General features: G+C 64.5%; 215 protein-coding genes and 3 pseudogenes (1 of these 218 cut by a window edge). 84 read left to right on the top strand and 134 right to left on the bottom strand.

Annotation, left to right across the window (positions count from 1 at the left end; all coding sequences use genetic code 11):
• Positions 1-67: 67 nt before the first annotated feature.
• From mprF to E8F06_RS14265, 3 genes are all read left to right on the top strand, one after another.
• Positions 68-2,713: a bifunctional lysylphosphatidylglycerol flippase/synthetase MprF gene (gene mprF / locus E8F06_RS14275; RefSeq protein WP_280368293.1), complete on the top strand. Its 2,646-nt coding sequence runs from the start codon at positions 68-70 to the stop codon at positions 2,711-2,713.
• A gap of 7 nt (positions 2,714-2,720) precedes the next feature.
• Positions 2,721-3,992: an AcvB/VirJ family lysyl-phosphatidylglycerol hydrolase gene (locus E8F06_RS14270; protein ID WP_280368292.1), complete on the top strand. Its 1,272-nt coding sequence runs from the start codon at positions 2,721-2,723 to the stop codon at positions 3,990-3,992.
• Positions 3,993-4,069: 77 nt separating this feature from the next.
• Positions 4,070-4,618, top strand: coding sequence for a cytochrome b (locus E8F06_RS14265; RefSeq protein WP_280368291.1), 549 nt, complete (start codon positions 4,070-4,072; stop codon positions 4,616-4,618).
• A 138-nt stretch (positions 4,619-4,756) separates the two neighbouring features.
• Here E8F06_RS14265 and E8F06_RS14260 read toward each other — a convergent pair whose 3' ends face one another.
• Positions 4,757-6,661, bottom strand: coding sequence for a potassium transporter Kup (locus E8F06_RS14260; RefSeq protein ID WP_280368290.1), 1,905 nt, complete (start codon positions 6,659-6,661; stop codon positions 4,757-4,759).
• Positions 6,662-6,869: 208 nt separating this feature from the next.
• Between E8F06_RS14260 and rimO the strand changes: the two genes are divergently transcribed.
• The 6 genes from rimO to tsaA all read left to right on the top strand — a co-directional run bounded on the left by rimO (position 6,870) and on the right by tsaA (position 11,164).
• Positions 6,870-8,192 carry a 30S ribosomal protein S12 methylthiotransferase RimO gene (gene rimO, locus E8F06_RS14255; RefSeq protein WP_151136279.1) on the top strand — a complete coding sequence of 441 codons (1,323 nt, stop codon included), beginning with the start codon at positions 6,870-6,872 and terminating at the stop codon, positions 8,190-8,192.
• A gap of 120 nt (positions 8,193-8,312) precedes the next feature.
• Positions 8,313-8,663: a DUF393 domain-containing protein gene (locus E8F06_RS14250; RefSeq protein WP_280368289.1), complete on the top strand. Its 351-nt coding sequence runs from the start codon at positions 8,313-8,315 to the stop codon at positions 8,661-8,663.
• Positions 8,664-8,712: 49 nt separating this feature from the next.
• Positions 8,713-9,354 (top strand): glutathione S-transferase family protein, encoded by a 642-nt coding sequence (locus E8F06_RS14245; RefSeq protein WP_280368288.1) that lies wholly within the window; start codon positions 8,713-8,715, stop codon positions 9,352-9,354.
• Between the two features lie 95 nt (positions 9,355-9,449).
• Positions 9,450-10,220: an SDR family oxidoreductase gene (locus tag E8F06_RS14240; protein WP_280368286.1), complete on the top strand. Its 771-nt coding sequence runs from the start codon at positions 9,450-9,452 to the stop codon at positions 10,218-10,220.
• Between the two features lie 64 nt (positions 10,221-10,284).
• On the top strand, positions 10,285-10,470 hold the full coding sequence (locus E8F06_RS14235; RefSeq protein ID WP_280368284.1) for a hypothetical protein: 186 nt from the start codon (positions 10,285-10,287) through the stop codon (positions 10,468-10,470).
• Position 10,471: 1 nt separating this feature from the next.
• A complete protein-coding gene (gene tsaA, locus E8F06_RS14230) occupies positions 10,472-11,164 on the top strand; it encodes a tRNA (N6-threonylcarbamoyladenosine(37)-N6)-methyltransferase TrmO (protein WP_280368282.1) in 693 nt (230 codons plus the stop codon).
• A 127-nt stretch (positions 11,165-11,291) separates the two neighbouring features.
• Here the strand turns inward: tsaA and E8F06_RS14225 are convergent, their stop codons facing one another.
• Entirely contained in the window at positions 11,292-11,594 is a 303-nt protein-coding gene (locus E8F06_RS14225) for a putative quinol monooxygenase (RefSeq protein ID WP_280368280.1), read from the bottom strand.
• A gap of 60 nt (positions 11,595-11,654) precedes the next feature.
• Here E8F06_RS14225 and E8F06_RS14220 point away from each other — a divergent pair, with 60 nt between their 5' ends.
• Positions 11,655-12,068 carry a VOC family protein gene (locus E8F06_RS14220; protein WP_151136292.1) on the top strand — a complete coding sequence of 138 codons (414 nt, stop codon included), beginning with the start codon at positions 11,655-11,657 and terminating at the stop codon, positions 12,066-12,068.
• A 56-nt stretch (positions 12,069-12,124) separates the two neighbouring features.
• Here E8F06_RS14220 and fpr read toward each other — a convergent pair whose 3' ends face one another.
• Positions 12,125-12,904: a ferredoxin-NADP reductase gene (gene fpr / locus E8F06_RS14215; protein ID WP_151136293.1), complete on the bottom strand. Its 780-nt coding sequence runs from the start codon at positions 12,902-12,904 to the stop codon at positions 12,125-12,127.
• A gap of 128 nt (positions 12,905-13,032) precedes the next feature.
• Between fpr and E8F06_RS14210 the strand changes: the two genes are divergently transcribed.
• On the top strand, positions 13,033-13,959 hold the full coding sequence (locus E8F06_RS14210; protein ID WP_280368278.1) for a LysR family transcriptional regulator: 927 nt from the start codon (positions 13,033-13,035) through the stop codon (positions 13,957-13,959).
• A gap of 3 nt (positions 13,960-13,962) precedes the next feature.
• Here E8F06_RS14210 and E8F06_RS14205 read toward each other — a convergent pair whose 3' ends face one another.
• Together E8F06_RS14205 and erdR are read right to left on the bottom strand one after the other, a co-directional pair.
• A complete protein-coding gene (locus E8F06_RS14205) occupies positions 13,963-14,328 on the bottom strand; it encodes a diacylglycerol kinase (protein WP_069085287.1) in 366 nt (121 codons plus the stop codon).
• Between the two features lie 72 nt (positions 14,329-14,400).
• Positions 14,401-15,051: a response regulator transcription factor ErdR gene (gene erdR / locus E8F06_RS14200; protein ID WP_280368274.1), complete on the bottom strand. Its 651-nt coding sequence runs from the start codon at positions 15,049-15,051 to the stop codon at positions 14,401-14,403.
• Between the two features lie 202 nt (positions 15,052-15,253).
• Here erdR and E8F06_RS14195 point away from each other — a divergent pair, with 202 nt between their 5' ends.
• On the top strand, positions 15,254-16,159 hold the full coding sequence (locus E8F06_RS14195) for a DMT family transporter (RefSeq protein WP_280368271.1): 906 nt from the start codon (positions 15,254-15,256) through the stop codon (positions 16,157-16,159).
• On the opposite strand, the gene E8F06_RS14190 is transcribed toward E8F06_RS14195, so the two are convergent.
• On the bottom strand, positions 16,160-16,870 hold the full coding sequence (locus tag E8F06_RS14190; protein ID WP_280368268.1) for a tRNA-uridine aminocarboxypropyltransferase: 711 nt from the start codon (positions 16,868-16,870) through the stop codon (positions 16,160-16,162).
• Between the two features lie 191 nt (positions 16,871-17,061).
• On the opposite strand from E8F06_RS14190, the gene E8F06_RS14185 reads away from it, so the two are divergent.
• Together E8F06_RS14185 and E8F06_RS14180 are read left to right on the top strand one after the other, a co-directional pair.
• Entirely contained in the window at positions 17,062-17,475 is a 414-nt protein-coding gene (locus E8F06_RS14185) for a quorum-sensing-regulated virulence factor family protein (protein WP_280368265.1), read from the top strand.
• 238 nt (positions 17,476-17,713) lie between these two features.
• Positions 17,714-18,793: an LOG family protein gene (locus tag E8F06_RS14180; protein WP_280368263.1), complete on the top strand. Its 1,080-nt coding sequence runs from the start codon at positions 17,714-17,716 to the stop codon at positions 18,791-18,793.
• A gap of 78 nt (positions 18,794-18,871) precedes the next feature.
• On the opposite strand, the gene recX is transcribed toward E8F06_RS14180, so the two are convergent.
• The 3 genes from recX to E8F06_RS14165 all read right to left on the bottom strand — a co-directional run bounded on the left by recX (position 18,872) and on the right by E8F06_RS14165 (position 20,984).
• Entirely contained in the window at positions 18,872-19,333 is a 462-nt protein-coding gene (gene recX, locus E8F06_RS14175) for a recombination regulator RecX (protein ID WP_280368261.1), read from the bottom strand.
• Between the two features lie 7 nt (positions 19,334-19,340).
• Positions 19,341-20,384, bottom strand: a complete 1,044-nt coding sequence (recA, locus tag E8F06_RS14170) for a recombinase RecA (protein ID WP_280368259.1) — start codon at positions 20,382-20,384, stop codon at positions 19,341-19,343.
• 87 nt (positions 20,385-20,471) lie between these two features.
• Positions 20,472-20,984 carry a CinA family protein gene (locus E8F06_RS14165; protein WP_280368257.1) on the bottom strand — a complete coding sequence of 171 codons (513 nt, stop codon included), beginning with the start codon at positions 20,982-20,984 and terminating at the stop codon, positions 20,472-20,474.
• A gap of 70 nt (positions 20,985-21,054) precedes the next feature.
• Here E8F06_RS14165 and mutS point away from each other — a divergent pair, with 70 nt between their 5' ends.
• Together mutS and fdxA are read left to right on the top strand one after the other, a co-directional pair.
• Positions 21,055-23,628, top strand: a complete 2,574-nt coding sequence (gene mutS / locus E8F06_RS14160) for a DNA mismatch repair protein MutS (RefSeq protein ID WP_280368255.1) — start codon at positions 21,055-21,057, stop codon at positions 23,626-23,628.
• A 140-nt stretch (positions 23,629-23,768) separates the two neighbouring features.
• Positions 23,769-24,092 carry a ferredoxin FdxA gene (gene fdxA / locus E8F06_RS14155; RefSeq protein ID WP_280368253.1) on the top strand — a complete coding sequence of 108 codons (324 nt, stop codon included), beginning with the start codon at positions 23,769-23,771 and terminating at the stop codon, positions 24,090-24,092.
• Between the two features lie 560 nt (positions 24,093-24,652).
• On the opposite strand, the gene rpoS is transcribed toward fdxA, so the two are convergent.
• From rpoS to E8F06_RS14115, 8 genes are all read right to left on the bottom strand, one after another.
• Positions 24,653-25,657 (bottom strand): RNA polymerase sigma factor RpoS, encoded by a 1,005-nt coding sequence (rpoS, locus tag E8F06_RS14150; RefSeq protein WP_151136307.1) that lies wholly within the window; start codon positions 25,655-25,657, stop codon positions 24,653-24,655.
• Between the two features lie 107 nt (positions 25,658-25,764).
• A complete protein-coding gene (locus E8F06_RS14145; RefSeq protein ID WP_280368576.1) occupies positions 25,765-26,613 on the bottom strand; it encodes a peptidoglycan DD-metalloendopeptidase family protein in 849 nt (282 codons plus the stop codon).
• 182 nt (positions 26,614-26,795) lie between these two features.
• Positions 26,796-27,431: a protein-L-isoaspartate(D-aspartate) O-methyltransferase gene (locus E8F06_RS14140; RefSeq protein ID WP_171016522.1), complete on the bottom strand. Its 636-nt coding sequence runs from the start codon at positions 27,429-27,431 to the stop codon at positions 26,796-26,798.
• A gap of 41 nt (positions 27,432-27,472) precedes the next feature.
• On the bottom strand, positions 27,473-28,222 hold the full coding sequence (gene surE, locus E8F06_RS14135; protein WP_280368250.1) for a 5'/3'-nucleotidase SurE: 750 nt from the start codon (positions 28,220-28,222) through the stop codon (positions 27,473-27,475).
• Positions 28,210-29,268: a tRNA pseudouridine(13) synthase TruD gene (gene truD, locus E8F06_RS14130; RefSeq protein ID WP_280368248.1), complete on the bottom strand. Its 1,059-nt coding sequence runs from the start codon at positions 29,266-29,268 to the stop codon at positions 28,210-28,212. Before truD ends, surE begins: the two co-directional genes overlap by 13 nt.
• Positions 29,265-29,738, bottom strand: coding sequence for a 2-C-methyl-D-erythritol 2,4-cyclodiphosphate synthase (gene ispF, locus E8F06_RS14125; protein WP_280368246.1), 474 nt, complete (start codon positions 29,736-29,738; stop codon positions 29,265-29,267). Before ispF ends, truD begins: the two co-directional genes overlap by 4 nt.
• Before the next feature lie 43 nt (positions 29,739-29,781).
• Positions 29,782-30,627, bottom strand: coding sequence for an S-formylglutathione hydrolase (gene fghA / locus E8F06_RS14120; protein WP_280368244.1), 846 nt, complete (start codon positions 30,625-30,627; stop codon positions 29,782-29,784).
• A 61-nt stretch (positions 30,628-30,688) separates the two neighbouring features.
• Complete coding sequence (locus tag E8F06_RS14115; RefSeq protein ID WP_280368242.1) at positions 30,689-31,801, bottom strand: S-(hydroxymethyl)glutathione dehydrogenase/class III alcohol dehydrogenase; 1,113 nt, start codon at positions 31,799-31,801, stop codon at positions 30,689-30,691.
• Positions 31,802-31,904: 103 nt separating this feature from the next.
• On the opposite strand from E8F06_RS14115, the gene E8F06_RS14110 reads away from it, so the two are divergent.
• Complete coding sequence (locus E8F06_RS14110; RefSeq protein WP_280368240.1) at positions 31,905-32,819, top strand: LysR substrate-binding domain-containing protein; 915 nt, start codon at positions 31,905-31,907, stop codon at positions 32,817-32,819.
• Here the strand turns inward: E8F06_RS14110 and ispD are convergent.
• From ispD to rpsB, 23 genes are all read right to left on the bottom strand, one after another.
• A complete protein-coding gene (ispD, locus tag E8F06_RS14105; protein ID WP_280368238.1) occupies positions 32,795-33,505 on the bottom strand; it encodes a 2-C-methyl-D-erythritol 4-phosphate cytidylyltransferase in 711 nt (236 codons plus the stop codon). The genes E8F06_RS14110 and ispD overlap by 25 nt on opposite strands.
• Entirely contained in the window at positions 33,502-33,786 is a 285-nt protein-coding gene (gene ftsB / locus E8F06_RS14100; RefSeq protein WP_151136325.1) for a cell division protein FtsB, read from the bottom strand. The genes ispD and ftsB overlap by 4 nt, the downstream gene beginning before the upstream one ends.
• A gap of 183 nt (positions 33,787-33,969) precedes the next feature.
• Positions 33,970-35,259 carry a phosphopyruvate hydratase gene (eno, locus tag E8F06_RS14095; RefSeq protein ID WP_280368236.1) on the bottom strand — a complete coding sequence of 430 codons (1,290 nt, stop codon included), beginning with the start codon at positions 35,257-35,259 and terminating at the stop codon, positions 33,970-33,972.
• Between the two features lie 144 nt (positions 35,260-35,403).
• The gene (gene kdsA / locus E8F06_RS14090) at positions 35,404-36,249 is read right to left on the bottom strand and encodes a 3-deoxy-8-phosphooctulonate synthase (RefSeq protein ID WP_028627461.1); all 846 of its coding nucleotides are present in this window, start codon (positions 36,247-36,249) and stop codon (positions 35,404-35,406) included.
• A gap of 3 nt (positions 36,250-36,252) precedes the next feature.
• Positions 36,253-37,884 carry a CTP synthase gene (locus E8F06_RS14085; protein ID WP_280368231.1) on the bottom strand — a complete coding sequence of 544 codons (1,632 nt, stop codon included), beginning with the start codon at positions 37,882-37,884 and terminating at the stop codon, positions 36,253-36,255.
• Positions 37,885-38,056: 172 nt separating this feature from the next.
• The gene (tilS, locus tag E8F06_RS14080; protein WP_280368229.1) at positions 38,057-39,373 is read right to left on the bottom strand and encodes a tRNA lysidine(34) synthetase TilS; all 1,317 of its coding nucleotides are present in this window, start codon (positions 39,371-39,373) and stop codon (positions 38,057-38,059) included.
• Positions 39,374-39,443: 70 nt separating this feature from the next.
• On the bottom strand, positions 39,444-40,394 hold the full coding sequence (gene accA, locus E8F06_RS14075) for an acetyl-CoA carboxylase carboxyl transferase subunit alpha (protein WP_280368227.1): 951 nt from the start codon (positions 40,392-40,394) through the stop codon (positions 39,444-39,446).
• A gap of 127 nt (positions 40,395-40,521) precedes the next feature.
• Complete coding sequence (gene dnaE, locus E8F06_RS14070) at positions 40,522-44,046, bottom strand: DNA polymerase III subunit alpha (RefSeq protein ID WP_280368224.1); 3,525 nt, start codon at positions 44,044-44,046, stop codon at positions 40,522-40,524.
• Positions 44,047-44,152: 106 nt separating this feature from the next.
• Positions 44,153-44,755 carry a ribonuclease HII gene (gene rnhB, locus E8F06_RS14065; RefSeq protein WP_280368222.1) on the bottom strand — a complete coding sequence of 201 codons (603 nt, stop codon included), beginning with the start codon at positions 44,753-44,755 and terminating at the stop codon, positions 44,153-44,155.
• On the bottom strand, positions 44,755-45,888 hold the full coding sequence (lpxB, locus tag E8F06_RS14060; protein ID WP_280368220.1) for a lipid-A-disaccharide synthase: 1,134 nt from the start codon (positions 45,886-45,888) through the stop codon (positions 44,755-44,757). The genes rnhB and lpxB overlap by 1 nt, the downstream gene beginning before the upstream one ends.
• Positions 45,889-45,892: 4 nt before the next feature.
• A complete protein-coding gene (lpxA, locus tag E8F06_RS14055) occupies positions 45,893-46,669 on the bottom strand; it encodes an acyl-ACP--UDP-N-acetylglucosamine O-acyltransferase (RefSeq protein WP_280368218.1) in 777 nt (258 codons plus the stop codon).
• Positions 46,666-47,106, bottom strand: coding sequence for a 3-hydroxyacyl-ACP dehydratase FabZ (fabZ, locus tag E8F06_RS14050; protein ID WP_280368215.1), 441 nt, complete (start codon positions 47,104-47,106; stop codon positions 46,666-46,668). The genes lpxA and fabZ overlap by 4 nt, the downstream gene beginning before the upstream one ends.
• Positions 47,107-47,154: 48 nt before the next feature.
• Complete coding sequence (lpxD, locus tag E8F06_RS14045; protein ID WP_280368213.1) at positions 47,155-48,216, bottom strand: UDP-3-O-(3-hydroxymyristoyl)glucosamine N-acyltransferase; 1,062 nt, start codon at positions 48,214-48,216, stop codon at positions 47,155-47,157.
• Positions 48,216-48,719 carry an OmpH family outer membrane protein gene (locus E8F06_RS14040; RefSeq protein ID WP_151136347.1) on the bottom strand — a complete coding sequence of 168 codons (504 nt, stop codon included), beginning with the start codon at positions 48,717-48,719 and terminating at the stop codon, positions 48,216-48,218. The genes lpxD and E8F06_RS14040 overlap by 1 nt, the downstream gene beginning before the upstream one ends.
• A 42-nt stretch (positions 48,720-48,761) precedes the next feature.
• Positions 48,762-51,113 carry an outer membrane protein assembly factor BamA gene (gene bamA / locus E8F06_RS14035; RefSeq protein ID WP_280368210.1) on the bottom strand — a complete coding sequence of 784 codons (2,352 nt, stop codon included), beginning with the start codon at positions 51,111-51,113 and terminating at the stop codon, positions 48,762-48,764.
• 74 nt (positions 51,114-51,187) lie between these two features.
• Positions 51,188-52,540, bottom strand: a complete 1,353-nt coding sequence (gene rseP, locus E8F06_RS14030; protein ID WP_280368208.1) for a sigma E protease regulator RseP — start codon at positions 52,538-52,540, stop codon at positions 51,188-51,190.
• 39 nt (positions 52,541-52,579) lie between these two features.
• Entirely contained in the window at positions 52,580-53,770 is a 1,191-nt protein-coding gene (gene ispC, locus E8F06_RS14025) for a 1-deoxy-D-xylulose-5-phosphate reductoisomerase (RefSeq protein WP_280368206.1), read from the bottom strand.
• The gene (locus E8F06_RS14020) at positions 53,767-54,582 is read right to left on the bottom strand and encodes a phosphatidate cytidylyltransferase (protein ID WP_280368204.1); all 816 of its coding nucleotides are present in this window, start codon (positions 54,580-54,582) and stop codon (positions 53,767-53,769) included. Before E8F06_RS14020 ends, ispC begins: the two co-directional genes overlap by 4 nt.
• Positions 54,576-55,337 carry a polyprenyl diphosphate synthase gene (uppS, locus tag E8F06_RS14015; protein ID WP_280368201.1) on the bottom strand — a complete coding sequence of 254 codons (762 nt, stop codon included), beginning with the start codon at positions 55,335-55,337 and terminating at the stop codon, positions 54,576-54,578. The genes E8F06_RS14020 and uppS overlap by 7 nt, the downstream gene beginning before the upstream one ends.
• Positions 55,338-55,351: 14 nt before the next feature.
• Entirely contained in the window at positions 55,352-55,909 is a 558-nt protein-coding gene (gene frr / locus E8F06_RS14010; RefSeq protein WP_280368199.1) for a ribosome recycling factor, read from the bottom strand.
• On the bottom strand, positions 55,906-56,649 hold the full coding sequence (gene pyrH, locus E8F06_RS14005) for a UMP kinase (RefSeq protein WP_044873768.1): 744 nt from the start codon (positions 56,647-56,649) through the stop codon (positions 55,906-55,908). Before pyrH ends, frr begins: the two co-directional genes overlap by 4 nt.
• 200 nt (positions 56,650-56,849) lie before the next feature.
• Positions 56,850-57,719 carry a translation elongation factor Ts gene (gene tsf / locus E8F06_RS14000; RefSeq protein WP_280368197.1) on the bottom strand — a complete coding sequence of 290 codons (870 nt, stop codon included), beginning with the start codon at positions 57,717-57,719 and terminating at the stop codon, positions 56,850-56,852.
• A 126-nt stretch (positions 57,720-57,845) separates the two neighbouring features.
• On the bottom strand, positions 57,846-58,586 hold the full coding sequence (rpsB, locus tag E8F06_RS13995) for a 30S ribosomal protein S2 (protein WP_280368195.1): 741 nt from the start codon (positions 58,584-58,586) through the stop codon (positions 57,846-57,848).
• Between the two features lie 265 nt (positions 58,587-58,851).
• On the opposite strand from rpsB, the gene map reads away from it, so the two are divergent.
• The 7 genes from map (at position 58,852) to E8F06_RS13960 (ending at position 66,870) form a co-directional block, all read left to right on the top strand.
• The gene (gene map / locus E8F06_RS13990; protein ID WP_280368193.1) at positions 58,852-59,634 is read left to right on the top strand and encodes a type I methionyl aminopeptidase; all 783 of its coding nucleotides are present in this window, start codon (positions 58,852-58,854) and stop codon (positions 59,632-59,634) included.
• Between the two features lie 30 nt (positions 59,635-59,664).
• Positions 59,665-62,367, top strand: a complete 2,703-nt coding sequence (locus E8F06_RS13985) for a [protein-PII] uridylyltransferase (protein WP_280368191.1) — start codon at positions 59,665-59,667, stop codon at positions 62,365-62,367.
• A gap of 76 nt (positions 62,368-62,443) precedes the next feature.
• Positions 62,444-63,640 carry a succinyldiaminopimelate transaminase gene (gene dapC / locus E8F06_RS13980; protein ID WP_280368163.1) on the top strand — a complete coding sequence of 399 codons (1,197 nt, stop codon included), beginning with the start codon at positions 62,444-62,446 and terminating at the stop codon, positions 63,638-63,640.
• A 19-nt stretch (positions 63,641-63,659) separates the two neighbouring features.
• On the top strand, positions 63,660-64,007 hold the full coding sequence (locus E8F06_RS13975) for an ArsC family reductase (protein WP_280368161.1): 348 nt from the start codon (positions 63,660-63,662) through the stop codon (positions 64,005-64,007).
• A gap of 78 nt (positions 64,008-64,085) precedes the next feature.
• On the top strand, positions 64,086-65,120 hold the full coding sequence (gene dapD / locus E8F06_RS13970; protein ID WP_280368159.1) for a 2,3,4,5-tetrahydropyridine-2,6-dicarboxylate N-succinyltransferase: 1,035 nt from the start codon (positions 64,086-64,088) through the stop codon (positions 65,118-65,120).
• 143 nt (positions 65,121-65,263) lie between these two features.
• The gene (locus tag E8F06_RS13965) at positions 65,264-66,469 is read left to right on the top strand and encodes a cysteine desulfurase (protein WP_280368157.1); all 1,206 of its coding nucleotides are present in this window, start codon (positions 65,264-65,266) and stop codon (positions 66,467-66,469) included.
• Positions 66,466-66,870: a SufE family protein gene (locus E8F06_RS13960; RefSeq protein WP_280368155.1), complete on the top strand. Its 405-nt coding sequence runs from the start codon at positions 66,466-66,468 to the stop codon at positions 66,868-66,870. Before E8F06_RS13965 ends, E8F06_RS13960 begins: the two co-directional genes overlap by 4 nt.
• 146 nt (positions 66,871-67,016) lie before the next feature.
• Here E8F06_RS13960 and tcdA read toward each other — a convergent pair whose 3' ends face one another.
• A complete protein-coding gene (tcdA, locus tag E8F06_RS13955) occupies positions 67,017-67,820 on the bottom strand; it encodes a tRNA cyclic N6-threonylcarbamoyladenosine(37) synthase TcdA (RefSeq protein ID WP_280368154.1) in 804 nt (267 codons plus the stop codon).
• A gap of 152 nt (positions 67,821-67,972) precedes the next feature.
• On the opposite strand from tcdA, the gene E8F06_RS13950 reads away from it, so the two are divergent.
• The 5 genes from E8F06_RS13950 (at position 67,973) to E8F06_RS13930 (ending at position 74,498) form a co-directional block, all read left to right on the top strand.
• On the top strand, positions 67,973-69,124 hold the full coding sequence (locus E8F06_RS13950) for an iron-containing alcohol dehydrogenase (RefSeq protein ID WP_280368151.1): 1,152 nt from the start codon (positions 67,973-67,975) through the stop codon (positions 69,122-69,124).
• A gap of 347 nt (positions 69,125-69,471) precedes the next feature.
• Entirely contained in the window at positions 69,472-72,066 is a 2,595-nt protein-coding gene (locus tag E8F06_RS13945) for a glycosyltransferase (protein WP_280368148.1), read from the top strand.
• A gap of 104 nt (positions 72,067-72,170) precedes the next feature.
• Positions 72,171-73,313, top strand: coding sequence for a succinyl-diaminopimelate desuccinylase (dapE, locus tag E8F06_RS13940; protein WP_280368146.1), 1,143 nt, complete (start codon positions 72,171-72,173; stop codon positions 73,311-73,313).
• On the top strand, positions 73,310-74,116 hold the full coding sequence (locus E8F06_RS13935) for a putative RNA methyltransferase (protein ID WP_280368143.1): 807 nt from the start codon (positions 73,310-73,312) through the stop codon (positions 74,114-74,116). The genes dapE and E8F06_RS13935 overlap by 4 nt, the downstream gene beginning before the upstream one ends.
• A 10-nt stretch (positions 74,117-74,126) precedes the next feature.
• On the top strand, positions 74,127-74,498 hold the full coding sequence (locus E8F06_RS13930; protein ID WP_280368140.1) for a hypothetical protein: 372 nt from the start codon (positions 74,127-74,129) through the stop codon (positions 74,496-74,498).
• Positions 74,499-74,570: 72 nt separating this feature from the next.
• Here the strand turns inward: E8F06_RS13930 and E8F06_RS13925 are convergent, their stop codons facing one another.
• From E8F06_RS13925 to E8F06_RS13905, 5 genes are all read right to left on the bottom strand, one after another.
• Complete coding sequence (locus E8F06_RS13925) at positions 74,571-74,780, bottom strand: cold-shock protein (protein WP_004421058.1); 210 nt, start codon at positions 74,778-74,780, stop codon at positions 74,571-74,573.
• A gap of 328 nt (positions 74,781-75,108) precedes the next feature.
• Complete coding sequence (locus E8F06_RS13920) at positions 75,109-76,101, bottom strand: DUF4340 domain-containing protein (protein ID WP_280368137.1); 993 nt, start codon at positions 76,099-76,101, stop codon at positions 75,109-75,111.
• A gap of 10 nt (positions 76,102-76,111) precedes the next feature.
• Entirely contained in the window at positions 76,112-77,947 is a 1,836-nt protein-coding gene (locus E8F06_RS13915; protein ID WP_280368135.1) for a Gldg family protein, read from the bottom strand.
• Between the two features lie 2 nt (positions 77,948-77,949).
• Positions 77,950-78,684 carry an ABC transporter permease subunit gene (locus E8F06_RS13910; protein WP_280368133.1) on the bottom strand — a complete coding sequence of 245 codons (735 nt, stop codon included), beginning with the start codon at positions 78,682-78,684 and terminating at the stop codon, positions 77,950-77,952.
• Positions 78,681-79,604, bottom strand: coding sequence for an ABC transporter ATP-binding protein (locus E8F06_RS13905; protein ID WP_280368131.1), 924 nt, complete (start codon positions 79,602-79,604; stop codon positions 78,681-78,683). Before E8F06_RS13905 ends, E8F06_RS13910 begins: the two co-directional genes overlap by 4 nt.
• Before the next feature lie 230 nt (positions 79,605-79,834).
• On the opposite strand from E8F06_RS13905, the gene plsB reads away from it, so the two are divergent.
• From plsB to E8F06_RS13880, 5 genes are all read left to right on the top strand, one after another.
• Positions 79,835-82,324 (top strand): glycerol-3-phosphate 1-O-acyltransferase PlsB, encoded by a 2,490-nt coding sequence (gene plsB, locus E8F06_RS13900; RefSeq protein ID WP_280368129.1) that lies wholly within the window; start codon positions 79,835-79,837, stop codon positions 82,322-82,324.
• A gap of 175 nt (positions 82,325-82,499) precedes the next feature.
• On the top strand, positions 82,500-82,766 hold the full coding sequence (locus tag E8F06_RS13895; RefSeq protein ID WP_280368126.1) for a hypothetical protein: 267 nt from the start codon (positions 82,500-82,502) through the stop codon (positions 82,764-82,766).
• Positions 82,763-83,983, top strand: a complete 1,221-nt coding sequence (locus tag E8F06_RS13890) for a hypothetical protein (RefSeq protein WP_280368123.1) — start codon at positions 82,763-82,765, stop codon at positions 83,981-83,983. The genes E8F06_RS13895 and E8F06_RS13890 overlap by 4 nt, the downstream gene beginning before the upstream one ends.
• Before the next feature lie 111 nt (positions 83,984-84,094).
• Positions 84,095-84,493: a YbaY family lipoprotein gene (locus tag E8F06_RS13885; protein ID WP_280368120.1), complete on the top strand. Its 399-nt coding sequence runs from the start codon at positions 84,095-84,097 to the stop codon at positions 84,491-84,493.
• Between the two features lie 42 nt (positions 84,494-84,535).
• Positions 84,536-85,213: a DUF4197 domain-containing protein gene (locus tag E8F06_RS13880; protein ID WP_280368119.1), complete on the top strand. Its 678-nt coding sequence runs from the start codon at positions 84,536-84,538 to the stop codon at positions 85,211-85,213.
• Between the two features lie 534 nt (positions 85,214-85,747).
• On the opposite strand, the gene E8F06_RS13875 is transcribed toward E8F06_RS13880, so the two are convergent.
• The 3 genes from E8F06_RS13875 to E8F06_RS13865 form a co-directional block, all read right to left on the bottom strand.
• A complete protein-coding gene (locus E8F06_RS13875; RefSeq protein WP_280368117.1) occupies positions 85,748-86,905 on the bottom strand; it encodes an aromatic ring-hydroxylating dioxygenase subunit alpha in 1,158 nt (385 codons plus the stop codon).
• A 152-nt stretch (positions 86,906-87,057) separates the two neighbouring features.
• Positions 87,058-90,174 carry an efflux RND transporter permease subunit gene (locus E8F06_RS13870; RefSeq protein ID WP_280368115.1) on the bottom strand — a complete coding sequence of 1,039 codons (3,117 nt, stop codon included), beginning with the start codon at positions 90,172-90,174 and terminating at the stop codon, positions 87,058-87,060.
• A gap of 6 nt (positions 90,175-90,180) precedes the next feature.
• Positions 90,181-91,284, bottom strand: a complete 1,104-nt coding sequence (locus E8F06_RS13865) for an efflux RND transporter periplasmic adaptor subunit (protein WP_280368112.1) — start codon at positions 91,282-91,284, stop codon at positions 90,181-90,183.
• 92 nt (positions 91,285-91,376) lie between these two features.
• Here E8F06_RS13865 and E8F06_RS13860 point away from each other — a divergent pair, with 92 nt between their 5' ends.
• Positions 91,377-92,012, top strand: coding sequence for a TetR/AcrR family transcriptional regulator (locus tag E8F06_RS13860; protein ID WP_190831026.1), 636 nt, complete (start codon positions 91,377-91,379; stop codon positions 92,010-92,012).
• Between the two features lie 60 nt (positions 92,013-92,072).
• Here the strand turns inward: E8F06_RS13860 and E8F06_RS13855 are convergent, their stop codons facing one another.
• The 7 genes from E8F06_RS13855 to ppc form a co-directional block, all read right to left on the bottom strand.
• A complete protein-coding gene (locus E8F06_RS13855) occupies positions 92,073-92,846 on the bottom strand; it encodes a class I SAM-dependent methyltransferase (RefSeq protein ID WP_280368107.1) in 774 nt (257 codons plus the stop codon).
• Positions 92,847-92,937: 91 nt separating this feature from the next.
• Positions 92,938-93,765 carry an isocitrate lyase/phosphoenolpyruvate mutase family protein gene (locus E8F06_RS13850; RefSeq protein WP_280368102.1) on the bottom strand — a complete coding sequence of 276 codons (828 nt, stop codon included), beginning with the start codon at positions 93,763-93,765 and terminating at the stop codon, positions 92,938-92,940.
• 48 nt (positions 93,766-93,813) lie between these two features.
• The gene (locus E8F06_RS13845) at positions 93,814-94,668 is read right to left on the bottom strand and encodes a DUF72 domain-containing protein (protein WP_280368099.1); all 855 of its coding nucleotides are present in this window, start codon (positions 94,666-94,668) and stop codon (positions 93,814-93,816) included.
• A complete protein-coding gene (locus tag E8F06_RS13840; protein ID WP_280368097.1) occupies positions 94,668-95,009 on the bottom strand; it encodes a hypothetical protein in 342 nt (113 codons plus the stop codon). The genes E8F06_RS13845 and E8F06_RS13840 overlap by 1 nt, the downstream gene beginning before the upstream one ends.
• Before the next feature lie 103 nt (positions 95,010-95,112).
• Positions 95,113-95,793, bottom strand: coding sequence for a tRNA (adenosine(37)-N6)-threonylcarbamoyltransferase complex dimerization subunit type 1 TsaB (tsaB, locus tag E8F06_RS13835; RefSeq protein WP_280368094.1), 681 nt, complete (start codon positions 95,791-95,793; stop codon positions 95,113-95,115).
• A gap of 86 nt (positions 95,794-95,879) precedes the next feature.
• A complete protein-coding gene (adk, locus tag E8F06_RS13830) occupies positions 95,880-96,527 on the bottom strand; it encodes an adenylate kinase (protein WP_280368092.1) in 648 nt (215 codons plus the stop codon).
• Positions 96,528-96,689: 162 nt separating this feature from the next.
• Positions 96,690-99,326 (bottom strand): phosphoenolpyruvate carboxylase, encoded by a 2,637-nt coding sequence (gene ppc, locus E8F06_RS13825; protein WP_280368574.1) that lies wholly within the window; start codon positions 99,324-99,326, stop codon positions 96,690-96,692.
• A 202-nt stretch (positions 99,327-99,528) separates the two neighbouring features.
• On the opposite strand from ppc, the gene E8F06_RS13820 reads away from it, so the two are divergent.
• Complete coding sequence (locus tag E8F06_RS13820) at positions 99,529-99,873, top strand: pilin assembly protein (protein ID WP_280368089.1); 345 nt, start codon at positions 99,529-99,531, stop codon at positions 99,871-99,873.
• Positions 99,874-99,889: 16 nt separating this feature from the next.
• Here the strand turns inward: E8F06_RS13820 and cadR are convergent, their stop codons facing one another.
• Positions 99,890-100,357, bottom strand: a complete 468-nt coding sequence (cadR, locus tag E8F06_RS13815; protein WP_280368086.1) for a Cd(II)/Pb(II)-responsive transcriptional regulator — start codon at positions 100,355-100,357, stop codon at positions 99,890-99,892.
• Between the two features lie 76 nt (positions 100,358-100,433).
• Between cadR and E8F06_RS13810 the strand changes: the two genes are divergently transcribed.
• Positions 100,434-102,620, top strand: coding sequence for a heavy metal translocating P-type ATPase (locus E8F06_RS13810; protein ID WP_280368083.1), 2,187 nt, complete (start codon positions 100,434-100,436; stop codon positions 102,618-102,620).
• Positions 102,621-102,706: 86 nt separating this feature from the next.
• On the opposite strand, the gene E8F06_RS13805 is transcribed toward E8F06_RS13810, so the two are convergent.
• The 16 genes from E8F06_RS13805 to E8F06_RS13730 form a co-directional block, all read right to left on the bottom strand.
• On the bottom strand, positions 102,707-103,207 hold the full coding sequence (locus tag E8F06_RS13805; protein ID WP_280368081.1) for an O-acetyl-ADP-ribose deacetylase: 501 nt from the start codon (positions 103,205-103,207) through the stop codon (positions 102,707-102,709).
• Between the two features lie 30 nt (positions 103,208-103,237).
• Positions 103,238-103,561 (bottom strand): hypothetical protein, encoded by a 324-nt coding sequence (locus E8F06_RS13800; protein ID WP_280368078.1) that lies wholly within the window; start codon positions 103,559-103,561, stop codon positions 103,238-103,240.
• The gene (locus E8F06_RS13795; RefSeq protein ID WP_280368076.1) at positions 103,558-104,445 is read right to left on the bottom strand and encodes an alpha/beta hydrolase; all 888 of its coding nucleotides are present in this window, start codon (positions 104,443-104,445) and stop codon (positions 103,558-103,560) included. Before E8F06_RS13795 ends, E8F06_RS13800 begins: the two co-directional genes overlap by 4 nt.
• Positions 104,446-104,663: 218 nt before the next feature.
• Complete coding sequence (locus tag E8F06_RS13790) at positions 104,664-105,953, bottom strand: flavohemoglobin expression-modulating QEGLA motif protein (protein WP_280368074.1); 1,290 nt, start codon at positions 105,951-105,953, stop codon at positions 104,664-104,666.
• A gap of 7 nt (positions 105,954-105,960) precedes the next feature.
• Entirely contained in the window at positions 105,961-106,515 is a 555-nt protein-coding gene (locus E8F06_RS13785; RefSeq protein ID WP_280368072.1) for a hypothetical protein, read from the bottom strand.
• A gap of 56 nt (positions 106,516-106,571) precedes the next feature.
• Complete coding sequence (locus E8F06_RS13780; RefSeq protein WP_280368071.1) at positions 106,572-107,285, bottom strand: TetR family transcriptional regulator; 714 nt, start codon at positions 107,283-107,285, stop codon at positions 106,572-106,574.
• Between the two features lie 198 nt (positions 107,286-107,483).
• Positions 107,484-108,989, bottom strand: a complete 1,506-nt coding sequence (lysS, locus tag E8F06_RS13775) for a lysine--tRNA ligase (RefSeq protein ID WP_280368070.1) — start codon at positions 108,987-108,989, stop codon at positions 107,484-107,486.
• Positions 108,990-109,113: 124 nt separating this feature from the next.
• A protein-coding gene (gene prfB, locus E8F06_RS13770) for a peptide chain release factor 2 (protein WP_280368068.1) occupies positions 109,114-110,209 on the bottom strand; the annotation gives its coding sequence in 2 pieces (ribosomal slippage) (positions 109,114-110,136 and positions 110,138-110,209; 1,095 coding nt in all).
• 134 nt (positions 110,210-110,343) lie between these two features.
• The gene (locus E8F06_RS13765) at positions 110,344-111,372 is read right to left on the bottom strand and encodes a diguanylate cyclase (RefSeq protein WP_280368066.1); all 1,029 of its coding nucleotides are present in this window, start codon (positions 111,370-111,372) and stop codon (positions 110,344-110,346) included.
• 42 nt (positions 111,373-111,414) lie between these two features.
• Positions 111,415-112,419 carry a chemotaxis response regulator protein-glutamate methylesterase gene (locus tag E8F06_RS13760; RefSeq protein ID WP_280368064.1) on the bottom strand — a complete coding sequence of 335 codons (1,005 nt, stop codon included), beginning with the start codon at positions 112,417-112,419 and terminating at the stop codon, positions 111,415-111,417.
• Positions 112,416-114,701: a hybrid sensor histidine kinase/response regulator gene (locus tag E8F06_RS13755; RefSeq protein ID WP_280368061.1), complete on the bottom strand. Its 2,286-nt coding sequence runs from the start codon at positions 114,699-114,701 to the stop codon at positions 112,416-112,418. Before E8F06_RS13755 ends, E8F06_RS13760 begins: the two co-directional genes overlap by 4 nt.
• Positions 114,698-115,384 carry a chemotaxis protein CheW gene (locus E8F06_RS13750; RefSeq protein WP_280368060.1) on the bottom strand — a complete coding sequence of 229 codons (687 nt, stop codon included), beginning with the start codon at positions 115,382-115,384 and terminating at the stop codon, positions 114,698-114,700. The genes E8F06_RS13755 and E8F06_RS13750 overlap by 4 nt, the downstream gene beginning before the upstream one ends.
• The gene (locus E8F06_RS13745; RefSeq protein ID WP_280368058.1) at positions 115,374-116,624 is read right to left on the bottom strand and encodes a CheR family methyltransferase; all 1,251 of its coding nucleotides are present in this window, start codon (positions 116,622-116,624) and stop codon (positions 115,374-115,376) included. The genes E8F06_RS13750 and E8F06_RS13745 overlap by 11 nt, the downstream gene beginning before the upstream one ends.
• The gene (locus E8F06_RS13740) at positions 116,621-117,127 is read right to left on the bottom strand and encodes a chemotaxis protein CheW (protein WP_280368056.1); all 507 of its coding nucleotides are present in this window, start codon (positions 117,125-117,127) and stop codon (positions 116,621-116,623) included. The genes E8F06_RS13745 and E8F06_RS13740 overlap by 4 nt, the downstream gene beginning before the upstream one ends.
• 9 nt (positions 117,128-117,136) lie before the next feature.
• Positions 117,137-118,765, bottom strand: coding sequence for a methyl-accepting chemotaxis protein (locus tag E8F06_RS13735; protein ID WP_280368054.1), 1,629 nt, complete (start codon positions 118,763-118,765; stop codon positions 117,137-117,139).
• A gap of 316 nt (positions 118,766-119,081) precedes the next feature.
• A complete protein-coding gene (locus tag E8F06_RS13730) occupies positions 119,082-119,771 on the bottom strand; it encodes a tellurite resistance TerB family protein (protein WP_280368051.1) in 690 nt (229 codons plus the stop codon).
• A gap of 204 nt (positions 119,772-119,975) precedes the next feature.
• On the opposite strand from E8F06_RS13730, the gene E8F06_RS13725 reads away from it, so the two are divergent.
• The 10 genes from E8F06_RS13725 (at position 119,976) to E8F06_RS13680 (ending at position 132,344) form a co-directional block, all read left to right on the top strand.
• A complete protein-coding gene (locus E8F06_RS13725) occupies positions 119,976-120,887 on the top strand; it encodes a LysR family transcriptional regulator (RefSeq protein WP_280368049.1) in 912 nt (303 codons plus the stop codon).
• Between the two features lie 101 nt (positions 120,888-120,988).
• Positions 120,989-122,494: a gamma-aminobutyraldehyde dehydrogenase gene (locus tag E8F06_RS13720; RefSeq protein ID WP_280368046.1), complete on the top strand. Its 1,506-nt coding sequence runs from the start codon at positions 120,989-120,991 to the stop codon at positions 122,492-122,494.
• Positions 122,495-122,717: 223 nt separating this feature from the next.
• Positions 122,718-123,869: a putative ABC transporter substrate-binding protein YdcS gene (gene ydcS, locus E8F06_RS13715; protein ID WP_280368043.1), complete on the top strand. Its 1,152-nt coding sequence runs from the start codon at positions 122,718-122,720 to the stop codon at positions 123,867-123,869.
• A gap of 286 nt (positions 123,870-124,155) precedes the next feature.
• Entirely contained in the window at positions 124,156-125,181 is a 1,026-nt protein-coding gene (locus E8F06_RS13710; protein ID WP_179060348.1) for an ABC transporter ATP-binding protein, read from the top strand.
• A gap of 1 nt (position 125,182) precedes the next feature.
• On the top strand, positions 125,183-126,133 hold the full coding sequence (locus E8F06_RS13705) for an ABC transporter permease (RefSeq protein WP_179060349.1): 951 nt from the start codon (positions 125,183-125,185) through the stop codon (positions 126,131-126,133).
• Positions 126,123-126,929 (top strand): ABC transporter permease, encoded by an 807-nt coding sequence (locus E8F06_RS13700; protein ID WP_280368038.1) that lies wholly within the window; start codon positions 126,123-126,125, stop codon positions 126,927-126,929. The genes E8F06_RS13705 and E8F06_RS13700 overlap by 11 nt, the downstream gene beginning before the upstream one ends.
• Positions 126,930-127,079: 150 nt before the next feature.
• Positions 127,080-128,504 carry a gamma-aminobutyraldehyde dehydrogenase gene (locus E8F06_RS13695; protein ID WP_280368037.1) on the top strand — a complete coding sequence of 475 codons (1,425 nt, stop codon included), beginning with the start codon at positions 127,080-127,082 and terminating at the stop codon, positions 128,502-128,504.
• A gap of 175 nt (positions 128,505-128,679) precedes the next feature.
• A complete protein-coding gene (locus E8F06_RS13690; RefSeq protein WP_280368035.1) occupies positions 128,680-129,156 on the top strand; it encodes an ester cyclase in 477 nt (158 codons plus the stop codon).
• Between the two features lie 90 nt (positions 129,157-129,246).
• The gene (locus E8F06_RS13685) at positions 129,247-131,109 is read left to right on the top strand and encodes an NAD(P)/FAD-dependent oxidoreductase (protein ID WP_280368033.1); all 1,863 of its coding nucleotides are present in this window, start codon (positions 129,247-129,249) and stop codon (positions 131,107-131,109) included.
• An 89-nt stretch (positions 131,110-131,198) separates the two neighbouring features.
• The gene (locus tag E8F06_RS13680) at positions 131,199-132,344 is read left to right on the top strand and encodes a methyl-accepting chemotaxis protein (RefSeq protein WP_280368031.1); all 1,146 of its coding nucleotides are present in this window, start codon (positions 131,199-131,201) and stop codon (positions 132,342-132,344) included.
• Between the two features lie 308 nt (positions 132,345-132,652).
• Here E8F06_RS13680 and E8F06_RS13675 read toward each other — a convergent pair whose 3' ends face one another.
• The 8 genes from E8F06_RS13675 to E8F06_RS13640 all read right to left on the bottom strand — a co-directional run bounded on the left by E8F06_RS13675 (position 132,653) and on the right by E8F06_RS13640 (position 140,813).
• The gene (locus E8F06_RS13675) at positions 132,653-133,636 is read right to left on the bottom strand and encodes a cysteine synthase A (RefSeq protein WP_280368029.1); all 984 of its coding nucleotides are present in this window, start codon (positions 133,634-133,636) and stop codon (positions 132,653-132,655) included.
• A 53-nt stretch (positions 133,637-133,689) separates the two neighbouring features.
• A complete protein-coding gene (locus E8F06_RS13670; RefSeq protein ID WP_280368027.1) occupies positions 133,690-134,127 on the bottom strand; it encodes a nucleoside deaminase in 438 nt (145 codons plus the stop codon).
• Positions 134,128-134,164: 37 nt separating this feature from the next.
• Complete coding sequence (locus tag E8F06_RS13665) at positions 134,165-135,871, bottom strand: SulP family inorganic anion transporter (RefSeq protein WP_280368025.1); 1,707 nt, start codon at positions 135,869-135,871, stop codon at positions 134,165-134,167.
• A gap of 81 nt (positions 135,872-135,952) precedes the next feature.
• Entirely contained in the window at positions 135,953-136,366 is a 414-nt protein-coding gene (locus tag E8F06_RS13660) for a VOC family protein (RefSeq protein WP_280368023.1), read from the bottom strand.
• Between the two features lie 29 nt (positions 136,367-136,395).
• Positions 136,396-136,818, bottom strand: a complete 423-nt coding sequence (locus E8F06_RS13655; protein ID WP_280368020.1) for a YciI family protein — start codon at positions 136,816-136,818, stop codon at positions 136,396-136,398.
• A 411-nt stretch (positions 136,819-137,229) separates the two neighbouring features.
• Positions 137,230-138,945, bottom strand: a complete 1,716-nt coding sequence (gene recJ / locus E8F06_RS13650) for a single-stranded-DNA-specific exonuclease RecJ (protein WP_280368018.1) — start codon at positions 138,943-138,945, stop codon at positions 137,230-137,232.
• Positions 138,946-139,046: 101 nt separating this feature from the next.
• Positions 139,047-139,586 carry a YaeQ family protein gene (locus E8F06_RS13645; RefSeq protein WP_280368015.1) on the bottom strand — a complete coding sequence of 180 codons (540 nt, stop codon included), beginning with the start codon at positions 139,584-139,586 and terminating at the stop codon, positions 139,047-139,049.
• Between the two features lie 72 nt (positions 139,587-139,658).
• Positions 139,659-140,813, bottom strand: a complete 1,155-nt coding sequence (locus E8F06_RS13640; RefSeq protein WP_280368013.1) for a GGDEF domain-containing protein — start codon at positions 140,811-140,813, stop codon at positions 139,659-139,661.
• 201 nt (positions 140,814-141,014) lie between these two features.
• Here E8F06_RS13640 and E8F06_RS13635 point away from each other — a divergent pair, with 201 nt between their 5' ends.
• Positions 141,015-142,214, top strand: a complete 1,200-nt coding sequence (locus E8F06_RS13635; protein WP_280368010.1) for a CaiB/BaiF CoA-transferase family protein — start codon at positions 141,015-141,017, stop codon at positions 142,212-142,214.
• Positions 142,215-142,546: 332 nt separating this feature from the next.
• Here E8F06_RS13635 and thrC read toward each other — a convergent pair whose 3' ends face one another.
• The 4 genes from thrC to xerD form a co-directional block, all read right to left on the bottom strand.
• On the bottom strand, positions 142,547-143,956 hold the full coding sequence (gene thrC / locus E8F06_RS13630) for a threonine synthase (protein WP_280368007.1): 1,410 nt from the start codon (positions 143,954-143,956) through the stop codon (positions 142,547-142,549).
• Between the two features lie 89 nt (positions 143,957-144,045).
• Positions 144,046-145,350, bottom strand: coding sequence for a homoserine dehydrogenase (locus E8F06_RS13625; protein ID WP_280368004.1), 1,305 nt, complete (start codon positions 145,348-145,350; stop codon positions 144,046-144,048).
• 110 nt (positions 145,351-145,460) lie between these two features.
• Positions 145,461-146,189 (bottom strand): thioredoxin fold domain-containing protein, encoded by a 729-nt coding sequence (locus E8F06_RS13620; protein ID WP_280368002.1) that lies wholly within the window; start codon positions 146,187-146,189, stop codon positions 145,461-145,463.
• A gap of 285 nt (positions 146,190-146,474) precedes the next feature.
• A complete protein-coding gene (gene xerD, locus E8F06_RS13615) occupies positions 146,475-147,371 on the bottom strand; it encodes a site-specific tyrosine recombinase XerD (RefSeq protein WP_280367999.1) in 897 nt (298 codons plus the stop codon).
• Positions 147,372-147,447: 76 nt separating this feature from the next.
• On the opposite strand from xerD, the gene E8F06_RS13610 reads away from it, so the two are divergent.
• Complete coding sequence (locus tag E8F06_RS13610; RefSeq protein WP_280367996.1) at positions 147,448-149,286, top strand: sodium:proton antiporter; 1,839 nt, start codon at positions 147,448-147,450, stop codon at positions 149,284-149,286.
• Between the two features lie 95 nt (positions 149,287-149,381).
• A complete protein-coding gene (locus E8F06_RS13605) occupies positions 149,382-150,062 on the top strand; it encodes a hypothetical protein (protein WP_280367993.1) in 681 nt (226 codons plus the stop codon).
• 45 nt (positions 150,063-150,107) lie between these two features.
• Here E8F06_RS13605 and E8F06_RS13600 read toward each other — a convergent pair whose 3' ends face one another.
• From E8F06_RS13600 to ffh, 6 genes are all read right to left on the bottom strand, one after another.
• Positions 150,108-150,536: an acyl-CoA thioesterase gene (locus tag E8F06_RS13600; protein WP_271470165.1), complete on the bottom strand. Its 429-nt coding sequence runs from the start codon at positions 150,534-150,536 to the stop codon at positions 150,108-150,110.
• Positions 150,537-150,730: 194 nt separating this feature from the next.
• Positions 150,731-151,081, bottom strand: a complete 351-nt coding sequence (gene rplS / locus E8F06_RS13595) for a 50S ribosomal protein L19 (protein ID WP_003451517.1) — start codon at positions 151,079-151,081, stop codon at positions 150,731-150,733.
• A gap of 44 nt (positions 151,082-151,125) precedes the next feature.
• The gene (gene trmD, locus E8F06_RS13590; RefSeq protein ID WP_280367989.1) at positions 151,126-151,878 is read right to left on the bottom strand and encodes a tRNA (guanosine(37)-N1)-methyltransferase TrmD; all 753 of its coding nucleotides are present in this window, start codon (positions 151,876-151,878) and stop codon (positions 151,126-151,128) included.
• A gap of 9 nt (positions 151,879-151,887) precedes the next feature.
• Positions 151,888-152,424 carry a ribosome maturation factor RimM gene (gene rimM / locus E8F06_RS13585; protein WP_280367987.1) on the bottom strand — a complete coding sequence of 179 codons (537 nt, stop codon included), beginning with the start codon at positions 152,422-152,424 and terminating at the stop codon, positions 151,888-151,890.
• Between the two features lie 8 nt (positions 152,425-152,432).
• Positions 152,433-152,684, bottom strand: coding sequence for a 30S ribosomal protein S16 (rpsP, locus tag E8F06_RS13580; RefSeq protein WP_069085410.1), 252 nt, complete (start codon positions 152,682-152,684; stop codon positions 152,433-152,435).
• Between the two features lie 135 nt (positions 152,685-152,819).
• Positions 152,820-154,193 carry a signal recognition particle protein gene (gene ffh, locus E8F06_RS13575; protein ID WP_280367985.1) on the bottom strand — a complete coding sequence of 458 codons (1,374 nt, stop codon included), beginning with the start codon at positions 154,191-154,193 and terminating at the stop codon, positions 152,820-152,822.
• 156 nt (positions 154,194-154,349) lie between these two features.
• Here ffh and E8F06_RS13570 point away from each other — a divergent pair, with 156 nt between their 5' ends.
• Both E8F06_RS13570 and E8F06_RS13565 read left to right on the top strand, forming a co-directional pair.
• Positions 154,350-155,150 carry an inner membrane protein YpjD gene (locus E8F06_RS13570; RefSeq protein ID WP_280367983.1) on the top strand — a complete coding sequence of 267 codons (801 nt, stop codon included), beginning with the start codon at positions 154,350-154,352 and terminating at the stop codon, positions 155,148-155,150.
• Positions 155,151-155,301: 151 nt separating this feature from the next.
• Positions 155,302-155,982, top strand: a pseudogene (locus tag E8F06_RS13565) (transporter associated domain-containing protein); the annotation flags it as partial.
• 58 nt (positions 155,983-156,040) lie between these two features.
• Here the strand turns inward: E8F06_RS13565 and E8F06_RS13560 are convergent.
• From E8F06_RS13560 to E8F06_RS13540, 5 genes are read right to left on the bottom strand one after another with little or no spacing between them, the layout of a single operon-like run.
• Entirely contained in the window at positions 156,041-156,814 is a 774-nt protein-coding gene (locus tag E8F06_RS13560; RefSeq protein WP_280367977.1) for an SGNH/GDSL hydrolase family protein, read from the bottom strand.
• Positions 156,811-157,992, bottom strand: coding sequence for a formate-dependent phosphoribosylglycinamide formyltransferase (purT, locus tag E8F06_RS13555; RefSeq protein WP_280367974.1), 1,182 nt, complete (start codon positions 157,990-157,992; stop codon positions 156,811-156,813). Before purT ends, E8F06_RS13560 begins: the two co-directional genes overlap by 4 nt.
• A gap of 17 nt (positions 157,993-158,009) precedes the next feature.
• On the bottom strand, positions 158,010-158,219 hold the full coding sequence (locus tag E8F06_RS13550) for a DUF1289 domain-containing protein (RefSeq protein WP_190830926.1): 210 nt from the start codon (positions 158,217-158,219) through the stop codon (positions 158,010-158,012).
• Entirely contained in the window at positions 158,219-158,743 is a 525-nt protein-coding gene (locus E8F06_RS13545; RefSeq protein WP_280367972.1) for a gamma carbonic anhydrase family protein, read from the bottom strand. The genes E8F06_RS13550 and E8F06_RS13545 overlap by 1 nt, the downstream gene beginning before the upstream one ends.
• Positions 158,744-158,764: 21 nt before the next feature.
• Positions 158,765-159,367 (bottom strand): CoA pyrophosphatase, encoded by a 603-nt coding sequence (locus tag E8F06_RS13540; RefSeq protein WP_280367969.1) that lies wholly within the window; start codon positions 159,365-159,367, stop codon positions 158,765-158,767.
• Positions 159,368-159,536: 169 nt separating this feature from the next.
• Between E8F06_RS13540 and E8F06_RS13535 the strand changes: the two genes are divergently transcribed.
• Complete coding sequence (locus E8F06_RS13535; protein WP_190830920.1) at positions 159,537-160,091, top strand: NUDIX hydrolase; 555 nt, start codon at positions 159,537-159,539, stop codon at positions 160,089-160,091.
• 45 nt (positions 160,092-160,136) lie between these two features.
• Positions 160,137-160,640 (top strand): L,D-transpeptidase family protein, encoded by a 504-nt coding sequence (locus E8F06_RS13530; RefSeq protein ID WP_280367964.1) that lies wholly within the window; start codon positions 160,137-160,139, stop codon positions 160,638-160,640.
• A 103-nt stretch (positions 160,641-160,743) separates the two neighbouring features.
• Here the strand turns inward: E8F06_RS13530 and E8F06_RS13525 are convergent, their stop codons facing one another.
• The 3 genes from E8F06_RS13525 to E8F06_RS13515 form a co-directional block, all read right to left on the bottom strand.
• Positions 160,744-161,103, bottom strand: coding sequence for a PilZ domain-containing protein (locus E8F06_RS13525; protein ID WP_280367961.1), 360 nt, complete (start codon positions 161,101-161,103; stop codon positions 160,744-160,746).
• 60 nt (positions 161,104-161,163) lie between these two features.
• Entirely contained in the window at positions 161,164-161,586 is a 423-nt protein-coding gene (locus E8F06_RS13520; protein WP_280367959.1) for a DUF4124 domain-containing protein, read from the bottom strand.
• A gap of 83 nt (positions 161,587-161,669) precedes the next feature.
• Entirely contained in the window at positions 161,670-162,041 is a 372-nt protein-coding gene (locus tag E8F06_RS13515; RefSeq protein WP_280367956.1) for a tetratricopeptide repeat protein, read from the bottom strand.
• A gap of 167 nt (positions 162,042-162,208) precedes the next feature.
• On the opposite strand from E8F06_RS13515, the gene E8F06_RS13510 reads away from it, so the two are divergent.
• Both E8F06_RS13510 and pyk read left to right on the top strand, forming a co-directional pair.
• On the top strand, positions 162,209-163,012 hold the full coding sequence (locus E8F06_RS13510) for a tetratricopeptide repeat protein (RefSeq protein WP_280367954.1): 804 nt from the start codon (positions 162,209-162,211) through the stop codon (positions 163,010-163,012).
• A gap of 110 nt (positions 163,013-163,122) precedes the next feature.
• On the top strand, positions 163,123-164,574 hold the full coding sequence (pyk, locus tag E8F06_RS13505; protein WP_280367952.1) for a pyruvate kinase: 1,452 nt from the start codon (positions 163,123-163,125) through the stop codon (positions 164,572-164,574).
• 199 nt (positions 164,575-164,773) lie between these two features.
• Here pyk and E8F06_RS13500 read toward each other — a convergent pair whose 3' ends face one another.
• Genes E8F06_RS13500 through E8F06_RS13490 form a run of 3 tightly spaced genes read right to left on the bottom strand, consistent with a single transcriptional unit; the run spans position 164,774 to position 167,641 of the window.
• The gene (locus tag E8F06_RS13500; RefSeq protein ID WP_280367951.1) at positions 164,774-165,547 is read right to left on the bottom strand and encodes an enoyl-CoA hydratase; all 774 of its coding nucleotides are present in this window, start codon (positions 165,545-165,547) and stop codon (positions 164,774-164,776) included.
• Between the two features lie 32 nt (positions 165,548-165,579).
• Positions 165,580-166,521, bottom strand: coding sequence for an iron-sulfur-binding ferredoxin reductase (locus E8F06_RS13495; RefSeq protein WP_280367949.1), 942 nt, complete (start codon positions 166,519-166,521; stop codon positions 165,580-165,582).
• A complete protein-coding gene (locus E8F06_RS13490) occupies positions 166,514-167,641 on the bottom strand; it encodes a GGDEF domain-containing protein (RefSeq protein WP_280367947.1) in 1,128 nt (375 codons plus the stop codon). The genes E8F06_RS13495 and E8F06_RS13490 overlap by 8 nt, the downstream gene beginning before the upstream one ends.
• Positions 167,642-167,854: 213 nt before the next feature.
• Between E8F06_RS13490 and E8F06_RS13485 the strand changes: the two genes are divergently transcribed.
• Entirely contained in the window at positions 167,855-169,378 is a 1,524-nt protein-coding gene (locus E8F06_RS13485; RefSeq protein ID WP_280367945.1) for a fumarate hydratase, read from the top strand.
• Between the two features lie 171 nt (positions 169,379-169,549).
• On the opposite strand, the gene E8F06_RS13480 is transcribed toward E8F06_RS13485, so the two are convergent.
• On the bottom strand, positions 169,550-170,428 hold the full coding sequence (locus tag E8F06_RS13480; protein ID WP_280367943.1) for a carbon-nitrogen hydrolase family protein: 879 nt from the start codon (positions 170,426-170,428) through the stop codon (positions 169,550-169,552).
• Positions 170,425-171,015 carry a GNAT family N-acetyltransferase gene (locus E8F06_RS13475; RefSeq protein WP_280367940.1) on the bottom strand — a complete coding sequence of 197 codons (591 nt, stop codon included), beginning with the start codon at positions 171,013-171,015 and terminating at the stop codon, positions 170,425-170,427. Before E8F06_RS13475 ends, E8F06_RS13480 begins: the two co-directional genes overlap by 4 nt.
• A gap of 113 nt (positions 171,016-171,128) precedes the next feature.
• Between E8F06_RS13475 and E8F06_RS13470 the strand changes: the two genes are divergently transcribed.
• Entirely contained in the window at positions 171,129-171,527 is a 399-nt protein-coding gene (locus E8F06_RS13470; protein ID WP_280367938.1) for a nuclear transport factor 2 family protein, read from the top strand.
• Between the two features lie 4 nt (positions 171,528-171,531).
• On the opposite strand, the gene E8F06_RS13465 is transcribed toward E8F06_RS13470, so the two are convergent.
• The 8 genes from E8F06_RS13465 to E8F06_RS13430 all read right to left on the bottom strand — a co-directional run bounded on the left by E8F06_RS13465 (position 171,532) and on the right by E8F06_RS13430 (position 177,937).
• Positions 171,532-171,834 carry a ribbon-helix-helix domain-containing protein gene (locus E8F06_RS13465; RefSeq protein WP_280367936.1) on the bottom strand — a complete coding sequence of 101 codons (303 nt, stop codon included), beginning with the start codon at positions 171,832-171,834 and terminating at the stop codon, positions 171,532-171,534.
• A 119-nt stretch (positions 171,835-171,953) separates the two neighbouring features.
• Positions 171,954-172,535 carry a DJ-1/PfpI family protein gene (locus tag E8F06_RS13460; protein ID WP_190830892.1) on the bottom strand — a complete coding sequence of 194 codons (582 nt, stop codon included), beginning with the start codon at positions 172,533-172,535 and terminating at the stop codon, positions 171,954-171,956.
• 108 nt (positions 172,536-172,643) lie between these two features.
• Positions 172,644-173,255 carry a DUF2846 domain-containing protein gene (locus tag E8F06_RS13455; RefSeq protein WP_280367931.1) on the bottom strand — a complete coding sequence of 204 codons (612 nt, stop codon included), beginning with the start codon at positions 173,253-173,255 and terminating at the stop codon, positions 172,644-172,646.
• Between the two features lie 91 nt (positions 173,256-173,346).
• Complete coding sequence (locus E8F06_RS13450; protein WP_280368572.1) at positions 173,347-174,504, bottom strand: phosphatidylserine/phosphatidylglycerophosphate/cardiolipin synthase family protein; 1,158 nt, start codon at positions 174,502-174,504, stop codon at positions 173,347-173,349.
• Positions 174,501-175,082 (bottom strand): YceI family protein, encoded by a 582-nt coding sequence (locus E8F06_RS13445; RefSeq protein WP_280367928.1) that lies wholly within the window; start codon positions 175,080-175,082, stop codon positions 174,501-174,503. The genes E8F06_RS13450 and E8F06_RS13445 overlap by 4 nt, the downstream gene beginning before the upstream one ends.
• A gap of 272 nt (positions 175,083-175,354) precedes the next feature.
• Positions 175,355-176,404 carry an alkene reductase gene (locus E8F06_RS13440; RefSeq protein ID WP_280367926.1) on the bottom strand — a complete coding sequence of 350 codons (1,050 nt, stop codon included), beginning with the start codon at positions 176,402-176,404 and terminating at the stop codon, positions 175,355-175,357.
• Between the two features lie 15 nt (positions 176,405-176,419).
• Positions 176,420-177,583, bottom strand: coding sequence for an MFS transporter (locus E8F06_RS13435; RefSeq protein WP_280367923.1), 1,164 nt, complete (start codon positions 177,581-177,583; stop codon positions 176,420-176,422).
• 45 nt (positions 177,584-177,628) lie between these two features.
• Complete coding sequence (locus E8F06_RS13430; protein ID WP_280367920.1) at positions 177,629-177,937, bottom strand: helix-turn-helix transcriptional regulator; 309 nt, start codon at positions 177,935-177,937, stop codon at positions 177,629-177,631.
• Positions 177,938-178,061: 124 nt separating this feature from the next.
• Between E8F06_RS13430 and E8F06_RS13425 the strand changes: the two genes are divergently transcribed.
• Positions 178,062-178,643 (top strand): ACP phosphodiesterase, encoded by a 582-nt coding sequence (locus E8F06_RS13425; RefSeq protein WP_280367917.1) that lies wholly within the window; start codon positions 178,062-178,064, stop codon positions 178,641-178,643.
• Positions 178,644-178,713: 70 nt separating this feature from the next.
• A complete protein-coding gene (locus E8F06_RS13420) occupies positions 178,714-179,595 on the top strand; it encodes a universal stress protein (RefSeq protein ID WP_280367914.1) in 882 nt (293 codons plus the stop codon).
• 6 nt (positions 179,596-179,601) lie between these two features.
• Here the strand turns inward: E8F06_RS13420 and E8F06_RS13415 are convergent, their stop codons facing one another.
• Positions 179,602-180,375, bottom strand: a complete 774-nt coding sequence (locus tag E8F06_RS13415) for a lysophospholipid acyltransferase family protein (RefSeq protein ID WP_280367912.1) — start codon at positions 180,373-180,375, stop codon at positions 179,602-179,604.
• An 8-nt stretch (positions 180,376-180,383) separates the two neighbouring features.
• Positions 180,384-181,154, bottom strand: a complete 771-nt coding sequence (gene olsB / locus E8F06_RS13410) for an L-ornithine N(alpha)-acyltransferase (protein WP_280367909.1) — start codon at positions 181,152-181,154, stop codon at positions 180,384-180,386.
• A 171-nt stretch (positions 181,155-181,325) separates the two neighbouring features.
• Here olsB and E8F06_RS13405 point away from each other — a divergent pair, with 171 nt between their 5' ends.
• The 4 genes from E8F06_RS13405 to E8F06_RS13390 all read left to right on the top strand — a co-directional run bounded on the left by E8F06_RS13405 (position 181,326) and on the right by E8F06_RS13390 (position 185,011).
• Entirely contained in the window at positions 181,326-182,213 is an 888-nt protein-coding gene (locus E8F06_RS13405) for an acyl-CoA dehydrogenase family protein (RefSeq protein ID WP_280367907.1), read from the top strand.
• A 462-nt stretch (positions 182,214-182,675) separates the two neighbouring features.
• Positions 182,676-183,461 carry an MBL fold metallo-hydrolase gene (locus E8F06_RS13400; RefSeq protein WP_280367905.1) on the top strand — a complete coding sequence of 262 codons (786 nt, stop codon included), beginning with the start codon at positions 182,676-182,678 and terminating at the stop codon, positions 183,459-183,461.
• Between the two features lie 108 nt (positions 183,462-183,569).
• A complete protein-coding gene (locus E8F06_RS13395) occupies positions 183,570-184,682 on the top strand; it encodes a serine hydrolase (protein WP_280367902.1) in 1,113 nt (370 codons plus the stop codon).
• A complete protein-coding gene (locus tag E8F06_RS13390; protein ID WP_280367900.1) occupies positions 184,679-185,011 on the top strand; it encodes an amidase in 333 nt (110 codons plus the stop codon). Before E8F06_RS13395 ends, E8F06_RS13390 begins: the two co-directional genes overlap by 4 nt.
• Positions 185,012-185,072: 61 nt before the next feature.
• Here the strand turns inward: E8F06_RS13390 and E8F06_RS13385 are convergent, their stop codons facing one another.
• Positions 185,073-185,921: an ATPase gene (locus E8F06_RS13385; RefSeq protein WP_280367897.1), complete on the bottom strand. Its 849-nt coding sequence runs from the start codon at positions 185,919-185,921 to the stop codon at positions 185,073-185,075.
• A 304-nt stretch (positions 185,922-186,225) separates the two neighbouring features.
• Between E8F06_RS13385 and E8F06_RS13380 the strand changes: the two genes are divergently transcribed.
• On the top strand, positions 186,226-186,489 hold the full coding sequence (locus E8F06_RS13380; RefSeq protein ID WP_280367894.1) for a hypothetical protein: 264 nt from the start codon (positions 186,226-186,228) through the stop codon (positions 186,487-186,489).
• On the opposite strand, the gene E8F06_RS13375 is transcribed toward E8F06_RS13380, so the two are convergent.
• Positions 186,486-187,475 (bottom strand): NAD-dependent epimerase/dehydratase family protein, encoded by a 990-nt coding sequence (locus E8F06_RS13375; protein WP_280367892.1) that lies wholly within the window; start codon positions 187,473-187,475, stop codon positions 186,486-186,488. The genes E8F06_RS13380 and E8F06_RS13375 overlap by 4 nt on opposite strands.
• Before the next feature lie 194 nt (positions 187,476-187,669).
• Between E8F06_RS13375 and E8F06_RS13370 the strand changes: the two genes are divergently transcribed.
• Positions 187,670-188,710, top strand: coding sequence for a saccharopine dehydrogenase NADP-binding domain-containing protein (locus E8F06_RS13370; protein ID WP_280368569.1), 1,041 nt, complete (start codon positions 187,670-187,672; stop codon positions 188,708-188,710).
• Between the two features lie 24 nt (positions 188,711-188,734).
• Here E8F06_RS13370 and E8F06_RS13365 read toward each other — a convergent pair whose 3' ends face one another.
• Positions 188,735-189,634 (bottom strand): LysR family transcriptional regulator ArgP, encoded by a 900-nt coding sequence (locus tag E8F06_RS13365; protein WP_280367891.1) that lies wholly within the window; start codon positions 189,632-189,634, stop codon positions 188,735-188,737.
• Positions 189,635-189,733: 99 nt separating this feature from the next.
• Between E8F06_RS13365 and E8F06_RS13360 the strand changes: the two genes are divergently transcribed.
• The 4 genes from E8F06_RS13360 to E8F06_RS13345 all read left to right on the top strand — a co-directional run bounded on the left by E8F06_RS13360 (position 189,734) and on the right by E8F06_RS13345 (position 193,890).
• Positions 189,734-190,141, top strand: a complete 408-nt coding sequence (locus E8F06_RS13360) for an ACT domain-containing protein (protein WP_280367889.1) — start codon at positions 189,734-189,736, stop codon at positions 190,139-190,141.
• 5 nt (positions 190,142-190,146) lie between these two features.
• Positions 190,147-190,749, top strand: a complete 603-nt coding sequence (locus E8F06_RS13355; protein WP_280367887.1) for a LysE/ArgO family amino acid transporter — start codon at positions 190,147-190,149, stop codon at positions 190,747-190,749.
• Positions 190,750-190,954: 205 nt separating this feature from the next.
• Positions 190,955-191,536: a Fe-Mn family superoxide dismutase gene (locus E8F06_RS13350; protein ID WP_190830849.1), complete on the top strand. Its 582-nt coding sequence runs from the start codon at positions 190,955-190,957 to the stop codon at positions 191,534-191,536.
• Positions 191,537-191,823: 287 nt separating this feature from the next.
• Entirely contained in the window at positions 191,824-193,890 is a 2,067-nt protein-coding gene (locus E8F06_RS13345; RefSeq protein ID WP_280367884.1) for a GGDEF domain-containing phosphodiesterase, read from the top strand.
• A gap of 88 nt (positions 193,891-193,978) precedes the next feature.
• Here the strand turns inward: E8F06_RS13345 and E8F06_RS13340 are convergent, their stop codons facing one another.
• Positions 193,979-194,881: a GIDE domain-containing protein gene (locus tag E8F06_RS13340; protein WP_280367881.1), complete on the bottom strand. Its 903-nt coding sequence runs from the start codon at positions 194,879-194,881 to the stop codon at positions 193,979-193,981.
• A 1-nt stretch (position 194,882) separates the two neighbouring features.
• Positions 194,883-195,455: a LemA family protein gene (locus E8F06_RS13335; protein WP_151136621.1), complete on the bottom strand. Its 573-nt coding sequence runs from the start codon at positions 195,453-195,455 to the stop codon at positions 194,883-194,885.
• Between the two features lie 202 nt (positions 195,456-195,657).
• Between E8F06_RS13335 and E8F06_RS13330 the strand changes: the two genes are divergently transcribed.
• From E8F06_RS13330 to E8F06_RS13300, 7 genes are all read left to right on the top strand, one after another.
• The gene (locus E8F06_RS13330; RefSeq protein WP_280367879.1) at positions 195,658-196,998 is read left to right on the top strand and encodes an imelysin family protein; all 1,341 of its coding nucleotides are present in this window, start codon (positions 195,658-195,660) and stop codon (positions 196,996-196,998) included.
• Between the two features lie 292 nt (positions 196,999-197,290).
• On the top strand, positions 197,291-198,718 hold the full coding sequence (locus E8F06_RS13325; RefSeq protein ID WP_280367878.1) for a di-heme oxidoredictase family protein: 1,428 nt from the start codon (positions 197,291-197,293) through the stop codon (positions 198,716-198,718).
• 10 nt (positions 198,719-198,728) lie between these two features.
• Complete coding sequence (locus tag E8F06_RS13320) at positions 198,729-199,793, top strand: imelysin family protein (RefSeq protein WP_280367876.1); 1,065 nt, start codon at positions 198,729-198,731, stop codon at positions 199,791-199,793.
• A 1-nt stretch (position 199,794) separates the two neighbouring features.
• Positions 199,795-200,889, top strand: coding sequence for a DUF1513 domain-containing protein (locus tag E8F06_RS13315; RefSeq protein WP_280367874.1), 1,095 nt, complete (start codon positions 199,795-199,797; stop codon positions 200,887-200,889).
• A gap of 292 nt (positions 200,890-201,181) precedes the next feature.
• Positions 201,182-202,813: a methyl-accepting chemotaxis protein gene (locus E8F06_RS13310; RefSeq protein ID WP_280367872.1), complete on the top strand. Its 1,632-nt coding sequence runs from the start codon at positions 201,182-201,184 to the stop codon at positions 202,811-202,813.
• A gap of 241 nt (positions 202,814-203,054) precedes the next feature.
• Positions 203,055-204,206 carry an efflux RND transporter periplasmic adaptor subunit gene (locus tag E8F06_RS13305; protein WP_280367870.1) on the top strand — a complete coding sequence of 384 codons (1,152 nt, stop codon included), beginning with the start codon at positions 203,055-203,057 and terminating at the stop codon, positions 204,204-204,206.
• Between the two features lie 26 nt (positions 204,207-204,232).
• Positions 204,233-207,286 carry a multidrug efflux RND transporter permease subunit gene (locus tag E8F06_RS13300; RefSeq protein WP_280367868.1) on the top strand — a complete coding sequence of 1,018 codons (3,054 nt, stop codon included), beginning with the start codon at positions 204,233-204,235 and terminating at the stop codon, positions 207,284-207,286.
• Between the two features lie 167 nt (positions 207,287-207,453).
• Here E8F06_RS13300 and E8F06_RS13295 read toward each other — a convergent pair whose 3' ends face one another.
• The 7 genes from E8F06_RS13295 to E8F06_RS13265 form a co-directional block, all read right to left on the bottom strand.
• Positions 207,454-207,678 carry a hypothetical protein gene (locus E8F06_RS13295; protein WP_280367866.1) on the bottom strand — a complete coding sequence of 75 codons (225 nt, stop codon included), beginning with the start codon at positions 207,676-207,678 and terminating at the stop codon, positions 207,454-207,456.
• 291 nt (positions 207,679-207,969) lie between these two features.
• Positions 207,970-209,259 (bottom strand): HAMP domain-containing sensor histidine kinase, encoded by a 1,290-nt coding sequence (locus E8F06_RS13290; RefSeq protein ID WP_280367864.1) that lies wholly within the window; start codon positions 209,257-209,259, stop codon positions 207,970-207,972.
• Positions 209,249-209,932, bottom strand: coding sequence for a response regulator transcription factor (locus tag E8F06_RS13285; protein WP_280367863.1), 684 nt, complete (start codon positions 209,930-209,932; stop codon positions 209,249-209,251). The genes E8F06_RS13290 and E8F06_RS13285 overlap by 11 nt, the downstream gene beginning before the upstream one ends.
• 192 nt (positions 209,933-210,124) lie before the next feature.
• Positions 210,125-211,765, bottom strand: coding sequence for a chaperonin GroEL (gene groL, locus E8F06_RS13280; protein ID WP_280367861.1), 1,641 nt, complete (start codon positions 211,763-211,765; stop codon positions 210,125-210,127).
• 48 nt (positions 211,766-211,813) lie between these two features.
• A complete protein-coding gene (locus E8F06_RS13275) occupies positions 211,814-212,107 on the bottom strand; it encodes a co-chaperone GroES (RefSeq protein WP_028628402.1) in 294 nt (97 codons plus the stop codon).
• Positions 212,108-212,301: 194 nt separating this feature from the next.
• Complete coding sequence (locus E8F06_RS13270) at positions 212,302-212,754, bottom strand: FxsA family protein (RefSeq protein ID WP_280367858.1); 453 nt, start codon at positions 212,752-212,754, stop codon at positions 212,302-212,304.
• Positions 212,755-212,820: 66 nt separating this feature from the next.
• Positions 212,821-213,552, bottom strand: coding sequence for a HugZ family protein (locus E8F06_RS13265; protein ID WP_280367855.1), 732 nt, complete (start codon positions 213,550-213,552; stop codon positions 212,821-212,823).
• Between the two features lie 104 nt (positions 213,553-213,656).
• Here E8F06_RS13265 and E8F06_RS13260 point away from each other — a divergent pair, with 104 nt between their 5' ends.
• A complete protein-coding gene (locus E8F06_RS13260; RefSeq protein WP_280367853.1) occupies positions 213,657-214,415 on the top strand; it encodes an SDR family oxidoreductase in 759 nt (252 codons plus the stop codon).
• 179 nt (positions 214,416-214,594) lie between these two features.
• Here E8F06_RS13260 and E8F06_RS13255 read toward each other — a convergent pair whose 3' ends face one another.
• Entirely contained in the window at positions 214,595-215,560 is a 966-nt protein-coding gene (locus tag E8F06_RS13255) for a PA2778 family cysteine peptidase (RefSeq protein ID WP_280367851.1), read from the bottom strand.
• A complete protein-coding gene (locus tag E8F06_RS13250; protein WP_280367848.1) occupies positions 215,560-215,967 on the bottom strand; it encodes a PA2779 family protein in 408 nt (135 codons plus the stop codon). Before E8F06_RS13250 ends, E8F06_RS13255 begins: the two co-directional genes overlap by 1 nt.
• Before the next feature lie 130 nt (positions 215,968-216,097).
• On the opposite strand from E8F06_RS13250, the pseudogene E8F06_RS13245 reads away from it, so the two are divergent.
• Together E8F06_RS13245 and E8F06_RS13240 are read left to right on the top strand one after the other, a co-directional pair.
• Positions 216,098-216,361: pseudogene (locus E8F06_RS13245) on the top strand (sigma factor); the annotation flags it as partial.
• A 12-nt stretch (positions 216,362-216,373) separates the two neighbouring features.
• A pseudogene (locus E8F06_RS13240) lies at positions 216,374-216,889 on the top strand (TonB-dependent siderophore receptor); the annotation flags it as partial.
• 250 nt (positions 216,890-217,139) lie between these two features.
• On the opposite strand, the gene E8F06_RS13235 reads toward E8F06_RS13240, so the two are convergent.
• From E8F06_RS13235 to E8F06_RS13220, 4 genes are all read right to left on the bottom strand, one after another.
• Entirely contained in the window at positions 217,140-217,649 is a 510-nt protein-coding gene (locus tag E8F06_RS13235) for a DUF3016 domain-containing protein (protein WP_280367846.1), read from the bottom strand.
• 87 nt (positions 217,650-217,736) lie between these two features.
• Positions 217,737-218,060, bottom strand: coding sequence for a DUF3325 domain-containing protein (locus tag E8F06_RS13230; protein WP_280367844.1), 324 nt, complete (start codon positions 218,058-218,060; stop codon positions 217,737-217,739).
• On the bottom strand, positions 218,060-219,583 hold the full coding sequence (locus E8F06_RS13225; protein WP_280367841.1) for a PepSY-associated TM helix domain-containing protein: 1,524 nt from the start codon (positions 219,581-219,583) through the stop codon (positions 218,060-218,062). Before E8F06_RS13225 ends, E8F06_RS13230 begins: the two co-directional genes overlap by 1 nt.
• Positions 219,580-219,876 carry a DUF3649 domain-containing protein gene (locus tag E8F06_RS13220; protein WP_280367839.1) on the bottom strand — a complete coding sequence of 99 codons (297 nt, stop codon included), beginning with the start codon at positions 219,874-219,876 and terminating at the stop codon, positions 219,580-219,582. Before E8F06_RS13220 ends, E8F06_RS13225 begins: the two co-directional genes overlap by 4 nt.
• A 260-nt stretch (positions 219,877-220,136) precedes the next feature.
• Here E8F06_RS13220 and E8F06_RS13215 point away from each other — a divergent pair, with 260 nt between their 5' ends.
• Positions 220,137-220,448: a DUF3509 domain-containing protein gene (locus E8F06_RS13215; RefSeq protein ID WP_280367836.1), complete on the top strand. Its 312-nt coding sequence runs from the start codon at positions 220,137-220,139 to the stop codon at positions 220,446-220,448.
• A 22-nt stretch (positions 220,449-220,470) separates the two neighbouring features.
• Here the strand turns inward: E8F06_RS13215 and E8F06_RS13210 are convergent, their stop codons facing one another.
• The gene (locus E8F06_RS13210) at positions 220,471-220,962 is read right to left on the bottom strand and encodes a phosphate-starvation-inducible protein PsiE (protein WP_280367834.1); all 492 of its coding nucleotides are present in this window, start codon (positions 220,960-220,962) and stop codon (positions 220,471-220,473) included.
• Between the two features lie 209 nt (positions 220,963-221,171).
• Here E8F06_RS13210 and E8F06_RS13205 point away from each other — a divergent pair, with 209 nt between their 5' ends.
• The 3 genes from E8F06_RS13205 to E8F06_RS13195 all read left to right on the top strand — a co-directional run bounded on the left by E8F06_RS13205 (position 221,172) and on the right by E8F06_RS13195 (position 223,504).
• Complete coding sequence (locus tag E8F06_RS13205) at positions 221,172-222,167, top strand: MBL fold metallo-hydrolase (RefSeq protein ID WP_280367833.1); 996 nt, start codon at positions 221,172-221,174, stop codon at positions 222,165-222,167.
• 108 nt (positions 222,168-222,275) lie between these two features.
• Positions 222,276-222,533 carry a YebG family protein gene (locus E8F06_RS13200; protein ID WP_280367831.1) on the top strand — a complete coding sequence of 86 codons (258 nt, stop codon included), beginning with the start codon at positions 222,276-222,278 and terminating at the stop codon, positions 222,531-222,533.
• An 89-nt stretch (positions 222,534-222,622) separates the two neighbouring features.
• Complete coding sequence (locus E8F06_RS13195) at positions 222,623-223,504, top strand: sterol desaturase family protein (protein ID WP_280367829.1); 882 nt, start codon at positions 222,623-222,625, stop codon at positions 223,502-223,504.
• Here E8F06_RS13195 and E8F06_RS13190 read toward each other — a convergent pair.
• Positions 223,501-223,697, bottom strand: partial view of an AraC family transcriptional regulator gene (locus tag E8F06_RS13190; RefSeq protein ID WP_280367824.1) — the 3' portion only. 481 nt of this gene lie beyond the right edge of the window; the window shows 197 of its 678 coding nt (coding positions 482-678); its start codon lies beyond the right edge, outside the window — the gene reads right to left on this strand; it ends in the stop codon at positions 223,501-223,503. The two genes, E8F06_RS13195 and E8F06_RS13190, sit on opposite strands and share 4 nt — an antisense overlap.

Here is a 223,697-nt window from a genome sequence, read left to right as displayed (position 1 = left end):
CTGCCAGACACTTGGAACTTGCTGTCGGCGCCCACACTCAGTGGCGCACATTGCCCAGAGGTGCTCGATGCGCGCCAACACCCCGCCAGTGGAAAAGCCGGCCAACGGCCAACTCAACGAAGAATCCGCCCAGATCCGCTGGCTCGACAGCCTCACAGCCTATCGGCAGTGGATCGTCATCGCCTTCACCCTGCTGGTGTTCATCCTCGGCCTGCTGGCGTGCTGGCACCTGTTGCGGGAACTCGACCCGGATGCACTGCGCTCCGCCATTGCCGATGTACCCGGCACCAGCCTGCTGCTGGCCCTGGGCGCCACTGCTGTCAGCTTCATCGCCTACATAGGCTACGAATGGTCCGGCTGCCGTTTCGCCGGTGTGCACCTGCCCTTGCAGCGCATGGCGCTGGGCAGCTTCTGCGCGTCGGGCGTGGGCAACGCCATCGGCCTGTCGATGCTCACCGGCGGCTCCGTACGTTTCCGCCTGTACGGGCGCGATAACCTCGGCGCCGGCGACATCGCCCGCATCACCCTGTTCGCCAGCCTCGCCCTGGGCTCGGCGCTCCCGCCGCTGGCGGCGCTGGCCGCCCTGAGTGCCCCGGCCGCCGCCTCGATCGCCCTGGGCCTGCCGGAAAGCCTGGTGATCTTCATGGCCGTGGGCGTACTGCTGGCCGGCGCTGGGCTGGTCTTCTGGATCTCGCGCCAGCGCGCTCCCGAACCACCGGTGCCCGGCTGCATCGACATCCGCCTGGGCAACCGCAGCGTGCGCCTGCCCGGCCTGCGCCTGTCAGCGCTGCAACTACTGATCACGGTAGTGGACGTCTGCGCCGCCGCTTGCGTGCTCTACGTGCTACTGCCCGACGCACCACCGCTCGGCGCCTTCCTGCTGGTCTACATGCTGGCCCTGGCCGCTGGCGTACTCAGCCACGTTCCAGGCGGGGTCGGCGTGTTCGAAGCCGTTCTGCTGGCGGCCTTCGCCGGCCAACTGGGTGCTGCCCCCCTGGCGGCCGCCCTGCTGCTCTACCGCCTGATCTACGTCGGCCTGCCACTGGTGCTGGCCTGCCTGCTGTTGCTCGCCAATGAGGCGCAGCGCCTGTTCCCCGCCGGCCGCCAGGCATTGCGCGCCGCCTCCGGCCTGGCCGCGCCGGTACTGTCGCTGCTGGTGTTCCTGTCCGGTGTGGTGCTGCTGTTCTCCGGCGTCACCCCGGCGGTGGACACCCGCCTGGAACACCTGAGCTTCCTGATCCCCCATCGCCTGATCGACGCCTCGCACCTGGCCGCCAGCCTGGTCGGGGTGCTCTGCCTGCTGCTGGCCCACGGGTTGCGCCATCGCCTGTCGGCGGCCTGGGCGCTGACCGTGGTACTGCTGCTGACCGGCGCCGGCCTGTCCCTGCTCAAGGGCTTCGACTGGGAAGAAGCCAGCCTGCTGAGCATGACCGCCGTGCTGCTGGCGATATTCCGTGCAGCGTTCTACCGCCCCAGTCGCCTGCTGGAGATGCCCTTCTCGCCGATCAACCTGGCGGCCAGCGCCTGCGTGCTGATCGCGGCCCTCTGGCTGATGTTCTTCGCCTTCCAGGACGTGCCCTACGACCATGAACTCTGGTGGCAATTCGCGGTGGACGGCGACGCGCCGCGCGCCCTACGCGCTTCCCTGGCCAGCGGCCTGCTGCTGGCCGGCATCGCCCTGGCCTGGCTGCTGCGACCGGTGCCGCCGACCATCCACGAGCCGACCGATGAAGAGCTGGAGCGCGCCGCCGAGGTGATCCGCAGTTCCGACCAGCCCGATGGCGGCCTGGTGCTGACCGGCGACAAAGCCCTGCTTTTCCATCCCCTGGGCGACGCCTTCCTCATGTATGCCCGCCGTGGCCGCAGCCTGGTAGCGCTGTTCGACCCCATCGGCCCGTCCCACCGCCGCGCCGAGCTGATCTGGCAGTTCCGTGACCTCTGCGACCATCACCACGCCCGGCCGGTGTTCTACCAGGTACGTGCGGAGAACCTGCCCTATTACATGGACATCGGCCTGTCCGCCCTGAAGCTCGGCGAGGAAGCGCGGGTCGACCTGCCCCGCTTCGACCTCGACGCCAAGAACAAGGCAATGAAGGACCTGCGCTACACCTTGAGCCGTGGCCAACGCGACGGGCTCAGCCTGCAGATCTATGAAGTCGGAACCGCGCCCCTGGAGCAGTTGCAGTCCATTTCCGACGCCTGGATGCAGGGCAAGCAGGCACGGGAGAAAGGCTTCTCCCTCGGCCGCTTCGACCCGGACTACCTGAAGCATTTCCGTATCGCCACCATCCAGTTCGAGGGCAAGCCGGTGGCCTTCGCCAACCTGCTGGAAACCGAAGGCAACACCCTGTCCAGCATCGACCTGATGCGCGTGCATCCTCACGCACCGAAGCTGACCATGGAATTCCTGATGCTCAGCCTGCTGCTGCACTACAAGGAACGCGGCCATGCCCGCTTCAGCCTGGGCATGGTGCCGCTCGCCGGCCTCCAGCCCCGTCGTGGTGCCCCCTTGACCCAGCGCCTCGGCGCGCTGGTGTTCCGCCGCGGCGAGCAGTTCTATAACTTCCAGGGACTGCGCCGCTTCAAGGAGAAATTCCAGCCCGAGTGGGAGCCGCGCTACATGGCCGTGCCCGCCGGCCTCGACCCGCTGGTGGCGCTGGCCGACACCGCCGCGCTGATCGCCGGCGGCTTCACCGGCCTGGTCAAACGCTGAGGTGCACATGCTCAAACGCAACTGGCGACACCTGCTGCTGATCCTGATCGTCCTGCTGGTGGGCGCGACCCTGCTGTTCTGGAGCCGTCCCACGCCCCAGGCAAAGCTGGAAAGCCTGAAGGCTTCTGACGGCAGCCCCATGACCCTTGCCAACCCTGCCGGAGCCGTCCAACACCGCGTGCTGCTGTTGGCCAGCGGCGACCAGCGCCTGGCCGACGCCGACCTGCTGGCCCTGGCCCGCAGCAGCAATGCCCGCCTGCTACAGCTGGACCTGCCGGCCTCGGACTGCGCGGCGCAACAGGAACGCCTGCAACAAGCCCGCAAAACCCTGGACGGCGAACCGACCCTGGTAGCGGGTATCGGCGCTGGGGCCTCATTCGCCTGGCGCTGGCTGGCCGAGCAGGACAACGACAACGCCCAAGCCCTGTCCATCGACTTCAGCCTGGACACCCCGGACTGCCCCGCTGCCTTGCCGCAAACGGCGCCCCACGGCCACTGGCTGGCCGCCTGGAACGACAACCCGGACGACCCCAGCGCTGCCTTCGCGCGCAATCAGTCCAATGCCGAAACCCTGATCAGCGACTACGACACCAGCCTCACGCAACTGCTGCAGCAACGCCTGCAAAGCCTGCTGCAAGGCCAGGGCGAGCCGCTGCCGGTGGTGGAAGTGCCCGCCACTCACTCCACCGGGACCGTCACCCTGTTCTATTCCGGCGATGGCGGCTGGCGCGATCTCGACCGCGCGGTGGCCGACGAAATGGCCAAGCGCGACTACCCGGTGGTGGGCATCGACGCGCTTCGCTACTTCTGGCAGCACAAGAACCCCGAACAGGGTGCCGCCGACCTCAGCCGTCTGATGAAGGAATACCGCGAAAAGTGGGGCGCCAAGCGTTTCGTGCTGGCGGGCTACTCCTTCGGCGCGGACGTGCTGCCGGCGTTCTACAACCGGCTGCCCAAGGCCGACCAGGACCAGGTGGACGCCATTCTCCTGCTGGCGCTCGCCCGCAGTGGCAGCTTCGAGATCGAGGTTCAGGGCTGGCTCGGCAAGGCTGGCCAGGAAGCCGCCACCGGTCCGGAACTGGCTAAGCTGCCGGCAAGCAAGGTGCTTTGCGTGTTCGGCAAGGAAGAGATCAGCGAGAGCGGCTGCACCCAGCCGGGCGCCGTCGGGGAAAATCTCGAACTGCCGGGAGGACACCATTACGACGAAAACTACCCGGCATTGGCGGAGAAACTGCTGGCAGCGGTTGCGAAACGCCAGGAGTCCGTTGCAAAGGATTGATCCAGGTTCAGATTCGCTTAAGGCAACGCGGTTATCCTGCCCGACCGTTTCGCCTTAAGACGAGAAAGAGGTACCTGATGAGTCTCAAGAACGCGCCTTCCCGCTATGGGAGCCTGTCCATCGCCCTGCACTGGCTGATGCTGGTACTGATCGCAGCGGTTTACGCCTGCATCGAACTCAAGGGCAACTTTCCCAAAGGCAGCGAAACCCGCGACCTGCTCAAGCAATGGCACTTCATGCTCGGCATGGCGGTGTTCTTCCTGGTCTGGCTGCGTCTGATCGGCAGGATGATCTCCCCCACCCCGGCCATCCAGCCCGCCCCGACGAGCTTGCAGAACCTTGTGGCCAAGTTCATGCACCTGGCGCTCTACGCCCTGATGATCGGCACGCCCCTGGCCGGCTGGCTGATTCTCAGCGCCGCCGGCAAGACCGTTCCCTTCTTCGGCCTGGAACTGCCAGGGCTGATCGGCCCGAACAAGGAACTGGCCGGAGAAATCAAGGAGCTCCACGAACTGGCGGGCACCGCCGGCTACTGGCTGATCGGTCTGCACGCCGTTGCAGCGCTGTTCCACCACTACGTGAGCCGCGACAACACCCTGGTGCGGATGCTGCCGGGACGCAGCTGACCCCTCGTGACATAGGACGCGTTGGGCGTCGCGGTGCTCACCCACAACCTACTTGCTCTTGTAGGTTGAGCTGAGCGAAGCCCAACGTAGGGCGCCGACATCCGCCTCGTGGGGCGTTGCGGACCTGTAGCGCCCCCCTCAAATCTCTACCTGCGTCCCCAGCTCGATCACCCGGTTCAGCGGCAGGTTGAAGTATTTCAGGTTGCTGTTGGCGTTCTTCAGCAGAAAAGCGAATAGCGCCTCGCGCCAGCGCGCCATGCCAATGCGCTTGGTGGGGATTACTGTCTCGCGGCTGAGGAAGTAGGTGGTGCTCATCGGGCTGAAGTCCAGCTCGTTGAGGTGGCAGAGCTTCAGCGCTGCCGGCACGTCAGGCTCCTCGATGAAGCCGAAGTGCAGGATCACCCGGAAGAATCCATCCCCGTAGGCATCCACCTCGAAACGCCGTTCCGACGGAATCCGCGGCGTGTCCTCACTCACCACCGTCAGCAGCACCACCTGCTCGTGCAGCACCTGGTTATGCAACAGGTTGTGCAACAGGGCATGGGGCACGGCGTCGGTGCGGGCGGTAAGGAATACGGCCGTACCCTGCACCCGATGCGGCGGCTGCGAACGGATGCTGCTGATGAACAACGGCAGCGGCAGCGCGGTTTCGTCCAGGCGATCCACCACAATCTGCTTGCCACGCTTCCAGGTGGTCATCAGGACGAACAGTGCCGTACCGGCCACCACCGGGAAGGCACCACCCTGGAAGATCTTCGGCACGTTGGCTGTGAAGAACAGGCTATCGACGAAGAGAAACCCCAGCAGTACCGGCACGGCCAGCCACAAGGGGGTTTTCCACAGCAGCAGCATGACCACCGACACCAGCAGGGTGGTGATCAACATGGTGCCGGTCACCGCCACGCCGTAGGCCGACGCCAGCGCGCCGGAGGACTCGAATCCCAGTACCAGCAGCACAACGCCCACCATCAATGCCCAGTTCACCGCACCGATGTAGATCTGACCCTGCTCCTGCTGGGAGGTGTGCTGCACGAACATGCGCGGGATATAGCCCAGTTGCATGGCCTGGTGGGTCAGCGAAAAAGCGCCGGAAATCACTGCCTGAGACGCGATCACCGTGGCCAGGGTGGCCAGCAGCACCATGGGCAGCAGCGCCCAGCCCGGCGACAGCAGATAGAAGGGGTTACGCGCGGCAGCGGGGTCGGCGAGGATGGCCGCCCCCTGGCCGAAGTAGTTCAGCACCAGCCCCGGTAGCACCAGGAAGAACCAGGCACGGGCGATGGGTTTACGGCCGAAGTGGCCCATGTCGGCGTAGAGCGCCTCGGCACCGGTCAGGGCCAGCACCACCGCCCCGAGGATGACCACACCCACGGTCGGATGGGTGATGAAGAAGTGCACGCACCACCAGGGATTCATCGCCTTCAGCACCTCCGGCTGCTGGACGATGCCGTAGATCCCCAGGGCACCGAGCACGCTGAACCAGAGCACCATGATCGGCCCGAAGAGAATGCCGATACGCGCCGTGCCGTGCTTCTGGATCAGGAACAACCCCACCAGCACGATCAGCGACAACGGCACCACCCAGTGGCTGATGCCATCGAACGCCAGGTCCAGGCCTTCGACGGCGGAGAGCACAGAAATCGCCGGGGTGATCATGCTGTCGCCGTAGAACAGTGCCGTACCGAACAGGCCGAGCAGCACGACCGCCGACCTCAGCTTCGGGTAGGACCTGGAAGCGCGCTGGGCCAGGGCGGTCAGCGCCATGGCGCCGCCTTCGCCTTCGTTGTCGGCACGCAACACGAACAGCATGTACTTGATCGACACCACCCAGATCAGCGACCAGAAGATCAGCGACAACACCCCCAGAACCCCGTCGTGGTTGACCTGGACGCCGTACTGCGGGGAGAAGACCTCCTTCAGGGTGTACAGCGGGCTGGTGCCGATATCGCCGTAGACCACCCCGGCGGCGGCTATCAGAAGGCCAAGCCCGGTGGTCGAATGCCCCTCATGCTGGTTGGCGGAGTGGCTGACGCTTTCGCTCATCTGAACCTTCCTGCTCATGACTGTTGGTGCGCATCGTCTAATAAGCCTTCCTGGCAACGAGAAGCATCCCGCATCCGTTCCGCCAGCTTCCTACAGGCTAGCTGCGAAATGACAACAGATGAGGGTGGAAATGGCTGACGCCTGCCGCTAGAATTGCGCACTTTTTGATCAGAGGCGCCCTCCCGAGCGCCCATCGAGGTTAGCCGCAATGTCCACCGCCACCCCCAAAGTCGGATTCGTCAGCCTGGGTTGCCCGAAGGCCACCGTCGACTCCGAACGCATCCTTACCCAGCTGCGCATGGAAGGCTACGAAATCGTACCGACCTACCAGGATGCCGACGTGGTCGTGGTCAACACCTGCGGTTTCATCGACAGCGCCAAGGCCGAGTCCCTCGACGCCATCGGTGAAGCCATCGCCGAGAACGGCAAGGTGATCGTCACCGGTTGCATGGGCGTTTCCGAAGATTCCATCCGCGACGTACACCCGAGCGTGCTGGCCGTGACCGGTCCGCAGCAGTACGAGCAGGTGGTGAACGCCGTTCACGAAGTCATTCCTCCCAAGGCCGACCACGATCCCTTCGTTGACCTGGTACCGCCGCAGGGCATCAAGCTGACCCCGCGTCACTACGCCTACCTGAAGATTTCCGAAGGCTGCAACCACAGCTGCAGCTTCTGCATCATCCCCTCCATGCGCGGCAAGCTGGTCAGCCGCCCGGTGGGCGACGTGCTCTCCGAGGCCGAGCGCCTGGTCAAGGCCGGCGTGAAGGAGCTGCTGGTGATCTCCCAGGACACCAGCGCCTACGGCGTCGACCTCAAGTACAAGCTCGACTTCTGGAACGGCCAGCCGGTGAAGACCCGCATGCTGGAACTGTGCGAAGCCCTTTCCGCCATGGGCGTGTGGGTGCGCCTGCACTACGTCTACCCGTACCCCAACGTGGACGACGTGATCCCGCTGATGGCTGAAGGCAAGCTGCTGCCGTACCTGGACATCCCCTTCCAGCACGCCAGCCCGAAAGTGCTCAAGTCCATGAAGCGCCCGGCCTTCGAGGACAAGACCCTGGCCCGCATCAAGAAGTGGCGCGAGATCTGCCCGGACCTGACCATCCGCTCCACCTTCATCGTCGGCTTCCCCGGCGAGACCGAGGAAGACTTCCAGTACCTGCTGGACTGGCTGACCGAAGCCCAGCTCGACCGCGTCGGTTGCTTCCAGTACTCCCCGGTGGAAGGCGCCCCCGCCAACGACCTGGGCCTGGAACTGGTGCCGGACGACGTGAAGCAGGACCGCTGGGAGCGCTTCATGGCCCACCAGCAGGCCATCTCCACCGCCCGCCTGCAGCTGAAGATCGGCCGCGAAATGGACGTGCTGATCGACGAAGTGGACGACGAAGGCGCCGTGGCCCGTTCCTGGGCGGACGCGCCGGAAATCGACGGCAGCGTGTTCATCGAGTCAACCAGCGTGAAGCCGGGCGACAAGGTGCGCGTGCGCATCGTCGATGCCGACGAGTACGACATGTGGGCCGAACTGGTCTGAGTCGATAGTTGGATGAAAGAGCCCCGCTGATGCGGGGCTTTTTCTTTTGGGCTAACTCAAGCGCCCTCTTGGTCGTAGGATGTGGTGGAGCGCAGCGATACCCATCAACAGAGCCCCGCCATGCTCAAGGTCTTCTACGACGGCGCCTGCCCGCGCTGCATCGCCGACCGCCGCTGGTACGAATCCTTCCCCCGCGCCGCCGAGGGCGTGGAATGGATCGACATCACCGGCCGTGACGCCGAGTTGCGCGCCCTGGGCATTGACCCCTACCTCGCACTAACCGAACTCCACGTCCAGGACGAAGCCGGCCGCATCCATCGCGAACTGGACGCCTACATCCTCCTGTTCGCGCGGGTCCCCAGGATGGCACCGCTGGCCTGGGTGGTCGGGCTGCCGCTGATCAGGCCACTCCTGTCACTGGTCTACCGCCGCTGGGTTCTGCGCCGCTTGAGGCGGGACGGCAGGCTCTAGAGGCTGCGTCTAGACTCGCAGCATCCATGGCCCAAGCGGAATCACAACAATGACCGACCAGAACCGCCAGGTAACCCTCTACCACTGCCCCTACACCCGCTCCACCGGCGCCCTGACGCTGCTGGAAGAACTCGGCGCGGACTTCAAGCTGCATGTGATGAACATGAAACTCGGCGAGCAGCGCAAACCCGAGTTCCTCGCCATCAACCCCATGGGCAAGGTCCCCACCATCACCCACGGCGACGCGGTGGTCACCGAGCAGGTATCGGTCTACCTCTACCTCGCCGATCTCTACCCTGAGGCCAAACTGGCACCGCCCCTGGGCGACCCGTTGCGCGGCCCCTACCTGCGCTGGATGGTGTTCTACGGTTCCTGCTTCGAACCGGCTGTAGTGGACCGAGTACAGAATCGCGAGCCGATTCCGGAAGCGCGCTCGCCCTACGGCGATTTCGACAGCGTGATGAAGACCCTGGTTGGCCAGCTCAAGCAAGGGCCCTGGCTGCTCGGCGAACAGTTCACCGCCGCCGACGTGCTCTGGGGCAGCGCGCTGAACTGGACGACCCAGTTCGGGCTGATCCCGGAAGTGCCGGCGATCAAGGCGTACATCGCCCGCTTCATCGAACGCCCTGCCTACACCCGTGCCCTGGCCAAAGACGCCGAGCTGGCCGCCACCCAGGCTGCCCCCGCCTGACAATGCCCGTGCATTCCGCACCTCGATAATGCCCCCGCCCCGGCCACCCCGGGGCTAGGGTATGGGCCTTTCCCGGCACAGTCGCGAGGTTCGCCATGCATCCTTATTTCAGCCTTCAGGGCCGCACCGCCCTGGTCACCGGTGGTACCCGTGGAATCGGTCGGATGATCGCCCAGGGCTTCCTCGAAGCCGGCGCGCGCGTCTTCATCTGCGCCCGTGATGCCGAGGCCTGCCACGAAACCGCTGCCGAACTCTCCGCCTTTGGCGAATGCCACGGCCTTGCCGCGGACCTCTCCAGCGAAGAAGGCGCCAAGGTGCTGGCTGAAGTGCTGGCACAGCGCATCGAACGGCTGGACATCCTGGTGAACAATGCCGGCACTACCTGGGGCGCTCCGCTGGAAAGCTATCCGGTGAAGGGCTGGGAAAAGGTCATGCAGCTCAACGTCACCTCGGTGTTCAGCTGCATCCAGCAATTGCTGCCGCTGCTGCGCAAGGCCGGCAGCGAAGCCTGCCCGGCGCGGGTGATCAACATCGGCTCGGTCGCCGGGATCACCTCCCATGGCGAAGAGGCCTACGCCTACGGGCCGAGCAAGGCGGCTCTGCACCAGCTCTCAAGGATGCTGGCGCGGGAACTGGTGGCCGAGCACGTCAATGTCAACGTGATCGCTCCCGGTCGCTTCCCCAGCAAGATGACCCGCTTCATCGCCAATGACCCGGAGGCCATGGCCCGCGACACCGCGCTGATCCCGATGAAGCGCTGGGGTCGGGGCGAGGAAATGGCTGCGCTGGCCATCAGCCTCGCCAGCACGGCGGGGGCCTACATGACCGGCAACGTCATTCCCATCGACGGTGGTTTCCACCTGTAACCGGTCTATTGCGCGGCGCCCGGCGCGGCGCTAGGGTAGCCGCGCACTTCAGCGGAAATACCCCATGCGCCTCGCCCTCCTGACTCTTCTGCTCACCCTTGCCGCCCCGAGCTTCGCTGCGCCGGCGCCCTTCTTCATCTGGCAGAGCAAGCGGGATGGTGCGCTGACCTGCGCCCAGACCAGGCCCGGCGATGGCTGGCAGCGTCTGGGTGGGCCCTTCCGCGACGCCGGCTGCCGCGTGCCCTACTGACATGCAGCACAGCATTTCCCCGGTCGGTTACGTCCGCTCCTGCTTCAAGGAAAAATTCGCCATTCCCCGCCAGCCGCACCTCGCGCCAGCCGCCCGTGGCGTGCTGGAACTGGTGCCACCGTTCGATACCGGCGATGCCGTCGCGGGGCTGGAACAGGTCAGCCATGTCTGGCTGCTGTTCCTGTTCCACCTGGCCCTGGAAGACAAGCCGCGCCTGAAGGTGCGCCCGCCGCGCCTGGGCGGCAACCAGTCCATTGGCGTCTTCGCCAGCCGCTCCACCCACCGCCCCAACGGCATTGGCCAGTCGGTGGTGAGACTGGAGAAGGTCGAAGCCGGTCGTCTCTGGCTGTCCGGCATCGACCTGCTGGACGGCACGCCGGTCGTGGATATCAAACCCTACGTTCCCTACGCCGACCGTCAGGAAGGCGCGCTCAACGCCATCGCCGACGCGGCGCCGGAACTGATTCCGGTGGAGTGGGAACCAAGCGCCCTGCTCCAGGCCCGCGAACACGGTCAGCGCCTGGGCGAACCCCTGGCCGAGCTGGTGGAGCAGTGCCTGGCCCAGGACCCGCGTCCGGCCTACCAGAAGCCCGAACCCGAGCGCCGCTACGGCGCCCGTCTGTGGGACGTGGACGTGCGCTGGCATTACCCCGAACCGGGGCGAATTCGCGTGCTGGAGATTGCGCGGGGCTGATTTTTTCGGGGCAGCACCAACCGTCGCAGCTGGCGCATGGCCCAACGTGTAGGAGCGAGCTTGCTCGCGAAAAGATCCTGCTCTAGCTGTTCGCGAGCAAGCTCGCTCCTACAAAAAGAGGCGCTGGTCAGCGGGCCGGGTTGAGCACCAGGGAATCCGCTTCGATGCAGTCCTGCTCAATGATCAGCGGCTCCACCAACGGGCGGCTGGCGAGGAAGTGCGGCGTCCGCATGTGCGCCTCGAAGGCGGCTTCGTCGGTGTAGACCTCATAGAGCCAGACCAGATCGGGATCGCTGCGATCCTGCAGCACATCGAACACCAGGCAACCGGGTTCGTCGCGCACCGATGCAGCGGCGTTGACGCGCATGGCGTCCATGAAAGCGTCCAGACTGCCGGGGCGCAGGCGGGTCTTGAGGAGAAGGCAGTACACGTTGAACTCCGTTTTGTCTTATATTTCTCAAAAATTGTATACAAAAACGGAGACAAAGAAATGCCCACTCGCCCGAGCCGCCTCAACGGCCTGCGCCATATCGCCATCGTCGTGCCCAATCTGGAGGAGTGCGAACGCTTCTACGTGGACGTGCTGGGCATGGAAGTCCTCAACCGCGCCAACGAGGACCTCGTCTACCTCACCTGCGGCAACGACAACCTGTCCCTCGGCCGTGCCTTCGCATCCGCGAGCGGCGTGCAGGCGGTGGACCATTACGGCTTCGTGGTGGACAGCCTGGAAGAGCTGGAAGCCTGGTACCAGTACCTCAAGGCCAAGGGCGTGACCATGCTCGACCGCCCCTTCGCCCATGGCGACGGCGCCCACAGCTTCCACGTGCTGGACCCGGCCGGGAACAAGATCCAGCCGATCTACCACCCGGCCATCTCCGGACAGCGTTTCAGCTCCCCGGTCTGATCCCCGGAAACAACAAAGCCCGCCAATTGGCGGGCTTTGCTGTGTAACGATGGCGCTTACTTCTCGACGAAGGCGCGCTCGATCAGGTAGTCGCCCGGCTCGCGCATACGCGGGGAGATCTTCAGGCCGAAGCTGTCGAGAACCTCGCTGGTCTCGTCGAGCATGCTCGGGCTACCGCAGATCATGGCGCGGTCGTCCTGCGGGTTGATCGGCGGCAGGCCGATGTCTTCGAACAGCTTGCCGCTGCGCATCAGGTCGGTCAGGCGGCCCTGGTTCTCGAACGGCTCGCGGGTCACGGTGGGGTAGTAAATCAGCTTGTCCTTGACGGCTTCGCCGAAGAACTCGTTCTGCGGCAGATGCTCGGTGATGAACTCGCGGTAGGCGACTTCGTTCACGTAGCGTACGCCGTGGACAAGGATCACCTTCTCGAAGCGCTCGTAGGTTTCCGGGTCCTGGATCACGCTCATGAAGGGCGCGAGGCCGGTGCCGGTGCTCAGCAGGTACAGGTGCTTGCCCGGGTTCAGGTCGTCGAGTACCAGAGTGCCGGTGGGCTTCTTGCTGATGATGATCTCGTCGCCTTCCTTCAGGTGCTGCAGCTGGGAGGTCAGCGGACCATCCGGCACCTTGATGCTGAAGAACTCCAGATGCTCTTCCCAGTTCGGGCTGGCGATGGAATAGGCGCGCATCAGCGGACGACCGCTGGCCTGTTGCAGGCCGATCATGACGAACTGGCCATTCTCGAAGCGCAGGCCCGGATCACGGGTGCACTTGAAGCTGAACAGCGTGTCGTTCCAGTGATGAACGCTGAGAATGCGCTCCGAGTTCATGTTGCTCATTTACGGGGCTCCGAAAATTTGAAGTCGCCAGCGCCGCTCAGGAGGGGGCGCGATTGCGCGACATTGTAATGACCACCACAATATCTGTTAACTGAATTATCAAGATATAGGTTATCGGTTATATAGATATGCGATTTACTCTCCGTCAGCTCCAGGTATTCGTCGCCGTCGCCCAGCAGGAGAGCGTTTCCCGCGCTGCCCAGCAGCTTTCCCTGTCGCAGTCGGCCGCCAGCACTTCCGTAACGGAGCTGGAGCGGCAGTCGGGGTGCCAGCTGTTCGATCGCGCCGGCAAGCGTCTCAGCCTCAATGCCCTGGGTCGTCAGTTGCTGCCCCAGGCGGTGGCCCTGCTGGACCAGGCCCGCGAGATCGAGGACCTGCTCAATGGCAAGACCGGCTTCGGCTCCCTCGACGTTGGCGCCACCCTCACGGTGGGCAACTACCTGGCCACCCTGCTGATCGGCTCCTTCATGCAGCGCCACCCGGAATGCCAGGTGAGCCTGCATGTGCAGAACACGGCGAATATCGTCCAGCAGATCGCCCTCTACGAACTTGATCTGGGTCTAATCGAAGGCGACTGCCAGCACCCGGATATCGAAGTACTGCCCTGGGTGGAGGATGAGCTGGTGGTGTTCTGTGCGCCGCAGCACCCGCTGGCTGCCAAGGGTCACGCAAGCCTGGCGGAGCTGAGCCGCGAAGCGTGGATTCTACGGGAAAAGGGTTCAGGCACCCGCCTGACCTTCGACCAGGCCATGCGCCACCACCCTACCCCGCTGAACGTCCGCCTGGAGCTTGAGCACACCGAAGCGATCAAGCGCGCGGTGGAATCGGGCCTCGGCATCAGCTGCATCTCGCGGCTGGCCCTGCGCGATGCCTTCCGCCGCGGCAGCCTGGTGCCGGTGGAAACCCCGGGCATCGACCTGCGCCGGCAGTTCTATTTCATCTGGCACCGGCAGAAGTACCAGACGGCGGCCATGCGCGAATTCCTCGATCAGTGCCGGGCACTGACCGAAGGGGTGACTCGCAGCGACGAGATCGTGCTGCCGCCGATTGCCTGAGCATCAGCCCAGGAGAATGGTGGCCCAGACCGCGGTGATCAGCGTCAGCGCAGTGAATTGCGCGGCGCTGCCCATGTCCTTTGCGTTCTTCGAAAGCGGGTGGCGTTCGAGAGAAATGCGGTCGATGGCCGCTTCCACCGCCGAGTTCAGCAGCTCGACGATCAGCGCCAGCAGGCAGACGCCGATCATCAGCGCGCGTTCGCCACGGCTGACATCGAGGAAGAACGACAGCGGGATCAGGACCACGTTGAGCAGCACCAACTGGCGGAAGGCGGCCTCACCGGTGAAGGCGGCACGCAGCCCGTCAAGGGAATATCCAGCGGCGTTGAGAATACGTTTGAGGCCGGTCTGGCCTTTGAATGGCGACATAGGAAAAGGGGCTGTTGAGAGGAGCGCGCAGCCTAACGCAACGCGCTTCAAATTTGCGTGAAAGACCCGGCGTCAGGACGACGGAATCGATTCCATCTGTTGCAGCAGCAGCGCGGCCTGGGTGCGGGTGCGCACGTTGAGCTTGCGGAAGATAGCGGTCACGTGGGCCTTTACCGTGGCTTCCGAAACATGCAGTTCGAAGGCGATCTGCTTGTTGAGCAGGCCCTCGCAGACCATGGTCAGCACGCGGAATTGCTGGGGCGTCAGGCTTGCGAGACCCTCGCTGGCAGCCTTGGCCTCATCGGACAGGGCCTGTGCTTCCTCAAGCTGCGGAGGCCACCAGACATCGCCATCGAGCACCGCGCGCACCGCGTTCTGGATGACTTCCAGCGGGCTGGACTTGGGAATGAAACCGCTGGCACCGAACTCACGGGAACGAGCGACTACCGACGCTTCTTCCTGGGCGGAGATCATCACCACAGGGATCTGCGGATACTGACCGCGCAGCAGCACCAGGCCGGAGAAGCCGTAGGCTCCGGGCATGTTCAGGTCGAGCAGGACCAGGTCCCAGTCGGCACGCTCGGCCAGGCGGGTCTCGAGCTCGGCGATGCTCGCCGCTTCCACCAGCCGCACGTCAGGTCCGAGCCCCAGGGTCAGGGCTTGCTGCAGGGCGCTGCGGAACAGCGGGTGGTCATCGGCGATGAGAATTTCGTATGAGGCCATGGGCATGTCCTTTTTGTAATGGGCCCAGACACGCCTCTCCGGGGGTAAGGAAAGGCATTTCGGCACGACGGGATACGCTGGCCAGGCCCGAAGCTTTATACGGGCAGGCCGTAAAGCGGCGCCCAGAATGCCGAGCCGGGGCGGGGTGGTCAAGTCGAACGCTTTACGGCAAAGTTCTCGGCTTTTCCCGCCGAGAAATGCCATGCGAAGCCAAGCTCTGCGCGCCGATATCCTGATGCTGATCACCGCCGCCATCTGGGGCGCGGCCTTCGTCGCCCAGCGGCTGGGCATGGATGCTGTCGGCCCCTTCCTCTATACCGGCCTGCGCTTCAGCCTTGGCGCCCTCATCCTGCTGCCGCTGCTGCTGATCCTGCCCAAGCCAGCAGTGAAGCAGCCCCTGAACCGGGGCATGCTGCTGGGCGGGCTGCTCATGGGCCTGGCCCTGTCGCTGGGGATCAACCTGCAGCAGGTGGGCCTGCTGTTCACCACCGTCACCAACTCCGGCTTCATCACCGGCCTGTACGTCATCATAGTGCCGCTGCTTGGCCTCTTCCTCGGCCATCGCACTGGCACGGGCACCTGGCTGGGCGCCTGCCTGGCGGTGGTGGGCATGTTCCTGCTCAGCGTGGGTGAAGGTTTCCACGTAGCGTCCGGCGACTGGCTGCAACTGGCCGGTGCCTGCGTCTGGGGCGTGCACGTGCTGCTGGTGGGCTACTTCGCCAGCCGCTATGACCCGATCCGCCTGTCCATTCTGCAGTTCGCCGTCTGCGCAGTGGTCAGCCTGGTGCTGGCAGTGGTGTTCGAGGAAATCAAATTCGACGCCATCATCCAGGCCGGTCCGGCCATCCTCTACGGCGGCGTTATTGCCGTCGCCATTGGCTACACCTTGCAGGTGGTGGCGCAGCGTCACGCCATCGCCTCCCACGCCGCCATCATCCTCTCGCTGGAGGCGGTATTCGCCGCCATCGCCGGTGCCCTGCTGCTCGATGAGTCCCTGCACGCGCGTGGCTACATGGGCTGCGCCCTGATGTTCGTGGGCATGCTGGTGGCCCAGCTCTGGCCGCAGAAACACGAGCCACAGGCGGCACCGGCCAAGGTCGAAGCCTGATCAGAGATAGGTGCTGAGCGCCTGGTGCGCCGGGCTTGCCTCGTCCAGAGGCAGGGCCCGCTTGGCCCCCAGGTAGCGTTCGGTGAATACATCCAAGTAGGCGTTCAGCGCACCGCCAGCCTCTTCGTCACCCGCCAGCTCCAGGCACAGCGCGCCGACTTCCGCCGTGCACAGGTGCTCTTCGTTCTTCCGGCGACGCAGCTGATAGCGGGAAATCTGCTCCGGCGTCAGGCTGAGTACTGGAAAACGGTCCAGATAGGGGCTCTTGCGGAACATCTTGCGTGCTTCGGTCCAGGTGGCATCGAGCAGGATGAACAGGGGCCGCTTGCCCTCCGCCACCTCGACACTGTCTACCACGCGCTCAGGCGCCGCGTACTCACCGGGGAACACCAGATAAGGCTGCCACTGCGGGTCTTCGAGCAAGGCGAGCAGCGCCTCGTCCACCTCGGTACGCGACCAGCCAAACGCCCAGGTGTCGGGCACGAGGTCCGCGATCAACCAGCCGGTATTGCTCGGCTTCATTGGCTCGGAGTAGTACATCATCAGGCACACGCCGGAACGCACCGGTACCTTGGGCCGCCAGGCGCAGAAGCAGTAGTCGAAGGCGACCCGGCATTCCGGGCAGCGCGGCGCACGCGATCCACGGGCGACGAAGGGACGGGTGCTGCGCGCGAGGCATTCGGCGCGCAGGCGGAAGACGGCGTGACTCATCGAAACGGGTTCCAATACAGCGGCTGGCCGCCCTGCGCAGGCCGAAAGGCAGCGGGCGGAATCGGGATGGCAAGAAGGATCGCGCGATTCTACCAGAGACGCCGTGAGCTGATTTTTCACGCGACAAGCGCTGCCTGCGAACGCACAATTGCCGCGCTGGTCAAACAGCTACTTTTCGTTAGGAGATACACATGCTGCGCCTCACCGCCATCGCCGTCTGCGCGACCCTGCCCTTCTTCGCCCAGGCCGCATCGCTCAAGGACTACGAGCTCAGCAAGATGCTCGAGAAAGTCGCCAAGGAGAGCAGCGTAGGCACGCCTCGCGCAATCAACGAGGACATCCTCGACCAGGGCTACACGGTGGAAGGCAACGAGCTGGTGAATCACCTCAGCGTGCGCGAAACCCATGCGGCGCAGATGCGCGCCAACCCCGATGCCGTGCGCGCACAACTGGGCGCCAGCGTCTGCCGCAATACTGGCTACCGCCAGCTGCTGGCCCGTGGCGCCGGTCTGCGCTACGAGTTCAGCGAGTACAAGACCAATCGCCCGGTGACGTCCGAGCGCTTCACTGCCCAGGATTGCGGCCTCAAGGCCAAGACCAACTGATCGACTTCGCGGCGCTCCTGTCCGGGGAGTGCCGCCCTCTCCTTTCGCCCTGGAGTCCAGGGCCTACGCTCACTCCGCCATAATCCGGACACCTCGCTGCGATTCATTCAGGCTGCGGCGTACTGGAAAAGATCCAGCCCCTGCCGCAAGCTGTAGTTGAGCGGCTCGACCGGGTCGCCCGGATTCCGGACTCGGCCCGTAGTGCTGCTCAGAGATGTTGATGAGCAAGGAGAACGCTATGCCCTATGATCCGGACGACTATCTCTCCCGACACTTCCAGACCAGTGGAATCGACCTGACCCAGAAGGTCGACGAACTGATCAACCTCACCGTTCCAAGTGGCAGCCCCAACCTCGCGCTCTATCGCGAGATGCTGATCACCGTGGTGCGCATGGCCCAGGCCGACCGCAATCGCTGGGACGCCAAGATCATGCTGCAGACCCTGCGCGAGATGGAGCACGCGTTCAGCGTCCTAGAGCAATTCAAGCGGCGTCGCAAGGTCACTGTGTTTGGCTCAGCGCGTACCCCTGAAGGCCATCCGATCTATACCCTGGCCCGCCAGCTGGGCGCTGAACTGGCCAAGCGCGACCTGATGGTTATCACCGGTGCCGGCGGCGGCATCATGGCAGCAGCCCATGAAGGTGCCGGTCTGGAAAACAGCCTCGGGCTGAATATCACCCTGCCCTTCGAACAGCATGCCAACACGACGGTCGACGGCAGTGAGCATCTGCTGTCGTTCCATTTCTTCTTCGTTCGCAAGCTGTTCTTCGTCAAGGAAGCCGATGCGTTGGTACTGTGCCCAGGTGGTTTCGGCACACTGGATGAAGCACTGGAAGTGCTGACCCTGATCCAGACCGGCAAGAGCCCGGTGGTGCCGGTGGTGTTGCTGGACGAGCCTGACGGCAGCTACTGGGAAGACGCCATTGGCTTCCTCCACGAGCAACTGGAGCGCAACCGCTACATCCTGCCCAGCGACATGAACCTGATGCGTCTGGTGCGCAATGCCGACGAGGCGGCCGCCGAGATCGCCCAGTTCTATCGCAACTACCACTCCAGCCGTTGGTTGAAGAACAGCTTCGTGATTCGCATGAATCACTCCCTCAGCGAGAAGGCCCTTGGGCAAGTTCAGGAGCAGTTCGCCGACCTTTGCCTGGAAGGTGACTTCTGTCAGCAGGCCTACGCGGAGTCGGAGAAAGACGAACCGGAGTTCAGCGAGCTGATCCGCCTCGCGTTCCGCTTCAATGGTCGCGACCACGGTCGCCTGCGTGAACTCATCGACTTCATCAACCTGCCGCAACACTGGGCCGGCAAGGCCTGATTCGTCAGACGAACGCAGCCCCATCCAGCTACCAGCCATGCGCATCCGCGCATGGCTCAAGGCTGCACGCGTGATTATTCAGTCGTCGAGATTACCGCGCAGGAGACGGCTGATCATCTCCATGGAATAGCCACGGTAGGCAAGGAATCGGCCCTGCTGGGCGCGCTCGCGGGCGTCCTGGGGTTGGCGATTGAATTTGCGGCGCCAAACCTCGCGCAACTGCTCGCCCCAGTCGATATCGGCCTCGCGCAGGGCCTGGTCGATATCACCTCGCGGCAAGCCTCGCTGGGCCAGTTCTTCGCGGATACGTTGCGGCCCATAGCCACCACGGGCGCGGCTGGCGATGAAGCTTTCGAGATAGCGGGATTCGGAGAGCAGGCCCTCTTCCGTCAGACGGTCGAGGGCACTGTCGATCAACTCGGGAGGAGCGCCGCGCTGACGCAGCTTGCGCGTCAGCTCGACTCGCCCGTGTTCGCGCTGTGCCAGCAGGTCCATGGCGGCCCGCCGCACGGCGGCGGGGCTGTCGAGCACGACGGGCATGAGAGGATCAGAGGTCTACGTCAGCCAGGTCATCGACCGAAGCAGCCGACTTGTTGGCGGCGGAGTCAACCAGCAGCTTCTCGCGAATGATCTTCTCGATGGCGCTGCCAACTTCCGGGTTGTCTTCCAGGTACTTGGCGGCATTCGCCTTACCCTGGCCGATCTTGTTGCCCTGGTAGCTGTACCAGGCGCCGGATTTCTCCACCAGGCCCTGCTGTACGCCCAGGTCAATGATCTCGCCAGTGCGGTAGATGCCCTTGCCGTACATGATCTGGAATTCGGCCTGACGGAACGGCGGGGCCACCTTGTTCTTCACTACCTTGACGCGGGTTTCGCTACCCACGACTTCCTCGCCTTCCTTCACCGCGCCGGTACGGCGGATGTCGAGACGCACGGAGGCGTAGAACTTCAGGGCGTTACCGCCAGTGGTGGTTTCGGGGTTGCCGAACATCACGCCGATCTTCATACGGATCTGGTTGATGAAGATGACCAGGCAGTTGGCGTTCTTGATGTTACCGGTGATCTTGCGCAGGGCCTGGGACATCAGACGCGCCTGCAGGCCGACGTGGGAGTCGCCCATCTCACCTTCGATTTCGGCCTTGGGTACCAGGGCCGCAACGGAGTCAACGATGATCACGTCAACGGCGTTGGAGCGCACCAGCATGTCGGTGATTTCCAGAGCCTGTTCACCGGTATCCGGCTGGGAAACCAGCAGGTCGTCGACATTCACACCGAGCTTGCCGGCGTAGTCCGGGTCCAAGGCATGTTCGGCGTCGACGAAGGCGCAGGTAGCGCCCATTTTCTGGGCTTCAGCGATGACGGAGAGGGTCAGAGTGGTTTTACCGGATGATTCTGGACCGTAGATTTCTACGATACGCCCCTTCGGCAGACCGCCAATACCAAGCGCGATATCCAGGCCCAGAGAACCGGTGGAAATGGCCGGGATGGCCTGGCGATCGTGGTCGCCCATGCGCATGACCGCGCCTTTGCCGAACTGCTTCTCGATCTGGCCCAGGGCAGCAGCCAAGGCGCGCTTCTTGTTCTCGTCCATTGAAGTCCTCACTAAACTCAAGAGGGCCTGGCGGCCACCAACAACTGTATAAGTAGACAGTATTATTCCATAGGGCAAGTCGCTCGCCTACCCCTGGACGGCTTTTTCTCCTGCAGCTAGTCGGATCAATCCCTGGAGCGCTTCCACTACCGTTTGCCGGCGCACAGACAGGCGATCACCCGGAAACTGGCGGCGTACGGCCTCTACTTCTTTCCCATTGCCCCAGGCCAACCAGACGGTGCCAACAGGTTTTTCCGGGGAGCCACCATCGGGTCCGGCGACGCCACTGACCGCCACGGCGAAACGTGCCCCACTGTGCAACTGGGCACCGCGCACCATCGCCTCGACCACTTCACGGCTGACCGCCCCCACCTGCGAGAACAGCTCGGCCGGTACCGCCAGTTGCGCGGTCTTCTGCTTGTTTGAATAGGTGACGAAACCCGCCTCGAACCAGGCCGAACTACCGGGAATGCGAGTGATCGCTTCGGCAATGCCACCACCGGTACAGGACTCGGCAGTGCTCACCGACTCGCCACGCGCCTTCAGTTCCTCGCCCAGCCGTGCGGCGAACGAAGTCAGTTCATCTTCGGTAACGGACATGTGCACTCCGGGGTTAAAGCGGGCCAACGGGATACCGTACACTAGCGCCTTTTGCATGCAAGGCCAGCCAATGAGTCAGAGTGATCTCAGCGAACACACACCCATGATGCAGCAGTACTGGAGGCTGAAGAATCAGCATCCGGACCAGCTGATGTTCTACCGCATGGGCGACTTCTACGAGATCTTCTACGAGGACGCCAAGAAGGCCGCCAAGCTTCTCGACATCACTCTGACCGCACGCGGCCAGTCGGCGGGCAAGTCGATTCCCATGGCCGGCATCCCCTTCCATGCAGTGGAAGGCTACCTGGCCAAGCTGGTGAAGCTCGGCGAATCCATCGTGATCTGTGAGCAGATCGGTGATCCGGCCACCAGCAAAGGGCCGGTAGAGCGGCAGGTCGTCCGCATCATCACCCCCGGTACCGTCAGCGACGAAGCCCTGCTGGACGAGCGTCGTGACAACCTGCTGGCCGCAGTGCTGGGTGACGAACGCCTGTTCGGCCTGGCAGTACTGGACATCACCAGCGGCCGCTTCAGCGTGCAGGAGATCAAGGGCTGGGAAAACCTGCTGGCCGAACTGGAACGCCTGAATCCAGCCGAACTGCTGATCCCTGACGACTGGCCCCAGGGCCTGCCTGCAGAGAAACGTCGTGGCGTACGCCGTCGCGCGCCTTGGGATTTCGATCGCGATTCGGCGAAGAAGAGCCTCTGCCAGCAATTCGGCGTGCAGGACCTCAAGGGCTTCGGCTGCGAAACCCTGACCTTGGCCATCGGCTCCGCCGGCTGCCTCCTGGCCTACGCCAAGGAAACCCAGCGCACCGCACTGCCCCACCTGCGCAGCCTGCGCCACGAGCGCATCGACGACACCGTCATCCTCGACGCCGCCAGCCGCCGCAACCTGGAACTGGACGTGAACCTGTCTGGTGGGCGCGACAACACCCTGCAATCGGTGATCGACCGCTGCCAGACCGCCATGGGCAGCCGTCTGCTCAGCCGCTGGCTGAACCGCCCGCTGCGTGACCGTGCCGTACTCGAGGCCCGCCAGGACGCCATCGACTGCCTGCTGGATCGCTATCGCTTCGAAGGCCTGCAGCCGCAACTGAAGGAAATCGGCGACGTCGAGCGCATCCTCGCCCGCATCGGCTTGCGCAATGCCCGTCCGCGCGATCTCGCCCGTCTGCGTGACGCCCTCGCCGCCCTGCCGCAACTGCAAGGCGCGATGACCGAACTGGATGTGCCCCACCTGCAGGACCTGGCGGGCGGAATTCGTACCTATCCGGAACTGGCCGACCTGCTGGCGCGCGCCATCATCGACAACCCGCCGGCGGTGATCCGCGACGGCGGCGTGATCAAGACCGGCTACGACGCAGAACTGGATGAGCTGCAGGCGCTCAGCGAGAACGCCGGCCAATACCTGATGGACCTGGAGACCCGGGAAAAGGCCCGCACCGGTCTGCCTAACCTCAAGGTCGGCTACAACCGCATCCACGGCTACTACATCGAACTGCCCCGCGTGCAGGCCGAACAGGCGCCGGCGGACTACATCCGTCGCCAGACCCTGAAGGGTGCCGAACGCTTCATCACACCAGAGTTGAAAGCCTTCGAAGACAAGGCGCTGTCTGCCAAGAGCCGCGCCCTGGCGCGGGAAAAGATGCTCTACGACGAGCTGCTCGAACTGCTGATCGAGCAACTGGCACCTCTGCAGGACACCGCAGCCGCCCTCGCCGAGCTGGATGTACTGAGCAACTTCGCCGAACGCGCGCTGAACCTCGACCTGAACCGCCCGCGCTTTGTCGACGAACCTTGCATGCGCATCAACCAGGGCCGACACCCGGTAGTGGAACAGGTACTGGACACGCCCTTCGTGGCTAACGATCTGAACCTGGACGACGCCACTCGCATGCTGATCATTACCGGCCCGAACATGGGCGGTAAGTCGACCTACATGCGCCAGACCGCACTCATCGTGCTGCTCGCCCACATCGGTTGCTTCGTACCGGCGGCCAGCTGCGAGCTGTCGCTGGTGGACCGCATCTTCACCCGCATCGGTTCCAGCGACGACCTGGCCGGCGGCCGCTCCACCTTCATGGTGGAAATGAGCGAAACCGCCAACATCCTGCATAACGCCAGCGCCAGCAGCCTGGTGCTGATGGACGAGGTGGGTCGCGGCACCAGTACCTTCGACGGCCTGTCACTGGCCTGGGCTGCGGCAGAGCATCTGGCCCGCCTGCGCGCCTTCACCCTGTTCGCCACCCACTACTTCGAGCTGACGGTTCTGCCGGAGAGCGAGCCCGTGGTTGCCAACGTCCACCTGAACGCGACTGAGCACAACGAGCGCATCGTGTTCCTGCACCACGTGTTGCCGGGTCCGGCGAGCCAAAGCTACGGCCTGGCGGTGGCGCAACTGGCGGGCGTTCCGGGTGGCGTGATCCAGCGTGCCCGCGAGCACCTGGCGCGCCTGGAAACCACCAGCCTGCCCCATGAAATCCCACGCCAGAGCCCCGGACAACCGAGTTCGCCCATGCAGAGCGACCTCTTCGCCAGCCTTCCGCACCCGGTGCTGGACGATCTGGCGAAGGTCAAACCGGACGACCTGACCCCGAGGCAGGCACTGGAGCTGTTGTATACACTGAAGTCACGCCTCTAACCCCTGAACCGCACAAGCTGCTAGAATCCCGCGCGCTCTGGAAGACACCCGGGATTCAGCCTGCCCGGCGCCGTGAGTTCCAGAGCCGAGAAGCCGGACATAGAAGGCTTCCGAGCCGCCGCTTGAGGAGAAGAATAGAAATGACCTTCGTCGTCACCGACAACTGCATCAAATGCAAATACACCGACTGTGTGGAAGTCTGTCCGGTGGACTGCTTCTACGAAGGCCCGAACTTCCTGGTCATTCACCCGGATGAGTGCATCGACTGCGCACTGTGCGAGCCAGAATGCCCGGCGCAAGCCATCTTCTCCGAGGATGAAGTGCCTGAGGACATGCAGGAGTTCATCGAGCTGAACCGTGATCTGGCCGAAGTCTGGCCGAACATCACCGAGAAGAAAGATGCCCTGGCTGACGCCGAAGAATGGGACGGCGTCAAAGGCAAGCTGGAACATCTGGCGCGCTGATCCCGCTCAGCGTCCGAACGCAAAAAGGCCCGCATCTGCGGGCCTTTTGCTTTCCTGCGGGCGAAAAAAGGGGCGGGGGATACCCGCCCACTCTTTTGTCCATATTCCCTGTAGTCCTTGCTCATCATCCTGATGAATCGCATCCGGCGATGTCCTTGGTCGATATCCTTATCAACCCGCATACATCCTGTACGCAAGGGTGATATTAGCGATCCACGAGGACGGATCAAGTTGGCGAAACAACGTCTCGACGCCTGAAAATGTCATAACGATAAAAATAAAATCCTTTAATATCAACAACTTAAAAATATTCTCAACATTAAACTCTCCATTGGCGAGCAGCAACTTCCTCAGATCACGTACATGGCGTGTAAGCAATGACTTACAAGGCAACGCTAAAAAATGGACGCGATTGGGCCGCGATCAAGGCATCTTCGTCTGCATTGATACTTCGAGTTCGCAAGTGATCTCGTGAAGGCCGACATATGCGCACCGGGAAATGCCAGAAGCCACAATGAAAAAGCCCGGCCAAGGCCGGGCTTTTTCGAATCTTTCAAACGCTACTGGAACAGCGCATCACTGGACAGACCATTCTTCTCCAGGATTTCCCGGAGACGCTTCAGCGCTTCAACCTGGATTTGCCGCACCCGCTCGCGGGTCAGGCCGATCTCCTGGCCCACTTCCTCAAGCGTGCAGCTCTCGTGGCCACGCAGACCAAAACGACGCACCACAACCTCACGTTGCTTGTCGGTCAGTTCGGACAGCCACTGATCGATGCTTTGCGAGAGATCGTCATCCTGCAACAACTCGCACGGGTCGGTGGGACGATCGTCGGTCAGGGTGTCCAACAGGGTCTTGTCGGAGTCCGGGCCGAGAGAAACATCCACCGAAGTCACCCGCTCGTTGAGACCGAGCATGCGCTTGACCTCGTCCACCGGTTTTTCCAGCAGGTTGGCGATTTCTTCAGGCGAAGGCTCGTGATCCAGCTTGTGGGTCAACTCACGTGCAGCCCGCAGGTAGACGTTGAGTTCCTTGACCACATGGATCGGCAGGCGGATGGTCCGGGTCTGGTTCATGATGGCCCGTTCAATGGTCTGACGGATCCACCAGGTCGCGTAGGTAGAGAATCGGAAGCCCCGTTCTGGATCGAACTTTTCAACCGCGCGGATCAAACCGAGGTTGCCCTCTTCGATCAGGTCGAGCAGCGACAGGCCGCGATTGACGTAGCGTCGCGCGATCTTCACCACAAGGCGGAGGTTGCTTTCGATCATGCGCTTGCGCCCGGCAGGATCACCGCGCTGCGCAAGGCGCGCGAAGTGCACTTCTTCTTCCGGGGTTAGCAGGGGGGAAAAGCCGATTTCGTTGAGGTAAAGCTGGGTCGCGTCGAGTGCACGACTGTAGTCGATGTACTTGTGCTGCTTGGGTGAGCTCGAATGCCGGGATTTCGCGGTGGGCAGAGGCGCGTCGTTCTCCTCGCTCAACGCTTCATCCAAAATGACGCCTGGCTCAAGAATGAGCAGTTCGTCATCGACGTCAAACTCCGGCGCTTCTTTATTGAGTGCCATTGTTGTTGTCCCTTGCTGAGTTCGACAACAAGCCCCGGCGAAGCCTTATATCCCTGGCGCCGCCTGAGCCCGTCCTTACCACGTGGTGGAACGGGCTGAAAAACAGATCAACGACGTGGCAGGTATTGCAGCGGATCTACAGGTTTACCTTGACGGCGAATTTCAAAATGAAGCTTCACCCGGTCAGTCCCCGTTGAGCCCATCTCGGCAATTGTCTGCCCGACCTTGACCTGCTGTCCCTCCCGCACCAGCAACCTGCGGTTATGACCATAGGCGCTTACGTAGGTATCGCTGTGTTTGATGATGACCAGTTCGCCGTAGCCCCGTAATCCACTTCCGGCATAAACAACTGATCCGTCTGACGCAGCCAAGACAGGCTGGCCTAATTCCCCAGCGATATCAATCCCTTTATTCAAACTGCCGTTTGACGAAAAACGCCCGATGAGAGCGCCGTTTGCGGGCCACACCCAACCGGCTGCAGAGCGCGTAGTAGACGTGTTCGACGGAGTTGCTGGCGCAGTCACCACCGGTTGCGGCGCCGGTGTTTGAGGGCGGACGGCCGGTTGCTGGGCCTGCACAGGCGGACGGGTCGAAGCACTGCTTCCAGCCCTTGGATTGGTCACCGCAGGGGCGGTGGCAACCGCAGTCGGACGCGCCTGGCCCGGCTGTCCATCGAACCGGATGATCTGACCCGGGCGAATCACGTAGGGGGCGGGGATGCCGTTGCGCGCGGCGAGGGCTTTCCAGTCCCAACCGAAGCGAAATGCAATGGAATAGAGCGTATCGCCACGTTGAACGCGGTACTGGCCGCTGGTGACGGGTTGCCGTTGCGGTGCGGAGGTCGATCCCGGTTGATTGCGGTCGACCACGTTTACACCGTCTTTCTGGGTGCTGGAACAGCCGGCCAGCAGGATGCCAGCGGCGACCGCGGGCAACCAGGTGAGCCCATTCCCCATGCGAATCCACTGCCGAATGGCCATCAGGCTCACTCTTGTCCCCTTTCCCAACATTCCTAGGTGTTATTTATTGTGCCGGAAATATCCGGACGAGCCAGCCGCCTACCGCACAAAGTACAGCAGGCGGACGGCTTGGCGGTGCATCAGATAGTTGCCCACGATGTGGGTTCCCTGTTTGCGACTCAGGCCAGTGGCCCGCTCAGCAAAGGAACGAATCGCACCGCATCGAGTACGTGACGGGTGAAGCCCTGCTCTTCGCGGATGATCAGCATCAGTTGCTGGACGTCGCCGGCGCCTACCGGAATCACCAGGCGCCCACCCGGAGCCAGTTGGTCCAGCAGTGCCTGGGGTACATCCGCAGCTGCCGCCGTGACGATGATGCCGTTATAGGGGGCCAGCGCCGGCCAGCCTTCCCAACCGTCGCCCCAGCGGAACACCACGTTGCGCAGGTTGAGTACTGCCAGCCGCTCCTTGGCCTTGTCCTGCAGGACCTGGATGCGCTCCACGGAAAACACCCGCTCGACCAGCTGCGCCAGGATAGCGGTCTGGTAGCCCGAGCCGGTGCCGATTTCCAGCACCTTATCCAGGGGGCCGGCCGCCAGCAGCAGCTCGGTCATCCGCGCAACCATATAGGGCTGGGAGATGGTCTGGTTGTGCCCGATCGGCAGTGCGGTGTCTTCGTAGGCGCGATGGGCGAGTGCCTCATCGACGAACAGGTGACGCGGTGTCCGGCGAATGGTTTCGAGCACGCGGGCGTTGGACAGCCCTTCCTCGTACAGACGCTGGATAAGGCGCTCACGGGTCCGCTGGGAGGTCATGCCGATCCCGCGGCGCATCAGGTCGTCCTGTTCCCGGGACATCAGAGCAGGCCCTCCAACCAGCTATCGAGACCCTGGAAGGCCTCGTTGAAAGTCCGATCGAGCTGCAGGGGCGTGATGGACACATAGCCCTGCATCACCGCATGGAAATCCGTGCCCGGGCCGCCGTCCTCGGCGTCACCGGCCGCGGAAATCCAGTATCCCTCCTTGCCCCGTGGATTGACCACCTTCACCGGGGCTGCCGCGCGCGCGCGATGGCCGAGACGGGTCAGCTGGATTCCCCGGATGCGCTCCAGCGGAAGGTTGGGAATGTTCACGTTGAGCACGGTGCGCGGCGGCAGGTCGAGCTGATCATGGGCGGCCACCAGCCGACGTGCGATGTAGGCAGCAGCGGGCAAGTTGTCCGCCTGGCGCGACAGCAGCGAAAAGGCGAATGCCGGCAAGCCGAGGAAGCGCCCTTCCAATGCGGCGGCTACGGTGCCCGAATAGAGCACGTCGTCACCCAGGTTGGCGCCGAGGTTGATGCCCGACACCACCATATCCGGCAGCTCCTCGAGCAGGCCGTTGAGTCCGAGATGGACGCAATCGGTCGGCGTGCCGTTGAGGCTGATGAATCCGTTCTCCAGCGTACTGGGGTGAAGCGGGCGGTCCAGGGTCAGGGAACTGCTGGCACCACTCTTGTCCTGGTCCGGTGCGATGACCACGCATTCGGCGTAATCCTTGAGCGCACCATGCAGAGCGGCGAGACCGGGTGCGTTCACCCCGTCGTCGTTGGAAATCAGAATGCGCATGGGTTTTCCGTCTGCCCCGCCGGCAGCAGATCGACGAGCTCACGCACCACTGCGGTGGCGAAGCATCCAGCCGGCAGGACGAATTCCAGTTGCAGAACGTCAGGCTCGGGATAATGCCACGTCAGACCGCCGATGGGGAGGCGCAGAATGCGCCGTTCGTGCGCCATTCCCGCTTCGGCCAGCCAGTGGCAAAGTGCCTTCTCGCCCGCGGCTACCGCCGCTTCCAGCACTTGGGCCTGTCCCTGGGCGGGTGAATCTCCTTCGCCCCAGAGCGGACCGGTCGGGTGCAGGTCGAGCAGAGCGAGACGCGGGTCATTGCACTCGGCCTCGCCTGCCATGAAAAAGCTGCGGCTATCGGTGAAGGCGAGCAGATCACCGACCTGGGCCTGGTTCCAGGTTCCGGCTGCGATACGCTCGGCCAGCACCCGGTTGAAGACAAAGCTGCGCCCAGCGGAGAGCAGGCGCGAACGCACATTGCGTTGCACCGGCAGTTCCTTGCGCTCGGCGAAGTTGCGGGCATCGACCACGTTGCCGCCACCATGACCGAAGCGCTGCACGCCGAAGTAGTTGGGTACCCCGGCCTCGGCCAGCCGCTTCAGACGTGCCTCCAGCGCTTCCCGGTCAGCGACCAGGCGGGTCAGGCGCAGGGTGAAACCGTTGGCGGAATGGGCACCACGTTGCAGCTTGCGCTTGTGGCGGACGCTCTTGAGGATCCGCAGGCTGGCATTCTCGGCAGCGGACAGGTCCGGATCGGCTTTCCCCGGCAAGTGCAGGCTGAACCATTGGCGGGTCAGTGCCTGGCGATCCTTGAGCCCGGCGTAGCTGACTACTTTCAATGGCACGCCGGCAGCACGGGCGATGCGCCGTGCCGCTTCCTCGGTGTTCAGCTCGCGCTTTTCCACCCAGAGCCAAAGGTGCTCACCCTCGCCTTCCAGCGGGATGTCCAGCACCTCGTCAACCTGGAAGTCTTCCGCGACGGCCTTCAGTTGCGCTTGGCCGAGAGGTTCGCCATGGGCCCGCGGGCCCAGCAGTTCGAGTTCGTTCATACCGGCAGCAGCAGGGCAACCGCATGTACGGCGATGCCCTCCTCGCGCCCCGTAAAGCCGAGCTTCTCGGTGGTGGTGGCCTTGACGTTGACCTGATCCAGTTCGACCTCCAGATCGGCAGCGATATTCGCGCGCATGGCCTCGATGTGCGGCGCCATCTTCGGCGCCTGGGCAACGATGGTTCCGTCGACGTTACCGACTTTCCAGCCCTTGGCTTTCACCAGTGACACCACATGGCGCAGCAGGGCGCGGCTGTCGGCGCCCTTGAACTGCGGGTCGGTATCGGGGAAGTGCTTGCCGATGTCGCCCAAAGCGGCGGCCCCCAGCAGCGCATCGGACAGCGCGTGCAACAGCACGTCGCCATCAGAATGGGCAACGAGTCCGAATTTGTGGAGAATACGCACACCGCCCAGGGTGATGAAATCACCATCGCCGAAGCGGTGTACGTCGTAGCCGTGGCCTATTCGCATAAAGAAGAACGCCCTGAAAAGTCAGGGCGTGATTCTACCCGCTTTAGCCCTTCAGGGCCTCGGCGTGATGCTTCAGGTGATCGCCGATGAAACTGGCGATGAAGTAGTAGCTGTGGTCGTATCCCGGCTGCAGGCGCAGGGTCAAGGAATGCCCCGCCGCCTTGGCCGCTGCTTGCAGCGCCTCGGGTTTGAGCTGGTTGGCGAGGAAGTCATCGCGGTCGCCCTGATCCACCAGAATCGGCAAGCGTTCAGTGGCCTCGGCAAGCAGCACGCTCGCATCCCATTCACGCCAACGGGCGCGATCGTCCCCCAGGTAGCGGCTGAAGGCCTTTTCGCCCCAGGGACAAGCCATCGGGTTGCTGATCGGCGCGAATGCCGACAGCGACTGATAACGCCCCGGATTACGCAAGGCGCACACCAGCGCACCGTGGCCGCCCATGGAGTGACCACTGATACCGCGCTTCCCGGACACCGGGAAGTTGGCCTCGATCAGCGTCGGCAGCTCATGCACCACGTAGTCATGCATACGGTAGTGGCGCGCGTAGGGCTCCTGGGTGGCGTTCAGGTAGAAGCCCGCGCCCAGGCCAAAGTCCCAGGCATTGTCCGGGTCGCCGGGTACTTCGGCGCCGCGGGGGCTGGTGTCCGGAGCGACGATGATCAGTCCGAGCTCCGCCGCCAGGCGCTGCGCACCGGCTTTCTGCATGAAGTTCTCGTCGGTGCAGGTCAGCCCCGACAGCCAGTAGAGCACCGGCAGCTTCGCGCCCTGCTCTGCCTGGGGCGGCAGGTACACAGCGAACACCATGTCGCAGTTCAGGCTGGTGGAGCGGTGACGGTAACGCTTGTGCCAACCGCCGAAGCTCTTGTTGCTGGATACGATTTCGAGGGTCATGGAGCGATCTCCCCTGAGCCGGCCCGGCACCGGACGAAGCGGTCCCGGGCAGGCAGCCAGATCAATAGTGGACGACCGAGCGAATGCTCTTGCCTTCGTGCATCAGGTCGAAGGCCTTGTTGATATCGTCCAGCCCCATGGTGTGAGTGATGAAGGTGTCCAGCGGAATCTCCCCCTTCTGCGCCTTCTCCACGTAGCTCGGCAGTTCGGTACGGCCTTTCACGCCGCCGAAAGCCGAACCGCGCCAAACGCGTCCAGTCACCAGCTGGAACGGACGGGTCTTGATCTCGGTGCCAGCCGGCGCCACACCAATGATCACGGACTCGCCCCAGCCCTTGTGGCAGCACTCAAGTGCAGCGCGCATCAGGTCGACGTTGCCGACGCACTCGAAGCTGTAGTCGACGCCGCCATCGGTCAGCTCGACGATGACGTCCTGGATCGGCTTGCTGTGTTCCTTCGGGTTGACGAAGTCGGTGGCGCCCAGCTCGCGGGCCACAGTGAACTTCTCGGGATTGATGTCGATGGCGATGATGCGCGAGGCCTTGGCCATCTTCGCGCCGATGATCGCCGCCAGGCCGATGCCGCCCAGGCCGAAGATGGCCACGGTCGCGCCCTCCTCCACCTTGGCGGTGTTGAGCACGGCGCCGATGCCGGTGGTCACGCCGCAACCCAGCAGGCAGACCTTTTCCAGCGGCGCGTCCTTCGGAATCTTCGCCAGGGAGATTTCCGGCAGCACGGTGTACTCGGAGAACGTGGAGCAGCCCATGTAGTGATAGATCGGCTGACCGTTGTAGCTGAAGCGCGAGGTGCCGTCCGGCATCAGGCCCTTGCCCTGGGTGGCGCGCACCTTCTGGCACAGGTTGGTCTTGCCGGATTTGCAGAATTTGCACTCACGGCATTCGGCCGTGTAGAGCGGGATCACGTGATCGCCCACCGCCAGCGAGGTGACGCCCTCGCCCACCGCTTCGACGATACCGCCGCCTTCGTGACCCAGGATGCAGGGGAACACGCCCTCGGAATCCGCGCCGGACAGGGTGTAGGCATCAGTGTGGCAAACGCCGGTGGCCACGATCCGCACCAGGACTTCGCCAGCCTTGGGCGGGGCGACGTCCACTTCGACGATCTGCAGCGGCTGGTTGGGCGCGAAGGCCACAGCGGCACGGGACTTGATCATGGTCATTCTCCAGCTGATTGAAATGGCCAAGGAGTGTAGTTGAGCCGCCAATGGTAAATAATCCATGGCAAAGCAAAACTTTATTGCTGTGGAGGGATAATCCATGAGTCGCTGGGAAGGCCTGGACGAGTTCGTTGCGGTCGCAGAGACAGGCCAGTTCACCGCTGCCGCGGAACGCCTCGGCATTTCTTCGTCCCACGTCAGCCGGCAGATCGCCCGCCTCGAAGAACGCCTGCAGACTCGCCTGTTCTATCGCAGCACGCGCAAGGTGGCGCTCACTGAGGCCGGACAGACCTTTCTGCAGCACTGCCAGCGTCTTATGGACGCCCGTGAAGAAGCCCTGCGCGCAGTCAGCGACCTGACCAGCGAGCCCAAGGGGCTGCTGCGCATGACCTGCGCAGTGGCCTATGGAGAACGCTTCATCGTGCCGCTGGTGAATGAGTTCATGGCGCGACACCCGCAATTACGGGTGGAGATCGAGCTGAGCAACCGCACCCTGGATCTGGTGCATGAAGGTCTCGACGTAGCGATACGCCTGGGTCGCCTGCAGGATTCGCGTCTAGTGGCGACGCGCCTGGCGCCGCGGGTCATGTACCTGTGCGCAGCACCCGCCTACCTGGAGCGCTATGGCCGCCCCCACAGCCTTTCGGAGCTGGCCCGGCATAACTGCCTGGTCGGCAGCTCGGATCACTGGGACTTCCTGCAGCAGGGACGCGAACATGCCATCCGTGTCCAGGGAAACTGGCGTTGCAACAGCGGCCAGGCGGTGCTGGATGCCGCCCTGCGGGGTTTCGGGCTTTGCCAGTTGCCGGATTACTACGTGCTGGAGCACCTGCGCAGCGGTGCCCTGGTGTCATTGCTGGAACAGCACCGCCCGCCGAACACCGCGGTCTGGGCACTTTATCCACAGCAACGACACCTCTCGCCCAAGGTGCGGCAGTTGGTAGATCTGCTGAAGGAGGGTTTGGCCCAGCGTCCGGAGTACGCGACTGCTCAGCTGCGCGTCGACCAGCGCTGACGCAGCCAGTCGAGGTCTTCGGGACGAGTGATCTTGAGGTTGTCGGCGCGGCCTTCCACCAGCTTGGGTGCATTGCCGGCCCACTCCATGGCGGAGGCTTCATCGGTGATGGCGACGCCGGCAACCAGAGCATCGGCCAAGGCGCGATGCAACGCGCCGAAGCGGAACATCTGTGGCGTGTAGGCCTGCCAGATCAGGCTGCGATCGACGGTTTCCGCCACACGCCCATCTGCGCTGGCGCGCTTGAGGGTATCCCGTGCGGGAACGGCGAGCAGGCCACCCACCGGGTCATCGGCCAATTCGGCGAGCAACAGGTCGAGGTCGAAACGCGACAGGTTCGGCCGGGCCGCATCATGCACCAGCACCCAGTCATGTGCACGGGCACCGTTTTCGGCCAGTCGCAACAGGGCACTGAGTACCGAGTCCGCACGCTCCTTGCCACCGTCGGCGCGGATAATGCGCTCGTCGCTGGCACACGGCAGCGCCGGCCAGTAGGGATCATCCACGGAAAGGCTGATCACCAAGCCCTTGAGCTGCGGATGGTCGAGGAAACAATCGAGGCTGTGCTCGAGAATGGTGCGCCCGGCAAGCTCGAGGTATTGCTTGGGACGGTCGGCGCGCATGCGGGCACCGACGCCGGCGGCGGGGATCACCGCCCAGAAGAAGGGAGTATCGGCCTGGTTCATTCGGCAATCTGGTAGAGGGTTTCGCCTTCCTTGACCATGCCCAGTTCGTGACGAGCACGCTCTTCGACGGTCTCCATACCCTTTTTCAGCTCCATCACTTCCGCTTCGAGGATACGGTTGCGTTCCAGCAGGCGTTCGTTTTCGCCTTGCTGCTCGGCGATCTGCCGTTGCAGGTCCTGGACTTGCGCCAGGCTGCCGTCGCCCACCCACAGACGATACTGCAGGCCAGCCAGCAGCAGGATGAGGACAACGAACAACCAGTAAGTGTTAGGGCGAGTCATTTTGCCAGGGAGTATCCATGCGAAAAGGGCAGCTTGCGCTGCCCTTTTACCATTCCTGACCGGATTACGTCGCTGCCGTGCGGCGGGAGACGACCGGCCAGGAGAAATCAGGTGTGGCTGCGAAGTTTACATGAAGTAAAGATGCATTCAGCGCCTGATTTCAACATGGCTCACCGTAACCGATCAGCCACGGAATTCCGCACGACCGCGGTACGGAGCCTTCTCGCCCAGTTGCTCTTCGATACGCAGCAGCTGGTTGTACTTGGACACGCGATCGGAACGGCACAGGGAACCGGTCTTGATCTGACCGGCGGCGGTGCCTACGGCCAGGTCGGCGATGGTGCTGTCCTCGGTCTCGCCGGAACGGTGGGAGATCACCGCGGTGTAACCGGCAGCCTTGGCCATCTGGATAGCTTCCAGGGTTTCGGTCAGGGAGCCGATCTGGTTGAACTTGATCAGGATCGAGTTACCGATGCTCTTCTCGATGCCTTCCTTGAGGATCTTGGTGTTGGTCACGAACAGGTCGTCACCCACCAGCTGAACCTTGGCACCGATCTTGTCGGTCAGGCCTTTCCAGCCAGCCCAGTCAGACTCGTCCATGCCGTCTTCGATGGAGATGATCGGGTAACGCTGGGTCAGGCCGGCCAGGTAGTCGGCGAAACCGGCGGCGTCGAACACCTTGCCTTCACCGGCCAGGTCGTACTTGCCGTCCTTGAAGAATTCGCTGGAAGCGCAGTCCAGGGCCAGGGTCACGTCGGTGCCCAGCTTGTAGCCGGCGTTGGCAACGGCTTCGGCGATGGCGGCCAGGGCGTCTTCGTTGGAGGCCAGGTTCGGGGCGAAACCACCCTCGTCACCTACGGCGGTGTTCAGGCCACGGGCCTTCAGCACGGCTTTCAGGTGGTGGAAGATCTCGGCGCCCATGCGCAGGGCGTCGGCGAAGTTCTTGGCGCCAACCGGCTGAACCATGAACTCCTGGATGTCGACGTTGTTATCGGCGTGCTCGCCACCGTTGATGATGTTCATCATCGGTACCGGCATGGAGTACTGGCCGGGAGTGCCGTTCAGGTCGGCGATGTGGGCGTAGAGCGGTACGCCTTTGGCCTGGGCAGCAGCCTTGGCGGCAGCCAGGGACACGGCGAGGATGGCGTTGGCGCCCAGCTTGCCCTTGTTCTCGGTGCCGTCCAGTTCGATCATGGCGCGGTCCAGGGCTTTCTGGTCAGCAGCGTCCTTGCCCAGCAGCAGGTCGCGAATCGGGCCGTTGATGTTGGCCACGGCCTTCAGAACGCCCTTGCCCAGGTAACGGCTCTTGTCGCCATCACGCAGTTCCAGTGCCTCGCGGGAACCGGTGGATGCACCGGACGGCGCGCAAGCGCTGCCTACGATGCCGTTCTCGAGGATCACATCGGCTTCCACGGTGGGGTTGCCACGGGAGTCCAGAACCTCGCGGCCCTTGATGTCGACGATCTTTGCCATTGTTGTTAGCACTCCAAATGTTGACGAAAACGCTCAGCAGAAAGTGAGGCGATTCGCCGGGTCTCGGGGTCGGCCGACCCGGCAAATGTCCTGACCGATCGGTCAGATTGTGCCCACGCGGCACTTTACCGGAGAACGGCCGGTTCAGGCAGTCTCGATTGGCGGAAAACTCTTGACCAGGTCGTCCAGCTGCTTGAGCTGGGACAGGAAGGGTTCGAGTTTGTTCAGGCGCAGGGCGCAGGGACCATCGCACTTGGCGTTGTCCGGATCCGGATGCGCCTCGAGGAAGAGGCCAGCCAGGCCCTGGCTCATGCCGGCCTTGGCCAGGTCGGTGACCTGGGCACGTCGGCCACCAGCGGAGTCGGCACGACCGCCCGGCATTTGCAGGGCGTGGGTGACGTCGAAGAATACCGGGTACTCGAACTGCTTCATGATGCCGAAGCCGAGCATGTCCACGACCAGGTTGTTGTAGCCGAAGGAAGAACCGCGTTCGCAGAGGATCAGGCGATCGTTGCCGGCTTCCTCACACTTGGTGAGGATGTGCTTCATCTCCTGGGGCGCGAGGAACTGGGCCTTCTTGATGTTGATCACCGCACCGGTCTTCGCCATGGCGACCACGAGGTCGGTCTGGCGGGACAGGAAGGCCGGCAGCTGGATGATGTCGCACACTTCGGCCACCGGAGCCGCCTGATAGGGCTCATGGACGTCAGTGATCACCGGCACGCCGAAGGTCTTCTTCACTTCCTCGAAGATCTTCATGCCCTCTTCCAGGCCCGGGCCACGGAAAGAGTTGATCGAGGAGCGATTGGCCTTGTCGAAGCTGGCCTTGAACACATAGGGGATGCCGAGCTTCTCGGTCACCCGCACATATTCCTCGCAGACTTTCAGGGCCAGGTCGCGGGACTCCAGCACGTTCATGCCGCCGAACAGCACGAACGGCTTGTCGTTGGCGATGTCGATGTTGCCGACGCGGACGATCTTCTGCGCCATGGGTCAGGCCTTCTTCGCTTTCTGCGCCAGGGCGGCGTTGACGAAGCCGCTGAACAGCGGGTGTCCGTAACGCGGGGTGGACGTGAACTCCGGGTGGAACTGGCAAGCCACGAACCACGGGTGATCCGGAGCTTCTACCACTTCGACCAGTGCGCCGTCGCCGGAACGGCCAGTGACCTTCAGACCGGCTTCCTGCAGTTGCGGCAGCAGGTTGTTGTTCACTTCGTAGCGGTGGCGATGGCGCTCGACGATCTCGTCCTTGCCATAGCAATCGTGAACCAGGGAACCGTTCTCCAGCTGGCAGGCCTGGGCGCCGAGGCGCATGGTGCCGCCCAGGTCCGAGGCTTCAGTACGGATTTCGGTGGCGCCGGTGGCGTCTTCCCATTCGGTGATCAGGCCCACGACCGGGTGGCCGCTGGACTTGTCGAATTCGGTGGAGTTGGCGTCGGTCCAGCCAAGCACGTTACGGGCGTACTCGATCACCGCCACTTGCATGCCGAGGCAGATGCCCAGGTAGGGGATCTTGTTCTCGCGGGCGAAGCGCACGGTGGAGATCTTGCCTTCGACGCCGCGCAGGCCGAAGCCGCCCGGAACGAGGATGGCGTCGACGCCTTCGAGCAGGGCGGTGCCCTGGGTCTCGATGTCTTCGGAATCGATGTAGCGCAGGTTCACCTTGGTACGGCTCTGGATGCCGGCGTGGCTCATCGCTTCGATCAGCGACTTGTACGCGTCCAGCAGCTCCATGTACTTGCCGACCATGGCGATGGTGACTTCCTTCTCCGGGTTCAGCTTGGCATCCACCACGCGGTCCCACTCGGAGAGGTCGGCACTGCCGCATTGCAGGCCGAAGCGCTCGACGACGAAATCGTCCAGGCCCTGGGCGTGCAGTACGGACGGAATCTTGTAGATGGTGTCGACGTCCTGCAGGGAGATCACCGCACGCTCTTCCACGTTGGTGAACAGGGCGATCTTGCGACGGGAAGACAGGTCGACTTCATGGTCGGAACGGCAGACCAGCACGTCAGGCTGCAGGCCGATGGAGCGCAGTTCCTTCACCGAGTGCTGGGTCGGCTTGGTCTTGGTCTCGCCGGCGGTGGCGATGTAGGGCACCAGGGTCAGGTGCATCAGCATCGCGCGCTTGGCGCCCACTTCCACGCGCAGTTGGCGGATGGCTTCGAGGAAGGGTTGGGACTCGATGTCACCGACAGTACCGCCGATTTCCACCAAGGCCACGTCCGCACCGGCGGCGCCCTTGATGATGCGGTGCTTGATCTCATCGGTGATGTGCGGGATCACCTGGATGGTGGCGCCCAGGTAGTCACCACGGCGCTCCTTGCGCAGCACGTCGGCGTAAACGCGGCCGGTGGTGAAGTTGTTGTTCTGGGTCATCGTGGTGCTCACGAAGCGCTCGTAGTGACCCAGGTCGAGGTCGGTCTCGGCGCCGTCTTCGGTCACGAAGACCTCACCGTGCTGGAAGGGGCTCATGGTGCCCGGATCCACGTTGATGTACGGATCCAGTTTGAGCATGGTGACCTTCAGTCCCCGCGCTTCCAGAATGGCGGCCAAGGATGCCGAGGCGATGCCTTTCCCCAAAGAAGAAACAACACCACCCGTGACGAAAATGTAGCGCGTCATGAAAAACCCTAGAAGTCTGCGTTTAGGCGGAAAGCCGCCGGGGAAAGCGATGAAGGGCTATGGCCTTCAACCATGGAGCGCCACTGGGCGCTACTGCAAAAGCAGCAGCCGCCGATTCCGAAGGAATCAGCGGAAGCTATGTAAGACGGGAGCGTAGTCTACCGGAAAGACCCTACCAGCTCAAACTTTGGTCATTCGTCGGTGGCGTCCAGCGCAGCCGCCAGTTGCCCGCAGGTGGACCATCAAGGCCGGGAAGATTGGCGATGGCTTGCAAGTCACCGTCCACCACCAGCAGCGGCAATCGGCCGCGGACAAAAGTCGGCACACGGGATTCATTGAGCAACCGTTTGAGGTCCCGACGCCCTCTCCCTGCGATCAAAAGCACTTCACCGCCCTGGCGATAGCGGATCTCGAGCATTCCAGCAGGTGGCGTCCCCTCGATTTCCAGCCGTCCGTTGCCGGGCAGCACAAGAGGTCGGGCGGGGTCGGGCCAGGTGAGATCCGAAGCCGGCGCGGCGAGCCAGTCGCCGGATAACCACCACAACCGTCCGTCGGCGCGCTGCAACACGCCCTTAGCCAGACGCCAGACCGGCGTCGCATCGATTGCCGCATCCCGCAGGTCTTCCCAACCTGCCCAATGGTCGCTGTCGGGCAGCGGCGTCAGCGGCGCCAGCCAGAAGCGCAGTGCGTTGCGCTGCCGGGCAGGCGAGAGGGACGCGAGCGATTGCAGCTCCAGGGACGGCAGGGTCAGCCAGGAGAATTCGCTGATGCCAGACGCCCTGTCGAGATCGGCCCGTGCCAGTTCACCCAGCAGGCCTTCCGCCTCGCCCATGTGCTCGGCACTGCGCGCCAAGCTTTCTACGGCCTTGGGCCAGCGGGCCTGCAACACCGGGAAGACGTCGTGGCGGAGAAAGTTCCGGGCGAGCGAGGTGTCGGCATTGCTCGGGTCTTCCACCCAGGCAAGGCCTTCGGCACAGGCGAAGGCCTCCAGCTCCGCGCGAGGAAATTGCAGGAACGGCCTGACCAGGATACCCGCCCCCAGAGGGCGGCTCTCCGGCATGCCCGCCAGACCGCGCACCCCCGCCCCGCGCAACAGGCGGAAGAGCAGCGTTTCCGCCTGGTCGTCGCGATGCTGGGCGCTCAGTAGCACCTCGCTTGCTCCCAGCTGACGACAGAAGGCGGCGTACCGAGCATCCCGGGCGGCTCTTTCCAGGCTGGGCCCGGAGTCGACCTTCACCCGCAGCACCTCGAGCGGCACACCCAACTCGTCGCAGACGCGCTGACAATGTTCAGGCCAGGTATCAGCCACAGGCTGCAGGCCGTGATGGATATGGATGGCGGAAATCGGTGGCAGGGCTTCGCGACGGGCGAGACGCACCAAAAGATGAAGCAGTACGGTGGAATCGAGCCCGCCAGAGTAGGCAACGTGCCAGGCCGGCGCATGGCGCCAGAGGGCCAGAGCAGTCAGGAGGCGGGACTCGAGGGACATGGTGTGGCTCAAAAAAAAATCGGGCCCCAAGCATAAAGCCGGGGCCCGATCTTTACAGCTTCTGGCGGGATCAGGCTACGCCGTAGCTCATCAGACGGTCATAACGACGCGCCAGCAGATCCTCGTTGTTGAGCTTCTGCAGGGTCTTCAGCTGCTCGGAGAGCTCCTTGCGGATCGACTCGGCGGCAGTGGCCGGATCACGGTGGGCGCCACCCAGGGGCTCGGCGATCACCTTGTCGACGATACCCAGGCCCTTCAGACGCTCGGCGGTGATGCCCATGGCTTCAGCGGCATCCGGCGCCTTCTCGGCGGTTTTCCACAGGATCGAGGCGCAACCTTCCGGCGAAATCACCGAATAGGTGGAGTACTGCAGCATGTTCAGGCGGTCGCAAACGCCAATGGCCAGTGCGCCGCCAGAACCGCCTTCACCGATCACGGTGGCGATAATCGGGGTCTTGAGGCGAGCCATGACACGCAGGTTCCAGGCGATAGCCTCGCTCTGGCCACGCTCCTCGGCATCGATGCCCGGGTAGGCGCCGGGGGTATCGATGAAGGTGAGGATCGGCATCTTGAAGCGTTCGGCCATTTCCATCAGGCGGCAGGCCTTACGGTAGCCCTCGGGGCGCGGCATGCCGAAGTTACGGCGAACCTTCTCGCGTACGTCACGGCCTTTCTGGTGGCCGATGATCATGACCGGCTGGTCGTTCAGACGGGCAATGCCGCCGACGATGGCCGCGTCATCGGAGAAATGACGATCACCGTGCAGCTCGTCGAACTCGGTGAAGATGTGCTCGATGTAATCGAGGGTGTAGGGCCGGCGCGGGTGGCGTGCCAGTTGGGCAATCTGCCAGCTGGACAGGTTGCCGAAGATGCTCTCGGTGAGCGCGCTGCTCTTTTCCTGCAGGCGAGATATCTCGTCAGTGATGTTCAGGGCGTTGTCGTTACCGACCAGACGCAGCTCCTCGATCTTGGCTTGCAGATCGGCGATGGGCTGTTCGAAATCCAGAAAGTTCGGGTTCATAGGCTTCCGTCGTGCGCTTGGGGCCAGGCGGCTGGTTCCATTTGGCGCCCTACCTTAAGGGATCGGGCGCGTTCGGGTCGAGATCAAATCGAAATCGGGCCGGTGCGGGCGTGCCATCACGCTCGCATCAGCGGTAGTGCAGGAAGACGTTGTCGCGCCCGAACTGGTCACGCAATGCCTGAATCAAAGCGTCGGCCGGTGCGATCCGCCAGTCATCGCCGAACTGCAGCAGGGCCTTCGCGTCATTGCCGCTGTAGTCCAGGGTCAGGGGGCAGGAGCCGCGATGGCGACCGCACAACTCGGCCAGCCAGCGCAGGCGATCGCCTTGCAGGGCACTGAAGTCCACCTTCATCCGCAGGCTTTCCGCCAGACCGGTACGGGCTTCCTCCAGGCTCAGCACGCGCTTGGCACGCAGGCGCAGGCCACCGGAAAAGTCGTCGTGGCTCACCTCCCCTTCCACCACCACCATGGCGTCGGTCTGCAACAGGCCGCTGGCAGCGTTGAAGGCATCGGCGAAGAGCGACGCCTCGATACGTCCGGAGCGGTCGTCGAGGGTGATGAAGCCCATCTTGTCGCCCTTCTTGTTCTTCATCACCCGCAGGTTGACGATCAGGCCGGCGATGATCTGGGTGTCCCGCGCCGGTTTCAGCTCGACAATGCGCTGGCGGGCAAAGCGACGGACCTCGCCCTCATATTCGTCGATCGGGTGGCCGGTGAGGTACAGGCCCAGGGTGTCCTTCTCGCCCTTCAGGCGCTCCTTGAGGGACATTTCCTTGGCCCTGCGGTGATTGGCGTAGAGATCCGCCTCCGGCTCGGCGAACACGCCACCGAAGAGATCCATATGGCCGCTGTCATGGCTGCGGGCAGTCTGTTCAGCGGCCTGGATAGCTTCTTCCATGGCGGCCAGCAGCACTGCGCGGTTGGTGTCGATACCCGCCTGGTAGGCCTTGGGCTCGTTGCTGAAGAACGGACCGAGGCGATCCAGAGCACCGCAGCGAATCAGGGCTTCCAGGGTCCGCTTGTTGATGCGCTTGAGATCGACGCGATTGCAGAAATCGAACAGATCCTTGAAGGGACCGCCTTCTGCGCGGCACTCGGTAATGGCCTCCACCGGACCTTCACCCACGCCCTTGATGGCGCCCAGTCCGTAGACGATCTGGCCGTCTTTATCGACGGTGAAGCGGTACTCGGAGTTGTTCACGTCCGGCGCGACGATGCGCAGCTTCATGTGCCGACATTCTTCGATCAGCGTCACCACCTTGTCGGTGTTGTGCATATCCGCAGTGAGAACCGCGGCCATGAAGGGCGCCGGGAAGTGTGCCTTGAGCCAGGCCGTCTGGTAGGAGACCCAGCCGTAGGCGGCCGAGTGGGATTTGTTGAAGCCGTAGCCGGCGAACTTTTCCACCAGGTCGAAGATGTTGCCCGAGAGGGCGGGGTCGATTCCATTACTGGAGCAACCTTCGATGAAGCCGCCACGCTGCTTGGCCATTTCCTCGGGCTTCTTCTTGCCCATGGCGCGGCGCAGCATGTCCGCACCACCGAGGGTGTAGCCCGCCATCACCTGGGCGATCTGCATCACCTGCTCCTGGTACAGGATGATGCCGTAGGTGGGCTTGAGCACCGGCTCAAGGCCGGCGTACTGGTAGTCCGGGTGCGGGTAGGAAAGCTCCGCGCGACCGTGCTTGCGGTTGATGAAGTCGTCCACCATGCCTGACTGCAGCGGGCCCGGACGGAACAGCGCCACCAGAGCGATCATGTCTTCCAGGCAGTCCGGCTTGAGCTTCTTGATCAGCTCCTTCATGCCGCGGGATTCGAGCTGGAAGACGGCGGTGGTCTCCGCCTTCTGCAGCATGTCGTAGGTTTTCTTGTCGTCCAGCGGGATACGGTCGATATCGACCAGGGGCTTGCCCAGCTTCTCCTGCTCCCGGTTGATCATCTCCATCGCCCACTTGATGATCGTCAGGGTACGCAGGCCGAGGAAGTCGAACTTCACCAGGCCAGCGGCTTCCACATCGTCCTTGTCGAACTGGGTCACCAGGCCGGCGCCCTCTTCATCACAGGCGATCGGCGAGAAGTCGGTGAGTTTGGTCGGCGCGATTACCACGCCACCGGCGTGCTTGCCGGTACCCCGGGTGATGCCTTCCAGCTTCAGGGCCATGTCCCAGATTTCCTGGGCTTCCTCATCAGTCTTGAGGAAGTCGCGCAGCACTTCCTCCTGGTTGTAGGCCGCCTCCAGGGTCATACCGACTTCGAAGGGAATCATCTTCGACAGGCGATCGGCCAGGCCGTAGGACTTGCCCTGCACCCGGGCTACGTCACGCACCACCGCCTTGGCCGCCATGGAGCCGAAGGTGATGATCTGGCTCACCGCATTACGCCCGTACTTGTCGGCCACGTAGTCGATCACCCGGTCGCGGCCGTCCATGCAGAAGTCGACGTCGAAGTCGGGCATGGAAACGCGTTCGGGGTTCAGGAATCGCTCGAACAGCAGGTCATAGGCCAGCGGGTCGAGGTCGGTGATCTTCAGCACGTAGGCCACCAGCGAGCCGGCACCCGAGCCCCGGCCCGGTCCCACGGGCACACCGTTGTTCTTGGCCCACTGGATGAAGTCCGCAACGATCAGGAAGTAGCCGGGGAAACCCATCTGGATGATGGTGCCCAGCTCGAACTCCAGGCGGTCGATGTAGACCTGCCGCTTCTCTTCGTAGTCAGGCGTGGTGTCCTTGGGCAAGAGCACGGTCAAGCGCTCTTCCAGCCCCTCAAAGGAGGCATGACGCAGGTAGTCGTCGATGCTCATGCCGTTGGGCGTGGGGAAGTCAGGCAGGAAGTGCTTGCCCAGCTGGACCTCGATGTTGCAGCGCTTGGCGATCTCGACAGTGTTTTCCAGCGCCTCGGGGATATCGGCGAACAGCTCGGCCATTTCCGCCGGGGACTTGAGGTACTGCTGATCGGAGAAGTTGCGCGGGCGGCGCGGGTCATCCAGGACCCGGCCCTCGCCGATGCACACGCGGGTTTCGTGGGCCTCGAAGTCGTCAGCCTTGATGAAACGCACGTCGTTGGTGGCCACCAGCGGTGCGCCGCAACGATCGGCCAGGGCGACGGCCGCATGGACGTGCTCTTCGTCGTTGACTCGCGAGGTGCGCTGAAGCTCCAGGTAGAAACGGTCGGGGAAGACGGATTGCCACTCGGCCAGCAGGGCTTCGGCACCGGCCTGGTCACCGTTGAGCAGAGCCATGCCGATCTCCCCTTCCTTGGCGCCGGACAGGGCGATCAGGCCCTCGGCGGCCTCCTTCACCCAATCGCGCTGGATGATCACCAGGCCGTTGCTCTGACCTTCGGACCAACCACGGGAAACCAGTTCGGTGAGATTGCGATAGCCCTTGGCATTCATCGCCAGGAGGGTCATGCGGCTCAGGGGGCCGTCCTCGACAGGGCTGTCGAGCCAGATATCGGCGCCGCAGATGGGCTTGATGCCGCCGCCCATGGCGGTCTTGTAGAACTTCACCAGCGAGCACATGTTGCTCTGGTCGGTGATCGCCACCGCCGGCATGCCCGCTCCCGCCACGGCCTTGACCAGTGGCTTGACCCGCACCAGGCCGTCTACCAGGGAGTATTCGGAATGCAGACGCAGATGGACGAAGGAAGCGGTCATGGAAGTCCTATGCAAAACGCGAAAACGACAAGGCCCGGATTGTACCGGGCCCTCGGACAAAGCTACAGGCTTGGGGCATGGTCGCGGACAGGAGCGACAACGGGCCTCAGCGACCGCCCTCGATCAGCTCCCGGACAGGGCCGAAGGAGCGACGGTGAATGGGGGTCGGCCCCAGACGGCGCAACGCCTCCAGGTGGACAGCGGTGGGATAGCCCTTGTGCCCGGCGATGCCATAGCCGGGGTAGAGCGCATCCAGCTCGGCCATTTCCCGGTCGCGGCTGACCTTGGCCAGGATGGAAGCCGCGGCGATGGCCGGTACCTGGCTATCACCCTTGACCACCGGCGCGCTGGGCACCTTGAGCTTGGGGCAGCGGTTGCCATCGATCAGCGCCAGTTTCGGGGTCACGCTGAGTCCTTCCACCGCACGCTGCATCGCCAACATCGTGGCGTGCAGAATGTTCAGTTGGTCGATCTCCTCCACCTCGGCGCGGGCGATGCACCAGGCGAGCGCCTTCTCGCGGATTTCGTCGAACAGCGCTTCGCGACGCGCTTCGGACAGTTTCTTCGAATCGTTCAGGCCGAGGATCGGCCGCGCCGGGTCGAGGATCACCGCAGCGGTTACCACCGGACCGCAGAGGGGGCCGCGGCCGACTTCGTCGACGCCGGCCACCAGTTCTTCCACCAGGCTGAAATCCAGGCCAAGTTGCATCAGGACACTCCAATCAATTTCAGGATGGCGTCGGCCGCCTGCCGCGACGCGTCCTGGCGCAGGGAGCGGTGAATGACATCGAAGCCGTGGGTCTGCACCTCGCCGTCATCCAGTAGCGGCGAGACGGTCTGTGCCAGGGCCTCCGGGGTCGCAGCGTCCTGCAGCAGCTCAGGCACGAGCAGGCGCTGGGCCAACAGGTTGGGCAGGGACACGTAAGGACTCTTCACCAGGCGCTTGAGGATTCGGTACGTGAGCGGCGCAACCTTGTAGGCCACCACCATCGGACGCTTGTAAAGGAGCGCTTCCAGCGTGGCGGTGCCGGAAGCGATCAGCACTGCGTCGCAGGCGGCCAGGGCTTCGTGCGAGCGCCCGTCCAGCAGTTTCAGGGGAAGGTCGCGGCCGGCCACCATCGCCTCGACCTGTTCGCGCCGCTCCGGGCTCGCGCAAGGCAGGACGAAACGGATGCCGGGCCGGATTGAGCGCAGACGCTCGGCGGCATCGAGGAACAAGGCCCCGAGCTTGCCAACTTCGCCGCCCCGGCTTCCGGGCAGCAGCGCTACCACGGGGGAATCTTCGGGCAGGTCGAGCTGCCCACGCGCTACCGCGCGATCCGCTTCCAGCGGAATGGCATCGGCGAGCGGGTGACCAACAAAGCGCACCGGTACGCCGTGCTCTTCATAGAAGCGAGCCTCGAAGGGGAAGAGCGTGAGCATCAGGTCGCAGCCTTCACGGATCTTCAGCACACGCTTCTGCCGCCAGGCCCAGACCGACGGGCTGACGTAATGAACGGTCTTGATCCCGGCCCGGCGCAACTTGAGTTCGACCCCGAGGTTGAAGTCCGGTGCGTCGATGCCGATGAAGACGTCGGGACGCTCGTCGATCAGGGTCTGGATCAGCCGCTTGCGCCGACGCAGCAACTCTGGGAGGCGACCGAGCACCTCCACCAGGCCCATGACCGCCAGGCGCTCCATGGGGAAATAGGATTCCAACCCTTCAGCTTGCATGCGCGGGCCGCCAACTCCGATGAACTGGACGTCGGGATGGCGCGCCTTGAGCGCCTGCATCAGGGTGGAGCCGAGGATATCGCCGGACGCCTCGCCGGCAACCAGCGCGATGCGCAAGGGACGATTCATGGTCTCAGCGGGTGATGCCGCGGGTCGAGGACTGGATGGAGTCGCGGAAAACGGCAACTTCCGGGAACTGGGCAGAGGACTCGGCCAGTTCGGCCAGTGCCTGCTCCACGGTCAGCCCCTGGCGATAGACCACTTTGTAAGCACGGCGCAGGGCCGCGATGGCCTCCGCGCTGAAACCGCGACGGCGCATGCCCTCGAAGTTCATGCTGCGGGCCTCGGCCGGGTTGCCGAAGACGGTGACGTAGGCCGGTACATCCTTGCCGATGGCGGTTCCCATCCCGGAGAAGCTGTGGGCACCGATACGGCAGAACTGGTGGACCAGGGTATAGCCGGAGAGGATCGCCCAGTCGTCCACATGCACGTGGCCGGCCAGAGCGGTGTTGTTCACCAAAATGCAATTGTTGGCGATGACACTGTCATGGCCGATATGCACATAGGCCATCAGCAGATTGTGGTCGCCAATGGTGGTTTCAGAGCGGTCTTGCACAGTGCCACGGTGGATGGTCACGCCTTCGCGGATCACATTGTGGTCACCGATCACCAGACGGGTGGGTTCACCCTTGTACTTCAGGTCGGGCGTGTCTTCGCCCACCGAAGAAAACTGGTAGATGCGGTTGTGCTTGCCGATGCGGGTCGGTCCCTTGATGACCACATGAGGTCCGACCACGGTCCCCTCGCCGATTTCCACATCGGGTCCAATGATCGACCAGGGGCCGACCTGAACTCCATCCGCCAGCTTGGCTGTCGGATCGATAATGGCGCGAGGGTCAATCAAACTCATAGTTTGCGTTCCGCACAGATGATCTCTGCCGAGCAGACTTCCTTGCCATCGACGCTGGCTTGGCAGTCGAACTTCCAGATACCGCGTTTGACGCTGACGAACTTCGCATCGAGGATCAGTTGATCACCCGGCAGCACCGGCTGGCGGAAGCGCAGCTTGTCGGAGCCAACGAAATAATAGAGGGTGCCGTCGGCGGGCTTCACGTCGAGCATCTTGAAGCCGAGGATACCGGCCGCCTGTGCCATGGCTTCGATGATCAGCACGCCGGGCATGATCGGGTGCTGCGGGAAGTGGCCGTTGAAGAAGGGCTCGTTGATGCTGACATTCTTGTAGGCGCGAATGCGCTTGCCTTCAACATCCAGTTCCACCACCCGATCCACCAGGAGGAAGGGGTAGCGGTGCGGCAGATATTCGCGAATCTCGTTGATGTCCATCATGTTCCTGGAGCCTTTTCAGAGGATTGGGGATGCACGGCGCTGCGTGAATCACGCTTCTGATGAAGCATCCCCGCCCGGGGTCACTGCCGCCAGGCGTTTTTCCAGTTGCTGCAGACGACGCGCCATGTCGTCCAACTGGCGAATCCGGGCAGCACTCTTCTTCCAATCCGCGGCGGTCTGCATCGCGGTACCGGAGGAGTAGGCTCCCGGCTCGGTGATATTGCGCGTCACCATGGTCATGCCGGTGACGAATACGTTGTCGCACACTTCAATGTGGCCAACCATGCCCACGCCGCCTGCGATCATGCAGTTACGGCCAATCTTGGTGCTGCCGGAAATACCGACGCAGCCGGCCATGGCGGTGTTGTCACCGATCTGCACGTTGTGCGCGATCATGATCTGGTTATCCAGCTTCACGCCATTGCCGATCAGAGTATCGGAGAGTGCACCACGGTCGATGGTGGTGTTGGCACCGACTTCAACATCGTCACCCAGGGTCACACCACCGATCTGCGCAATCTTCTGCCAGACACCCTTCTCGTTGGCGAAGCCGAAGCCCTCGCCGCCGATCACGGCGCCAGACTGGATCACCACGCGCTTGCCGATCTTCACATCGTGATAGAGGGTCACACGCGGAGCCAGCCAGCCGCCTTCACCGATGACGGTGCGGGCACCAACCACGCAGTGGGCACTCAAGGTCACACCAGCGCCGATCTGCGCGCCGGACTCGATCACCACGTAGGCGCCAACACTGGCGCTCGGGTCGACCTTGGCATCGGCCGCGACCACGGCGGTCGGATGAATACCCGGTTGCGCCTTGGGCTTGGGATCGAACAGGTGGGAAAGCTCGGCGTAGGCCAGGTAGGGATTGGCCACGACCAGGGCATCGCCAGCAAAGCCTTCTGCGTCGGCTGCGGTCAGCAGCACGGCGGCGGCCTTGGTATCGACGAGAAACTTGCGGTACTGCGGGTTGGCCAGGAAGGTGAGCTGGCCAGGGCCGGCCTCCTGCAAGGTGGCCAGGCCACTGATAGCCTTGTCCTCGGAGCCACGCAGGGTGGCGCCGAGACGTTCGGCCAGTTGGCCGAGGGTGAAGACCGGGGCCGCCATCATCAACGCTGCTGGTTCATGCGCTCGATGACCTGGCGGGTGATGTCGTACTGCGGCTTGACGTCAACCACAGCACCACGCTCCAGCACCAGGTCATAGCTGCCTTTCTTCAGGACTTCTTCGACAGCCTTGTCCAGCTTCGGCTTGAGCTGCTTGAGCATGTCGCGATCAGCAACGGCCTTGGCTTCGTTCAGCTCCTTGGACTGGAACTGGAAGTCACGGGCCTTCTGCTTGAACTCGAGCTCCAGACGCTCACGCTCGGCCTGCTGCATCTTCTCGCCATCTTTCACCAGACGGTCCTGAATGCGCTTGGCGTCGCTTTCCAGAGTCTTCAGCTTGTTCAGCTGGGGACCGAACTTCTTTTCGGCGTCGACGGCATATTTCTTGGCTGCGTCGGATTCCAGCAGGGCCATCTGATAGTTCAGTACCGCAATCTTCATTTCCGCAAAGGCCGGAGTCGCCATCATGGCAGCGGCCACCAGAACGAATTGAGTCAACTTACGCACGATGCAACTCCTGCAACACATACTGTTGTCTTGAAATAATACTTAGAAGGTCTGGCCCAGGGAGAACTGGAATACCTGGGTATCGGCATTGTCCGGCTTCTTGACGGGCATGCCCAGACTGAAGCTCAGCGGTCCCAGCGCGGTGATCCAGGTCAGGCCCACACCCACGGAGCTGGCCAGATCACCGGCGTTGATGCTGCTGCAGTTGGTCGCGGTGGACGAGCAACTGGTGTCGAACACGTTACCCACGTCCCAGAACAACACGGTACGCAGCTGGCGCTGGTCCTTGACGAACGGCATCGGGAACAGCAGTTCCACACCGCCCTGGATCAGCACGTTACCACCGAAGGGCAGCGGGTCCTGGTCCGGGTCGAAAGCGGTGCCCGGGTTCGTACCCTTACTCGGCGTACTGCGCGGGCCGAGGCTGCTGTCTTCGAAGCCACGAACGGAGTTGAAACCACCGGCGAAGTAGTGCTCGTAGAACGGCAGCTCGGAGGTGGAACCATAGCTGTCGCCGTAGCCCAGCTCAGTGTGCCAACGCAGAGCGGTGTTCTGGCTCAGCGGAGTGAACAGCTGGCCGCGGTAGTCGAGCTTGTAGAACGACAGGTCGCTACCCGGGATGGTGCTTTCCAGCACCAGGCTCTGGGAATGGCCACGGGTGGCCAGCACGCCCTTGTTCAGGGTCGATTCGGACCAGCCGACCGAGCCCTTGAAGTTCAGGTAGCTGTCGCCTTCCTGTTCGAGGAAATCGAAGATCTCGTCGACGGTGTAGATACCGGTGTTGATCTTGTCCTGCTGTACGGTCAGGCCGTAGGTCAGGCGCGCGGTCTCACTGATCGGGTAGCCGATGCTGACGCCGGCACCGTAGCTGTCCACGGCATAGCTGGACACATCGGTATCGAGATCGTCGTAGTCGGTGCTGCGGTAGAAGGCGTTGTAGCCCAGGCTCACGCCATCCGGAGTCCAGTAGGGATCGACGAAACCGAAGTTGTAGCGGGTCTGGTACTCGGAACGGGTCAGGCCGATGCTGACCTTGTTACCGGTACCCAGGAAGTTGTTCTGGCTGATGGAACCGCCAAGGATCAGGCCGGCGCTCTGGGCGAAGCCCACGCTGGCAGTGATGGAGCCGGACGGCTGCTCTTCCACGGTGTAGTTGACGTCGACCTGGTCATCGGTGCCGGGCACCTGCGGGGTTTCGACGTTCACTTCCTTGAAGAAGCCGAGGCGTTCCAGACGGGTCTTGGACTGGTCGATCAGGTAGGTCGAGGCCCAGCCACCTTCCATCTGGCGCATTTCGCGACGCAGCACTTCGTCTTCGGTCTTGGTGTTGCCGCGGAAGTTGATGCGGTTGACGTAGGCGCGCTTGCCCGGATCCACCACGAAGGTGATGGAAACGGTGTTGTCCTCGTCGTGAGCTTCCGGCACGCCGTTGACGTTGGCGAAGGTGTAGCCCTCGTTACCCAGGCGGCGGGTGATCAGTTCGGAAGTGGTGGTCATCACCTTGCGCGAGAACACCTGGCCCTGCTGTACCAGCAGCAGCTTCTTCACTTCGTCCTCGGGCACCTTGAGGTCGCCGGAGAGTTTCACTTCGCGAACGGTGTACTTCTCGCCTTCGTCGACGTTGACGGTGACGTAGACGTGCTTCTTGTCCGGGGTGATGGATACCTGGGTGGAGGAGATATCCATATTGATGTAGCCGCGGTCCAGGTAGTAGGAACGCAGGCGCTCCAGGTCACCGGACAGTTTCTCGCGGGCGTACTTGTCGTCGTTCTTGAAGAAGGACAGCCAGTTGGTGGTCTTCAGCTCGAACAGGTCGATCAGGTCTTCATCGGGGAAGACGGTATTACCGACGATGTTGATGTGCTGGATGGCCGCGACCGAGCCTTCGTTGATCTTGATCTTCAGGGCCACGCGGTTGCGCGGCTGCGGAATCACTTCGGCTTCGATCTCGGCGGAGTAGCGGCCCTGGGCCACGTACTGGCGCTGCAGCTCGTTACGTACGCCTTCGAGGGTGGCGCGCTGGAAGATCTCGCCTTCGGAGAGGCCGGATTGTTTCAGGCCCTTGAGCAGGTCTTCGGTGCTGATGGCCTTATTGCCCTCGATCTCGATGCTGGAAATCGACGGGCGCTCGACTACGGTGATAACCAGGACATCGCCATCGCGACCCAGCTGGATGTCCTGGAAGAAGCCGGTCTTGAACAGTGCGCGGGTGGCTTCGACCAGACGGCGGTCGTCGGCGGTGTCACCGACGTTGAGCGGCAGGGCGCCGAACACGCTGCCGGCGGAAACCCGCTGCAGGCCGTTGACGCGGATGTCGGAGATGTTGAAGGACTCGGCGTGAACCTCGGCGATCATGAGTGCGGCAAGCACCGCAGGTAGCAGCAGGCGTTTCATGAAGTCCTTTTTTATTCCAACCGGTAATAAAGAATCTGCCGCGCAAGGCGGCAGACTCGAAAATCAGTGACTCGTTACAGACGGCTCAGATCGTTTACCAGGGCGAGCAACATCACCCCTACGACCAGACTGATACCGATCTGCACCCCCCAAGCCTGCACCCGCTCTGACAATGGGCGACCTCGCGCCAATTCGATCAGATAGAACAGCAGGTGCCCCCCATCAAGGACGGGAATTGGCAACAGATTGAGAACCCCCAGGCTTATGCTCAGATAGGCGAGGAAATTGAGAAAATCCCCCACCCCGGACTGGGCCGAAGCGCCCGCCACTTTAGCAATGGTTATCGGCCCGCTCAAGTTTTTTACCGAGAGCTCGCCAAGCAACATTTTCTTTAGGGAATCCAGAGTTAGCAGGCTCATGGACCAGGTCCTGGCCGCTGCTTCGGTCACCGCATCGAGCGGGCCGAAACTGACTTCCCGGAGCATTTCCGCCGGCCAGTCGACACCTTTCACCCCGGCACCGAGGTAGCCACTGCGTGCCTCACCCTCACCACGGGAAGCCAGGGTCACCTGAACGTCACGCGCCTGGCCCTGAGTCTCGACACTGAGGGTGATGCGCTCGGCGGGACGCTTGCGTACCCGCTCGACCAGTTGCTGCCAGTCGTCCAGCGGTTGACCGTCCAGGGCCAGCAGACGGTCGCCTACCTTGAGGCCGGCAGCCTGGGCCGGGCCTTTTGGATCCAACTCATCGAGGATCGGCGGGATGGCCGGGCGCCAAGGGGTAATACCCAGGGCGCCAATCGGATCAGGCTCTTCCACGCCCTTGAGCCAGGCGTTCAGCTGCAGTTCACGAAACTCTTCGGTGGTGGCGCCGGCCTCGCGGACACCCACCTGCAAGGATCCGGATTCGCCCAGACGGCGGATCAGCTGCAGGTTGACCTGGGACCAGCCAGTGACTGCCTTGCCATCGACCGAAACGATTTCCTCGCCGACCTCAAGTCCTGCGCGGGCAGCAATACTGTCGGGTGCGATGCTGCCGATGACCGGCTTGACCTGCTGACTGCCGAGCATCGCCAGCACCCAGAAGAACAGCAGCGCAAGGAGGAAGTTGGCGATGGGACCGGCCGCAACGATGGCAATGCGCTGCCCCACCGGCTTGCGATTGAAGGACTGTCCGAGCAGTTCCGCGGGCACTTCGGCCTCGCGCTCGTCCAGCATCTTCACGTAGCCGCCAAGGGGAATGGCAGCTACTACGAACTCCGTGCCGTGGCGATCATGCCAACGGAACAGCGGCATGCCGAAGCCGACGGAGAAACGCAGGACCTTGACCCCGCAACGCCGGGCCACCCAGAAGTGACCAAACTCGTGGAAGGTCACCAGCACCCCGAGAGCAATCAGGGTGCCAAGAATCATGTACACAGCGCTCATCGGTTTCCTCCGGAGCAAGCGACCACTAAAGGCCGGCCGCTAGCGCCCTTGACGGACCAACCACTGCTGCGCCGCGGCCCTGGCTCGGGCGTCAGCTTGCAGCACGGAGTCCAGCGTTTCGACCGCACTTGCCGCTTCGCGGTTCAGCACTTCGTCGATGATACTCGCGATCTCGGTGAAGCGGATGCGTCTACCCAGGAAGGCCGCAACAGCCACCTCGTTCGCGGCATTGAGCATCGCCGGGGCACTACCGCCCTCCTCCGCCGCCTGTCGAGCCAGGCGCAAGCAGGGGAAGCGCCCTTCGTCCGGGGCCTGGAAGTCCAGGCGGGCCACGGCGAACAGGTCCAACGGCGATACGCCGGAATCGATGCGTTCCGGCCACGCCAGCGCGTGGGCGATGGGGGTGCGCATGTCCGGATTGCCCAGTTGGGCCAGTACCGAACCGTCCACGTAGTCCACCAACGAGTGGATCACACTCTGCGGATGGATCACCACTTCCACCTGGGCCGGGCGCGCGTCGAACAGCCAGCAGGCCTCGATCAGCTCCAGCCCCTTGTTCATCATGCTGGCCGAATCCACGGAAATCTTGCGCCCCATGGACCAGTTGGGATGCGCACAGGCTTGCTCAGGCGATACCTCTGGCAACTGCTCCAGCGGCATCTCTCGGAACGGGCCGCCGGAAGCGGTCAGCAGGATGCGACGCACGCCTACGGGCGCCAGTCCACGGGCGTAATCCCTGGGCAGGCATTGGAAAATCGCATTGTGTTCGCTGTCGATCGGCAGCAACACGGCACCGCTCTTGCGCACGGCCTGCATGAACAGGGCGCCGGACATCACCAGCGCTTCCTTGTTGGCCAGCAGGACGCGCTTACCAGCCTCAACCGCAGCCAGCGTCGGCTTGAGACCGGCAGCGCCTACGATAGCTGCCATCACAGCGTCGACCTGCGGGTGAGCGGCGACTTCGCAAAGCCCTTCCTCACCCACCAGGACACGCGTCTTAAGCCCGGCTGCCAGCAGACCGCCTTGCAGATGACGGGCGGAATCGGCATCCGGCACTACAGCGAATTCGGGGCGATGGCGCAGGCACAGGGCCTCCAACTCGCTCAGTCGGCTGAAGCCGCTGAGGGCGAAGGCCTGATAACGATCAGGATGGCGAGCAACGACATCCAGGGTGCTGAGGCCGATGGAGCCGGTAGCCCCCAGCACGGTAATGCGTTGCGGCTGACTCACAGGGCACCCCAGCCGGCAGCCCAGAGCAGCGCGGCGAACAGCGGGATGGCTGCAGTCAGGCTGTCGATGCGGTCCAGCACGCCACCATGGCCCGGCAGCAGGTTGCTGCTGTCCTTGATGCCGGACTGGCGCTTGAACATGCTTTCGGTCAGGTCGCCCACCACCGAGATCAGCACCACCAATGCGGCGCCAGCCAGGGCCAGTACAAGCTCCGAACCCACCCAGCCACGGTAGAAACCAACACCCACGGTGATCGCCAGGCTGGCCAGCAGACCACCCACCAGCCCTTCCCAGCTCTTGCCGGGGCTGACGTTGGGTGCAAGCTTGCGCTTGCCGAATGCCTTGCCGGAAAAATAGGCGCCGATATCGGCTGCCCAGACCAGGACCATCACGGCGAGAATCAACCAATTGGCCAGCGGCCATTGCTTGAACAGCACCAGCCCCTGCCATGCGGGCAGCAAGATCAACAGGCCGATGACCAGCTTGCCCGGCGTACCACCCCAGTAGCGGCTCGTTTCGGGATACCCCAGCACGAGGATGGTCGCCGCCCCCCACCAGAGCACGCCGAGCACCAGGACCAGCGGCGCCAGTGCCGGCGCGAGATATAGCCCATAGAGCAGTGCCGCCACGAGCAGGCCGTAGGCGACGCGCAGCGGCTGTGAGGAAAAGCCCGCCAGGCGCGCCCACTCCCAACCACCGAGGCTTACCACGGCACCGATGAACAGGGCGAAGGCGCCGCCATCCAGCCAGAAGAAGCCCGCAAGGGCGATGGGCAGCAACACCAGGGCGGTGATGACGCGTTGTTTCAGCATTTGGCTCGGGCCTCGGCTTCTAGCTGCTCGCTTGTCTTGCCGAAGCGACGCTGGCGCTTGGCGAAATCGGCCAGCGCCTTGCGCATGGCTTCGTGCTTGAAGTCAGGCCAGAAGAGATCAGAGAAATACAGCTCGGCGTAGGCGAGCTGCCAAAGCAGGAAGTTGCTGATGCGATGCTCGCCACCAGTGCGGATGCACAGGTCGGGCAACGGCAGATCGCCGGTGACCAGGCAGCTTTGCAGCAACTGCGGAGAAATGTCGTCGACCTGCAGATGACCAGCCTGGACCTCACGCGCCAGGCGCTGTGCGGCCTGGGTGATGTCCCACTGACCGCCGTAGTTGGCGGCGACCTGAAGGACGAACTTCTGATGGGTGGAGGTCAGTTGCTCAGCTTCGCGCATGGCGGCTTGCAGCTCCGGATGGAAGCGCGAGCGGTCGCCAATGATGCGCAGGCGGATGTCGTTCTGGTCCAGGCGCCGAGCCTCGCGGCGCAGCGCCCCCAGGAACAGCTCCATCAGGGCGCTGACCTCGTCGGCCGGACGCTGCCAGTTCTCACTGGAGAAGGCGAACAGGGTGAGCACCTCGACACCGGCCTCGGCACACACCTCGATCACCGCCCGGACCGCGTCCACGCCGGCCTTGTGGCCAGCGACGCCAGGCAGCAGGCGCTTCTTCGCCCAACGGTTGTTACCGTCCATGATAATCGCCACATGCCGTGGCACCGCGGGGTTCGCGCCTTGCTGCTTCTTGTCCATGGCGATACCGGACGTCAAACGGCCATCAGGTCTTTTTCTTTGGTTTCCAGAGCCTTGTCGACTTCGCCAACAAACTTGTCGGTCAGCTTCTGGACGTCGTCAGCGGCACGACGCTCGTCGTCTTCGCTGATTTCCTTTTCCTTGACCAGATCCTTCAGCTGCGCCAGGGCATCACGACGGATGTTGCGCACGGCAACACGGGCGTTTTCGGCTTCGGCACGCGCCTGCTTGGTGAAGCCCTTGCGGGTTTCCTCGGTCAGGGCGGGCATCGGCACACGAATGGTGGTGCCGGCAGTAGCCGGGTTCAGGCCCAGGTCGGAGGTCATGATGGCCTTTTCCACAGCCTGGATCATGCTCTTGTCGAACACGGTCAGGGCCAGGGTACGGGAGTCCTCGGCAATCACGTTGGCCACCTGGCGCAGCGGAGTGTCGGCGCCATAGTAGGAGACCATGACGCTGTCCAGAATGCTCGGGTGCGCACGCCCGGTGCGGATCTTGGCGAAAGCATGATCCAGCGATTCCAGGGTTTTCTTCATGCGCTCCTGCGCTTCTTGCTTGATCTCGTTGATCACTGTTCGCCCTCCTCGATCAGGGTTCCTTCGGCGCCGCCGACCACGATGTTCAGCAGGGCACCCGGTTTATTCATATTGAAGACCCGCAGCGGCATCTTCTGATCACGGCACAGACAGATGGCCGTGAGGTCCATGACACCCAGCTTGCGATCCAGCACCTCGTCATAGGTCAGGCGCTCGAACTTCTCGGCATTGGGGTCCTTGAACGGGTCGGCAGTGTACACGCCATCGACCTTGGTGGCTTTCAGCACCACGTCAGCATCCACTTCGATGGCTCGCAGGCAGGCGGCCGAATCGGTGGTGAAGAACGGGTTGCCGGTGCCGGCGGAGAAGATCACCACTTCGCCGGAGCTCAGGTGGCGCATGGCCTTGCGGCGGTCGTAGTGGTCGGTCACGCCGACCATGGAAATGGCCGACATCACGATGGCGGGGATGTTGGAACGCTCCAGCGCATCACGCATGGCCAGGGCGTTCATCACGGTGGCAAGCATGCCCATGTGGTCGCCGGTTACCCGATCCATGCCAGCGGCGCTCAGGGCCGCACCACGGAACAGGTTGCCGCCGCCGATCACCAGGCCGACCTGGACGCCGATACCGACCAGTTGGCCGATTTCCAGCGCCATACGATCGAGGACCTTCGGATCGATACCGAACTCCTCGGAGCCCATCAGGGCCTCACCGCTGAGTTTGAGCAGAATGCGTTTGTAGCGAGGTTGGCGGCCACTCACCTGCTGAGCCATTGCGTATCTCTCCTGCGGCGCTATTGAATTCATGGGCATCAAAGCCCGGTGTACTGGCGAGTCCTGAGACTACGCAAACGGCAATTGGTGCCCGGCTACCGGGCCCGCCGCTGGAACCGCCCCGAAATGGTTCCCCAGTTTGACGAAGAGGCCGCACGCGTGAGCGGGCAGCCTCTTACGGGGCGACAGCCGAAGCCGTCTTATTGCTTGGTAGCAGCGACCTGGGCAGCTACTTCGGCAGCGAAGTCGACTTCGACTTTCTCGATGCCTTCGCCTACTTCGTAACGAACGAAGGAAACGATTTCGGCGCCGGCTTTCTTGGCCAGGTCACCGACCTTGACTTCCGGATCCTTGACGAAAGGCTGCTCGACCAGGCTGGCTTCGGCCAGGAACTTGGCGATACGGCCCTTGACCATGTTCTCGACGATGTTTTCCGGCTTGCCGGCGATTTTGTCGGCGTTCAGGGCCAGGAAGATTTCCTTTTCCTTGGCAACGGCTTCTTCGGAAACTTCGGCCGAGCTCAGGAACTGCGGGTTGCTGGCAGCCACGTGCATGGCGATGTCCTTGGCCAGCTCCGGGGTGCCGCCCTTCAGGTTCACGACTACGCCGATGCGGTGGCCGTGCAGGTAGGCACCAACCACGTCGCCTTCAACGCGAGTCAGACGACGGATGTTGACGTTTTCGCCAGTCTTGGAAACCAGAGCCAGACGAGCTTCTTCGCGGGACTCAACCAGCGGAGCGGCGTCGGTCAGCTTCTCGTTGAAAGCCTGTTCCAGGGAAGCGGCAACGAAGCCTTTGAAGTCGTCCTGCAGAGCCAGGAAGTCGGTCTGGGAGTTGACTTCGATGATGACGGCAACCTTGTTGTCGTCTGCCACTTTGACAGCGATGGCGCCTTCGGCAGCGATGTTGCCAGCCTTCTTGGCAGCCTTGATGGCGCCAGCGGCGCGCATGTCGTCGATGGCCTTCTCGATGTCGCCTTCAGCGGCGGTCAGGGCCTTCTTGCAATCCATCATGCCCAGGCCGGTACGCTCGCGCAGTTCTTTAACCAGGGCTGCAGTAATCTCTGCCATGTCGCAATCCTCTTGAATAGGTTTTCAACCATTCAGCCCGGAGACCGGGCATTCACAATTCGGAGGTGGCAAAAAGGGGGCCTAGCCCCCTTCTTGCGCACCGGGTAACGCTAGACGGCTGTCAACTCAGCCTTCTGCGGCCTCGGAAGCAGCTTCTTCGACGAACTCGTCAGGACCGCCAGCGGCATTCTGACGACCGCGGATTACAGCATCAGCAACGCTGGAGAGGTACAGCTGAACGGCGCGGATGGCGTCGTCGTTACCCGGGATGACGTAATCAACGCCTTCCGGGCTGCTGTTGGTATCGACGACGCCGATAACCGGGATGCCCAGCTTGTTGGCTTCGGTGATAGCGATGCGCTCGTGGTCAACGTCGATCACGAACAGAGCGTCCGGCAGGCCGCCCATGTCCTTGATACCGCCCAGGCTGCGCTCGAGCTTCTCGAGGTCGCGGCTGCGCATCAGAGCTTCTTTCTTGGTCAGCTTGGCGAAGGTGCCGTCCTGGGACTGGGTTTCCAGATCGCGCAGGCGCTTGATGGACTGACGGATGGTCTTGTAGTTGGTCAGCATGCCGCCGAGCCAGCGGTGATCGACGTACGGGGAGCCGCAGCGAGCAGCTTCTTCACGAACGATCTTGCCAGCGGAGCGCTTGGTGCCGACGAACAGAACCTTGTTTTTGCCAGCAGCCAGTTTCTCAACGAAGCTCAGGGCGTCGTTGAACATCGGCAGGGTTTTTTCAAGGTTGATGATGTGGATCTTGTTACGCGCGCCGAAAATGTACTTGCCCATTTTCGGGTTCCAGTAACGGGTCTGGTGGCCGAAGTGCACACCGGCCTTCAGCATATCGCGCATGTTGACTTGGGACATTTCAATTCCTCGATAAGTCGGGTTAGGCCTCCACGTATCCCAATATCCAACCCTTTCGGGCACCCAGGAGATCGTGTCGATACGTGTGTGGGTTAAAAGCTTCCGGACAGCACGTCCGTAAAGCGGCGCGTTTTATAGCACGAAAAGCTGGGTAGAGCTACTGCAACGATACGCCTCAAATCAGGTGCTTTCCTCCCTGGCGCTTATGGCTTGCGGCTTGAAGCTGTTAATATCAAGCCTTTTCCGTTTGCGCCCGAGAGCCAATATGACCGTCACCATCAAGACGCCCGCAGAAATCGAGAAAATGCGCGTTGCCGGCCGCCTGGCCGCCGAAGTGCTGGAGATGATCGGCGAGCATGTCAAACCCGGCGTGACTACCGAGGAACTGGACCGCATCTGCCATGACTACATTGTCAACGTGCAGCAGGCCATCCCCGCTCCCCTGAACTACAAGGGGTTCCCCAAGTCGATCTGCACCTCGGTCAACCACGTGGTGTGCCACGGCATCCCCAACGAGAAGCCGTTGAAAGATGGCGATATCGTCAACATCGACGTCACCGTCATCAAGGACGGCTACCACGGCGACACCAGCAAGATGTTCATGGTGGGCAAGGCGCCGGAATGGGCCGACAAGCTCTGCCGCGTAACCCAGGAGTGCATGTACAAGGGCATTCAGCTGGTAAAACCGGGCGCACGCCTGGGCGATATCGGTGAAGTGATCCAGAAGCACGCCGAGAAGCTGGGCTATTCGGTGGTTCGTGAATACTGCGGCCACGGCATCGGCGCCGTGTTCCACGAAGAGCCCCAGGTCCTGCACTACGGCCGCGCCGGTACTGGCATGGAGCTCAAGGAAGGCATGACCTTCACCATCGAGCCGATGATCAACCAGGGCCGCCCGGAAACCCGCCTGCTGGGCGACGGCTGGACCGCCATCACCAAGGACCGCAAGCTTTCCGCGCAGTGGGAGCACACCGTCCTGGTGACCGCCGACGGCTATGAAATCCTGACCTTGCGCAGCGACGACACCCTGTCGCGCACCTCGCCCTGATCACCCACCTTATATAAGGAACGCCGCCCCATGCCGCAGGTGGATCCCGAGTTGTTCGACCGCGGGCAGTTCCAGGCGGAACTGGCCTTGAAGTCCAGCCCCATCGCTGCCTTCAAGAAAGCCATTCGCCAGGCCCGCGATGTGCTCGACAACCGTTTCGCCAACGGCCGCGACATCCGTCGCCTGGTGGAAGACCGCGCCTGGTTCGTCGACCAGATCCTGCGGGCGGCATGGGGGCGCTTCGGCTGGAGCGAGGACGCCGACATCGCCCTGCTGGCCGTGGGCGGCTACGGGCGCGGCGAGCTGCACCCCTTCTCCGATATCGACTTGCTGATCCTGCTGGACAGCGCCGACCACGAAGTCTTCCGCGAACCCATCGAAGGCTTCCTCACCCTGCTCTGGGACATCGGACTGGAAGTGGGCCAGAGCGTGCGCTCGGTGGCCGAATGCGCCGAAGAGGCACAGGCCGACCTGACGGTGGTGACCAACCTGATGGAAAGCCGGACCATTGCCGGTCCCGAGCATCTGCGCCAGCGCATGCTGGAGGTCACCAGCCCCGATCAGATGTGGCCGAGCAAGCACTTCTTCCTCGCCAAACGCAACGAGCAGAAGGCGCGCCACGCCAAGTACAACGACACCGAATACAACCTGGAACCCAACGTGAAGGGTTCCCCGGGTGGCCTGCGCGATATCCAGACCATCCTCTGGGTCGCCCGCCGCCAGTTCGGCAGCCTCAACCTGCACGGCCTGGTGCAGCAGGGCTTCCTGATGGAAACCGAGTGCAGCATGCTGGCCTCCAGCCAGGAATTCCTCTGGAAGGTGCGTTACGCCCTGCACATGCTGGCCGGACGCGCCGAAGACCGCCTGCTGTTCGATCACCAGCGCAAGATCGCCTCCCTCCTCGGCTTCGAGGACGGCGACGGCAAGCTCGGCATCGAACGCTTCATGCAGAAGTACTACCGGGTGGTGATGGGGGTTTCCGAGCTCAGCGACCTGATCAACCAGCACTTCGAGGAAGTCATCCTGCGCGCTGGCGAGAGCGGTCAGGCGCAGCCGTTGAACAGCCGTTTCCAGCTGCGCGACGGCTATATCGAGGTGACCCACCCGAACGTCTTCAAGCGCACCCCCTTCGCCATGCTGGAAATCTTCGTGCTGATGGCTCAGCACCCGGAGATCAAAGGCGTGCGCGCGGATACCATCCGTCTGCTGCGGGACAGCCGTCATCTGATCGACGACGATTTCCGCAAGGACATCCGCAACACCAGCCTGTTCATCGAGCTGTTCAAGTCCACCCAGGGCATCCACCGCAACCTGCGGCGCATGAACCGCTACGGCATCCTCGGCCTGTACCTGCCGGAGTTCGGCCAAATCATCGGGCAGATGCAGCACGACCTGTTCCACATCTATACGGTGGACGCCCACACCCTCAACCTGATCAAGCACCTGCGCAAGCTGAAGTGGCCGGAGCTGGCGGAGAAATTCCCCCTGGCCAGCAAGCTCATCGACAAGCTGCCCAAACCGGAGCTGATCTACCTCGCCGGGCTCTATCACGACATCGGCAAGGGCCGCGGCGGCGACCACTCCGAACTGGGTGCCGTGGACGCGGAAATCTTCTGCGCCCGCCATCAATTACCGGTGTGGGATTCGCGCCTGGTGGCCTGGCTGGTGCAACACCACCTGGTGATGTCCACCACCGCCCAGCGCAAGGACCTCTCCGACCCTCAGGTGATCTACGACTTCGCCCGCCTGGTGGGCGACCAGACCCGCCTGGATTACCTCTACGTGCTCACCGTGGCCGACATCAACGCCACCAACCCGAGCCTGTGGAACTCCTGGCGCGCCAGCCTGCTGCGCCAGCTCTACACCGAGACCAAGCGCGCGTTGCGCCGCGGCCTGGAAAACCCGCTGGACCGCGAAGAGCAGATTCGCCAGACCCAATCCGCCGCCATCGATATCCTGGTGCGCAACGGCATCGACCAGGACGAGGCCGAGCAGCTCTGGAGCCAGCTGGGCGACGACTACTTCCTGCGCCACACCGCCAACGACGTGGCCTGGCACACCGAGGCGATCCTCCAGCACCCGGCCGGCAACGACCCCCTGGTGCTGATCAAGGAAACCGCCCAGCGCGAGTTCGAGGGCGCCACCCAGATATTCATCTACGCGCCGGACCAGCACGACTTCTTCGCCGTGACCGTGGCCGCCATGTCGCAGCTCAACCTGAACATTCACGACGCGCGGATCATCACCTCCACCAGCCAGTTCACCCTCGACACCTACATCGTGCTCGATGCCGACGGCGGGCGGATCGGCGAGAACCCGGCGCGCATCCGCGAGATCCGCGAAGGCCTGATCGACGCCCTGAAGAACCCGGACGAGTACCCGGCCATCATCCAGCGCCGCGTACCGCGCCAGCTCAAGCACTTCGCCTTCCCGCCGCAGGTAACCATCTCCAACGACGCCCAGCGCCCGGTGACCATCCTCGAACTGATCGCCCCCGACCGCCCCGGCCTGCTGGCGCGCATCGGGCGCATCTTCCTGGAGTTCGACCTGTCGCTGCAGAACGCCAAGATCGCCACCCTCGGCGAGCGGGTGGAAGACGTGTTCTTCGTTACCGACGCCAACAACCAGCCGCTCTCCGACCCCGAGCTCTGTCTGCGGCTGCAGGAGGCCATCGTCTCCCAGCTGTCCGACTCCAACGGCAAGAGCCTGGACCCGACACGAATAAGCATCTGAACCCGTAGGGTGCAATAAGGCCGCAGGCCGGATTGCACCGTTTGACCCACGACCTCCCTGTTGACGCCCTACAACCATGAATGACGCCCTGAACCAGCTGCAGCCCTACCCCTTCGAGAAACTCCGCGCCCTGCTGGCCGGCGCCCAGCCGCCGGCGGAGAAAAAGGCCATCGCCCTGTCCATCGGCGAGCCCAAGCACCGCTCCCCGGCCTTCGTCGCCGAGGCGCTGTCGGCCAGTCTCGATCAATTGGCGGTCTACCCCACTACCCTGGGCATCCCGGCCCTGCGCGAAGCCATCGCCCAGTGGTGCGAAGGCCGCTTCAAGGTGCCCGCCGGCTGGCTCGACGCCGCCCGCCACGTGCTGCCGGTGAACGGCACCCGCGAGGCGCTGTTCGCCTTCACTCAGGCAGTCGTGAACCGTGCCGACAACGGCCTGGTGGTCAGCCCGAACCCCTTCTATCAAATCTACGAAGGTGCGGCCCTGCTGGCCGGCGCCGAGCCCCATTACCTGCCGTGCCTGGCGGAGAACGGTTTCAACCCGGACTTCGACGCCGTGCCGGCGGACGTCTGGCAGCGCTGTCAGATTCTCTTCCTCTGCTCCCCGGGCAACCCCACGGGTGCGCTGATCCCGGTGGAAACGCTGAAGAAGCTGATCGCCCTGGCCGATGAGCACGACTTCGTCATCGCCGCCGACGAGTGCTACAGCGAGCTGTACTTCGACGAGCAGAACCCGCCGGCCGGCCTGCTTACCGCCTGCGCCGAACTCGGCCGCTCGGACTTCAAGCGCTGCGTGGTGTTCCACAGCCTGTCCAAGCGCTCCAACCTGCCGGGCCTGCGCTCCGGCTTCGTCGCCGGCGACGCCGACATCCTCAAGTCCTTCCTGCTGTACCGCACCTACCACGGCTGCGCCATGCCGGTGCAGACCCAACTGGCCAGCGTCGCGGCCTGGAATGACGAAGTCCACGTGCGCGCCAACCGCGCCATGTACCGCGAGAAATTCGACGCCATGCTGGATATCCTTGGCCCGGTGCTGGACGTCCAGCGTCCCGACGGCGGTTTCTACCTCTGGGCGAAGACCCCGGTGGACGACGAAACCTTCACCCGTGAGCTGTTCGCCCGCGAGCACGTCACGGTGGTCCCCGGCTCCTACCTGTCGCGCGCCGTCGATGGTTTCAACCCCGGCGCCGGCCGCGTGCGCATGGCCCTGGTGGCCCCGCTGGCCGAATGCGTGGAAGCCGGCGAACGCATCCGCCACTTCATCAAGGGCCTGTGAGATTCGAAGGAAAGACACCATGAGCATCACCCTCTACGGCATCAAGGCCTGCGACACCATGAAGAAGGCCCGCACCTGGCTCGAAGAGCAGGGCGTGGCCTACAGCTTTCATGACTACAAGGCATCGGCCATCGACCGTGCCAGCCTGGAGAAATGGTGCGCCGAGCATGGCTGGGAAACCGTCCTGAACCGTGCCGGCACCACCTTCCGCAAGCTGGAAGACGCGCAGAAGGCCGACCTGGACCAGGACAAGGCCGTCGCCCTGATGCTGGCCCAGCCGTCGATGATCAAACGTCCAGTGCTGGACCTGGGTGATCGCACCCTGGTCGGCTTCAAGCCGGACCTATACGCCGCCGCATTCAAGTGACTTGCCAGGGCGCGGTGCCGGGAACGATTCCCAGTATCTGCCCCATCTGATCAACACCCTTCAGCAAGAGGAATCCCCATGTCCAACGCTCTCTTCAGCATCGCCTTCGGCGTCGGCACCCAGAACCGCCAGGGCAACTGGCTGGAAGTCTTCTACGCCCTGCCGCTGCTCAAGCCGTCCGAGCAACTGGTCGCCGCCGTCGCGCCGGTGCTTGGCTACAGCGCCGGTAACCAGGCCATCACCATCAGCAATGCACAGGCCGCCCAACTGGCCACCGCGCTGAAGGACGTCGACGCCGCCCAGGCCGCCCTGCTGACCCGCCTGGCCGAAAGCCACAAGCCGCTGGTCGCCACCCTGCTGGCCGAAGACGCCGCACTGACCTCCACCCCGGAGGCCTACCTCAAGCTGCACCTGCTGTCCCACCGCCTGGCCAAGCCGCACGGTCTGAACCTGACCGGCATCTTCCCGCTGCTGCCGAACGTTGCCTGGACCAGCCAGGGCGCCATCGACCTGTCCGAACTGGCAGAGCGTCAGCTGGAAGCCCGCCTGAAGGGCGAGCTGCTGGAAGTCTTCTCCGTGGACAAGTTCCCGAAAATGACCGACTACGTGGTCCCGGCCGGCGTGCGCATCGCCGACACCGCCCGCGTACGCCTGGGCGCCTACGTGGGTGAAGGCACCACCGTGATGCACGAAGGCTTCATCAACTTCAACGGCGGCACCGAAGGCCCGGGCATGATTGAAGGCCGCGTTTCCGCTGGCGTCTTCGTCGGCAAGGGCTCTGACCTCGGCGGCGGCTGCTCCACCATGGGCACCCTGTCCGGTGGCGGCAATATCGTCATCTCCGTGGGCGAAGGCTGCCTGATCGGCGCCAACGCCGGCATCGGCATCCCGCTGGGCGACCGCAACATCGTCGAAGCCGGCCTGTACATCACCGCCGGTACCAAGGTGGCACTGCTGGACGACCAGAACCAACTGGTGAAAGTGGTCAAGGCCCGCGACCTGGCTGGCCAGGCCGACCTGCTGTTCCGCCGCAACTCGCAGAACGGCGCCGTCGAGTGCAAGACCAACAAGACCGCCATCGAGCTGAACGAAGCCCTGCACGCTCATAACTGAGCCAGGGTCCCGAAGCCTCGGCTTCGGGACAGCTTCCGACCAGGCCCGGACGCTCGTTTACACTTAGTAGACCGTGCATCCGGGCCTGTTCGCGTTCGAACCGGCCTTAACTCGCAACGCTTCCATTTCCGTGTGCCGCAGCAATGTCCCTGAACTCCCCCTGGCGCTCCGACTTCCCCGCCCTTTCGGCCCTTGAAGCCGAGGGCCAGACCTACCTCGACAGCGCCGCCACCTCGCAGAAGCCCCAGGCGGTGCTCGACGCCCTGCTCGGTTACTACGCCAGCGGCGCAGCCAATGTGCATCGCGCCCAGCATCTGCCGGGCGAGCGCGCCACCCGCGCCTTCGAAGGGACCCGGACGCGGGCGGCACACTGGCTGAATGCCGCAAGCCCGGCGGAAATCCTCTTCACCCGCGGCGTCACCGAGGCGATCAACCTGCTGGCGTATGGCCTGGAGCATCTGTTCCAACCAGGCGATGAGCTCGTCATCAGCGCCCTGGAACACCACGCCAACCTGCTGCCCTGGCAGCAATTGGCCCTGCGCCGGCAGCTCAAGCTGGTGGTTTTGCCGCTGGATGATCGCGGCGTGATCGACCTGGAACAGGCGCGCCGGCTGATCGGCCCGCGTACCCGCCTGCTGGCGGTGAGCCAACTGTCCAATGTGCTCGGTCGCTGGCAGCCGTTGACCGAGCTGTTGCCCCTGGCCCGCAGTCAGGGCGCCATTACCGTGGTCGATGGTGCCCAGGGCGCGGTTCATGGCCGCCATGACGTCCAAGCAATGGGTTGCGACTTCTATGCGTTCTCCAGCCACAAGCTCTATGGCCCCGACGGCGTCGGCGTGCTTTACGGTCGCAGCGAGGCACTGGCGCGTCTCAGGCACTGGCAGTTCGGCGGTGAGATGGTCCACACCGCTGCTTACCAGAGTGCCGACTTCCACGGCGCCCCCTTGGGCTTCGAGGCTGGCACCCCGGCCATCGCCTCGGTGATCGGCCTGGGCGCCGCACTGGATTACCTGGGCAACCTCGACGCCGCCGCCATCGCCGGCCATGAAGCAGCCCTGCACGCCAAACTCCTGGCCGGGCTCGCTGCACGAGACGGCGTGCGCCTGCTGGGCGACCCCGAACTGGCGCTGGCCAGTTTCAGCATCGAAGGCGTGCATAACGCCGACCTCGCGCACCTGCTAACCGAGCAGGGCATCGCCGTGCGTGCCGGCCACCACTGCGCCATGCCACTGATGCACCGCCTCGGCCTGCAGGGCGCCATCCGCGTGTCCCTCGGCCTTTATAACGACGGCAATGACCTGGAGCTCTTCTTCGGCGCCCTGGACAAGGCTCTGGAGATGCTGCGATGACCCTGCCCGCCAAGGCCCGGGAAGCCCTGGACGTATTCACTGCTGCCGGTGGCTGGGAACAGCGCGCGCGCCTGCTGATGCAATGGGGCGAACGCCTGGAAGCCCTGAGCGATGCCGAACGCAGCGATGCCAATCGGGTGCATGGCTGCGAAAGCCAGGTCTGGCTGGTTGCAGAGCGCCAGGGCGAGCACTGGCATTTCCGTGCGGCCAGCGACGCGCGGCTGATCCGCGGCCTGCTGGCGGTCCTGCTGGCCCGCGTTGACGGGATGGAAGGCAGCGAACTGGCGGGAATCGACCTGGCGGACTGGTTCAATCAACTGGGATTGGGCCGGCAACTGTCGCCATCGCGCAGCAATGGCCTGAACGCCGTACTCAAGAAAATGCGTGAACTGAGCCTGTAGGGGCGAATTCATTCGCCAAGCAGGACGCAGTCCTGCCGTAGGTTGGTGCGGGCCACGCTGGTCTGAGCCTGCGAAGCCCAACAAGGCGCGACCAGCATGCCCGAAATCGTTGGGCCTCGTTCCTCGGCACCAACCTACCAGGGGCCTTATCCCGCAGTACGCTCCGACGGCCTGCGCGCACCGGCCACCAACTTATCCACAATCCGCGCCGCCGCCACCATGCCGAAGGTGGCGGTCACCATCATCACCGCACCGAATCCGCCGGCGCAGTCCAGCTTCACGCCTTCGCCCACGAAACTCTTCTGCTGGCAGACCGAGCCATCCGGCTTCGGATAGCGCAGCTGCTCCGTCGAGAACACACAGGGCACGCTGTAGGTGCGTCCTGGAGTGCGGGAGAAGTTGTAGTCGCGGCGCAGGGTAGAACGCACCTTCGCCGCCAGGGGGTCGTTGAAGGTCTTGTTCAGGTCGGCGACCTGGATCTGGGCCGGGTCCACCTGGCCTCCGGCACCGCCCGTGGTGACGATCTGGATCTTGCGCCGCTTGCACCAGGCGATCAGGGCCGCCTTGGCCGCAACACTGTCGATGCAGTCGATCACCGCATCCAGTTCGGGGGTGATGTACTCGGCCATGGTCTCGCGGGTGACGAAGTCAGCCACCGCATGGACCACGCAAGCCGGATTGATGGCGCGGATGCGCTCGGCCATCACGTCCACCTTGGCCTTGCCCACGGCGCCTTCGATGGCATGCACCTGGCGGTTGGTGTTGGTGATGCAGACGTCGTCCAGGTCGAACAGGGAGATTTCGCCCACCCCGGAGCGCGCCAGGGCCTCCGCCGCCCAGGAGCCCACACCGCCGATGCCGACCACCGCCACATGGGCCGTCTGCAACCGGGCGAGCCCGTCCAGGCCATAAAGCCGGGCAATGCCGCCGAAACGCTCGTCTGTATTCATGCCGATCACTCCCATCGCCAACCTTCGGGCGGGCGCGCATTATAGGAAGCGCTCTCCTTCGGCCCAAGTCCATTGGCGCTGAATGGTGGCCCATAGATCCGGGCCCGGTCCGCCAGGGCTATAGTCGGCCGATAACAACAACGGAGCCGGTCATGCGCAATTTCACCTTCTACAACCCCACCCGCATCCATTTCGGCGAAGGCCAGATCAGCAAACTGGGGCGGGACGTGCCCGCCGGCAGCCGGGTCCTGGTGACCCACGGCGGCGGCAGCATCTTCCAGAACGGTGTCTGGCAGCAGGTAGAGGAAGCGCTGGCCGGGTATCAGCTGGTCCGTTTCGGCGGAATCGAGGCCAATCCGCAGTTCGATACCCTGGTCAAGGCCGCCGAGCTGGCCAAGGCCGAACGCTGCGACTTCATCGTCGCGGTCGGCGGCGGCTCGGTAATCGATGGCAGCAAGTTCATCGCCGCCGCGGCCTGCTACGACGGCGATCCGCTGGACCTGCTCAGCGGCAAGCGGATCACCGCAGCCCTGCCCATGGGCTGCGTGCTGACCCTGGCCGCCACCGGCTCGGAGAGCAACCCCCACGGCGTGGTCACCCATGTCGCCCGCCAGGAAAAGCTGCCCTTCTCCAGCGCCCTGCTCTATCCGCGTTTCGCCATCCTCGACCCGCGCACCACTTTCAGCCTGCCCCCCCGGCAGATCGGCAATGGCGTGGTGGATGCGTTCGTCCACACCATCGAGCAGTACCTGACCTACCCAGCCGACGCGCCCCTGCAGGACCGCTACGCCGAAGGCCTGCTGTTGACCCTGATAGAAGAAGGCCCCAAAGCGCTGGCCAACCCCGACGACTACGCTGTGCGCGCCAACCTGATGTGGTGCGCCACCCAGGCGCTGAACGGCCTGCTCGGCTGCGGCGTTCCCCAGGACTGGTCGACCCACATGATCGGTCACGAGCTGACCGCGCTCTACCACATCGACCACGCCCAGACCCTGGCCGTGGTGCTGCCGGCACTGCTGGCCGAGCGCCGCCAGGTCAAGCGCGAGAAGCTGCTGCAGTACGCCTCCCGCGTCTGGGGCTTGAAGGAAGGTGACGAAGAACAGCGCATCGACTCGGCCATCCAGGCCACCCGCGATTTCTTCAAGCGCATGGGGGTACCCACCCGTCTGTCCGAACACGGCCTGGATGCCGATGTGATCCCCCAGGTACTGGCGCAACTGGAGCGGCACGGCATGACCGCATTGAGCGAACGGCGCGACCTTGACCTGGAAATCAGCGAGCGCATTCTGTTGAGAGCGCTCTGAACCTGACCGAGGTCGACCGTCGGTCCAGACGCCCTGTAGGAGCTAGCTTGCTAGCGAAATGGGACCCTTCGCTGGCAAGCCAGCTCCTACGGGCAATGCAGCTACCTGCAACACTCAGCTTTCGTTCACCGGTCGAACTTCTCGCGCTGCAAGCAAACAAACCATCTGGCGGGGCGGCCATCCGGCTCCCCCGTCTGGTTGCAATCTATACAGCTGTTGGGCGCCGGGGTAGGATTCGCGCCGGCCAGCAATTCGCTGGCCCTACCCCCGGTTTCGTATGAAAAACCGCCTGCTGCAGGCCGTTCTCCTATGGGACCCAGTTCCTCGATTCGGAACCCTTGACCTCTATGCCATCGCGTAAATTTGGACTCAACCTGGTGGTCTTCGTGGCGGTTGCCGCGTTGTTCACCGGTATCTGGGCGCTTTACAACCGCCCGGTCACCGCGCCGGACTGGCCGGAACAGATCTCCGGTTATTCCTTCTCGCCGTTCCGCGCGGACCAGAACCCACAGCAGAACCGCTACCCCAACGACGACCAGATCCGCCAGGACCTCGAACTGCTGAGCAAGCAGACCGACAGCATCCGAACCTACTCGGTGGACGGCACCCTGGCCGACATCCCGCGCCTGGCAGAGGAATTCGGCCTGCGGGTGACCCTGGGCGTGTGGATCAGCCCGGACGAGGAACGCAACGAGCGCGAGATCGCCAAGGCCATCGAAATCGCCAACGCGTCCCGCAGCGTGGTTCGCGTGGTGGTAGGTAACGAGGCCCTGTTCCGTCGCGAAATCAGCCGCAAGGACCTGATGGTCTACCTGGACCGCGTCCGCGCCGCCGTGAAGGTGCCGGTGACCACCTCCGAGCAGTGGCACATCTGGCTGAAATACCCGGAACTGGCCAAGCACGTCGACCTCGTGGCGGCCCACGTGCTGCCTTACTGGGAATTCGTGCCGATGGAGGACTCCACCGAATTCGTCCTGGAGCGCGCCAAGGACCTGAAGAAGGCCTTCCCGAAAAAGCCGCTGCTGCTGTCCGAAGTGGGCTGGCCGAGCAACGGCCGCATGCGTGGCGGTGCTGACGCGTCCCAGGCCGACCAGGCCATCTACCTGCGAACCCTGGTCAACGCCCTCAACGCCAAGGGCTACAACTACTTCGTGATCGAAGCCTTCGACCAGCCGTGGAAGGCCAGCGACGAGGGTTCGGTGGGCGCCTACTGGGGCGTCTACAACCTCGACCGCCAGCCCAAGTTCGCCTTCGAAGGCCCGGTGATCGCAATTCCGCAATGGCGCATGCTCGCGGTGGCCTCGGTGGTTATGGCCCTGCTGGCCCTGGCTCTGATGCTGATCGACGGCAGCGCCCTGCGCCAGCGCGGTCGCACCTTCCTGACCTTCGTCGCCTTCGCCGGCGGCTCGGTGCTGGTGTGGATCGCCTACGACTACAGCCAGCAGTACAGCACCTGGTTCAGCCTCACCGTGGGTCTGTTACTCGGCGTCGGTGCCCTGGGTGTGTTCATCGTGCTCCTCACCGAAGCCCATGAACTGGCCGAGGCCGTCTGGGTGCGCAAGCGCCGCCGTCCGTTCCTGCCGGTGCTGGCCGACAGCGCCTACCGTCCCAAAGTGTCGGTACACGTGCCCTGCTACAACGAGCCGCCGGAGATGGTCAAACAGACCCTCGACGCCCTGGCCAACCTCGACTATCCGGACTACGAAGTCCTGATCATCGACAACAACACCAAGGACCCGGCCGTCTGGGAACCGGTGCGCGACTACTGCGAACAGCTGGGCCCGCGCTTCAAGTTCTTCCACGTCGCCCCGCTGGAAGGCTTCAAGGGTGGCGCACTGAACTACATCCTGCCGTACACCGCGCCGGATGCCGAAGTCGTGGCGGTGATCGACTCCGACTACTGCGTCGACCGCAACTGGCTGAAGTACATGGTTCCGCACTTCGCTGACCCGGAAATCGCCGTGGTGCAGTCGCCGCAGGACTATCGCGACGGCAACGAGAACACCTTCAAGCGACTCTGCTACGCCGAGTACAAGGGCTTCTTCCACATCGGCATGGTCACCCGCAACGACCGCAACGCCATCATCCAGCACGGCACCATGACCATGATCCGTCGCAGCGTGATGGACGAGCTGAAGTGGGCCGACTGGACCATCTGCGAAGACGCCGAGCTGGGTCTGCGCGTGTTCAAGAGCGGCTATGCAGCGGCTTACGCGCACGAGAGCTTTGGCCGTGGTCTGATGCCGGACACCTTCATCGACTACAAGAAGCAGCGTTTCCGCTGGGCCTACGGCGCCATCCAGATCATGAAGGGTCACGCCCGCAGCCTGTTCCTGGGCAAGGATTCCAAGCTCAAGCAGGGCCAGCGCTACCACTTCATCGCCGGTTGGCTGCCCTGGGTCGCCGATGGCCTGAACATCTTCTTCACCATCGGTGCCCTGCTCTGGTCGGCGGCAATGATCATCGTGCCGCAGCGGGTCGACCCGCCGCTGCTGATCTTCGCCATCCCGCCGCTGGCGCTGTTCTTCTTCAAGGTGGGCAAGATCGTGTTCCTCTACCAGCGCGCGGTGGGGGTCAACCTGAAGGACGCCTTCTGCGCGGCGGTGGCGGGGCTCGCGCTCTCGCACACCATTGCCAAGGCGGTGCTCTACGGCTTCTTCACCAAGAGCATTCCGTTCTTCCGCACACCGAAGATGCGTAGCAACCACGGCCTGATGATGGCCCTGGCCGAGGCCCGCGAAGAAGTCTTCGTGATGCTCCTGCTGTGGGGCGCTGCCATCGGCATCGCCATCGTCCAGGGCATGCCCAGCCCGGATGTGAAGTTCTGGGTGGCCATGCTGCTGGTGCAGTCGCTGCCTTACCTGGCGGCGCTGATCATGGCGCTGCTCTCCTCCCTGCCCAAGGGCCAGGAAGAGGAGCAAGAGGAGGTCGCTACCGCCTGATAGGCGAGCGAAACCCTTAAACGGCGGCCAATGGCCGCCGTTCTTGTTTTAAGATATCGGCCTTTTCATCCTCTGCGTTTCCGCGCTGCCCTCCGGAGCCTTCCATGTCGTCCCTGTCCCCCACCCTCGAACTCGCCTGCGACCTCATTCGCCGCCCCTCGGTCACCCCGGTCGACGAAGGTTGCCAGGACCTGATGATGCGCCGGCTGGAGGCCGCGGGCTTCCGCATCGAGCGCATGCGCATCGAGGATGTGGAAAACTTCTGGGCCATCCGGGGCGGCGAAGGCCCGGTGCTCTGCTTCGCCGGTCATACCGATGTGGTGCCCACCGGTCCGGTACAGGCCTGGCAGCACCAGCCGTTCGACGCCCTGATCGACGAACAGGGCATGCTCTGCGGCCGTGGCGCGGCGGACATGAAAGGCAGCCTGGCCGCCATGGTGGTGGCGGTTGAGCGCTTCGTCGCCGAACACCCGCAGCACAAGGGCTCCATCGCCTTCCTCATCACCAGCGACGAAGAAGGCCCGGCACACCACGGCACCAAGGCCGTCGTCGAACGCCTGGCAGCCCGTGGCGAGCGCCTGGACTGGTGCATCGTCGGCGAACCCTCCAGCACATCGCTGGTGGGCGATGTCGTGAAGAACGGCCGCCGCGGCTCCCTTGGCTGCACCCTGACTGTTCGCGGCGTGCAGGGTCACGTCGCTTACCCCCACCTGGCGAAGAACCCCATCCACCTGGCCGCACCGGCCCTTGCCGAACTAGCCGCGGAACACTGGGACGACGGCAACGCTTTCTTCCCGCCCACCAGCTTCCAGGTCTCCAACCTCAACTCCGGCACCGGCGCCACTAACGTCATCCCGGGCGAGCTGAAGGCCATCTTCAACTTCCGTTTCTCCACCGAATCCACGGTGGATGGCCTGCAGCGCCGGGTCGAGGCCATCCTCGACAAACACGGCCTGGACTACCACCTGGAGTGGGCGCTTTCCGGCCTGCCCTTCCTCACCGAACCGGGCGAACTGCTGGACGCGGTCTCCGCGAGCATCAAGGCCATCACCGGCCGCGATACGACGCCGTCCACCAGCGGCGGCACCTCCGATGGCCGCTTCATCGCCACCATGGGTACCCAAGTCGTCGAACTGGGCCCGGTAAACGCCACCATCCACCAGGTGAACGAGCGGGTGCTGGCCAGCGATCTCGACCTGCTGACCGACATCTACCAGCAGACCCTGGTCCGCCTGCTCGCCCAATGAAACTCATCTGCCCCCTTTGCCAGGCTGCCCTGAGCGCCCGTGACCAGGGCCTGGTGTGCCCGGCCAATCACAGCTTCGACCGCGCGCGCCAGGGCTACTACAACCTGCTGCCGGTGCAGCACAAGAACAGCCGCGACCCGGGCGACAACGCCACCATGGTCGAGGCACGCCGACGCTTCCTCGACGGCGGTCATTACGCGCCACTCGCCAGCCGCCTGGCGGCGCTCGCCGCCGAGCGCGACCCGGAAAGCTGGCTGGATATAGGGTGTGGCGAGGGCTACTACACCGGTCAGTTGGCCATGGCCCTTCCGGCCACCGATGGCTACGCCCTGGATATTTCCCGTGAGGCGGTAAGACGTGCCTGCCGCCGCGCCCCGCAATTGCACTGGCTGGTGGCGAGCATGGCGCGGGTTCCGTTGGCCGACGGCAGTTGTGACCTGCTCGCCAGCGTCTTCAGCCCGCTGGACTGGCAGGAAGCGCTGCGCCTGCTGTCCCCCGGTGGCGGCCTGCTGCGCATGGGGCCGACACGCGAGCATCTGCTGGAACTGCGTGAGAAGCTCTACGACGAAGTCCGCGACTACGACGACGAGAAACACCTGTCGCAGATTCCCGCGGGCATGCGCCTGGCCCACAGCGAAACGCTGAGCTATCGCATGCACCTGGCCGACGCCGAGGCTCGCGCGGACCTGCTGGCCATGACCCCGCACGGCTGGCGCGCCAGCGCCGAACGCCGCGCCGCGGTGGTGGCCGAAGCCTTCGATGTGACGGTGTCCATTCGCTACGATTGGATCGAGAAAATCTAGGGAGTCCCCCATGCGCCAACCCGATATCGAGATCTACCTCAAGGACGCCGACCAGGATGCCGTCACCGCCTGGCTCAACGCGGCGCTGGGTTCCTGCACGCCCTGGCAGCAGAAGGGGCAGACCTTCAAATGCCTGGCCGGGGATGTTCCCGTCACCTGGCTGCCCAAGGCCGTTGGCAAGTGGAATAGCCTCTACCTGGAAAGCGACACCACGCCCTGGGAGGATGATCTGGGTTGCGCACGCGCAGCCTTTGCGGCTCTGGGCGTGGAAATCCGCTGCGCACCAGGTGGCTGGCAGGAAGCGCAGGGCGAAGAAGACGCCGACCGCTGGATCAAGGTGAACGCGGAAGGCGAGCAGGAAATCATCTGGCGCACCGACTGATTGATCGGCAGCCCGATTAGGAAATCGCAGAAAGCAAAAGGCCCGTCACTGACGGGCCTCTTGTTTTGAGTCTCAGACCTTGGCGACGTCTTCCGCCTGCAGGCCTTTCTGACCCTGAATCACGGAAAACTCCACCTTCTGGCCTTCCAGCAGAGAGCGATGACCCTCGCCGCGGATAGCACGGTAGTGAACGAACACATCAGGACCGCTTTCGCGCTGAATGAAACCATAGCCCTTGGCGTCATTGAACCACTTGACGGTTCCGATCTCACGATCAGCCATTACTGCTCTCTCCAACTCGCAATTTTGTTGTGTACCCCCTTTGCTGGGGGTTTCGACGGTGCGGCAAAGACGTTCTTCTTGTTATATCCAACCCCGGCGGAATCAAGCTTGGAGCGGGTATTTCGAATGGCGTTCTTTTTATGACCGCGACCGGAGTATACGACAAGAGTTCGCGCTGAAAAGCACTTTTTTATGACAGTGCAGAATGGCCGTCCCATGCGGGCTGGACGCCCTTTTTTGGTTCCCGGACAGTACAAAATGGGGCATGAAGAAAGGCGGAAATGAACCGTCCAAAGTCCGATTTACCGCCTTACTTCAATAACTTGCACTACTTGGTGGCAAGTACGTCCTCAAGCTTCTTGGCCAGTGCCTGATATTGGAATGGCTCAAGTCGATAGGCCCAATCCAGTTTGCCGGGCACCTGCTCTTCGCCAAACTTCTGCTTGTCCTTGAGCACCAGCCAGGGCTGTTCGCCCTGCCCGTAGACCTCACCGCGCAGCTCACCCCCTTCGAAGGTGGAAAGACTGAACTGCAGCAGCGGCTTGCCCTTGAACTGCACCTGCGCCAACGGCGCGTTGTCGGCGAATTCCAGGCCGGCAAAGAGGGTCGCCATGCCATTGGCAGCCGCCTCGTAGGCCAGGCTACGGCCCTTGGGCAGTTGCTTGAGCTTGAGATTGGGCTCCTCGGCGGTATCCCGGTAGACAGTCAGCTGGCTGCCGTTCGGGTAGGTCACCTCCACTTGCCGAATGCTGGCGAAGGGGATAGCCGCCACCCGGCGGTCCAGCCAATTGAGTTCGCTCGTCGGCAGTGGCATCGCCTGGTCGACCAACCAGACCTGGTTATCGCCATAAAGGCGCACCAGCTGCCCCTTGCCCTGCTGTGCCGGCTTGCCCAGCAGCAGGGCAAGGGGCGTTTCGTTGCCGCGCTCGACCTTGATGCGCGAACCCTGCTCGCCGGCCTCGCCCTTGTCCGCCAGACCTACGCGAGCGTGCAGCTCGGGATTGGCGGTCTTGGCTTCCACCTTGCGTGCCTCGGCGAGTGCCCTCAGCAGCGCGGCTACAGGCTGGCCGGCCGCCGGATAGTCGGCCTTTGCCGGCAGCACCCAGACGCCATCTTTGCGCGCCAGGCGCAAGTCGGGCTGGCCGGGCACCTGCACGTCCAGCGCCGTCACGCTTTCCAGCTTGCCCTGCAGCTCCGGCAGCAGCAGCTCCCGGCTGGCGCTGGGTTGCGGCTGGAGCCGCGCGCTGTCCTGCTGGATGTAGTAGGCCGTGCCCAGTCCGGCAGCCAGCAGGGCGAGAAAGATCAGGCCTTTACGTCCCATATCGCCCTCCTCAAGCCTTGCGCCGACGGCGCCAGAACCACAGCACCAGCACGCCCAGGGTCAGCACCAGCGGCACCAGGGCGATATTGACGAACTTCAGGGTGCGTCCCAGGTCCTCGATGCTGGCATTGAGCTGGAAGTGCACGTCGCGCAGTTCCTTGCGGATGCGCAGCTTCTCCTGGATGAACTGCTGCAGCGTCGCCTGCTGTTCCGGAGTCAGTTCCAGCGCCTTGGCCGGGTCCTGGTTCTGCTGCAGCGACGCCAGCTTCTGCTCGGTGTCGGCCAGTCGCTGCTGGAGCACCTGTTCCTGCTCGCGGAACTTCACCTCGGCGTCGCGCTGGAGTTTCTCCACCACGTCAAAGGGACGGTTGAAGCGGCCACGGGAACGCACGCTGATCAGTGCATCGGAACCGGCCAGGTTGTCCAGGGCGTTGATGGCGAAGCCGGAGTTGTCGGCCCAGGGCTGCGGCACGCGCTGACCGAAGAAGTCCTGCACCTGCACCCACATGCGATCGCTGAGGATGTCGGTATCAGCCACGGCGATCACGTTGATGTTCTTCGCCGACTTCAGGCCATCCTTGCGGCCCTCGATGCCATCGGGGAACGCCGATTGCGCCGGACCGCTGATGCGCGCAGCCACCGTATAGCGCTCGCCGGTGGGCTTGAGCTCGCGGATCAGCTCCTCGGGGTCGGTCAGCATGCCGAAGCGCTGTACGTCGAAGGGCATGGCGTACTCGGAGCTCTGGATCAGCGGCATGAACTGGGTCTTGGCGCCTTCCAGCGGCTTGAGGATGCCCGCGGTGGCCACGGTGATGTTTTCCAGGCCCGCGGTGCTGACATCGGCCTGGTCGAGGCTGCGCTGGGGCAGGTTGAGCCAGGCAGCATGGCGCGCCGGCGGCTTGCCCTCGCCAACGCTCACCGACATGGCGTTGGCACCGTCACCCAGCACCTTGCCCGGCACCATCTGCAGGCCCCAGGCCTTGAACAGGGTGTCCAGGTCGGAAGCCTTGTCGCCCCCCGGCTCGCCCGGCATTTCCATGCCGCTGTCGGCCTCGCTCCACGGATCGACGAAGGCCAGCAGCTTGCCTCCGCGCAGGACGAACTGGTCGATGGCGTACTGCGTCTGCTGTGGCAAGTTCTTCGGATGCACCAGCAACAGCACCGAGACCTTTTCGGGAATCTGGTCGACATCGCTCTTCAGGCTCTCGATCTGGAAGAGCTGGCGGATTTCCTCCATCACCATCCACGGCGCGGTCGGCTGGCGGCTCATCATGTCGAAGCCACCATTGAGCTTCAGCCCGGAAATCACGCCCACTACCGGACGTTCCGGCTTGGCCAGGCTCTGCACCAGGCGGCTGATTTCGTACTCCAGGAACTCTTCCTGATCCAGCGGGAAGAACGGGATGATCTGGGTATCGTCCACGCCGTTGGTACCGGCCAGGCCGAAGTAGACCTGATCGCCGCCCTGCTGTAGCGGCACCGCTTGCAGGCCGAACTCGGCGGCCTTGTCCTCATCCTCGGAGAAGGGCTCGGGGTCGACGATGTGCAGCTTGATCTTGCCGCCAGCGGCACGCTCGTATGCCTTCAGCATCTCTTCCACGCGCCGCGCGTAGTTGCGCAGCACCACCAGGTCCTTGGCGGTCTTGTCGGAATAGAAGAAGTACAGGTTGATGGGTTCGTCGATCTCGCCAAGGATCTTCCTGGTCCCGTCGGAGATGGTGTAGAGCTTCTGTTCGGTGAGATCGACCCGCGCGTTGGTCAGGGTCAGCCCGGCGAGCATGTTGAACGCCAGGAAGGCCAAGGCGATCAGCAGCAGCCCGGCGCCGGAATACATCAGTCTTTTCATGTTCAGTCGGCCTTCTTCAGATCGACCACCACGGCGGTGGCGGCCAGCCAGGCGGCGATCAGGGTGACGAAGTAGAGCAGGTCACGCAGGTCGATCACGCCCTTGCTGATGGCATCGAAACGGGTGAGGAAACTCAGCGAGGCCACGGCATCCAGCAGCCATTGCGGCGCCCAGGCGCTGAAGGCGTCCAGCACCAGCGGGAAGCCGCTGACGATGAACAGGAAGCACACGCTGACGGCGAGGATGAAGGCGATCACCTGGTTCTTCGCCAGCGCCGACATGCAGGAGCCGATGGCGAGGAAGGCCCCGGACAGCAGCCAGCTGCCGATGTAGCCGGTGATGATGGCGCCATTGTCCGGCTCGCCGAGGTAGTTGACCGTGATCACCATCGGGAAAGTCAGCAGCAGCGCCAGGCCGGCGAAGGCCCAGGCGGCGAGGAACTTGCCGGTGACCGCTTCGAAGCGGGTGATGGGCAGCGTCATCAGCAACTCGATGGAGCCGGACTTGCGCTCCTCGGCCCACAGGCGCATGGCGATGGCCGGCACCAGGAACAGGTAGAGCCAGGGGTGGAAGTTGAAGAAGGGCGCGAGGCTCGCCTGGCCGCTTTCGTAGAAGCCGCCCAGATAGAAGGTGAAGACCCCGGACAGCACCAGGAAGATCACGATGAACACATAGGCCAGCGGTGTAGCGAAGTAGCTCGCCAGCTCGCGTTTGAAAATAACCGGCAACTGCCTCATGCCGCTTCTCCCCGGGTCAGTCGGCGGAACACCTCATCGAGACGGCCGCGCTCCACGTCCAGCTCCTTCACTTTCCAGCCCCGCTGATGAATCAGTTGGTTCACCTGCGGGAAGATCACTTCGCCCGGCTTGGCCAGGATGGTCAGGCCGCCTTGGATGGCGTTCTCCTCGATGCCGGCCACACCCGGCAGCACTGCCAGGGCCAGCATGTCCAGCGGCTCGTCGGCTACCAGCGTCACCGCCTGGTGGTAGCGGGAGCGGCTTTCCAGCTCGAAGGGAGTGCCATCGGCCACCACCTTGCCGGAAGCGATCACCAGGGCGCGGGTGCAGACCGCGGTGACCTCTTCGAGGATGTGGGTAGAGATGATCACGATCTTCTCGTGGGCCAGGCTCTGAATCAGCTGGCGCACCTGGTGCTTCTGGTTCGGGTCGAGACCATCGGTGGGCTCGTCGAGGATCAGCACGCGCGGATCATGGAGGATCGCCTGGGCCAGGCCGACGCGGCGCTTGTAGCCCTTGGAGAGGGTCTCGATGGACTGGCCGAGGACGTTATCCAGCTCCACCTGCCCCACCGCACGGGCCACCCGGGCTTTCTTCTCGGCACCCCGGAAGCCGCGCACTTCAGCGATGAACTCGAGGAAGCCGCGCACCGTCATGTCGCCATAGCAGGGAGCGCCTTCCGGCAGGTAGCCGATTTCCCGCTGGGCCTTGAGGGTGTGAGTCTGGATATCGAAGCCGAAGATGCTCGCGCTGCCGGAGGTCGGCGCGAGGAAGCCGGTGAGCATCTTCATGGTGGTGGACTTGCCCGCGCCATTGGGGCCAAGAAACCCCAGCACCTCCCCCGGTGCGACGCTGAAGGACAGGTTGTCCACGGCAGTGTGCTGCGCAAAGCGCTTGGTCAGATTTGTTATTTCGATCATGGCCTCTAGTCCCGTCGGGAACAGCCCCTGGCCATGCTGGCCACCGGGGCCTTGCAAAACGCTGGCGGACTATAAGGAGTCCCCCGCAGGCATTGCAAGACTGCCCCTTGTGCGAAAAGTTGCAGGAAAATTCGGGTAAAAACGACGGCCCGCGGCTTTTTGCGACGCGACGGCGAATACGGCAAACTAGCCGCCCCGAGCAATCGCTCGTTTCACAGCCTTACCCTGTCATGACCCGCTCCCCTTTCCGCCGACTCGCCTTTGGTGCCCTGCGCCGCCTGCTGTATCTCTGGGTGCGCTCCGAGACCATCAACCAGTCCGCCTTCACCTTGAAGCTAGACCGCAGCAAGCCGGTGTTCTACGTACTGCAGCAACCGTCGGCGAGTGACCTGGCGGTGGTGGATCGGGAATGCACCAAGGCCGGCCTGCCACGTCCGGTGCTGCCGGTGGCGGTGGGAGACCTGCTGGAGCCGACCGCATTCTTCTATCTGACGCCGGAGCCGGGCTGGCTAGGCGGCCAGGACAAGCGCGGCGCCTCCCCCACCCTGGTACGGGTGCTGGGCGCCATCCAGCAACATGCGGTGGAAGATGCGCAGATCATTCCGGTGACGGTGTTCTGGGGGCAGTCGCCCGACCGTGAAACCAGCCCCTGGAAGCTGCTCTTCGCCGACAGCTGGGCAGTGACCGGCCGGCTGCGCAAGCTGGTCAGCATCCTCATTCTCGGGCGCAAGACCCGCGTGCAGTTCTCCGCCCCCATCCACCTGCGTGAGCTGGTAGAGCAGGACAAGGGCCCGGAGCGCACACTGCGCATGGTCAACCGCATCCTGCGGGTCCACTTCCGCAACCAGAAGACCGCGGTCATCGGCCCTGACCTTTCCCACCGCCGCAATCTGGTCAAGGGCCTGGTGCGCGGTCCGCTGGTGCGCCAGGCCATCGCTGAGGAAGCCGAACGCGAGAAGGTCAGCCTGGCCACCGCCGAGGCCCAGGCGCTCAAGTACGGCAATGAGATCGCCTCCGACTTCGCCTACACCGCCATCCGTTTCCTCGAAGTGGTGCTGTCCTGGTTCTGGAACAAGCTCTACGAGGGCATCAAGGTCAACCATATCGAGCAGGTGCAGGAGATCGTGCACGGTCACGAGGTCATCTACGTGCCCTGCCACCGCAGCCATATCGATTACCTGCTGCTGTCCTACCTGCTGTTCCGCAATGGCCTGACCCCGCCGCACATCGCCGCCGGCATCAACCTCAACATGCCGGTGATCGGCGGCCTGCTGCGCCGTGGCGGTGCCTTTTTCATGCGCCGTACCTTCAAGGGCAATCCCCTGTACACGGCGGTATTCAACGAATACCTGCACACCCTGTTCAGCCGCGGCTTCCCGGTGGAGTACTTCGTCGAAGGCGGGCGCTCGCGTACCGGCCGCATGCTGCATCCGAAGACCGGCATGCTCGCCATCACCCTGCGCAGTTTCCTGCGCTCCTCGCGCCTGCCCATCATTTTCGTGCCGGTCTACATCGGCTACGAGCGCGTGCTGGAAGGCCGCACCTACCTGGGCGAACTGCGCGGCGCGAGCAAGAAGAAAGAATCCATCTTCGACATCTTCAAGGTCATCGGCGCCCTCAAGCTGCGTTTCGGCTCAGTGGCGGTGAACTTCGGCGAGCCGATCAAGCTGGCCGAATTCCTTGACCAGCAGCAGCCGGACTGGCGCGCCCAGGAGCTGGGGCCGCAGTTCCGCCCGGCCTGGCTCAACGACACCACCAACCAACTCGCCGTACGCATCGCCCGCCACCTCAACGACGCAGCGGCGATCAACCCGGTCAACCTTGTGGCCCTGGCGCTGCTCTCCACCACCCGCCTGGCCCTGGACGAACGCGCCCTGACCCGCGTGCTCGACCTCTACCTGGCCCTGATCCGCGCCGTGCCCTACTCGCCCCACGCCACCCTGCCGGAAGGCGACGGACAGGCGCTGATCCAGTATGTGCAGAGCATGAACCTGCTGGCGGAGCAGAAGGACGCGCTGGGCAAGATCCTCTACCTGGACGAGCAGAACGCCGTCCTCATGACCTACTACCGCAACAACGTGCTCCACGTGTTCGCCCTGCCCGCCCTGCTGGCCTGTTTCTTCCAGAGCAGCGCGCGGATGAGCCGCGAGCAGATCCTGCGCTACACCCGCGCGCTCTATCCCTATCTGCAGGCGGAGCTGTTCATCCGCTGGGACGCGAGCGAACTGGATGGCGTTGTGGACCAGTGGCTGGCGGCCTTCGTCGAGCAGGGTCTGCTCAAGGTGGAAGGCGACGTCTATGTGCGTCCGGCACCGAGTTCGCGGCAGTTCGTCCTACTGACCCTGCTGGCCCGTGCCATCGTCCAGACCCTGCAGCGCTTCTACATGGCCATCGCCCTGCTGCTCAACGCCGGCCAGAACCAGTTGAGCGCCGAAGAGCTCGAAGACCTCTGCACCGTCATGGCCCAGCGCCTGTCGATCCTCCACGGCCTGAATGCCCCGGAGTTCTTCGACAAGAGCCTGTTCCGCCACTTCATCCAGACGATGCTGGACCAGCGCGTACTGCGTCGGGACGAAGCAGGCAAGCTGGGCTATCACGAACTGCTTGGCGAACTGGCCGAAGGTGCTGCCAAGCGTGTTCTACCGGCGGAGATTCGCCTGTCCATCCGCCAGGTGGCATTCGATCGCCAGGCCGAGGTCGAGCCGGAAACCCCGGTATAAGCCGGCTGATCCTTCGCGCCAGGCCCTCGGGCCTGGCGCTTCTCCTTTGGGACCGTTCCCACATCCCAACTGGGCAACTCCCGGCAGGCTCGCCTGAGCCCCCTCCGTACCATTCGGCGCTGCGCCTCTCGGTCAACCGAGTGCACCACCAGCCCGAATACGGAAGACTCAATCCATGCTGCTGAGAACCATCACAGTCGAGAACGGCACCGGAGAGGCGGTCAACGCCGCCGTCCTGTGCAGCTTCGCCATCCCCCTGATCGATCGCAACATCCTCGTCTACACCCTCAACGAAGAAAGCCGCCAGGGCACCGCCAAGGTGTATGTGGCGAGCGCCGTCCCCCAGGAGAACGGCTACCGCCTTGCCGGCCTGGAGTCCGAGCAGGAATGGCAACACACCGTGCAGGTGCTCAGGGAGATCACCAGGGGGGAAGAGTCGTGAGCACGGCCAGCAAAGTGGAATTCCACTTCGTTCAGCTAAAGGGCGAAATCACCGGCGATGGCACCAACCCAGCCGTCTCGGCCGATCACCACTGCCTCTCCATCAACAGGTCTTCCATCAGCAAACTGATCGCCACCCGCGAAAGCGCCAACTTCGGCGATCCGCTACCGTCTACCCGCCCGCCACTGCTGGATGAAACCACTCCTGCGGCGACCTCCTTCCCCGCCATCGATAGCCGCGCCCTTGGCGTGGACTTCAGCCTGACAACACCGGCAGTCGTTGAAGCCGCGGTCGAGAAGCCCGCGCCGACAGACGAAGCAGTCGCGGAAGAGATCGAGCACGAGTCGGTTGACGCACAGCACGAAGCGGAAGCCTGCGCTGAAGTACCCGCGGAGCCAGTGCTCCCCGAACCCGAATCCGAGCCTGAGGCAGCCACTGAGCCCGGGCCTGGGCCTGGGCCTGAAACGAAAGCCGGGTTGCCTCTCGAGATCGAGGACCTGCCGAGCAACGGCGCCGAAATCGCCACGGAACCCCCACTGCCCCAACAGGCAACTGAAAATCTGATTGAGCCGGCAACGGTGGAGACAGAGCACCCGACCGCCGTGATCCAGCCTCAATCGGCTCTCCCCACCTTTTCCGACAGCGAGGCTGACAGCGTCCTGTGCGACGTACAGAGCACTCTCGACTCCCTCGCGGACATGGCCAAGGGCCTGACCCAGCAGAAGCTGGAAACGGTGAAGCAGCAGGAAGGCCTGGAGCAGCGCAAAGCCCTGTTGCAGGAGAAAGAACGCATCCTGGCCGATAAGGACGAACAACTACGTCTGCTGGAGGCACGGCTGACCCGCGAAGTCTCCAACCTGGAGCGCAACGCCGAGGACAATGCCCGCGCCCTGGTCGAACGCAGCACCGCTCTCAAGGCCCTGGCCGAAAGCGTCGAAGCCCGCGACCGCAGCACGACCAAGCTCGCCGAAACCCTGCGCCTGGAAAAGGTGCGCAATGATGAACTGGCCGAGTCCCTGGTTCGCCGGGCGGAATCCCTCGACGAGCGCGAGGCAGCACTGAACCGCAAGGACGACGAGCTCGCCGAGAAGCTCAAGCAACTGATCGCCGCCAAGGACCGCTTCCGTGCCCTGGTCAAGACCTTCAACGAAACGGTGCAGTTCAACAACACCCTGAACGCCATCTCCAGCACCGCGCTGGAGGATGGCCAGCACTGACCTCCCCTTCTCGCCCCCGATTCGGGGGCGATGTCTTTCCAGCCGCCATGGCTCGTCGCACGTTGCCTTCTATAGTGGGTCCTATCGATTCCATGCGACCCAGAGGTTCAGATGAAAGCACTGCCCATGATTCTCGCCAGCGGCCTGCTCGCTGCCTGCGCCGGCCAGCCCGCCGACGAAACCCGCCACCTGGAAGGCGAGGTCTTCTATCTGCAGCGCATGGCGCTCCCGCCCGCCGCCACCCTCAGTGTCAGCCTTCAGGATGTTTCCCTGGCCGATGCCCCAGCGGTGGAACTCGCCCGCCAGAATGGCCCGATCCAGGGCCAGGTGCCCCTGGCCTTCCGCCTCGACTACGACCCTGCCAAAGTCCAGCCCAACCACCGCTACGCCGTGAGCGCACGGATCGAGCTGGATGGCCGGCTGATGTTCATCAACACCGAGCATCACTCAGTTAAACTCGACGGCTCTGATCCGCAGCCCCTGCGGATAAAGGTCGACCCGGTCCGCTGAGTGCCGGGCAGACCGCCCCTCCATCGCCACAAGGATGCAGCCATGATCCGCTTCGCTACCCTCTGCGCCGGCCTCGCCCTCTCCGCCAGCGCCTTCGCCCTGTCCCTCGCCGACCTCAGCCAGCAGGACGCCAGCGGCGGCCTCAAGGATGCCCTGACCCAGGGTGCCAAGGTTGCCGTCCAGCAACTCGGCAAGCCGGGTGGCTTCTCCGGCAACCCGGACGTGCGCATCGAGCTGCCAGGCAACCTCGGCAAGGCCGCCAAGACCATGAAGATGATGGGCATGGGGGCCCAGGTGGAACAGCTGGAAGCGACCATGAACAAGGCCGCCGAGGCTGCGGTACCGCAAGCCCAGGCGCTGCTGGTGGACGCGGTCAAGAAAATGACCGTGCAGGATGCCAAGAGCATCCTCAGCGGCCCGGACGACGCCGCCACCCAGTACCTGAACAAGACCAGCCGCGACCAACTGCGCGCGAAGTTCCTGCCCATCGTCAAGCAGGCCACCGACAAAGTGGGTCTGGCTCAGCAGTACAACAGCTTCGCCGGCCAGGCCGCGAGCTTCGGCGTGGTGGACGCCAAGAGCGCCAATGTCGAGAACTACGTGACTGAAGAAGCGCTGGACGGCCTGTTCAAGATGATCGCCGAGCAGGAAGCCAGCATTCGCCAGAATCCGGCGGGTGCAGCCACCAGCTTGGCGAAGAAGGTGTTTGGGGCGCTTTAAGCGTTACGCCTAGTGAAGAAGCCCGGCTTGATGCCGGGCTTTTTTGTGGGTATCCGGCTGGTTCCGGTGAATTGGCAATTTGGGAGATGGATGTCCAGTTCATTGCCGAGTGGGCGTCAGGTTTCTGTTTCGCCTCCCGGCGAGTCTCTTTTGGCAGTCGTCGGAATGCCGCACCACCCAAAAGAAACCAAAAGGGCTTGCCCCTGCATCCGGGTCCGGCTGCGCCGGACTTCCCTCGCTCCATCGTTGCGCCGGGGCACGGCGAGAGGGGCCATCCATGGCCCCACACGCCTCTCGCGGCATCCATGCCGCTCGTCCCCTCTGCAACGATTCCGCTCGGCCTCCTGAAGGGGCGAACTCGCCGCCCCACCGCTTCTGCACGGCTTCAGGCCGCGGGTTGCTTCAGGATGATTTGTCCCTCGCCGACGCGAGTCACCCCTCTACCTTTGGGAGAGGGGCTGGGGGTGAGGGTAACGTCCATCGGCACGGCCCCGATCAGCAGCAATCACACAAGATTGCCAATCTGTTCTGCCCTCACCTTCCCACAACCTCCACCCGCGCATCACCCAGCACTTCATCCAACCCCTGATGGAACCACCTCAGCGCCTGCTCGAAACGCCCATGCCAGAGCCTGTCGCTGGCCCCGGCCTGGATCCCTGCCTGCACCCGCGCCGCCATGGCGAAGTCCTCCTCCAGTGCCGAATAGAGAATGGCGTTGTTCTTCTCGAAATAGCGCTGCGCCTTTTCCGTCGCCGGCGCTTCCGGCAGCAAGGTATGCCCGAGTACGCGGGTCGCCAGCGGGCCGTCGGGGAACACGGTGGAGAAGTCGATGTGGTCCGGCTCCACCAACACCAGCGTGTTGGGCCAGAGGAAGTACAGCAGATTGCCGTGGCGCCGCAGGTCCCAGTCCTGCTCCGGCTGGTCGAGGATTTCCCGCAGGTTGCGCTTCACGTAGTAGTTGCGGATATGCCGGCCGAAACGCTCGAACAATCCCAGGTTGGGCCAGAACAAATGGTCGATGGTGGCCTGGTGCGCCTTGGTGACGTGGTAATTCTCCAGGAAGGTGTCGATGGTCAGCTTCCAGTTCACCGGCCGGCGAACGTCCTGGGGATCGAAGATCACATGATCGTCTAGGGCGAAGCTGTCGAAGTCAGCCAGGATCTGCTCACCGAAGAAGGCGTTCATGTCCAGCGCCGGCCCCGGAGAGTGACGTGCCCAGACGGCACCGAAGCGTTCGGCGACCGGCACCTCGGTGAGGTTCAGGCACGCGCGATCGATGCCTTCGAAACCGTACCCATGAGGAATGCCCCGAAGCTGCCCGTCCGGGCTGTAAGCCCATGCATGGTAAGGGCAGACGAAGACCCGGTTACGCCCGGCAGCATCGCCCACCAATCGAGTGCCACGGTGCTTGCAGACGTTGAGGAAGCCACGCAGTCGGCCCTGCTCGTCACGAGTCAGCAGCAGCGGTGTCAGCAGGTCGCGGGTGATGAAGTGGCCGGTGGGAATTTCGCCTGAGCGGGCTACCAGCAACGGTTCACGACGGAGTATCTCGTCCCGTTCGCGGCGGTAGCGCTGCTCGTCGAGGTAGACGTCCACCGGCAGCGCCGACGGCGACTCGACGCATTCGGACACGCCCTGCTCCACCAGGGCCAGGGTTCGCTTGAGCAATTCCACCTGAGTCGCGTGCTGCATGGGTACCTCGTCTTGTGATCATGGGCTGAGGCAAGCCCGGTCAGTCTCGGCGCGCATGCCCACGGCGCCAAGGGCCGGGGAGGAACCAGCCGGATGATTGGCAGAAATGGCCGGAGCGCCCATGAAAAAGGCCCCCGAAGGGGCCTTTTGCGTCAGTGGCTGGGCTGCGGGTCGGATGCCATTGCTGGCTGGGCCTGCTCCGCCTCCGCCGGTTTGACCCGGAACCAGGCGGCGTAGAGCGCCGGCAGGAACAATAGGGTCAGGGCCGTGGCGACGATCAGCCCGCCCATGATGGCCACGGCCATGGGACCGAAGAACACGCTGCGCGACAGCGGGATCATCGCCAGCACCGCTGCCAGCGCGGTGAGCACGATGGGGCGGAAGCGCCGCACCGTGGCTTCGATGATGGCGTGCCAGCGGTCCAGGCCATGGGCGATGTCCTGTTCGATCTGGTCCACGAGGATCACCGAGTTGCGCATGATCATCCCCGCCAGGGCGATGGTGCCGAGCATGGCGACGAAGCCGAAGGGCTGGCGGAACACCAGGAGGAACAGGGTCACGCCGATCAGCCCCAGGGGCGCGGTGAGGAACACCATGGCCGAGCGCGAGAAGCTCTTCAGCTGCAGCATCAGCAGGGTCAGCACGACCACGACGAACAGCGGCATGCCGGCGTTCACCGAGCGCTGCCCACGGGCGGAGTCTTCCACCGTACCGCCGACCTCCAGCAGGTAGCCGTCCGGCAGCTCGGCGCGGATCGGGTCCAGCGTCGGCGAGATGTCCTTGACCAGGCTGGCCGGCAGCGACTTGTCGTAGATGTCGGCACGCACGGTGACGGTGGGCAGGCGGTTGCGGTGCCAGATGATGCCTTCCTCGAAACCGTATTCCAGGGTGGCGATCTGCGACAGCGGCACGCTGTGGCCGTTGTCCGTGGGCACCGCCAGGCTCGGCAACAGGGCCAGTTCCTGGCGTTCACGCACGGTGCCGCGCAGGAGGATCTCGATCAGCTCGTTGTCTTCGCGGTACTGGCTCACCGGCGCGCCGGTCAGCGAGCTCTGCAGGAACTTCGACAGGTCAGCAGTGCTCACCCCCATGGCGCGGGCGCGGTCCTGGTCGATGTTCAGCCGCACGACCTTGCTCGGCTCTTCCCAATCCAGGTGCACGTTCACCACGTGCGGGTTCTCGCGCACCTTGTCGGCCACCTTGCGCGCCAGAGCGCGGACTTCGTCGATGTGCTCGCCGGATACGCGGAACTGCACTGGATAGCCCACCGGCGGGCCGTTCTCCAGACGCGAGATACGGCTGCGCAGGGTCGGGAAATCATCGTTCAGCACCTGGATCAGCCAGCTGCGGATTTCCTCGCGGGACTCGATGGATTTGGCCAGCACCACGAACTGGGCGAAGCTCGCCGCAGGCAGTTGCTGGTCCAACGGCAGGTAGAAACGCGGCGAGCCGGTGCCGACGTAGGCAACGTAGTTATCCACACCGGGGTGGTCGCGCAGCATCTGCTCCAGACGCTTCACCTCGACCTCGGTATTGGCCAGAGACGAACCCTCGCCCAGCTTGAGGTCGACCATCAGCTCCAGGCGTCCGGAAGACGGGAAGAACTGTTGGGGCACGAACCGGAACAGCGCGATGGAGGCGACGAACGCGGCCAGGGTCAGCAGGATCACCGTCTTGCGCCGGCGTACGCACCACTCCACCACGCGACGTACACGCTGGTAGAAGGGAGTGCCATAGGGATCGTGGCCCTTGTCGCTGCCGCCGTGCTTCTTCGCGTGCAGCTTGGCCAGATCGGGCAGCAGGCGGTCGCCCAGATAGGGGACGAACATCACCGCGGCAATCCAGGACACCACAAGGGCGATGGTCACCACCTGGAAGATCGAGCGGGTGTACTCGCCGGTACCGGATTGCGCGGTGGCGATGGGCAGGAAACCGGCGGCGGTGATCAGGGTGCCGGTGAGCATCGGGAACGCCGTGCTGCTCCAGGCATAGCTGGCCGCCTTTAGGCGGTCATAGCCCTGCTCCATCTTGATGGCCATCATTTCCACCGCGATGATCGCGTCGTCCACCAAGAGCCCCAGCGCAAGTACCAGCGCGCCGAGGGAAATCTTGTGTAGGCCGATGCCGAGGTAGTACATCGTGGCGAAGGTCATCGCCAGCACCAGCGGGATGGACAGCGCCACCACCAGGCCAGTCCGCAGGCCCAGGGAGAAGAAGCTCACCAGCAGTACGATGACCAAGGCCTCGGTGAGCACGCGAACGAACTCCCCTACCCCGGTCTTCACCGCCGCCGGCTGATCGGACACCTTGCGCAGCTGCATGCCGGCCGGCAGGTTCTGCTGCAGTCGGGCGAACTCCTGCTCCAGCGCTTGGCCGAGCACCAGGATGTCGCCGCCGGGCTTCATGGATACGGCCAGGCCAATGGCGTCTTCGCCCATGAAGCGCATGCGCGGCGCCGGCGGGTCGTTGAAGCCGCGACGCACTTCCGCGACATCGCCGATGCGGAAGGTACGGTCACCCACGCGGATGGGGAAATCGCGGATTTCCTTCACCGAATCGAAGCGGCCGGAAACCCGCAACTGCACACGGTCACTGGCGGTCTCGAAGAAACCGGCGGCGGCCACGGCGTTCTGCTCTTCCAGGGCTTGCTGAACGGCGGCGAGGGGCAGCCCCAGGGTCGCCAGCTTCACGTTGGACAGTTCGATCCAGATCTTCTCGTCCTGCAGGCCGAGCAGTTCCACCTTGCCCACATCCTTGACCCGCTGCAGTTGCAGCTGGATACGGTCGGCGTAGTCCTTGAGCACGGCGTAGTCGAAGCCCTCGCCGGTCAGCGCATAGATGTTGCCGAAGGTGGTGCCGAACTCGTCATTGAAGAACGGTCCCTGGATACCCGGCGGCAAGGTATGGCGAATGTCGCTGATCTTCTTGCGGACCTGGTACCAGAGCTCGGGAATCTCGTTGGAGTGCATGGAGTCGCGGGCGATGAAGGTCACCTGCGATTCGCCGGGGCGGGAGAACGAGATGATCTTGTCGTACTCGCCGGTCTCCATCAGCTTCTTCTCGATGCGTTCGGTGACCTGGCGGGACACTTCCTCGGCACTGGCGCCCGGCCAGTTGGTGCGGACCACCATGGCCTTGAAGGTGAAGGGCGGGTCTTCGCTCTGACCCAGCTTGGTGTAGGAAATGGCCCCGACTATGCCCAGCAGCAGCATGATGTAGAGGACGATCTGGCGGTTTTTCAGCGCCCAGGCGGAAAGGTTGAAGTTCACGGCGCCTTACTCCTTGGCCAGCATCTTCACCGAACGATTGGCGCGGTCCACCGGCCGCACCTGTTGGCCTTCGCGCAGCACCTGCACGCCGGCGGCCACGACCCAATCGTCGGGCTTCAGACCTTCGAGAACCGGCACCCGGTCCTCGCCGTAAGGACCGACGCGCACCAGGCGGCGCTTGAGGGTGGAGTCCTTGGGATCCACTACCCAGACATAAGGCTGGCCCGCTTCGGCGGTCAGCGCCGAGAGCGGTACGGAAAGGGGAACGGAACCGTTGCTGCGGATGAAGACGCGGGCGCTCTGCCCCAGCTCTGCCGGGACCTTGCCATCGGCGAAGGCGACACGCGCGGCAAAGGTGCGCGACTGCGAATCGGCAGCCGGCGCCAGCTCACGGATACGCGCCGGGAAGCGCTGGCCGGGCAGCGACCAGAGCTCGACCGCCACCTCCTGGCCGACCTTGAAGCGGTCGATGGCATGTTCCGGCAGGCTGATCAGCACTTCGCGCTCACCGTCCGCTGCCAGAGTGAAGACCGTCTGTCCGGCGGCCACCACCTGCCCCACTTCCGCGCGACGGCTGGCGATCACGCCATCCTGGGAAGCGCGCAACACGGTGTAGGCAGCCTGGTTGCTGGCGACGTTGAACTCGGCCTTGATCTGCTTCACCCGCGCCTCGCCCGCGCGGTACTGGTTTTCCACGTTGTCGTACTGGGAGTGGCTGATCATCTGGCGGTCCAGCAGGGTGCGGTAACGATCACGCTCGGCGCGCACCAGCTTGAGGTTGGCTTCGGCGGCGGCGACCTGGGCCCGGCTGGCCTCCAGCTGCAGGCGCACGTCCTCCGGGTCCAATTCGGCCAGGGACTGGTCCTTCTTCACCCGCTGCCCCACTTCCACGAGACGCTTGGCGATCTTGCCGCCGATGCGGAAGGCCAGATCGGGCTCGTAGCGCGAGCGCACCTCACCGGGGAAGGTATCCACCGCCTCCGCAGCAGGCTCGGGTTGCACCACCATGGCCGGACGCACCACCTGTTGCACAGGCTCCCCATTGCCGCAGGCCGTGATCAACAAGGAGAGGGAAAGGGGCAGAGCGAGGGGCAAGGCATGGCGAAACATGATGAATGACCTTTCGCGAAGAGCAGCTGGAATATTTATACTGCTGGGTATAGTAAAAATAGCAAACTCACCAGTCCAGTATTTAGAAAGAAATGTCTGACAATTCGTTTCCGACCAGCGGCCCAGGCCGCCCAAAAGATCCGGCTAAAAGAAAGGCAATTCTCGAAGCCGCGAAGAATCTTTTCCTACGAAACGGCTACGACGGCAGCAGCATGGACGCCATCGCCGCCGAGGCCGGAGTGTCCAAGCTGACCGTGTACAGCCATTTCACCGACAAGGAGACGCTGTTCTCCGCTGCGGTGAAGGCCAAGTGCGAGGAGCAGCTGCCGGAGCTGCTGTTCGAGCTGCCGCCGGACGCCAGTATCGAGAGCGTGCTGCTGAACATCGGCCGCAGCTTTCACCAGCTGATCAACAGCCGCGAATCCCTGGAGCTGCACCGCGTGATGGTGGCCATGGCCAACCAGGACGCGAAGCTGTCACGAATGTTCTACGAGGCGGGGCCGCTGCAGATCCTGCAGGAAATGACGGGGCTGCTGGCCCAGGCCAACCAGGCCGGCAAGCTGCGCATCGAGCACGCGCAGAATGCCGCCGAGCATTTCTTCTGCCTGATCAAGGGCGGGCATAACTTCCGTCTGCTGATCGGCTGCGGCGCCGCCCTGGAAGGGGAAGACGCCGAGCAGCATGTGCGGGAAGTGGTGGAGCTGTTCATCAGGGCCTACGCGCCCTGACCGAGCGTCAGCAGGTCCGATCGCGGAATCGGCTGGACGCCACCTGAGGGTGGCGCCGGCTCAGTTTCCGAGTTTCTTCTTCGGATAGATGTCGTACCGGCTGGATTTGCCTTCTAGCGAGTAGCCCGGCTTGGAGCCTTCAATGATCGGGGCCTTGCGCGGGCGCTTCACCACCACGCGGTGGCTGGCCAGGGCCAGGGCCGCCTCCAGCAGCGCCGGGGCGTCCTGGTCATCGCCCACCAGGGGGCGGAACAGGCGCATTTCCTTTTTCACCAGCGCGCTCTTGTCGCGGTGCGGGAACATCGGGTCGAGATAGACCACCTGGGGCGCTTCGCCCTGCCAATGGCGCATCAGCTCGATGGCATTGCCCTGCAGCAGTTGCATACGCGCAACGATGGCGGCGGAGTCCAGGTCCCGACCGGCTCGGGCCAGGCCGTCTTCGAGCAAGGCGGCGATCAGCGGCTGGCGTTCGATCAGGGTCATGCCGCAGCCCAGGGTCGCCAGGACGAAGGCATCGCGCCCCAGCCCCGCCGTGGCGTCCAGCACCGTTGGACGGACGCCGGGCTGCACGCCCACCGCCTTGGCGATCATCTGCCCGCTGCCCCCGCCGAACTTGCGCCGATGGGCCGCTGCACCTTCGACAAAATCCACCCTGACAGGTCCCGGCGAATCGGGGCCGAGTTGCAGCAATTGCAGGCCGTCGTCGCCCAGCTGCAGGGCGAAGTCTGCCTCACCTTCACGCGGCAGCCCCAGGCGTGCGGCCCAGGCATCCAGCGCTTCGGCATACGCCGGTTCCAGGGCTTCGGCCCTTACCCTGACGGAATCTTCACTCATGGACGCAATCGCCTGACCGGAAAAAACCCGCGCATTCTGCCAGAGCCTGTAGCCAGCGTCCCAACGGCGCGCGCGAGAAAGAACCCGCCGCTCAGGACCTGAACAGGTCGTTGATACGGTCGAAAGGCATCGCGCGCGCCATGGGTTCGAGGTCCCCTCGACGTAATGATTCGGCCGCCTGATAGAACGCCCCCAGGGCGACTCGGGCCAGATTCGAGCCAACGCTGACCCGCTTGACTCCAAGCTCGGCCAGCTCGTCCAGGCCCAGTTTCAGGCTGGGCGAGCCCACCAGCACGTTCACTGGTCTTGGCGCCACTGCATGAACCACTTCCCTGATCTGTTCGCGGGTGGTCAGGCCAGGCGCGTAAAGCACATCGGCGCCAGCTTCTGCATAGGCCACCAGCCGACGCAGCGTGTCGTCGAGGTCAGGGCGTCCATGCAGGAAGTTCTCGGCCCGTGCCGCCAGGGTGAAGGCGAACCCGAGACTGCGGGCCGCTTCCACTGCGGCGCGGATGCGTTCCACGGCAAGTTCCAGCGGGTAGATCGGGTCCCCGTCCCGGCCGCTGGCGTCTTCGATGGAGCCGCCCACCAGCCCTGCCGCAGCTGCCGCGCGGATGGTCTGCGCACAGTCTTCGGGGCGATCGCCGTAGCCGTTCTCCAGGTCCGCTACTACCGGCAAGGGCGTCGCCTCGACTATGTCTCGGGCATTGGCCAGGGCTTCTTCGCGGCTGACATTGCCTTCGGCATCACTCCGGCCCAGGGCGAAGGCAAGGCCGGCGCTGGTGGTGGCCAGGGCGGAGAACCCCAGGTGGGCGAGCATCTTGGCGGAACCTGCATCCCAGGGATTGGGCAGGACGAACAGGCCGGGGGCATGGTGCAGGGCGGCAAAGGCTTCGCCGCGTTGCGCTTGGGTGGTCATGGCAGGCTCCGGAATCTGCGAACAGTGGCCGATAGCCTAGCCCAAGGTTTACAGGAGACCGAGCTGTTCGGCAGGCGGTTGCGGCAGCACGAGGGCCGGCAGTCCGGGCAGGCGCTCGCAAAGGGCTGCATGGAAGCGCAGGGCCTGGGCTGCCGCCAGGTGATTGTCCGGGGTGTGCAGGAAAACGTTGGGCGTCAGGCCCTGTTCGATCCAGCCTGCCACCTTGTCCAGCCAGGGCTCGAGGAACGGCTGGTTGGCGTCCAGGTCAGGCCCGCCGATAAAACGCACCTGCGGACTGGCGCTGAAGGCGGTGGGTCGAACCGGCACGCGCGGTTTCTTCGACTGCGCATGGAGCACCGCCGGGTCCTGGGAGCGGACGCTGAACAGGGCCCGCGAATCCAGGCAGATGCGCTCTACGCCGCGCTCGTGCAGCAGGCGATTGAGCACCCGCTCGGCGTCGCCCTTGTCGAAGAAGGCCGGATTGCGCACTTCCACCGCAATGGACTGGTGACTGAACTCGTCCAGCCAGCAAGCCAGCTCGCCGAGCCGGTTAGGCCCGAAGGCCGCCGGCAACTGCAGCCAGAGCGGCGCCAGACGCGGCCCGAGGGGTGACAGCAGCTGGAGAAAGTCCTGGGTGGCGGTGAACTGGTCGCGCAGATCGCCTTCGTGGCTGATGTCGCGGGGCACCTTGGCGCAGAAGCGGAACCCCTCCGGCATGGTTTGCGCCCAGCGCTGAATAGTCTCGGCAGATGGCCGGGCGTAGAAGGTGGTATTGCCTTCCACGGCGTTGAACACCTGGCAGTAATGGCCAAGGGTTTCGGCGGGACGCAGGTCAGCGGGATAGAAACTGCCGCGCCAGGCTGGCTCGTTCCACGACGGGCAGCCCAGGTGATAAGGCAGCATCAGGCGTAAAAGTCGAGGCCGAGGACTTCGGGGGCGTCGTATTCGGCGGTCATACGGGCGGTGGTGCTGTAGCTGGCGATGGCCTGGGCGGCGCGGTTGCTCATGTTGCGCTGCTGGATCAGGTCTTGCGGACGCACCGGGAGGCTGTCGGTCGAACCATTGCTGGCCTGCACGCGACGGGACTGCGGAGCCTGCTCGTAACCCTGGGTCGAGGACGGCGTACTCGGCTGCTCACGACGAGCCTCCTCCTCACGCTGGATCTCGCGGAAAGGCGTGACCGCGCTGCCCTGGCGAGGGCTGCGCTCCAGCGGATAGGAAGAGTTGAAGCCGTCGATACGCATCGGTTACTGCTCGGCAATGCTGGCGTTTCGAAATGAATGCGGGAGGACTCTAGCCGTCCGCCCCGGCGTTGGCAATCCGCGGCGGAGACGGCATGAATTGATTCTAGTTCGGCGCCTTGGGCGTGGCGACGTTGTCGCGCAGGTAGACCGGCTGCGCCTGATCGGCGGGCAGGCCTTCCCCCCGAGCCCAGGCGAAGCGAGCCAGCGTCAGCAGGTCTTCGGCATGGGGCAGCAGGTCCGGCGACTGGCCGCTGACCTGCACCGGAATCCGCGCAGAGAAGGTGCCCCAGCCGGTGCCGGCGCCGTACCAGTTGCCGCTGGCATCGCGTGGCAGCAGGGCCTGTTCGGGCGGCAGCACCGCTTCCACGCCCGCCAGGCGCATTTCGCCGGCTTCCAGGCGGTAGCAGCCCCAGTAGACCTCATCCATGCGCGCGTCGATGGCGGCAGCAACCTGCTCCACGCCCTGCTCGCGATGGGCGCGCTGGGCCAGCACGGCAAGGTCGGACACCGGCAGCACCGGACGATCGAGTGCAAACGCCAACCCCTGGACGACGCCGATGGCGATGCGCACACCGGTGAAGGCACCGGGGCCGCGACCGAAGGCGATGGCATCCACTGCGGCCAGCGGCAGACCCGCTTCACCCAGGAGGGTCTGGATCATCGGCAGCAGACGTTGGGCATGCAGGCGCGGGATCACCTCGTAATGGCTGAGCACCTTGCCGTCATGCAGCAGGGCAACGGAGCAGGCTTCGGTGGCGGTATCCAGGGCCAGCAGAGTGGTCATCGATCAGTCCAGACGCAGGAAAAAAGGCGGGCATTATAAACGCCAACGGCCCGCAAGCGGGCCGTTGGTCAGATACGAGCTGCGTCTCAGCTGAGAGCGGCCAGTACCTTGGCAGTGATCTCGTCCACGGAGCCAACACCGGCAACGGCGCTGTACTTCGGGGTGCCTTCGGCGGCGGAGAGCTTCTGGTAGAAGTCCACCAGCGGCTTGGTCTGGGAGTGGTAGACCGACAGGCGCTTGCGCACGGTCTCTTCCTTGTCGTCGTCGCGCTGGATCAGGTCTTCGCCAGTTTCGTCGTCCTTGCCGGCAACCTTCGGCGGGTTGTGCTCGGTGTGGTAGACGCGGCCGGAAGCCGGGTGTACGCGACGGCCGGCGATGCGGCTGACGATTTCCTCGTCGTCCACGGCGATTTCGACCACGTGGTCGATGCTCACGCCAGCTTCCTTCATGGCTTCAGCCTGAGGGATGGTGCGCGGGAAACCGTCGAAGAGGAAGCCATTGGCGCAGTCGGGCTGGGCAATGCGTTCCTTGACCAGGTTGATGATCAGGTCATCGGAAACCAGGCCGCCGGCGTCCATGACGCTCTTGGCCTGCTTGCCCAGTTCGGTACCGGCCTTGACCGCTGCGCGCAGCATGTCGCCGGTGGAAATTTGCGGAATGCCGAACTTCTTGGTGATGAACCCGGCTTGAGTACCTTTGCCGGCACCAGGGGCCCCCAGCAGAATCACGCGCATCGATGTGCTCCTCAAAGATTTTGTTTTCGAATCGGTCGGATTCGCCTCATGGGGCCAATCTCAGAATGGGTATTTCGGCGTCGCTGTCGGGCCAAAAGGACGTTCAAGATACACAGCGCCCCTATAGCGCACAAGACGCCGGAAGTAGGGGCGAAAACGGCCTCAACCGGTGTTTCGCAACCCCGCCGCGATACCCGCCACGCTGACCAGAAGGGCCTGCTCCAGAGGGCCTTCGACATGCTGCTCGCAGCGTCTGGAACGGGCCAGGAGCTCGGTCTGGAGCAGGTGCAGCGGGTCCAGGTAGGTGTTGCGCACACTGATGGCTTCGCGGGTCTCCAGGCTCTGCGCCAGAAGCTCGGACTGGCCGGTCAGGGCCAGTACCGAAGTACGCGCCTGCGACAATAGGTCGCGCAACTGCGCACCCAGTGGTTTCAGCTCTTCCGGCACCAGCCGTTCGTCGTACAGCGCAGCGATATTCACGTCCGCCTTGGCCAGGACCATCTCCAGCATGTCGATGCGCGTCGCGAAGAACGGCCAGCGCTCGCGCATCCGCGCCAGCAGCGGGGTTTCGCCGCGTTGCCCGGCGTTGCCCAGCGCCGCCTCCCAGCCCAGCCAGGCCGGCAGCATCAGGCGCGTCTGGGTCCAGGCGAAGATCCACGGAATCGCCCGCAGGCTCTCCACGCCTCCGGCGCGGCGCTTGGCCGGCCGGCTGCCCAGTGGCAGGCGGCCCAGTTCCTGCTCCGGCGTGGCCTGGCGGAAGTACTCGACAAACTGCGGATGCTCCCGCACTACCGCGCGGTAGGCCGACACGCCATCGGCGGCCAGGCGGTCCATGGCGGCGCGCCAGGCGGGCTCGGGCTCCGGTGGCGGCAACAGGGTCGCCTCCAGCACCGCGGACAGGTAGGTATTGAGGTTCTGCTCGGCGATGCCGGGCAGACCGAACTTGAAGCGGATCATTTCGCCCTGTTCGGTGGTGCGGAAGCGTCCCGCCACCGACCCTGGCGGTTGCGACAGGATGGCCGCATGGGCAGGGCCACCGCCGCGCCCCACGGTGCCACCGCGACCATGGAACAGGAGCAGCTCCACCTGATGCTCGCGGCAGATCTCCACCAGGCGCTCCTGGGCACGGTACTGCGCCCAGGCGGCCGCCACGGTGCCGGCGTCCTTGGCTGAGTCGGAGTAACCGATCATCACCTCCTGCGGACCGTGCAGCCTCGCGCGATAGCCGGGAAGGCCCAGCAGGCGCTCGATGGCCGGGCCGGCGTTGTCCAGGTCGGCCAGGGTCTCGAAAAGTGGCACCACGCGGATCGGCCGTTGCAACCCGGCCTCCTTGAGCAGCAGTTGCACCGCCAGCACGTCGGAGGGAGCACCAGCCATGGAAATCACATAGGAGCCCAGGGAAGCGGCTGGCGCGTTGGCCACGACCCGGCAGGTGGCGAGCACTTCGGCGGTGTCGGCCGATGGCCGGTAGTTCGGTGGCAGCAGCGGGCGGCGGTTGTCGAGTTCACGCTGAAGGAAGGCCAGGCGGTCTTCCTCGTTCCACTCGGCGTAGTTGCCGAGGCCCAGGTAATCGGTGATTTCTCCCAGGGCAGCGGCGTGGCGACTGGAGTCCTGGCGGATGTCCAGGCGCACCAGGAACAGGCCGAAGCTGGCGGCACGGCGCAGGCAGTCGAGCAACGCGCCGTCGGCAATCACACCCATGCCGCACGCGTGCAGGGAGTGGTAACAGACTTCCAGGGGCTCCATCAGTTGGCTGTTTTCATGGAGCACTTCGGGGCCAGGCGGGATGTCCCGGTCCAGTGCCGCTTCGGCCCAGGCACGGGTCGCACGCAGGCGATCGCGCAGTTGCTTGAGCACCGCACGATAGGGTTCGGGATGCACGCCCACGTGCACCCGCAGTTCATCGCTGGCCTGCTGCATCGACAGCTCAGCGGCCAGGTGGTCGACGTCGCGCAGGTACAGGTCAGCAGCCATCCAGCGCGCCAGCAACAGCACCTGGCGACTGATGGCGGCGGTGACATTGGGATTGCCGTCGCGGTCGCCGCCCATCCAGGAGGCAAAGCGCAGCGGCGCGGCGCTCAGCGGCAGGTGCAGCCCGGTGGTGGAATGCAGGACCTGGTCGACGTGGCGCAGCACCTTGGGCAGCGCATGCCAGAGGGAATGCTCGATCACCGCGAAGCCCCACTTCGCCTCGTCCACCGGGGTCGGCCGGCTGCGACGGATCTCCTCGGTGTGCCAGGCCTCGGCGATCAGGCGCAACAGACGCAGGCGCACACGTTCGCGCTCGTCGTCGCTGAGGTCGGCGTGGTCCTGGGCCGCCAGTTGTGCAGCCATGGCGTCGTACTTCTGGATCAGGGTGCGGCGGGCGACTTCGGTGGGATGGGCAGTCAGCACCAGTTCGATGTCCAGGCGCGCCAGCTGCCGGGCCAATTGTTCCGGGGCGTGGCCGGCGGAGAGCAGGCGCTGTAGCAGGTCGCCCAGCACGCGGTCTTCGAAGGGCTGCGGCTCGTCCGGGGCTCGCCGGCGGATGCGGTGGTACTGCTCGGCGATATTGGCCAGGTTGAGGAACTGGTTGAACGCACGGGCCACCGGCAGGAGTTCGTCATCGGTGAGGCCGTCGAGGGTCTCGTTGAGCTGCCGTTCGCCCTGGGCCGATCCCTTGCGCCCAGCCTTGGCGCCCTTGCGGATGCGTTCGATCTTGTCGAGGAAAGCGTCCCCCAGCTGGGCACGGATCGTGTCACCGAGCAGCTCGCCGAGCAGGTGGACATCCTCACGCAGACGCGCGTCGATTTCGGCCATTGCCTTCACTCCGTAGCTGTGTGCGTCCTCCAGATTGCCGATAGCGCCATGCAGATACAAGGGCGCGACGAACGGCATATCCGGACGCTCCCGCGAGCTAGTCTGAACCATAGCCGCCATCACGAATGACGACTCCCGGGCGGCCGAGATCGCCCGGAGCTCGAAAACACCCACCACCATGTGGGAAGAGGATGAGGTGTCTATGAAGATCCGAGAATTGGTCCGCCATTGGGAGCAGAACGCTAAAGGTCGCCTGACCCGCAGCGAGTACAGCATTCACCTGGATCTGGAGTCCGCCGCCCGACTCGCGGCGCTGGCCGAGATGTACCCCAAGCGCAGCGTCGAGGAACTGATCGGTGAACTGGTGGGCGCCGCCCTGGAGGAGCTGGAGGCCAGCTTCCCCTACGTCAGGGGCAGCCAGGTGGTCGCCACCGATGAACAGGGCGACCCGCTCTACGAAGACATTGGGCCGACGCCACGTTTCCTGGCCCTTTCACGCCGTTACCTGCAGCAGCTCAACGATCAGCGCGACGCCGCCAATCACTGACCGGGCGCGTTAGTCGTTAACCCCGCCGATGCACGCCGGGTACGTGCAGGTGCCCGGCGTGCGCGCAGTCTTCGCTGGTCACCGGCGGCTGGCCGAGCTGTTCCAGTTCGCGGAGGATGGCGCAGGCCTGGCTGGCGCCGTCGCCGTTGCAGCGCGCCTGCAGGTCCTTGAGTTGGTCGCGCAGGGACTGCAGCTCGGCGATGCGCACCTCGACGTGGTGCAGGTGTTCCTCGATCAGCCGGTTGGCGGTGCCGCAATCGGCTTCGGGACGATCACGCAGGGCCAGTAGCGCGCGGATTTCCTCCTGGGTCATGTCCAGTGAGCGGCAGTGGCGAATGAACGACAGACGCTCCACATGGGCCGTGTCGTATTGCCGGTAGTTGCCGGCGCTGCGTGAGGGTGCCGGCAGCAGGCCTTCGCGCTCGTAGTAGCGGATGGTTTCCACCGGGCATCCGGTGAGGGTGGCCAGTTCGCCGATCTTCATTGCCTGACTCCGCTTGACTCTGTAGTTGCTACAGGGTGTGCAATGCCACTCGAAGCGTCAAACAGGAATTGACCCCATGAGCCAACATTGCTGCCACGACCATGACCATGCGCCCCGTTCCACCACGCCGGAACTGGCGGGAATCGCCGCCACCGCAGAGCCGCGCTGGAGCAGCCTGCGCATCGACGCCATGGACTGCCCCACCGAGGAACGCCTGATCCGCGATGCACTGGGCAAGGTCCAGGCCATCGAAGCACTGGAATTCAACCTGATGCAGCGCCTGCTGCGCGTGCGCCATCGCTTCGAAGACGTGGAACCCCTGCAACGCCTGATCGAGAGCCTGGGCATGCAGGCCGTGCCCCTCGCTGAAGGCGCTCCGGCCACCGCCCCGGCAGAGGCGAAGAAGCTCTGGTGGCCGCTGGCCCTGGCCGGTCTGGCCGCACTGGCGGCGGAAGCCTGCGAATGGTTCGGAGTCGGGCCGGAATGGCTGACAGCGGGATTGGCGATCCTCGCCATCCTCGGTGCTGGCCTGCCCACCTACAAGAAGGGCTGGATCGCCCTGAAGAACCGCAACCTGAACATCAATGCACTGATGAGCATTGCCGTGACCGGTGCCCTTCTGATCGGCCAGTGGCCGGAAGCGGCCATGGTCAGCGTGCTGTTCGCCATTGCCGAACTGATCGAGGCGCGCTCCCTGGAGCGGGCGCGGGATGCCATTCGCGGCCTGCTGCAACTGGCCCCGGAACAGGCCACGGTGTTCGAGGACGGCGAGTGGCGCGAGCGCCCGGCCCGCGAGGTGCAGCCCGGTGCCCGCCTGCGGGTCCGCCCTGGTGAGCGCATCGCCCTGGACGGCGAAGTGCTGGGCGGTCGCTCCAGTGTCAACCAGGCGCCCATCACCGGCGAGAGTCTGCCGGTGGAGAAAGACCTGGGCGATCCGCTGTTCGCCGGCACCATCAACGGCGAAGGCGAACTGGAATACCGTGCCACTCGCGCCGCTAACGACAGCACCCTGGCGCGCATCATCCACGCCGTGGAAGCGGCCCAGGGCTCGCGTGCGCCGACCCAGCGTTTCGTCGACCAGTTCTCCCGCATCTACACGCCAGTGGTGATCCTCATTGCCGTGCTCACCGCCCTGCTGCCGCCACTGCTGTTCGACGGCGTCTGGCTGGACTGGCTGTACCGTGCCCTGGTGCTGCTGGTGATCGCCTGCCCCTGCGCCTTGGTGATTTCCACCCCGGTGACCATCGTCAGCGGCCTGGCCGCGGCTGCCCGTGGCGGCATCCTGGTCAAGGGCGGGGTGTTCCTCGAACTTGGCCGCAAGCTGGCCTGGGTGGCCCTGGACAAGACCGGCACCCTGACCGAAGGCCGCCCGCGCCAGACCGATATCGAACTGTTGCAGGCGCACGAACAGGATCCCCGCGCCCTGGCCGCCAGCCTGGCCGCCCGCTCGGACCACCCGGTGTCCCAGGCCGTGGCCCGTGCCGCCGAGGCCGACGGCATCGCGCTCTACGCCGTGGACCGCCTGGCCGCCCTGCCCGGCCGCGGCGTCACCGGTCTGATCGAAGGGCGTAGCTATCACTTGGGCAATCACCGCCTGGTGGAGGAACTCGGCCTGTGCTCCAGCGAGCTGGAAACCCGCCTGGACGCCCTGGAAGCACAGGGCAAGACGGTAGTGGCCCTGTGCAGCGAGCAGGCCGTGCTGGCGCTGTTCGCCGTCGCCGACACCGTGCGCGACAGCAGCCGCGAAGCCATCGGCCAGCTCCATGCACTGGGGGTGAAGACGCTGATGCTCTCCGGTGACAACCCGCACACCGTCCGGACCATCGCCAGCCAGGTCGGCATGGACGACGCCCGTGGCAACCTGCTGCCCGAGGACAAGCTGGCGGAAATCGGTCGGCGCCAGTCCGGTGGCGTGCCAGTGGGCATGGTGGGTGACGGCATCAACGACGCCCCCGCCCTGGCCCGCGCCGACATCGGCTTCGCCATGGGCGCCGCCGGCACCGATACCGCCATCGAAACCGCTGGTGTGGCGCTGATGGACGACGACCTGCGCAAGCTGCCGCAGTTCATCCGCCTGTCCCGCCGCACTCACGCCGTGCTGATGCAGAACATCAGCCTGGCCCTGGGGATCAAGGTGGTGTTCCTGGCCCTCACGCTGATGGGTGAAGGCACCCTGTGGATGGCGGTGTTCGCCGATATGGGCGCCAGCCTGCTGGTGGTGTTCAACGGCTTACGCCTGTTGTCGCCGAAGTCGTTGGGCTAACGGAACGTAGGTTGGGCTGAGCGCAGCGAAGCCCAACGTTGCCCGGTTCGGCTCCGCCGTTGGGCTTTGCTTAGCTCAGCCACAACCTACGCCAGCGCGTTCTGGTAAATCTTCACCTGATCCGCACCAAACGCCACCAACAGCGCCTCACGCAGGCTGCTGCCCGCCGGCCTCGGCCGCTTTAGCTCAGCCACTGCGACCCGCGCCGCCTCCTGCAACGGATAGCCATACACCCCGCAGCTGATCGCCGGAAAGGCGATGCTGGCCAGCCCTTCGGCTTCGGCCAGGGCCAGGCTGTTGCGGTAGCAGTTGGCGAGCAGTTCGGGTTCGCGGTGATTACCGCCGTGCCAGACCGGCCCGACGGTGTGTATCACGAAGCGCGCCGGCAGCCGGAAGCCAGGGGTGATCCTCGCCTCACCCGTGGGGCAGCCGCCAAGGGTGCGGCAATGGGCGAGGAGTTCGGGGCCGGCGGCGCGGTGGATGGCGCCGTCAACGCCCCCGCCGCCGAGCAGCGAGGAGTTGGCGGCATTGACGATGGCGTCCACCTCCAGGGTGGTGATGTCGCCTTGCCAGATGCGTGTGTCCATTGGGGTCACCTCCATTGGGAGGCTAGCCCCTTATTTGACCTCTTGCGGGGTCTCCTGGCCCATGCAGCGCACGGCCTTCCTCTTGTTGTCCACCAGCACGCCGGTCAGGCCTTTCTGCTGGGTATCGAACAGCACCAGCACGCCATCGACGCACTGGGCGACCTGGGCAGCGGGCTCCAGGGAAACCTTGTAGTCCTCGCCGGGGACGGTCTTGAGCATGGTGAAGTCGGACAGCAGCAGCGCGTCCTCGGGTTTGGCGAAGTGCAGGTAGCCGTAGTACCAGAGCACCATCACGGTGCCGACAATGCTGCCGATGCCGGTGAGGATCAGTGGGATGGGGTTGCGTTCGCTCATTGGGGACTCTCTGTATTCGGGACTTCAGCCAGCCGGCGCAGTCCGACGAAGCCTTTCGGGTCTTCGAGGTAAAGCAGCATCACCGTTCGCCAGGTGGGATCGGCGAAAGTCTGCACATGGCCACCGCGGACCGGCTGGAACACCCGCGGCGGGGGCGCAGCTTGATACAAGCGCACGCCGTTGGAAAGGGGGACTACCGGATCATCGATGCTGTGGTAGATCAGCATGGGCAGGCCCTGCAACCCGCCGATGGCACGAATGGCGCTGTCGCCATCGGGCACCAGCCAGGACAGGGGGACCTGCAATGGCCAGAGTGGCCAGGCGTTGGAAAGGCTGTATTGGGCCACTTCGCGGTAGCTGGCGGGCACCCCGTCCAGCACCAGGGCCTTGAGCTTGTCCCGGCGCGCGGGGCGTTCGGCAAGGTAGTGCACCGCCAGGGCGCCGCCGATGCTCTGACCGAGCAGCACCTGCGGCTTGCCCTGCACTTCCGGCGCCTGGTCGAGCCAGGCAAAGGCTGCGTCGATATCCTGGTAGATCGCCGGCAGGCTCGGCGATCCCTCGGAGCGGCCGTAACCCCGATAGTCCAGCAACAACACCTGGTAGCCCTGGGCCGGCAGCCACCAGCTACCGCCCAGATGGCTGGCGACATTGCCGCCGTTGCCATGCAGGTGCAGCACCGTTCCCTTCACTTCAACGCCCGGTTTGGCCGGCAGCCACCAGGCATGCAGGCGCGTGCCGTCGGCGGCGGTGAGCTGGATGTCGCGATATTCCAGCTTGGCCTTCTCCGGCGTGAAGGGCAGGTGTTTGTCCGGGTAGAACAGCAGCGAGCTGCAACCTTGCAGGAGCAGGGCAAGGAGGATCAGCAGAGTGCGGGAAGCGGGCATGTGTATTTCCTTCCTGAAACATCACAGGCCAGCCCTGCGGGCTGGTTGGCGAAATCGAGTGTTGCAAGTAACTGCATTGCCCGTAGGAGCTGGCTTGCCAGCGAATGGCTCCTTTTCGCTAGCAAGCTAGCTCCTACAAGGCTCTTGGGCCGACGGTCGATCTCTGGCAGCAGACCTAACCAACGAATGCGCTCCTACAGGCCGCCCCTTCAGGGTGGTTAGAGGATATTGGCGTAGTCCGCCTCGATGCGCTCCAGGCTCAGGTGGTTGAGGAAGTTGGAGAAGCACATCCAGGCCGACAGTGCGTTGAGGTCGCGGAACTGTGGCGGCAGGTACTTCGGCGGCACCACCAGCCCTTCGTCCACCAGCTGGCGCAGGGTGCGGGTGTCTTCCAGGGTGGTCTTGCCGCAGAACAGCAGCGGGATCTGTTCCAGCTTGCCCTTGCGCACCGCGAGCTGGATGTAGTTGTAGATCAGGATGAAGCCCTTCAGGTACGACAGGTCCTTGGTGAAGGGCAAGCCGCCCGGCAATGAACCACGGAAGGCGCGGCTGGCGCTGCCGTAGCTTTCTTCCGTGCTGTAACCCTGCTCGCGATAGAAGTGGTAGACGTCGAGGAAATCGGCGCCCTCCTCCGCCATGTGGATGGCGCGGGTGCGGTTGGTCAGCCGGCGCAGGCGCGTTGGATAGGAGGCGAAGGCGATCACCTCCATCAGGATCGCCAGGCCTTCCTGGGTCACGGTGGAGGACGGCGGGCCCTTGGAGAGGAAGGTGCAGATCGGCTGGTTCTGACCGTTCAGGGTGGTGCCCACGTGCACCAGCCCTTCGTGGACTTCCAGGGCGCGTACATCGCGCTCGTTGAACATCGCGTCGGCGCGGATCTTGATGTAGTCGGCACCCGCCGCCGCGTCGGCGACGATGCCATCGGACTCGAACACGCGGATGGTGTCATCGCCGAACACCGGCCCCAGCCGGCTCTGCAACAAGTCCACAGCGTCCTTGGCGGTGAGGGTCTTGGCCTCGTCCTTGAGGTCGCCGCGATCAGCGATGTTGTTCAGGTAGTCCGAGAGCATCAGGCCGAGGTCGGCCAGGGTCGGGTCCCCGGCGTGGAAGGCATCGGAGGCGGCGCCGTAGAGTTCCTGGGAAATCAGGCCGAAATCCGCAGTGCCACGCGCTTCGAGCATGCGGATCACCATGCGGTATTCCTTGCACATGCGTCGCATGATCTGGCCCACCGGGTTGAACTGGCCCAGGTGGCGGGTGATGTCGCGCTCGATGTTCTGGAATTCCAGCTTCTTTTCCGTCGAGTCGAAGGCCAGCGGACGGCTCTCGTAGTAGGCGCGGTCCACCGCAGGCATGGACTTGCCCTTGTGCTTGAGGAAGCCCTGACGGACGCTGTCGTCCCATTTCACGGCATCCAGCACGCGGATCGGCGTCTGCGCCTGGACGATGCGGTCGGACAGCGCGCGAATGGTTTTCTGGTAGTCGTCGGGCAGCTTGCGACGGGACATCGGCGGCTTACTCCTCGGCAGCGCGCTGGTAGCGCGCCACTTCAACGAAGACGTCGGAGTTAGCCGGGTCATCCAGCCAGCCGAAGACGACGTCCAGCGGGCTGGTGATGAGCACGCCGTCGCCATCCGGCATTTCCACGGGCTGGCCCTGGAACTTGCCTTCCTGCATTTCCTGCTCGATGCGCTCGACATCCAGGTTGTAGACCACCAGCTCGTTGTCGGTGGTCAGCTCGAAACCGGCGATGGCGAAATTGGCGCCGAACTTCTTCGGTACGCCGGCGGAGAGGTACCAGCGGCGACCATGGTGGGCAACGGTGAAGCCGAACTCCTCCATGCCTTCCAGGTTGTCCTTGCTGCCGTCGAAGCTGCGTGCCTTGTACAGGTTGGAGCCAGCGCGGCTGATCTCCAGGTATTGACGCTCGCCCCACTCATCCTTGCGGGTCCAATCCCCGAGAAGGGGAATGGGGGCCGGCTCGTTGGCCGGGATGGGATCCTTGAAGGTGACCAGGCAGCCGCCCAACAGCAGGAATGACAGGGCAACCACGGCACGCCAGACGTTCATCTCGCTCTCCTTGTGATAACGAAAAACCCCGCCTCAGCGGGGTTCGATCTACGCGCCTAGAGTCCCATCACCAGATACAGGTAGCGTTTCAGGACGGCTCGCATCTCGTCGATGTCGAGGTTTTCCACCCCATCGAGAAGGCCCTGATATTCCATCCGCAGAATGACAGCCGTCAACACCTTGGCGTCTTCAGTGGGTTCGGCCGAGCCCAATACCTGGAAGAAATGCTCCGCGCCCTGCGAGAGTATCTTGCGATGTGCGTCAGCAAGATTACGAAGCCCCGCATTGAGCAACGCTTCCTGGCGGAAGGCATGCTCGGCCAGGAGCTGGTCGCGGTTCTCTTCGAGTTGGCTGCGCACGTACTGGATGGCCAGTTCGACGATCTGGTCGGTCATCGCACGACGCGAGTCGCCGTCGCGAGTGAGCGCCGCGGCCATGGCCTGGAGGTCGTCCTCCACGTTGGCCCAGAAAGCCGCCATCACCGCCGAACTGCGCTCCACGAACTGGGCGAAGGTGTCGGTGATCAGGTCATTGATGTCCTTGAAGTAATAGGTGGTGGCCGAGAGCGGCACCTGGGCCTCTGCGGCAACGGCCCGATGGCGCACCGCCCTCACGCCGTCGCGGACGATGATGCGCATGGCGGCATCGAGGATCGCCTGGCGCCGCTGCTCGCTGCCCTGGCGACTGGCCTTTCGACCCTGGTATTTCACGCTTTCGGCGACCGCGCTGGCTACGCGGGCGGCACTGTCACTGCGCGACGACTGGTTCAAGACAGGAAACCCTCCGAACTCACTCAAAGTGAAGTGTTGACCATTTATCCGGCTAATCAATGCGGGATCTGGCGAGATTGTGGCTCTGTCGACCCTGACGAGCGCCTTGTAGGAGCAGCACCGGGGGCAAAAGGTTCGCGTGCCGGACGCCAGCCAAGAAAAAACCGCCCGAAGGCGGTTTTTCTTGTTACTCCAGGGTCAAGCCTGCGGGCGCATGTGCGGGAACAGGATGACGTCACGAATAGACGGCGAATTGGTCAGCAACATCACAAGGCGGTCGATACCGATGCCTTCACCAGCGGTGGGCGGCATGCCGTATTCGAGCGCGTTGACGAAGTCGGCGTCGTAGTGCATCGCTTCGTCGTCACCGGCGTCCTTCTCCTTGACCTGCAGCATGAAGCGCTCGGCCTGGTCTTCGGCGTCGTTCAGCTCGGAGTAGGCGTTGGCGATCTCGCGGCCACCAATGAACAGCTCGAAGCGGTCGGTGACGCTCGGGTCCTGGTCGTTGCGGCGCGCCAGCGGGGAGACTTCGAACGGGTACTGGGTGATGAAGTGCGGCTGCTCCAGCTTGTGCTCCACCAGTTCCTCGAAAATCATCACCTGCAGCTTGCCCAGGCCTTCGTGGCCGAGGACCTTGGCACCGGCTTTCTTGGCGATGGCGCGGGCCTTCTCGACATCGTTCAGGTCGGCCGCGGTGAGCTCCGGGTTGTACTTGAGGATGGCGTCGAACACGGACAGGCGGGCGAACGGCTCGCCGAAGTGGAAGACCTTGTCGCCGTAGGGCACGTCGGTGCTGCCGAGCACGGCCTGGGCCAGCTCGCGGAACAGTTCCTCGGTCAGGTCCATGTTGTCTTCGTAGTCGGCGTACGCCTGGTAGAACTCGAGCATGGTGAACTCGGGGTTGTGCCGGGTCGAAACGCCTTCGTTACGGAAGTTGCGGTTGATCTCGAAGACCTTCTCGAAGCCACCGACTACCAGGCGCTTGAGGTACAGCTCCGGCGCGATACGCAGGAACATGGCCATGTCCAGGGCGTTGTGGTGGGTGGCGAACGGCTTGGCCGCGGCGCCGCCGGGGATGGTCTGCAGCATCGGGGTTTCCACTTCGAGGAAACCACGGTCGGACAGGAAGCGGCGGATGTGGGCGATGACCTGGGAACGCACGCGGAAGGTGTTGCGGGTTTCCTCGTTGACGATCAGGTCGACGTAGCGCTGGCGATAGCGCTGCTCGGTGTCGGTCAGGCCGTGGTGCTTGTCCGGCAGCGGGCGCAGGGACTTGGTCAGCAGGCGCACGCTGGTCATTTCGACGTACAGGTCGCCCTTGCCGGAACGGGCCAGGGTGCCTTCGGCGCCGATGATGTCGCCCAGGTCCCAGGTCTTGATCTCGGCCAGGGTCTCTTCCGGCAGGGTCTTGCGGTTCACGTATGCCTGCAGACGGCCGCTGCTGTCCTGCAGAACGATGAAGGAGCCGCGGTTGAGCATGATGCGACCGGCGACCTTGACCGGGATGGCTGCGGCTTCCAGCTCTTCCTTGGTCTTGTCGGCATACTGTTTCTGCAGGTCCGCGAAATAGTCGGCGCGGCGGAAGTCATTGGGGAAGGCGATGGCCTTGGCTTCGCGCACAGCGGCAAGTTTTTCCTTGCGCTGGGCGATCAGCTTGTTTTCTTCCTGTTGCAGTTCGTGCTGGTCGAGTTGTTGGTCGCTCATGGTCGTCTATCTGCCTGGCGTCAATTTCAAAAGAAGGTAACCGTAGGAGCGAGCTTGCTCGCGAAGCTCTTCGACGCGAGCAAGAACTAGGCGTCCCCCTCGCTCCTACAAAAGCGGCTCCGCGTCAGAGCCCTTGTTTGAGGCTGGCCTCGAGGTATTCGTCCAGATCGCCGTCCAGCACCTTGTCGCAGTCGCTGCGCTCGACGCCGGTGCGCAGGTCCTTGATCCGCGACTGGTCGAGTACGTAGGAGCGAATCTGGTGGCCCCAGCCGATGTCGGACTTGGTGTCTTCCAGGGCCTGGGACGCGGCGGTGCGCTTCTGCATTTCCTGCTCGTACAACTTGGCCCGCAGCATTTTCATGGCGGTGTCCTTGTTGGCGTGCTGGGAGCGTTCGTTCTGGCACGCCACCACGGTGTTGGTCGGTACGTGGGTGATACGCACCGCGGAGTCGGTGGTGTTCACGTGCTGACCGCCCGCGCCGGAGGAGCGGTAGGTGTCGATGCGCAGGTCGGACGGGTTGATCTCGATCTCGATGTTGTCGTCGATTTCCGGCGAGACGAACACCGCAGTGAACGAGGTGTGGCGACGGTTGCCGGAGTCGAACGGGCTCTTGCGCACCAGGCGGTGCACGCCGATCTCAGTGCGCAGCCAACCGAAGGCGTACTCGCCCTTGATATGCACGGTGGCGCCCTTGATGCCGGCGACTTCGCCTGCGGACAGTTCGATGATGGTGGCGTCGAAGCCGCGCTTGTCGGCCCAGCGCAGATACATGCGCAGCAGCATGTTGGCCCAGTCCTGGGCTTCGGTGCCGCCGGAGCCGGCCTGGATGTCCAGGTAGGCGTTGTTCATGTCCATCTCGCCGCTGAACATGCGGCGGAATTCCAGCTTCTCGAGGATCTCGCGCAAGCGCTCGACTTCGGTGGCGACGTCGTTGACCGCGCTTTCGTCGTCCTCTTCGACCGCCATGTCCAGCAGGTCGCGGGAATCGGACAGGCCGCCGGTGAGGTCGTCCAGAGTTTCGACGATCTGCGCCAGTTGGGCGCGCTCACGGCCGAGGTTCTGGGCGTATTCGGGATTGTTCCAGACGTTGGGGTCTTCGAGTTCGCGGTTTACTTCGACGAGACGATCATGCTTCTGATCGTAGTCAAAGATACCCCCGAATAGAGAGGGTGCGATCGGAGAGGTCCTTGATGCTGTTCAGGATCGGGTTGATTTCCATGGCTGGAAGCTCTCGCTGGCAAAACTTTCGGAAAAGCCGGCGAGTATACCCGAGTCACCGAATGCCGGCAGCATACCGGCCACGAATTGCGCCGATCCGGCGACGCACGGGCCCGCCCGGCGTCGCCTCCCCCGTCAGGGCCTGGCGTCAGCCACCACCATGCCCACCTGGTTGCGGCCGTTGTTCTTGGCCTGGTACAGCCCCTGGTCGGCCATGTCCACCAGTACCAGGGAAGCCTGGCCGGTCTTCGGCGTCAGCGTGGCGACGCCGATGCTGACGCTCAGCACCGAACCCGGCGCCGGCATGTCGTGGTGGATGCCCAAGGCCTCCACCGTGCGCCGCACCTTCTCCGCCAGCAGGCGCGCGCCGCCAGCGGCGGTGCCCGGCAGGACCATGGAGAACTCTTCGCCGCCATAGCGCGCGGCCATGTCCGTGGCACGGCTGCAGCAGGCGCGGATCGCTTCGGCGACCCGGCGCAGGGCATCGTCGCCGGCCACATGGCCGAAGTTGTCGTTGAAGGCCTTGAAGTGGTCGACGTCGATCATCATCAGCGACAGTTCGCTCTGCTCGCGCAGCGCGCGGCGCCACTCCATGTCCAGGTACTCGTCGAAGTGGCGGCGGTTGGACAGGCCGGTGAGGCCGTCGGAGTTCATCAGCCGCTGCAGCACCAGGTTGGTTTCCAGCAACTGCTGCTGGCTTTCCCGCAAGGCGCGGTAGGCCTCGTCGCGCTGCAGCAGGGTGACGAAGGAGCGGGAGTGGTAGCGGATACGCGCCACCAGCTCGATGGCGTCGGGCAGCTTGACCAGGTAATCGTTGGCCCCGGCGGCAAAGGCCGCGCTCTTCACGGTGGGCTCTTCCTTGGTCGAGAGGACGATGATCGGCACATCGCGCAGGGCCGGCACGCCACGGAATTCGGCCAGCAGGCTGAGGCCGTCGACGCCGGGCATCACCAGGTCGAGGAGGATCACCGTCGGCTTGATCTGCTGGGCCGTGGCGATGGCCTGCAGGGGATCGGCGCAGAAATGGAAGTCGATTTCCGGCTCGCCGACCAGCGCGCGGCGCACGGCCTCGCCGATCATCGCCTGGTCGTCCACCAGGAGGACCATCACCCCGCTACCGCCTGGGGAGGTCTCATCCATCTGACTGCGATAAGGGTATTGCATATGACTCTCCGGGCCCGTCGGGCCAAGCTTGATGCTTCGAATTCAACCGATCGCCTCGACCAGCCGGGGCGCGATGCGCTCCAGGGCGAGTATTTCCACCGCCGCGCCGATGGCTGCGGCAGCCTTGGGCATGCCATAGACGGCGCAACTGGCCTGGTCCTGGGCGATGGTCAGGAACCCCTTGTCGCGCATGCGCTTGAGGCCTTCCGCGCCATCACGGCCCATGCCGGTGAGCAGCACGCCAATGGCCTCGCCCGTCCAGTGCTCCACCAGGCTGTCGAAGAAGACGTCGATGGATGGACGGTATACATGGCTGGTGGGCTCGGCGGTATAGGCCAAGGTGCCATTCTTCAGCAGCCGCAGGTGATTGTTGGTGCCGGCCAGGAGAACAGTCCCCGGCTGCGGCGGCTCACCCTCCCGCGCCAGGCGGACGGGGAGCCTGGACTCACTGGCCAGCCAGTCGGCCATGCCGGCGGCGAAGACCTCGTCCACGTGCTGGACCAGTACCACGGAGGCCGAGAAATCCGCCGGCAACTGCTTGAGCAATTGCGCCAGGGACGCCGGACCGCCGGCGGAGGCGCCGATCGCCACCAGGCGTTGACCGCCGCGGTACTGGGCTATGGGCTCGGCGGCGCCACGGCCACGGATATCGCGCTGCCCCATCAGCCAGCTGATGTTCTGGATCTTGCGCAGCAACTGCGCGGCTTCCTGGGCCTGGCCGCTACCAAGCCCCGGGGTGTTCACTGCGTCCAGGGCACCGTAGCCCATGGCTTCGAACACCCGGTGCACATTCTGCTCGATGTCCACGGTGACGATGAGGATGGCGCAGGGGCTGCGGGCCATGATCTGGCGGGTCGCCTCGACCCCGTCCATCACCGGCATCAGCAGGTCCATCAGCACGACGTCCGGCACGTCCCGGCAGCAGCATTCCACCGCTTCGGCGCCGTTGACCGCGACCCAGGCGATCTGGTGCGCCGGCTCCAGGGCAAGGGCCCGGCGCAGCGCTTCCACCGCCAGGGGCATGTCGTTGACTATCCCTATCCTCACCCTTGCGCCTCCCCGATCAGCATGACCACCGCATCCAGCAACGCTTCGTCATGGAAGCTGGCCTTGGCCAGATAATAGTCGGCGCCGGCATCCAGGCCGCGACGACGGTCCTCTTCACGATCCTTGTAGGACACCACCATCACCGGCAGGGACTGCAGGCGATTGTCGCGACGCACCAGGGTGACCAGCTCGATGCCGTCCATGCGCGGCATGTCGATATCGGTGATGAGCAGGTCGAAATGCTCGGAACGCAAAGCGTTCCAGCCGTCCATGCCATCCACCGCCACGGCCACGTCGTAGCCGCGCCCCGCCAGCAGCTTGCGTTCCAGCTCGCGCACGGTGAGGGAGTCGTCCACCACCAACACGCGCTTGCGCTGGGCCCCCGCGCCCTGGCGCCCGCTGCGGTCGACCCGCTCCAGACGGCCGCTGCCGAGCAGCTTGCCGACGGACTTCAGCAGGTCCTCGACGTCGAGGATCAGCACCGGCCGGCCATCGTCCAGCAGCGCCCCGGCAGACAGGTCCTGGACCTTGCCCAGGCGCGGGTCCAGCGGCATCACCACCAGCGTGCGCTCGCCGAGGAAGCGTTCCACGGCCACGCCGTAGCAAGTGTCGCGCTCACGGATCAGCACCACCGGGATGCCGTGCTCGTCGCGCTTGCCTTCGCTGCACTGGAGAATCTGGCTGGCCGAAACCAGCCCCACGTGCCGGCCCTCGTGCCAGAAATGCTGGCGGCCTTCGAGCTGGACAATGTCCTCGTGCTGCAGCCGGGTCATGCGTTCGATATGGGCCAGCGGGAAGGCATAGGCCTCGCCACCCACCTCCACCACCAGGCTGCGCACCACCGACAGGGTCAGCGGCACTTCGATATGGAAGGTGGCGCCCTGTCCGCTGCGCTGCTCCATGCGCACGCTGCCACGCAACTGGCGCACCATGTGCTGCACCGCGTCCAGGCCGACGCCGCGCCCGGACACTTCGGTGACCTGGTCGCGCATGCTGAAACCCGGCAGGAAGAGGAAAGCCAGCAGCTCCTCCTCGGTCATCCGCATCGCGGTTTCGAGGTTGGCGAACTGACGCGCGACCACCGCGTCGCGCAGGCGCTCCAGGTCGACCCCAGCGCCATCGTCGACCAGTTCCAGCAAGAGCATCCCGGCGTGGTGACGGGCATGCAGGCGGATCACGCCCTCCTCCGGCTTGCCCAGGCGCACGCGTACCTGCGGGCTCTCGATGCCGTGGTCGACGGCATTGCGCAGCAGGTGCGTCAGGGGCGCTTCCAGGCGCTCCAGTACGTCGCGATCGACCTGGGTGGTTTCGCCACTCACGTCCAGCCGCACCGGTTTGCCCAGGGAGCGGCCAAGGTCACGGACCATCCGCGCCTGCCCCGCCAGCACGTCAGCGAAGGGCCGCATGCGCGAAGCCAGGGCGGCGTCGTAGAGCAACTGGGCGCGCTGGCCGCCCTGCCAACCGAACTCGTCGAAATCGGTCATGTAGCCGGCGAGCATCTGCTGGCATTCGCCAAGCAGTTGCCGCGCCTCGCCCAGCATGGCCTGGGCCTGCGGGTCCAGGGAGCCGTCCAGCACCGATTCGCGGGCCACGTCCAGCGCCCGGCTGGCGCTGGCCTGGAGGCGTTTGAGGCGATGCAGGGCGTCGTTCAGCGGCTTGATGCGCTGGAATTCCACCAGCGATTTGCTGGAGATATCCAGCAGGTGATCGAGGCGCTCCGCGCTGACCCGCAGCACGCGGTCGCGGGCCTCGCTGGCCGTCTCGGCGGGCGCGGGTGCCTCCACCTCACGCTGCACAGGCTCCGCTGGAGGAGGCGGCGGGGGCGGTTCGGGAACCGGTGCTGGGGGAATGACCGGCTCGATGAGTTGCTGGGTCGGCGGCGACTCCTCCACGGACCGCCCCTGCAACCGGGTAATCAGCGCTTCGATGGCATCGCGCCCGGCGCTCTCCGCCCAACCGGCCTCAGCGCCGACGCGCAGCAGCAGGTCGGAGCCCTGCAACAGCGCGTCGATATTGTCCGGCTGCAAGCGCACATGGCCCTGGCGGGCGGCCTCCAGCAGGTCTTCCATCACGTGGGCGACCCTTACCCCGGCATCCAGCCCGACGATCCTCGCCGCGCCCTTCAGGGAGTGGGCCGCACGCATGCAGGCTTCCAACTGGTCGGCCTGGGCTGGATTGCGTTCGAGCACCAGCAGCCCGGCGTTGAGCACCTGGGTCTGGGCTTCCGCCTCCAGCCGGAACAGTTCCAGCAGGGACGCATCGCGCATCTGGTCCGGGGTCATGCCAGGCTCCTTGCCATGGCCTGCAGCAGCAGGCCCTCATCCAGCAGCGTGATACTGCGCTCGCGCCACTGCACGACGCCCGAGGCGAACTGGCGGGCGGCCAGGTCCGGCGCGCGGCCGGGGTCGACCACTGCATCCAGGGGAATGCCGTGGATACCATCCACTTCATCCACCGGCGCCACCAGCGGTCCACCCTGGCTGGCGAAAATCAGCATTCGCGGCACCACACGGCGCTCGCCATTCACCTCGGAGCCCTTCTCCAACCCCAGCAGCTCCACCAGGGACAGACAGGCCACCAGGGCACCGCGTACGTTGGTCACCCCCAGCAGGGCCAAGGCGCGCTGGTGCGGCAGGGAATGGATGGGGTTGAGCGCCGCCACCTCCACCAGGCTGCGGGTGGCGATTCCCAGCCATTGTTCACCCAGGCGGAACACCAGGGTGGAACGGCGTTCACGGCCATCCTCTTCGGCATCATCAACGACGCCGGTGATGTCTTCGCGAATCAGCGCATAGCGGTCGAGCAACAAGGTGGCGGCTGCAGCATGCACCTCGCAATTGCGGCAATGCACATGAGCGGCCAGGCGCTCACAGGATTTGTCGCCATGGATGCCGATGCGATTCCAGCAGTCGTCCACCGCCGGCAACTGGTCGCCGGCAATCAGGGGCAAGCGGTTATCGGCCATGGTTGTTCACTCCCCGGCTGGCACGCTGTTGCAAGCGCTGTGCGCCGGCCCGGTCACCCCGGGCGGCGAGCAGTGCCGCCAGATGGGCCAGTGCTTCGGCGTGCTGCGGCGCGAGGTAAAGCGCCTTGCGATAATAGTCCTGCGCCTCATCCACCTTGCCGGCCACGTCGCTGAGCAGCCCGAGCCAGTAGAAGACGTCCGCCGAGGGGCCATGGGCGGCGAGGAAGGCTTCGCAGGCACTGCGCGCTTCCTCGCTGCGGCCGCTGTTGGCCAGGCTGGCAATCGTCGCGAGGGCGGCTTCAGGCCCTGCGCCATCGGCCTTGGCCTTGGGCAGCTCGGGCTTCGGCAGTGGCGCACGCGGCCTGGCCGGCGCCCGGCTGGGCACTGGCGCGGCGACGACAGGAGCGGGTGCCGGGATGCGGACCTTGGCCGGTTTGGCGGCGACCTGCGGCGGCGCATTGCGGAACACGAAGGCCTGTGGATAACCCAGCGGCTGCATGCCCTGTTGGCTGAGCAGGCTGGCCTCGGCGGGGCCGATGAACATCGCACCGTCGCGCTGCATCAGGCGTTTCAGCACCTCCAGCACGGCGCTCTGGGTCGGCCGGTCGAAGTAGATCAGCAGATTGCGGCAGAACACGAAATCGTAGGGCTGCTCCCCGGCGAGCAGCCCGGGCTCCAGCAGGTTGCCACGCAGGAAACGCACCTTGGACGCCACCTGCTGGGCCACGGCGTGGCCCTCGCCCGAAGGCAGGAAGTAGCGGTCGCGAAAGCCCAGGTCCTCGCCCCTGAACGAGTTGCGCCCGTACACGCCCTGGCGCGCCCGCTCCAGCACCCGCTCGCTGATATCCATCGCGTCCACCTGGAACAGCCCCGGAGCCAGACCGGCGTCGAGCAGCGCCATGACGATGGAAAACGGTTCCTCCCCCGTGGAACAGGGCAGGCTGAGGATGCGCAACGGGCGGCCACCCGCCAGCGCCGGCAGCCGCTCAAAGGCCAGGCGGCCGAGGGCGGCGAAGGATTCGGGATAGCGGAAGAACCAGGTTTCCGGCACCACCACTGCTTCCACCAGCGCCTGCTGTTCGGCGGGCGAAGCATTCAAGGTGGTCCAGTAGGCGTCCTCGTCACGGCTGTCACAGGCGTGCATGCGCTGGCGCACGGCACGCTCGATCACCACCCGGCCGACGGACTCCGCCTCCAGGCCGATGCGGTTCTTCAGCAGGGTTTCGAAGCGCTCGATCATGCCGCGCCCTCCGTGGCCGGGAACAGCAAGGCGCGCACCTCGTCCGGCAGCAGGTCGGCAACGCGAATGCGCTGCACAAGGCCATCGGCGGCCTGGTAGACCGGCCCCAGGTAGCGCGCGCCACCCTGTTCCAGGCCGTAGTCGCGGAACTCTTCCGGACGGCAGCGCAGGGTATCGGTGGCCTGCTCCAGGATGAGCCCGAGCCAGCGGCTCTGCCCCTCCAGCGGGTAATCCACCAGCACCAGCCGGGTACTGGTGCGAGCCTGGGCCGGCTGGCCGAAGGCGAGTATTCCCAGGTCCAGCACTGGCACCAGCGCGCCACGGTGGGAAAACACCCCGGCGACCCACTCGGGCGCCTCAGGCACCTGTTTCAACTGGCGCAGCGGCAGGACCTCCACCACTTCATGGACGTCCAGCGCATAGCGATCGCCGCCCATGCGGAATTGCAGGTAGAGCCGGCCCCTGACGGTGCGGGCCGGCGCTCGGGTTCGACTCGGGCCCATGGCGCCGACTCAGACCTTGAAGCGGCTGACGCCGGTTCGCAGGCCGTTGGCCACCAGGTTCAGTTCGTCGATGGCGGAGCTGGCCTGGCGCAGGGATTCCACCGTCTGCCCGGTGGCCTCGCCCAGTTGCACCAGGGCCTGGTTGATCTGCTCGGCGCCGGTGGCCTGGGCCTGCATGCCCTCGTTGACCATCTGCACACGCGGTGCCAGCGCCTGCACCTGCTGGATGATCTGCGACAGCTGCTCGCCCACCTGCCCTACTTCGGCGATGCCGCGACGGACTTCCTCGGAGAACTTGTCCATGCCCATGACCCCGGCGGACACCGCCGACTGGATCTCGCGCACCATCTGCTCGATGTCGTAGGTGGCCACGGCGGTCTGGTCGGCCAGACGGCGCACTTCGGTCGCCACCACGGCAAAGCCACGGCCGTACTCGCCGGCCTTTTCCGCCTCGATGGCAGCGTTCAGGGACAGCAGGTTGGTCTGGTCGGCCACCTTGACGATGGTGGTGACCACCTGATTGATGTTGCCGGCCTTCTCATTGAGGATCGCCAGCTTGGCGTTCACCAGCTCGGCGGCGCCCATCACCTGGTGCATGGTGTCTTCCATGCGCGCCAAGCCAAGCTGGCCGGAACCGGCGAGGATGGAGGTCTGCTCGGCGGTGCCGGACACCTCGGCCATGGTGCGCACCAGGTCGCGGGAGGTGGCGGCGATTTCCCGCGAAGTGGCGCCAATCTCAGTGGTGGTGGCAGCGGTTTCGGTGGCGGTTGCCTGCTGCTGCTTGGACGTCGCGGCGATCTCGGTAACCGAGGTGGTCACCTGCACGGCAGAGCGCTGCGCCTGGGACACCAGGGTCTTGAGCTCTTCGGCCATGCTGTTGAAGCCGGTCTCGATGGCGTTGAATTCGTCCTGGCGCTTGAGGTCCAGGCGGGTGGACAGGTCGCCGCCACCCATGACCCGCAAGGTATCGACGATGCCGCCCACCGGGCGGGTGATCGCGCGCATCAGCAGCAAGCCGCAAACAGCCGCCGCGGCGATCGCCAGAATCATGGCAAGCAGCATGCTGCGCTCGGCATTGCGCACCGAGGTGATGATCTCGGTGATCGACGCCTCGCTCATCTCGCGGTTAATTTCGATCAGTTCGTTGAGGTGCTGACGGCCTTCGCCCCACCGCTCCACCAGAACGCCTTCGAACGTGGCACGGGCCGTGTCGAGCTTGCCTTCTTTAAGATCTGCCAGCGCCTGGGCCTGATGCGCCCCATACACCTTGCGGATGTCGGTGAACTTCTTGAACTGTTCGCGATCGGCATCGGCGGTAATGGTGCGGTCGTAGGCCTCGATCATCTCATCGAGCTGGACGTTGCTCTCATCCAGGTCCTTGCGGCCGGTGTGATAGATGGTGCTGCCCGAATCGCCGTCGCGGTGCAGCAGGGCCTGGGTACGCAGGAGGTTGTCGGTCCAGCCACTGCGAATCTTGCTGATGTAGTACATGCCGGGTACGGAATCGGTCAGGACCCGATCACCCTCATGCTCGATATTCCTCAGCTGCATGTAGGACATGCCGGCCATCAACAGCATGATGGCGATGATCACCGCGAAACTTGCCTGGATACGCAAGCGAACAGTCCAGTTCTTCACATTCTTCCCCGTTACCAGTGCCTGGATTCTTGCTGGCCTGCGGCCAATGGCGGCGACTCTAGTGGCAAGGCCATGCGCTAGCAAGCGCAAGGATTAGGCACATTTATGTCGCCAGAAAGCTGCCGGTCCGCGGCACTTGGGGAGTTTGGCAGAAAGTTGCCGATTTGCAGGAGGGGATTGGAAGGGTGAGCGCGTGGGGAGCGAATTCAGCATAGGTAGGAGCGAGGGGGACGCCGAGTTCTTGCTCGCGAACAGTCGCGAGCACGAATCCTTCGCGAGCAAGCTCGCTCCTACAGAGGAACGTGCCGGCGGCCGGTCAGGCCAGCTCCTGCCGAACCTGACGCTCAAGCTCGACCTTGAGCCCCGGATCGAGACGCAGCTGGCGGGCCAGCTCTTCGAGGTAGGCGCGCTCCATGAAGTGTTCCTCGTCCACCATCAGCACGCTGGCCAGGTACATCTCGGCGGCCATTTCCGGCGTGGTGGCGGCGCGGGCCACCTCGGCGGGGTCCAGCGGCTTGTTCAGTTCGGCGTCCAGCCAGTAGCGCAGTTCGGCGTCCTGGGTCAGTTTGGCCAGCTCTTCCTCTATCAACTGGCGTTCGCGGGCATCCACATGGCCATCGGCCTTGGCCGCCGCCACCAGCGCTTTGAGGATGGCCTGGCTGTGCTGCTCGGCCTGGGGCGCGGGCAGGCGGTCGAGGGTGCGGGGCTCGTTCTGCGGAGCCGTCGCCTGCTGGGCCTGCCAGTTGCCGTAGGCCTTGTAGGCCAGCACACCAAGCGCCGCCAGGCCGCCATAGGTCAGCGCCTTGCCGCCCAGCTTGCGCGCGCTCTTGTTGCCCAGCAGCAGGCCCAGGGCTCCCGCCGCCAGGGCACCGCCGCCTGCGCCTTGGAGCAGGTTGCCGAGGTCGCTTCCATTGCCGGATTTGCTGGCGGATTTGCCGGCCGCCTTCTGTTGCAGCAGGTCCTGGCCGGATTTGAGCAGTTGGTCGAGCAGTCCGCGGGTAATCATCGATGCCTCCAGGTCATTCCAATTTCACAGATCGACCGACTCTAGCCGCAGGGATTCCTGGCGGCAGTTCGCAGAGTGCTTCGAGATATTGCTGCGGGTCCGCGGGGTGGCGAGATTCTGCATAACCATCTAAAAAAGCGAAACGCTCGTTCAGATTTCGATAAACCCTATTCTTCGGCCGCCATCCAGACGCGAACCACGCCCATGATGACCCTCCGCCAGATCCGCCACTTCATCGCCGTAGCCGAAACCGGCTCCATCTCCGCCGCGGCCCAGGCGGTGTTCATTTCCCAGTCCACCCTGACGCTGGCCATCCAGCAATTGGAAGAAGAGATCGGCGTCAGCCTGTTCAACCGTCACGCCAAGGGCATGTCGCTGACCCACCAGGGCCACCAGTTCCTGCGCCAGGCACACCTGATCCTCGCCACAGTGGAAAACGCCAAGCGCAGCCTGCAGCAGAGTACCGACCAGGTCGCCGGCAGCCTCACCATCGGCGTGACCAGCCTGGTGGCCGGCTACTACCTGGCCGACCTCATCACCCGCTTCCAACGCGCTTACCCCAACGTGAAGACCCGCGTGGTGGAGGACGAGCGCCCGTACATCGAGCACCTGCTGGTCAGCGGTGAGATCGATGTGGGCGTGCTGATCCTCTCCAATCTGGAAGACCGCCACGCGCTGCAGACCGAAGTGCTGACCCACTCCCCCCACCGCCTCTGGCTGCCGGCCCAGCACCCGCTGCTGGAGCGCGACAGCATCGCCCTGGCGGATGTGGCCGGTGAGCCGCTGATCCAGCTCAACGCCGACGAGATGGGCCTGCACACCCAGCGCATCTGGTCCCGCGCCGGGCTCACGCCCCAGGTCACCCTGCGCACCGCCTCGGTGGAAGCGGTGCGAAGCCTGGTGGCGGCGGGCCTCGGCCTGTCGATCCAGCCGGACATGACCTACCGCCCCTGGTCACTGGAGGGCGACATCATCGAGGCCCGCCCGCTGGTGGACCTGGGCGCCCCACTGGACGTGGGCCTCGCCTGGCGACGGGGCACCGCGCGCCCGGCCCTGGTGGACCCCTTCATCACCGTGGCGCGGGAACAGCCGAACAACCGCAGGCTTTCGATTTAATCGAACGCTACTTTCAATATTTAGAATTTGTCGACCTCCAGCCCGGCCTCTAGTCTCTCCTTCCCATAAGCAGAGGCATGTCGGGCTCCAAGGAGCACGGGATGACCACAGAACAAAAGTCCGAGAAGAAAAGAGCCAGTAAGATGACCGGCGCCACCAGCACCCCGACCCTGCACACCGAACTGCTGATCGACGGCCAGCTCGTCATCGGCGAAGGGTTGGCCGAGCCGATCATCAACCCCGCCAGCGGCGAAACCCTGGTGGCCATCGCCGAAGCCTCCATCGAGCAGGTGGAAGTCGCCGTCGCCGCCGCCCATCGCGCCTTCACCAGCTGGTCGCGTACCACGCCCGCGCAACGCGCCACCGCCCTGCTGGCCATTGCCGACGCCATCGAGAAACGCGCCGATCAGCTTTCCCGCCTGGAAGCCCTGAACTGCGGCAAGCCTCTGCACCTGGCGCGCCAGGACGACATCCCCGCCACCGCCGACGTATTCCGCTTCTTCGCCGGCGCCGTGCGCTGCCAGCAGGGCCAGCTCGCCGGTGAGTACGTGCCCGGCCACACCAGCCTGGTGCGCCGCGACCCGGTGGGCGTTGTGGCGTCCATCGCCCCCTGGAACTACCCGCTGATGATGGCGGCCTGGAAGATCGCCCCGGCGCTGGCTGCCGGCAATACGCTGATCTTCAAGCCCTCAGAGCACACACCGCTGTCCATTCTGGCCCTCGCGCCGGCGCTGGCGGAAATACTCCCGCCGGGGGTGATCAACATCCTCTGTGGCGGCGGCGACAGTGTCGGCAGCCAGTTAGTGGGCCACCCGCGCGTGCGTATGGTGTCGCTGACTGGCGACATCGTCACCGGCCAGAAGATTCTCCAGACCGCCGCGCGCACCCTGAAGCGCACCCACCTGGAACTGGGCGGCAAGGCTCCCGTGATCGTCTGTAATGACGCCGACATCGATGCCGTGGTCCAGGGCGTGCGCACCCACGGCTACTACAACGCCGGGCAGGACTGCACCGCCGCCTGCCGCATCTACGCCCAGGCCGGCATCCACGACCGCCTGGTGAGCGAACTGGGCGAGGCCGTGGCCAGCCTGCGCTTTGCCCGCAAGCGTGACCTGGACAACGAAATGCCCCCGCTGATCAGCTCGCGCCAGCGCGACCGCGTGGCCAGCTTCGTCGAGCGCGCCCTGGGCCAGCCCCACATCGAACGCGTCACCGGCGCCGCCGTGCACTCCGGTGCGGGCTTCTACTACCAGCCCACCCTGCTGGCCGGCTGCAAGCAGCAGGACGAGATCGTCCAGCGCGAAGTCTTCGGCCCGGTGGTCACCGTCACCCGCTTCGACGACCTGGCCCAGGCCGTGGATTGGGCCAACGACTCCGAGTACGGCCTGGCGTCCTCCGTCTGGACGCAGAACCTGGACAAGGCCATGCAAGTAGCTGCACGGCTGCAGTACGGCTGCACCTGGATCAACACCCATTTCATGCTGGCCAGCGAGATGCCCCACGGCGGGCTCAAGCGCTCCGGCTATGGCAAGGACCTGTCCAGCGACTCGCTGCAGGACTACAGCGTGGTGCGCCACATTATGGCCCGCCACGGCACGGACCTCTGAGTGCCTGCCCATGGCCAGCTGCGCGTCGGCGATACAGCGTCAAGAACAGCCTCGAAATGCTCATTTGCAACAGCAAACTCCGCTTTCTCGACAGTTCTTTCCTCGTCTCGCTCTAGCTCGCAAGGCCATGAACAGGCTTGGAAAATTAGAAGGAACAAAGGCCTCTGAGGCCGGCTGTACCCGCTTCATCTGCCCCGACCAATAACGAAAAAGAGGGAACAACATGTCCGTGCGCAAAACCGCCCTGCTCAGCGCAGTGGCCACCGCCATCCTCGCCAGCGGCAGCCTGCAGGCCGCCGAAGCCCTGAAACAAGTCGGCGCCGGCGAAGGCCAGCTCGACATCATTGCCTGGCCCGGCTACATCGAGCGCGGCGAGTCGGACAAGAACTACGACTGGGTCACCCAGTTCGAGAAAGACAGCGGTTGCAAGGTCAACGTGAAGACCGCTGCCACCTCCGACGAGATGGTCAGCCTGATGGCCAAGGGCGGCTATGACCTGGTTACAGCCTCCGGCGACGCCTCCCTGCGCCTGATCTACGGCAAGCGCGTACAGCCGATCAATCCGGAGCTGATCCCCAACCTGAAGAACCTCGACCCGCGCCTGAAGGACGCGCCCTGGTTCACCGTCGACGGCAAGTCCTACGGCACCCCCTACCAGTGGGGCCCGAACCTGCTGATGTACAACACCAAGGCCTTCACCACGGCCCCGGACAGCTGGAGCGCGGTGTTCGAGCCGCAGCAACTGGCCGACGGCAAGGCCAACAAGGGCCGCGTGCAGGCCTACGACGGCCCGATCTACATCGCCGACGCCGCGCTCTACCTGAAGTCCGCCAAGCCGGAACTGGGCATCCAGGACCCGTACCAGCTGACCGAAGAGCAGTACACCGCCGTGCTCGACCTGCTGCGCAAGCAACATGGTCTGGTGCACCGCTACTGGCACGACGCGACCGTGCAGATGAGCGACTTCAAGAACGAAGGCGTGGCTGCCTCCAGCACCTGGGGCTACATGGCCAACACCCTGAAAGCCGAAGGTCAGCCTGTGGCCACCGTCGTGCCGAAGGAAGGCGTCACCGGCTGGGCCGACACCACCATGCTGCACGTCGATGCCAAGCACCCGAGCTGCGCCTACAAGTGGATGAACTGGTCGCTGGAGCCCAAGGTCCAGGGCGACGTCGCCGCCTGGTTCGGTTCCCTGCCCGCCGCCCCGGAAGGCTGCAAGGCCAGCGCCCTGCTCGGCGCCGAAGGCCGCACCACCAACGGCTTCGATCAGTTCGACAAGATCGCCTTCTGGAAAACCCCGCAGGCCGAGGGCGGCAAGTTCGTCCCGTATAGCCGCTGGACCCAGGACTACATCGCCATTATGGGCGGTCGCTGATAGCTCCCCTCTCCCGCTTGCGGGAGAGGGGCTGGGGGTGAGGGTAGCCAGGCATCGCTCGGTATTGCCCTCTCCCCAGCCCTCTCCCTGAAGGGAGAAGGAGTTTGTTCGTACTCGCCTGGAAACACCGAGCGGCTGACATAACCCTCATCCGCACGCGGCCCGCCTAGCCCTCTCCCAGAGCGAGAGGGAGTTTGTCCGAGCCACCTGAAATTCCCGCAGGGTCTCCACCGCGAGGCCCCGCCCAAGTCATGTCTTTTTTTTCGCGTCACCGGAGCACCACACCATGACACTTGCTGTCCAGTTCACTCAGGTTTCCCGCCAGTTCGGCGAGGTCAAGGCCGTCGACCGGGTATCCATCGATATCAAGGACGGCGAGTTCTTCTCCATGCTCGGCCCATCCGGCTCGGGCAAGACCACCTGCCTGCGCCTGATCGCCGGTTTCGAGCAGCCCACCTCGGGTTCCATCCGCATCCACGGTGAAGAAGCCGCTGGCCTGCCGCCCTACGAGCGCGACGTGAACACCGTGTTCCAGGACTACGCCCTGTTCCCCCACATGAACGTGCGCGAGAACGTCGCCTACGGCCTCAAGGTGAAGGGCGTGGCGAAGGCCGAGCGCCTGGCCCGCGCCGAGGAAGCCCTCGGTATGGTTGCCCTGGCCGGCTACGGCGACCGCAAGCCGGCGCAGCTGTCCGGTGGCCAGCGCCAGCGCGTGGCCCTAGCCCGCGCCCTGGTCAACCGCCCGCGTGTGCTGCTGCTGGACGAACCCCTCGGTGCCCTGGACCTCAAGCTGCGCGAGCAAATGCAGAGCGAGCTGAAGAAGCTGCAGCGCCAGCTCGGCATCACTTTCATCTTCGTCACCCACGACCAGGGTGAGGCGCTGTCCATGTCCGACCGCGTGGCCGTATTCAACAAGGGCCGCATCGAGCAGGTGGACACCCCGCGCAACCTCTACATGAAACCGGCCACGCCCTTCGTCGCCGAGTTCGTCGGTACCTCCAACGTGCTGCGCGGCGACGTCGCGCGTCAGCTCACCGGTGTCGAGCAGCCCTTCTCCATTCGCCCCGAGCACATCCGCTTCGCCCATGGCGAGCGCAACGGCAGCGATGTGGAAATCAGCGGCCTGCTTCACGACATCCAGTACCAGGGCGCCGCCACCCGCTACGAAATCCGCCTGGATAACGGCCAGAACCTCTGCATCAGCCTGCCCAACAGCCAGTGGCAGGACGCCGCGCCGCTGCACCAGCAGGGCCAGGTGGTCACCGCCCGCTGGGCGCGCGATGCCATGGTCCAGCTGACCGAGGGCGCGTGACATGGAACTGACCCTCAACGCCGAGCGGCCACGCGCCGCCAATGGCCTGATGCGCAGGTTCTCGGGCCTGCTCTATCGCCGGCCGACCCTGTACCTCTCGCTGCTGCTGGTGCCGCCGCTGCTGTGGTTCGGCGCCATCTACCTGGGCTCGCTGCTGACGCTGCTCTGGCAGGGTTTCTACACCTTTGACGACTTCACCATGTCGGTGTCGACGGACCTGACCCTGGTGAACTTCGGCGCACTGTTCCAGGCCGCCAACTTCGACATCATCGTGCGCACGCTGAGCATGGCCGTCGCCGTGTCCATCGCCAGCGCCGCCCTGGCCTTCCCCATCGCCTACTACATGGCGCGCTACACCACGGGCAAGACCAAGGCGTTCTTCTACATCGCGGTGATGATGCCCATGTGGGCCAGCTACATCGTCAAGGCCTACGCCTGGACCCTGCTGCTGGCCAAGGGCGGCGTGGTGATGTGGTTCGTCCAGGCGCTGCACCTGCAGCCCGTGCTGGAGCTGCTGCTGGGCGTGCCCGGCGTCGGCGGCAGCACCCTGTCCACCTCGCACCTCGGGCGCTTCCTGGTGTTCGTGTACATCTGGCTGCCGTTCATGATCCTGCCGATCCAGGCGTCCCTCGAGCGCCTGCCGCCGTCGCTGCTGCAAGCCTCGGCCGACCTCGGTGCGCACCCGCGCCAGACCTTCATGCAGGTGATCCTGCCGCTGTCCATTCCGGGTATCGCCGCCGGCTCGATCTTCACCTTCAGCCTGACCCTGGGCGACTTCATCGTGCCGCAGCTGGTAGGCCCGCCCGGCTACTTCATCGGCAGCATGGTCTACGCCCAGCAGGGCGCCATCGGCAACATGCCCATGGCCGCCGCCTTCACCCTGGTGCCGATCGTGCTGATCGCCGTTTACCTGTCCATCGTCAAACGTCTGGGGGCCTTCGATGCACTCTGAGAAAGCGTCCTGGGGCCTGAAAGCGGCCGCCTGGGGCGGGCTGGCATTCCTGCACATCCCGATCCTGATCATCTTCCTGTACGCCTTCAACACCGAAGACGCTGCCTTCAGCTTCCCGCCGCAGGGCTTCACCCTGCACTGGTTCAGCGTCGCCTTCGGCCGCGCCGACGTGGTGGAAGCGATCAAGCTGTCGCTGCAGGTGGCGGTCATCGCCACGCTGATCGCCACGGTGCTCGGCACCCTGGCGGCGGCCGCGCTGTACCGCCGCAGCTTCTTCGGCAAGGAAGGCATCTCGCTGATGCTGATCCTGCCGATCGCCCTGCCCGGCATCATCACCGGCATCGCCCTGCTCTCGGCGTTCAAGGGGCTGGGCATCGAGCCGGGGTTGCTGACCATCGTCATCGGTCACGCCACCTTCTGCGTGGTGATCGTCCACAACAACGTGATCGCGCGCTTCCGCCGCACCTCCCACAGCCTCATCGAAGCCTCGATGGACCTGGGCGCCGACGGCTGGCAGACCTTCCGCCACATCATCCTGCCGAACCTCGGCTCGGCCCTGCTGGCGGGCGGCATGCTGGCGTTCGCGTTGTCGTTCGACGAGATCATCGTCACCACCTTCACCGCCGGCCACGAACGCACCCTGCCGATCTGGCTGCTCAACCAACTCAGCCGCCCGCGCGACGTCCCCGTGACCAACGTGGTAGCCATGCTGGTGATGCTGGTGACCATGCTGCCCATCCTCGCCGCCTACTACCTGACCAAGGGTGGCGAGAGCGTGGCGGGTAGCGGGAAGTAACCCCATGCACGCCCTCTCTCCGGCTTTTCTCCCCTCTACCGCTTGCGGGAGAGGGGCCGGGGGAGAGGGCAGTCCGAGCCACACCGAATTTCCCTCACCCCAACCCCTCTCCCAGCGGGAGAGGGGCTAGACCGAACGAGGACTTAGCCCATGCAAACCAAACTCCTGATCAACGGCCAGCTCGTCGCCGGTGAAGGCCCCAGCCTCGCCGTGCTCAACCCGTCCCTGGGCACCGCCCTGGTGGAAATCGCCGAGGCCAGCCCGGCCCAGGTCGATGCCGCCGTGCGCGCCGCCGACGCCGCCTTCCCTGCCTGGTCGCAGACCTCGCCCAAGGACCGCGCCACCCTGCTGCTGAAACTCGCCGACCGCATCGACGCCCATGCCGACGAACTGGCCCGCCTGGAGTCGCAGAACTGCGGCAAGCCTTTCACCGCCGCGCTGAATGACGAACTGCCGGCCATCGCCGACGTGTTCCGCTTCTTCGCCGGTGCCAGCCGTTGCATGAGCGGCTCCGCTGCCGGCGAATACCTGCCCGGCCATACCTCGATGATCCGTCGCGACCCGGTAGGCGTGGTCGCCTCCATTGCGCCGTGGAACTACCCGCTGATGATGGCCGCCTGGAAACTCGGCCCGGCGCTCGCCGCCGGCAACACCGTGGTCCTCAAGCCTTCCGAGCAGACCCCGCTGACCGCCCTCAAGCTGGCTGAATTCATAGCCGAAATCTTCCCCGCCGGCGTGGTGAACATGGTCTTCGGCCGTGGCCCGAGCGTCGGTGAACCGCTGACCACCCACCCGAAGGTGCGCATGGTTTCGCTCACCGGCTCGGTCGCCACTGGCAGCCGGATCATCGCCGGCACCGCCGACAGCGTGAAACGTATGCACATGGAACTGGGCGGCAAGGCCCCGGTGATCATCTTCGACGACGCCGACATCGACGCCGCCGTCGAAGGCATCCGCACCTTCGGCTTCTACAACGCCGGCCAGGACTGCACCGCCGCCTGCCGCATCTATGCGCAGAAAGGCATCTACGAGAAGTTCGTGGCCAAGCTCGGCGAGGCCGTCGGCAGCATCAAGACCGGCCTGCAGGACGACCCGGACACCGAACTCGGCCCGCTGATCACCGAGCAGCACCTGGAGCGCGTCGAAGGCTTCGTCCAGCGCGCCAGCGCCGTGCCGCACATCACTGTCGTCACCGGTGGAAAACGCGTCGATGGCCCGGGCTTCTTCTTCCAGCCCACCGTGCTCGCCGGCGCCCGCCAGGACGACGAGATCGTCCGCCGCGAAGTGTTCGGCCCGGTGGTGTCGGTCACCGCCTTCGACGATGAGGAACAGGTGCTGGAGTGGGCCAACGATTCCGACTACGGCCTGGCCTCCTCCCTCTGGACCGCTGATGTAGGCCGCGCCCACCGCCTGTCCGCGCGCCTGCAGTACGGCTGCACCTGGGTCAACACTCATTTCATGCTGGTCAGCGAAATGCCCCACGGCGGCGTGAAGCACTCCGGCTACGGCAAGGACATGTCCATGTACGGGCTGGAGGACTACACCGCCATTCGCCATGTGATGTTCAAGCATTAACCAGCTGTTCGCTCCTCCTGTGGGAGCGACTTCAGTCGCTATGCAGGTCGCAGGCCTGCCCTGGGAAACCTCGGGGCAGCTACGCCGCCCTTAGCGATTGAAATCGCCCCCACAGAAAAGCCAAGCAAAAATGCTCCACAGGCAGTACCCGCGAAAACCACCAGGAGAACAAGCAATGCGTAACACCTTGCGTAATTTCAGCTTCATCCTGTTTTGCGCCATGGCCGGCATGGCCCAGGCGGCTGACGATGCCAAGGCCATAGTCGATGGCTACATGGCTGCCTGGAACGCCCACGACGCCGACAAGGCCGCCAGCTTCCTGGCCGAGGACGCGGAATACTTCGATGCCACCGTCGGCACGCCGCAGAAAGGTCGTTCGGCGGCTCGCGACAATGTGATCAAAGTCTTCGTCGGTGCCGTACCCGACCTGAAATGGAAGATGACCAGCGAGCCCATCGTCAGCGCGGACGGCATCGCCTTCCAGTGGGAGTTCGCCGGTACCAACAGCGGTGCCTGGAGTGCCGAAACCCCGGCCACCAACAAGCCGCTGAAGTTCGAAGGCGTGAGCTTCATCCGCGTCAAGAACGGCAAGATCACCTACCAGGGCGACTACTACGACGCCCTCGGATTCAACAAGCAACTCGGCTGGTAAGCCCCTCGCCGGCGCCCGCTCCGGGGCGCCGGCCCTCCCCCGCTCCACCCCGCTCCACGATCGATAACAACTGCCTTGCAAGGATTCGCCATGACCATCACCCGCCGTGACTTCCTCAACGGTGTCGCCCTCACCATTGCCGCCGGCCTGACACCCATGCAACTGCTGCGCGCCGCTCCCGCCAGCCGCTACTACCCGCCCGCCCTCACCGGCCTGCGCGGCAGCCACCCTGGCGCCTTCGAGGTAGCGCACCAGATGGGTTGGGAGAAGAAGAAGTTCGACACCGACGGCCTGCCGGTGAGCGAGGAGTACGACCTGGTGGTGGTCGGCGGTGGCATCAGCGGCCTGGCTGCGGCCTGGTTCTACCGCGAGAAGCAGCCGAACGCGCGCATCCTGATCATCGAGAACCACGACGATTTCGGCGGTCACGCCAAACGCAACGAATTCGAGGCCGGTGGCCGGATGATCCTCGGCTATGGCGGCAGTGAGTCCTTCCAGTCGCCCAACCACCTCTACAGCGGCACCGTGAATAGCCTGCTGACGAAGCTCGGCGTCGATATCAAGCGCTTCGAGACCGCCTTCGACCGCGACTTCTACCCCAACCTCGGGCTGTCCCGCGGGGTGTTCTTCGACAAGGAGAACTTCGGCGTGGACAAGCTGGTGAGCGGCGACCCGACGCCCATGGTGGCCGACGACATCGCCCCGGAAAAACTCAATGCCCGCTCCTGGCGCGCCTTCATCAGCGACTTCCCGCTGCCCGACGCCGACCGCCAGGCGCTGATCGACCTCTACGAGGCGCCCCGCGACTACCTCGCTGGCAAGAGCACCGAGGAGAAGGAAGCTCACCTGGCCAAGACCAGTTACCGCGACTTCCTGCTCAAGGACGTGGGCCTGTCCGAACGCGCCGTGAAGTACTTCCAGAGCCGCACCAACGACTTCTCCGCCCTCAGCATCGACGCCGTGGCCGCCTACGACGCCTACTACGTCGGATTCCCCGGCTTCGCAGCGATGCAATTGCCGCCCATTGGCGAGGAAGCCAAGGCCGAGATGGAAGAGCCGTACATCTACCACTTCCCCGATGGCAACGCCTCGGTAGCGCGCCTGCTGGTGCGCGACCTGATCCCGGCGGTGGCGCCCGGCAAGGGCATGGACGACATCGTCCTGGCGCAGTTCGACTACAGCAAACTGGACGTCGCCGGCAGCCCGGTACGCCTGCGCCTGAACAGCACGGCGGTGAGCGTGAAGAACCGCGAGGGTGGCGTCGACGTCGGCTACAGCCGTGGCGGCCAACTGGCGAACGTGCGCAGCAAGCACTGCGTGCTGGCCTGCTACAACATGATGATCCCGTACCTGCTGCGCGACCTCTCGCCCGAGCAGGCCAATGCCCTCGCCCAGAACGTGAAGTTCCCGCTGGTGTACACCAAGGTGGTGATCCGCAACTGGGAGAGCTTCCAGAAACTCGGCGTGCATGAGATCTACGCCACCACCCAGCCCTACAGCCGGATCAAGCTGGACTATCCGGTGGACCTCGGCGGTTACCAGCACCCGCGCGATCCGAAGCAGCCCATCGGCCTGCACATGGTCTATGTGCCCACCTCGCCGAACGCCGGCATGGACGCCCGCACCCAGGCCCGCACCGGCCGCGCCAAGCTCTACGCCGCGACCTTCGAGCAGCTCGAAGCGCAACTGCGCGACCAGCTCCAGCGCATGCTCGGCCCAGGCGGCTTCGACCACCAGAAGGACATCCTGGCGATCACCGTGAACCGCTGGTCCCACGGCTACGCGTGCTTCTCCAACTCGCTGTTCGACGATGAGCAAGAGAGCGAAAAGACCATGCTGCTGGCGCGCAAACCGGTGGGCAACGTGACCATCGCCAACTCCGACGCGGCGTGGAGTGCCTATGCCCATTCGGCGATAGAAGAAGCCCATCGCGCGGTGGGCGAGCTCGCCTGACCGACCTTCCGTGGCCCGGACCGCCGGGCCACGGTTTCGCGCCGCCACTTGCGGCGCCTTCCTGTCCCAACCCGTTTCGGTAACGCACCATGCAGAGCAGTCCCCGACAGACCCAGGCACCCACGCCGGAAGGCGGCGCCCAGGGCAACTCCACACTCGACCAGGTCAAGCTGCTGATCGACGGCCTGAACAACCGCTGGAACGAGATCAGCAAGGTTTCCGACGTGATCCGCCAGATTGCCAGGAACACCAACCTGGTTGCGCTCAACGCTGCCATCGAGGCGGCCCGTGCCGGCGAACTCGGACGCGGCTTCGCCGTGGTCGCGGACGAGGTTCGGCGCCTGGCCACCCAATCGGCCAACGCCACCGCCGACATTGGCAGCGTGGTCGCTACCATCCGCCAGGAGAGCGAGAAAGCACTGGAGCAGGTGCAGCGGGCGGAAAGCGCCTCGAAGGAAGAAACCGCCGAGGTCCTGCTGGCCCGCGAGGCGCAGCAGTTACAGAGCCAGTTCGCGGTGATGGCGACGGCACTCTATGGCCTCAAGCATTTCATCCTCGGCCTGCATGCCCAGGGCTTTGGCCCGCAGCGCGAGCAGATCGACGCCGTGATGCAGCAATGCCTGCTGCAGAACCCCGGCCTGCTGGCCTTCGCCTGCGCCAGCGAGCCGAACGCCCTGGACGGCCGCGACGCCGAATTCGCCGACCAACCAGGCTACGACCATACCGGCCGCATCATGGCCTACTGGAACCGGGGCGCCGGCGCCATCCAGCGCGAGTGCCTGGTGGGCTATGACGGCGACTGGTACGAACTGCCAAGGCGCAAGGGCCGCGACCTGTTCATGGAGCCCTACGAATACACCGTGGCCGGCAACACGGTGCTGATGACCTCCTTCATGACCCCGATGCTGGCTGGCGGACGCTTCCTCGGCATCCTGGGTGCCGACTACAGCCTGCAGCAGCTTCAGGAGCGCCTGAGCCAGCTGAAGCCGTTCGGCAATGGCCATTACGCGCTGCTGTCCAATGCCGCCCACTTCGTGACCCACCCGGATGGAAAACGACTGGGCACCCCGGCCAACGAACTACCGAGCGATGCACGCAGCGCCATTCGTGATGGCCGGCCGTTGCGCTTCAAGGGCACCGGCAACGCCATCTGCCTGCTGCATCCGATCTTCGTCGGCAACTGCAACGCGCCCTGGTCGTTGTTGTTGCAGTTCGATCCTGAGCAGGGTGGCTAATTCTTCTGTAAGAGCGAATTCATTCGCGAAATGGAATTGCAGCGAGCCGACCTGACACAACCCTCTCCCCCAGCCCCCGCTCTGCGCCCCAGCCTGATCGCTTCGCGCTCAGTCGTTCATCGGCACCGGAAGCGGTGCTTCCGAAAGCGTGCCTCTTCACCCCAGAGGTAGAGGGGTGACTCGCGCCTGGCACTCAACAGCAGTTCTGCACGAGTAACCCCCTCTCCCTGAGGGAGAGGGCCGGGGTGAGGGGGAAAAATCTCAGGCATGTGCCAAGGCTGATCTGAAAGCCTCAACACATAAGCGGCCTACACCCCAGCCGCCCCCGCCAGCCCCTTCTCCGCCAGCCACGCCGGATTGAACAGCCGCCCCGCATACAACCCTCCGCGGTCACAGAGCAGCGTCACCACGCGATGCCCCGGCCCCAGCTCGCGCGCCACCTGCACCGCGGCAGCGAGGTTGATGCCGGACGATCCGCCAACGAACAGCCCCTCCTCCCGCAGCAGGTGATAGACCATCGCCACGCAGGCCGGGTCGTCCACTTGCACAGCGTCGTCAATGGGCGTGCCTTCGAGATTGGCGGTAACGCGCGTGGTGCCAATGCCTTCGGTGATGGAGCTGCCCTCGGCCACCAACTCGCCGCGCTTCACCCAGTTGTACAGGGCGCTGCCCATGGGGTCGGCGAGGACGATGCGGATGTTGGCATCACGCGCCTTGAGGTATCGCGCCACCCCGGCCAGGGTGCCGCCGGTGCCGGTGGCGCAGACAAAGGCATCCAGCCGGCCCTCGGTATCGGCCCAGACTTCCGGACCGGTGGTCTCGAAGTGGGCCTGGCGGTTGGCGGTGTTGTCGAACTGGTTGGCCCAGATGGCGCCGGGCAGCTCGGCAGCCAGGCGGCCGGCGATCTTCTGGTAGTTGTCCGGGTCCTTGTAGGGCTTGGGCGGCACCGGGCGGACTTCTGCGCCGAGGGTACGCAGCAGGTCGAGCTTTTCCGGGGACTGGTTGTCCGGTATCACGATGATGCAGCGATACCCGCGCGCCGCGCAGATGTGTGCCAGGCCGATGCCGGTATTGCCGGCGGTGCCCTCCACCACCGTGCCGCCGGGGAACAGACGTCCCTCGCGCTCGGCGTCGTCGATGATGTAGCGGGCGGCGCGGTCCTTGACCGAGCCGCCGGGGTTGAGGAATTCGGCCTTGGCCAGGATGTCGCAGCCAGTCTCGGCGCTGAGGCTGTCGAGACGCAGCAGGGGCGTATTACCGATGGTGCCGATGAAACCTTCGCGGATCGCCATGCTGCACCTCCTCGAGGAGCATGGGGACGAACAGTTTCAGTCTAGCCGCACGGTCATTCGCCTATGTCTTCGTTCCACAGCTCGGGACGGGCCTCGATGAAGTCTTCCATCAGCTTCACGCACTCGGCGTCCTGCAGTACCTCCAGCGTCACGCCCCGGGAACGCAGCAGCTCCTCCTCCCCCTGGAAGGTGCGGTTCTCGCCGATGATCACCTTGGGAATCCCATAGAGCAGGATCGCCCCGCTGCACATGGAACAGGGCGAAAGCGTGGTGTAGAGCACCGACTCGCGGTAGACGCTGGCGGGCTGACGGCCGGCGTTCTCGAACGCGTCCATCTCGCCGTGCTTGATGGCGCTGCCTTCCTGGATGCGACGATTGTGGCCACGGCCGATGATACGGCCCTTGTGGACGATCACCGAGCCAATGGGAATCCCACCCTCGGCCAGTCCCTGGCGGGCTTCTTCGATGGCGGCTTGCATAAAGGGATCCATGTTCGTTCCTTGTGTTCCCGTGGATTGAGCCACTGGTTTACCCGCCCGGCTGCGGGTCCTGCAAGTCCTGCTTCGCCAACCAGACGCGATAGGCGTTGATCCCCGCCCGCACCGAGCTGAACACCATCGGCGGCTTCAGCTCGCCCAGCTCGCCGGAGCGCTGCAATAGCTCGTAGGCCGGGCCGAACAGGCGGGCGAAACCGAAGTGGACGCCTCTGGCAGCGAGTGTCTGTTTCACTTCGCGCAGGGTGGCGAGGCCGGTGAGGTCGAGGTTGATCATGGTTTCGGCGTTGAGCAGCACTGCGCGGGGATGGTCCGCCTGATCCACCAGGTGCAGCAGGCGCTGCTTGAAATAGTCGGCGTTGAAGAACAGCAGGGGCGCATCGAAGCGGTAGATCATCAGGCCCGGCAAGGTGCTCGCCTGTGGATAACGACTCAGTTCCACCTGGCCGTCGACGCCTTCCATCCAGCCCAGCACCGCATCGGTGGGACGGTAAGTGAGGTACAGCAGGCGCAGCAGGGCCAGGCTTATGGCGACGAAGATGCCCGGTAGCACACCGACGCCCAGTACACCTACCGTGGTCAGCAGGCACAGCCCGCACTCGAAGCGGCTGAGGCGCCAGAACACCTTGAGTGCGCGAAAGTCGATCAGCCCCCAGCCGGCCAGCATCAACACCGCGCCCAGGGCAGCGATGGGCACCCAGGCCAGCGGCCCGTGGAGAAATACCAGTACGACGACTATCACCAGGGCCACGACCACGCTGACCATCTGGGTCTTGCCGCCGACCAGGTCATTCACGGCTGTACGCGAGTCCGCGCCGCTGATGACGAAGGCCTGGGACACCCCGGCGCCGACGTTGGCCAGGCCCAGGGCGATGAACTCATGGTTGGCGTCGATGGCGTAGCCGTGCCGGGCGGCAAAGCTGCGGGCCGTGAGCATGGCGCTGCAGAAGCTGACGATGGTGATACCCGTGGCATCCCGCAGCAGGCTGAGCAACTCGGGGTAACTGGCACGCGGCCAGCTCAGCTCCGGCAGCCCCGCTGGAACCGCGCCCAGCAGTTCCACGCCATAGCGGTCCAGCCCCAGGACGGCGGCCGCCAGCGAAGCCAGCACGATCGCCACCAGGGCCACCGGCAGCCGTGGCCAGCGCCGAGGCAGGAGGATCAGCACGAGCAGGGTCGCCGCCCCCAATGCCAGGGTCGGCAGGTGGGTGTCGGCCAGGTTGCGGATCATCGCCAGCAAGCCGGCGATAAAGCCGCTGGTTTCCGCCTGGTAGCCCAGCAGTTTGCCGAGCTGTCCGGCCAGCAGGCTGAGGCCGATGCCGTTCAGGTAGCCGACGAGGATGGGCCGCGAAAGGAAGCTGGCGATGAAGCCGGCACGAATGAAGCCGGCGACGATGGACAGCAGGCCCACCATCACCGCGACGATCATCGACAGGTGGATCAGCCGCTGCGGATCGCCGGCCGCCAGCGGCGTGATGGCGGCGGCCACCATGGCGGCGGTGGCGGCGTCGGGGCCGACCATCAGCTGCCGGGAGCCACCCACCAGGGCATAGATCAGCATCGGCAGGATGCAGGCATAGAGCCCCACCTGGGCGGGGAAGCCGATGATCTGCGCGTAGGCGATGGCGGTAGGTATCTGTACCGCGGCTACTGACAGGCCCGCCATGAGGTCCGGTCGCAGCCATTCGCGGCGATAGTGGAAACGACTGACGCGATCACGCAGCCTGTGGATAAGCAACATTGGAGCCGTCCGCTTGAGATAACTCCAGAAGCTTAGGCCCACAACGCCGGGGAAGCCCCGGCGCCGCGTCACTTTTGAGAATTATTGATCCTTCTCACAGTTGATCATCCAGGGCACGCCAAAGCGGTCCACCAGCATGCCGAAGCGCGCAGCCCAGAAGGTCTGCGCCAGAGGCATCTGCACCTGACCGCCCTCGGCCAGGGCATTGAACACCCGCTCGGCCTCGACGATTCGGTCGACGTTGATCGAAACGCTGATGCCGCTGATGCCCTGGAAAGGTGCCTGGGGCGGGCAGTCCGAGCCCATGATCACCTGGTCACCCACGGCCAGGCGGGCATGCATGATCTTGTCGCGGAAGTTCTCCGGCACATCGCCGCAGGCGGGGCTCTCGGCGAAGGTCAGGAAAGCTTCGAGGGTGCCGTTGAGCACCTTGGCGTAGAACTGGAAGGCAGGGCCGCACTGGCCATCGAACGTGAGGTAGGGGTCGATTTTCATGATGGTCTCCTGTCCGTGCTTTTCAGCGATCACTGCTGTTTGGCTTTCTCGAAGACGCGTTGTTCCTGCTCGCGCAATTCGGGGGTGAACTCAGCGCCGAAGTCCTCGGCCTCGAACACCTGGCGGATCTCGATTTCGGAATCGGACAGCATCGGGTTGGGGCAACGCTTGACCCACTCGATGCACTCTTCCAGGGAATTGACCTTGAACAGCCAGAAACCGGCGATCAGTTCCTTGGTTTCCGCGAAGGGGCCGTCGACGACGGCGCGATCCTTGCCCTTGAACTGCACGCGCGCGCCTTTGGAGCTGGGGTGCAGGCCCTCACCGGCGAGCAGGATGCCGGCATTGACCAGCTCTTCGTTGTACTGGCCCATGGCCGTGAGCAGCTCCGTGCTGGGCATGATGCCGGCTTCCGATTCCTTGGTTGCTTTGACTATCACCATGAAGCGCATTGTTGTTCTCCTGTTGGGTGGCATGAACGCCAGCCTGCGGCCGCTGCCTGCTGACTGTGCTAATTGGTCGAAGGGGAAACGACGAGATCGACAACAGGCCGAGAATATTTTTCGAGGGCGCAGGACTGGAACAGCGTAGCCCTGGATGGAGAAGTTGCGCGGATGGGGTGACGGGTGAGCGAGTAGCTGCATTGGCGGTAGGAGCTGGCTTGCCAGCGAATGGCCCCTTTTCGCTAGCAAGCTAGCTCCTACAAGGCGCCTATTTCTGGGGTTGGCGCAGCGATCCGGGCACGCTACGCGCGCCTTGTTGGGCTTCGCTTCGCTCTGCACCAACCTACAGGGGAGGTGCGCTTTTGTAGGGTGGATCACGCTTCATCGATCCACCGTCGGCGGCAGAAGCCGCCATTGGCGTCAGCGCGGCGCGATGTGGGCGACCATCAGCTGCACGCTTTCCTGGCCGCGGAATTCGTTCACGTCCAGCTTGTAGGCCAGTTCGGCCCAGCGGACGCTGGCGTTGGGCCATTGCTCGCGGTCGATGTTGAAGGCGATGCCGTCCAGTTGTACCGAGCCGCATTCGCTCTTCAGCACCAATTTCAGGTGGCGCTCGCCGACCAGGCGCTGCTGGACGATCTGGAACACGCCGTGGAACACCGGCTCGGGGAAGTGCTGACCCCAGGGGCCGGCCAGGCGCAGGGCGCGGGCCAGTTCCAGGTGGAATTCCTCGATGCTCAGTTGACCGTCGGAGAGCAGGCGGCCGGTGAGGTCATCTTCATCGAGCTGGCGACGGGTCTCGGCGTCGAAGGCAGCAGCGAAGGCGCCGAAGTTTTCCACAGGCAGGGACAAGCCGGCCGCCATGGCGTGACCGCCGAATTTGCTGATCAGTCCCGGATGGCGGGCGGCGACCGCATCCAGCGCATCGCGGATGTGGAAGCCCGGCACCGAACGCGCCGAGCCCTTGAGCAGGCCATCACCCGCGTCGGCGAAGGCGATGGTCGGGCGGTGGTAACGCTCTTTCAGGCGCGAGGCGAGGATGCCGATCACGCCCTGGTGCCAGTCCGGCTCGAAGATGCAGAGGCCGAAGGGCATGTCTTCGATGGGCAGGTTCTTCAGCTGGGCCAGTGCCTCGCGCTGCATGCCCTGTTCGATGGCCTTGCGGTCCTGGTTGAGCTGGTCCAGTTGCACGGCCATGTCACGGGCCAGGGCCTCGTCTTCGCAGAGCAGGCATTCGATGCCCAGGCTCATGTCGTCCAGGCGGCCGGCGGCGTTCAGGCGCGGGCCGAGGATGAAGCCGAGGTCGGTGGAGGTGATACGTCCTGCCGGCCGCCCGGCAACTTCGAGGATCGCCTTGAGGCCGGCACGGGCACGACCGGCGCGGATGCGCGCCAGGCCCTGGTGAACCAGGATGCGGTTGTTGGCATCCAGGGGCACCACGTCGGCCACGCTGCCCAGGGCCACCAGGTCGAGCAGGTCGCCGAGGTTGGGTTCCTTGAGGCCGGCGCGGGCGAACCAGTCCAGCTCGCGCAGGCGTGCGCGCAGCGCCATCAGCACGTAGAAGATGACGCCGACACCGGCCAGGGACTTGCTCGGGAAATCACAACCAGGCTGGTTGGGATTGACGATGGCGTCCGCCACCGGCAGTTCCGGCCCCGGCAGGTGGTGGTCGGTGACCAGCACCTTGAGCCCGGCAGCCTTGGCGGCGGCCACACCTTCGACGCTGGAAATGCCGTTATCCACGGTCACCAGCAGGTCGGGACGACGCTCCAGGGCCACGGCGACGATTTCCGGGGTCAGGCCGTAGCCGTATTCGAAGCGGTTGGGGACCAGGTAGTCGACATGGAAGGCGCCGAGCATGCGCAGGCCAAGTACGCCGACGCTGCTGGCGGTGGCCCCATCGGCATCGAAGTCGCCGACGTAGAGGATGCGCTGGCGCTTTTCCAGCGCTTCCACCAGCAGAGCCACAGCCGCATCGATGCCCTTGAGCTGCTGATAGGGGATCAACCGCGCCAGGCTCTTGTCCAGCTCGGCCACCGATTGCACGCCACGGGACGCATAGAGGCGGGTCAACAGCGGTGGCAGGTCGCCCAGGTCGGGCAGGACATCAGGCAGGGCGCGGTGTTCGATACGCATGGCAGGTCCAATCTTTGAATCGACTTCCCCTCTCCCTCCCGGGAAAGGGCCTTGGGGCGAGGGCTTGGCGCCCTACCCCCGGAAATCCTCCGGATTTCCGATCAACGCTCGCCGGCGAGCCACTCCAGCGGGATCTCGTGCTGGCCGCGCTCATCGGTGATGAACAGCTCACCGTCGCTGATCATCACGCTCCAGCTCACCGAACGCGGCAGGTCGCGGGCCAGTTCTTCCAGGGCTTCCTGGTTGACGCCGACAACGTTGATGTTTTTCAGGTTGCGCACACCGTCCAGGACCTTGGTCTGCCACACGCGCAGGTTGCCGTAGGCCACCAGGCTGAAGCGCTCGGTGCGGCGCGAGCACCAGGTGATGCGCTCGGCATCCGGCTGGCCCACTTCGATCCAGTGCAGGACGCGGTCATCCAGGCTCTTTTCCCACAGCGCGGGCTCATCCACGTCCGACAGGCCACGGCCGAAGGACAGCTGCTCGTGGTACCAGAGGGCATAGGCGATCAGGCGCACGGCCAGGCGTTCTTCGGTTTCCGAGGGGTGCTTGGCAACGGTGAAGCGCAGGTTCTCGTAGACGCTGCGGTCCAGGTCCGTGAGGTTGAGCTCGACTTTGTAAGGGGTCGCTTGGAGGGCCATGGCGGGCTTCTTGGTTATTCGCGGAGGGCGGCAAGTCTACCCTGATTCCGCGGCCATGGCTGGGCCTTCCGGCTAATCGGCGGGATAGCGCTGGATGCGGTTGCGGCCCTTGTCCTTGGCGGCATAGAGCGCGTCGTCGGCCAGGGAAAGCAGGCGGAACAGGTCGTAGCCGGCTTCTTTGGAGCTGACGATGCCGATGCTGACGCTGAGCTCGCCCGGCTCCTGGAACGGCAGTTCGGCGAATTCGCGGCGGATGCGCTCGGCCACCTGGGCGCCCGCTTCGTCGTCGGCGTCGGCCAGCAGGCAGGCGAACTCCTCCCCGCCGATGCGGCCGAACACATCCTGCTTGCGCATGCTGCCCACGGCGATCCGGGTGAAGGCCACCAGGGCCTCATCGCCGGTGGCATGCCCATAGTTGTCGTTGAGGCGCTTGAAGTGGTCGAGGTCGCACAGCAGTAGGGCCACAGGCTCTCCCCGATGCTCGCAGCTTTCCAGCAGGTATTCGCCGGTGGTCATGAAGGCGCGGCGGTTGCCGACGCCGGTGAGGGGGTCGCAGTAGGCGGCGGCGCGGAACTTCAGCTCGGCGCGTTCCTTGACCATGGACAGGGTGACGAAGGAGATGCCGATGGCGTAGAGCAGGGTCTCGAACACCAGCAGGGAGAAGAAGTTGGCGCTCTGCCCGCTGCTGGCCACCGCCGCGTCGAAGGGCATGCCGCGGTCGACGATGATACGCACGCAGTAAAAGCCCATGTGGAAGAGGGTCAGGGCCAGGGCCGGCAGGTAGGCGACCTCCAGGCTCTGGCGGCTGCGCCACAGCTCGTAGGCACTGAGGCCGGTGTAGCAGACGGTGATCAGCGAACCGACCGCGATGCGCACCGTGAGGGATTCGTAGAACGCCGGATTGAGGCAGAGCACCGTCCAGATCACCGCGCCGGCGCAGATGCCCGGCACATGCGGCGAGCGCCCGGCGAATACGCGCATGGTGGTCCAGGTCATGGCCGCGCTGATGTGCAGCACCACGTTGCCGAACACCAGCGGCAGGTAATCCACCCCCATGCCGCGCAGGCTGCCCAGGATGGTGCCCAGCACGCCGAGCAGCAGCGCGGCGGACAGGTAGCCCAGGGTCGGCTCGCGACGGCCACGGCGCCAGGCGTGGAGCATGAGAATGCCCACCAGCGCGAGGATGTAGATATCCACAAGCACCAGGGTAGGCACATTCAGTTGCATGGTCCCTCCTCCCGGCGCGTACTGGGCGACAAGCGGCAGAGGGTGGCAGCACGTGTTGGCATGGCGTTCGGCGTGTGCGAATCGGGGTCCTGCCAAGCACTTTAAGTCGCCCTGCACAGGGGCGCCAGCGGTAAACCGGACTGTTCGCGGCTGGCCCCGCGGAGTAGAGTCGCCGCCATCGCCTGGACCCTGGATATCCCGATGAACGTCGCTGCAAAACCCCTCGCCGGCCTCAAAGTGATCGAGCTCGGCACGCTGATCGCCGGTCCCTTCGCCTCGCGCCTGTGCGCGGAGTTCGGCGCTGAAGTCATCAAGATCGAATCACCCGACGGCGGCGACCCGCTGCGCAAGTGGCGCAAGCTGTATGAAGGCACGTCGCTCTGGTGGTTCGTGCAGGCACGCAACAAGAAGTCGCTGACGCTGAATCTCAAGCACCCGGAAGGCCAGGAGATCCTCAAGAAACTGCTGGCCGAGGCGGACATCCTCATCGAGAACTTCCGCCCTGGCGTGCTGGAAAAGCTGGGGCTGGGCTGGGACGTGATCCATGCGCTCAACCCGAAGCTGGTGATGGTGCGGCTGTCCGGCTTCGGCCAGAGCGGCCCGTACAAGGACCAACCGGGCTTCGGTGCGGTTGGCGAGTCCATGGGCGGGCTGCGCTACATCACTGGTTTCGAGGACCGCCCGCCAGTACGCACGGGCATTTCCATCGGCGACTCCATCGCCGCGCTCTGGGGCGTGATCGGCGCGCTCATGGCCCTGCGTCACCGCGAGGTGAACGGCGGCCAGGGCCAGGTGGTGGACGTGGCGCTCTACGAAGCGGTGTTCGCCATGATGGAAAGCATGGTGCCGGAGTTCGATGTGTTCGGTTTCATCCGCGAACGCACCGGCAACATCATGCCCGGCATCACTCCCTCCTCCATCCACACCGCCGCCGATGGCCGCCATGTGCAGATCGGCGCCAACGGCGATGCCATCTTCAAGCGCTTCATGCTGGGCATCGGCCGCGAGGACCTGGCCAACGATCCGACCCTGGCCAGCAACGATGGCCGCGACGCCCGCCGCGATGAACTCTACGGCGTGATCGACCGCTGGGTCGGCTCACTGCCGCTGGACGAAGTGCTGGCCGTGCTGAACCGCGCCGAAGTACCGGCCAGCCGAATTTTCTCCGCCGAGGACATGTTCGCCGACCCGCAATTCCTCGCCCGCGAGATGTTCCTCTCGGCGAAGCTGCCGGATGGCAAGCCGTTCAAGATGCCGGGCATTGTGCCCAAGCTCTCCGACACGCCCGGCTCGACCGAATGGATCGGCCCGGAGCTGGGCGAGCACAACGCCGAAGTGCTCTCGGGGTTGGGCTACAGCACCGAGCAGATAGCGGCGCTGAAGGGGGATGGGGCGATTTGATCGCGGGGATGCTGCGCATCCCTTGGCGAATGAATTCGCCCCTACAAAGTTTTCGCAGTCAATCACCCGCAATTTGTAGGGTGGAAGTCGCCTTTAACTTCCACCATTCGGAGCAGAGCCCACCTCCGGTGGTGGGCCGAGCGGACGCTGTGACTGTGGGGGCGAATTCATTCGCTGAGCAGGCCGATGGCCTGCCATTTGGATATTCAGGGGGCAGCTGCGCTGCCCTTAGCGAATGAATTCGCCCCCACAGGTTTTCCCTCCCATTCCATGAGGCAATAAAAAGGCCGGCCCCTTTCGGGAGCCGGCCTTTTTGTTTCAGGCGCTATGGCTTACAGCGGCTTGCCGCGGTTGCCATGCTGGCTGACGAAGGCCTGGATCTGCTTCAGGTCGTTAGGCAGCACGGTGCAACGCTCTTCGCGCTGGAACAGGTCGGCGAGGTGCGGCGGCAGTGCCGGGGCCTGGCCAACGCCAGCCTTCTCCACGGCCTCGGGGAACTTCACCGGGTGGGCAGTGCCCAGGGTGACCATCGGGGTGGCCAGGCTGCGGCGGCACTCACGGGCAGCGCGTACGCCGATCGCAGTGTGCGGGTCCAGCAGCTCGCCGCACTCCTTGTACACCTCGGCGATGGTTTCGCAGGTGGCTACGTCATCCACGGCCAGGGAGTCGAACAGCTTGCGCGCTTCGGTCCAGCGGTCTTCCTCGACGCTGAAACCGCCGCCCTGCTTGAAGGTATCCATCAGGCTGGCGATGGCAGCGCCATTGCGACCGTGCAGGTCGAACAGCAGGCGCTCGAAGTTGGACGAAACCATGATGTCCATCGACGGCGACAGGGTCGGGTGCAGGGTGTCCTTGACGTACTGGTTGCCGCTCATGAAGCGGTGCAGGATGTCGTTGCGGTTGGTGGCGACGATCAGTTGGCTGATCGGCAGGCCCATGTTGCGCGCCAGGTAGCCGGCGAAGATGTCGCCGAAGTTGCCGGTGGGCACGGAGAAGGCCACGGAACGGGCCGGAGCGCCCAGCTGCAGGGCCGCGTGGAAGTAGTAGACGATCTGGGCCATGATCCGCGCCCAGTTGATCGAGTTCACTGCCACCAGGCGGGTGCCCTTGAGGAAGCCCTGGTCGGCGAAGCTCGCCTTGACCATCTCCTGGCAGTCGTCGAAGTTGCCCTCGACCGCGATGTTGTGGATGTTCTCGCCGAGGATGGTGGTCATCTGGCGGCGCTGCACTTCAGACACGCGGTTGTGCGGGTGCATGATGAAGATGTCGACGTGCTCGCAGGCCTTGCAGCCTTCGATGGCGGCCGAGCCGGTGTCACCGGAGGTCGCGCCCATGATCACCACGCGCTCGCCGCGCTTGCTCAGCACGTGGTCGAGCAGACGGCCCAGCAGCTGCAGGGCGAAGTCCTTGAATGCCAGGGTCGGGCCGTGGAACAGCTCCAGCACCCACTCATTGCCGTTCAGCTGACGCAGCGGCGCCACGGCGTTGTGGGCGAAGGCGCCATAGGTCTCTTCGAGGATCTTCTTGAAATCGGCATCGGCGATGCTGCCGGTCACGAAGGGGCGCATCACGCGGAAAGCCAGTTCGTGGTAGGGCAGGCCAGCCCAGGAGGCGATTTCTTCCTGGGTGAAGCGCGGCAGGTTTTCCGGGACGTAGAGGCCGCCGTCACTGGCCAGGCCAGCCAGCAGCACGTCTTCGAAGTTCAGGGCCGGTGCCTGGCCGCGGGTACTGATATAGCGCATGTCTTAAAACCTTGGTTTCGAGCTGAAGGCACCGGCGCGCCGCTCCGGGGGATCGCCCCTCCGCGGCCGCGCCCGTACCTTGCGGCTGCTTAGTTCAGTTGCTCGACGCGGATGCGCACTACGCTGCCTACCACGTCTTCCAGAGCTTCCAGCGCGGCGATGGCGTCGTTGACGCGCGCCTCGACGACCCGGTGGGTAACCAGGATCATCGGCACCAGGCCGTCCTGCTCTTCGACTTCTTTCTGCATGATGGATTCGATGTTGATGCCGCGTTCCGACAGGATGGTCGCGACCTGCGCCAGCACGCCCGGGTGATCCTTGGCCTGGATGCGCAGGTAGTAGGCGCTTTCGCAGGCTTCGATCGGCAGGATCGGGTGGTCGGACAGGGAATCCGGCTGGAAGGCCAGGTGCGGCACATGGTTTTCCGGATCGGTGGTCAGGGCACGGACCACGTCCACGATGTCGGCGACCACGGCAGAAGCGGTGGCCTCCATGCCGGCGCCAGCGCCGTAGTAGAGGGTGCTGCCGGCGGCGTCGCCGTTGACCATCACGGCGTTCATCACGCCGTTGACGTTGGCGATCAGGCGGTCGGCCGGGATCAGGGTCGGGTGAACGCGCAGTTCGAAGCCGCTGTCGGTACGGCGCGCCACACCCAGATGCTTGATGCGGTAGCCCAGGGCTTCGGCGTAGTTGACGTCGGCGCTGGTGAGTTTCGAGATGCCCTCGGTGTAGGCCTTGTCGAACTGCAGCGGGATGCCGAAGGCGATGGACGCGAGGATGGTCAGCTTGTGGGCGGCGTCGATGCCTTCGACGTCGAAGGTCGGGTCGGCTTCGGCGTAGCCCAGTGCCTGGGCTTCCTTCAGCACGTCCTCGAAGGCGCGGCCCTTCTCACGCATTTCGGTGAGGATAAAGTTGCCGGTGCCATTGATGATGCCGGCCAGCCAGTTGATGCGGTTGGCGGCGAGGCCTTCGCGGATCGCCTTGATCACCGGGATGCCACCGGCGACGGCCGCTTCGAAGGCGACCATGACGCCCTTCTCGCGGGCCTTGGCGAAGATTTCATTGCCGTGCACGGCGATCAGCGCCTTGTTGGCGGTGACCACGTGCTTGCCGTTCTCGATGGCCTTCATGACCAGCTCACGGGCCAGCGTGTAGCCACCGATCAGCTCGATGACGATGTCGATTTCCGGGTTGTTGGCCACGTCGAAGATGTCGGCGGTGATGGGGGTAGCGCCGGTTTCACACTTCGGGTTGGGACGACGAGCGGCAATCTGGGCAACTTCGATTCCACGCCCGGCACGGCGGGCAATCTCCTCGGCGTTGCGTTTGAGTACGTTGAAGGTGCCGCCACCGACGGTCCCAAGGCCACAGATGCCTACTTTTACCGGCTTCACGCTGAACTCCCCATCATCACTGCGAAAACGGCCGGGTGAGTCCCGGCCGAGGAAAAGAGCCGCACTTTACGAAGCGGCTGAATATTGGTCAATCGAGGCAAGCGCCCGGATTACTTGGCCTCCAGGGCAAGTTTCGCCAGCTGCGGGGCCGGCTGGTAGCCCGGAATCATCTGGCCATTGCCCAGCACGATGGCCGGAGTGCCGTTGACGCCTATCAGCTGGCCTAGCTCGAACTGCTTGGCCACCGGGTTATCACAGGTCGCTGCCGGCAGTTCCTCGCGGGACTTGGCCTTGTTCATCGCAGCCTTACGGTCCTTGCTGCACCAGACGCTGACCAGGCTGTTGTAGCCGTGGCTGCCGATGCCCTGGCGCGGGAAGGCGACATAGCGCACTTCGATGCCACGGCGGTTCAGTTCCGGCACTTCGCTGTGCAGCTTCTGGCAGTAGCCACAGTCGGTGTCGGTGAACACGGTGATGTGCGCCTTGGCCGGCTCCTTGGGCGAGAACACAACCATCTCGCTGGTGGGGATGGCGTTGATTTCCTTGGCGATGGAGCGGCTCTCGGCCTGCTCGGTGAGGTTCACCGGCTTACCGTTCTGCACGTGGTAGAGGTAGCCCTGCATCAGGTATTGGCCGTCGGCGCTGGTGTAGAGCATGCGGCCGCCCTTGAGCTGGACCTGGTAGATGCCGGTCATCGGGCTTTCGCCGATGGACTCGATGGGCAGGCCAAGTTGCAGGGCGTCGAGGGTCTTGCGGATGGCCTGGTCCGGGTCGTCGGCGAGGCTGATGGTGCTGGCGAGGCCGAGAGCCAGGCCAGCGATAAGACGAGTCACGCGCATGGGTACTCCTGTCGAGCGGCGGACGTTCGGGAAACCGTTCAAGCCTAACACAGAAGCTCTGGCGCGCAGACTTCGGGTGCCCGGCGGACGTTGCCGAAGGCCAGTCGGGTATTTGCAGGAACAGGGCCCAGCCATCCATGGCCGGTCGTTCGCCGGGGCGACGCAGCGCGAAGGTCGAGACTCGTGCATGACATCCCTGTCGCGGCCCCTGTGCCGGGTTCGACCCCGGCCCGGCCATCCATGGCCGGTCGTTCGCCGGGGCAACGCATGCGTCGCCTTTCCGGCTCACCCACGCGGGTGGTGGCGGGCGTGCAGTTCCTGCAGGCGGGCGCGGGCGATGTGGGTGTAGATCTGGGTGGTGGACAAGTCGCTATGGCCGAGCAGCATCTGCACCACGCGCAGGTCTGCGCCGTGGTTGAGCAAATGCGTGGCGAAGGCATGACGCAAGGTGTGCGGCGACAGGGACTTGCTGATGCCGGCCACCTGGGCCTGGTGCTTGATGCGGTGCCAGAAGGTCTGACGGGTCATCTGCTCGCCGCGCAGGCTGGGGAAGAGCACGTCGCTGGGTTTGCCGTCCAGCAGGAAGGGCCGCGCCTCGCGCTGGTAGCGCTCAATCCAGGCGATGGCTTCTTCGCCCAGGGGCACCAGACGCTCTTTGCTGCCCTTGCCGAACACCTTGAGCACACCCTGGCGCAGATTGACCTGTTCCAGGGTCAGGCTCACCAGCTCCGTGACCCGCAGGCCGCAGGCATAGAGCACTTCGAGCATGGCGCGATCGCGCATGCCGATGGGGTCTTCCAGGTCCGGAGCCTCCAGCAACGCTTCCACATCCGCCTCGGAGAGCGATTTGGGCAAAGGGCGGCCGAGTTGCGGCAGGTCCACCTGCAGGGTCGGGTCTTCGAGAATCAGGTTTTCCCGCAGCAGGAAGCGGTAGAAGCCACGCAGGCCGGAGAGAAACCGCGCCGTGGAGCGCGCCTTGTAGCCCTGTTCCAGGCGCCAGGCGAGATGGTCGAGGATGAGGTCGCGCCCGGCCTTGTCCAGGACCATGCCCCGCTCATCGAGCCAGCCATTGAAGTGGGCAAGGTCACTGCGGTATGCGGAGCGAGTGTGTTCGGACAGGCCCTTCTCCAGCCAGAGGGCGTCGAGAAAGCGATCAATCAGGAGATGGTCTAGCGCGAGCATGAATGGCAGCCTTGACTGTGCAAGGCGCTAGTCTTTCATAGCGCTGTATCCGATTCATCTCCGATAGGGACTTCCGATGAGCGAACACCATATCCTGCTGGGTCTGGGCGGCATTGGCGCGGCTGCGCTGTTCAGCCAGTGGCTGGCCTGGCGCCTGCGCCTGCCGGCCATCCTCTTCCTCTTGCTGGCCGGCATTCTCGCCGGCCCGGCGACCGGCCTGCTGGACCCGCAGGCGCTGTTCGGGCCACTGCTGTTTCCACTGATTTCCCTGTCGGTGGCGCTGATCCTGTTCGAGGGCAGCCTGACGCTGCATTTCTCCGAATGGCGCGAGATCGGCAGCGTGGTACGACGCATGGTGACCGTGGGCGCGCTGATCACCTGGGCGGTGATCGCGATCGCCACCCACTGGCTGCTGGGCTTCTCCTGGGAGCTGTCACTTCTGTTTGGCACCCTGACCCTGGTAACGGGGCCCACGGTGATCGTGCCGATGCTGCGTGTGGTGAGGCCGCGCGCCTCGATCGCCAACATCCTGCGCTGGGAAGGCATCGTCATCGACCCGATCGGTGCGCTGCTGGCGGTGGTGGTGTTCAGTTTCATCGTCAGCCGTGATAACGGAGGCTGGAGCGCCAGCCTGTCGACCTTCGCCGCGGTGATCGCCTGCGGGACGCTGTTGGGCGCTGCCGGCGGCTGGTTGTTCGGCGTGGTGCTACGCCGCCACTGGCTGCCGGAGTACCTGCAGAACCTCGCAGCACTGGCCGCGGTACTCGGCGTGTTCATCGGCGCCAACCTGTTGGTGAACGAGTCCGGCCTGCTGGCGGTGACCGTGATGGGCATGGCGCTGGCCAACATGCGCGGAGTGGATGTGCGGCAGATCCTGCACTTCAAGGAGAACCTCAGCGTGCTGCTGATCTCCGGGCTGTTCATCCTCCTTGCGGCTCGCCTGGATTTCGCCGCGCTGGTGGCCATGGGCCCGGCGACCCTGCTGTTGCTGGCGGTGATCCAGTTCATCGCTCGGCCATTGAACGTCGCTGTCAGCACCCTGGGGTCGAGCCTGAGCTGGCGTGAACGCGCATTGCTGGCCTGGATCGCTCCACGCGGCATCGTCGCCGCGGCCGTCTCGGCGATCTTCGTCTTGCGCCTTCAGGGCGAGGGCAACGAGCAGGCCGAATTGCTGGTGCCGCTGACCTTCCTGGTGATCATCGGCACCGTGGTGCTGCAGAGCGCCACTGCACGCCCACTGGCGCAACTGCTCAAGGTGGCAGAGCCGGCGCCGTCGGGTTTCCTCATCATCGGCGCCAATCCCGTGGCCCGCGAAGTCGGCAAGGCCCTGCAGAACCTTGGTAGCCGGGTACTGCTCACCGATTCCAGCTGGGAGAACATCCGCGCCGCGCGCATGGACAACCTGCCCACCTACTTCGGCAACCCGACATCGCAGCACGCCGAAGCGCACCTCGACCTGGTCGGCCTCGGTCACCTGCTGGCGCTCTCCCCTTCCAGCGAACTCAATGCTCTGGCCTGCATGCACTTCCGCCATGACTTCAACGCCCAGCGCCGTTTCACCCTTCCGACCGGCAACGAAAGCCGGCGCTCGGACAAGCATCGCGTCAGCGAGACCGTGCGCGGCCGCCCCCTCGGTGGCCAGCCTCTGACCTTCCCGCAGTTCGCCAGCTATCTCGCCAAGGGCGCCGACGTGCGCACCACTACCCTGACCGCGACCTTCGGCTGGGCCGAATACCAGGCCCTGCACGGCAACCGCGCCACGCTTCTGCTGGCCCGCGATCCACGCGGCTGGGTGCACCTGGCCGGGCAACCGCTGGACTTCACGCCGGAAAAGGACTGGACCCTGGTGTCCCTGATGGAAACCGAGGAGCAACCCGGTGTTACCGCTGATCGCACCCTGGCGCAAACACACTGACAGGCGGCATGGCCAGCCTATCCTTAGTCTGGTGACAGGATCGGGCTGGCCGTGGATGATTTCATCTTGCTATCACCCATTGCCGGTACCGGAACATGGCCAACCAAATGAACTCCCGCCTGGGGCAGATCCTCATCAACAAGGGTCTGATCACCTCCCAGCAGTTGGATGCCGCAATCAAGATGCAGCTCACCAGCAAGATGCGGCTGGGTGAAGTACTGATAGCGCAAGGCCTGCTGACCCAGAAGCAACTGACCAAGGCCCTGAAGAAACAGAGCAACCTGCGTCTGGCGGCTACCCTTGTGGCCGCGTTAATGAGCCCCTTCCAGATGGCCAGCGCCGATATCCAGCGCTTGCAGCCGCCCGCCAGCATCAGCCGCCAGGAAACACCGCGGGGCCTACGCCCGCTGACCGACCTGGAGATGAGCAATGTCAGCGCCCAGGGTCTGGACGATGTGTTGCAGGGCTTGTTCCTGCAAGCCGAACAGGGCGACGGGCTGGGCGCGGTGAAGCAACTGGCGAAGCTGGTGATGCCGGTGCTGGACAGCCTGGATGCCGAGACTTCGATGAAGGACGTGGTCTACGACACCAGCAAGATGACCTCGGTGGTCAATTCGGACGGTTCGGTGAACCTGCGGTTGCCCAGTTCCATCGGTGAGTTGCGCTTCGAAAACATCCGCGTTGCCGGCGCGCCGCAGAACCAGAGTTTCGGCAGCCTGACGCTGAACAACATCGACCTGTCCCAGGCATCGCTGAAGATCAGCATGCGCAACTGATCCTGGCCGATAACGAAGAAGGCACCCATTGGGTGCCTTTTTCATTCACGCAGCGTCAGCCGCCTGGGGAAACGCTGGCAGGATCTGTACCGGGCGCTTCTCGTCATCGATGGCAACGAAACTGAACACGCCGGTGATGGCCTTCTCACGGGTGGCGCTGTACATGTCCTCGACGAACACCTCAACCTCGACCTTGAGGCTGGTGTTGCCCACCTTCACCACGCGCCCCACCAGCTCGACGATGGAGCCGGCCGGGATTGGATGCTTGAAGTCGATACGGTCGGTGGAAACGGTCACCAGGGGCAGGCGGCAGAAGCGCGTGGCAGCGATGAAGGACACTTCGTCCATCCAGGCCAGGGCAGTGCCGCCGAACAGGGTGTTGTGATGGTTGGTGCTGGGCGGGAATACCGCTTTGGTTACCCGGCTTTCGGACAGCTCTGTCCGGCGGGCGATCTCTTGCTCTCTCGGGGTCATGCCACTACTACCTGAATCGAAACCATGTGGCTGCCACTCGTGCTGCGACTCTTGTCGTTCTTCTATGCGCTGCCGGATGGGCAGGAATACTCCCGTCCGTCTAGACCGGCGGGGCGCGGATTATCCCCCGCGCGCAGGCAAGAAAAAACCCGCCGAGGCGAACCTGGGCGGGTTTTTCGGGGAAGCTGTGGCGATTAGGCCAGCTTCTCCTTGATACGAGCTGCCTTGCCGGACAGGTCGCGGAGGTAGTACAGCTTGGCTTTGCGTACGTCGCCGCGGCGCTTGACGCTCAGGCTGTCAACCAGCGGGGAGTAGGTCTGGAAGGTACGCTCTACACCAACGCCGTTGGAGATCTTACGCACGGTGAAAGCGCTGTTCAGGCCGCGGTTACGCTTGGCGATGACCACACCTTCGAAGGCCTGCAGACGGGAACGGTCGCCTTCCTTCACTTTCACTTGAACGATTACGGTGTCGCCGGGGGCGAAAGCCGGAATCTCTTTGTTCATTTGTTCAGCTTCGATCTGCTGAATGATTTTGTTGGTCATCTCTATGCTCCTAAGACAGGCCTTCTGGGCGTGCCATCGATACGTTAACTATCGTTCCGCTGGCGGATATATTCCTCCAGCAGCTTTTTCTCTTCTCCAGAAAGCGAGCGGCAATCCAGAAGATCGACCCGACGTTCCCAGGTGCGCCCAAGCGCCTGCTGCAAACGCCATCGCCGGATGTGTTCGTGGTTGCCGCTGAGCAGCACCTCGGGAACACGTTTGCCTGCATACATCTCCGGTCGGGTGTAATGCGGGCAATCGAGCAGGCCGTCCGTAAAGGAGTCCTCCTCGGCGGAGTCCGCGTGGCCCAACGCACCGGGCAGCAACCGCGTCACCGCATCGATCAGCACCATGGCCGGCAGCTCACCGCCGGACAGGACGTAGTCGCCGATCGACCATTCCTCATCGACGTGCTCCTCAATGAAGCGTTCGTCGATGCCTTCGTAGCGCCCGGCGATGAGGATCAATGCCTCCTCGTTCGCCAGCTCGCGCACGGCCGCCTGCTTCAGCTGGCGCCCTTGCGGCGAGAGGTAGATCACCTTCGCCTTCTCCCCTGCCGCTGCCTTGGCTGCCGCCAGGGCCCGTTCCAGGGGCTGGATCTTCATCACCATCCCGGGGCCACCGCCGAAGGGCCGGTCATCCACCGTCTGGTGGCGGTCTTCGGTGAAGCTCCGTGGGTTCCAGCAGTTGAGCTTGAGCAGCCCCTGCTTCACCGCGCGGCTGGTGATGCCGTATTGGCTGATGGCGGCAAACATCTCGGGAAAGATGCTGATCACTTCAACCTGCATGCCTTTCATGTCAGGTCCTCAGAAATCGGCGTCCCATTCCACCCGCATCTCGCCGGACTCCAGGTCGATCGACTGTACGCACTGCTCCGTGTAGGGCAGCAGGCGTTCGCGATCATCCAGGCTTCCAGCGCAGGGCTTGACCACCATCACATCGTTGGCGCCGGTCTCCAGGAGGTGATCGATACGGCCGAGCAGGTGCCCGTCCTGGTTGATCACGTTGAGACCTTCCAACTGGTGCCAGTAGAACTCGTCATCGTCGAGCTCCGGCAGTTCGCTGACGGGAACGCAGACTTCAAAACCTGCGTAGGTCCGGGCAACCTCGCGGTCATCCAACCCTTTCAGCCTTACTACCAGGACCTTGCCGTGCACACGTCCGCTGGCGACTTCGACCTGCTTTACCTCGTTGTCACGCTTGAGCGTCCAACGGCGGTAATCGAGCACGTTATCCAGCGGATCGGTGAAGGAGTAGACCTTCACCTCGCCACGTACGCCATGCACCGAGAAAATCTTGCCGAGAACGATCAGTTCATCGGCGGGGGCCGGCGTCGTGCTCATAAAGATGCTTAGGCAGCAGCCTTGGCAGCTTCCTTCAGCAGCTGAGCAACGCGCTCAGACGGCTGGGCGCCCTGGCTCAGCCAGTAGCTGACGCGCTCCTGATTTACGGAGAGCTTGACTTCGGCACCCTGAGCAACCGGGTTGAAGAAGCCAACGCGCTCAACGAAGCGACCATCGCGCGCATTGCGGCTGTTGGTCACGGTCAGGTGGTAGAAGGGGCGCTTCTTGGAGCCGCCACGGGCAAGACGGATGGTTACCATTGAACTTCGTTCCTATAGTCGGTGCTTTTCAAGCTGTGCACACACATGGGCCATGGGCCCGAAAGGCCGCATATTCTAAGGATTATGCGGCCGATTGCAAATCTCTTTTTAGGGGCCGCCGGTCGGCGGCCGGGCTCACATCTTCGGCATGCCGCCGGGGAACATGCTGCCCATGCCGCGCATCATCTTGGCCATGCCGCCCTTGGCGGTGACCTTTTTCATCATCTTCTGCATCTGTTTGTGCTGTTTGATGAGGCGGCCGACGTCCTGCACCTGGGTGCCAGAACCCAGCGCGATTCGGCGTTTGCGCGAGCCACTGATCACTTCCGGATCACGGCGCTCGGCGGGCGTCATCGAGTTGATGATCGCCTCCATCTGCTTGAACTGCTTCTCTGCAGCGTTCTGCGCGTTGCCCATCTGCGCCAGGTTGACGCCACCGAGCATCGGCAGTTTGTCCATGAGGCCGCCGAGGCCGCCCATGTTCTTCATCTGTTGCAGTTGGTCGCGGAAGTCTTCGAGGTCGAAGCCCTTGCCCTTCTTGATCTTCTTCGCGAGTTTCTCGGCCTTCTCGCGGTCCATGGTCTGCTCGGCCTGCTCGATCAGGCTGAGCACGTCACCCATGCCGAGGATGCGCGAAGCGACACGGTCCGGGTGGAAGGGATCGAGGGCTTCAGTCTTCTCGCCCATGCCGAGGAATTTGATCGGCTTGCCGGTGATGGCGCGCACGGAGAGCGCGGCACCGCCACGAGCATCGCCGTCGACCTTGGTCAGCACCACACCGGTCAGCGGCAGGGCGTCGTTGAAGGCCTTGGCGGTGTTGGCGGCGTCCTGGCCGGTCATGGCATCGACCACGAACAGGGTTTCCACCGGTTTGATGACGGCGTGGACCTGCTTGATCTCGTCCATCATCTCGGCGTCGACGTGCAGGCGGCCTGCGGTGTCGACGATGACCACATCGATGAACTTCAGCTTGGCTTCGCGGATCGCCGCCTGGGCGATATCCACCGGCTTCTGGCTGGTATCGGACGGGAAGAAGGTGACGCCGATGTCATTGGCCAGGGTTTCCAGCTGCTTGATGGCCGCCGGACGGTAGACGTCCGCGGAAACCACCAGTACCGACTTTTTCTTGCGCTCCTTGAGGAAGCGCGACAGCTTGCCCACGGTGGTGGTCTTGCCCGCGCCCTGCAGGCCAGCCATCAGAATCACCGCAGGCGGTGCGGCGTTCAGCGCCAGGTCCTCGTTGGCGGCGCCCATCAGCTCCACCAGTTCGGCCTGGACAATCTTCACGAAGGCCTGCCCCGGGGTCAGGCTCTTGGAAACCTCGGTACCGACCGCTCGATCCTTGATCTTGGCGACGAAGTCCTTCACCACCGGGAGGGCGACGTCGGCCTCGAGCAGGGCCATGCGCACCTCGCGCAGGGTGTCCTTGATATTGTCCTCGGTCAGCTTGGCCTTGCCGGTGACATGGCGCAGCGTCTGTGAGAGGCGATCGGTAAGGTTTTCAAACATGCGCGTTCCTTTCGGGCTCTCGTGAGCCCCGGCTGAGCTTGCGGCAGGCGGCGGAGTATAACGAAGTGTCGGCTTTGCCGACACCGCCAGCGGTCTTTCACCGGCAGGCCTTGTATGCCACACTCACTGCCTTTCGGGCTTGCCTTACAAGGACTTATGCACCCTCTGCTGCCCAGCCTCTTGGCTGCATTCCTCTATGCGGGCATCACTGGCTACCAGGGCCTTCGCCTTGGCCAGCGCACTACGCCGGACAAGCGCCTGCTGATCATCGGCGGCGGCCTGGCGCTGCTCGCCCATGGCACCGCACTGTTCCTCGAGCTGTTGACGCCTGCCGGTCTCTACCTGGACTTCTTCAACGCCGCCAGCCTGATCGCTGCGGCGGTGATCCTGCTGACCATCGTGGCCATCGCGCGGATCCCCATCGAGAACCTGTTGCTCCTGCTGCTGCCCCTCGGCGCCCTGACGGTAATGGCGGCAGCGCTGGTACCGGGCGGCACCTCCCAGGCCATCGACGAAGAGCCGGGCATTCTCGCCCACATCCTGCTGTCGATCCTGGCCTACGGCCTGCTGACCATGGCGGTGTTCCAGGCCCTGCTGCTGCTGCTGCAGGACCACCAGCTCAAGCACAAGCACCCGTCGGGGCTGATCAAGAACTTCCCCGCCCTGCAGACCATGGAAAGCCTGCTGTTCGGCTTCCTCTGGGCCGGCTGGTGCCTGCTTTCGCTGTCGCTGATCTCCGGCTGGGTATTCGTCGACAACCTGTTCGCCCAGCATCTGGCGCACAAGACCATCCTGTCCTGTATCGCCTGGGTGGTATTCGGCGTGCTGCTCTGGGGCCGCCACCAACTGGGCTGGCGCGGGCACAAGGCCATCCGCTGGACCCTGGCGGGCTTCTGCCTGCTGATGCTGGCGTACTTCGGCAGCAAGCTGGTCCGCGAATTCATCCTCCACGTCTGAAGACACCATGCACGGACTGCTCGCCGGCCTCCTCCTAGGAATCACCCTCTCCCTGGTAGCCGGCGCGATAGTGGCCTGGCTGGCGACCCGGCGCCGCCACGGCGTCGAGATTCAGCCCCAATCGCGCTTGCCAGTGGCGGTGAGCGACGCGCTGCAGCAAGTCACCGTCAGTTCGATCATGATTCCCCGTAACGAAATCCAGGGCATCGACCTGGACACTTCGCCGGACGAACTCCTCGCCCAGCTGCAGAACGCCACCCACACCCGCCTGCCGCTCTACCGCGAAGACATCAACCAGATCGAAGGCATCCTCCACCTGCGCCAGCTGCCGCGCCTGCTGACCGAAGGCCCGACCAGCGCCGAGCAGCTGATGGCAGTGAGCCGCGAGACCTATTTCGTCCCGGAAAGTACGCCGCTGCTGACCCAGTTGGTGAACTTCCAGAAGCAGAAGCGCCGCCTGGGTATCGTGGTCGACGAATACGGCGACGTGGTGGGTCTGGTCAGCCTGGAGGACATCTTCCAGGAACTGGTGGGTGAGTTCGGCAGCCTGGAAGACTTTGCCCCCAACCCCGGCATCCAGTCCCGCGATGACGGCCGCTACGAACTGGACGGCGCTTTGCACCTGCGCGAGCTGAACCGGGTGCTCGGCTGGCACCTGCCCTGCGATGGCCCGAAGACCCTCAACGGGCTGATCACCGAGGCCCTGGAGCAGATTCCCGACTGCAGCGTCTGCCTCAAGGTCGGTCCCTATCGCCTGGAAATCCTCCAATCCGGCGAAAACCGCGTGCAGCGCGTGCTCGCCTGGCGTGCCGGACTTACGCCGAAGGCCTGATCGCTACCATCCGCCGGCCGTTCCAAACCCGAAGAAAACCGCGACAGCGACCTCAGCCTCACACGCTGAGGTCGAGCGCCAGGCCTTCAGTCTCCCGGGCCGGTTGAAGCGAGGCGACGAACCAGTCCGCCAGCGACTCGCCCCAGACGCAATAGCCGAGTGGAGACGGATGGTAGCCATCCAGCGCCAGGAACTCCGGGCGCATCTCCAGGCGGGTGGCACAGCAGGCAAGACCCTCACGCTCCGCCAGCGCCCGCAGTTGGCGATCCAGCAAACTGGCGCGCCAGCCCAGCAACTGGCGCAACAGCCAGGGCAAGGCACTGAAGTGCTGCAGCGGCGGCACGCCGGCCAGGACAACCTGCACGCCACGTTCGGTGAAGTGTCGGGCCAACCCCTGGAGCGAACTCAACCAACTGTGACTGGAGCTGAAATGGGTGGTGTCGTTTACACCAAACACGAGCAGCACCAGATCGGCGGGCTCCTCCGCCACCTGCGGCAGTAGCCGCTCCAGAGCCTCGCCGGCGGTGATGCCATTCTCGCCACAGGCACGCCAGGCGACGGGGCGCCTCAGGCGCATCGCGAGGGCAGCGGCCAGCTGACCGGCCAGGGCGAAGTCCAGACAGGACGCACCAACCCCAGCCACCGTGGACTCGCCAATCAGAAGAAGACGCAGGGGCTCGCCGTCGAGCTCACCCCCTGCAAGGCCGCGCTCCGGCCCGGCGGCAGGCGCCAGGCGCAGAGCGGTACGGCGGGTATGCACGGCCATGGGCAATGCCAGGGGCAGCAGCGGCAGCGCCGCCGCCCACCAGCACAGACCGGCCAGATGCATCACAGCTGCACGTCGACCGCCTGGGCCGAACGGGTCGCCTTGGCCCGCGCGAGGTCGGTGGACTCATCCCGCGCCAGGGCTACGCCCATGCGGCGCTGGCCATCCACTTCAGGCTTGCCGAACAGCCGCAGGGCGGTATCCGGCTCGCTGAGGGCGGCGCCCAGGTTGCCGAAGCTGACCTGGCTGGACTTGCCTTCGACCAGGATCACTGCCGACGCGGAAGGCCCTACCTGGCGGATGGCCGGGATCGGCAGGCCGAGGATGGCCCGCGCGTGCAGGGCGAATTCGGAAAGGTCCTGGGAGATCAGCGTGACCAGGCCGGTGTCATGGGGACGCGGCGAGACTTCGCTGAACCACACCTGGTCGCCCTTGATGAACAGCTCCACGCCGAACAGGCCACGACCACCCAGGGCCTCGGTCACCGCCTGGGCGATGCGTTCGGACTCGGCCAGCGCCTTCGGGCTCATGGCCTGGGGTTGCCAGGATTCGTGGTAATCACCCTTCACCTGGCGGTGGCCGATAGGGGCGCAGAAGCTGGTGCCACCGATGTGGCGCACGGTGAGCAGGGTGATCTCGTAGTCGAAATCGATGAAGCCTTCGACGATTACCCGGCCCTTGCCCGCGCGGCCGCCTTCCTGGGCGTAGTCCCAGGCGGTCTTGAGGTCGGCGTCCGACTTCAGTACGGACTGGCCCTTGCCGGAGGAACTCATGATCGGCTTGACCACGCAGGGATAACCCACGCTGGCCACGGCGGCACAGTAATCCTCGAAATTGTCGGAGAAGTGGTACGGCGAGGTGGGCAGGCCCAGCTCCTCGGCAGCGAGGCGACGAATGCCTTCGCGGTTCATGGTCAGCTGGGCGGCGCGGGCGGTGGGCACCACGGTGAAGCCTTCAGCTTCCAGTTCCACCAGCGTGGCGGTGGCGATGGCCTCGATCTCCGGCACGATGAAGTGCGGCTTCTCCTGCTCGATCACGGCGCGCAGGGCGGCACCGTCCAGCATGCTGATCACGTGGCTGCGATGGGCCACCTGCATGGCCGGGGCATCGACGTAACGATCGACGGCGATGACTTCGCAGCCCAGGCGCTGCAGTTCGATCGCCACCTCCTTGCCGAGCTCACCAGAGCCGCACAGCAGTACACGGGTCGCGCTGGGCGACAAGGGGGTTCCAATACGGGGCATGTCGTTTCCTCGGGGAGTCAAGAAGCCTGGGTCGGGGGAATGATGAACAGGCCGCTGGCCTTGGCGCGTTCGAAGCAACGGGCCAGGACCTCGCGGCGCTCGGCATTGTCCATGCGGCCCCAACGGGTGATTTCATCGGCGGTGCGCTGGCAGCCGCTGCAGATGTCGTGGTCGTCCAGCACGCAGACCTGCACGCAGGGCGAACGGACGGGGCGTTCGGAGTCCATCAGTCGTCCTGCTCCGCCAGGTCGCGGGCGTAGCGCTGGGCGTTGTGCACGTAGTGGGCGGCGCTGGCTTCGAGCATTTTCTTCTGTTGCTCGGTCAGCTCCCGCACCACCTTGCCGGGGGAGCCCATGACCAGCGAACCGTCGGGAATTTCCTTGCCTTCGGGAATCAGCGCGTTGGCGCCGATGATGCAGTACTTGCCGATCTTCGCGCCGTTGAGCACCACGGCATTGATGCCGATCAGGCTGAAGTCGCCCACCGAACAGCCGTGCAGCATGGCGTTGTGGCCGATGGTGACGGAGCGGCCGATGTTCAGCGGGAAGCCCATGTCGGTATGCATCACGGTGCCATCCTGGACGTTGCTGTTCTCACCAATGTGGATCAGCTCGTTGTCGCCGCGCAGTACGGCGCCGAACCAGACACTGGCGCCGGCGTCCAGGCGCACGTTGCCCACCAGGGTGGCAGTGGGGGCGGTCCAGCTGTCGGCATGGGCTTCGACCTGGGCGGTTCCAAGGCGGTATTTCATCAGGCGCTCCTCGAACGGGGCTTATTTGAGTCTTATGAAGGTCTCGGGGGCGCGAGTCATGTCGATCCCGGCGTCGTACACCAGGTTGACCAGCTCGACGACCATGATGGCGGTCAGGCCCCAGATCTTGTATTCGCCGTACTGATAGCTGGGGACGTACCAGCTGCGGCCGAGGTAGTCGATGCGGTGGGTCATCTGGCGCGGATCATCGCGAAAGAACTCCAGCGGGACGCTGAACACCGAGTCGATCTCGCCATCGTTGGCCTTGTACTGGACGAAGTCCGGAACCAGACCGACATAGGGCGTGACCTTGATGCCATGACGGGAGACCAGGGGGCTGAGCGGGCCGATGACTTCCACCAGACCCGGAGGCAGTCCGACCTCTTCCTCCGCTTCGCGCAGAGCCGTGCGAATCAGGTCCTGATCCTCGGGATCGCGGCGGCCACCGGGAAAGGCCACCTCACCACCGTGGGTGGACAAGCCGCTGGCGCGCAGGGTCAGCACCAGTTCCGGCTCGTCGCTGCGGGTGATGGGCACCAGCACCGCGGCTTCGGGGAAGTCGTGATCGGTTTCCAGGGTTCTCGGGGAGTAGCTCTGCACGCGACGGAGCAGGTCATCCAGCATGGATTTTCTCGTTGTTCTCGACTGCCGGGCATCATGGCATGAACCTTGGGACCGCCCAAGTCCTACGCCGACAGGTCGCAGCATTCACCACCTCTGGTTTGCCCGGCACGCCGCTTGCCGTGCGACACCGTGCCGCGCCAAGATGGGCGCCTGCCCCTGAGGAACCACGATGAAATACTGCAGCCAGTGTGGCGGCCCGGTCGTCCAGCGCATCCCCGACGGCGACAACCGCCTGCGCTACGTGTGCGAAAGCTGCCACACGATCCACTACCAGAACCCACGTATCGTCGCCGGTTGCCTGCCGGTGTGGGGTGAGCAGGTGCTGCTCTGCCGTCGCGCCATCGACCCGCGCAAGGGTTACTGGACGCTCCCCGCCGGCTTCATGGAGAACGGCGAGACCATGGAGCAGGCCGCCACGCGCGAAACCCTCGAAGAAGCCTGCGCGCGGGTACGCAACCTCAGCCTCTACACCCTGTTCGACCTGCCGCACATCAGCCAGGTCTACACCTTCTTCCGCGCCGAACTGGTGGATCTGGACTTCGCTGCCGGCGAAGAAAGCCTGGAAGTACGCCTGTTTCACGAGCGGGATATTCCCTGGTCGGAGCTGGCTTTTCCGACCGTGGGCCGTACCTTAGAATGCTACTTCGCCGATCGCGCCGGGCAGGTCTTCCCGGTGCGCAACGAGCCACTCGCGCCGTTGCTGGCCTATTACAAGAAAGCCTGACCGCTATTCTGCTTAATATGTGAACACTGTGGGGATGTCGTGCCGATGCGCTGGTTGCTAGTCGTACTTTCCATGAGCCTTGCCGCTCTCGCCCAGGCAAGCACTACGCCGACGCTGGGTGGCAAATCCATCGACAAGGTTCTGGTAGTGAAGTCGGAACGCAAGCTGTTGCTGATGAATCGCGGCGACATCCTCAAGACGTACCGCATTTCCCTTGGCAAAGTCCCCACCGGCCCCAAGCTGCGTGAAGGCGACCAGCGCACCCCGGAAGGCTTCTACTGGATCGACTGGCGCAAGACCAGCGACAAGTTCAACCTGGCCCTGCACATCTCCTACCCCAATGCCCGCGATGCCGCCAAGGCACGGGACAAGGGCGTGCCACCGGGCGGCATGATCATGATCCATGGCACCCCGCTGGATGAGGAATACCCGGAGTGGTACTTCCACACCCTGGACTGGACCGAGGGTTGCATCGCCATGAAGAACGCGGACATGCAAGAGATCTGGAGCCTGGTGAAGGACGGCACCCTGATCGAGATCCGCCCCTGACCCCACCTGCAATGAAAAAGGCGCCATCTGGCGCCTTTTTCATTGGTTCTTCGGAGATTTTCGGGAAAAAGTCGACCAGCCGACGACCATCCTTCAGGCAGATTCAGGCCGAGGCGGCCAAAGGGCGAAAGCTGAAATAGAAACGCAGGGCATCGATGAGGTCCGCGTATTCAGCGGGCGGTGCCACCAGTGAAAAGCCGGAATCGTAGTTCGCCGGGGTCACGTCCTCATGGCACCACTGGCAGGTGGCGTAGAAGTCGATGAAGTGCAGCTGCCCATCCTTGCCCGGAATCTTCAAGCGCATGTCGAAGCGCGCGCCCACCAGCATGGGCAGCTGGCTGATCAGCATCAGGCCGTCCATGGAGACGTTGCCCAGGTAACCCATGGGCTTGTCGGTGATGCGATTGAACACCTTCAGGTAGTAAGGCAACTGATGGCGTTCGATACGGCGCTTTGTCGGCATGATATCAAATCGCTATTGATGGCATTTCAGTATGGACTCGTTGCCGCCCCAGACCAACCTTCAATTGCAATCTCGGGCCAGGCTCTCGGCCAATTTGCGACGGAAGGAGTCGATCTGTTGATCAGTGTAGTACTGTCGCTCGCCACGCTCGTCGAGACGGTAGTACGGTCCGCCGTGACTCAGCTGTCCTTGCTGATCGCGCCACTCGCCGCACAGCTTCTGCCGCTGTTCGCGTGCTACCTCGGCCTTCTCGACGGCGGCTGCCTGTTCCTGGCGACGCGCGTCGTGGATTTTCTCGGTGCGAGCCTCACGCTCTCGGGTCGCCTGATCCCGCTCCACTACCTGGGGTTTCACCGATACCACCTCGGCTCCCTCCCGTGGCGTCTCGCTGAAATGCACTTGGCCCTGCGCATCGGTCCAGCGATATATCTCCGCGCCGGCGATGGCCGGTATCAGCAACAGGCAGCACAGCAGGTGGCGCATTCCTGGGTCCCTCGGATAGAGGCTCAGCTTAGTCCCGGCCCGTCGCAGCTCAAGCGGCCAACGACCGACGGCCGGCTTACGGGTCAGAGCGGCGCCGCGTTGGCCTTGGTGGTACTGCTGCCCACGCGGCCGAGCTGCTGGAGCGTCTCCAGGCGCGCCTTGGCACGGTAGGCGTACTCGCTGGAGGGGTAGCGGGCAATGATGAACTGATAGGTCTGCGCCGCATCGACGAACAGGTTCTGGCGCTCCAGGCACTGGCCGCGCAGCAGAGAGATTTCCGGCTGCAGGTACTGGCGGGAGCGGCTCTTGCGCTCAGCCTTGGACAGTTCGAGCATCACGTCTTCGCAGTCGCCGTCCTCGTAGGAGCGGTAGGCATTGTTCAGGTGATGGTCGAGGGACCAGCGCGTGCAGCCGCTCACGGCCGCCAGCAGGGTCAGGATGATCAGGGTTCGCATGGTTGGTTCCTCCGTCCACCGGGATATCGGCCGGGCGCGTCGCTTCTTCAGGCCACCGGGCGATCAGGATGCGAAGCATAACCTCCGATTGGTCCTGCCGGCGCCTGCCACGGATAGCACGCGGCCACTGCTAGACTGCGGAGGTCGCCCAAGGACCCGGTTCCGCCATGCATCCCAGCCTTCCCGCCCTGCTCGCCGTCTGCCTGCTGCTGGGCGCCTGCTCGCCCACTACCCCGTTGTTCATCGCGCAGGTCACCACCAACGAAGTGGTGGAATACAAGACCATGAAGAGCAAGCGCATGGCCGCCGCGGTGGAAGAGGAAGGCGACCTGCTCACCTACAGCGCCATGGCCATCCGCGATGCCAAGAGCCCCGAAGCGGAAGAGCTTTACCTGGTCGGCTACCGCGACGACAAGTTCAGCGACGACGTGCGCGCCATCGCCCTGTACCAGATCGGCCTGATCTACATGAGCCGCTTCAACGAGCAGCGTGATGACGCCAAGGCACTGACCTACCTGGAGCGTGTGCTGAACGAATTCCCCAGCAGCCGTGCGGCCGAACGTGCCGAAGCGCGCATCCTGGTGATCCGCCAGCGGGCGAAGGACCCGGTACAAAAGACCTCTCGCGAGCTCCTGGCCACCTGGCAGCCAAGCAACAATCTCGACCTGTACAAACCAGGGCTGGACCCAGACATGACCCTGCTCTCGCGTCGTGCCGTGCTCAAGGACCGCGTCGCCGAAGCCGAGGAGCTCTATATGCTGGCGCTGTCCGACCCCCATGTGCAGCCGGACATCAAACAGAAGGCGCTCTACCAGCTGGGCCTGATGTACCTGGCGCCGGACAATCCCCACGCCAACCGCGACAAGGCCATCGGCTATTTCCGCCGGCTGCTGGTGCAATTCCCCGACAGCGACCTGGCCACCAAGGCCTCGCGCCACCTGGACCAGGCACTGAATTCGGATCGCCCGTGACACCGCCCGGCGGGCCACCTGAAACAATTCAGCGGGTAGTGAAAAGGAACAATGACTACAGTTTTTCTGCGTAGTAGCCTCGGGCTCTGCTTGAAAAATGGAGTCTTCGCATGCCTTTCCGCCGCACCAAAATCGTCGCCACCCTCGGCCCGGCCAGCAACTCCCCGGAGGTCCTGGAGCAACTGATCATCGCGGGCTTGAACGTCGCCCGCCTGAACTTCTCCCACGGCAGCCCCGAAGAACACAAGGCACGCGCCCGCCTGGTCCGCGAACTGGCCGCCAAGCATGGCCGCTTCGTCGCCCTGCTCGGCGACCTGCAAGGCCCGAAGATCCGCATCGCCAAGTTCGCCAACAAGCGCATCGAACTGAAAGAAGGCGACAGCTTCCGCTTCTCCGTCACCCATCCCCGTGACGCCGGCACCCAGGAAGTGGTGGGCATCGACTACCCGGACCTGATCAAGGATTGCGGCGTCGGCGACGAGCTGCTGCTGGACGACGGTCGCGTGGTGATGCGCGTCGTCGCCTCCACCGCTGACGAGCTGCACTGCACCGTGCTGATCGGCGGCCCGCTGTCGGACCACAAGGGCATCAACCGCCGTGGCGGTGGCCTGACCGCACCGGCCCTGACCGCCAAGGACAAGGCCGACATCAAGCTGGCCGCGGAAATGGAACTGGATTACCTGGCGGTGTCCTTCCCCCGTGACGCCGCCGACATGGAACTGGCCCGCCGCCTGCGCGACGAAGCCGGTGGCAAGGCCTGGCTGGTGGCCAAGATCGAACGCGCCGAAGCGGTGGCCGACGACGAAGCCCTCGACGGCCTGATCCGTGCCAGCGACGCCGTCATGGTGGCCCGTGGCGACCTGGGCGTGGAAATCGGTGACGCCGAACTGGTGGGCATCCAGAAGAAGATCATCCTGCACGCCCGCCGCTACAACAAAGCCGTGATCACCGCGACCCAGATGATGGAGTCGATGATCCACAGCCCGATGCCGACCCGCGCCGAGGTTTCGGACGTAGCCAACGCCGTGCTCGACTACACCGACGCCGTGATGCTTTCCGCCGAAAGCGCCGCGGGCGAGTACCCGGTGGAAGCGGTGCAGGCCATGGCGCGTATCTGCCAGGGCGCCGAGAAGCACCCGGACAGCCGCCGCTCGCACCACCGTGTTGGCCAGACCTTCGACCGCTGCGACGAAAGCATCGCTCTCGCGTCGATGTACACCGCCAACCACTTCCCGGGCATCAAGGCCATCATCTGCCTGACCGAAAGCGGCTACACCCCGCTGATCATGTCGCGCATCCGTTCCTCGGTGCCGATCTTCGCCTACTCGCCGCACCGCGAAACCCAGGCCCGCGTGGCGCTGTTCCGTGGCGTGGAGACCATCCCGTTCGACGCCGCCGCGCTGCCGCCGGAGAAGGTCAGCCAGATGGCCGTGGACGAACTGCTGCAACGTGGCGTGGTAACCAAGGGCGACTGGGTGATCCTGACCAAGGGTGACAGCTACACCACCCAGGGCGGCACCAACACCATGAAGATCCTCCACGTCGGCGACCTGCTGGTCTGACCTGACCTGGAAACGAAAAAGCCGCCCTTCGGGGCGGCTTTTTCATGGTCGTAAATCAGCTGATTGCTTGTAGGGGCGAATTCATTCGCCATGCAGGCCGAAGGTCTGCCCTGAGATGTCGAAGGGGGCAGCCGAGCTGCCCTTGGCGAATGAATTCGCCCCTACAGCATCTATTCCCCCAACAGTTGTTCGCGCAGCGTCAAACAAACTTCGAGAAATCCGGCTTGCGACGCTGGGTGAAGGCCGACAGCGCTTCCACCGCCTCCGGAGAACGCAGGCGCTGGGTGAATAGCTCGCCCTCCTCCGCGATCACCCGGCGCAGTTCCTCACGGCCCGGCGCCTGCATCAGGCGCTTGCTCACCGCCAGGGCCGAGGGTGCCAGGTCGAGGAAGCGCATTGCCGCCTCACGGGCACGGGCCAGCGTTACGGCGCCGTTTTCCAGGGCTGCGTTGGCAATGCCCCAGTTGGCGGCCTGCTCACCGGTGAAGCCTTCGCCCAGCAGCAACAGCTCCGCGGCCTTCGCGTGGCCGAGCAGGCGCGGCAGGATCAGGCTGGAACCGAATTCGGGGCAGAGGCCCAGGTTGACGAACGGCATCTTCAGCTTGGCGTTGCAGCTGACATAGACCAGGTCGCAATGCAGCAGCAGGGTGGTGCCGATGCCCACCGCCGGACCACTCACGGCCGCCACGACCGGTTTGGGGAATTCGAACAGCGCGCGCATGAACTGGAACACCGGGCTGTCCATCCCGCTCGGCGGTTCCTGCAGGAAGTCGACGATATCGTTGCCGCTGGTGAAGCACTCCTCGGTGCCGGTGATCAGCACGGCGCGCACTTCGCGATCGTCCCGCGCCGCGTCCAGCACTTCGGCCATGCGGCTGTACATGGCACGGGTCAGGGCATTCATCTTGTCCGGGCGGTTCATGCGCAGCGTCAGCAGGCCCTGCTCGCGCTCGACCAGAATGTGCTCGCTCATGGCAACTCCTCGATTGGTGTTGGCCCGCGGCGTCAGGCTTCGCGGGTCAGGAAGGTATCGGCCAGCAGCTGATTACGGGGCAAGCCGGCCAGATATAGCCGGCGTGCGAACTCTTCGACGCTGGCGGGGTGGCCGCAGAGTAAGGCGATGGTTTGCCGCGAAACAAGGCGGAATTGCGCCAAAACCTCTGGCAGCTCGGCCGGCGTGATCAGTTCGACGACAAGCCCGGAATGCGCTGCAGCCAGCTCGGTGAGGGATTTGGCCAGATAATGTCCGCAGTCGTCATGGGCCAGATGAATGATGCGGATGGGGCCCTGATGATGATTCCGCAGCGCTTCCCGCAGCAGCCCCCAGAGCGGCGCCAGTCCAGTGCCTGCAGCAAGGAACAGCAGCGGCCGGGCGTCCCAGGAAGGATCGTAGTGCAGCGCACCGCAGTGCAGTTCACCCAGGCGCAGCTTGTCTCCCGGCACCAGGCGCCGGGCCCTGTCGCTGAACATTCCGGGGTTGCGGCAATCCAGGTGGAATTCGAGGAAGTCGTCAAAACCAGGCAGGCTCGCCAGGGAATAGGGCCGGGCGACGCCCTCGTCATTCCACAGCAGGAGATGCTGGCCGGCGCTGTAACGCAGCGGCCGCGAAGGCACGAGTCGCAGGCGCAGGACATCCGGGGCCGGCCAGTCGACGCCGACGACTTCGGCGTCCACGCCATCGCGTGCCGGGTCGAACACCTCCACCACCAGGTCCTGCACCACCAGGCACTGGCAGGACAGCCGCCAGCCCTCGGCACGCTGGAAACTGTCCAGCGCTTCCGGCCTGGCATCTGCCGGCTCGCCCGACAGGCAACGCACCAGGCAGGCATGGCAGCTACCGGCCCGACAGCTGTAGGGGACCTTGTAGCCCCCGGCGTTCAGGGCATCCAGCAGGTTGCTTGCGGGTGCTACGGTCCAGCGTTTTCCAGCGACTTCGAGTTCAGGCACCCTGGCCCTCCCAGGCGGCATCGCAACGGTTACGTCCGCCGCGCTTCGCCCGATAGAGTGCCTGATCCGCACGCTGCAACGCATCATCCAGGTCGTCCCCGGCAGACAGCAGGGTCATGCCGGCCGAGAGGCTCAGCCGCTCCACCTGTACCCCCACCGGCTCTGCGCTGGTGAAGGCTTCGCGCAGGCGCTCGCAGCACGCGGTGAGGCGATCCGCATCACAGCCCGGCAGCAGCAGGACGAACTCCTCGCCGCCGTAGCGCGCCAGCACATCACCGTCGCGCAGGCAGGCACGCGCCACCGCGGCGAAGGTCTGCAGCACCCGATCGCCGGCGGCATGGCCGTGAACGTCGTTGATTCGCTTGAAATGGTCGAGATCGATCAGCGCCAGACCGTGCTGGCGATTCGGCGCCAGGCTGTCCAGCTCGCGGCTGGCAAGGCGCAGGAAATGGCGGCGATTGAACAGCCCGGTCAGCTCGTCCGTGGCGACCAGGTCTTCCAGCTGGCGCATCATGCCGCGCAGGGTGTCCTGGTGCGCCTGCAGGGCGAAGCGGCGTTGGCGCATCCGCTGACGCAGCGCCTGAACGTAGCTCCCGAACAGGCTCAGCCAGACCATCAGCACGAAGAGCACGCAGACCTGCAGCAGCGCCAGGGCCGGGTCGGCCAACTGCATCTGGTACGCCTCGTACAGGTTGAGACCGGCGAAGGCGAAGAAGCCGATCGCGGCACATCGGGCGAAGACCCTGGGTTTCAGCTGGAACACACCGAACATCATGATCAGCACATAGACCGCGAGCAGGGTGCCCCGCGCGTCGTCGACCATGGACATCAGCCAGGTGTTCCAGACCAGGGCAAGCAGCACCTGGGGTTCCGTCAGGCTGGGGTCGGAGAAACGCAGGTTGTGTCCGCTGACGAACAGCCAGAACAGCACGAGCTGGGACAGGGCAACGAGGCCGGTACCGATCAGGGCGGTGCTCGCCGTAACCCGGAACAACCCGCCCAACATGGCGATCCAGCACAGCAGCAGTACCATCGAGTAGGTAGCCACGGCCATACCGAAGCGCTTCAGCAGCAGACTTTGCAAGGCTCTATGGCTGACCCGTTGGCTGGATGGGCTCATGGGCTCCTTCCCGTAATGGCACCATGCCTTCAATGTACGCCTGTGATCACAGATTGCCTAGTACGTAGGAAACGTCCGACAACCGACCAAGGTCGACTACCGGCGACTGTGCCCGACGGGCCCCACGCGCTATACTGCCGCGCCTTTTTTAGCCTCGCGCGCCGGGTCGTGGTCCGGCGCTTCCCTGATGTTCCCTCCAAGAGGAGCGCCCACATGACCGTGATCAAGCAAGACGATCTGATCCAGAGTGTCGCCGACGCCCTGCAGTTCATCTCCTACTACCATCCCGTGGATTTCATCCAGGCCATGCATGAGGCCTATCTGCGCGAAGAGTCGCCCGCCGCGCGCGATTCCATGGCGCAGATCCTGATCAACTCGCGCATGTGCGCCACCGGCCACCGCCCGATCTGCCAGGACACCGGTATCGTCACCGTGTTCGTCCGCGTCGGCATGGACGTGCGCTGGGATGGCGCCACCATGAGCGTGGACGACATGATCAACGAGGGTGTGCGTCGCGCCTACAACCTGCCGGAGAACGTCCTGCGCGCCTCCATCCTGGCCGACCCGGCGGGCGCCCGTAAGAACACCAAGGACAACACCCCGGCGGTCATCCACTACTCCATCGTTCCCGGCAACACCGTGGAAGTGGACGTGGCGGCCAAGGGCGGCGGCTCCGAGAACAAGTCGAAGATGGCCATGCTCAACCCGTCCGACTCCATCGTCGACTGGGTACTGAAGACCGTCCCGACCATGGGTGCCGGCTGGTGCCCGCCGGGCATGCTCGGCATCGGCATCGGCGGTACCGCCGAGAAGGCCGCGGTGATGGCGAAGGAAGTCCTGATGGACGAAATCGACATCCACGAGCTGAAGGCCCGCGGTCCGCAGAACAAGATCGAGGAAATGCGCCTCGAGCTGTTCGAGAAGGTCAACCAGCTGGGCATCGGCGCCCAGGGCCTGGGCGGCCTGACCACCGTGCTCGACGTGAAGATCATGGACTACCCGACCCACGCCGCCTCGCTGCCGGTCTGCATGATCCCCAACTGCGCCGCCACCCGTCACGCCCACTTCGTGCTCGACGGCTCCGGCCCGGCCGAGCTGGAAGCGCCGTCGCTGGACGCCTACCCGGAAATCGTCTGGGAAGCCGGCCCGTCCGCGCGCCGCGTCGACCTGGACACGATCACCCCGGAAGAAGTGCAGAGCTGGAAGCCGGGCGAGACCCTGCTGCTCAACGGCAAGATGCTCACCGGCCGCGACGCCGCGCACAAGCGCATCGTCGATATGCTGAACAAGGGCGAAGAGCTGCCGGTGGACCTGAAAGGTCGCTTCATCTACTACGTCGGCCCGGTCGATCCGGTACGTGACGAAGTGGTTGGCCCGGCTGGCCCGACCACCGCGACCCGCATGGACAAGTTCACCCGCCAGATCCTGGAAAGCACTGGCCTGCTGGGCATGATCGGCAAGTCCGAGCGTGGCCCGATCGCCATCGAAGCGATCAAGGACAACAAGGCCGTGTACCTGATGGCCGTCGGCGGCGCCGCCTACCTGGTGGCCCAGGCGATCAAGAAGTCCAAGGTCCTGGCCTTCGCCGAACTCGGTATGGAAGCCATCTACGAGTTCGACGTGAAGGACATGCCGGTCACCGTCGCCGTCGACACCAACGGTGAATCGGTACACATCACCGGCCCGGCGATCTGGCAACAGAAGATCGCCGAGAACCTGGCGGTGGAAGTGAAGTAAGCGTTCACCTTCGCTGAATGAAAAAGCCCGGCCATGTGCCGGGCTTTTTTCGTATCGCGCCTTTGCGCTGGTGCCGTATGTAGGATGGGTCGGGCGGCGTTCCGCGAGCGGAGCGATACCCATCGAGTCTGCCTGGGACATGGTTGATGGGTATCGCAAGCTCCACCCATCCTACAGAAGCTGTGCCTGGCCGAACTGCTCCGGCCAGTCGCGCCGGGTGAATACCTGTCCCTGCGCGCGTACCCGGCGTACTTCGCTCAGATCGAGGTCGCAGATCAGCCACTGGCTGGTCGAAGGACAGAGTTCGGGGCTTTCGGCGATCACGCCGTTGCTCGGCATTCCGTAGTCCGGCGGCACGTAGAGGCCGGCGCGGCCGATGTTTTCATCCAGCGCAGGTGACCAGGGGGCGAGCCCTACGGTAGGCGATTGCAGAACGGCGATCTGGTTTTCCAGCGCGCGGGCCTGGGCACCGATGCGCACTCGGTTGTAGCCCGCCTCCGTGTCGGTGCAACTGGGAGCGAGGATCAGGTCGGCGCCGCCTTCGGCCAGGGTGCGGGCGAGCATGGGGAATTCGTTGTCGTAGCAGATCAGGATGCCCAGCCGACCCAGGGCCGTGTCGAACACCTTGAGCCCCTCCCCTGCCGCGATGCCCCATTGCTCGCGCTCGAAGCGGGTCATGATCAGTTTGTCCTGAAAGCCCAGTTCACCACCCGGACCGAACAGCCAGGCGCGGTTGCGAAATCGCCCGTCAGCATCGCGCACGGGCAGGCTGCCGGGTTGCAGGTAGACGCCAAGCTTCACCGCGATACTGGCGCAAAGCGCCCGCCAATCCTGAAGCAGGGGCTGGATGCCGACGATGGACGCCTGCAGGTCCCCTCGCTCATCCGGCGGCAACTGACCGGCCAGAACCAGACCGGCGTATTCCGGCAGCACCAGCAGCTTCGCACCACTCGCGGCGGCTTCGGAGCAGAGCCTCTCCAGATGACTGGCGTAGGCATCCCAGCTTTCATGCAGCTCGATGGCGTACTGGCAGGCGGCGATCCTGATCATCGGGTGAGCTCCTTGAGCCAGAAGGACATGGGCTTGGCCGACTCGGTGTCTTCATCCAGGTCACGCCAGTGGTATTCGGTGCGCAGTTCCGGGTGGTGGCGATAACCACGCCGCGCCCAGAACTCGTTCAGTGGCTGGTAGCCGGGCGGGCGGCGCGGATGATCGGCCGGACGCTCCACCGCGCAGAAGGCGCAGTGGTCGAAGCGCGCCAGGCGCCGCGCATAGCCTTCGCGCTCGGCGAAGAAACGCACGCCCAGGCCGCTGCCCCGGTACTCGGGCAGCAACACCGACTCGCCAAAATAAAAGATGCGTTCCGGCGCCCAGCCCTGTTCGCGGAAAGGCCGCTGGAATTCCTCGGTTTCGTCCGCCATCGGCAGGCCCGTGGAGGCCCCCACCACCCGCTCGCCGTCCAGCGCTAGCACGAACAGGCTTTCCTTCGACTCGGCGTAGGTTGCGAGGTAGCGCGCTTCGTACTCGAGCGTGCCGTCATACAGGTAGGGAAACTCGCGAAACACCGTCAGGCGCAGGCGCGCGAGGTCATCGATATGGGGCGCGATGGCGCCGCCGTGAAGAAGTCGGATCTGCATGGGAGCGGTCGTTCTGGGGAAGTGGATGACGCCCCTGGCTAAGCCGGGCCTGGGTCAAGAACCTATCATGCCGGTCACGAACCGACTGACCCCATTGCGACAGGAACCCAGCCATGACCGCTATCGAACTGGTGCAAGCCTATTACGACGCCTTCAACGCCGGCGACATGCCAGCCTTCCTCGCCCTGCTCAGCGAGGACGTGGTGCACGACATCAACCAGGGTGAACGCCAGCAGGGCAAGGCCGCCTTCGCCGCCTTCATGGACAAGATGAACCGCTGCTACAAGGAGCGCCTCTCTGACATCGTGGTCATGCAGAGCGCCGACGGCAGCCGTGCCGCCGCCGAGTTCGTGGTGCACGGCCAGTACCTGGCCGACGATGAAGGCCTGCCGCCAGCCAAGGGCCAGACCTACGTACTGCCGGCCGGCGCCTTCTTCCATATCCACTGCGGCAAAGTCGCCCGCGTGACCAACTACTACAACCTGAACGACTGGCTCGAACAGGTGGTTTGAGGCTTCAAGCCTGCACTCGCGCCTTCGGCAGTTCGACCACCGTGGCGCGGCGCTGGGCCAAGTAGCGGGTGCAGCTCACCCGCAGGAAGGACGCGAAGTTGACCACCTCGCCTCGGTACTCCATCACCTCGTCGTAGAGCTTGGTGATGAGCTGGTTGGTGGTCATGCCATCCACCTCGGCGATCTCCCGCAGGATGTCCCAGAACTGGTTTTCCAGGCGCAGCGTGGTGACCACGCCACGGATACGCAGCGAGCGCGAGCGGGACTCGTAGAGGATGGGGTCAGCCTTGACGTACAGCTCGCACATGGCGCGCCTCCTGTTTTTGGCGATGCGGGTTCAATTGAGCCAGGTAGGTTGGCGCAGAGCGCAGCGAAGCCCAACACACTCGATTGCTGGGCTTCGCGCAATTGAGCCACACCCTACGATCACAGCTCGATCTTCGTCCCGAGCAGCTTGAGGAAACCTGCCAGCCAGGCGGGATGAGCCGGCCAGGCCGGAGCGGTCACCAGATTGCCCTGGGTATGGGCGGCGTCCACCGGGATATCCACATACTGACCACCGGCAAGTTTCACTTCCGGGCCGCAGGCCGGGTATGCGCTGCATTCGCGGCCTTCCAGCACGCCGGCGGCGGCCAGCAACTGGGCGCCATGGCAGACAGCGGCGATGGGCTTGCCGGCCTGGTCGAAGGCCTTCACCAGCTCCAGCACCCTGGCGTTGAGGCGCAGGTATTCAGGGGCGCGTCCGCCGGGGATCAACAGGGCGTCGTAGTCCTCCGCCCGGACCTTGGCGAAATCGAAGTTGAGGGCGAAGTTGTGGCCCGGCTTCTCGCTGTAGGTCTGGTCGCCCTCGAAATCATGGATGGCGGTGCGCACGGTCTGTCCGGCGACCTTGTCCGGGCACACGGCGTGTACCGTGTGACCGACCATGAGCAGGGCCTGGAAAGGCACCATGGTTTCGTAGTCTTCGGCGTAGTCGCCGACCAGCATCAGAATCTTCTTCGCGGCCATTGCTCATCCTCCAGGATTGGAAGCCTCGGGGCTTCAAAGGTTAGCCAATTATCCCCGGCAGCCTTCGAGCCCGGGTAATAGGCCCCTACTACAGGATGGATGGCGGGGTCAGATGCCGATCTTGTCCAGCGCCCGCCCCACTCCGCGCCAGAACCCAACCTGGGGCCGAACCACTTCACCGTTGGCGGCAACGCGCTGGCTAGGCTGGACCTGGCGGGTGGCGGCGATTTCCTGGCTGCCCAGGGACTCCTCCACCAGTTGCAGCGGGCCATTGCCGGCACCGGGTTGCTCGCTGTTCCTCGGCGGCGGGTCCAGTTCGTCGTAACGCAGGTAATAGGTGCGTCCGGCGGAGGCTTCCAGGGCAAAGGAGCTGATGAGGGTGAAATCCAGCGGGCCATCGGCGAACAGCGTCCAGTAGCTGCCGAACAGCGGCCGACGCATTTCCAGCTTGTAGCTGGCCGCGTCGAACTCCAGGGCCAGGTGGCCGTTGCTCGGCAGACTGCCGATCAGTTCGTTGTTGAGGAAGATGCCGGGAGCTTCCAGTTCCTGGTCCGCCCATTCGCTTTGCGGGCGATAGAGGTAGACGAGTGCGTGCTCGCCATCACTCGGCGCGGACGGCTGGAATTCAGGCCCTTCGGTCGCGCCGAAAAAGGCGCCCGGGGTGGAACAGCCGCCCAGCACAGCGCACAGCAGCAGGATCGGCAGGTATCGGCAGCCCATGCAGCCACTCCCTCTTGTTGTTGTGGAGCAAGCCTAGCCCCGCCTTGATCCGCAGGCACCCGACGAAAGTGCGGCGACTGGTTGCGTGCCGCTAACGGCGACGATCGAGGAGGTTCACCACCAGCCGATCCAGCCAGCCCCACAGGCGCTGGCGCAGGCGTTTCACCAGCGGGCGCGCGTGCCAGTCGTCCATGGTGATCTCGCGGCTGTCGGAGAAGTCCTGGCGCATGCAGGCGTCCACCGCCAGGGTGAAGTTCGGGTCCAGCGCTTCCAGGTTGGCTTCCAGGTTGAAGCGCAGGTTCCAGTGGTCGAAGTTGCAGGAGCCCACACTGACCCAGTCATCGGCCAGCGCCATCTTCAGGTGCAGGAAGCGCTGCTGGTACTCGAATATCCGCACTCCGGCACGCAGCAGGCGCGGGTAGTAGCGCTGGCCGGCGAAGCGCACCGGCGGGTGGTCGGTGTGCCGGCTGGTGAGCAGCAGGCGCACCTCGACGCCACGCCGCGCGGCCTTGATCAGGGCCCGGCGCACCTTCCAGCTCGGCAGGAAATAGGGCGTCGCCAGCCACACACGATTGCGCGCCGTGCGAATGCTGCGCACCAGCGACTGAACGATGTCGCGGTGCTGGTTCGCATCGGCGTAGGCCAGCCTTCCGAGCCCCTCCCCCACCGCCGGATAGGGCGGCAGGTGGGCCAGCCCCGGGGCCTCGCCCGGTTTCCAGGGGCGGCGGCCGAGGTTGGCCAGCCACTGGTAGTCGAAGATGAGTTGCCAGTGCGCCACCAGCGGCCCCTCGATGGCCACCATCACTTCGTGCCAGCGGCTGGTCTCCTGGTTGGGGTCCCAGAACTCGTTGGTGGCACCGGTGCCGCCAATGAACGCCTGGCGATCATCCACCACCAGGATCTTGCGGTGGTCGCGGTACAGGTTGCTGAAGCCGTGCCGCCAGCGCAGCGGGTTGTAGAACTGCAGCATCACCCCGGCCTCGACCAGCCGCTCGCGCAAGGCCGCGCCCAGCTTCAGGCAACCGAAATCATCGAACAGGCAGCGCACCCGCACGCCACGCACCGCGGCCACGCACAGGGCGTCCACCAGGGCCTGGCTGCAGCGGCCGTCTTCCACCAGGTAAAGCTCCAGCGCGACCTGATGCTCGGCCCGGGCAATGGCCGTGAGCATGGTCGGAAAGAACTGCGGGCCGTCGATCAACAGCTCGAAGCGGTTGCCGGACTTCCAGGGGAAGATCTGCCCCATCAGCGCTCCGTGAAGATCAGCACGGCGCCCACCGGCACCGACAGACTGATGCCGGGCAGGCCGGCCACCTTGCGCAGGCCGTCCAGTGCCGTGGTCAGGCCGAAGTCCTCCACCTGCAGCACCAGCGGCGCCAGGGTCACCACCTGGAAGCGATGGTCGTCCAGGCGCGTGGCCAGGAGTTCGGCGCGGTATTGCTGGGACTTGTCGTGCAGCTTCACCGTCAGCGGCAGGCCCAGCTCCAGCTGGGCGCCGGGAGCCAGGTCGGTGATGGGACGCAGGTCGAGCTGGGCGGTGATCTCCGCTTCGGGGTACTTGGTGATTTCGAAGAACTGGTCACGCAGGCGCTGGTCACGCAGCGGGACCCCGGTGCTCACCGACTCCAGTTCGACGCGCAAGTGCGCCTTGCCCTCCTTGCCGATCTTGCCGTGCAGGGTGAGGAAGCGGTGCACCTCGGAAATGCTGCCGGCCTTGGTGGAGATGAAGGAAATGCGCGACGACTCGTTGTCCAGGTACCAGCTTGCGTGGACGGGCAGCGCCAAGGCGGCGAGCAGGGCAACGAATGGGCGTATCGATTTGTGCATGCGGGCTTCCTTTGGCATGTCGCTGACGGCCGGAAGACTTCGGCCGGACTCCATTGGTCACACGAATCGCCGCCGGGTTCCGCGTGGAGCAAACCCGACGGACGGACAATGGATGCAAAGCTACCAGAGGAAACGAATTTTGGGGCTCGGCAAGACACCTGTAGGGGCGAATTCATTCGCCAGGCAGGCCGAAGGTCTGCGCGCTGGCAAACCCTCTCGGGACCGCTACGCGGTCCTTGGCGAATGAATTCGCCCCTACAAGGCCGGTCGCATTACAGGCGCGGGTAGTCGATGTAGCCCACCGGGCCCTTGGCGTAGAAGAGTTCCGGGCGCGGCTCGTTCAGCGGGGCGTCCAGGCGCAGGCGCTCGGGCAGGTCGGGGTTGGCGATGAAGGGAACACCGAAGGCCACGGCATCGGCCTTGCCGCTTTCCAGCCAGGCAGCGGCGCTGTCCCGGGTAAAACGCTCGTTGGCGATGAACACACCACCGAAGGCTTCCTTCAGCGCGGGCGTCAGGCTGTCCTCGCCTTCCTTCTCACGGGCGCAGAGGAAGGCCACCCCACGCTTGCCCAGTTCACGGGCGACATAGCCGAAGGTGCCGGCCAGGTCGGAATCGCCCATGTCATGCAGATCGGCACGCGGCGACAGGTGCACGCCTACGCGGCCAGCGCCCCATACCTTGATCGCGGCATCGGTGACTTCCAGCAGCAGGCGGGCACGGTTTTCGATGGAACCGCCGTACTGGTCGGTGCGCTTGTTGGTGCCGTCCTGAAGGAACTGATCCAGCAGGTAGCCGTTGGCAGCGTGGATTTCCACACCGTCGAAACCGGCGGCCTGGGCGTTCTCGGCACCGATGCGGTAGGCCTCGACTATGTCGGCGATCTCTTCGGTTTCCAGGGCACGCGGCACCTGATAGTCACGCAGCGGACGCAGCAGGCTGACGTGGCCTTTGGCGGCGATGGCGCTGGGCGCTACCGGGGCTTCGCCATCCAGGTAGCTCGGGTCGGAAATACGGCCTACGTGCCACAGCTGCAGGACGATCTTGCCGCCGTTGGCGTGAACTGCCTTGGTGATATTGCTCCAGCCCTTCACCTGCTCGTCGGACCAGATGCCGGGGGTATCCGGGTAGCCGACGCCCAGAGGCGTGACGGAAGTGGCTTCACTGATGATCAGCCCGGCAGACGCGCGCTGGGTGTAGTACTCGGCCATCAGCGCGTTGGGCACACGGCCCTCGTCTGCGCGGCAGCGGGTAAGCGGAGCCATGATGATGCGGTTGGCGAGTTCCAGGTCGCCGATCTTGATCGGGTCGAAGAGCGTGGGCATGTCATTTACCTCGGGTCAGTCGAGAGCCGCTTGCAGCTCGGGATTACGGTTGCTGAAGGTGAGCAGGGTCGCTAGCAGGGCGAGGATCGCCAGTACTGCAGCGGCCAGTGCAACGCTGGTGAGGCCGAATCCGTGGCCGATGACCAGGCCGCCGACCCAGGCGCCGAGGGCATTGCCCACGTTGAAGGCGCCGATGTTCAGGGTGGAAACCAGGTTTGGGGCGTCGCTGCCGAAATTCACCACGTTGACCTGCAGGGCCGGCACCGCGGCGAAGGCGGCCGTGGCCCAGAGGAACAGGGTGATTTCCGTGGGAATCAGGCTTGCGCTGGTCCAGGTCAGGACGCTGGAGGCGACGGCCAGGGCGACGAACACGCCCATCAGGGTCTGCGCCAGCTTCCAGTCCGCCAGGCGGCCACCGATCACGTTGCCCAGGGTCAGGCCCAGGCCGATCAGCAGCAGGCTCCAGGTCACGCCACGGGGCGAAACGCCGGTCACTTCGCCGAGCAGCGGCGCGACGTAGGTGAAGATGCAGAACACAGCGGCGGAGAACAGCACGGTGGTGGACAGCGCCAGCCAAAGCGCGGCACCCCGCAGGGCGGCGAACTCGGCGCGGATGTCGGTGGCCTCTTCGTCATCCTGGCGCGGCAGTACCCGCCAGAGGCCGATCAGCGCAGCGATGCCGATCAGGGTCACCGCCCAGAAGGTTGAACGCCAGCCAGCGACCTGGCCCAGGGCGGTGCCCAGGGGCACGCCGAGCACGTTGGCCAGGGTCAGGCCGGTGAACATCAGGGCGACGGCAGAAGCCTTGCGGTTGGCCGGCACCAGGCTGGCGGCAACCACCGAGCCGATACCGAAGAAGGCGCCGTGGCAGAGCGCGGTAACGACCCGCGCCAGCATCAGCAGGCCGTAGTTGGCGGCGATGGCGCAGAGCAGGTTGCCGATGATGAACACCCCCATCAGCGCCAGCAGGGCGCGTTTTCGCGGAAGCTTCGAGGTGAGCATCGCCATGAACGGCGCACCGATGGCCACACCCAGGGCGTAGCCGGTGACCAGCCAGCCGGCGCCGGGAATGGATACGCCGAGATCGGTGGCCACCTCGGGCAGCAGGCCCATGATGACGAATTCAGTGGTGCCTATCGCAAACGCGGACAAGGCGAGGACGAGAAGCGCAGTAGGCATTGGCCTGCTCCTGGGAAGATTTTCGGGTTGTGGCAGGTGCTGCAGTTACAGCTCGTCGCTCATCTGGCGAAGGAATTCAGCGATGACGGCTTCATTGCGTTTGAAGAAGTTCCATTGGCCCACCTTGCGGCTCGTTACCAGGCCAGCGCGCTGCAAGGTCGCCAGGTGCGCCGAGACGGTGGACTGGGACAGCCCGCAGCGCTGGTCGAACTTGCCGGCGCAGACGCCGATTTCGAATGGGTGGTCCTGCTCGACGAAGTACTTCTCCGGGTCCTTGAGCCACTGCAGCATCTCCCGCCGGACGGGATTGGCCAGTGCCTTGATGATTTCGTCGAGGTCGATGGATGTGCTCATGGCCGTGGATTCGTATATCGAGATGGAACGAACTTTATATCGAGAAAGAGCGATACAGGATCGTTTGTGCCGATAGTCATCATCGACCGCCATGATAAAACCGACTCTGGGTTAAGCTCGCCCAATGAACTACCTCGCTCACCTCCATCTCGGCGGCTCGCAGCCGGCGCAACTGCTCGGCAGCCTCTATGGCGACTTCGTCAAAGGGCCGCTGGCCGGGCGCTGGCCGGCGGATATCGAAGCCGGTATCCGCCTGCACAGGCGCATTGACGCCTTCACCGACAGCCACCCGCTGATCACCCAGGCCAAGCTGCGTTTCCCCAGCGAGCGGCGGCGCTTCGCCGGCATCCTGCTGGACGTCTTCTTCGACCACTGCCTGGCCCGCGATTGGGCGCTCTATTCCGCCGAACCGCTGGATGCCTTCACCCGCCATGTCTACGACGTGCTGGTCAACGAACCCGCACTGCCCGGCCGCCTGGCGCTGATCGCCCCGCGCATGGCCGAGCAGGACTGGCTCGGCAGCTACCGGGAGTTCGAGACCCTGGAACTGGTCATCGCCGGCATGGCGCGGCGCATCTCGCGGCCGGAAGCGCTGGACGGAGCGATGGCCGAGCTGGAGGCGCTGTATCAGCCCCTGTTCGATGACTTCCGTCAGTTCTATCCACAGCTCCAGCAATTCGCGGGAACCCAGCCCAATATCGGTTGACCTGTATCAAGGGAAATTTCCTACACCTGCAGTGGAATGGAGTCAGAACCACACACACTGGAGGTGCCCGATGAACGCGCTGATGCTGGCGACCGACCTTTCCAACCGCTCCGACCGCGCCTTGCGACGCGCGGCGCGCCTGGCCCGGCAGTTCGACTGTCCCTGGTTCATCCTCCATGTGGTCGACGAAGACCAGCCGCAGCTGCGGATCGAACTGGAAGTCGAGCAGGTCCGCCGCTACCTCAATGAGCAGGTGGACTTCTTCACCGAACTCGCTGGCCGCACGCCGGAAATCTGGGTGGAGGTGGGCGACCCGGCCAAGCACATCGCCGACTGCACCCGCTGGGCCAACATCGACCTGCTGGTGGTTGGCAGCCATCGCAAGAACCCGCTGCGCGACATCTTCGTCGGGACCACCCTGGAGCGCCTGGTCCGCACCAGTCACGTGCCGATCCTGCTGGTGAACAAGGCCGCCGAAGACGACTACCTGATGCCGCTGCTGGCCCTGGATTGCTCTCCGGCTTCCGCCCAGGCCGCGCGCGCCGCCCACGAGCTGGGTCTGATCCCGAAATCCGGCGCCAAGGCGCTGCACGCTTTCGACCCGCTGGGTGGCGCCATGCTGCTGGCGGCTGGCGCAGGGGCCGGGACGATTCCGGGCGACTACGCCGCCGATGAGCGCCGCCGGGCGACCGCCGCGCTGGATGAGTTCCTGCTCAAGGAAGAACTGGGCGCCCTCATCGACCAGCGCCTGATCGAGGAAGGCCAGCCAATGACCGCATTGCGGCGAGTGCTGGACCGCGAACCTGTCGACCTGCTGGTGATGGGCACGCGCGGACTGACGGGGATGAAACGGGTGCTGATCGGCAGCGTGGCGGATGCCGCCATGCGCGAACTGGACTGCGACATCCTCACGGTGCCGCCGATCCACTGGCCGGAAACGAACAAGGCCTGACCACCCTCAGGCGGCCAGAGCCTCGTCTTCCACCTCACCGAAGAGCGCCAGTTGCACGGCGCTCTTTGCTTTCTGGCTCAGCACGGTACGGGTCAGCCCCTGGCTGGCAACCGGCTCGAGCAGCTGGATTTCCACGTCAGCCGGATCGCTGCGCAACAGGCGTACCAGGTGCGAGAGCAGGTCGTCCTCACCGATGAAGGGCGCGATTTCGTCGCGCTGGCCATCGCGCAGATAACGGATCGCCACCGGCTGCACCGGTACCTGGGTTTCCACGGCGCTGGTGAGCAGGCGGCTGTGGAAAGTCTTCAGCAGGCTGCCATCGGTGGTGGTGCCTTCCGGGAAGATCAGCAGGTGGCGCCCATCCCCGAGGTGGCGGGCGAGTTGCTGGCCGACCAGGCCGCTATCCCCCGAACCACGACGGATGAACAGGGTGCCGGCCTTGTGTGCCAGCCAACCGGCCACCGGCCAGGCACGCACCTCGGCCTTGGACAGGAAGGACAGCGGCGCCACGGCGCCGAGCAGCGGGATATCGGTCCAGGACACGTGGTTGCTCACCCAGAGCATGGGCTGCTCCGGCACCCGGCCAATGACCCGCACGCGAAACGGCAGCGCGCCCGCCAGGCGGGCGAGGAACCAGCGGGTCAGGCGCTGCCGGGTGGCCATCAGATCACGACGCCCCAGGCGTTCCAGCACGCCAACCCACAACGCCAGCGACAAGCCGAGGCCGATCACTGCCAGCAGGCGGGCGACGCGGGCGTAGAAACGTACGGACTTCAGCATGCCCAGCCTCAGACCGCAGCCTTGAAGTGACGGGCGTAGCGTGGGCAAAGCTCGTCACGCTTGAGCAGGATGAACACGTCGGCCACCTGGAAGTCCGGGTCCCAGCACGGCTCGCCACAGATCTTCGCGCCCAGGCGCATGTAGGCCTTGAGCAGCGGCGGCATCTCGGCGATCACGTTGCCCGGCAGCTCCAGCACCGGCAGCGGGTTCTTCGGCTCCGCGCGCAGGTATTCGGTGCACAGATGACGCTCGCGCAGGCGCTGCATGATGGCCTGTGCCTGGATGCCGCCGTCCTGCATCGGGATGCTGGCGCAGCCCATCAGGTAGCGGTAGCCGCCCTGGTTCAGCACTTCAGCCAGTTCCCCCCAGAGCACGGCGATGGTGGCGCCATTGCGGTAGGCCGGGTCGACGCAGGTACGGCCGATTTCCAGCACCGGGCCTTGCAGCTCGCCGAGGCCGTGGAGGCTGAATTCCTCTTCGCTGTAGAAGCGGCCAAGGTCACGGGCGGCGTGATGATCGAGCAGGCGGGTGGTGGCGACCAGCTCACCGCTGTCCAGGTCGCGCACGCCGATGTGCTGGCAGTGCGGATCGTAGTCATCCATATCGAGACCGAACTCGGCGCCCTGCAGCTTGGCGTCGAACTCGGCGCTGAACACTCGAAAACGCAGGGCCTGCGCCTCACGCAACGCAGCAATGCCTTCCAGGCGCTCGGCCTGGAGACGGCGAGGGCTTTTCCCGTTGGGTGCGACGCTGTCGCGGGTCATGGCGATCTGAGTCATGAATAAGCCTCCGTTGGCCGGCTAGATCCCGGTTGCAGCCGGACGATCTTGTTGTGCAAGCTCAGGCTAGGTAGACCCGGTGTCACCCCCATGACGATCCGATGATGCTTGTATGACATGGGTCCGCTGACATCCCGCAGCCACGCCCCCATCCCCCTTGAGGAGCCTTCAATGCCCTGGCAACGCCTGTTCGAAGCCACTGCCCGCCTGCCTTCCAGCCAGCCGCTGGATGACTGGTACGGCGCCCTGCTCGACCGCCTGGGTGAGGTGACGCCCTTCGAACTGGCAGTGCTCGGCGGCAAGCTGTCCGCCACACCCGGGCTGGCGTTCCTCGCCGGTTACCAGGGCGCCCTGCGCCTGCTCTGGCCTTCCGCGCCGCAGAGCCTGGGCGCGCTGTGCGTGACCGAGAACCGCAGCGTACGCCCGGCCGACATGCAGACCCGCCTGACCGGCCTCAGCCTCGCCGGACGCAAGGACTTCGTCACCGCCGGAAATGCCGCCGACTGGCTGCTGGTGGCGGCCCGCGAAGAAGCCGACGGAGAATCGCCGCGCCTGGCCCTGACCGTGGTGCGCAACGGCGCCCCGGGTGTGCGCGTCGAGCAGCTCAAACCGCTGCCGCTGATGCCCGACGTCCCCCATGCACGCCTGCATCTGGAAGGCGCCCATTGCGAGCGTCTGGCCGGCGATGGCTGGGACGCCTACGTAAAGCCGTTCCGCAGTATCGAAGACCTCCACGTCCTCGCCGCACTGGTGGCCTGGCTGTACGGCGTGGGCCGCGACAACGCCTGGCCCCAGGACCTGCAATTGCGCCTGCTGGCGTTGCTCAGCGGCGCGGCGGACGTCTCCCGCCAATGCGCCACGGCACCGGCCATGCACCTCCTGCTAGCCGCCCTCTTCGCCCAGTTCAAGGCGATCAAGCCGGAACTGGACGCCGCCTTCGCTGGCGGACCGGAGGAATGGGCGAATCTCTGGAAACGCGACCAGGGCGTGCTGGAGATCGCCAGCGGACCGAGGGTCAAACGGCTGGAAAAGGCCCTGGCCACACTGGGCATAGCCTGACTTCCCGTAGGTTGTGGCAGAGCGCAGCGAAGCCCAACAAGCAACCGCGCGGGCCTTTCAAGTTGGGCTTCGCATAGCTCAGACCAACCTACAAAAGCCAATTCGCGATTGAAGCTGGCGGCGCTTGGTATGGCCTGACTTCCCGTAGGTTGTGGCAGAGCGCAGCGAAGCCCAACAAGCAGCCACGCGGACCTTTCAAGTTGGGCTTCGCATAGCTCAGCCCAACCTACAAAAGCCAGTTCGCGATTGAAGCTGGCGGCGCTGGCATGACCTGACTCCCCGTAGGTTGTGGCAGAGCGCAGCGAAGCCCAACAAGCAGCCATGCGGACCTTTCGAGTTGGGCTTCGCATAGCTCAGACCAACCTACGGTTTAAGCAGTCACCTATCTGGCTTGATCCAGGTCAGCACTCGTCCTTCAGAAATGCCTTACATCTGCGCGTCGCTTTTCCTACAGAGGTTTCCATGCGTCGCGAACCCATCGTGCTGTTCGACAACGGCACCCACCAATGCCTGATGTTCGACGATCTGGTCAGCGGCGACGGCGTGCAGTCCAACCAGTTCCTGATTACCGACAACGAGCAGTACCTGCTGCTGGACCCGGGCGGCGACCTGACCTACACACCGCTGTCGCTGGAACTGTCCAAGCACATTCCGGTGCAGGACCTGACCTACATCTTCGCCTCCCACCAGGACCCGGACATCATCGCCTCCCTGGACAAATGGCTGCTGCACACCCGCGCGAAGGTGATCTGCTCCAAGCTCTGGGCGCGCTTCCTGCCGCACCTGACCGCCAACTACCTGGCCATCAGCCACGGCATCTCCACCTACGACCGCATCATCGCCCTGCCCGACCGCGGCCAGTCCATCACCCTGGGCCGCTGCCAGCTGAAGGCGGTGCCTGCGCACTTCCTCCACTCGGTGGGCAATTTCCAGGTGTATGACCCGACCAGCCGCATCCTCTTTTCCGGCGACATGGGTGCATCGCTGGTGGAAGACGCCACGCCGGTGCGCGACTTCGTCAACCATGTGCCGAACATGGAAGGCTTCCATCGCCGCTACATGGCCAGCAACAAGGTCTGCCGACTCTGGGCCGCCATGGTGCGCGGCATGGACGTGGAGATGATCGTCCCGCAGCACGGCCGGCCCTTCGTCGGCAAGGAAATGATCAGCGCCTTCCTCTACTGGATCGAGAACCTGGAGTGCGGCATCGACCTCCTCGGGCCGGACGATTACCGGCTGCCACGCTGAACTGACGTAACGCGCCGAATAGCCCCACCAGCCGGCACGTTCGGCGCTATTTACCGTCACGCGGGCCGTGCTAGGTTGCGCCCTTCGATAAGCAGAAGAGGCCGACCAATGCCCCTCCCCCTCCTTCGCCCGCTGGCCTTGGCGCTCGGTCTTGTGGCCGGCATGGCCCAGGCTGAAACCTGGCCCGCCACGGACTGGCAACAAGGCCCCGCACCCAGCGGTGCCGCAGTCCAGGCCTTCGAGCGCTACGCCTTTCCCCAGCGCGATGACAATGAACGCAAGGGCGTGCGCTCCGACGCCGTGGTGGTGATCCGCGACGGCGAGCTTATCTACGAGCATTACGCCGGCCCCACCAGGGCCGAGACGCCGCACCTCACCTGGTCGGTGAGCAAGAGCTTGCTGGCCTCCGTGCTCGGCGTCGCCTATGGCGAAGGACGCTTCAAGCTGGACGAGCCGGTGGCGCGCTACTACCCGGCCTTCACCAGCCACGCCAGTGTCCGCCTCGATGACATCCTGCACTGGGCTTCCGGCCTCGCCTGGCAGGAGGACTACGAGTACGCGCCGCTGAAATCCTCGGTGGTGGCCATGCTCTACACCCGTGGTCGCGGCGACATGGCCGCCTTCGCCGCCGAGCACCCGCTGGATGCCGTGCCCGGCAAACGCTTCCGCTACTCCAGCGGAGACTCCAATGTGCTGTCCGCGGCCCTGCGCGGAATGGTGGGCGAGCAGGCCTACGCGGAATATCCCTGGACCGCCCTGTTCGAGCCTCTGGGCATCCGGTCAGCAGTGTGGGAAACCGATGCCGCCGGCACCTACGTCGGCTCTTCCTACACCTACCTCACCGCCCGTGACCTGGCCCGCGTCGGCCTGCTGATGCAGCGCGATGGCCGCTGGAACGAGCGCCAGTTGCTGCCATCGGACTGGGTCGCCTTCAATCGCAAGCCCTTCGCCAATTACCGACCCGACCCGGCCAAGCCGGGCGAAGCCGTGCCGGGTGGCCACTGGTGGTTGAACACCCAGGTGCAGGGCGCCACCAAGCCCTGGCCGGACGCCCCGGAAGACGCCTTTGCCGCCCTCGGCCACTGGGGCCAGGCACTCTACGTGCTGCCCAGCCAGAAGCTGGTGATCGTGCGCTACGCCGATGACCGCGACGACAGCTACCGCCACAACGACTTCCTCAAACTGGCCCTGTCCGCATTCGCTCTGGAGGTGCAGCCGTGATCGCCCGTCGCCCCGTGCTCAGCCTTCTCGTGCTGGCGCTCATCCTGTTGTCCGCCACGGCCTGGCAGAACCGCCAGCACCTGGCCGCCTTCCCCGGCATCATCAGCGCCTACACCGCCAAGGAGTACTGCTCCTGCCGCTACGTGATGGGCAACCCGGCCGACTACTGTCAGGGCTACGTGAAGCAGTACGTACCCACCAGCGCTTTCCTCGACGACGCCGAGCACAAGCGCGTAACCGCCAGCGGCCTGGGCCGCAGCAACACGGCGGCGTGGGTCGGCCCGCACCAGGGCTGCCGGTTGATGCCCGAGGCGGACAGCACGCTCTGAGGCTGTCACCCATAAAAGAAAAGCCCCCGAATCCGGGGGCTTTTTTGTTGAAGCACGGACCTCAGCGCGTATTGATCTGCTGCTGCAGGTTCTGCACCTGGCTCTGCAGGGTGCTGATGTTGCGGGTCATCTGTGCACGGAAGGCATCAAACTCGGCGGTGCTGGCGCCCTGGGAGGGTGCCGGGCGGTTGTCCAGCTCGCTACGCAGTACCAGCAGGTCCTGCTCCAGGCTCTTGATCGCCTGGTTCGGGTTGCCTTGTTTCTTCAGCGCTTCCACATCGCTGCCCAAACCCTTCAGACGGCTGTCGAGTTGAGCCATGTCGCCCTGGGCGGCCTTCAGCTTGACCTGCTCGGCAGCCAGACCATCGACCTTGCCATTCAACTGGCTGCCCAACTGGGCTGCGGCGCCCTGGGCGGTCTTGACGTCAGCGGACAGCTGATCGACGCGCTTGCCCTGGGTGCCCAGCTGGGCATTGGCGGCCTGCTGCTGCTTGGACAGCTCGATCACCTTGGCCTGAAGCTGCTTGAGCTGCAGCTTCACGGACTCGTTGCCGGTGGTGATGTTGGATTCGGTGGCGACCACCTTGCCGGAAATGTCCTGGATTCGGCCGGCGGCCTCTTCGCTGATACGGGCGAAACTTTCCTGGGTGGCGACCAATTGCTGCTCCATCAGGCTGATCTGCTGGAAGCTCCACCAGCCCAGGCCGCAGAGGGCGACGACCAGGGCAACCACCAGGGCCCAGAGCGGACCGGTGCTGGCGGCCTTGGGCGCCGGGGCGGGCGTGGTATAGCCATTGGTGTGACGGTGCAGCGGCTCGGCCGCCGGGTGATGGCCGAACTCGTCGCGATCACGGGCATCGGTGGTCAGGCTGGGAACATCATCCACTTCATCAAGAGCGTCATTGCGCATGGGGGGACCTTTGGAGAGAAACGCAGAACCGCGAATGGCCGGAAGTATACCGGTTCGCACGGCGGTCTTCAGCGTCGCGCCATGGCGGTGCGGGTTGCACCGCACGGGGGCGCCGCCCCTCGATTGACCACGCCAGAACCCCGCAGTTCCTGGCCTTCCGGCCTGGTACGGGGCTTGCTAGCCAGATGCCAGCCCCGCATGGGGCCATGCCAGGAAATCACCATCCGGAGCCGACCGCTCCGACCGGCTCCGGACTTTTCGCCAGGAAAGGACGGAGCACTCTTCGACCATGGGGGAAGAAGGAATGGAATTGACCAAGGCTGTGCTGGATTGCATGCAGACCCTGCGGCGCCAGCTGCGTGAAGAACAGGCTGTGGATATCCGCCTCAGCCAGCCCGACGCCATCCTGTCCATGCTCAATGCGTGCGCCGAATCCCATCGCGACGCCACCCGTGAGCTCGGTGAACATCTCAGCACCCTTACCGGCGTGCGCCTGAAGCCGGCGGTCCTCAGTGAGGAAGAACTGGTGCGCAAATACACCCAGTACGCCGGCCCGCTGCGTGGCTAAGGCTGCTGGGCGCCCCACCAGGCGCAGAACTCGTCCAGCGCCGTCCACACATTCACCCGCGGCTCGTACTCCAGGTATTGCCGGGCACGGCTGATGTCCAGGGAGAAGTCCTTGGCCATCACCGCCACGGCCAGCCGATAGAGCGACGGCTCTGGCCGGCCCGGCAAAATCCGGCAGACGGACTCGTTGAGCAGCGCGGCGCTGTAGGCCAGCCCATAGGGAACGTGGCGATTCACCTGCTGCACACCCAGCTTGCGAAACACATAGTTGATCACATCCCAGATCGGCACCGGCTGGCCATTGCTGATGTTGTAGACCTGTCCCAGCGCCGGGCCGGTGGCCAGCAGGCCGCTGAGCAGGGCGTCGTTGAGGTTCTGCACGCTGGTGAAATCGACCTTGTTCAGGCCGTTGCCGATGATCTTCAGGCGGCCCTTGCGCTGCATGGAGATCAGCCGGGGGAAGATGCTGGTGTCACCGGCGCCGGTGACGAAGCGCGGGCGGAAGGCGATGACTTCCAGACCGAACTCTTCGGCGGCGAAGACCTTCTGCTCGGCCAGGTACTTGGTGGCGCCGTAGTGGTCGGAGAAGCGCTTGGGTACCTGCTCTTCGCGAATGCCCACATGGGAGCGGCCGTCGAAGTAGACCGAGGGGGACGACAGGTGCACCAGGCGCCGCACCCGCTGCTTCAGGCAGGCTTCCACCACGTTCTCGGTGACCTGGACGTTGGCCTGGTGGAAGTGCTCGTACTTGCCCCACACGCCCACGGCTCCGGCGCAATGCACCACTGCATCGACGTCATCGCACAGGCCCAGCACCAGCTCCGGGTCCGACAGGTCGCCCTGGATGAATTCGGCACCGCGCTTGACCAGATGCTCCACGCCTTCCGGACGGCGGCCGTTCACCCGCACGTCGAGTCCCTGCTCCAGGGCGAAACGCGCGAAGCGTCCGCCGATGAACCCACTCGCCCCCGTCACCAGAATCTTCATCTATGGTCCCCTGCCATGCGTCGTGATGCCCGCGACTCTAGCAGCCCGGGCACCAGCCAGGTGTGGCGTCGCGAGCCAATAGAACGACTCTGAACGCAATCCCCTTCCATCGTTCCCGCCCGAACGAACGCCATGGGCTACCTTTGTCTGCGAATCCACCGCCAAGGAACCGCGCAGTGAACACGAAGACCTGGATGATCTATGGCGCCTACGGCTACACCGGCCAACTGGTGGCCGAGCACGCCCTGCAACAAGGCCTGACGCCAATCCTCGCCGGTCGCGACCCGGCCCGGCTGGAAGCCCTGGGCAGCCGCCTCGGCCTGCCGACCCGGGTTTTCGACCTGGACGACCCGGCCCACGCCGCCGAGCGCCTGGAAGGCGTCTCTGTGGTCGCCCACTGCGCCGGCCCCTTCTCCGCCACCAGCACGCCGATGATCCAGGCCTGCCTCGCCAGCGGCGCGCATTACCTGGACATCACCGGCGAAATCACGGTGTTCGCCCTCGCCCATGCCCAGGACGCGGCGGCGCGCAAAGCCGGCATCGTGATCTGCCCGGGCGCAGGCTTCGACGTCATTCCCACCGACTGTGTGGCGGCCTGCCTCAAGACCGCCCTGCCCGACGCCACGCACCTGGCGCTCGGCTTCGACTCCGACAGCGGGTTGTCCCCTGGCACCGCCAAGACCAGCATCGAGGGGCTGGCCCTGGGCGGCCAGGTACGGGAGAACGGCCGGTTGCGTCCGGTACCGCTGGGGCACCGTCGCCGCGAAATCGACTTCGGCCGTGGCGCGAAATCTGCCGTGACCATTCCCTGGGGCGACGTGGCCACAGCCTTCTATTCCACCAGCATTCCAAATATTGAGGTCTACCTGCCGGCCCCGGCCGCCGTGGCATTGGGCATGCGCCTGATCGACCCGCTGCGCGGCCTGCTGGCCGGCGACTGGCTGCAGGCCAGGTTGAAGGGGCTGGTGACCCGGAACGTCGCGGGGCCGGACGAAACCACCCGCCTGCGTCGTCCCACCTGGGTCTGGGGCGAGGTGCGCAACGCCGCCGGGGAGCGCCGCGTCGCGCACCTGGAAACCGCCAACGGCTACCAGGTGACGGTGCATGGCGTTCTCCATACGGTGCGCCATCTGCTGGATTACCAGGGCGAAGGCGGCTATTTCACGCCTTCGCGGCTGATGGGGGAGCGCTGCGTGGAGCAGTTGCCGGGTTCCGGCTCCATCCGCATTAGCTGAACATCCAGGGCGCACGCACCGCTGTCATTGCGAGGACAAGGGCACCAGCCAACGGCTCGCTGCGGCCGCCAGATGGTCGGTGAGCAGGCCGAGCAGCTCGCCGCCGTGGCGCCAGTGGTGCCAATAGAGGGGCACATCGATGGGGCGGTCAGGAATCAGTTCCTGCAACTCGCCCCGTGCCAATTGCGCTCCCACTTGCTGCTCGGGCACCAGTCCCCAACCCAATCCACCTTCGGCCAGGCGCACGAAGCCCTCGGAAGAGGGGCACAGGTGATGGACGAAACCACCCTCCACACCCAGCGCCGCCAGGTAGCGATGCTGCAGCAAGTCATCCGGGCCGAAGACGATGGCCGGTGAGCGGGCCAGAGCCTGGGGCGTCACCCCCTTGGGGAAATGCCGTTCGATGAAGGCCGGGCTGGCCAGCGCGCGATAGCGCATGGCGCCCAACGGCAGGCTGCGTGCCCCGGCCACCGGGCGCTCGGCGGCGCAGACACAGGCCGCGACCTCGCCGGCGCGCATGCGCTTGAGTCCCACCTCCTGGTCTTCCATCACCAATTCCATCAGCACCCGTTGCTCGGCGCAGAAGTCCCCCACGGCGACAGCCCACCAGGTGGCCAGGCTGTCAGCATTGAGGGCGATGCGCAGACGTTCCGGCAAGCCGCCTTCTTCCAGGGCTGGTACCTGGCGTTGCAGGTCGCGCTCCAGCAGGCGGACCTGCTGCACGTGGTTGAGCAGACGGGTGCCCACCTCGGTGGGAGCCGGCGGCGCGGCACGCACCAATACCGGCTGGCCAACCCGCGCCTCCAGCAATTTGATGCGCTGCGACACCGCGGACTGCGACAGCCCCAGCAACTGGGCCGCGCGCTCGAAACCACCCTGCTCCACCACGGCCGCCAAGGCGGATAGCAACTTGTAGTCGAACAAATCAGTTTTCCTAATGAGAGATCAGCAAGATTCGTTTTCCTTATACATTGCCGCGCCCCAGACTCGCCACATCCCAACCGTCGTATTGAAGGAAGCACCATGGCCGGCGAAACCGCTCTCTCCACCCTGATCCGCAACATGTCGCCGCAACTGAACCCCGGCCAGTTCGTGTTCTGCACCCTGGACGACGCCGCCCGCCTGCAAGGCAGCGTGCCGCTGGGCAGCTTCCGCGAACAGGAAGGGCTGACGGTGATCCTCGAACGCGACGAGGCCGATCGCCTGAATCTCTCCTACGACTACACCGCCGCCTGGATCACCCTCCAGGTGCATTCGTCCCTCAGCGCCGTCGGCCTGACCGCCGCCTTCGCCGCCGCGCTGGCCCAGGCCGGCGTGAGCTGCAACGTGGTGGCCGGTTATTTCCACGATCACCTGTTCGTCGCCAGCGAAGACGCCGAGCGCGCCGTATCCACCCTGCGGGCCCTTGCGGCCAACGCCCAGCCGGAGTGAACGCCATGTGGCAGAGCTATCTGAACGGCCTGTTGGTGGCCGCTGGCCTGATCATCGCCATCGGTGCCCAGAACGCCTTCGTCCTGGCCCAGAGCCTGCGCCGCGAGCACCACCTGCCCGTGGCCGCCCTGTGCGTACTGTGTGATGCGCTGCTGGTCAGCGCCGGTGTCTTCGGCCTGGCGACCCTGCTGGCGCAGAATCCCCTGTTGCTCGCCATTGCACGCTGGGGCGGCGTGGCTTTCCTGCTCTGGTACGGCGTACAGGCGCTGCGCCGCGCCATCAGCCCCAGCGTCCTCGACCAATCCAGCGAGGCCGGCCCTCGCTCGCGCCGCGCCGTGCTGCTGGCGGCCCTGGCGGTAACCCTGCTAAACCCCCACGTCTACCTCGACACCGTGCTGCTGATCGGCTCCCTCGGTGCGCAGCAAACGGCGCCCGGTGCCTATGCCCTGGGCGCGGCCAGTGCCTCGCTGGTGTGGTTCTTCGCCCTGGCCCTCGGCGCCGCCTGGCTCGCACCCTGGCTGGCAAGGCCGGCCACCTGGCGCCTGCTCGACCTGGCGGTGGCGATGATGATGTTCGGCATGGCCGCACAATTGGTGAACGGTATCTGAGCCTGGAAGGTCCAGATGGGATAGGCGTGCCAGAGCCGCCGGCCACGGCTTAACCACACACTTGCTGCGTGGTTAAGCCCTATGCCCGGTGCTATGATCCGGACTTCGCGGCAAGAATGAGTACGAACTCGCAGCCGCATTCTCGGCCGACCGTGAACGGCCCCGCGCCTTGCGCAAAAATCCCGACCTGATGAAGGAGATAGACATGGCTTTCGAATTGCCGCCGCTGCCCTACGAGAAAAACGCCCTCGAGCCGCACCTGTCCGCCGAGACCCTGGAATTCCACCACGGCAAGCACCACAACGCCTACGTGGTAAACCTGAACAACCTGGTTCCGGGCACCGAGTACGAAGGCAAGAGCCTGGAAGACATCATCAAGACCTCTTCCGGCGGCATCTTCAACAACGCAGCCCAGATCTGGAACCACACCTTCTACTGGAACTGCCTGAGCCCGAACGGCGGTGGTCAGCCCACCGGCGCCCTGGCTGACGCCATCAACGCCGCTTTCGGTTCCTTCGACAAGTTCAAGGAAGAGTTCAGCAAGACCTCCATCGGCACCTTCGGTTCCGGCTGGGGCTGGCTGGTGAAGAAGGCTGACGGCTCCCTGGCCCTGGCCAGCACCATCGGCGCCGGTTGCCCGCTGACCAGCGGCGACACCCCGCTGCTGACCTGCGACGTATGGGAACACGCCTACTACATCGACTACCGCAACCTGCGTCCGAAGTACGTAGAGGCCTTCTGGAACCTGGTCAACTGGGACTTCGTAGCCAAGAACTACGCTGCCTGAGACCCGCTCCAGCGGTAAGAGAAACCCGGCCATTCGCCGGGTTTCTTCATTTTTGTGCGTCATTCGTCGTCTTGTTGCGGTACAAGGGAAAAATTGTCGGACACCCCCTCAAGCTCGGACCTGTTCGCACCGACATAAAGACGAGGGGGAATTGAATGCGGCGACCGCGTCAGTGGGTCGGCGTATTGAATAGTGGCATTCGCGTACTGGCCCTTTGACGGCCAGGGCCTGTTTGCCAATACTCACACCCGTCTGACGCCTGGCGGCATCGAACAAGGAATTTTCATTTGAAGCTGGATCTCAAACACAGCTTGTCACTGAAGCTGCTGCGCGTGGTGCTGCTGTCCGCACTGGTAGTCGGTGTGGTGCTGAGCTGCGCGCAGATCGTGTTCGATGTCTACAAGACGCGGCAGGCGGTTTCCAATGACGCCAACCGGATCCTTGGCATGTTCCGCGACCCTTCCACCCAGGCGGTCTACAGCCTGGATCGCGAGATGGGCATGCAGGTGATCGAGGGCCTGTTCCAGCACGAATCGGTCCGCCACGCCTCCATCGGCCACCCCAACGAACCCATGCTGGCGGAGAAGGACCGGCCGCTGATGGAGCTGTCGACCCGCTGGCTGACCGACCCCATCCTCGGCAAGGAACAGACCTTCACCACCCAACTGGTCGGCCGCAGCCCCTACAGCGAGTACTACGGCGACCTCAGCATCACCCTCGACACCGCCCCCTACGGCGAAGACTTCGTCACCAGCTCGGTGATCATCTTCATCTCCGGCGTACTGCGCGCCCTGGCCATGGGCCTGGTGCTCTACCTCGTGTACCACTGGCTGCTGACCAAGCCGCTGTCGAAGATCATCGAGCACCTCTCCAGCATCAATCCCGACCGCCCTAGCGAACACAAGCTGCCCATGCTCAAGGGCAACGAAAGAAACGAACTGGGCCTGTGGATAAATACCGCCAACGACCTGCTGGCCTCCATCGAACGCAACACCCACCTGCGCCGCGAAGCCGAGAACAGCCTGCTGCGCATGGCCCAGTACGACTTCCTCACCGGCCTGCCCAACCGCCAGCAACTGCAGCAGCAGCTCGACCAGATCCTCGAAGACGCCGGCCGCCTGCAGCGGCGCGTGGCCGTACTCTGCGTGGGCCTGGATGACTTCAAGGGCGTCAACGAACAGTTCAGCTACCAGACCGGCGACCAACTGCTGATCGCCCTGGCCGACCGCCTGCGCGGCCACAGCGGCCGTCTCGGCGCCCTGGCGCGCCTGGGTGGCGACCAGTTCGCCCTGGTCCAGGCCGATATCGAGCAGCCGTACGAGGCCGCCGAACTGGCCCAGAGCGTGCTGGACGATCTCGAAGTGCCCTTCTCCCTGGAGCAGCAGGAAGTACGCCTGCGCGCCACCATCGGCATCACCCTCTTCCCCGAGGATGGCGACAGCACCGAGAAGCTGTTGCAGAAAGCCGAGCAGACCATGACCCTGGCCAAGAGCCGCTCGCGCAACCGCTACCAGTTCTACATCGCCAGCGTCGACAGCGAGATGCGCCGCCGCCGCGAACTGGAAAAGGACCTGCGCGAAGCCCTCAACCGTGGCGAGATGCACCTGGTCTACCAACCCCAGGTGGACTACCGCGACCACCGCGTCGTGGGCGTCGAAGCCCTGCTGCGCTGGCAGCATCCGCAGCACGGTTTCGTGCCGCCGGACCTGTTCATCCCGCTGGCCGAGCAGAACGGTTCGATCATTCCCATCGGCGAATGGGTGCTGGACCAGGCCTGCCGCCAACTGCGCGAATGGCACGACCAGGGTTTCTCCGAACTGCGCATGGCCATCAACCTGTCCACCGTGCAGCTGCACCACGCCGAACTGCCGCGGGTGGTGAACAACCTGCTGCAGGTCTACCGCCTGCCGCAACGCAGTCTGGAGATGGAAGTCACCGAAACGGGCCTGATGGAAGACATTTCCACCGCCGCCCAGCACCTGCTCAGCCTGCGCCGCTCCGGCGCGCTGATCGCGATCGACGACTTCGGTACCGGCTATTCGTCGCTGAGCTACCTGAAGAGCCTGCCGCTGGACAAGATCAAGATCGACAAGAGCTTCGTGCAGGACGTGCTGGAAGACGAGGACGACGCCACCATCGTCCGCGCCATCATCCAGTTGGCGCGCAACCTGGGCATGCAGGTAATCGCGGAAGGTGTGGAAACCGCCGAGCAGGAGGCCTACATCATCGCCCAGGGCTGCAACGAGGGTCAGGGCTACCTCTACAGCAAGCCCCTGCCCGCCCGCGAACTCACCCTCTACCTCAAGCAGGCCCGGCGCCTGACCAACGCGGCCTCCAACCCGGCGACGCTCTAGCGGGCTCTACCCAGCCTACCGGACGGCGCCTTTATGGCTTTCGTAGGATGCGGTAGAGCGAAGCGAAACCCATCGAGTGGACAGCGGCTCACATGAGCCCAGTCACTCTCAGCACATAGACCGTCGCCACCGCCCCGGCCACGCAAAACACCGCGCCAAACAGCGCCTGCCAGCGGAACTGCCGCGCCAGCACGTCTTCGCCATGACTGGAGAGCAGGAAGGGCTGGGATTCCTTGGGACGGCGCATGTGGTTCATCGCCGGCGCCGCACTGGTACGGCGATGCCGGTCTTCGGCCTCCAGCTGTGCGGCCAGGCGCACGCGGCCCCATTCCGCCTCGTCCAGCTGCCCATCGCCATTGCTGTCGAAGCGCGTCAGCAGGCCGGTGAAGTCGCCCTTCCATTCGCGAATCACGGCGCCCTGGGCGGCGTTCAGATCCAGCCCCTGACGGCCTCCACCGCTGGTGTGGAAGTCACCAATGGCATAGAGCGGCTCCCCGGTGTGCAGGCGTTCTTCGGTGTAGCGGTATTCGCCGCTACCGATCCACGAGCCCAGCCCGCTCCTGACCAGCCCACGAGGATGACGTGAAGTCCCCTTCCAGACCTCGCGGGAGGAAGGACGCACCTCGGCGCCGCGTGGATCGATCAGGCATTCGCCGGTGGCATCGGCCAGGCGCAGCCAGGCATCGCTGACACCGCTGTCCACCACCCGCCAGGTCTTGCTCTTGCCGCTCTCGCTGTATTCCTCGATCCGATAGCGCCACCACAGGCAAGGCTTGCCCGTCAGCGGTGCGCTGAGCTGGCCGTCCCCCTGCTCGTGCAGGACGCCGTACAGCTCCACGTAGCCCTGGGCGGCGGAGCGGATCTTCGAAGTCGGGGTATCCAGCAGCATTCGCGCCTGCGACAGGCGGCGCAGGCACCACCAGCCGCCACCGGCGAAAGCGCCAAGGCTGAACCCCAGGCTGATGGCCAGCCCGGCGACATCCACCGCCATGTCAGCCGAACAGGCTCTTGAGGTCGACGTCGGCCTTTTCAGCCTCGCTGAACTCCAGCAACTCGGCGGCCTTGAAGCCGAACAGGCCGGCGATGATCACGTCCGGGAACTGCTCGATGCGCACGTTGTTGAGGTTCACCGCCTCGTTGTACAGCTCGCGGCGGTCGGCGATGCCGTTCTCCAGGCCACTGATGCGCTGCTGGAGGAACTGGAAGCTTTCGTTGGCCTTCAACTGCGGGTAGTTCTCCGCCAGGGCGAAGAGTTGCCCAAGGCCGGCGCGCAGGCCGCTTTCGGCCTGGCCAAGGGCACCGATATCGCCCTTCTCGCGGGCGCTGGCTACCGCATTGCGCGCAGCGATCACCCGCTCCAGGGTGGTGCGCTCGTGCTGCATGTACTGCTTGCAGGTCTCCACCAGCTTGGGCAGCTCGTCATGGCGCTGCTTGAGCAGCACCTCGATGTTCGACCAGGCCTTGCCGACACCGTGCTTGAGACGCACCAGCGCGTTGTAGAGGATCACCGCATAGGCGGCGACGAGTAGCAGAACCACGATCAGGGCGACGCTGGTCAGACTCATGCAGGCTTCTCCTTCAGGCTGCGGGTCATGGGGGCTGCAGCGATTCTAATGGTGTTTGGCCAAGGATGCGGAGACCCCGTACTCAGCTGTTGCAAAACGCCCGACAACAGCCTTTCCAAAAATGAAAATCTTTCGCATTATGTTGCGGTTTTCATTTGCGCAACTTCACATTGCCATCACCCAGAAGCAAAGGACCTCGCCCATGATTCGTAAGCCCCTGGCAGCCGCCAGCCTGCTCGCCATCGCTATCGCCCTCGCCGGTTGCGGTGAAGACAAGAAAGAAGCTGCAGCACCGCAAGCCGCCGCCCCGGCCGCCACCAGCACTGCCGCAGCCCCGGCTGCAACCGCCAAGGTCGACGAGGCCGAAGCCAAGAAGGTCGTTGCCCACTACGCCGACCTCGCCCTGGCCGTATTCACCGACGCCCACACCACCGGTGTGAACCTGCAGAAGGCCGTTGACGCCTTCCTCGCCAAGCCCGATGCCGACACCCTGAAAGCCGCCCGCGAAGCCTGGCTGGCCGCCCGCGTGCCCTACATGCAGACCGAAGTGTTCCGCTTCGGCAACCCGGTGGTCGACGACTGGGAAGGCCAACTGAACGCCTGGCCGCTGGACGAAGGCCTGATCGACTACGTCGCCACTGACTACCAGCACGCCCTGGGCAACCCCGGCGCCACCGCCAACATCATCGCCAACACCACCATCCAGGTTGGCGAAGACAAGATCGACGTCACCGAGATCACCGGTGAGAAGCTGGCCAGCCTGAACGAGCTGGGCGGTTCCGAAGCCAACGTCGCCACCGGCTACCACGCCATCGAATTCCTCCTCTGGGGCCAGGACCTGAACGGCACCGGCCCGGGCGCCGGCAACCGTCCCGCCACCGACTACGTGGTCGGCGAAGGCGCCACCGGCGGCAATACCGAGCGTCGTCGCGCGTACCTGAAGGCCGCGACCGACCTGCTGGTTTCCGACCTGGAATACATGGTCGGCCAGTGGAAAGCGGGCGTTGCCGACAACTACCGCGCCAAGCTGGAAGCCGAACCGGCCGAGTCCGGCCTGCGCAAGATGCTCTTCGGCATGGGCAGCCTGTCCCTCGGCGAACTGGCCGGCGAACGCATGAAGGTCGCCCTGGAAGCCAACTCCACCGAAGACGAGCACGACTGCTTCAGCGACAACACCCACAACTCGCACTTCTACAACGGCAAGGGCATCCGCAACGTCTACCTGGGCGAGTACAAGAAGGTCGACGGCACCACCCTGACCGGCCCAAGCCTGTCCTCCCTGGTCGCCAAGGTCGACGCCCAGACCGACACCACCGTGAAGGCCGACCTGGAAGCCACCGAAGGCAAGCTGCAAGCCCTGGTGGACAGCGCCAACAAGGGCGTGCACTTCGACCAGCTGATCGCCGCCGACAACACCGCCGGCCAGCAACTGGTACGTGACGCCATCGCCTCCCTGGTCAAGCAGACCGGCGCCATCGAAGAAGCCGCCGGCAAGCTCGGCATCACCGACCTGAAGCCGGACAACGCCGATCACCAGTTCTGATCGACGCGTTAGCAAGCAAGAAGCGGATGCGGCCCAGTGCCGCATCCGCTTTTTTGTTTCCAGCTGGTGGGCCGCTTTCCTGTGGGGGCGAATTCATTCGCTAAGGGGCGCGCAGCGCCCCCAATAGGGCTTCTGAGCAGGCCTGCGGCCTGCATAGCGAATGAATTCGCCCCCACAATAATCCCCCATAGGCCTTGGCTTCAGCGTGTAAGCCAAACGCAAATCCCTCTTATTCAGAGCCCCCAGTCCTGATAAGCTTGCCCGCCTGTTTCTCGCCGACCGGACCCCGCCAATGCTCGCTCCACCGGCCCTTCGCCGCCTGTCGCCCCTGCTGCTGGCCCTCAGTCTCAGTGCATGTGACGACGCTCCGCGGTTTACCCAGGCCGCGCCCGGCGAACAGCTCTCCGGCGGCGCCGCGACGGTGCGCCAGTTCGACCACAACGCCTTCTCCATGCCCTCGGCCAACCTGACGCCTTCGCGCCGGCTGGATTTCAGCGTGGGCAACAGCTTCTTCCGTAACCCCTGGGTGATTGCCCCGGCCACCACCACGGCGCGCGACGGCCTGGGCCCCCTGTTCAACACCAACGCCTGCCAGAACTGCCACGTGAAGGACGGCCGTGGCCATCCTCCGGCTCCGGGTGCGAACAATTCGGTGTCCATGCTGGTGCGCCTGTCGATCCCCGCCGACGCCTCGGTGGCCCACACGCAGCAGCTGGAACGCCTGGGTGTGGTGCCGGAGCCGGTGTACGGCGGCCAGTTGCAGGACGTTTCGATTCCCGGTGTCGAGCCCGAGGGCAAGGTGCGGGTCAGCTACGACAGCGTGCCGGTGACCTTCGCCGACGGCACCACCGTCGAGCTGCGCAAACCGCGCCTGGAAATCACCCGGCTCGGCTACGGCCCGATGCACCCTGACACCCTGTTTTCCGCACGGGTCGCCCCGCCGATGATCGGGCTCGGCCTGCTGGAGGCGATTCCGGAATCCGCGATCCTCGCCAATGCCGACCCGGACGACCGCGATGGCGACGGTATCCGCGGCCGCGCCAACCAGGTCTGGGACGACGTAGCCGGCAAGACGGTGCTCGGCCGCTTCGGCTGGAAGGCCGGACAGCCGAACCTGAACCAACAGAATTTTCACGCCTTCTCTGGTGATATGGGCCTGACCACCACTTCCCTGCCGAAGGATGACTGCACGGCGGCGCAGACCGCTTGCAAGGCTGCGGTGAATGGTGGCGAGCCGGAAGTCAGCGACAACATCCTGTCCCTCGTGCTGTTCTACACCCGCAACCTGGCCGTGCCGGCCCGACGCGAGGTGGGCGCCGCACAGGTGCTGGATGGCAAGGGCCTGTTCCGCCAGGCCGGTTGCCAGTCCTGCCATACCCCGAGTTTCACCACCGCGGCCAGTGCCGCCGAACCCGAGCTGGCCAACCAGGTGATCCGTCCCTACAGCGACCTGCTGCTCCACGACATGGGAGAAGGCCTGGCCGATGGCCGCGCCGAGTTCCAGGCCGGCGGCCGCGACTGGCGCACCCCGCCGCTGTGGGGCATCGGCCTGACCGAAGCGGTGAGCGGACACACCCAGTTCCTGCACGATGGCCGTGCGCGCAACCTGCTGGAAGCCATTCTCTGGCACGGCGGTGAAGCCGAAGCGGCGAAGCAGAAAGTCTTGAATTACAACGCCGAGCAGCGTGCTGCGCTGCTGGCTTTCCTGAATTCCCTATAAGGAGCCACGCATGTTCCGCCCCAAACTGCTGTTCACCAGCCTCGCCGCACTGGCCCTCGGCGCCTGCGCCCCGCAGGACCAGCAGGCGCAGACCGCGGCCGCCCTAGCCAAGGAAGTGATTCTGCCCACCTACAGCCGTTGGGTCGAAGCAGACCGCCAGCTCGCCGCCAGTGCCCTCGCCTTCTGCTCCGGCAAGGAAGACCTGGCCAAGGCACGTGCCGACTTCCTGGTTGCACAGAAAGCCTGGGCCGAGCTGCAGCCGCTGATGGTGGGCCCGCTGGCCGAAGGCAACCGCGCGTGGCAGGTGCAGTTCTGGCCGGACAAGAAGAACCTGGTCGGTCGTCAGGTAGAGCAGCTGGTCAAGGCGCAGCCGAGCATCGACGCCACCGCCCTGGCCAAGGCCAGTGTGGTCGTGCAGGGCCTGTCCGCTTACGAGTACATCCTCTTCGACAGCAACCTGGACATGGCCGACAACGCCCAGAAGGAGCGCTACTGCCCGCTGCTGCAGGCCATCGGTGAACGCCAGAAGACCCTCGCCGAGGAAATCCTTGCACGCTGGAACAGCAAGGACGGCATGCTCGACCAGCTGAGCAAGTTCCCCAACCAGCGCTACGCCGACTCCCACGAAGCCATCTCCGAGCTGCTGCGCGTCCAGGTCACCGCCCTGGATACCCTGAAGAAGAAGCTCGGCACCCCGCTGGGCCGCCAGACCAAGGGCCTGCCCCAGCCGATGCAGGCCGAAGCCTGGCGCAGCGAAACCTCTCTTTCCAACATCTCCGCCTCCCTGGCCAGCGCCGAGTCCCTCTGGCTGGGCGTCGACAAGCACGGCATCCGCAGCCTGCTGGGCGATGACCAGAAGGCCCTGGCGGAGAAGATCGACGCCGGTTACAGCGAGGCCCGTGGCAAGCTCGACGCCCTCAAGCAGCCCCTGGGCGAGCTGCTGGCCCGCGAAGAAGGCCGCAAGCAGGTCAACGACTTCTACGACAGCCTGGATCGCGTCCAGCGCCTGCACTCCGGCGAACTGGCCAAGGCCCTGGGCGTGCAGCTCGGCTTCAACGCCAACGACGGTGACTGAGATGCTCCGGCGCCAGGTACTCACCCTCGCCAGCCTGCTGCTCGGTGCCGTCGGCCTGGGCGGCTGGACCCTGAGCCGCAAGGGCGATTCGCCCCTGCTGCTCTCCGCCCGCGACGACGCCGACGGCCACCATTACGCGGTCGGCTACCGCCTGGACGGCACGCAGGTGTTCGCCACCCGCGTCGCCCAGCGCTGCCATGACATCGTCGAACACCCCAGCGAGCCGGTAGCGCTCTTCGTCGCCCGCCGTCCGGGTACCGAGAGCTACCTGGTGGACCTGCGCGACGGCCGCCTGCTGCAGACGCTGGTTTCGCAGAAGGATCGCCACTTCTACGGCCATGGCGTCTGGCATCGCGGCGGCGAATGGCTCTACGCCACCGAGAACGACACCACCGATCCGGGCCGGGGCATGCTCGGCCGCTATCGCTTCGAAGGCGGCCAGCTGATCCACGACGGCGAGCTTTCCACCCACGGCCTGGGCCCGCACCAGGTGTCCTGGATGCCCGACGGCGAAACCCTGGTGGTGGCCAACGGCGGTATCCGCACCGAAGCGGAAAGCCGGGTGGAGATGAACCTCGATGCCATGGAGCCAAGCCTGGTGCTGATGCGCCGCGACGGCAGCCTGCTATCGAAGGAAACCCTGCCGCAACAGATGAACAGCATCCGCCACCTGGCCATCGGCGCCAACGGCACCATCGTCGCCGGCCAGCAATACATGGGTGATGCCACCGACCACGCCGACCTGCTCGCCATCAAGCGTCCCGGCCAGCCCTTCCAGCCCTTCCCGCTGGAGGACGAGCAACGCCTGGCGATGGTCCAGTACACCGCCAGCGTCGCCATCCATGACGAACTGCGCCTGGTGGCCCTGACCGCGCCACGGGGCAACCGTTTCTTCATCTGGGACCTGGACAGCGGCGCCGTGCGCCTGGACGCGCCCCTGCCGGACTGCGCCGGCGTTGGCGCGGTGAAGGACGGCTTCGTCGTCACCTCCGGCCAAGGCCGCTGCCGCCTGTACGACTGCCGTGGCGAACAGTTCAGCGCCACGCCGCTGCAACTGCCGGCCAGCTTCTGGGACAACCACCTGCACCTGGCCTGACTCACCGTTGTACTTGTAGGAGCGAGCTTGCTCGCGAACAGTCCGAGCACAGTCTTCGCGAGCAAGCTCGCTCCTACAGAGTCCCCACGTGAAAGCCCCGCCACACCTGGTCTCCTGGCACTTTCGTACCCCACATATTCCCTGTTTGCGCCCTTCAGCGGCACCTCTCCGTGCCGACTAAGTGAATGCCTGCCCGACGTGCCCCAACGCGCCCTTCCGGCGATCGCACAACTGCAACATTCGTCTGGTAAAGAGCCCACATCTCCTTTCCTATTCCAAGAGGCGCAACACCATGTCTCTGCGACGCTCCCTGCGTGGCCAGATCCTCACCCTGCTGGGCGGCAGCCTGCTTTTGCTGCTACTGACCGCCCTGGCCTGTTTCCACTTCCTTTCCGGCGGCATCCAGTCCTATCGCGGGCTGGTGGACGGCACGCTGGAAGCATCAAGCCTTGTGGATGAGGCCAACCTCGAATTCAAGGTGCAGGTCCAGGAGTGGAAGAACGTGCTCCTGCGTGGCAAGGACCAGGAGCACCTGAACAAGTACTGGAGCCAGTTCGAAGGCCAGGAAGCCAAGGTCCAGGCCGTGCTCGGCAAGCTGGTGGACAAGGCCCAGGGCATGGGCGACAGCGTCCTCAGGAGCAAGGTGGAGAGCCTGCGCAGCGAACACCGCAACCTCGGCGTCGCCTACCGCAAGGGCCGTGACGTGTTCATCGCCGCGGGCGCCGACCCGGTGGGCGGGGACAACGCGGTCAAGGGTATCGACCGTGCCGCCAGCGAGCAGATGAGCGCCCTGGTGGCCGAGCTGCACGCCCGTGGCAACCAGCAGTCCGACGCCATCAGCACCAGCGCCGACAGCACCGTCAACCTCGGCATCGTGGTCATGCTGCTGTCGAGCCTCGGCATCGGCCTGTTCAGTTTGTGGCTGATCAATCGCAACCTGATTGCGCCCATCACCTCGCTGATCGACTACATCGCCCAGCTCAGCCAGGGCAACTTCGGGCAGCGCGTGGAAGCCACCCGCGAAGACGAGCTCGGCCGCCTGGCCCGTGCCGCCAACACCCTGCGGGACTTCCTCGCCGACACCTTCAACCGCCTCAAGCAGAGCACCGACCAACTGGACAACGCGAGCGGCGAACTCCACGCCATCGCCAGCCTGATGGCCGAGGGCACCCGCGAGCAGTTCTCCCGCACCGACCAGGTAGCGACCGCCATGCACGAGATGTCGGCCACCGCCCAGGAAGTCGCGCGCCATGCCGCCGAAGCCGCCGGCGCCGCAGACCAGGCCGATCATTCGGCGCAGCAGGGTGGCGCGGTGATGCAGGCGACCATCCACAGCATCACCGGCATGCGCGGCGAGATCGCCAACACCGCCGAAGTGATCCGCCGCCTGGAAAGCGACAGCGGCCGCATCGGCAAGGTGCTGGAAGTGATTCGCGGCATCGCCGAGCAGACCAACCTGCTGGCCCTGAACGCCGCCATCGAAGCCGCCCGCGCGGGCGATCAGGGCCGCGGCTTCGCCGTGGTCGCCGACGAAGTCCGCACCCTGGCCCAGCGCACCGCCGAATCCACCGCCGAGATCCACCAGATCATCGACACCGTGCAGACCGGCGCCCTCAACGCCGTGCGCGCCATCGAGAGCGGCCAGACCCGCAGCGAGGAAAGCGTCGCCCAGGTCACCGAGGCCGGCGCCATGCTTCAGCGCATCACCGATGCGGTGGAAGCGATCCGCGACATGAACCGGCAGATCGCCACGGCGGCGGAGGAGCAGACCTCCGTGGCCGAGGACATCTCGCGCAACCTCACCGAGATCACCGCCATCGCCACCACCAACGAGGGCAACGTGCAGCGCACCCAGGGCGCCAGCCAGCACCTGCATGGCCTTTCCGGCGACCTCAACCAGCTCACCGCCCGCCTCCACGCCTGATCGCAGCTGGCACAGGGACGTGCCACCCACTTCTGGACCACCGATCAGTAACTGCCAGGTGTGCACCTGATCAAAAGCTCTAAAAAAGCGCGATCTCCGTCGATTTCCCCCACCTCAAAACGACTATTCCGCTGAAGGCAATCTTCTGCAATTTCTTGCCTTTGACTTGGTCTAACTCTGGTACTAAGGTGCTTGCCTCGCCTATTCCCAGGCCTCTTTTCCCCTGCCAAGGAACCGGAATATGTTGCTCCGCCGCATGCTCATCATGCTGGGGGTGGTTGCCCTCGTGGTGGCCGCCCTTGCCGCCTATAAATTTCTCTCGATCTACCAGCAGATCCAGCAATTCTCTGCGCCCCAGCCTCCCATCAGCGTCTCCGCCGAGAAAGCCGTCGAGCTGCCCTGGCAAAGCCGCCTACCGGCCATCGGTTCGCTGAAAGCCTTCCAGGGCGTCGACCTCACCGTGGAAGCCAGCGGTACTGTCCAGGACGTGCTGTTCCTTTCCGGCGAGAAGATCAAGGTCGGCCAGCCGCTGATCCAGATGGACAGCGACGTCGAACGCGCCAGCCTGGCTACCGCCGAGGCCGAACTGTCCCTGGCCCGCGTCGAGTTCGAGCGGGGCCGCAGCCTGGTCAGCCGGCAGAACATCTCCAAGAGCGAGTTCGACCGCCTGTCCTCGGAACTCCAGGCCGCCACTGGCAAGGTTGCCCAGCTCAAGGCCCTGATGGACAAGAAACGCATCGTCGCGCCCTTCGCCGGCACCATCGGCATCCGCCAGGTGGACGTAGGTGATTTCCTTTCCTCGGGCACCATCATCGCCACGCTGCAGGACCTCAACACCCTGTTCGTCGACTTCTTCCTGCCGGAGCAATCCGCGCCGCTGCTGAAGGTTGGCCAGAAGGTGCGCATCAGCGTTGCCGCGTTCCCGGGCGAATTCTTCGAGGGCGACATCGCCGCGCTCAATCCCAAGGTCGAGGAAGCCACCCGCAACCTGCAGGTGCGCGCCGTGCTGCCGAACCCCGATGGCAAGCTGCTGCCGGGCATGTTCGCCAATCTCGAAGTACTGCTGCCGGGCGACCAGGAGCGCGTCGTGGTTTCGGAAAGCGCCATCACCTACACCCTCTACGGCAACTCGGTGTATGTGATCGACGAGAAGAAGAACGCCGAGGGCGAACCCGAGAAAGGCCAGGACGGCCAACCTCAGCTGGTGGTGGAGCGCCGCTTTGTCGAAACCGGCGAACGCCGCGACGGCAAGGTCGTGGTCCTCAAGGGCCTCCAGGCTGGCGAAGAAGTCGTGACTTCCGGCCAGCTCAAGCTGGATAACGGCTCCCACGTCGCCATCGCGCCCGACCAGACCCTGTCCAATAATCCGGACAAACAAGCCCGCGCCCAATAAGCGACAGACGCGCGAAGGAACGGAACATGGCTTTCACAGATCCTTTCATCCGTCGCCCGGTACTGGCGACCGTGGTCAGCCTGCTGATCGTGCTGCTGGGCTTCCAGGCCTTCAGCAAGCTGGTGATCCGCCAGTACCCGCAGATGGAAAACGCCCTGATCACGGTGACCACCGCCTACCCCGGCGCCAATGCCGAGACCATCCAGGGCTACATTACCCAGCCGTTGCAACAGAGCCTGGCCAGTGCCGAAGGCATCGACTACATGACGTCGTCGAGCCAGCAGAACATGTCGGTCATCCAGATTTATGCACGCATCGGCGCCAACTCGGACCGCCTCTTCACCGAGCTGCTGGCCAAGGCCAACGAGGTGAAGAACCAGCTGCCGCAGGACGCCGAAGACCCGGTGCTCTCCAAGGAAGCGGCGGACTCCACGGCGCTGATGTACATCAGCTTCTACAGCGATGAGCTGTCCAACCCGCAGATCACGGACTATCTGTCGCGGGTGATCCAGCCCAAGCTGGCCACCTTGCCGGGCATGGCCGAAGCGGAGATCCTCGGTAATCAGGTCTTCGCCATGCGCCTGTGGCTGGACCCGGTGCGGATGGCGGCCTACGGCATCACCGCCAACGACATCAACGACGCGGTGCGCAAGTACAACTTCCTCTCCGCCGCCGGCGAGGTGAAGGGCCAGTACGTGGTCACCAGCATCAATGCCACCACCGACCTCAAGTCCCCCGACGCCTTCGGCGCCATCCCGGTGAAGACCGTGGGTGACAGCCGTGTGCTGGTGCGCGACGTGGCACGGGTGGAAATGGGCGCGGAGAACTACGACTCCATCAGCTCGTTCGACGGCATTCCCTCGGTCTACATCGGTATCAAGGGCACACCCAGCGCCAACCCGCTGGACGTGATCAAGCACGTGCGCGCGATCATGCCGGAGCTGGAATCCCAGCTGCCGCCGAACCTCAAGGTATCCATCGCCTACGACGCCACCCGCTTCATCCAGGCCTCCATCGACGAAGTGGTGAAAACCCTCGGCGAAGCGGTGCTGATCGTGATCGTGGTCGTGTTCCTGTTCCTCGGCGCCTTCCGCTCGGTGCTGATCCCGGTGATCACCATCCCGCTGTCGATGATCGGCGTGCTCTTCTTCATGCAACTGATGGGCTACTCCATCAACCTGCTGACGCTGCTCGCCATGGTGCTCGCCATCGGCCTGGTGGTGGACGACGCCATCGTGGTGGTGGAGAACATCCACCGGCACATCGAAGAGGGCAAGACGCCCTTCGATGCCGCGATCGAGGGCGCCCGCGAGATCGCCGTGCCGGTCATCTCGATGACCATCACCCTGGCGGCGGTGTACGCGCCCATCGGATTCCTCGAGGGCCTGACCGGTGCGCTGTTCCGTGAGTTCGCCCTGACGCTTGCGGGGGCGGTGATCATCTCCGGCATCGTCGCCCTGACCCTGTCGCCGATGATGTGCTCCAAGCTGCTGCGCCACGACGAGAACCCCACGGGCCTCGCGCACCGACTGGACATGATCTTCGACCGCCTCAAGCGTCGTTACCAGCACGCCCTGCACGGCACCCTCAACACCCGTCCTGTGGTGGTGGTGTTCGCGGTTATCGTGCTGTGCCTGATCCCTGTACTGCTGAAGTTCACCAAGAGCGAACTGGCCCCCGACGAAGACCAGGGCATCGTCTTCATCATGGCCAAGGCCCCGCAGCCGACCAACCTGAACTACCTGAACGCCTACACCGAGAAGTTCGTGAAGATCTTCAAGGAGTTCCCCGAGTACTACTCCTCGTTCCAGATCAACGGGTTCGACGGGGTGCAGTCGGGCATCGGCGGCTTCCTGCTCAAACCCTGGGATGAGCGCGAGCGCACCCAGATGGAACTGCTCCATGAGGTGCAGGGCAAGCTCAACGAGATCCCGGGCCTGCAGATCTTCGGCTTCAACCTGCCGTCACTGCCGGGGACGGGTGAAGGCCTGCCGTTCCAGTTCGTGGTCAACACCCCCAATGACTACGAGTCGCTGCTGCAGGTGACCGAGCGGATCAAGGCCCGTGCCGTGGAGTCGGGCAAGTTCGCCTTCCTCAACGTCGACCTGGCGTTCGACAAACCGGAAGTAGTGGTGGACATCGACCGGGCCAAGGCCGCGCAGATGGGCGTGTCCATGGAGGACCTGGGGTCGACCCTGGCGATCCTGCTGGGCGAAGGTGAAATCAACCGTTTCACCATCGACGGCCGCAGCTACAAGGTCATCGCCCAGGTGGAGCGCGCCTATCGCGACAATCCGGGCTGGCTGAGCAACTACTACGTGAAGAGCGACAGCGGCGCCATGGTGCCCCTGTCGACCCTGATCAGCGTGCACGACAGCGCCCGACCGACCCGCCTGAAGCAGTTCCAGCAGCTGAACTCGGCGATCATCGAAGGCTTCCCGACGGTGAGCATGGGCGAAGCCATCGACACCGTGGCACAGATCGCTCGCGAAGAAGCGCCACGCGGTTATGGCTTCGACTACGCCGGCGCCTCGCGCCAGTACGTGCAGGAAGGCAGCGCGCTCTACGTCACCTTTGCGTTGGCGCTGGCGATCATCTTCCTGGTGCTGGCTGCGCAGTTCGAGAGCTTCCGCGACCCGCTGGTGATCCTGGTGACGGTGCCGCTGTCCATCTGCGGTGCGCTGATCCCGCTGTTCCTCGGCTGGTCGAGCATGAACATCTACACCCAGGTGGGCCTGGTGACGCTGATCGGCCTGATCAGCAAGCACGGCATCCTGATCGTGGAGTTCGCCAACCAGCTGCGCCGCGAGAAGGGCCTGTCGGCCCGCGAAGCGGTGGAGGAAGCCGCCGCCATCCGTCTGCGGCCGGTACTGATGACCACCGCGGCCATGGTGTTCGGCATGGTGCCGCTGATCATCGCCACCGGCGCCGGCGCGGTCAGCCGCTTCGACATCGGCCTGGTGATCGCCACCGGCATGTCCATCGGTACGCTGTTCACCCTCTTCGTGCTGCCTTGCGTGTATACGCTGCTGGCGAAGAAGGACCTGCAGCCCGAAGGCCAGCCGGCGACCAGCCACTAAGCCCGGACGCGATAACGAAAAAGCCCCGCAATTGCGGGGCTTTTTTCTTCATCGTAGGGTGCGCCGTGCGCACCGCCTCTGAGCCTGAATGGGGATTGAAGGAAACCGGCACCGCCGTTGGCCCGCGGCGCACCCTACCCGAGTGGAGTCTTCGGAGAATCCGTCCGTCACTCCTGGCCGCGTAGCCCCTGCGCCAGGCCGAACATGAACAGCAGCAGGTTCTGGTCCGGCTGCACTTGCGCCTTCAACCGCGCATTGGGCGGTAGCGGGCAGTAACCCAGGCCATTGACGCTCACCACGGAGGGCGAAGGCTCATGCCAGGCAGCCACCGCCAGGGAGGCCAATCCCAAGGCGCCGACGAGAAACAAAGCTCGCGTGACTTCTAACTTCATGATCGCAACCCCTTGATAGCGCTGCCAAACGCTGTTTCATAACCGTAGATCAGCAACAACCCGTGTGCCCAATGCAGCGACGAATGGTGCCTTTACCTCCCCAGGCCGTTCGCAGGCGCGTGGCCCACTGCCGGGCCTTCTCCGGCTCCATCTGGCCAGCCGAAAGACTGCCGCCCTGGTTCAGGCGGTCGAGGCTAGCAGCCGATTGTTGCAGTTCGAGTGAACGGGAACTTCAGGGCGGGCCGGGGAATGCTGGCTGGCCAATGTAGCCCGCAACTGGTGAAAAAATCGTCAAGAAGCGGGATTGGCGTTTCCCTTGAGGTCCACCTCGAAACGGCAACCCGTAGGTTGGGAGGCACTCAGGCTGACGGTCCAGCCCTGGTTGTCGCAGATCCGCTGTACCAGTGAAAGGCCCAGCCCAAGCCCGTCGCCACGCCTGGCAGGCCCCCGGACGAAGGGGCGGAACATCGCCTCGCGATCCTCCTCGGGGATGCCGACGCCGCTGTCCTCCACGACGAATCCATCGTCCTTCAATACCAGGCGGATGCTGCCGCTGTCGGTGTAGTGCAGGGCGTTGCGCAGCAGGTTGCCCAGCACCGAGCGCAGGAAAGAGGCGTTGTAGCGACGCTCCTGGGGCTGCCCCGGCTGATATTCAAAGCGCAGCCCCTTGTGCTCAATAGCGCCGCGCCATTGGCTGGCGAGGTCATCGGCCACGCTGCTCAAGCTCGCCTGGGGCGCCACACTGGCCTCGTCGCGCTGGGAGCGCGCCAGCATCAGGAAGGTCTGCACCAGGTCGCGCATTTCCTCGGTGGCACGGGCGATACGCTCCACCTGGGTGCGGCCCCGGGCATCGAGGCTGGGGTTTTCCGCCAACAGCTCGCAGGATGTGGCCAACACCATCAGCGGCGTACGCAACTCGTGGCTGACGTCACTGGTGAAGAGGCGCTCGCGGTTCAGAACGTCATGCAACCGGCCCAGGGTGTCGTCGAAAGCCTGGGCCAACTGGCCCACCTCGTCGGAGGCGTAATCCGGCGCCAGCGGCGGCGCCATACCCAGCAACTGGTCGCGATGGCGGACCTGGCCGGCCAGGCGAACCACGGGCTCGATGACCTTGCGCGCCAGCAACCAGCCCAGCAGCAGGGCCAGCACCACGCTGATTCCGAAGCCGACCATCACCACGCGGTAGAGCACCTGCTCACGAGCTTCGAAATCGCTCTGGTCCTGCAGCATCACATAGCGCCGGCCATCGATCTCGCGCACCAGCGCGTGATAGGAGTTCTCCCCCTCAAATACTTCGTGGAACCCGAGCTTCAGACCGGCGAGGTCTTCTGGCAGCGCGTAGGGGCCACGTCCATCGCTGCTGTAGAAACGGGTGTCGCTGTCCAGGCTGGGCGTCCGGCCCTGGGCGATGTTCTGGGTCAGGACCCGCGTGAGCTCGTTGTTCAGGTCGCGGGAGATCAACTGCTCCTCGATCACGTGCACCACCTCGATGATCCCCACCGCGAAGGTGCCGCCCACGAGTGCGGTCATCAGTACGAAGGCGATGAGAATCCGTCGAGCGAGGCTCTGCTTAAACTCCATCGGCCGACTCCGCCAGACGGTAGCCCAGCCCATGCATGGTGTGCAGCAGCGGCTTGCCGAAGGGCTTGTCGATCACCTGGCGCAGTTGGTGGATGTGGCTGCGCAGGCTGTCGCTGTCGGGACAGTCGTCTCCCCACAACGCCTCTTCCAGCGCTTCGCGGCGCACCAGGTGCGGGCTCTTCTGCATCAGCACGGCGAGCAGCTTGAGACCGATGGGATTGAGCTTGAGCGTCTTGCCCGCGCGGATGACCTCCAGCGTGTCCAGGTCATAGCTGAGATCGGACACCTTCAGGCTGCGCTTGCCGCCGCCCTGGGAACGACGCAGCACCGCCTCGATGCGGGCGGCCAGCTCGGACAATGCGAAAGGTTTGAGCAGGTAGTCGTCAGCACCGGACTTGAAGCCCTGGAGCCGGTCGTCCAAACCATCGCGGGCGGTGAGCATGATCACCGGCGTATCGCGCCGGGCTTCTTCGCGCAGGCGACGGCAGAGGTTGTAGCCATCCAGCCCCGGCAACATGATGTCGAGCACGATCAGGTCGTAGTGCTCGTTGCTGGCCAGGTGCAGGCCGGAGAGCCCGTCCCGCGCACAGTCGACGCTGTAGCCCTTGAGTTCAAGGAAGTCGACCATGTTGGCGAGGATGTCGTTGTTGTCTTCGACTAGCAGGATCCGCATCGGCTCAACTCCATTCAACAGCCCAGTGATAGCCGCTTGCCGGCCAACGCACCTTCAATTGGGTTTCCCGTGGAAGCCCCCATCGGCGCCCAGTCACCGATCATAACCACGCTGCGTGCTCCCGCGCATTCTCGCGGACAAGAAAAAGCCCCGCACAAGGCGGGGCTTCTTCAGACCGGATGGCCGGGTGGCTTACATCATGCCGCCCATGCCGCCCATGCCGCCCATGTCAGGCATGGCCGGGCCGGCCTTGTCGTCAGCCACTTCGGCAACCATGGCCTCGGTGGTGATCATCAGGCCGCCGATGGAGGCAGCAGCTTGCAGAGCGGAACGGGTGACCTTGGCCGGGTCCAGGATGCCCATTTCGATCATGTCGCCGTACACGCCGGTAGCAGCGTTGAAGCCGTAGTTGCCGGAACCTTGCTTGACCTTGTCGACCACTACGCTCGGCTCGTCACCGGCGTTGGCCACGATCTGGCGCAGCGGAGCTTCAACAGCGCGACGCAGCAGGGCGATACCGACGTTCTGGTCTTCGTTGTCGCCTTTCAGGCCTTCGATGGCCTGCAGGGCGCGAACCAGGGCTACGCCACCGCCAGGAACCACGCCTTCTTCGACGGCAGCACGGGTAGCGTGCAGGGCGTCTTCAACGCGGGCTTTCTTCTCTTTCATCTCGACTTCGGTAGCCGCACCGACCTTGATCACGGCAACACCGCCAGCCAGCTTGGCCAGACGCTCTTGCAGCTTCTCTTTGTCGTAGTCGGAGGTGGTTTCTTCGACTTGCTTGCGGATCTGGGCAACGCGGGCTTCGATGTCAGCCTGGGCGCCAGCGCCGTCGATGATGGTGGTGTTTTCCTTGCTCAGGACAACGCGCTTGGCGTTACCCAGGTGCTCCAGGGAAGCGCTTTCCAGGGACAGGCCGACTTCTTCGGAAATCACGGTGCCGCCGGTCAGGATGGCGATGTCCTGCAGCATGGCCTTGCGACGGTCGCCGAAGCCCGGAGCCTTGACGGCTGCGACTTTGACGATGCCACGCATGTTGTTCACAACCAGGGTAGCCAGGGCTTCGCCTTCAACGTCTTCAGCGACGATCAGCAGCGGGCGGCCGGCTTTGGCGACTGCTTCCAGGACCGGCAGCATTTCGCGGATGTTGGAGATCTTCTTGTCCACCAGCAGGATCAGCGGGCCGTCGAGCTCGGCGACCATGGTGTCCGGCTTGTTGATGAAGTAGGGAGACAGGTAGCCGCGGTCGAACTGCATGCCTTCTACGACGGACAGTTCGTTTTCCAGGCCCGAGCCTTCTTCAACGGTGATCACGCCTTCTTTACCAACTTTCTCCATGGCTTCGGCAATGATGTTGCCGATGGAGTCGTCGGAGTTGGCGGAGATGGTGCCTACCTGGGCGATGGCCTTGGTGTCAGCGCAGGGCTTGGCCAGTTCTTTCAGCTGGGCAACGATGGCGATGGTGGCCTTGTCGATACCGCGCTTCAGGTCCATCGGGTTCATGCCGGCGGCAACGGCCTTCAGGCCTTCGTTGACGATGGCTTGAGCCAGTACGGTAGCGGTGGTGGTGCCGTCACCGGCAGCGTCGTTGGCCTTGGAGGCAACGTCTTTCACCAGCTGGGCGCCCATGTTCTCGAACTTGTCTTTCAGCTCGATTTCCTTGGCAACGGAAACGCCGTCCTTGGTGATGGTCGGAGCGCCGAAGGACTTGTCCAGAACCACGTTACGGCCTTTCGGGCCCAGGGTGGCTTTAACGGCGTCGGCCAGTACGTTCACGCCGACCAGCATTTTCTTGCGGGCGGAATCGCCGAATTTGACTTCTTTAGCAGCCATGTTGATCTGTCCTCAATTCTTTAGTGTGTAGGCGGAGATTCGCGAGACTCAGGCTTCGACGACGGCGAGGATTTCGCTCTCGCCCATCACCAGCAGTTCTTCGCCATCGACCTTGATGGTGTTGCTGCCGGAGTACGGGCCAAACACCACCTGATCACCGACCTTGACGGCCAGCGGACGCACTTCGCCGTTGTCCAGCAGGCGACCGGTGCCCACAGCGACGACTTCGCCACGGTTCGGCTTCTCGGCGGCCGAGCCCGGCAGCACGATGCCGCCAGCGGTTTTGGTCTCTTCTTCGCTGCGACGGATGACGACGCGGTCATGCAGAGGACGAAGCTTCATTGTCGATCTCTCCCAATAGTGTTGTTGCTCGACCGGTGCTCGCACCGGCGGGTTGGTAATGTCCGGCGGGGCCGGTTGCAGCGCGTCAGGCGCGCCGCTGGAATCTGACCTGCTGTCAGGCAGGAACCTTGCGGTGACGGATACATAGGGGCGCCTGGGACCATTTCAAGGGGCACCCACAAAAAAAATGCACTTTATTGGTCGCGGCGCTCGTATTCGCCTTCGATCACGTGCGGGCGGGTCTGGCCACTGCGAGCGGCCAGGTCGTCGGCGAAGGCGCGCTGGCGGATGGCCTGGGCTTCGGCGCGCTGGCGCAGGTTGCGGATGAACAGGCGGCGGGTAAAGGGGATCAGGCACAGCAGGCCGAAGATGTCGCTGATGAAGCCCGGCAACAGCAGCAGGCCGCCACCAACGGCGATCAGCAGACCTTCAAGCATTTCCTGCTCAGGCACCTCGCCGCGAGCCAGGCGCTCGCGGGCACGCCAGGCGGTGGCGACGCCGGCCACCCGCAGCAGGACGCTGCCGAGCACGGCGGTACCGATCACCAGCAGCAGGGTCGGCAGGACGCCGATCGCACTGCCGACCTGGATCAGGACAGCCAGCTCGATCAGCGGAAAGAGCAGGAACAGAAAGAGAAAAGCGCGCATCAGGGGTTTCCTTGGTGGAAGAACGGCTTCCGGTAATCCGTTAAATGAAGCCGCCCTCCTCCCAATTCAAGCCACCACCTCTCCACTGGTCGGCCAGGATTCGGCGCGAGCCAGCTGCACCAAGGCCTGACGGACCGCGCCAGGGTTGTTACAGGATGTTGGGAAGGGTAGCCAGTTAAGTGTCTGACCAATGCGTAGGTGGAATCCTTCAGAATCGATCCCGACCATCTCCGCGGCAGGCTCCTTCGGCAGCCCGGCCAGCTCCACATAGTGGGCGATGGCATTGGCGTGGTCGCTGTTCATGTGCTCCAGCATGCTGAGCTCGGCTTCACCGGCGAACGCATTGGCCAGCACCAGTTGATCCACCCAGTGGATGGCGCCGAAACCGCCGATGAAGCGAGCGCGCACCGGCTCCAGGCGCCAGAAATCGAAGTCGTGGGTGCGGTGGTAGTCCGCCGCATGGGGGAAATAGCGGTAATAACGGGTGGCGGCGGCTTCCACCTCGGCGCCTTCGGTGATCTGCCGCGCTTCGGCCAGCAGGGTCAGGCGGCCGGCGGCCTGGACATCTTCGGCGCCGCGCTCGCCCACCAGCAGGGAGCACCTGGCGTCTTTTTGCAGGTTATGGGTGTGCTGGGCGATGCGGCTGATGAGGATCAGCGGCCGACCTTCGGCGTCCAGGCAATAGGGAACCACTGATCCGAAAGGGAAGCCCGGCATGGCTTTGGAATGGGTGGACAGCACACCCTGGTATTCCTTGAGCAGCAATTCTCGTGCATGCTTTGCGGCTTTCACGCTCACCTTATGACTCCTCGCAAAGAATCCGTCGGAAACGGACGAGCGACCAGAATAGCGGTTTCAGGTCGCAAGCGGGGGCAAAGCGACAGATATTCGAGGGGATTCTCATGCAACTCAAAGACAAGGTCATCATCATTACCGGTGGTTGCCAGGGCCTCGGCCGTGCAATGGGTGAGTATCTGGCCGCCAAGGGCGCAAAGCTCGCCCTGGTGGACCTGAATCAGGAAAAACTGGATGAAGCCGTAGCCGCCTGCAAGGCCGCCGGTGGCGATGCGCGCGCTTACATCTGCAACGTGGCCAACGAAGAGCAGGTGACCCACATGGTCGCCCAGGTAGCCGAAGACTTCGGCGCCATCAACGGCCTGGTGAACAACGCCGGCATCCTGCGCGATGGCCTGACCATCAAGGTCAAGGACGGCGAAATGACCAAGATGAGCCTGGCCCAGTGGCAGTCGGTGATCGACGTCAACCTGACCGGCGTGTTCCTCTGCACCCGCGAAGTCGCCGCCAAGATGATCGAACTGGAAAACCAGGGCGCGATCATCAACATCTCCTCCATCTCCCGCGCCGGCAACATGGGCCAGGCCAACTACTCCGCCGCCAAGGCCGGTGTGGCTGCCGACACCGTGGTCTGGGCGAAGGAACTGGCTCGCTACGGTATCCGTGTGGCCGGCGTTGCCCCTGGCTTCATCGAGACCGACATGGTCGCCAGCATGAAGCCGGAAGCCCTGGAAAAGATGACCTCGGGCATCCCGCTGCGCCGTCTGGGCAAGCCGATGGAAATCGCCCACTCGGTCGCCTACATCCTGGAGAACGACTACTACACCGGTCGTGTCCTGGAGCTGGACGGCGGCCTGCGCCTGTAAGGCCAAGCCCCAAGGAAAAAGCCCCGCAAATGCGGGGCTTTTTTGTGAGGCGATGGACGGTAAATCTGTAGGGGCGATTTCAATCGCCAAGCAGGCCGAAGGCCTGCCCTGCAGTGTCCGTTAGGGCAACTGCGTTGCCCTTGGCGAATGAATTCGCCCCTACAGGATCAGCAGCGACCTCACTGGCGAATCGCCGCCCCTTCCCCACACACCGGCAGCACCCTGCACTGCCCCTTTCCGACAGAAGCAGCGCCTAGCGGTGCAGCCAGACGCGGGTCATTGGGCGCCAGTTGTCGTGCACAGGCCCGCGCCTGGCCGGCCTGGGCCACGCAGCCCTTCTCGTTGAGCACTTCGGACAGGTTGAACCAGCCCAGGGCGTAGTCCGGCTTGCGCTTCAGGCTTTCGCGCAGGGCCGCTTCGGCGCCGTCGCGATCCCCTTCGGCATAGCGGGCGTTGGCCAGGGCGAAAAGCGGCAGCGGCTCCTTCGACCAATGCTCGGCAGCCGTGCGATAGGCGCGTTCCGCTGCTGGGCGCTGGGCGGTCTGCTCCAGGTCGCTGGCAGCCTTGATCCAGGGTTCCAGTTGCGCTTCCGCCGGCAGCTTGTCCGTCGGCAGCGTCACCACGGCCCAGCGCTCAGCACGCTGCCAGGTACGGTCGAAGCTGCGCAGGTCGGTCACCCAGCGCTTCTCGGTGCCGGAACGCAGCACCAGTTCATCCTTGCCACGGTCATAGCCCACCACCACCGCGAAGTGCCAGCGCGGCAGCCAGTCCAGCCCGAGGTTCTGCATCACCAGCACCGGGTTGCCCGCGGCCACCTGGGCCAGCAGTGCATCCAGGTTCGGCTCAAGCGGGTACACGAGCATGCCGTACTGTCGCGCAGCGGCCACCAGTTCCAGCTTCAGGCTGCCCTCGCGGGCGGGCAGATAGACCTTGGGAGTGAGCTCTTCAGGTGAAGTCTTCACGCCCCGCTGCACCAGCAGAGTGGCCAGCGCGGCCGGGCCACACTGGTAGATTTCCTGCGGGTAGAACGGCGTCTGGGTCAGTTCCACCCGCTGGGGCAGCCGATCGCTCTGCGGCGTCAGCATGGGTTGCTGCCCGGCGCACCCCGTCAGGGCCAGCACCAGGACGGCGAGCCAGAGCCGCATCAGTTGATGCACTTGATGAAGCTGAAGATGTCAGTGGCGCAGAGCATGTCGGTGATGATGAAGATCACCAGGAACAGCACGATGATCCCCACCCAGCCGCCGGCCGGTTCCTGCTCCAGGCGCTGGTTGAACTGCTGCAGCTCCGCCGGCGTCAGACTGGCAATCCGCGCCTCCACCTGCTCGCGGGGCACGCCGAGGGATTCGAGCTTCTGCTGCACCTCTTTGTCGTCGAGCATGGCACGCAGTTGCGCCTGGTCGACCGGTTGGTGCTGCTGCAGGGTTTGCTCCTGCATGGCCTGCGGCGTGCCGATCATGGCGGCCTGGGCCAGCGGCATCTGGGCAAGGAAGACGAACTGGCCGGCGATCAGGACGGAAGCGAGACGACGGTTGCAGTGACGCGAAAGCATAGTGGTTTCTCCAGATTTTGTTGGCAATTGACCACGGAGCGTGTTGGGCGGTTCCGCCATTCCTACAGCAAGTTAAGAAGATTCTTCGATACCCTCTAATTATTGCTGAAGTCCGGCTAGCAACTATAGAATGCGAAACATTCCCATTTGCTCCCGAGACCAGCTCTTGAATCACGGTGCCGACGCCCTTTCACCTCCGCCGGCCGACTCCCTGCAAAAGCTCTACAGCGACCACCATGGCTGGCTGACAGGCTGGCTGCGCCGTCGCCTGGGCTGCCCGCAGAATGCCGCCGACCTCGCCCAGGACACCTTCCTGCGCGTGCTGCTGGTGCGGGAAAGGCCGGTGATCCTGGAGCCTCGCGCCTTCCTCACCACCGTGGCCAGGCGCGTACTGGCCAACCGCACCACCCTGCTGGTGGAGCAGCTGGACAACAAGAAGCGCAACTACGGCCTGGAAGGCCAGGCAAACTACTGGTTGAACGACAGTTGGCAGATCGGCACCAGCGCGCTGGCCATCCGTTCCCAGCAGAAGATCGACGACCGCTGGCAGAAGCAGGACGTGACCGCCGCCAGCCCCTCCAAGCTGACCGCCTTCGTCGGCTGGCGCGACGACGACACCAGCCTGCGCCTGCAAGGCGTGCGCACCTTCAACCTGTCCGACGACGGCAACGTCCTCGCCAGCGGCCAGTTCGACGGCAACGACCACAAGATCGACGGCTACGCGACCTTCGACCTGCTGGGCAGCCAGGTCCTGTCGGTGGGCACACTCAACTTCGGCATCCAGAACCTGCTGGACAAGGACTACACCACCGTCTGGGGCCAACGCGCGCAGGTGTTCTACAGCGCCAACATCCCCGCCGACCTGTTCGACTACCACGGCCGTGGTCGTACCTACAGCTTGAGTTACAGCGTGGAGTTTTAACGGGCTTCCCTCACCCCCGGCCCCTCTCCCGCAAGCGGGCGAGGGGTGACTCTCGGCTCATCTGCGGTGCAGTCCTGGAGGGGATTTTGTGGGGGCGAATTCATTCGCGAAATGAAATGGCACCGAGCGGCCGGAAACCGCCCTCACCCCCGCCCCTCTCCCAGAGGGAGAGGGGTGACTCACGACTCACCTTCGAGCAGTCCTGCGGGATATTCGCCAAGCGGGCCGCAGGTTCGCCCTACCCCGCCAATCAATATGAAACCGTCTTGTCCTTCGACCCGATATTCCAGCGGAACCAATCATCCAGCATGGTCTTCTCGTAGCGCAGGCGGTCGTTGCTGAAGTAGTAGTTGCCGTGTTGCAGGTAGGACTGGTCGATCACCGTCACATCGCGGCTGACCAGGACCTTGCCGTCCTGTTCCAGGCTGTAGTGCAGCTTGATCTGGGGCCAGGTCACTTCGCGCATGAAGCGCACATCCTGGAAGTTCACCCGCCAGGGTTCGTACTGGCCGGCCAGGTCGATGTCGAGGACGTCCACCTTGAGCGTCTGCCCAGGTTGCAGGTAGCGCTTGCCGAGCTTCTCGATGTGGGCCTTGAGGTCCTTCAGCACGAAGTCGTCCGCGCCACGGCCGTAATCACGGTACAGGCGCGCGTCGCTGTACTTGTCCGGATTGCTGAAGCTGACCTCGGTGGAGGATGCCAGCACGGTCGGAGACAGGATCAGCAGGGCCAGCACGATGAGGGGCAACGTGGGTCGCATGGAACACCTCCTGACGGTGATGCAGGGCACCGCCAGGACCAGTTTACGCCTGCCGGTATCCCGCGATTTCGGCTCCAGTCGGACGGTTCAGACCAGAGCCAGTACGCCGCCTCCCAGCGGCAACAGGGCCACCAGCGGCAGCACCCAGCGCGCCTGCCAGGCCAGCAGTGCAACCAGCAGCAGGCCGGCGAGCATCAGTTGGCAGAGCCAGGTCACGCCGCCGATTTCACCACCCAGTTCGGCGATGGCCAGGGCCAGGCCAATCAACATGGCGAGCGCCGCACCGATCCGCAGCAAGTGGCTGCGGGACTCGCTCGGGGCGCCGCTGAATACCAGTTTGTGCTGGCGCGACATGGCCAGCGCCAGGCCGGTCATGGCCAGGTAACAGAAGGCAAAACTCAGGACCAGCATCAGGCGCTCTCCTCCAGCAGGCGACGGCGGACACGCGGTGCCTTCACCATCTGCGGCTGCGAACGGCGCCAGGCCATGAAGCCGCAGAGCATGCCGGACGCGAGCAACACGAGGTCGATGCCGGCCATGTCCCAATCACCGCGTGCCAGGGTGGTCAACAGGCTGCCCTGGGGCGTGAGCGCCGCATTGAGCAGCGGCAGGCCGAGGGCCAGGACGGCCACCACAGCCAGCACGTCGCGGGCGACCTTGCCGCTGTTGCGGCGCAGCACGGCCCAGGCCGCCAGCAGCAGCCAGACACCCACAAAGACCCAGGTTTCCGCGCTGGCGCGCTCAGCCATGCCAGCCGGCAACAGGCGATTGCCATAGAGCAGGCCGAGGCTGGCCACCGGCAGGCCGCCGACTACCGCGCCATTCAGCGCACGCACCAGGCCGATGCCGTAGCCGCCGCGTGCTTCGCGTTTGCGCAGCCAGACCTGCAGGCCGGCCACCAGCATCGCGCAGCCCATCAGGCCAAGCAGCAGGTAGAGGGCACGGACGATCTGCCCGCCGAACTGCGCCATGTGCAGGTTGGTCAGCCAGGCGTAGCTCTGGTAGCCGGGGCTGTAGGGCTTCTGTTCGTGGAGCAGCTCACCGCTGGCGGCGTCGTAGGACAGGGTCCACTGGAAGTCGACGATGCCGGAGCGGTCGTGGCGGCGGATATCCACCACGGCAGCGAGGTCGCCCGGATGATGCACGCTGATCCAGCCCGTCTCGTTACCGCCCCAGCGACGGTGGGCATCAGCCACCAGGCTGTCGAGGGACATGGGCGGCGGCGCCGGCTGCTTCACGTCTTCGCGCGAATAGGCGCCCATCACGTCGTGGAAGAACGCCTCGGCATCGCCGTCGTAGGCGCGCTGGATGCCGGCGGGCATGTAGAACACCACGAAGATGGCGAGGCCGGTGTAGGCGATGAGCAGGTGGAACGGCAGCCCCACCACGCCGAACAGGTTGTGCGCATCCAGCCAGGCACGCTGGCCGTTGGCGTCCGGGCGCAGGGTGAAGAAGTCCTTGAAGATGCGGCGGTGGATGATGATGCCGCTGATCAGCGCCACCAGCATGAACATGGCGGCGATGGCCACGATGTACATGCCGATCATCCCAGCGTTGAGGTCGTAGTGCAGGGTGAAGAAGAACAGTCCGCCGACGGTTTCCGGCATCGCCTCGCCGGTGGCGGGGTCAAGGGCAAAACGTACGAACTCGCTTTCGTCAGCCGGCTCGTAACCTGCCCAGTAGAAGGGTTCGCGCTCGCTCGGCGGACGAATCCAGATGGCGTGGGCATCCGGCGCCTTGGCCAGCATCGCGTCGCGCACCTGGTCGACGGTCATGGCGTAGCTGGAGGGCTCATGCAGCGCCGGGCGCATCCAGCGCTCCAGCTCCTTGTCGAAGCAGGCGATGCTGCCGGCGAAGAAGATCACGAACAACAGCCAGGACGGCAGCAGTCCGCCCCAGGTGTGCAGTCCGGCCATGGATTGGCGCAGGCTCATGGGCGTACTCCGAAGTCGCCGGGCAGGTAGGCCGCCAGCGCCATCAGGGCGGTTGCCCCGATCAGCACCAGCCAGGCCCGCAGGGCCGAGCGCGCGGCAATCGCATAGATGATGGCGAGGGTGTAAACGGCGAAGCAGGACAGGCTGGCGAATACCACCCGGTCGCTGCGCACCAGCGGCAAATAGACGGACAGGAACGCCGTAGCCGCGTAGGCCGAGGCGTAGCCGCCGAGAATCGCCGCCAGCACTCGCGCGGTCACGTCCCAGCGCGAAGAGATCTTGGCTTTGCTCACGTTGCTACCTTGCTCGAGGGCGCCCTGTCGGAACGCATTCCGACAGGGAGAAAGGAACTCTCAGAAATAATCTTGAGAATTATTTACATTCGCCCTTGAATTGCAACAGACAATTTCTATCACCCCGCAGGGAACGACCCCGATCCGGCTATCCGCGACACCTGGTCGGAACACGCCCCTACCACCGGTCCTGGCGGTTCGAACTTTGCAGTTGTCCGGGCGTCCATCGACTCATCGCTCGACCAACCAGGTGACAGGCCATGTACAACCCCTTCCAGATTCTCACCGACGCGTTCCAGGCCGAATTCCGGGTCAACCTCAGCCTCGTCAGCCCGGACGGCAGCATCCTGCTGACCCTTACCAACGAACAGGGCGTGGTAGCACGGCGCATGATCAGCGCGGCCCAGCGCAATGATCCGGTCCGGTTGAAGCGGGTGATTGAAAGCGTTCGCCTGGGGATCGCCATCGAGAGCGGGAACAAGGTGGGGGAGTTGCTCACCAGCATGACCGGCGGTCATGTGGCGCCGGTGCGCACCGGGCAGGTGAACGTTGCACAGATAGCGCGCATCTGACGCACGCTATCTGTGCACGGGGTCAGGCTTCCTCGTCCACCTCGACCCGGCGCGCCAGGTTGCGACGACGCGGCGGGGCATCGGTCTGTACCGAAGGGAAGCGCGAGGAGGCATAACGCACCACCAGGATGGCGAGCGCCAGCAGCAGGATGGCGCCGGACACGAAGACCGCCCCCAGGTCCGGGCGGTGATGGTGCGAGACATCGGAAATCAGCAGGCGGGTCAGCGCGGTGATCGCCACGTAGATCAGGAAGCGCACCGGCATGTGGTTGGTCTTGAAGTAGATGCCGACCATGGCGCCCAGTTCGAGGTAGATGAACAGCAGCAGGATGTCATCGACCGTGGCGTGCCCCTTGTCCACCATCCCCAGGAAAGCCACCACGGCAGCCCAGGCGGTGATCCCGCCGATGGCGAACAAAGCCAGGTAGTGGAAGCTCTCCACCAGGAGATTTCCCAGCGACTCGGCCAGGCCATGCACGTTTTCGCGCGTTCGATCAGCCCAGTTGATTTTCACGATACAGCTCCTTGCGACGACGGCCCCGATGGTGACGGGGAAAGGTGACATTGGGGTTATGCAGGATGGGGGCCGCCCTATCGCCTGCGCCACGAGGCAGGTTGTCGCAGCCCTTACCGCCAGGTGCGTCACGCAGGAAAAACTGCGTACTGGACATCACCGGCGCTCACCCCGCATAAACACCGCTCATCCCGAAATGGAGCTTCGTCATGAGCCGCCCGCTTCACCCTCGCCACGTCCTTTTCGCTGCCCTCGCCCTGGCCCTGCCGTTCGCCGCGCCCATCACCGCCCAGGCCGCGCCGGTGGCCAAGCAGCAGACCCAGGTTCCCGGCTTCTACCGAATGGCCGTGGGCGATCTGGAAGTCACCGCGCTCTACGACGGCTACGTGGACCTCGGCACCAACCTGCTCAAGGGCGCCAGCGCGGAAGATATCCAGAGCCTGCTGGCACGCATGTTCATCGAGTCCAGCAAGGGCGTGCAGACTGCGGTCAACGCCTATCTGGTCAACACCGGCAAGCAGTTGGTGCTGGTGGATACCGGCTCGTCGAAGTGCTTCGGCCCCACCCTCGGCGGCATCCTCGGCAACCTCAAGGCCGCCGGTTACCAACCGGAGCAAGTGGACAGCGTGCTGCTCACCCACCTGCACCCGGACCACGCCTGCGGCCTGCTGGACGCCGAGGGTAAACCGGCCTTCGCCAACGCCACGGTGTTCGTCACCCGGGATGAAGCCGGCTTCTGGTTGAACCCCGAGGTAGCGGCCAAGGCTCCGGCAGACTCGAAAGCCTTCTTCGAGATGGCGCAGAAGGCCGTGGCGCCCTACAAGGCAGCCGGCAAGCTGAAGACCTACAGCGCAGGTGATGCCCTGGTGGAGGGCGTCAGCGTCGCACCCTCGCCCGGCCATACCCCCGGCCACACCGGCTACCTGTTCAGCTCCAACGGCCAGGAACTGCTGGTCTGGGGCGACGTGGTGCACAGCTACGCCACCCAGTTCGCCAACCCGGACATCGCCATCGAGTTCGATGTGGATAACGCCAAGGCCATCGCCAGCCGCAAGCAGGTATTCGCCGCTGCCGCGAAGGACAAGCTCTGGGTAGCCGGCGCGCACCTGCCCTTCCCAGGCCTCGGCCACGTCCGTAGCGAAGGCGAAGGCAAGGGCTATGCTTGGGTTCCAGCGGAATTCGGCCCGATTCGCAGCGATCGCTGAAACAGGCCGGCGAATGGAAATTTCCTACGGGCTATTTCCATTTGCCATCATTCCGAATACTGTACGCACATCCAGTATTTTCCAACCGATGAAGGTGAGGGGTGATGAATGGCCGTCGAAGTGGTGTACCGCAGCAGCCGCGATCCGGAGCGCCTGTTCATGGATAAGGCCGAAGCCGACCGTTACGACAAGATGCTCGAACTGGCCGAGTCCCTGGCCGAGGTCCTGCAAAAGGCGGTGCCGTCCCTGAGCGAGCAGCAGGTGGAAGACATCGGCATCTTCATGGCCAAGCATCGCGATACCTTCGCCCGCGCGTTCAAGAACCAGCCCGACGCCTTGTCCGAGCTGGAACTGGCTGGCGAGTAAACCGACGCCGGCCTCACCTTGCGCGGTTTCTTCAATCCGCGTGGCGCACTGTCCCTCACGCTGGAGGTCCCTTTTCAAGGAGACCTCCCATGCGTCCACTCTTCGCCTGGCTCTACGCCCCGCTGTTCCTGTTCGGCTTCCTCGCCCTTGCGCTATGGACCACGGCCCATCATCCGCCCTACTGGCTCGCAGCCCTGCTGGTATTGGCCATTGTTCTGAGCTTCCTCGCCGAAGCCTGGCTGCCCTATGAACCACAGTGGAACCGGCCACGAGGAGACCGGCTGCGCGACGGCCTGCATGCGCTGGTCAACGAAACCCTCAATCTGCTCGGCATTGCGGCCATTCCGCTGGCAGCCGCCTGGATACCGAATGCCGGCATTTGGCCCCACCACTGGCCTTTGCCGCTCCAGTTGCTGCTGGCCGTCCTGGTCGCCGACCTCGGCGTCACGCTGATGCATTACCTCAGCCACCGCCTGGAACCGCTCTGGCGCCTGCACGCCGTGCACCACAGCGTGCAGCGCATGTACGGTTTCAACGGGCTGATGAAGCACCCCCTGCACCAGGCGGTTGAAGCCCTGGCCGGCACCGCGCCCTTGCTGATGATGGGTATGCCGGTGCAAGCCGCAGCGCTGCTCGCCTTCGCCATCGCCCTGCAACTGCTCTTGCAGCACAGCAATGTGGACATGCGTGTCGGCCCGCTGCGGCACCTGTTCGCCTGGGCGCCGGTGCACCGTTTCCATCACATGAAGTACGGCCGCGCCGGAGACGTGAACTTCGCCCTGTTCTTCAGCTTCTGGGACCGCCTGCTGGGCACCGCCTTCCACAGCGATTACCCCATGGGCGTCGATGATCTGGGGATCGGCAGCCGCCCTGATTATCCCCGCGACTACCTGGCCCAGATGGCCGAACCCTTCCGCCACCAGCCCCAGGGAACCAGCCCGGAATCACCAGCCGGATTGCGCCGCGCCTAACCGATGAGTTGCAGCTTCAGCCGCGCCAGGTTGCGGTCGGCGCGGATGCCGAAGGTGGCGCGCATGGTGCGCGAGAAGTGCGCGGCATCGGCGAAGCCGGCGTCCAGTGCTGCGCGGGTCAGCGTCTCGCCTTCGAGGGCCAGACGCAGCGCCAGGCGCAGGCGTCGCCAGAGCACGAGGCGCCGCACCGAGA

The sequence above is a fragment of the Pseudomonas sp. BN411 genome (assembly GCF_029871235.1).
Taxonomy (GTDB): domain Bacteria; phylum Pseudomonadota; class Gammaproteobacteria; order Pseudomonadales; family Pseudomonadaceae; genus Metapseudomonas.
The sequence above is the reverse complement of the archived record's forward strand: the minus strand, read 5'-3'. Positions and strand labels throughout refer to the sequence as shown.

What these genes read in the sequence shown, in the direction of transcription:
- E8F06_RS13875 (WP_280368117.1), bottom strand. Translation starts at nt 86,905, where the DNA reads ATGCAGCACGCGACTCAGGTGGAATTGCTCAAGCGAACCCTGGCCCTG.
- tsf (WP_280368197.1), bottom strand. Translation starts at nt 57,719, where the DNA reads ATGGCAGAGATTACTGCAGCCCTGGTTAAAGAACTGCGCGAGCGTACC.
- E8F06_RS14180 (WP_280368263.1), top strand. Translation starts at nt 17,714, where the DNA reads ATGCCCTATGATCCGGACGACTATCTCTCCCGACACTTCCAGACCAGT.
- E8F06_RS13645 (WP_280368015.1), bottom strand. Translation starts at nt 139,586, where the DNA reads ATGGCCCTCCAAGCGACCCCTTACAAAGTCGAGCTCAACCTCACGGAC.
- E8F06_RS13520 (WP_280367959.1), bottom strand. Translation starts at nt 161,586, where the DNA reads ATGCGCCACCTGCTGTGCTGCCTGTTGCTGATACCGGCCATCGCCGGC.
- eno (WP_280368236.1), bottom strand. Translation starts at nt 35,259, where the DNA reads ATGGCAAAGATCGTCGACATCAAGGGCCGCGAGGTTCTGGACTCCCGT.
- E8F06_RS13960 (WP_280368155.1), top strand. Translation starts at nt 66,466, where the DNA reads ATGACCCTGCCCGCCAAGGCCCGGGAAGCCCTGGACGTATTCACTGCT.
- E8F06_RS13750 (WP_280368060.1), bottom strand. Translation starts at nt 115,384, where the DNA reads ATGGCCGATAACCGCTTGCCCCTGATTGCCGGCGACCAGTTGCCGGCG.
- E8F06_RS14265 (WP_280368291.1), top strand. Translation starts at nt 4,070, where the DNA reads ATGAGTCTCAAGAACGCGCCTTCCCGCTATGGGAGCCTGTCCATCGCC.
- E8F06_RS13380 (WP_280367894.1), top strand. Translation starts at nt 186,226, where the DNA reads ATGGAATTGACCAAGGCTGTGCTGGATTGCATGCAGACCCTGCGGCGC.
- E8F06_RS13205 (WP_280367833.1), top strand. Translation starts at nt 221,172, where the DNA reads ATGAGCCGCCCGCTTCACCCTCGCCACGTCCTTTTCGCTGCCCTCGCC.
- E8F06_RS14115 (WP_280368242.1), bottom strand. Translation starts at nt 31,801, where the DNA reads ATGATCAAGTCCCGTGCCGCTGTGGCCTTCGCGCCCAACCAGCCGCTG.
- E8F06_RS13300 (WP_280367868.1), top strand. Translation starts at nt 204,233, where the DNA reads ATGGCTTTCACAGATCCTTTCATCCGTCGCCCGGTACTGGCGACCGTG.
- E8F06_RS13405 (WP_280367907.1), top strand. Translation starts at nt 181,326, where the DNA reads ATGCCCTGGCAACGCCTGTTCGAAGCCACTGCCCGCCTGCCTTCCAGC.
- E8F06_RS13730 (WP_280368051.1), bottom strand. Translation starts at nt 119,771, where the DNA reads ATGATTACCCGCGGACTGCTCGACCAACTGCTCAAATCCGGCCAGGAC.
- rpsP (WP_069085410.1), bottom strand. Translation starts at nt 152,684, where the DNA reads ATGGTAACCATCCGTCTTGCCCGTGGCGGCTCCAAGAAGCGCCCCTTC.
- E8F06_RS13270 (WP_280367858.1), bottom strand. Translation starts at nt 212,754, where the DNA reads ATGCGCGCTTTTCTCTTTCTGTTCCTGCTCTTTCCGCTGATCGAGCTG.
- tilS (WP_280368229.1), bottom strand. Translation starts at nt 39,373, where the DNA reads ATGTCCCTCGAGTCCCGCCTCCTGACTGCTCTGGCCCTCTGGCGCCAT.
- E8F06_RS13330 (WP_280367879.1), top strand. Translation starts at nt 195,658, where the DNA reads ATGATTCGTAAGCCCCTGGCAGCCGCCAGCCTGCTCGCCATCGCTATC.
- fghA (WP_280368244.1), bottom strand. Translation starts at nt 30,627, where the DNA reads ATGACCCTCGAAATCGTATCCAGCAACAAGAGCTTCGGCGGTTGGCAC.
- E8F06_RS13200 (WP_280367831.1), top strand. Translation starts at nt 222,276, where the DNA reads ATGGCCGTCGAAGTGGTGTACCGCAGCAGCCGCGATCCGGAGCGCCTG.
- lpxB (WP_280368220.1), bottom strand. Translation starts at nt 45,888, where the DNA reads ATGAATCGTCCCTTGCGCATCGCGCTGGTTGCCGGCGAGGCGTCCGGC.
- E8F06_RS13395 (WP_280367902.1), top strand. Translation starts at nt 183,570, where the DNA reads ATGCCCCTCCCCCTCCTTCGCCCGCTGGCCTTGGCGCTCGGTCTTGTG.
- E8F06_RS13570 (WP_280367983.1), top strand. Translation starts at nt 154,350, where the DNA reads ATGCACCCTCTGCTGCCCAGCCTCTTGGCTGCATTCCTCTATGCGGGC.
- E8F06_RS13930 (WP_280368140.1), top strand. Translation starts at nt 74,127, where the DNA reads ATGCGCCAACCCGATATCGAGATCTACCTCAAGGACGCCGACCAGGAT.
- E8F06_RS13255 (WP_280367851.1), bottom strand. Translation starts at nt 215,560, where the DNA reads ATGCGGCTCTGGCTCGCCGTCCTGGTGCTGGCCCTGACGGGGTGCGCC.
- E8F06_RS13685 (WP_280368033.1), top strand. Translation starts at nt 129,247, where the DNA reads ATGACCATCACCCGCCGTGACTTCCTCAACGGTGTCGCCCTCACCATT.
- E8F06_RS14205 (WP_069085287.1), bottom strand. Translation starts at nt 14,328, where the DNA reads ATGTCGCCATTCAAAGGCCAGACCGGCCTCAAACGTATTCTCAACGCC.
- E8F06_RS13965 (WP_280368157.1), top strand. Translation starts at nt 65,264, where the DNA reads ATGTCCCTGAACTCCCCCTGGCGCTCCGACTTCCCCGCCCTTTCGGCC.
- E8F06_RS14145 (WP_280368576.1), bottom strand. Translation starts at nt 26,613, where the DNA reads ATGGGGAATGGGCTCACCTGGTTGCCCGCGGTCGCCGCTGGCATCCTG.
- E8F06_RS13695 (WP_280368037.1), top strand. Translation starts at nt 127,080, where the DNA reads ATGCAAACCAAACTCCTGATCAACGGCCAGCTCGTCGCCGGTGAAGGC.
- lysS (WP_280368070.1), bottom strand. Translation starts at nt 108,989, where the DNA reads ATGAGCGACCAACAACTCGACCAGCACGAACTGCAACAGGAAGAAAAC.
- E8F06_RS13725 (WP_280368049.1), top strand. Translation starts at nt 119,976, where the DNA reads ATGATGACCCTCCGCCAGATCCGCCACTTCATCGCCGTAGCCGAAACC.
- E8F06_RS13700 (WP_280368038.1), top strand. Translation starts at nt 126,123, where the DNA reads ATGCACTCTGAGAAAGCGTCCTGGGGCCTGAAAGCGGCCGCCTGGGGC.
- E8F06_RS13465 (WP_280367936.1), bottom strand. Translation starts at nt 171,834, where the DNA reads ATGTGCGAGCTGTACGTCAAGGCTGACCCCATCCTCTACGAGTCCCGC.
- lpxD (WP_280368213.1), bottom strand. Translation starts at nt 48,216, where the DNA reads ATGATGGCGGCCCCGGTCTTCACCCTCGGCCAACTGGCCGAACGTCTC.
- E8F06_RS13860 (WP_190831026.1), top strand. Translation starts at nt 91,377, where the DNA reads ATGTCTGACAATTCGTTTCCGACCAGCGGCCCAGGCCGCCCAAAAGAT.
- E8F06_RS14270 (WP_280368292.1), top strand. Translation starts at nt 2,721, where the DNA reads ATGCTCAAACGCAACTGGCGACACCTGCTGCTGATCCTGATCGTCCTG.
- rpoS (WP_151136307.1), bottom strand. Translation starts at nt 25,657, where the DNA reads ATGGCACTCAATAAAGAAGCGCCGGAGTTTGACGTCGATGACGAACTG.
- E8F06_RS14240 (WP_280368286.1), top strand. Translation starts at nt 9,450, where the DNA reads ATGCATCCTTATTTCAGCCTTCAGGGCCGCACCGCCCTGGTCACCGGT.
- E8F06_RS13845 (WP_280368099.1), bottom strand. Translation starts at nt 94,668, where the DNA reads ATGCTGCCTTATCACCTGGGCTGCCCGTCGTGGAACGAGCCAGCCTGG.
- dapC (WP_280368163.1), top strand. Translation starts at nt 62,444, where the DNA reads ATGAATGACGCCCTGAACCAGCTGCAGCCCTACCCCTTCGAGAAACTC.
- E8F06_RS13425 (WP_280367917.1), top strand. Translation starts at nt 178,062, where the DNA reads ATGAACTACCTCGCTCACCTCCATCTCGGCGGCTCGCAGCCGGCGCAA.
- E8F06_RS13795 (WP_280368076.1), bottom strand. Translation starts at nt 104,445, where the DNA reads ATGCCCGCTTCCCGCACTCTGCTGATCCTCCTTGCCCTGCTCCTGCAA.
- E8F06_RS13445 (WP_280367928.1), bottom strand. Translation starts at nt 175,082, where the DNA reads ATGCACAAATCGATACGCCCATTCGTTGCCCTGCTCGCCGCCTTGGCG.
- olsB (WP_280367909.1), bottom strand. Translation starts at nt 181,154, where the DNA reads ATGACTCAGATCGCCATGACCCGCGACAGCGTCGCACCCAACGGGAAA.
- tsaB (WP_280368094.1), bottom strand. Translation starts at nt 95,793, where the DNA reads ATGACCACTCTGCTGGCCCTGGATACCGCCACCGAAGCCTGCTCCGTT.
- ispF (WP_280368246.1), bottom strand. Translation starts at nt 29,738, where the DNA reads ATGCGAATAGGCCACGGCTACGACGTACACCGCTTCGGCGATGGTGAT.
- E8F06_RS14085 (WP_280368231.1), bottom strand. Translation starts at nt 37,884, where the DNA reads ATGACGCGCTACATTTTCGTCACGGGTGGTGTTGTTTCTTCTTTGGGG.
- E8F06_RS13840 (WP_280368097.1), bottom strand. Translation starts at nt 95,009, where the DNA reads ATGCGTATCGACGGCTTCAACTCTTCCTATCCGCTGGAGCGCAGCCCT.
- E8F06_RS13230 (WP_280367844.1), bottom strand. Translation starts at nt 218,060, where the DNA reads ATGCTGGTCCTGAGTTTTGCCTTCTGTTACCTGGCCATGACCGGCCTG.
- E8F06_RS13680 (WP_280368031.1), top strand. Translation starts at nt 131,199, where the DNA reads ATGCAGAGCAGTCCCCGACAGACCCAGGCACCCACGCCGGAAGGCGGC.
- E8F06_RS13820 (WP_280368089.1), top strand. Translation starts at nt 99,529, where the DNA reads ATGAAGATCCGAGAATTGGTCCGCCATTGGGAGCAGAACGCTAAAGGT.
- E8F06_RS13370 (WP_280368569.1), top strand. Translation starts at nt 187,670, where the DNA reads ATGATCTATGGCGCCTACGGCTACACCGGCCAACTGGTGGCCGAGCAC.
- mutS (WP_280368255.1), top strand. Translation starts at nt 21,055, where the DNA reads ATGAGTCAGAGTGATCTCAGCGAACACACACCCATGATGCAGCAGTAC.
- fabZ (WP_280368215.1), bottom strand. Translation starts at nt 47,106, where the DNA reads ATGATGGACATCAACGAGATTCGCGAATATCTGCCGCACCGCTACCCC.
- E8F06_RS13935 (WP_280368143.1), top strand. Translation starts at nt 73,310, where the DNA reads ATGAAACTCATCTGCCCCCTTTGCCAGGCTGCCCTGAGCGCCCGTGAC.
- E8F06_RS13985 (WP_280368191.1), top strand. Translation starts at nt 59,665, where the DNA reads ATGCCGCAGGTGGATCCCGAGTTGTTCGACCGCGGGCAGTTCCAGGCG.
- rpsB (WP_280368195.1), bottom strand. Translation starts at nt 58,586, where the DNA reads ATGTCCCAAGTCAACATGCGCGATATGCTGAAGGCCGGTGTGCACTTC.
- ffh (WP_280367985.1), bottom strand. Translation starts at nt 154,193, where the DNA reads ATGTTTGAAAACCTTACCGATCGCCTCTCACAGACGCTGCGCCATGTC.
- E8F06_RS13225 (WP_280367841.1), bottom strand. Translation starts at nt 219,583, where the DNA reads ATGAGCCTGCGCCAATCCATGGCCGGACTGCACACCTGGGGCGGACTG.
- E8F06_RS13745 (WP_280368058.1), bottom strand. Translation starts at nt 116,624, where the DNA reads ATGATCGAGCGCTTCGAAACCCTGCTGAAGAACCGCATCGGCCTGGAG.
- E8F06_RS13310 (WP_280367872.1), top strand. Translation starts at nt 201,182, where the DNA reads ATGTCTCTGCGACGCTCCCTGCGTGGCCAGATCCTCACCCTGCTGGGC.
- E8F06_RS13895 (WP_280368126.1), top strand. Translation starts at nt 82,500, where the DNA reads ATGCTGCTGAGAACCATCACAGTCGAGAACGGCACCGGAGAGGCGGTC.
- E8F06_RS14165 (WP_280368257.1), bottom strand. Translation starts at nt 20,984, where the DNA reads ATGTCCGTTACCGAAGATGAACTGACTTCGTTCGCCGCACGGCTGGGC.
- E8F06_RS13500 (WP_280367951.1), bottom strand. Translation starts at nt 165,547, where the DNA reads ATGAGCGAGCACATTCTGGTCGAGCGCGAGCAGGGCCTGCTGACGCTG.
- uppS (WP_280368201.1), bottom strand. Translation starts at nt 55,337, where the DNA reads ATGGACAAGAAGCAGCAAGGCGCGAACCCCGCGGTGCCACGGCATGTG.
- E8F06_RS13610 (WP_280367996.1), top strand. Translation starts at nt 147,448, where the DNA reads ATGAGCGAACACCATATCCTGCTGGGTCTGGGCGGCATTGGCGCGGCT.
- E8F06_RS13525 (WP_280367961.1), bottom strand. Translation starts at nt 161,103, where the DNA reads ATGCCGACAAAGCGCCGTATCGAACGCCATCAGTTGCCTTACTACCTG.
- mprF (WP_280368293.1), top strand. Translation starts at nt 68, where the DNA reads ATGCGCGCCAACACCCCGCCAGTGGAAAAGCCGGCCAACGGCCAACTC.
- E8F06_RS13905 (WP_280368131.1), bottom strand. Translation starts at nt 79,604, where the DNA reads ATGATCGAAATAACAAATCTGACCAAGCGCTTTGCGCAGCACACTGCC.
- rnhB (WP_280368222.1), bottom strand. Translation starts at nt 44,755, where the DNA reads ATGCAACTTGGCCTGGATTTCAGCCTGGTGGAAGAACTGGTGGCCGGC.
- E8F06_RS13850 (WP_280368102.1), bottom strand. Translation starts at nt 93,765, where the DNA reads ATGACCACCCAAGCGCAACGCGGCGAAGCCTTTGCCGCCCTGCACCAT.
- E8F06_RS13880 (WP_280368119.1), top strand. Translation starts at nt 84,536, where the DNA reads ATGATCCGCTTCGCTACCCTCTGCGCCGGCCTCGCCCTCTCCGCCAGC.
- E8F06_RS13195 (WP_280367829.1), top strand. Translation starts at nt 222,623, where the DNA reads ATGCGTCCACTCTTCGCCTGGCTCTACGCCCCGCTGTTCCTGTTCGGC.
- E8F06_RS13485 (WP_280367945.1), top strand. Translation starts at nt 167,855, where the DNA reads ATGACCGTGATCAAGCAAGACGATCTGATCCAGAGTGTCGCCGACGCC.
- E8F06_RS13640 (WP_280368013.1), bottom strand. Translation starts at nt 140,813, where the DNA reads ATGCAACTGAATGTGCCTACCCTGGTGCTTGTGGATATCTACATCCTC.
- E8F06_RS13855 (WP_280368107.1), bottom strand. Translation starts at nt 92,846, where the DNA reads ATGAGTGAAGATTCCGTCAGGGTAAGGGCCGAAGCCCTGGAACCGGCG.
- E8F06_RS13250 (WP_280367848.1), bottom strand. Translation starts at nt 215,967, where the DNA reads ATGCTTTCGCGTCACTGCAACCGTCGTCTCGCTTCCGTCCTGATCGCC.
- E8F06_RS14140 (WP_171016522.1), bottom strand. Translation starts at nt 27,431, where the DNA reads ATGACCTCCCAGCGGACCCGTGAGCGCCTTATCCAGCGTCTGTACGAG.
- E8F06_RS13865 (WP_280368112.1), bottom strand. Translation starts at nt 91,284, where the DNA reads ATGTTTCGCCATGCCTTGCCCCTCGCTCTGCCCCTTTCCCTCTCCTTG.
- E8F06_RS14245 (WP_280368288.1), top strand. Translation starts at nt 8,713, where the DNA reads ATGACCGACCAGAACCGCCAGGTAACCCTCTACCACTGCCCCTACACC.
- E8F06_RS14220 (WP_151136292.1), top strand. Translation starts at nt 11,655, where the DNA reads ATGCCCACTCGCCCGAGCCGCCTCAACGGCCTGCGCCATATCGCCATC.
- E8F06_RS13290 (WP_280367864.1), bottom strand. Translation starts at nt 209,259, where the DNA reads ATGGAGTTTAAGCAGAGCCTCGCTCGACGGATTCTCATCGCCTTCGTA.
- bamA (WP_280368210.1), bottom strand. Translation starts at nt 51,113, where the DNA reads ATGAAACGCCTGCTGCTACCTGCGGTGCTTGCCGCACTCATGATCGCC.
- E8F06_RS13925 (WP_004421058.1), bottom strand. Translation starts at nt 74,780, where the DNA reads ATGGCTGATCGTGAGATCGGAACCGTCAAGTGGTTCAATGACGCCAAG.
- E8F06_RS14250 (WP_280368289.1), top strand. Translation starts at nt 8,313, where the DNA reads ATGCTCAAGGTCTTCTACGACGGCGCCTGCCCGCGCTGCATCGCCGAC.
- ispD (WP_280368238.1), bottom strand. Translation starts at nt 33,505, where the DNA reads ATGAACCAGGCCGATACTCCCTTCTTCTGGGCGGTGATCCCCGCCGCC.
- E8F06_RS13460 (WP_190830892.1), bottom strand. Translation starts at nt 172,535, where the DNA reads ATGGCCGCGAAGAAGATTCTGATGCTGGTCGGCGACTACGCCGAAGAC.
- E8F06_RS13910 (WP_280368133.1), bottom strand. Translation starts at nt 78,684, where the DNA reads ATGAGGCAGTTGCCGGTTATTTTCAAACGCGAGCTGGCGAGCTACTTC.
- E8F06_RS14235 (WP_280368284.1), top strand. Translation starts at nt 10,285, where the DNA reads ATGCGCCTCGCCCTCCTGACTCTTCTGCTCACCCTTGCCGCCCCGAGC.
- E8F06_RS13785 (WP_280368072.1), bottom strand. Translation starts at nt 106,515, where the DNA reads ATGAACGTCTGGCGTGCCGTGGTTGCCCTGTCATTCCTGCTGTTGGGC.
- fdxA (WP_280368253.1), top strand. Translation starts at nt 23,769, where the DNA reads ATGACCTTCGTCGTCACCGACAACTGCATCAAATGCAAATACACCGAC.
- E8F06_RS13655 (WP_280368020.1), bottom strand. Translation starts at nt 136,818, where the DNA reads ATGCGCTTCATGGTGATAGTCAAAGCAACCAAGGAATCGGAAGCCGGC.
- E8F06_RS13810 (WP_280368083.1), top strand. Translation starts at nt 100,434, where the DNA reads ATGAGCCAACATTGCTGCCACGACCATGACCATGCGCCCCGTTCCACC.
- E8F06_RS13295 (WP_280367866.1), bottom strand. Translation starts at nt 207,678, where the DNA reads ATGAAGTTAGAAGTCACGCGAGCTTTGTTTCTCGTCGGCGCCTTGGGA.
- E8F06_RS13660 (WP_280368023.1), bottom strand. Translation starts at nt 136,366, where the DNA reads ATGAAAATCGACCCCTACCTCACGTTCGATGGCCAGTGCGGCCCTGCC.
- E8F06_RS13705 (WP_179060349.1), top strand. Translation starts at nt 125,183, where the DNA reads ATGGAACTGACCCTCAACGCCGAGCGGCCACGCGCCGCCAATGGCCTG.
- pyrH (WP_044873768.1), bottom strand. Translation starts at nt 56,649, where the DNA reads ATGGCTCAGCAGGTGAGTGGCCGCCAACCTCGCTACAAACGCATTCTG.
- E8F06_RS13540 (WP_280367969.1), bottom strand. Translation starts at nt 159,367, where the DNA reads ATGCTGGATGACCTGCTCCGTCGCGTGCAGAGCTACTCCCCGAGAACC.
- rimM (WP_280367987.1), bottom strand. Translation starts at nt 152,424, where the DNA reads ATGAGCACGACGCCGGCCCCCGCCGATGAACTGATCGTTCTCGGCAAG.
- cadR (WP_280368086.1), bottom strand. Translation starts at nt 100,357, where the DNA reads ATGAAGATCGGCGAACTGGCCACCCTCACCGGATGCCCGGTGGAAACC.
- tsaA (WP_280368282.1), top strand. Translation starts at nt 10,472, where the DNA reads ATGCAGCACAGCATTTCCCCGGTCGGTTACGTCCGCTCCTGCTTCAAG.
- pyk (WP_280367952.1), top strand. Translation starts at nt 163,123, where the DNA reads ATGCCTTTCCGCCGCACCAAAATCGTCGCCACCCTCGGCCCGGCCAGC.
- E8F06_RS13535 (WP_190830920.1), top strand. Translation starts at nt 159,537, where the DNA reads ATGAAATACTGCAGCCAGTGTGGCGGCCCGGTCGTCCAGCGCATCCCC.
- E8F06_RS13350 (WP_190830849.1), top strand. Translation starts at nt 190,955, where the DNA reads ATGGCTTTCGAATTGCCGCCGCTGCCCTACGAGAAAAACGCCCTCGAG.
- E8F06_RS13360 (WP_280367889.1), top strand. Translation starts at nt 189,734, where the DNA reads ATGGCCGGCGAAACCGCTCTCTCCACCCTGATCCGCAACATGTCGCCG.
- E8F06_RS13945 (WP_280368148.1), top strand. Translation starts at nt 69,472, where the DNA reads ATGCCATCGCGTAAATTTGGACTCAACCTGGTGGTCTTCGTGGCGGTT.
- E8F06_RS13805 (WP_280368081.1), bottom strand. Translation starts at nt 103,207, where the DNA reads ATGGACACACGCATCTGGCAAGGCGACATCACCACCCTGGAGGTGGAC.
- E8F06_RS13710 (WP_179060348.1), top strand. Translation starts at nt 124,156, where the DNA reads ATGACACTTGCTGTCCAGTTCACTCAGGTTTCCCGCCAGTTCGGCGAG.
- E8F06_RS13675 (WP_280368029.1), bottom strand. Translation starts at nt 133,636, where the DNA reads ATGGCGATCCGCGAAGGTTTCATCGGCACCATCGGTAATACGCCCCTG.
- fpr (WP_151136293.1), bottom strand. Translation starts at nt 12,904, where the DNA reads ATGAGCAACATGAACTCGGAGCGCATTCTCAGCGTTCATCACTGGAAC.
- E8F06_RS13340 (WP_280367881.1), bottom strand. Translation starts at nt 194,881, where the DNA reads ATGGCGGTGGATGTCGCCGGGCTGGCCATCAGCCTGGGGTTCAGCCTT.
- E8F06_RS13635 (WP_280368010.1), top strand. Translation starts at nt 141,015, where the DNA reads ATGAACGTCGCTGCAAAACCCCTCGCCGGCCTCAAAGTGATCGAGCTC.
- kdsA (WP_028627461.1), bottom strand. Translation starts at nt 36,249, where the DNA reads ATGGCGCAGAAGATCGTCCGCGTCGGCAACATCGACATCGCCAACGAC.
- recA (WP_280368259.1), bottom strand. Translation starts at nt 20,384, where the DNA reads ATGGACGAGAACAAGAAGCGCGCCTTGGCTGCTGCCCTGGGCCAGATC.
- E8F06_RS13260 (WP_280367853.1), top strand. Translation starts at nt 213,657, where the DNA reads ATGCAACTCAAAGACAAGGTCATCATCATTACCGGTGGTTGCCAGGGC.
- E8F06_RS13480 (WP_280367943.1), bottom strand. Translation starts at nt 170,428, where the DNA reads ATGATCAGGATCGCCGCCTGCCAGTACGCCATCGAGCTGCATGAAAGC.
- E8F06_RS13665 (WP_280368025.1), bottom strand. Translation starts at nt 135,871, where the DNA reads ATGTTGCTTATCCACAGGCTGCGTGATCGCGTCAGTCGTTTCCACTAT.
- rimO (WP_151136279.1), top strand. Translation starts at nt 6,870, where the DNA reads ATGTCCACCGCCACCCCCAAAGTCGGATTCGTCAGCCTGGGTTGCCCG.
- rseP (WP_280368208.1), bottom strand. Translation starts at nt 52,540, where the DNA reads ATGAGCGCTGTGTACATGATTCTTGGCACCCTGATTGCTCTCGGGGTG.
- E8F06_RS13375 (WP_280367892.1), bottom strand. Translation starts at nt 187,475, where the DNA reads ATGAAGATTCTGGTGACGGGGGCGAGTGGGTTCATCGGCGGACGCTTC.
- E8F06_RS13950 (WP_280368151.1), top strand. Translation starts at nt 67,973, where the DNA reads ATGCGCAATTTCACCTTCTACAACCCCACCCGCATCCATTTCGGCGAA.
- E8F06_RS13800 (WP_280368078.1), bottom strand. Translation starts at nt 103,561, where the DNA reads ATGAGCGAACGCAACCCCATCCCACTGATCCTCACCGGCATCGGCAGC.
- recJ (WP_280368018.1), bottom strand. Translation starts at nt 138,945, where the DNA reads ATGCGTATCGAACACCGCGCCCTGCCTGATGTCCTGCCCGACCTGGGC.
- E8F06_RS13550 (WP_190830926.1), bottom strand. Translation starts at nt 158,219, where the DNA reads ATGGACTCCGAACGCCCCGTCCGTTCGCCCTGCGTGCAGGTCTGCGTG.
- E8F06_RS14190 (WP_280368268.1), bottom strand. Translation starts at nt 16,870, where the DNA reads ATGAGTCACGCCGTCTTCCGCCTGCGCGCCGAATGCCTCGCGCGCAGC.
- E8F06_RS13975 (WP_280368161.1), top strand. Translation starts at nt 63,660, where the DNA reads ATGAGCATCACCCTCTACGGCATCAAGGCCTGCGACACCATGAAGAAG.
- surE (WP_280368250.1), bottom strand. Translation starts at nt 28,222, where the DNA reads ATGCGCATTCTGATTTCCAACGACGACGGGGTGAACGCACCCGGTCTC.
- map (WP_280368193.1), top strand. Translation starts at nt 58,852, where the DNA reads ATGACCGTCACCATCAAGACGCCCGCAGAAATCGAGAAAATGCGCGTT.
- E8F06_RS13325 (WP_280367878.1), top strand. Translation starts at nt 197,291, where the DNA reads ATGCTCGCTCCACCGGCCCTTCGCCGCCTGTCGCCCCTGCTGCTGGCC.
- xerD (WP_280367999.1), bottom strand. Translation starts at nt 147,371, where the DNA reads ATGCTCGCGCTAGACCATCTCCTGATTGATCGCTTTCTCGACGCCCTC.
- E8F06_RS14185 (WP_280368265.1), top strand. Translation starts at nt 17,062, where the DNA reads ATGCTGCGCCTCACCGCCATCGCCGTCTGCGCGACCCTGCCCTTCTTC.
- purT (WP_280367974.1), bottom strand. Translation starts at nt 157,992, where the DNA reads ATGCCCCGTATTGGAACCCCCTTGTCGCCCAGCGCGACCCGTGTACTG.
- ppc (WP_280368574.1), bottom strand. Translation starts at nt 99,326, where the DNA reads ATGGCCGAAATCGACGCGCGTCTGCGTGAGGATGTCCACCTGCTCGGC.
- ydcS (WP_280368043.1), top strand. Translation starts at nt 122,718, where the DNA reads ATGTCCGTGCGCAAAACCGCCCTGCTCAGCGCAGTGGCCACCGCCATC.
- E8F06_RS13915 (WP_280368135.1), bottom strand. Translation starts at nt 77,947, where the DNA reads ATGAAAAGACTGATGTATTCCGGCGCCGGGCTGCTGCTGATCGCCTTG.
- E8F06_RS13455 (WP_280367931.1), bottom strand. Translation starts at nt 173,255, where the DNA reads ATGGGCTGCCGATACCTGCCGATCCTGCTGCTGTGCGCTGTGCTGGGC.
- E8F06_RS13920 (WP_280368137.1), bottom strand. Translation starts at nt 76,101, where the DNA reads ATGGGACGTAAAGGCCTGATCTTTCTCGCCCTGCTGGCTGCCGGACTG.
- recX (WP_280368261.1), bottom strand. Translation starts at nt 19,333, where the DNA reads ATGCCCGTCGTGCTCGACAGCCCCGCCGCCGTGCGGCGGGCCGCCATG.
- adk (WP_280368092.1), bottom strand. Translation starts at nt 96,527, where the DNA reads ATGCGCGTGATTCTGCTGGGGGCCCCTGGTGCCGGCAAAGGTACTCAA.
- E8F06_RS13790 (WP_280368074.1), bottom strand. Translation starts at nt 105,953, where the DNA reads ATGTCCCGTCGCAAGCTGCCCGACGACTACCAGAAAACCATTCGCGCG.
- E8F06_RS14210 (WP_280368278.1), top strand. Translation starts at nt 13,033, where the DNA reads ATGCGATTTACTCTCCGTCAGCTCCAGGTATTCGTCGCCGTCGCCCAG.
- thrC (WP_280368007.1), bottom strand. Translation starts at nt 143,956, where the DNA reads ATGCGCTATATCAGTACCCGCGGCCAGGCACCGGCCCTGAACTTCGAA.
- E8F06_RS13415 (WP_280367912.1), bottom strand. Translation starts at nt 180,375, where the DNA reads ATGCTGAAGTCCGTACGTTTCTACGCCCGCGTCGCCCGCCTGCTGGCA.
- ftsB (WP_151136325.1), bottom strand. Translation starts at nt 33,786, where the DNA reads ATGACTCGCCCTAACACTTACTGGTTGTTCGTTGTCCTCATCCTGCTG.
- E8F06_RS13690 (WP_280368035.1), top strand. Translation starts at nt 128,680, where the DNA reads ATGCGTAACACCTTGCGTAATTTCAGCTTCATCCTGTTTTGCGCCATG.
- dapE (WP_280368146.1), top strand. Translation starts at nt 72,171, where the DNA reads ATGTCGTCCCTGTCCCCCACCCTCGAACTCGCCTGCGACCTCATTCGC.
- E8F06_RS14195 (WP_280368271.1), top strand. Translation starts at nt 15,254, where the DNA reads ATGCGAAGCCAAGCTCTGCGCGCCGATATCCTGATGCTGATCACCGCC.
- E8F06_RS13470 (WP_280367938.1), top strand. Translation starts at nt 171,129, where the DNA reads ATGACCGCTATCGAACTGGTGCAAGCCTATTACGACGCCTTCAACGCC.
- E8F06_RS14260 (WP_280368290.1), bottom strand. Translation starts at nt 6,661, where the DNA reads ATGAGCGAAAGCGTCAGCCACTCCGCCAACCAGCATGAGGGGCATTCG.
- E8F06_RS13720 (WP_280368046.1), top strand. Translation starts at nt 120,989, where the DNA reads ATGACCACAGAACAAAAGTCCGAGAAGAAAAGAGCCAGTAAGATGACC.
- E8F06_RS13885 (WP_280368120.1), top strand. Translation starts at nt 84,095, where the DNA reads ATGAAAGCACTGCCCATGATTCTCGCCAGCGGCCTGCTCGCTGCCTGC.
- E8F06_RS13335 (WP_151136621.1), bottom strand. Translation starts at nt 195,455, where the DNA reads ATGAGTCTGACCAGCGTCGCCCTGATCGTGGTTCTGCTACTCGTCGCC.
- E8F06_RS13545 (WP_280367972.1), bottom strand. Translation starts at nt 158,743, where the DNA reads ATGAAATACCGCCTTGGAACCGCCCAGGTCGAAGCCCATGCCGACAGC.
- erdR (WP_280368274.1), bottom strand. Translation starts at nt 15,051, where the DNA reads ATGGCCTCATACGAAATTCTCATCGCCGATGACCACCCGCTGTTCCGC.
- E8F06_RS14020 (WP_280368204.1), bottom strand. Translation starts at nt 54,582, where the DNA reads ATGCTGAAACAACGCGTCATCACCGCCCTGGTGTTGCTGCCCATCGCC.
- E8F06_RS13315 (WP_280367874.1), top strand. Translation starts at nt 199,795, where the DNA reads ATGCTCCGGCGCCAGGTACTCACCCTCGCCAGCCTGCTGCTCGGTGCC.
- E8F06_RS13515 (WP_280367956.1), bottom strand. Translation starts at nt 162,041, where the DNA reads ATGCGAACCCTGATCATCCTGACCCTGCTGGCGGCCGTGAGCGGCTGC.
- lpxA (WP_280368218.1), bottom strand. Translation starts at nt 46,669, where the DNA reads ATGAGTTTGATTGACCCTCGCGCCATTATCGATCCGACAGCCAAGCTG.
- E8F06_RS13765 (WP_280368066.1), bottom strand. Translation starts at nt 111,372, where the DNA reads ATGCAATACCCTTATCGCAGTCAGATGGATGAGACCTCCCCAGGCGGT.
- E8F06_RS13670 (WP_280368027.1), bottom strand. Translation starts at nt 134,127, where the DNA reads ATGGATCCCTTTATGCAAGCCGCCATCGAAGAAGCCCGCCAGGGACTG.
- E8F06_RS13400 (WP_280367905.1), top strand. Translation starts at nt 182,676, where the DNA reads ATGCGTCGCGAACCCATCGTGCTGTTCGACAACGGCACCCACCAATGC.
- E8F06_RS13740 (WP_280368056.1), bottom strand. Translation starts at nt 117,127, where the DNA reads ATGGGCCCGAGTCGAACCCGAGCGCCGGCCCGCACCGTCAGGGGCCGG.
- E8F06_RS13385 (WP_280367897.1), bottom strand. Translation starts at nt 185,921, where the DNA reads ATGCGCAATGACGCTCTTGATGAAGTGGATGATGTTCCCAGCCTGACC.
- E8F06_RS13275 (WP_028628402.1), bottom strand. Translation starts at nt 212,107, where the DNA reads ATGAAGCTTCGTCCTCTGCATGACCGCGTCGTCATCCGTCGCAGCGAA.
- E8F06_RS13605 (WP_280367993.1), top strand. Translation starts at nt 149,382, where the DNA reads ATGGCCAACCAAATGAACTCCCGCCTGGGGCAGATCCTCATCAACAAG.
- E8F06_RS14110 (WP_280368240.1), top strand. Translation starts at nt 31,905, where the DNA reads ATGAGTCGCTGGGAAGGCCTGGACGAGTTCGTTGCGGTCGCAGAGACA.
- accA (WP_280368227.1), bottom strand. Translation starts at nt 40,394, where the DNA reads ATGAACCCGAACTTTCTGGATTTCGAACAGCCCATCGCCGATCTGCAA.
- plsB (WP_280368129.1), top strand. Translation starts at nt 79,835, where the DNA reads ATGACCCGCTCCCCTTTCCGCCGACTCGCCTTTGGTGCCCTGCGCCGC.
- rplS (WP_003451517.1), bottom strand. Translation starts at nt 151,081, where the DNA reads ATGACCAACAAAATCATTCAGCAGATCGAAGCTGAACAAATGAACAAA.
- E8F06_RS13510 (WP_280367954.1), top strand. Translation starts at nt 162,209, where the DNA reads ATGCATCCCAGCCTTCCCGCCCTGCTCGCCGTCTGCCTGCTGCTGGGC.
- E8F06_RS13490 (WP_280367947.1), bottom strand. Translation starts at nt 167,641, where the DNA reads ATGAGCCCATCCAGCCAACGGGTCAGCCATAGAGCCTTGCAAAGTCTG.
- E8F06_RS13420 (WP_280367914.1), top strand. Translation starts at nt 178,714, where the DNA reads ATGAACGCGCTGATGCTGGCGACCGACCTTTCCAACCGCTCCGACCGC.
- E8F06_RS13320 (WP_280367876.1), top strand. Translation starts at nt 198,729, where the DNA reads ATGTTCCGCCCCAAACTGCTGTTCACCAGCCTCGCCGCACTGGCCCTC.
- truD (WP_280368248.1), bottom strand. Translation starts at nt 29,268, where the DNA reads ATGAACGAACTCGAACTGCTGGGCCCGCGGGCCCATGGCGAACCTCTC.
- E8F06_RS13430 (WP_280367920.1), bottom strand. Translation starts at nt 177,937, where the DNA reads ATGAGCACATCCATCGACCTCGACGAAATCATCAAGGCACTGGCCAAT.
- E8F06_RS13620 (WP_280368002.1), bottom strand. Translation starts at nt 146,189, where the DNA reads ATGCGCGTGACTCGTCTTATCGCTGGCCTGGCTCTCGGCCTCGCCAGC.
- E8F06_RS13755 (WP_280368061.1), bottom strand. Translation starts at nt 114,701, where the DNA reads ATGACCCCGGACCAGATGCGCGATGCGTCCCTGCTGGAACTGTTCCGG.
- groL (WP_280367861.1), bottom strand. Translation starts at nt 211,765, where the DNA reads ATGGCTGCTAAAGAAGTCAAATTCGGCGATTCCGCCCGCAAGAAAATG.
- E8F06_RS13285 (WP_280367863.1), bottom strand. Translation starts at nt 209,932, where the DNA reads ATGCGGATCCTGCTAGTCGAAGACAACAACGACATCCTCGCCAACATG.
- trmD (WP_280367989.1), bottom strand. Translation starts at nt 151,878, where the DNA reads ATGAAAGGCATGCAGGTTGAAGTGATCAGCATCTTTCCCGAGATGTTT.
- E8F06_RS13235 (WP_280367846.1), bottom strand. Translation starts at nt 217,649, where the DNA reads ATGCGACCCACGTTGCCCCTCATCGTGCTGGCCCTGCTGATCCTGTCT.
- dapD (WP_280368159.1), top strand. Translation starts at nt 64,086, where the DNA reads ATGTCCAACGCTCTCTTCAGCATCGCCTTCGGCGTCGGCACCCAGAAC.
- E8F06_RS13440 (WP_280367926.1), bottom strand. Translation starts at nt 176,404, where the DNA reads ATGCCCACGCTCTTCGACCCGATCAAGATCGGCGACCTGGAACTCGCC.
- E8F06_RS13530 (WP_280367964.1), top strand. Translation starts at nt 160,137, where the DNA reads ATGCGCTGGTTGCTAGTCGTACTTTCCATGAGCCTTGCCGCTCTCGCC.
- E8F06_RS13305 (WP_280367870.1), top strand. Translation starts at nt 203,055, where the DNA reads ATGTTGCTCCGCCGCATGCTCATCATGCTGGGGGTGGTTGCCCTCGTG.
- E8F06_RS13215 (WP_280367836.1), top strand. Translation starts at nt 220,137, where the DNA reads ATGTACAACCCCTTCCAGATTCTCACCGACGCGTTCCAGGCCGAATTC.
- E8F06_RS13475 (WP_280367940.1), bottom strand. Translation starts at nt 171,015, where the DNA reads ATGCAGATCCGACTTCTTCACGGCGGCGCCATCGCGCCCCATATCGAT.
- tcdA (WP_280368154.1), bottom strand. Translation starts at nt 67,820, where the DNA reads ATGAATACAGACGAGCGTTTCGGCGGCATTGCCCGGCTTTATGGCCTG.
- E8F06_RS13435 (WP_280367923.1), bottom strand. Translation starts at nt 177,583, where the DNA reads ATGCCTACTGCGCTTCTCGTCCTCGCCTTGTCCGCGTTTGCGATAGGC.
- E8F06_RS13600 (WP_271470165.1), bottom strand. Translation starts at nt 150,536, where the DNA reads ATGACCCCGAGAGAGCAAGAGATCGCCCGCCGGACAGAGCTGTCCGAA.
- E8F06_RS13355 (WP_280367887.1), top strand. Translation starts at nt 190,147, where the DNA reads ATGTGGCAGAGCTATCTGAACGGCCTGTTGGTGGCCGCTGGCCTGATC.
- dnaE (WP_280368224.1), bottom strand. Translation starts at nt 44,046, where the DNA reads ATGACCGCTTCCTTCGTCCATCTGCGTCTGCATTCCGAATACTCCCTG.